Annotated in this window: 158 protein-coding genes, 1 tRNA gene, 1 other RNA gene, 2 pseudogenes and 1 riboswitch (1 of these 163 cut by a window edge); of the genes and pseudogenes, 81 read left to right on the forward strand and 81 right to left on the reverse strand. The window is 70.7% G+C overall.

All coding sequences use genetic code 11. From position 1 onward, the window contains the following. From ACGFR7_RS12975 to ACGFR7_RS13005, 7 genes are all read right to left on the reverse strand, one after another. Window positions 1–10: the 5' portion of an alpha-amylase family protein gene (locus ACGFR7_RS12975; RefSeq protein ID WP_393317151.1), read on the reverse strand. The gene continues 1,397 nt to the left of window position 1, outside the view; the window shows 10 of its 1,407 coding nt (coding positions 1–10); the start codon lies at window positions 8–10; the stop codon falls past the left edge of the window. Window positions 11–436: 426 nt separating this feature from the next. Continuing rightward, window positions 437–1,360, reverse strand: coding sequence for a DUF6801 domain-containing protein (locus ACGFR7_RS12980; protein ID WP_393317153.1), 924 nt, complete (start codon window positions 1,358–1,360; stop codon window positions 437–439). Continuing rightward, window positions 1,357–4,335 (reverse strand): NACHT domain-containing protein, encoded by a 2,979-nt coding sequence (locus ACGFR7_RS12985; protein WP_393317155.1) that lies wholly within the window; start codon window positions 4,333–4,335, stop codon window positions 1,357–1,359. Before ACGFR7_RS12985 ends, ACGFR7_RS12980 begins: the two co-directional genes overlap by 4 nt. Further along, on the reverse strand, window positions 4,332–4,631 hold the full coding sequence (locus ACGFR7_RS12990; RefSeq protein ID WP_393317157.1) for a trypco2 family protein: 300 nt from the start codon (window positions 4,629–4,631) through the stop codon (window positions 4,332–4,334). Before ACGFR7_RS12990 ends, ACGFR7_RS12985 begins: the two co-directional genes overlap by 4 nt. Before the next feature lie 230 nt (window positions 4,632–4,861). Then, the gene (locus ACGFR7_RS12995; protein ID WP_393317160.1) at window positions 4,862–5,803 is read right to left on the reverse strand and encodes a phosphotransferase; all 942 of its coding nucleotides are present in this window, start codon (window positions 5,801–5,803) and stop codon (window positions 4,862–4,864) included. A 5-nt stretch (window positions 5,804–5,808) separates the two neighbouring features. After that, a complete protein-coding gene (locus ACGFR7_RS13000; protein WP_393317163.1) occupies window positions 5,809–8,469 on the reverse strand; it encodes an ATP/GTP-binding protein in 2,661 nt (886 codons plus the stop codon). A 258-nt stretch (window positions 8,470–8,727) separates the two neighbouring features. Further along, a complete protein-coding gene (locus ACGFR7_RS13005; RefSeq protein WP_393317166.1) occupies window positions 8,728–9,195 on the reverse strand; it encodes an ATP-binding protein in 468 nt (155 codons plus the stop codon). Window positions 9,196–9,345: 150 nt separating this feature from the next. On the opposite strand from ACGFR7_RS13005, the gene ACGFR7_RS13010 reads away from it, so the two are divergent. Together ACGFR7_RS13010 and ACGFR7_RS13015 are read left to right on the forward strand one after the other, a co-directional pair. Then, complete coding sequence (locus ACGFR7_RS13010; protein ID WP_393317169.1) at window positions 9,346–10,206, forward strand: Scr1 family TA system antitoxin-like transcriptional regulator; 861 nt, start codon at window positions 9,346–9,348, stop codon at window positions 10,204–10,206. Further along, window positions 10,203–10,457 carry a DUF397 domain-containing protein gene (locus ACGFR7_RS13015; protein ID WP_393317172.1) on the forward strand — a complete coding sequence of 85 codons (255 nt, stop codon included), beginning with the start codon at window positions 10,203–10,205 and terminating at the stop codon, window positions 10,455–10,457. Before ACGFR7_RS13010 ends, ACGFR7_RS13015 begins: the two co-directional genes overlap by 4 nt. Before the next feature lie 319 nt (window positions 10,458–10,776). On the opposite strand, the gene ACGFR7_RS13020 is transcribed toward ACGFR7_RS13015, so the two are convergent. Further along, on the reverse strand, window positions 10,777–11,085 hold the full coding sequence (locus ACGFR7_RS13020) for a hypothetical protein (protein WP_393317175.1): 309 nt from the start codon (window positions 11,083–11,085) through the stop codon (window positions 10,777–10,779). On the opposite strand from ACGFR7_RS13020, the gene ACGFR7_RS13025 reads away from it, so the two are divergent. Further along, complete coding sequence (locus ACGFR7_RS13025) at window positions 11,084–11,986, forward strand: DUF1266 domain-containing protein (RefSeq protein WP_393317178.1); 903 nt, start codon at window positions 11,084–11,086, stop codon at window positions 11,984–11,986. The two genes, ACGFR7_RS13020 and ACGFR7_RS13025, sit on opposite strands and share 2 nt — an antisense overlap. Window positions 11,987–12,001: 15 nt before the next feature. On the opposite strand, the gene ACGFR7_RS13030 is transcribed toward ACGFR7_RS13025, so the two are convergent. The 5 genes from ACGFR7_RS13030 to ACGFR7_RS13050 are packed head-to-tail and all read right to left on the reverse strand — an operon-like array spanning window position 12,002 to window position 17,822. After that, window positions 12,002–13,066 (reverse strand): LacI family DNA-binding transcriptional regulator, encoded by a 1,065-nt coding sequence (locus ACGFR7_RS13030; RefSeq protein ID WP_393317181.1) that lies wholly within the window; start codon window positions 13,064–13,066, stop codon window positions 12,002–12,004. After that, on the reverse strand, window positions 13,054–14,688 hold the full coding sequence (locus ACGFR7_RS13035; protein WP_393317184.1) for a glycoside hydrolase family 13 protein: 1,635 nt from the start codon (window positions 14,686–14,688) through the stop codon (window positions 13,054–13,056). The genes ACGFR7_RS13030 and ACGFR7_RS13035 overlap by 13 nt, the downstream gene beginning before the upstream one ends. 1 nt (window position 14,689) lies before the next feature. Further along, window positions 14,690–15,610 (reverse strand): sugar ABC transporter permease, encoded by a 921-nt coding sequence (locus ACGFR7_RS13040; protein WP_393317187.1) that lies wholly within the window; start codon window positions 15,608–15,610, stop codon window positions 14,690–14,692. A gap of 2 nt (window positions 15,611–15,612) precedes the next feature. Then, window positions 15,613–16,491, reverse strand: coding sequence for a carbohydrate ABC transporter permease (locus tag ACGFR7_RS13045; RefSeq protein WP_393317611.1), 879 nt, complete (start codon window positions 16,489–16,491; stop codon window positions 15,613–15,615). A gap of 53 nt (window positions 16,492–16,544) precedes the next feature. Next, on the reverse strand, window positions 16,545–17,822 hold the full coding sequence (locus tag ACGFR7_RS13050; protein ID WP_393317190.1) for an extracellular solute-binding protein: 1,278 nt from the start codon (window positions 17,820–17,822) through the stop codon (window positions 16,545–16,547). Between the two features lie 224 nt (window positions 17,823–18,046). On the opposite strand from ACGFR7_RS13050, the gene ACGFR7_RS13055 reads away from it, so the two are divergent. Together ACGFR7_RS13055 and ACGFR7_RS13060 are read left to right on the forward strand one after the other, a co-directional pair. After that, window positions 18,047–19,720: an alpha-amylase family glycosyl hydrolase gene (locus ACGFR7_RS13055; RefSeq protein ID WP_393317193.1), complete on the forward strand. Its 1,674-nt coding sequence runs from the start codon at window positions 18,047–18,049 to the stop codon at window positions 19,718–19,720. Between the two features lie 24 nt (window positions 19,721–19,744). Next, the gene (locus tag ACGFR7_RS13060; RefSeq protein ID WP_393317196.1) at window positions 19,745–20,797 is read left to right on the forward strand and encodes a LacI family DNA-binding transcriptional regulator; all 1,053 of its coding nucleotides are present in this window, start codon (window positions 19,745–19,747) and stop codon (window positions 20,795–20,797) included. 15 nt (window positions 20,798–20,812) lie between these two features. Here the strand turns inward: ACGFR7_RS13060 and ACGFR7_RS13065 are convergent, their stop codons facing one another. Genes ACGFR7_RS13065 through ACGFR7_RS13075 form a run of 3 tightly spaced genes read right to left on the reverse strand, consistent with a single transcriptional unit; the run spans window position 20,813 to window position 23,318 of the window. Beyond that, a complete protein-coding gene (locus ACGFR7_RS13065; protein WP_393317199.1) occupies window positions 20,813–21,349 on the reverse strand; it encodes a hypothetical protein in 537 nt (178 codons plus the stop codon). Between the two features lie 40 nt (window positions 21,350–21,389). Then, window positions 21,390–23,006 (reverse strand): alpha/beta hydrolase, encoded by a 1,617-nt coding sequence (locus ACGFR7_RS13070; protein ID WP_393317202.1) that lies wholly within the window; start codon window positions 23,004–23,006, stop codon window positions 21,390–21,392. 6 nt (window positions 23,007–23,012) lie between these two features. Continuing rightward, a complete protein-coding gene (locus ACGFR7_RS13075) occupies window positions 23,013–23,318 on the reverse strand; it encodes a hypothetical protein (RefSeq protein ID WP_393317205.1) in 306 nt (101 codons plus the stop codon). 216 nt (window positions 23,319–23,534) lie between these two features. Here ACGFR7_RS13075 and ACGFR7_RS13080 point away from each other — a divergent pair, with 216 nt between their 5' ends. Next, window positions 23,535–24,368 carry a phosphatase PAP2 family protein gene (locus ACGFR7_RS13080; protein ID WP_393317207.1) on the forward strand — a complete coding sequence of 278 codons (834 nt, stop codon included), beginning with the start codon at window positions 23,535–23,537 and terminating at the stop codon, window positions 24,366–24,368. Between the two features lie 52 nt (window positions 24,369–24,420). Here the strand turns inward: ACGFR7_RS13080 and ACGFR7_RS13085 are convergent, their stop codons facing one another. Both ACGFR7_RS13085 and glnA read right to left on the reverse strand, forming a co-directional pair. Beyond that, the gene (locus tag ACGFR7_RS13085) at window positions 24,421–27,444 is read right to left on the reverse strand and encodes a bifunctional [glutamine synthetase] adenylyltransferase/[glutamine synthetase]-adenylyl-L-tyrosine phosphorylase (RefSeq protein WP_393317210.1); all 3,024 of its coding nucleotides are present in this window, start codon (window positions 27,442–27,444) and stop codon (window positions 24,421–24,423) included. Between the two features lie 28 nt (window positions 27,445–27,472). Beyond that, the gene (glnA, locus tag ACGFR7_RS13090; protein ID WP_018090204.1) at window positions 27,473–28,834 is read right to left on the reverse strand and encodes a type I glutamate--ammonia ligase; all 1,362 of its coding nucleotides are present in this window, start codon (window positions 28,832–28,834) and stop codon (window positions 27,473–27,475) included. Between the two features lie 394 nt (window positions 28,835–29,228). Here glnA and ACGFR7_RS13095 point away from each other — a divergent pair, with 394 nt between their 5' ends. The 4 genes from ACGFR7_RS13095 (at window position 29,229) to ACGFR7_RS13110 (ending at window position 34,068) form a co-directional block, all read left to right on the forward strand. Beyond that, window positions 29,229–29,873: a hypothetical protein gene (locus tag ACGFR7_RS13095; RefSeq protein ID WP_393317213.1), complete on the forward strand. Its 645-nt coding sequence runs from the start codon at window positions 29,229–29,231 to the stop codon at window positions 29,871–29,873. Window positions 29,874–30,120: 247 nt separating this feature from the next. Continuing rightward, complete coding sequence (locus ACGFR7_RS13100) at window positions 30,121–30,330, forward strand: hypothetical protein (protein ID WP_393317216.1); 210 nt, start codon at window positions 30,121–30,123, stop codon at window positions 30,328–30,330. Window positions 30,331–30,439: 109 nt separating this feature from the next. Continuing rightward, complete coding sequence (locus ACGFR7_RS13105; RefSeq protein WP_393317218.1) at window positions 30,440–32,071, forward strand: multicopper oxidase family protein; 1,632 nt, start codon at window positions 30,440–30,442, stop codon at window positions 32,069–32,071. Window positions 32,072–32,313: 242 nt separating this feature from the next. After that, window positions 32,314–34,068, forward strand: coding sequence for an NAD+ synthase (locus ACGFR7_RS13110; RefSeq protein ID WP_393317221.1), 1,755 nt, complete (start codon window positions 32,314–32,316; stop codon window positions 34,066–34,068). Between the two features lie 92 nt (window positions 34,069–34,160). On the opposite strand, the gene ACGFR7_RS13115 is transcribed toward ACGFR7_RS13110, so the two are convergent. The 4 genes from ACGFR7_RS13115 to ACGFR7_RS13130 all read right to left on the reverse strand — a co-directional run bounded on the left by ACGFR7_RS13115 (window position 34,161) and on the right by ACGFR7_RS13130 (window position 39,285). Next, a complete protein-coding gene (locus ACGFR7_RS13115; RefSeq protein WP_393317224.1) occupies window positions 34,161–35,441 on the reverse strand; it encodes an MFS transporter in 1,281 nt (426 codons plus the stop codon). Window positions 35,442–35,676: 235 nt separating this feature from the next. Next, on the reverse strand, window positions 35,677–36,681 hold the full coding sequence (locus ACGFR7_RS13120) for an endonuclease/exonuclease/phosphatase family protein (RefSeq protein ID WP_393317614.1): 1,005 nt from the start codon (window positions 36,679–36,681) through the stop codon (window positions 35,677–35,679). A gap of 256 nt (window positions 36,682–36,937) precedes the next feature. Further along, entirely contained in the window at window positions 36,938–37,669 is a 732-nt protein-coding gene (locus ACGFR7_RS13125; protein ID WP_393317227.1) for a TetR/AcrR family transcriptional regulator, read from the reverse strand. Further along, window positions 37,666–39,285 carry an MFS transporter gene (locus ACGFR7_RS13130; protein ID WP_393317230.1) on the reverse strand — a complete coding sequence of 540 codons (1,620 nt, stop codon included), beginning with the start codon at window positions 39,283–39,285 and terminating at the stop codon, window positions 37,666–37,668. Before ACGFR7_RS13130 ends, ACGFR7_RS13125 begins: the two co-directional genes overlap by 4 nt. 283 nt (window positions 39,286–39,568) lie before the next feature. On the opposite strand from ACGFR7_RS13130, the gene panB reads away from it, so the two are divergent. Then, window positions 39,569–40,429, forward strand: a complete 861-nt coding sequence (panB, locus tag ACGFR7_RS13135; protein WP_393317233.1) for a 3-methyl-2-oxobutanoate hydroxymethyltransferase — start codon at window positions 39,569–39,571, stop codon at window positions 40,427–40,429. 834 nt (window positions 40,430–41,263) lie between these two features. Beyond that, a complete protein-coding gene (locus tag ACGFR7_RS13140) occupies window positions 41,264–41,932 on the forward strand; it encodes a response regulator (protein WP_393317236.1) in 669 nt (222 codons plus the stop codon). Between the two features lie 81 nt (window positions 41,933–42,013). Here the strand turns inward: ACGFR7_RS13140 and ACGFR7_RS13145 are convergent, their stop codons facing one another. The 9 genes from ACGFR7_RS13145 to ACGFR7_RS13185 all read right to left on the reverse strand — a co-directional run bounded on the left by ACGFR7_RS13145 (window position 42,014) and on the right by ACGFR7_RS13185 (window position 54,106). After that, window positions 42,014–43,246 carry an acetyl-CoA carboxylase biotin carboxylase subunit family protein gene (locus ACGFR7_RS13145; protein WP_393317239.1) on the reverse strand — a complete coding sequence of 411 codons (1,233 nt, stop codon included), beginning with the start codon at window positions 43,244–43,246 and terminating at the stop codon, window positions 42,014–42,016. A gap of 3 nt (window positions 43,247–43,249) precedes the next feature. Continuing rightward, window positions 43,250–43,747, reverse strand: coding sequence for a flavin reductase family protein (locus ACGFR7_RS13150; protein WP_393317242.1), 498 nt, complete (start codon window positions 43,745–43,747; stop codon window positions 43,250–43,252). Then, entirely contained in the window at window positions 43,744–45,093 is a 1,350-nt protein-coding gene (locus ACGFR7_RS13155; RefSeq protein ID WP_393317245.1) for an LLM class flavin-dependent oxidoreductase, read from the reverse strand. The genes ACGFR7_RS13150 and ACGFR7_RS13155 overlap by 4 nt, the downstream gene beginning before the upstream one ends. A gap of 88 nt (window positions 45,094–45,181) precedes the next feature. After that, on the reverse strand, window positions 45,182–46,144 hold the full coding sequence (locus tag ACGFR7_RS13160; protein ID WP_393317248.1) for a D-2-hydroxyacid dehydrogenase family protein: 963 nt from the start codon (window positions 46,142–46,144) through the stop codon (window positions 45,182–45,184). A gap of 1 nt (window position 46,145) precedes the next feature. Further along, entirely contained in the window at window positions 46,146–47,150 is a 1,005-nt protein-coding gene (locus ACGFR7_RS13165; RefSeq protein ID WP_393317251.1) for a mandelate racemase/muconate lactonizing enzyme family protein, read from the reverse strand. Next, the gene (locus ACGFR7_RS13170; RefSeq protein ID WP_393317254.1) at window positions 47,147–48,529 is read right to left on the reverse strand and encodes a DUF6025 family protein; all 1,383 of its coding nucleotides are present in this window, start codon (window positions 48,527–48,529) and stop codon (window positions 47,147–47,149) included. The genes ACGFR7_RS13165 and ACGFR7_RS13170 overlap by 4 nt, the downstream gene beginning before the upstream one ends. Beyond that, a complete protein-coding gene (gene acnA, locus ACGFR7_RS13175; protein WP_393317257.1) occupies window positions 48,526–51,084 on the reverse strand; it encodes an aconitate hydratase AcnA in 2,559 nt (852 codons plus the stop codon). Before acnA ends, ACGFR7_RS13170 begins: the two co-directional genes overlap by 4 nt. A 33-nt stretch (window positions 51,085–51,117) precedes the next feature. Continuing rightward, the gene (locus tag ACGFR7_RS13180; RefSeq protein WP_393317260.1) at window positions 51,118–52,500 is read right to left on the reverse strand and encodes a citrate/2-methylcitrate synthase; all 1,383 of its coding nucleotides are present in this window, start codon (window positions 52,498–52,500) and stop codon (window positions 51,118–51,120) included. Window positions 52,501–52,534: 34 nt separating this feature from the next. After that, complete coding sequence (locus tag ACGFR7_RS13185) at window positions 52,535–54,106, reverse strand: amino acid adenylation domain-containing protein (RefSeq protein WP_393317263.1); 1,572 nt, start codon at window positions 54,104–54,106, stop codon at window positions 52,535–52,537. Between the two features lie 795 nt (window positions 54,107–54,901). Here ACGFR7_RS13185 and ACGFR7_RS13190 point away from each other — a divergent pair. From ACGFR7_RS13190 to ACGFR7_RS13200, 3 genes are all read left to right on the forward strand, one after another. Next, entirely contained in the window at window positions 54,902–56,068 is a 1,167-nt protein-coding gene (locus tag ACGFR7_RS13190) for an MFS transporter (protein WP_393317266.1), read from the forward strand. Between the two features lie 392 nt (window positions 56,069–56,460). Beyond that, window positions 56,461–57,516: an ATP-binding cassette domain-containing protein gene (locus tag ACGFR7_RS13195; RefSeq protein WP_393317269.1), complete on the forward strand. Its 1,056-nt coding sequence runs from the start codon at window positions 56,461–56,463 to the stop codon at window positions 57,514–57,516. Continuing rightward, on the forward strand, window positions 57,513–58,343 hold the full coding sequence (locus ACGFR7_RS13200; RefSeq protein ID WP_393317272.1) for an ABC transporter permease: 831 nt from the start codon (window positions 57,513–57,515) through the stop codon (window positions 58,341–58,343). The genes ACGFR7_RS13195 and ACGFR7_RS13200 overlap by 4 nt, the downstream gene beginning before the upstream one ends. Window positions 58,344–58,394: 51 nt before the next feature. Here the strand turns inward: ACGFR7_RS13200 and ACGFR7_RS13205 are convergent, their stop codons facing one another. Then, the gene (locus ACGFR7_RS13205) at window positions 58,395–61,907 is read right to left on the reverse strand and encodes a BTAD domain-containing putative transcriptional regulator (protein ID WP_393317275.1); all 3,513 of its coding nucleotides are present in this window, start codon (window positions 61,905–61,907) and stop codon (window positions 58,395–58,397) included. Window positions 61,908–62,081: 174 nt separating this feature from the next. Here ACGFR7_RS13205 and ACGFR7_RS13210 point away from each other — a divergent pair, with 174 nt between their 5' ends. Next, on the forward strand, window positions 62,082–62,888 hold the full coding sequence (locus ACGFR7_RS13210; protein WP_393317278.1) for a site-2 protease family protein: 807 nt from the start codon (window positions 62,082–62,084) through the stop codon (window positions 62,886–62,888). 91 nt (window positions 62,889–62,979) lie between these two features. Here ACGFR7_RS13210 and ACGFR7_RS13215 read toward each other — a convergent pair whose 3' ends face one another. The 6 genes from ACGFR7_RS13215 to ACGFR7_RS13240 form a co-directional block, all read right to left on the reverse strand. After that, complete coding sequence (locus ACGFR7_RS13215; protein WP_393317281.1) at window positions 62,980–63,189, reverse strand: hypothetical protein; 210 nt, start codon at window positions 63,187–63,189, stop codon at window positions 62,980–62,982. A gap of 165 nt (window positions 63,190–63,354) precedes the next feature. Then, window positions 63,355–64,089, reverse strand: a complete 735-nt coding sequence (npdG, locus tag ACGFR7_RS13220; protein ID WP_393317284.1) for an NADPH-dependent F420 reductase — start codon at window positions 64,087–64,089, stop codon at window positions 63,355–63,357. A 139-nt stretch (window positions 64,090–64,228) separates the two neighbouring features. Further along, window positions 64,229–65,077 (reverse strand): carbohydrate ABC transporter permease, encoded by an 849-nt coding sequence (locus tag ACGFR7_RS13225; RefSeq protein ID WP_393317287.1) that lies wholly within the window; start codon window positions 65,075–65,077, stop codon window positions 64,229–64,231. Further along, window positions 65,074–66,060: a carbohydrate ABC transporter permease gene (locus tag ACGFR7_RS13230; protein WP_393317290.1), complete on the reverse strand. Its 987-nt coding sequence runs from the start codon at window positions 66,058–66,060 to the stop codon at window positions 65,074–65,076. The genes ACGFR7_RS13225 and ACGFR7_RS13230 overlap by 4 nt, the downstream gene beginning before the upstream one ends. Next, window positions 66,057–67,397 (reverse strand): ABC transporter substrate-binding protein, encoded by a 1,341-nt coding sequence (locus ACGFR7_RS13235; RefSeq protein ID WP_393317293.1) that lies wholly within the window; start codon window positions 67,395–67,397, stop codon window positions 66,057–66,059. Before ACGFR7_RS13235 ends, ACGFR7_RS13230 begins: the two co-directional genes overlap by 4 nt. A 338-nt stretch (window positions 67,398–67,735) precedes the next feature. Continuing rightward, a complete protein-coding gene (locus tag ACGFR7_RS13240; protein WP_393317296.1) occupies window positions 67,736–68,422 on the reverse strand; it encodes a FadR/GntR family transcriptional regulator in 687 nt (228 codons plus the stop codon). 162 nt (window positions 68,423–68,584) lie between these two features. On the opposite strand from ACGFR7_RS13240, the gene ACGFR7_RS13245 reads away from it, so the two are divergent. From ACGFR7_RS13245 to ACGFR7_RS13255, 3 genes are all read left to right on the forward strand, one after another. Next, entirely contained in the window at window positions 68,585–69,544 is a 960-nt protein-coding gene (locus ACGFR7_RS13245; protein WP_393317299.1) for a dihydrodipicolinate synthase family protein, read from the forward strand. A gap of 202 nt (window positions 69,545–69,746) precedes the next feature. Next, window positions 69,747–70,376, forward strand: coding sequence for a hypothetical protein (locus ACGFR7_RS13250; protein WP_393317302.1), 630 nt, complete (start codon window positions 69,747–69,749; stop codon window positions 70,374–70,376). Window positions 70,377–70,546: 170 nt separating this feature from the next. After that, window positions 70,547–71,908, forward strand: coding sequence for an MFS transporter (locus ACGFR7_RS13255; protein WP_393317616.1), 1,362 nt, complete (start codon window positions 70,547–70,549; stop codon window positions 71,906–71,908). Window positions 71,909–71,956: 48 nt separating this feature from the next. Here the strand turns inward: ACGFR7_RS13255 and ACGFR7_RS13260 are convergent, their stop codons facing one another. Further along, on the reverse strand, window positions 71,957–72,193 hold the full coding sequence (locus ACGFR7_RS13260) for a hypothetical protein (protein WP_393317305.1): 237 nt from the start codon (window positions 72,191–72,193) through the stop codon (window positions 71,957–71,959). Between the two features lie 65 nt (window positions 72,194–72,258). On the opposite strand from ACGFR7_RS13260, the gene map reads away from it, so the two are divergent. Beyond that, window positions 72,259–73,116, forward strand: coding sequence for a type I methionyl aminopeptidase (gene map / locus ACGFR7_RS13265; protein ID WP_311627652.1), 858 nt, complete (start codon window positions 72,259–72,261; stop codon window positions 73,114–73,116). A gap of 211 nt (window positions 73,117–73,327) precedes the next feature. Further along, window positions 73,328–74,017 carry a heme oxygenase (biliverdin-producing) gene (locus tag ACGFR7_RS13270; protein WP_393317308.1) on the forward strand — a complete coding sequence of 230 codons (690 nt, stop codon included), beginning with the start codon at window positions 73,328–73,330 and terminating at the stop codon, window positions 74,015–74,017. A gap of 30 nt (window positions 74,018–74,047) precedes the next feature. On the opposite strand, the gene ACGFR7_RS13275 is transcribed toward ACGFR7_RS13270, so the two are convergent. Then, window positions 74,048–74,713, reverse strand: a complete 666-nt coding sequence (locus ACGFR7_RS13275) for a PhzF family phenazine biosynthesis protein (RefSeq protein WP_393317311.1) — start codon at window positions 74,711–74,713, stop codon at window positions 74,048–74,050. A gap of 344 nt (window positions 74,714–75,057) precedes the next feature. Between ACGFR7_RS13275 and efeO the strand changes: the two genes are divergently transcribed. From efeO to ACGFR7_RS13295, 4 genes are all read left to right on the forward strand, one after another. Then, window positions 75,058–76,209: an iron uptake system protein EfeO gene (gene efeO / locus ACGFR7_RS13280; protein ID WP_393317314.1), complete on the forward strand. Its 1,152-nt coding sequence runs from the start codon at window positions 75,058–75,060 to the stop codon at window positions 76,207–76,209. 23 nt (window positions 76,210–76,232) lie between these two features. After that, window positions 76,233–77,627, forward strand: coding sequence for an iron uptake transporter deferrochelatase/peroxidase subunit (gene efeB / locus ACGFR7_RS13285; protein ID WP_393317317.1), 1,395 nt, complete (start codon window positions 76,233–76,235; stop codon window positions 77,625–77,627). 114 nt (window positions 77,628–77,741) lie between these two features. Continuing rightward, entirely contained in the window at window positions 77,742–78,734 is a 993-nt protein-coding gene (gene efeU / locus ACGFR7_RS13290; protein WP_393317320.1) for an iron uptake transporter permease EfeU, read from the forward strand. Further along, a complete protein-coding gene (locus ACGFR7_RS13295) occupies window positions 78,721–79,593 on the forward strand; it encodes a hypothetical protein (protein WP_393317323.1) in 873 nt (290 codons plus the stop codon). Before efeU ends, ACGFR7_RS13295 begins: the two co-directional genes overlap by 14 nt. A 105-nt stretch (window positions 79,594–79,698) precedes the next feature. On the opposite strand, the gene ACGFR7_RS13300 is transcribed toward ACGFR7_RS13295, so the two are convergent. Both ACGFR7_RS13300 and ACGFR7_RS13305 read right to left on the reverse strand, forming a co-directional pair. Then, entirely contained in the window at window positions 79,699–80,442 is a 744-nt protein-coding gene (locus ACGFR7_RS13300; protein WP_393317326.1) for a bifunctional DNA primase/polymerase, read from the reverse strand. A gap of 163 nt (window positions 80,443–80,605) precedes the next feature. Next, the gene (locus ACGFR7_RS13305) at window positions 80,606–81,205 is read right to left on the reverse strand and encodes a TetR/AcrR family transcriptional regulator (RefSeq protein ID WP_393317329.1); all 600 of its coding nucleotides are present in this window, start codon (window positions 81,203–81,205) and stop codon (window positions 80,606–80,608) included. Window positions 81,206–81,385: 180 nt separating this feature from the next. Between ACGFR7_RS13305 and ACGFR7_RS13310 the strand changes: the two genes are divergently transcribed. Both ACGFR7_RS13310 and ddaH read left to right on the forward strand, forming a co-directional pair. Beyond that, window positions 81,386–81,562, forward strand: a complete 177-nt coding sequence (locus tag ACGFR7_RS13310) for a DUF6243 family protein (protein WP_393317331.1) — start codon at window positions 81,386–81,388, stop codon at window positions 81,560–81,562. A gap of 119 nt (window positions 81,563–81,681) precedes the next feature. Next, window positions 81,682–82,539, forward strand: coding sequence for a dimethylargininase (ddaH, locus tag ACGFR7_RS13315; protein WP_393317334.1), 858 nt, complete (start codon window positions 81,682–81,684; stop codon window positions 82,537–82,539). 102 nt (window positions 82,540–82,641) lie between these two features. Here the strand turns inward: ddaH and ACGFR7_RS13320 are convergent, their stop codons facing one another. The 4 genes from ACGFR7_RS13320 to ACGFR7_RS13335 all read right to left on the reverse strand — a co-directional run bounded on the left by ACGFR7_RS13320 (window position 82,642) and on the right by ACGFR7_RS13335 (window position 88,020). Continuing rightward, complete coding sequence (locus tag ACGFR7_RS13320) at window positions 82,642–83,595, reverse strand: small ribosomal subunit Rsm22 family protein (protein WP_393317337.1); 954 nt, start codon at window positions 83,593–83,595, stop codon at window positions 82,642–82,644. Between the two features lie 159 nt (window positions 83,596–83,754). Further along, on the reverse strand, window positions 83,755–84,831 hold the full coding sequence (locus ACGFR7_RS13325) for a serine hydrolase domain-containing protein (protein ID WP_393317340.1): 1,077 nt from the start codon (window positions 84,829–84,831) through the stop codon (window positions 83,755–83,757). A 56-nt stretch (window positions 84,832–84,887) separates the two neighbouring features. Continuing rightward, complete coding sequence (locus ACGFR7_RS13330; RefSeq protein WP_393317343.1) at window positions 84,888–86,222, reverse strand: multidrug effflux MFS transporter; 1,335 nt, start codon at window positions 86,220–86,222, stop codon at window positions 84,888–84,890. 133 nt (window positions 86,223–86,355) lie between these two features. Next, entirely contained in the window at window positions 86,356–88,020 is a 1,665-nt protein-coding gene (locus ACGFR7_RS13335) for an alkaline phosphatase D family protein (RefSeq protein WP_393317346.1), read from the reverse strand. A gap of 165 nt (window positions 88,021–88,185) precedes the next feature. Between ACGFR7_RS13335 and ACGFR7_RS13340 the strand changes: the two genes are divergently transcribed. From ACGFR7_RS13340 to ACGFR7_RS13350, 3 genes are all read left to right on the forward strand, one after another. Next, window positions 88,186–89,115, forward strand: a complete 930-nt coding sequence (locus ACGFR7_RS13340) for a DUF4429 domain-containing protein (protein WP_393317349.1) — start codon at window positions 88,186–88,188, stop codon at window positions 89,113–89,115. A 49-nt stretch (window positions 89,116–89,164) separates the two neighbouring features. Continuing rightward, window positions 89,165–90,100, forward strand: coding sequence for an SDR family oxidoreductase (locus tag ACGFR7_RS13345; protein WP_393317352.1), 936 nt, complete (start codon window positions 89,165–89,167; stop codon window positions 90,098–90,100). A gap of 299 nt (window positions 90,101–90,399) precedes the next feature. Then, a complete protein-coding gene (locus ACGFR7_RS13350; RefSeq protein WP_393317354.1) occupies window positions 90,400–91,458 on the forward strand; it encodes a peptidase in 1,059 nt (352 codons plus the stop codon). A 51-nt stretch (window positions 91,459–91,509) separates the two neighbouring features. On the opposite strand, the gene ACGFR7_RS13355 is transcribed toward ACGFR7_RS13350, so the two are convergent. Further along, the gene (locus ACGFR7_RS13355; RefSeq protein WP_393317357.1) at window positions 91,510–93,228 is read right to left on the reverse strand and encodes a CocE/NonD family hydrolase; all 1,719 of its coding nucleotides are present in this window, start codon (window positions 93,226–93,228) and stop codon (window positions 91,510–91,512) included. 954 nt (window positions 93,229–94,182) lie between these two features. On the opposite strand from ACGFR7_RS13355, the gene ACGFR7_RS13360 reads away from it, so the two are divergent. The 4 genes from ACGFR7_RS13360 (at window position 94,183) to ACGFR7_RS13375 (ending at window position 98,758) form a co-directional block, all read left to right on the forward strand. Beyond that, window positions 94,183–94,698, forward strand: a complete 516-nt coding sequence (locus ACGFR7_RS13360; protein ID WP_393317360.1) for a hypothetical protein — start codon at window positions 94,183–94,185, stop codon at window positions 94,696–94,698. Then, on the forward strand, window positions 94,691–96,052 hold the full coding sequence (locus ACGFR7_RS13365; protein ID WP_393317363.1) for an MAB_1171c family putative transporter: 1,362 nt from the start codon (window positions 94,691–94,693) through the stop codon (window positions 96,050–96,052). The genes ACGFR7_RS13360 and ACGFR7_RS13365 overlap by 8 nt, the downstream gene beginning before the upstream one ends. A gap of 185 nt (window positions 96,053–96,237) precedes the next feature. After that, on the forward strand, window positions 96,238–97,569 hold the full coding sequence (locus ACGFR7_RS13370; RefSeq protein WP_393317367.1) for an FAD-dependent oxidoreductase: 1,332 nt from the start codon (window positions 96,238–96,240) through the stop codon (window positions 97,567–97,569). Window positions 97,570–97,780: 211 nt separating this feature from the next. Continuing rightward, the gene (locus ACGFR7_RS13375) at window positions 97,781–98,758 is read left to right on the forward strand and encodes a phytoene/squalene synthase family protein (protein WP_393317369.1); all 978 of its coding nucleotides are present in this window, start codon (window positions 97,781–97,783) and stop codon (window positions 98,756–98,758) included. A gap of 133 nt (window positions 98,759–98,891) precedes the next feature. Here the strand turns inward: ACGFR7_RS13375 and ACGFR7_RS13380 are convergent, their stop codons facing one another. Beyond that, on the reverse strand, window positions 98,892–99,623 hold the full coding sequence (locus ACGFR7_RS13380) for a helix-turn-helix domain-containing protein (RefSeq protein WP_393317372.1): 732 nt from the start codon (window positions 99,621–99,623) through the stop codon (window positions 98,892–98,894). Between the two features lie 675 nt (window positions 99,624–100,298). Between ACGFR7_RS13380 and ACGFR7_RS13385 the strand changes: the two genes are divergently transcribed. After that, complete coding sequence (locus ACGFR7_RS13385; RefSeq protein WP_393317375.1) at window positions 100,299–100,511, forward strand: hypothetical protein; 213 nt, start codon at window positions 100,299–100,301, stop codon at window positions 100,509–100,511. Between the two features lie 80 nt (window positions 100,512–100,591). Here the strand turns inward: ACGFR7_RS13385 and ACGFR7_RS13390 are convergent, their stop codons facing one another. From ACGFR7_RS13390 to ACGFR7_RS13415, 6 genes are all read right to left on the reverse strand, one after another. Continuing rightward, on the reverse strand, window positions 100,592–100,756 hold the full coding sequence (locus ACGFR7_RS13390) for a hypothetical protein (protein ID WP_393317378.1): 165 nt from the start codon (window positions 100,754–100,756) through the stop codon (window positions 100,592–100,594). A gap of 27 nt (window positions 100,757–100,783) precedes the next feature. After that, the gene (locus ACGFR7_RS13395; protein WP_393317381.1) at window positions 100,784–102,619 is read right to left on the reverse strand and encodes a carbamoyltransferase; all 1,836 of its coding nucleotides are present in this window, start codon (window positions 102,617–102,619) and stop codon (window positions 100,784–100,786) included. Continuing rightward, on the reverse strand, window positions 102,612–103,337 hold the full coding sequence (locus ACGFR7_RS13400) for a YggS family pyridoxal phosphate-dependent enzyme (RefSeq protein WP_393317384.1): 726 nt from the start codon (window positions 103,335–103,337) through the stop codon (window positions 102,612–102,614). Before ACGFR7_RS13400 ends, ACGFR7_RS13395 begins: the two co-directional genes overlap by 8 nt. Continuing rightward, entirely contained in the window at window positions 103,337–103,954 is a 618-nt protein-coding gene (locus ACGFR7_RS13405) for a LysE family translocator (RefSeq protein WP_393317387.1), read from the reverse strand. The genes ACGFR7_RS13400 and ACGFR7_RS13405 overlap by 1 nt, the downstream gene beginning before the upstream one ends. Then, entirely contained in the window at window positions 103,951–106,206 is a 2,256-nt protein-coding gene (locus ACGFR7_RS13410) for an iron-containing redox enzyme family protein (RefSeq protein WP_393317390.1), read from the reverse strand. Before ACGFR7_RS13410 ends, ACGFR7_RS13405 begins: the two co-directional genes overlap by 4 nt. A 224-nt stretch (window positions 106,207–106,430) precedes the next feature. Next, window positions 106,431–107,471 (reverse strand): SGNH/GDSL hydrolase family protein, encoded by a 1,041-nt coding sequence (locus tag ACGFR7_RS13415; RefSeq protein ID WP_393317393.1) that lies wholly within the window; start codon window positions 107,469–107,471, stop codon window positions 106,431–106,433. 564 nt (window positions 107,472–108,035) lie between these two features. Between ACGFR7_RS13415 and ACGFR7_RS13420 the strand changes: the two genes are divergently transcribed. The 5 genes from ACGFR7_RS13420 (at window position 108,036) to ACGFR7_RS13440 (ending at window position 112,957) form a co-directional block, all read left to right on the forward strand. Further along, window positions 108,036–109,034, forward strand: a complete 999-nt coding sequence (locus ACGFR7_RS13420) for a LuxR C-terminal-related transcriptional regulator (RefSeq protein WP_393317396.1) — start codon at window positions 108,036–108,038, stop codon at window positions 109,032–109,034. Window positions 109,035–109,575: 541 nt separating this feature from the next. Beyond that, window positions 109,576–109,905: a WXG100 family type VII secretion target gene (locus ACGFR7_RS13425; RefSeq protein WP_393317398.1), complete on the forward strand. Its 330-nt coding sequence runs from the start codon at window positions 109,576–109,578 to the stop codon at window positions 109,903–109,905. After that, entirely contained in the window at window positions 109,902–111,254 is a 1,353-nt protein-coding gene (locus ACGFR7_RS13430; protein ID WP_393317401.1) for a WXG100 family type VII secretion target, read from the forward strand. Before ACGFR7_RS13425 ends, ACGFR7_RS13430 begins: the two co-directional genes overlap by 4 nt. Continuing rightward, window positions 111,233–112,096, forward strand: a complete 864-nt coding sequence (locus ACGFR7_RS13435; protein ID WP_393317404.1) for a hypothetical protein — start codon at window positions 111,233–111,235, stop codon at window positions 112,094–112,096. Before ACGFR7_RS13430 ends, ACGFR7_RS13435 begins: the two co-directional genes overlap by 22 nt. Before the next feature lie 405 nt (window positions 112,097–112,501). After that, window positions 112,502–112,957 (forward strand): DUF6415 family natural product biosynthesis protein, encoded by a 456-nt coding sequence (locus tag ACGFR7_RS13440; protein WP_393317407.1) that lies wholly within the window; start codon window positions 112,502–112,504, stop codon window positions 112,955–112,957. A gap of 1,318 nt (window positions 112,958–114,275) precedes the next feature. Here ACGFR7_RS13440 and eccCb read toward each other — a convergent pair. Beyond that, entirely contained in the window at window positions 114,276–115,637 is a 1,362-nt protein-coding gene (gene eccCb, locus ACGFR7_RS13445; RefSeq protein WP_393317410.1) for a type VII secretion protein EccCb, read from the reverse strand. Between eccCb and ACGFR7_RS13450 the strand changes: the two genes are divergently transcribed. Together ACGFR7_RS13450 and ACGFR7_RS13455 are read left to right on the forward strand one after the other, a co-directional pair. Beyond that, window positions 115,613–116,059 (forward strand): hypothetical protein, encoded by a 447-nt coding sequence (locus tag ACGFR7_RS13450; RefSeq protein ID WP_393317413.1) that lies wholly within the window; start codon window positions 115,613–115,615, stop codon window positions 116,057–116,059. The genes eccCb and ACGFR7_RS13450 overlap by 25 nt on opposite strands. Window positions 116,060–116,450: 391 nt before the next feature. Then, window positions 116,451–117,269 (forward strand): annotated as a pseudogene (locus ACGFR7_RS13455) (IS5 family transposase). 221 nt (window positions 117,270–117,490) lie between these two features. On the opposite strand, the gene ACGFR7_RS13460 reads toward ACGFR7_RS13455, so the two are convergent. The 4 genes from ACGFR7_RS13460 to ACGFR7_RS13475 form a co-directional block, all read right to left on the reverse strand. Next, entirely contained in the window at window positions 117,491–118,537 is a 1,047-nt protein-coding gene (locus ACGFR7_RS13460; RefSeq protein ID WP_393317416.1) for a CBS domain-containing protein, read from the reverse strand. 8 nt (window positions 118,538–118,545) lie between these two features. Next, the gene (locus ACGFR7_RS13465; protein WP_393317419.1) at window positions 118,546–120,351 is read right to left on the reverse strand and encodes a DUF262 domain-containing protein; all 1,806 of its coding nucleotides are present in this window, start codon (window positions 120,349–120,351) and stop codon (window positions 118,546–118,548) included. Window positions 120,352–121,500: 1,149 nt separating this feature from the next. After that, the gene (locus ACGFR7_RS13470; protein ID WP_393317422.1) at window positions 121,501–122,754 is read right to left on the reverse strand and encodes a tyrosine-type recombinase/integrase; all 1,254 of its coding nucleotides are present in this window, start codon (window positions 122,752–122,754) and stop codon (window positions 121,501–121,503) included. Between the two features lie 172 nt (window positions 122,755–122,926). Then, window positions 122,927–123,205: a helix-turn-helix domain-containing protein gene (locus ACGFR7_RS13475; protein ID WP_393317425.1), complete on the reverse strand. Its 279-nt coding sequence runs from the start codon at window positions 123,203–123,205 to the stop codon at window positions 122,927–122,929. Between the two features lie 668 nt (window positions 123,206–123,873). Between ACGFR7_RS13475 and ACGFR7_RS13480 the strand changes: the two genes are divergently transcribed. The 13 genes from ACGFR7_RS13480 to ACGFR7_RS13540 all read left to right on the forward strand — a co-directional run bounded on the left by ACGFR7_RS13480 (window position 123,874) and on the right by ACGFR7_RS13540 (window position 139,389). Further along, window positions 123,874–124,152 (forward strand): hypothetical protein, encoded by a 279-nt coding sequence (locus ACGFR7_RS13480; protein ID WP_366574706.1) that lies wholly within the window; start codon window positions 123,874–123,876, stop codon window positions 124,150–124,152. A 172-nt stretch (window positions 124,153–124,324) separates the two neighbouring features. Continuing rightward, window positions 124,325–125,680 carry a type VII secretion integral membrane protein EccD gene (gene eccD / locus ACGFR7_RS13485; protein ID WP_393317428.1) on the forward strand — a complete coding sequence of 452 codons (1,356 nt, stop codon included), beginning with the start codon at window positions 124,325–124,327 and terminating at the stop codon, window positions 125,678–125,680. Between the two features lie 53 nt (window positions 125,681–125,733). Then, window positions 125,734–126,975, forward strand: a complete 1,242-nt coding sequence (locus tag ACGFR7_RS13490; protein ID WP_393317431.1) for a MinD/ParA family protein — start codon at window positions 125,734–125,736, stop codon at window positions 126,973–126,975. A 36-nt stretch (window positions 126,976–127,011) separates the two neighbouring features. Continuing rightward, the gene (gene eccCa, locus ACGFR7_RS13495) at window positions 127,012–130,986 is read left to right on the forward strand and encodes a type VII secretion protein EccCa (RefSeq protein ID WP_393317434.1); all 3,975 of its coding nucleotides are present in this window, start codon (window positions 127,012–127,014) and stop codon (window positions 130,984–130,986) included. An 81-nt stretch (window positions 130,987–131,067) separates the two neighbouring features. Continuing rightward, a complete protein-coding gene (locus ACGFR7_RS13500; protein WP_393317436.1) occupies window positions 131,068–132,486 on the forward strand; it encodes a DUF6177 family protein in 1,419 nt (472 codons plus the stop codon). Between the two features lie 202 nt (window positions 132,487–132,688). Further along, the gene (locus ACGFR7_RS13505) at window positions 132,689–133,021 is read left to right on the forward strand and encodes a hypothetical protein (protein WP_393317438.1); all 333 of its coding nucleotides are present in this window, start codon (window positions 132,689–132,691) and stop codon (window positions 133,019–133,021) included. A gap of 49 nt (window positions 133,022–133,070) precedes the next feature. Next, the gene (locus ACGFR7_RS13510; RefSeq protein ID WP_366574605.1) at window positions 133,071–133,382 is read left to right on the forward strand and encodes a pore-forming ESAT-6 family protein; all 312 of its coding nucleotides are present in this window, start codon (window positions 133,071–133,073) and stop codon (window positions 133,380–133,382) included. Window positions 133,383–133,508: 126 nt separating this feature from the next. Further along, window positions 133,509–133,964: a DUF6507 family protein gene (locus ACGFR7_RS13515; protein ID WP_393317441.1), complete on the forward strand. Its 456-nt coding sequence runs from the start codon at window positions 133,509–133,511 to the stop codon at window positions 133,962–133,964. After that, window positions 133,961–136,510, forward strand: coding sequence for a hypothetical protein (locus ACGFR7_RS13520; protein ID WP_393317444.1), 2,550 nt, complete (start codon window positions 133,961–133,963; stop codon window positions 136,508–136,510). Before ACGFR7_RS13515 ends, ACGFR7_RS13520 begins: the two co-directional genes overlap by 4 nt. Next, window positions 136,510–136,881 (forward strand): toxin-antitoxin system YwqK family antitoxin, encoded by a 372-nt coding sequence (locus ACGFR7_RS13525; RefSeq protein WP_393317447.1) that lies wholly within the window; start codon window positions 136,510–136,512, stop codon window positions 136,879–136,881. Before ACGFR7_RS13520 ends, ACGFR7_RS13525 begins: the two co-directional genes overlap by 1 nt. 109 nt (window positions 136,882–136,990) lie before the next feature. Then, window positions 136,991–137,722: a hypothetical protein gene (locus ACGFR7_RS13530; RefSeq protein ID WP_393317450.1), complete on the forward strand. Its 732-nt coding sequence runs from the start codon at window positions 136,991–136,993 to the stop codon at window positions 137,720–137,722. A gap of 417 nt (window positions 137,723–138,139) precedes the next feature. After that, window positions 138,140–138,517 carry a hypothetical protein gene (locus ACGFR7_RS13535; RefSeq protein WP_393317453.1) on the forward strand — a complete coding sequence of 126 codons (378 nt, stop codon included), beginning with the start codon at window positions 138,140–138,142 and terminating at the stop codon, window positions 138,515–138,517. A 17-nt stretch (window positions 138,518–138,534) separates the two neighbouring features. Beyond that, window positions 138,535–139,389 carry an immunity 49 family protein gene (locus tag ACGFR7_RS13540; RefSeq protein ID WP_393317456.1) on the forward strand — a complete coding sequence of 285 codons (855 nt, stop codon included), beginning with the start codon at window positions 138,535–138,537 and terminating at the stop codon, window positions 139,387–139,389. Between the two features lie 705 nt (window positions 139,390–140,094). Here ACGFR7_RS13540 and ACGFR7_RS13545 read toward each other — a convergent pair. Further along, window positions 140,095–140,173, reverse strand: a tRNA-OTHER gene (locus ACGFR7_RS13545). 288 nt (window positions 140,174–140,461) lie between these two features. Further along, window positions 140,462–140,862: RNase P RNA component class A (gene rnpB, locus ACGFR7_RS13550), an RNA gene on the reverse strand. A gap of 114 nt (window positions 140,863–140,976) precedes the next feature. Here rnpB and ACGFR7_RS13555 point away from each other — a divergent pair. Together ACGFR7_RS13555 and ACGFR7_RS13560 are read left to right on the forward strand one after the other, a co-directional pair. After that, window positions 140,977–141,783, forward strand: coding sequence for a MerR family transcriptional regulator (locus ACGFR7_RS13555; protein ID WP_393317458.1), 807 nt, complete (start codon window positions 140,977–140,979; stop codon window positions 141,781–141,783). Then, complete coding sequence (locus ACGFR7_RS13560; protein WP_393317461.1) at window positions 141,780–142,553, forward strand: hypothetical protein; 774 nt, start codon at window positions 141,780–141,782, stop codon at window positions 142,551–142,553. Before ACGFR7_RS13555 ends, ACGFR7_RS13560 begins: the two co-directional genes overlap by 4 nt. Here the strand turns inward: ACGFR7_RS13560 and ACGFR7_RS13565 are convergent. Beyond that, a complete protein-coding gene (locus ACGFR7_RS13565; RefSeq protein WP_393317464.1) occupies window positions 142,540–144,024 on the reverse strand; it encodes an RNB domain-containing ribonuclease in 1,485 nt (494 codons plus the stop codon). The two genes, ACGFR7_RS13560 and ACGFR7_RS13565, sit on opposite strands and share 14 nt — an antisense overlap. A gap of 234 nt (window positions 144,025–144,258) precedes the next feature. On the opposite strand from ACGFR7_RS13565, the gene yaaA reads away from it, so the two are divergent. Beyond that, the gene (gene yaaA, locus ACGFR7_RS13570) at window positions 144,259–145,056 is read left to right on the forward strand and encodes a peroxide stress protein YaaA (RefSeq protein ID WP_393317467.1); all 798 of its coding nucleotides are present in this window, start codon (window positions 144,259–144,261) and stop codon (window positions 145,054–145,056) included. A gap of 131 nt (window positions 145,057–145,187) precedes the next feature. After that, on the forward strand, window positions 145,188–145,847 hold the full coding sequence (eda, locus tag ACGFR7_RS13575; RefSeq protein WP_393317470.1) for a bifunctional 4-hydroxy-2-oxoglutarate aldolase/2-dehydro-3-deoxy-phosphogluconate aldolase: 660 nt from the start codon (window positions 145,188–145,190) through the stop codon (window positions 145,845–145,847). 149 nt (window positions 145,848–145,996) lie between these two features. On the opposite strand, the gene ACGFR7_RS13580 is transcribed toward eda, so the two are convergent. The 3 genes from ACGFR7_RS13580 to ACGFR7_RS13590 are packed head-to-tail and all read right to left on the reverse strand — an operon-like array spanning window position 145,997 to window position 148,812. Further along, entirely contained in the window at window positions 145,997–147,190 is a 1,194-nt protein-coding gene (locus ACGFR7_RS13580; RefSeq protein WP_393317473.1) for a bifunctional RNase H/acid phosphatase, read from the reverse strand. Window positions 147,191–147,193: 3 nt separating this feature from the next. Further along, window positions 147,194–147,937 carry a zinc ribbon domain-containing protein gene (locus tag ACGFR7_RS13585; protein WP_393317619.1) on the reverse strand — a complete coding sequence of 248 codons (744 nt, stop codon included), beginning with the start codon at window positions 147,935–147,937 and terminating at the stop codon, window positions 147,194–147,196. Further along, window positions 147,934–148,812: a Nif3-like dinuclear metal center hexameric protein gene (locus ACGFR7_RS13590; protein ID WP_393317476.1), complete on the reverse strand. Its 879-nt coding sequence runs from the start codon at window positions 148,810–148,812 to the stop codon at window positions 147,934–147,936. Before ACGFR7_RS13590 ends, ACGFR7_RS13585 begins: the two co-directional genes overlap by 4 nt. A 292-nt stretch (window positions 148,813–149,104) precedes the next feature. Between ACGFR7_RS13590 and ACGFR7_RS13595 the strand changes: the two are divergent. Then, a pseudogene (locus ACGFR7_RS13595) lies at window positions 149,105–150,280 on the forward strand (hypothetical protein); the annotation flags it as partial. A 495-nt stretch (window positions 150,281–150,775) separates the two neighbouring features. Further along, the gene (locus tag ACGFR7_RS13600) at window positions 150,776–150,943 is read left to right on the forward strand and encodes a hypothetical protein (protein WP_393317479.1); all 168 of its coding nucleotides are present in this window, start codon (window positions 150,776–150,778) and stop codon (window positions 150,941–150,943) included. A 157-nt stretch (window positions 150,944–151,100) separates the two neighbouring features. On the opposite strand, the gene ACGFR7_RS13605 is transcribed toward ACGFR7_RS13600, so the two are convergent. From ACGFR7_RS13605 to ACGFR7_RS13615, 3 genes are all read right to left on the reverse strand, one after another. Then, complete coding sequence (locus ACGFR7_RS13605) at window positions 151,101–152,078, reverse strand: 3-oxoacyl-ACP reductase (protein ID WP_393317482.1); 978 nt, start codon at window positions 152,076–152,078, stop codon at window positions 151,101–151,103. A 153-nt stretch (window positions 152,079–152,231) separates the two neighbouring features. Further along, the gene (locus tag ACGFR7_RS13610) at window positions 152,232–153,308 is read right to left on the reverse strand and encodes a Zn-dependent alcohol dehydrogenase (protein WP_393317485.1); all 1,077 of its coding nucleotides are present in this window, start codon (window positions 153,306–153,308) and stop codon (window positions 152,232–152,234) included. A gap of 125 nt (window positions 153,309–153,433) precedes the next feature. After that, window positions 153,434–154,309 carry a MaoC/PaaZ C-terminal domain-containing protein gene (locus ACGFR7_RS13615; protein WP_393317488.1) on the reverse strand — a complete coding sequence of 292 codons (876 nt, stop codon included), beginning with the start codon at window positions 154,307–154,309 and terminating at the stop codon, window positions 153,434–153,436. A gap of 395 nt (window positions 154,310–154,704) precedes the next feature. Here ACGFR7_RS13615 and ACGFR7_RS13620 point away from each other — a divergent pair, with 395 nt between their 5' ends. Genes ACGFR7_RS13620 through ACGFR7_RS13635 form a run of 4 tightly spaced genes read left to right on the forward strand, consistent with a single transcriptional unit; the run spans window position 154,705 to window position 158,545 of the window. After that, complete coding sequence (locus tag ACGFR7_RS13620) at window positions 154,705–155,688, forward strand: ABC transporter ATP-binding protein (protein WP_393317491.1); 984 nt, start codon at window positions 154,705–154,707, stop codon at window positions 155,686–155,688. Further along, window positions 155,688–156,416 carry an ABC transporter permease gene (locus tag ACGFR7_RS13625; RefSeq protein WP_393317494.1) on the forward strand — a complete coding sequence of 243 codons (729 nt, stop codon included), beginning with the start codon at window positions 155,688–155,690 and terminating at the stop codon, window positions 156,414–156,416. Before ACGFR7_RS13620 ends, ACGFR7_RS13625 begins: the two co-directional genes overlap by 1 nt. 6 nt (window positions 156,417–156,422) lie before the next feature. Next, the gene (locus tag ACGFR7_RS13630; RefSeq protein ID WP_393317497.1) at window positions 156,423–157,943 is read left to right on the forward strand and encodes a histidine kinase; all 1,521 of its coding nucleotides are present in this window, start codon (window positions 156,423–156,425) and stop codon (window positions 157,941–157,943) included. After that, a complete protein-coding gene (locus tag ACGFR7_RS13635) occupies window positions 157,940–158,545 on the forward strand; it encodes a response regulator (protein WP_393317500.1) in 606 nt (201 codons plus the stop codon). Before ACGFR7_RS13630 ends, ACGFR7_RS13635 begins: the two co-directional genes overlap by 4 nt. A gap of 98 nt (window positions 158,546–158,643) precedes the next feature. Here the strand turns inward: ACGFR7_RS13635 and ACGFR7_RS13640 are convergent, their stop codons facing one another. The 3 genes from ACGFR7_RS13640 to ACGFR7_RS13650 form a co-directional block, all read right to left on the reverse strand. Then, window positions 158,644–160,092: an MFS transporter gene (locus ACGFR7_RS13640; protein WP_393317503.1), complete on the reverse strand. Its 1,449-nt coding sequence runs from the start codon at window positions 160,090–160,092 to the stop codon at window positions 158,644–158,646. Between the two features lie 318 nt (window positions 160,093–160,410). Further along, window positions 160,411–161,604, reverse strand: coding sequence for a lipid-transfer protein (locus tag ACGFR7_RS13645; protein ID WP_393317505.1), 1,194 nt, complete (start codon window positions 161,602–161,604; stop codon window positions 160,411–160,413). A 245-nt stretch (window positions 161,605–161,849) separates the two neighbouring features. Continuing rightward, complete coding sequence (locus ACGFR7_RS13650; protein ID WP_393317507.1) at window positions 161,850–164,036, reverse strand: acyl-CoA dehydrogenase; 2,187 nt, start codon at window positions 164,034–164,036, stop codon at window positions 161,850–161,852. Window positions 164,037–164,465: 429 nt separating this feature from the next. Here ACGFR7_RS13650 and ACGFR7_RS13655 point away from each other — a divergent pair, with 429 nt between their 5' ends. From ACGFR7_RS13655 to ACGFR7_RS13675, 5 genes are all read left to right on the forward strand, one after another. Beyond that, on the forward strand, window positions 164,466–165,080 hold the full coding sequence (locus ACGFR7_RS13655; RefSeq protein WP_393317510.1) for a GNAT family N-acetyltransferase: 615 nt from the start codon (window positions 164,466–164,468) through the stop codon (window positions 165,078–165,080). A 705-nt stretch (window positions 165,081–165,785) separates the two neighbouring features. Continuing rightward, window positions 165,786–166,445: a class I SAM-dependent methyltransferase gene (locus tag ACGFR7_RS13660; RefSeq protein WP_393317512.1), complete on the forward strand. Its 660-nt coding sequence runs from the start codon at window positions 165,786–165,788 to the stop codon at window positions 166,443–166,445. Window positions 166,446–166,464: 19 nt separating this feature from the next. Then, window positions 166,465–167,433: an N-acetylmuramoyl-L-alanine amidase gene (locus tag ACGFR7_RS13665; RefSeq protein ID WP_393317514.1), complete on the forward strand. Its 969-nt coding sequence runs from the start codon at window positions 166,465–166,467 to the stop codon at window positions 167,431–167,433. Window positions 167,434–167,629: 196 nt separating this feature from the next. After that, complete coding sequence (locus ACGFR7_RS13670) at window positions 167,630–168,493, forward strand: hypothetical protein (RefSeq protein WP_393317516.1); 864 nt, start codon at window positions 167,630–167,632, stop codon at window positions 168,491–168,493. A gap of 266 nt (window positions 168,494–168,759) precedes the next feature. Beyond that, entirely contained in the window at window positions 168,760–169,770 is a 1,011-nt protein-coding gene (locus tag ACGFR7_RS13675) for an LLM class F420-dependent oxidoreductase (protein ID WP_393317519.1), read from the forward strand. A 14-nt stretch (window positions 169,771–169,784) separates the two neighbouring features. Here ACGFR7_RS13675 and ACGFR7_RS13680 read toward each other — a convergent pair whose 3' ends face one another. The 4 genes from ACGFR7_RS13680 to ACGFR7_RS13695 form a co-directional block, all read right to left on the reverse strand. Continuing rightward, window positions 169,785–170,588 carry a maleylpyruvate isomerase family mycothiol-dependent enzyme gene (locus ACGFR7_RS13680; RefSeq protein WP_393317522.1) on the reverse strand — a complete coding sequence of 268 codons (804 nt, stop codon included), beginning with the start codon at window positions 170,586–170,588 and terminating at the stop codon, window positions 169,785–169,787. Between the two features lie 72 nt (window positions 170,589–170,660). After that, on the reverse strand, window positions 170,661–171,743 hold the full coding sequence (locus ACGFR7_RS13685; protein WP_393317525.1) for a prenyltransferase/squalene oxidase repeat-containing protein: 1,083 nt from the start codon (window positions 171,741–171,743) through the stop codon (window positions 170,661–170,663). Next, entirely contained in the window at window positions 171,740–172,699 is a 960-nt protein-coding gene (locus tag ACGFR7_RS13690; protein ID WP_393317528.1) for a class I SAM-dependent methyltransferase, read from the reverse strand. The genes ACGFR7_RS13685 and ACGFR7_RS13690 overlap by 4 nt, the downstream gene beginning before the upstream one ends. Window positions 172,700–172,768: 69 nt before the next feature. Continuing rightward, complete coding sequence (locus ACGFR7_RS13695; protein WP_393317531.1) at window positions 172,769–174,181, reverse strand: glycosyltransferase family 4 protein; 1,413 nt, start codon at window positions 174,179–174,181, stop codon at window positions 172,769–172,771. A 239-nt stretch (window positions 174,182–174,420) separates the two neighbouring features. Here ACGFR7_RS13695 and ACGFR7_RS13700 point away from each other — a divergent pair, with 239 nt between their 5' ends. Next, the gene (locus ACGFR7_RS13700) at window positions 174,421–175,134 is read left to right on the forward strand and encodes a TetR family transcriptional regulator (protein WP_393317534.1); all 714 of its coding nucleotides are present in this window, start codon (window positions 174,421–174,423) and stop codon (window positions 175,132–175,134) included. A 113-nt stretch (window positions 175,135–175,247) separates the two neighbouring features. Here ACGFR7_RS13700 and ACGFR7_RS13705 read toward each other — a convergent pair whose 3' ends face one another. Next, the gene (locus ACGFR7_RS13705; RefSeq protein ID WP_393317537.1) at window positions 175,248–175,481 is read right to left on the reverse strand and encodes a ferredoxin; all 234 of its coding nucleotides are present in this window, start codon (window positions 175,479–175,481) and stop codon (window positions 175,248–175,250) included. Continuing rightward, the gene (locus tag ACGFR7_RS13710; RefSeq protein WP_393317540.1) at window positions 175,481–176,932 is read right to left on the reverse strand and encodes an aldehyde dehydrogenase; all 1,452 of its coding nucleotides are present in this window, start codon (window positions 176,930–176,932) and stop codon (window positions 175,481–175,483) included. Before ACGFR7_RS13710 ends, ACGFR7_RS13705 begins: the two co-directional genes overlap by 1 nt. 277 nt (window positions 176,933–177,209) lie before the next feature. On the opposite strand from ACGFR7_RS13710, the gene ACGFR7_RS13715 reads away from it, so the two are divergent. The 6 genes from ACGFR7_RS13715 to ACGFR7_RS13740 all read left to right on the forward strand — a co-directional run bounded on the left by ACGFR7_RS13715 (window position 177,210) and on the right by ACGFR7_RS13740 (window position 184,821). Continuing rightward, window positions 177,210–178,298, forward strand: coding sequence for an MBL fold metallo-hydrolase (locus ACGFR7_RS13715; protein ID WP_393317543.1), 1,089 nt, complete (start codon window positions 177,210–177,212; stop codon window positions 178,296–178,298). A 272-nt stretch (window positions 178,299–178,570) separates the two neighbouring features. Beyond that, window positions 178,571–178,674: riboswitch (cobalamin riboswitch) on the forward strand. Between the two features lie 188 nt (window positions 178,675–178,862). Next, window positions 178,863–180,176 (forward strand): prenyltransferase/squalene oxidase repeat-containing protein, encoded by a 1,314-nt coding sequence (locus tag ACGFR7_RS13720; RefSeq protein WP_393317545.1) that lies wholly within the window; start codon window positions 178,863–178,865, stop codon window positions 180,174–180,176. Continuing rightward, window positions 180,176–180,922, forward strand: coding sequence for an SCO2322 family protein (locus ACGFR7_RS13725; protein ID WP_393317548.1), 747 nt, complete (start codon window positions 180,176–180,178; stop codon window positions 180,920–180,922). Before ACGFR7_RS13720 ends, ACGFR7_RS13725 begins: the two co-directional genes overlap by 1 nt. Then, entirely contained in the window at window positions 180,919–182,229 is a 1,311-nt protein-coding gene (locus ACGFR7_RS13730) for a CbiQ family ECF transporter T component (RefSeq protein WP_393317550.1), read from the forward strand. The genes ACGFR7_RS13725 and ACGFR7_RS13730 overlap by 4 nt, the downstream gene beginning before the upstream one ends. Next, on the forward strand, window positions 182,226–183,890 hold the full coding sequence (locus tag ACGFR7_RS13735; protein WP_393317552.1) for an ABC transporter ATP-binding protein: 1,665 nt from the start codon (window positions 182,226–182,228) through the stop codon (window positions 183,888–183,890). The genes ACGFR7_RS13730 and ACGFR7_RS13735 overlap by 4 nt, the downstream gene beginning before the upstream one ends. 49 nt (window positions 183,891–183,939) lie before the next feature. Beyond that, on the forward strand, window positions 183,940–184,821 hold the full coding sequence (locus tag ACGFR7_RS13740; protein ID WP_393317555.1) for an ECF transporter S component: 882 nt from the start codon (window positions 183,940–183,942) through the stop codon (window positions 184,819–184,821). A 111-nt stretch (window positions 184,822–184,932) separates the two neighbouring features. Here ACGFR7_RS13740 and ACGFR7_RS13745 read toward each other — a convergent pair whose 3' ends face one another. After that, on the reverse strand, window positions 184,933–185,205 hold the full coding sequence (locus tag ACGFR7_RS13745) for a hypothetical protein (RefSeq protein ID WP_393317558.1): 273 nt from the start codon (window positions 185,203–185,205) through the stop codon (window positions 184,933–184,935). A 200-nt stretch (window positions 185,206–185,405) separates the two neighbouring features. Further along, the gene (locus ACGFR7_RS13750; protein WP_393317561.1) at window positions 185,406–186,575 is read right to left on the reverse strand and encodes a steroid 3-ketoacyl-CoA thiolase; all 1,170 of its coding nucleotides are present in this window, start codon (window positions 186,573–186,575) and stop codon (window positions 185,406–185,408) included. Window positions 186,576–186,822: 247 nt separating this feature from the next. Here ACGFR7_RS13750 and ACGFR7_RS13755 point away from each other — a divergent pair, with 247 nt between their 5' ends. From ACGFR7_RS13755 to ACGFR7_RS13770, 4 genes are all read left to right on the forward strand, one after another. Then, window positions 186,823–188,055 (forward strand): cytochrome P450, encoded by a 1,233-nt coding sequence (locus tag ACGFR7_RS13755; protein ID WP_393317563.1) that lies wholly within the window; start codon window positions 186,823–186,825, stop codon window positions 188,053–188,055. 381 nt (window positions 188,056–188,436) lie between these two features. Continuing rightward, on the forward strand, window positions 188,437–189,057 hold the full coding sequence (locus ACGFR7_RS13760; protein ID WP_350250659.1) for a DUF6230 family protein: 621 nt from the start codon (window positions 188,437–188,439) through the stop codon (window positions 189,055–189,057). After that, the gene (locus ACGFR7_RS13765; protein WP_393317567.1) at window positions 189,048–189,485 is read left to right on the forward strand and encodes a DUF6114 domain-containing protein; all 438 of its coding nucleotides are present in this window, start codon (window positions 189,048–189,050) and stop codon (window positions 189,483–189,485) included. Before ACGFR7_RS13760 ends, ACGFR7_RS13765 begins: the two co-directional genes overlap by 10 nt. Window positions 189,486–189,612: 127 nt before the next feature. After that, a complete protein-coding gene (locus ACGFR7_RS13770; protein ID WP_393317570.1) occupies window positions 189,613–190,311 on the forward strand; it encodes a hypothetical protein in 699 nt (232 codons plus the stop codon). A gap of 86 nt (window positions 190,312–190,397) precedes the next feature. Here the strand turns inward: ACGFR7_RS13770 and ACGFR7_RS13775 are convergent, their stop codons facing one another. After that, window positions 190,398–190,787 carry a hypothetical protein gene (locus tag ACGFR7_RS13775; RefSeq protein ID WP_393317573.1) on the reverse strand — a complete coding sequence of 130 codons (390 nt, stop codon included), beginning with the start codon at window positions 190,785–190,787 and terminating at the stop codon, window positions 190,398–190,400. Window positions 190,788–190,831: 44 nt separating this feature from the next. Next, window positions 190,832–191,277, reverse strand: a 446-nt coding sequence (locus ACGFR7_RS13780; RefSeq protein ID WP_393317576.1) for a cbb3-type cytochrome c oxidase subunit I, incomplete at its 5' end; no start/stop codon positions are given.

Here is a 191,277-nt window from a genome sequence, read left to right on the forward strand (position 1 = left end):
GGTGGAGCACGGTTCCTCCTGAGGGGGTGGAGTGACCTCGCTCGGCAACGCGCCGTGCCCGGAAGGCCGTTGAAAGGCGCCGGTGGGGGCGACGGCGCCAGTGTTGCTGACGGTTCTAGCCGCCGGAACCAGTTGTTGCAAGACCTTACGCAAGACATTGCAAGGGTGTTACGTTCCCTGACGAGCGCCGGTCCGGCCGACCGGAGGCCCGCCCTGCGGGCCCACGCGCCCGGACGGCCGGACCGGCGCGGCACGTGGCTCTCCGTCCAGGCGGTCTCCTCGGCATGCGCCTGGCAGGTGAGGGCCGGCCCCGCCACTCCGGGCGAATATGTCGCGGATGACGGCGCGCCAGGGACCTCGGCGCGCCTCCGCGCGGCGAGCAGGCGGGAGCGGACAGGATCCCGACGCCGGGGCCGGGATCGGCAAGGCGGTCTCCTCAGCGGCTGCCGGCGGCGCGGCGCCGGCTCCTCAGCCACGAGCCGGCGCAGAAGGCGACGGCGCCCGCGGCAAGAGTGCCGATGACCGGCACAACCAGGTCACCGGTCTCCTGGCCGGTGGTCGCGGTGGTCCCCGCCGCCGCGCCACGGGCCGCGGATGAGGTCCGCTCGGGTGTGACGCCCGAGGCCGTCGTGCCCTTGGCGTTCGTGCCCGACGTTCCGGACGTGGACGAGGTGCCGGACGGGCCCGAAGCGCCGGACGGGCCCGAAGTGCCGGACGTGCCCGAAGTGCCGGACGTGGCCGAAGCGCCGGACGTGGCCGACCGGGTGGCCTTCCCCTTTCCCGTGATCTCGAACGACCCCACGACGTCCTTCTGTCCGGCGTTCAGCCTGCACCGCACGTCGGCCTGCCCCAGAACGCCACCGCCGGCCTTCTTCCCGACGACGTGCAGGGAGATGTCGCCGGCGGTGATCCGCGCGGTGCCCGGCCGGCTGAAAGTGAGAGCGGGCGCGGCGCCGGTCGCCGCGACCGTGAAGGAACCGGATGCCGGGACGCCGGTCTTGGCGATGCCGAGGGGAACCCTGATGCGCCTGTCGCCTTGCGGCGCGGACACGCCGACGTTCGCGGCCACCGTGCCCTCGACGGTCTTCACACCGATCAAGCGGAGCTTCGCCGTAAGACCCGCGTCCACTGTCGTCCGCGCACCGATGGCGAATTTACGGCTGGCTTCGTGGGCGGTGACCGACTCCGGAATATCCGCGTCGATCTTCACCGTTAACGGCTGGTTTTTGATCACCGGGACTTTGCAGGTGTACTTCATCGTCCGGGAAGCCGGTTGTGCGGCCGCGGTGCCGGCTCCGGAAACTCCCACGATTCCGACGGCGACCCCTAATGCCGTCACCACCCCGAGGGCGATCCTCACCCTCGGCTTTCCCGTCCTGCGCCTGGCAGCCAATTGGCACCCCCGTGAGTTGTTCCGCTGCATGTCCCATCGGGACGCGAATGGCGGGTGTTACCGGAATCAAGACGTCCTTCCGGTCGCGGACGGTTCCCCGGACGATCCGGGTCTGCCCTGCCCGGCGAACCCGATGGGCGAAAGGCGTGGTGCGGCTGGGAAACCTGGGTCAGGTGGTCTTGGAGCCGCGCATGGCGGAATTGGTAGACCGCGCCGGCCTGGCGCAATACGCCTCGCCGGTGAGCGTCGTCCAGAAAAGCGATCACCGCCCAGGGAAGCCGGCCTGTCAGCGGCAACCAGATACGCGACAGGGCCACCCACTGCCCCCAAGCGGTGAAACTCAGCCCGTATCCGAGCCCGCCCCCGAACGCCGCCTCGATCCCGAACACGAGCCCGGCCAGGAGCCCGCGGACGGGCCCGGGCATGAGCACGCCGACAGGGTCGGAGAGGAGCCCGAATCCGAGTCCGGCCGGGAGCCCGATCACGAGCATCCACACGAACATGTGGAAGAGCACGTTCTTGCGGTTCGTGCTCAACAATTCCGAGGCGCTGACCGCGGATCCGATCTCGATGGGAGCTTCCAGCCAGGCCATGATGCCGAGCACCAGTCCGACACCGAGCCCGAGTTCGAGCGGGAACAGGATGGCGCCCAGGAGCCCGCCGTCGAGTCCGTCGTCGAACCCCAGCGGCGCGACCAGGCACCTGTCCATGAGCACCAGCGCGAGCGCGAACAAGAGCCCGAACCCGAGGCCCAGCAGGGACCTGGGGAGGAACTTGGCACGCGTCTGTCTGGTCCCGCCGAAGATCTGCAGGCGTACGCGCGACGGCTCACGTGGGGCGCCCCCGGACACGAATCCGTAGACGAATCCGAAGACCAGCCCGGCGAGGAGCCCGTGCAGGAGCCCGACCGTGAGGCCCCGACCGAGCGCGAACCCGAGCCCGTGCTCGGTCGCGAGCAAGTCCACGGGGAGGTTCCCGATCCCGGTCGTCACCCCGAAGGCCAGTGCGGCCAGGAACCCGACGACGAGCATGCGCGAGGAAAGGCGCATGGTGGTGCCCAGTTCCCACCAGGCGAGGTCGCGGGTGTCGAGTTCGTGCAGGTGCGCGGCGAGGTAGCCGAGCCAGCGCTGGGCGCGTTCGGGGTGCCGGCGGCGACGGCCGGTACCGCGGCCGGTCGGTGTGGGGTCGTAGACGGCGGGGATGAAGGCTGCCAGGAGGTGCTCCTGCAGGGCTTCCGGGGAGGCGAACTTCTCGACGTCCAGAAGATCTGAGGGCTGGTGCCCGGGAGTGCCTCGGTAAACGGTGCGGGCCAGGGCGACCATCAGCGGGGTCGCGAACACCTTGACGAGGTTCGCCGCGCCCGCACTGTCCGGCTCTTCGCGCAGCCGGGCCAGGACCGGTTTCCACGCGGTACTGTCCTCGCCGCCGTCTCTGACCGGCCGGCTGCCCCGGTGCAGGTAGTCGGCGTAGTCGTCCACGGTGAGGTCCGCCAGCTCGATGACGGCGGCTTCGGTGAGCACGCCGTTGTCCTCCACGGCCCGGCTGTATTCCGCGGGGCGGGTGGTGAGCAGCAGCGGCATGGTGGTGCGGTTGAGCGCTCGGAGCGCCGCACCGTGCAGGCCGCCTGCGATCTCGTCGAAACCGTCGAGAACAGGAAGGATCTTGTCCTCGTCGAGCAGGAGACCGGCCAGGTTCCCGCGCTGCCCGGCGGGAGCGTCCAGGAAGGGGTAGTCGCGCACCAGTTGGCCGCACAGCCAGTCGTCCAGTGAGGTGGTGACCGGATCCCATGACCCCAGGCCGAAGACCACCGGTACCCGGTCGCCGGCGGCGCGGGCCCTCAGCCGGTCGAGGACGAAACGCAGCGTCAGGACCGTCTTGCCCGACCCGGCCTCCCCCAGCACCACCAGCCGACGGGACGGAATGGACTCGTACACCTCCACGATCCGGTCGAGCCGACCGTCCAGCGGGAGGGGCTCCGCGACCGTCCCGAACGGGGCCCGGCGGATATTGGCCCAGTGATCGAACACATTCCGCTCGGTACACCCGAAGCGCACGGCGAGCGGGGACGGGTCCCCCACCGGCTGCCACCGCCCCTCGCGACGCCATTGCTCGTACACCTCACGGGCGAGCTTCCCGGCCGACTCCTGCACCTCCGGCGCGTCGTCCGGCCCCGGTGCCTCCGGCCGCGGAGGCGACAGCAGCGGGAGCTGGGTGAGCCGGTCGGCATCGGCCGGCAGGCCGATCAGATCGCTGAGTGCGCTGATCCGGTCCGGAGCGAGGCGGTACCAGCGCTTCACCTGGCTTGCCGCGAACCTGCCGAGCCCGTCGAAGCGGTGATGCTCGCTGACCACCCCGATCACATACCCGCCGCTCCACACCGCGGCCCCCGACATCCCCTCCCAAGGGGAACGGCCCGGCTCGGGGTCGTACTCAGGAGGCTCCACGGAGATCTCCAGGCTCCCCGCGCGCAGGTACGACAACGGTGTGGTCGTGCCGCGCGCGTGGTGAGAATCCCGGTACCACGTGGGATCGTCATGGTCCGTCGACGCATTACCGAGGCGCAGCCGGAACCGTGGAAAACCCAGCGCTTCGCACTCCACGGGCCGCGTGATCCCGGCGAACCGCACCGGCGGGACCTCGGCGGCGCCCGGCCCGCCGGCGCTCGCTTCCCTCGCGATCCTGAGCACCGCGATATCCATCGCCGCGTCCGCCCAGACCGGCTCGCCGGACAACTCCGTCGTGCCACCGTCCTCGGTGAAGAACCGCAGCCGTACGGAGACCGCGTCACTCACCACATGCGCGGCGGTGAGCACCGCATGCCCACTCACCCGATAGCCCGACCCACGCCGTCCCGGGCCCGCCCGCCGCGTGGTGAGGACCTGGACCACTCGCCCCGCGTCCAGCCCGTCCGGCTCGGCCGCCCTGCCGCCCGCGGGATTCATTGCTCGTTTTTGCCGGTGATTCCGGAGACGTACACCGGGTGGTCCGGCCGTGTGAGGGTCGGCTGCAAGGCCAGTGTGATGCGCTGGGTCGAGGTGGCGCCGACCGTCGCGTCCGCACCGGACTCCACCACCCAGAACCGCACCTTCGCCCCCGCGTGCCCGGTGCGTTCCAGAGCGACCGACACCTCCAGCTCGATCGTCCCCAATTCGAAGCGCAGCGCCGCATCTTTCGCCGCGACGACCGCCTGCTCCAACTCCTCCCGCAAATCCCTGATCACACTGGCCAGCTCGATCACTCCACGCCCCTTCGCCCCGAGCCCACCACCGGTAACCGGTCGGTCACCGAGGACTCTAGACCCGTGATGCGGGCGCTGATGGGCTATCACCAGCAATCCCCATAGAATCCGTCATCCAGACGCCCTCCGCTGGGAATTCGATCAAGATATGCGAGGGGGGCGGCGATCGAAGATCTCGTCGGCGCTCTTCGTCCAGGTGAAGGGGCGAGGGTTCTCGCCAGCTCACCCCCTCAATTTTGGCTGGCCCGAGTCGCGGCTCGCACGGATTCCACGAACTTGATCATCTTCAAGTGGTAGGTGCTCTTGTTCGGGTCGGGAAACCGGACGTTGTGCCGGTAGTAGCGATGGAAGGCGATAATGCACGCCGCGTGCTCGATCTCCAGGGGCAATGCGGCTGCGTCTGCCTCCGACAGGGGCGCAAAAGCCTGATACCCCGTCACCAGAGCACTCAGCCGTTCGGGCACCAGGACGTCATCCTCCGCCGCCAGTCCGACCGCCGTCATGCCGAGATCCAGCAGGGGATCGTCAAGCGAGACCGTTTCCCAGTCCAGTACGGACAGAGCCCCATCGTCACGCACGATCACGTTGTCGGCGAAAAGGTCCCCGTGTACGACCTTCCGAGAACGCTCGCTGTCGGCTTCGGCGCTGCGCACCCGCTCCAGGCGAGCCGCGAGCCACACCGCAAACTTCCGGTCTGCGAACTGCGGAATGGCGTCCAACTGCTCAGCCGAGAGGCGGCGCGTGCCGCAGGGAAGGCCGCCGAGCCCTTCCGACTCCGGCCTCAGGGCATGCAGTTGCGCAAGGATGCGCCCCGCCTCGGGCAGCAACGGAATCGGAAGCGGCTCACGCACCTCCCCCTGGATCCACCTCTTGAGGATGACCGGGCGGCCGTCGTCGAAGGTGGTGATCAGCGCTCCGTCGAGGGCGGGAACAACCTCGGTCGTCGGCACGCCCAGCCGATACACGGCCTGCGTGTACGTCGCCAGGCGCCGGGCGCTCACGATGTCGTGGTTGTCGAGGATGGTCAGCGTGAAGTCACCGGATGGACTGGACACGTGGAAGCTGGAGTTCGCCGCGCCGCCCTTGAGAGGTTCCAGTTGCGGGTCCTGCAGCCCGTAGCGCTCAGACACAGCGGGCAGGTCGATCTGGTCCAGCTTGGTGTACGTGGCCACCCGGCTCAGTCTCCTCTGTGTGCGGCGGCCTCTCGGCGCCGATCATCGACAATCGCGGCCCAGCGTGCCCGTACTCGGCTTCGCTCGTCCACCCACTCGGCGCGCGGCAGATCTGCGGGCGGCTCTTCGCCCGCCATCAGGTACGACAGTTCGGCCAGGTAGGCGAATTCCTCGCCCCGTACACACTCGTGCAGCCTTTCACGCGCCTCGTCGCGCATGGCCGACTCGCCCAGGACCGCGGCATGGAGACAGACCGCGAAGCGCACATACGCGACAGACGAGGTGAGTCCCGCCTCACGCGCCTCCTCGACGGCTGCCTCGGCGCGGGCCGGCAGATCGGTGCTGACACCCGCATCCCGCACGAGCGATGCGATCTTCGTCTGAAGCTCCGCCCACCGGATCGACACCGTGCCCAAGGCGTCCTGCGCCCGCGCGATCTCCTCCCTGGCGCGAGGGCGGTCCCGGAACGCAGCGGCGAAGGCCAGGCATGCCTGTGACAGCGCCGCCTCGCCCGGCTGGCCGAGCCGCAGTGCTTCGTCCCGGTTGACCGCGTACGAGGAACAGGCCAGCGCCATGTTCCCTTGGGTCCACCAAAGGTCGCCGAGCGCCCGGTCCCGGCGGCCTTCCGCCCCAAGGGCCTCGGCCGCGGCATGCACCTGGGGGAACCGTCCCACGCGGCGCGCGAGGTGTACCAGGCCACGGGCCGCAGTGGGGGCAAGTCGTCCCCCGGCGTCGACGACCTGCCTCATCCCCTCCAGCGAGGCCGCGAAGTTCCCGAGATCGCGGTCGCACTCCGCCAGGAAGTAGCGCGGCAGCTCCACCAGTGACTCGGGCAACTGCCCGGATGCCAGCACCTCGCGCAATTGCTCGGCGGTTTCATTCCGGTGACGCCGCTGCCGCCGCGCGATCACGGACAACGCGACGGCCAGTGCTTCGGCCGCACTGCCGGTCCGGGCGTGATGGCTCGCTTGCGCAGCCGGGGCCGGCAGTTCGACGGGCTCCCACACGAAGTCGTCGACGTAGCGGAACGCCGCGTCCTGCAGCCATCCGAGCTCCAGCCCGTAATCGCGGGCCAGCGTCAGTCCCTGCCGCAGGGCGGCGACCAGACGCCTTCGGTCTCCGTCCGCCTCACGTTCCAAGGCATCGACCGTGCGTTGGGCAGCCCGCCGCCAGTCTGCCGGGCTCCAGCGGTCCTCGCTCGTCGAGTCCGCCTCCCGCATGGCATCACGTACGAGATTGTGCAGCCGGTAGGGCCAAGGGGCGCCTGGGTCCAGATCCACGAAGGGGCGCTCGACCAGTTCCAGCGCCGGGGCGTCGTGATCGAGCCCGGCACCGGCGGCGGCCAACTCGACCGAGAACGAGTCAAGCAGGCTCACCGCTCTCAGAACCTGCCGCACGCTCGGTGTGAGATCCCGGAAGGTCCGCGCCACGAGCGCCGGGAAGTCCAGGTTGAACTCGCTTGCCACCGGGGCACGGCCGTTCTTGCGGTACATGTCCAAGAAGCGCATTACCGCGAGGTCCAGGTACAGCGGCAGCCCGTGCGAGTTGGCAGTGATCAGGTGCCGCGCGCTGTCATCCATCAACGGCCGGCTGCCGACTGTCAGCCGCTCGCAAAGGTACCTCTCGCAGTCCTCCGCGGAGAGGTACCCGACAGTGTGCTGGCGCGGTTCCTCCACCGCACCGCCGACGAGCAGCGGCCAGAAGTCGGGCCCCGCCCAGTCCAGTTGTCCCTCCAGTTCCGCACCGTCCCACTGCAGACGGTTCCGACCGGTGATGATGAAGAGGGCGTTCGGCATCAGCCAGGCCACCCGCTGGATCAGCCGCTCAAGATCGCGGTGCACGCGGTCCCCGACATCCTCGAAGGTGTCCAGCAGGACGACAAGCGTCGCCTGACGCTTGGCCGAGACCCGGCTGAGATCCCAGGCGAGCAGATGCGAGTAGTAGCTGAGGGCTTCCACGTCCGGTTCAGCTTCGAGCAGGTCGGCCAGACGGCGGCACTCGGCAAGCGAGCGGACCTGGTGACGCCGGTCCCGCAACGCACGGACAAGCGACCGAAGCCCCTTTCCGACGAGCGCGCCCGCGGTTCCGGGCAAGGACGCCGCCTGCGCGACGTCCGACAGCACCGACTGCATCTGCCCGGACAGTGACCGCGATCCCGGAAACCGGCTGAACCACGTGCGGCGCCGCAGATACTCCTCAAGCGGCTCTCCAGGATGATTGCGCTCCCAGTAGCGCTGGAACGCAAGGTCGAAGGCCGGCATCGGCTCCCCCAGCTCGACCACCGCGAGCCGCAGGGCAAGCATCAGGGACTCGAAGTCACTGCCGGAATCACGCGACAGGTCGATGCGTACCGGGGCCACCCGCCCCACCCGGGGATCCAGCGTGGGCCAGTCGGCGCGGCGTGCTTCGCCGTCCATCAGGTGCTCGGCGACGCCCCGCGACAGCGTGGACTTGCCGATGCCCCCGACACCGTAGAAGACAAGAACATTGCGCCGCGGGGTCTCCAGATCCTCGACATCGAACCCGGCCTCGCTCACCCGTCGGGTATGGCGAACGAGGCTCTCCACCACCGTGGCCCACTCGTCACGTCGGTCGGCGAAGTAGTCAACGGCTTTCAGCTCACGATCATTCGACCGGAATAACGCGCGAAGATCCGACCTGGACACCTGGGCAACCTCCGACTGGCTGACTGGAACAGCCAGCCCAGCAGTCGCTTGACGGCCCGTCAAGCGCTGCTCACCCTCCGGACAGGGGTAGGCCCAGGTGCCGTATCGAAGACGCAGCCACCCTGCCCCCCGTCGATCCCCGTACTGACGGCGGTCACGTCGCCGCCTGCGCATCGCCTCGGCGGACGAAGCCGGCAGCGTCCAACCTCTGGCGTCGCACAAAAGGTCAATATGTTCCAGGTCCAGAGCCGGGCGACGCTACAGGTCCAGTTCCGCGCGGACCACCTTGCCCACCGGGGCCCGGTCGACGACGTCCCAGCGGGAGGCGAGCGCGGCCACCAGGAGCAGGCCGCGGCCGCTTTCGGAGTCGGGCGGCGGGGGCGCGAACGTGCCGGGGGCGGGCGGGCGCTTCTCGGTGCGGGTGTCGGCGACCTCGATCCGCAGGGTGCCGGGACGCGCCGAGCCCGGCACCCGCGTCAGGCACAGCTCGAAGTCCCGGCCGGGCACCCGGCCGTGGGTCGCCGCGTTGGCGGCGAGTTCGCCGACGATCAGGGTGGCGGTGTCGGAGACCTCGCCGCCGTACGGGAAGCCCCAGACGTCGAGCTGCTGGAGCGCGAGGTAGCGGGCGAGCCGGGCGCCCCGCCGGGTGGAGCTGAAGCGCTGGGTGAACGTACGTACGGTGACGGGGATGCGGGCGCCGCCGCCCGGGGTGAGCTGACTGTGCATGCGGGCAACGCTGCTGGTCGGACCGCTCGCAGGCCAGGTACCCGACTCGTACACCGGGAACTGTACGAGTCCGGAGTGTGGACGGGACGAGTAACGGGGCGTAACGATGGGTGACTTGCGGGGTCTCACCAGTGACTGCGGAGCACCGACATGGAAGACACCATCACCACCACCCTCACCGACCGTTACGACGACGGCGGCGGCGAACCCGAACCGTCCGACAGCCTGCGCATCTTCGGCGCCGTGTACCAGGCACTACGGGAGAAGGCCGGGTTCACCCAGGAGTCCCTGGCGCCGGAGATCCAGTACTCGTCGCACTACATCGCCTCGGTGGAGCAGGGCCGGCGGCTGCCGTCGAAGACGTTCGTCGAGCGTTCGGAGGAGGCGTTGGATGCGGGTGGGGTGCTGCGGAAGGCGGCCAAGCGGCTGTCACGGCAGCGCGGGCTGGCGTCCTGGTTCCGGATGTGGGCCGAGCTGGAGAAGGAGGCGGTGAGTCTCAGCACCTACGAATGCCGCCTGGTCCCCGGCCTGTTACAGACCGAGGCGTACGCGCGGACGCTGTTCGAGCAGCGCTTGCCCCTGCTGACCGATGAACAGGTCGAGGTCCAGGTCACGGCCCGGCTGGACCGGCAGCGGCTGCTGGCCGAGCGGCAGAACACCGCCTTCAGCTTCATCATCGACGAGCACGTCTTCCAGCGCCGGACCGGTGGCACGGAGGCCGCACGGGGGCTGATCGACCACGTGCTGGAACGGACCGCGCTGCGGAACGTCGAGCTACAGGTGATGCCGCTGGAGCGGGAGGTGCACGCGGGCATGGACGGGCCGATGCAACTGCTGGAGACCGAGGAGAACCAGCGGTTCTGCTACTGCGAGGGGCAGGAGAGCGGCCAGTTCATCGCCGACCCGAAGACCGTCACCACCCTCCATATGCGCTATGCGAAACTGCGGTCACAGGCCCTCACCCCCGACGACTCCCGGGGCCTGTTGACGAGGATGCGAGGAGCGCTATGACGACCGGCGGCGAACTGGCGTGGTTCAAGAGCAGCTACAGCGGCAGCTCCGGCGACAGCTGCGTGGAGATCGCCCTCTCCTGGCGGAAGTCCAGCTACAGCGGCGACTCAAGTGGCGACTGCGTCGAGATCGCCGCCTGCCCCGCCACCGTCCACATCCGCGACTCCAAGGACAAGGGCGGGCCGCAGCTCGCCGTGCCGGCCGGTGCCTGGGCGGCCTTCGTGACGTATGCCGTGACGACTACTGCCTGACGCCTCGCCAGGTCGGTTTCCCGGCACTTCACGCCCCTCGGGGGCATCCACGCCTTCGAGGCCCGCACGGGCAAGCTCCGCCGGACGTACAACGACAGTGCCCACGACGACGGGCGCCGGCATGTCACCGCGGCGGGACGCCGGCTGCTCGTGGCCCACTCGGGCCGGTTGTACGGACTCCCCGCCGTCTGATGGTGCCCCTCGGCGTCGCGCCGAGAGGCTCAGCACCGGCACCGAGACGGGCGGGAGACCCGGCCCGTGCCGGAAGCGAACGCCGCCCGCATACGCAGTGCTGCGGGCGGCGGCCGGCCCCGGGTGGTCAGCCGATCTTGACGTACCTGATGGAGACGAATGGCCACCAGGTGCCACTGGCCTCCGAGCTCTCCCCGGGGGCGACGGCCGAGCCGTCTCCCTGGCAGTTGTCCGCGGCGTACCAGGTCACCTTCTTGTCGGTGTGATTGGTGATCGTCTTGTAGCCCCGTGAGCCCGCCGGCGAGCTCTTGGCGAGCTTGTAGCAGGTCCCGTCCTTGGGGTTGGTCAGCGTCCGCTCACCGTTCCCGGAGAATTCCAGCGTGCCGGTCGCGGCGTTTGCGGCACCCGTTCCCAGTATCAGTAGGGAAGCGGCCATGGCGCCCATGGCCAGAGTGCGTCCCGCGTTCCTGCGCATCTTCACGTCGTTCTCTTCCTTCCGGAATGACAACTCGTCCGGGCAGGGACGCTACGCACCGGGGTTATGTTTCACCTATCGACCGCTGTTCACCGGTTATCGGCGCTTCAAGAGCAGCTACCACCCGGACTCGGGCGACAGCTGTGGGGCGGTCGCCATCTCCCTGGACCGGCCGCCGGCCCGTCGTCGTCCCGACGGTTCGGGGCCTGTGAGGATAGGCGTCATGAACATGTGGATTCTTGCGGTCACGCTGGTGAAGATGGCCATCGGACGGCCGGCGCACAAGCGTTATCCCGCAGTCTTGACAGGCCATCAAAAGTGGCTCGTCTCGCTCGACGCGATCCTCGCGGAGCGCAGTTGGGGCCATCGCCATCTGGCGCTCTATCCGTTGAAGCGGATCAACCCCCTGCAATCCCGCGTGAGCCTGAAGACCGGCTGGGGTGTCACCTCGCCCGAGAGTTTCCACTCGACCCTGCAGTGGCTGGCCACCGAGGGCCACCGGATGCAGATGGCCCCGGCGCTCGGGCGCCCGCCGGTGGCGTGGGACTTCGGCCGCTACGTCTGGATCGTCCGCGCGGGGTTCGCCGCCGGGTACGTCGACGAACCGGGTGCCTGGCAGTTGCTGGGCAGCGCCGTGGCACCCGTGGCCCAGACCTACCGGTCCTGGCAGCAGTTCGCCGACGACTTCGTGGCCGGGCGGGAGCTGTGGATGCGCTCGGCGGGCAGCGAATGGTCCGGAACGCAGGAGGACACCGTCAGCGCGGCGCGAAGCCTGCTGGATCCCGCGAACGGTGAAAGCCCCTGGCAGCAGGTGCCGTGGGAGACCATCTACCAGGTCGACCAGCGGATCGGCCGACACTGACGGAAGCTGCGGACCTCACTGCCGCGCCGGCCCCGTCGACCCCCGCACCACCAGTTCCGGCTGGAAGACGAACTCCGTGCGCTGCGGCGGCGTCTGGCGGCCCTGGGCGCGTTCGTGGATCTCCTCGATGAGGGCGCCGACCGCCGCCGTGGCCATCGCCTGCACCGGCTGGCGCACCGTGGTCAGCGGCGGGTCGGTGAAGGCGATGAGCTGGGAGTCGTCGAAGCCGACGACCGAGAGGTCGGCCGGGACGGCCAGGCCGCGCTGGCGGGCCGCGCGGACGACGCCGAGTGCCATCAGGTCGCTGCCGCAGACGATGCCGGTGCAGCCGTCGTCGAGCAGCGTGGCGGCGGCCGCATGTCCGCCTTCCACGCTGAACAGGGTGTGCTGGACGCGCCGTTCGGCCTGCCCCCTCGACAGGCCGAACGACTCGCCCAGCGCCGCCGCGAAGCCCTCGGCCTTGCGGCGGGAGGGCACATAGCGGGCCGGGCCGACGGCCAGCCCGATCCGCTGGTGCCCCAGCTCGGCCAGGTGGCGCACGGCCATCCGGGCCGCCGCGCCGTCGTCGGGTGAGACGAACGGCGCGTCGATGTGGTCGTTGTAGCCGTTGATGAGGACGAACGGGACGCCGCGGGCGGCCAGCCGGGCGTAGCGGGACGGGTCGGCGCGGGTGTCGGCGTGCAGTCCGGAGAGGAAGACGATGCCGGTGACGCCGCGTTCCTCCAGTTGCTCGACGAGTTCGTCCTCGGTGGCTCCGCCCGGCATCTGGGTGCACAGCACCGGGGTGTAGCCGTGGCCCGCCAGCGACTGCTCGATGATCTGGGCGAAGGCGGGGAAGATCGGGTTGGTCAGTTCGGGGATGACCAGGCCGACCAGCCCGGCGCTGCGCCGCCGCAGCCGTACGGGGCGCTCGTAGCCGAGGACGTCGAGCGCGGCGAGCACCCGCTGCCGGGTGCCCGCCGCCACGCCCGCCTTGCCGTTCAGGACCCGGCTGACGGTGGCCTCGCTGACCTGCGCCTGGGCGGCGATGTCGGACAGCCGGGGGGCGGCATGGATGTCGGGCAGGGTCACTCCTCCCACCAGGCGGCGGTGTCGGCGGGCAGCTCGAAGCCGCCGTCGAAGTCGCCGTCAAACGTGCCGTCGAACGTGCCGTCGAAGGCGCCGCCGGAGGCGTTCAGTCGGCGGGAGGAGAGCAGCAGCCGGCCGGGGGCCGGCAGACGGGCCGGGGCCCCGGTGGTGTTGACGGTGCAGACCAGGCCGCCGGGGCGGCGGAAGGCCAGGACGCCGTCGGGGGCGTCCAGCCACTCGACCGCGTCGCCCGCGCCGAGGCCGGGGTGGGCGCGGCGCAGGGTCAGGGCGGTGCGGTAGAGCTCCAGGGTGGAGGCGGGGTCGCCGGTCTGGGCCGCGACGGTGAGCGGTGCCCAGTCGGCGGGCTGCGGCAGCCAGCTGCCGCCGTCACCGAAGCCGTAGGGGGCCGCGTCGCCGCTCCACGGGAGCGGGACCCGGCAGCCGTCGCGCAGACCGTCCTGGCCGGTGGCGCGGAAGAAGGAGGGGTCCTGGCGGACCTCGTCGGGCAGGTCGGTGACCTCGGGCAGGCCCAGTTCCTCGCCTTGGTAGAGGTAGGCGGAGCCGGGCAGTGCCAGCATCAGGAGGGTGGCGGCGCGGGCGCGGGCGAGGCTGCCGCCCAGGCGGGTGGTGTGGCGTACGACGTCGTGGTTGGACAGCACCCAGGTCGTGGGGGCCGCCACCGGGCGCATGGCGTCGAGGGAGGAGTCGATCGCCTCGCGGAGGGCGGCCGCGTCCCATTCCGCGTTCAAGTAATGGAAGTTGAAGGCCTGGTGGAGTTCGTCCGGTCGGAGGTAGAGGGCGGTGCGGTCGGCGGTGGGGGTCCAGGCCTCGGCGACCGCGATCCGCTCGCCGGAGTACTCGTCGAGGACGGTGCGCCAGGAGCGGTAGATGTCGTGGACGCCGTCCTGGTCGAAGAACGGCAGGACCTGGTTGCCCAGCAGTTTCAGCTGTTCGCCGTGCCCCATGTCGGGCAGTCCCGGTGCCTTCACCAGACCGTGGGCCACGTCGACCCGGAAGCCGTCCACGCCCAGGTCCAGCCAGAAGCGCAGGATGGAGCGGAACTCGTCCTGGACGGCGGGGTGGTCCCAGTTGAAGTCGGGCTGTTCGGGGGCGAAGAGGTGGAGGTACCACTCGCCGTCGGGGACCCGGGTCCAGGCCGGGCCGCCGAACAGGGACTCCCAGTCGTTGGGCGGCTCCTCGCCGTTCTCGCCGCGCCCCTTGCGGAAGTGGAAGCGCTCGCGCAGGACCGACCCCGGACCCTCCGCCAGTCCGCGGCGGAACCATTCGTGCTGGTCGGAGCAGTGATTGGGGACGAGGTCGACGATGATGCGCAGGTCCAGGGCGTGGGCGTCCCGGATGACGGCCTCGGCGTCGGCCAGGGTGCCGAACATCGGGTCGATGGTGCGGTAGTCGGCGACGTCGTAACCGGCGTCGGCCTGCGGGGAGGCGTAGAAGGGGCTGAGCCAGACGGCGTCCACGCCCAGGTCGCGCAGGTACGGCAGCCGGCTGCGGATGCCCGGCAGGTCCCCCATGCCGTCGCCGTTGCCGTCGGCGAAGCTGCGCGGATAGACCTGGTAGATCACCGCGTGGCGCCACCAGTCGGCGGCAGGAGTGGTGGTGTGCTGTGAAGTCATCTCAACCCTTGGTGGTGCCGGCGGTCAGTCCGGCGACGAGGTGGCGCTGGGCGAAGGCGAAGACGAGCGCGGCCGGCACGGCGATGATCACGGCGGCGGCGGTCATCGAACCCCAGTCGTTGGTGTACTGGTTGACGAAGGTCTGCAGCCCGCCGGCGAGCGTCAGGTTCTCCTCGCCGGTCATGAAGGCGGAGGCGTAGGCGACCTCGGCCCAGGCCGTGACGAAGGTGTAGAAGCCGGTGACGGCCAGGCCCGGTCTGGCGAGCGGCAGGACCAGGCGCCAGAAGGTGCCGAAGGGGTTGAGGCCGTCGACCCGTCCGGACTCGTCGATCTCCACCGGGATGGTGTCGAAGTAGCCCTTCATCATCCAGGCGCAGAAGGGGACGGCGATGGTCAGGTAGGTGATGACCAGGCCGGCCGGCTGGTTGAGCAGGCCCAGGCTCGCCAGCAGGTTGTACAGCGGCACGATCAGCACCGCGACCGGGAACATCTGCGTGATCAGCAGCAGCCACATCAGCGGGCGCATCCCGGGGAAGCGGAAGCGGCTGACGGCGTAGCCGGTGGTGGCGGCGATGAAGACACCGAGGACGGTGGTCAGCCCGACGATGATCACGGAGTTCTTGAACCAGGTCAGGAACTCGGTGCCGGCCAGGACGTGGGTGTAGTTGGCGAGGGTGAAGTGGGTGACGACGCTGGTGGAGAAGGCGTCGTTGGTGGGTTTGAAGGAGGTCACCAGCAGCCAGAGCGGCGGGAAGACGGCGACGACCGCGGCGACGGCGAGGGCCGCGTGCAGGCCGGCGGACGCCGGGCGGGACCGTTCGTTGCGCTTACGGGCCGTGCGCGCCGCGTTCGCAGGTGCCGTGCCGGTGGACGTCGTGCCCGTACGTGCCGTACGGGTGCGGGACGTGCTCGTGGGGGTCATGGTCACCACACCTCTCCCTGCTTGCGCAGCGCCCGGCGGTAGACGACCGCGACGACCGAGAGCAGGACCAGGATCAGGACGCCCCAGGCCGCGGACTCGGAGAAGTTGCGGGGGCTGTCGAGGAAGGAGAGCCGGTAGGCGTAGGTCACCAGGATCTCGGTGGCGTCGCCGGGGCCGCCCCGGGTCAGCAGGAAGATCACCGGGAACATGTTGAAGGTCCAGATGGTGGAGAGCAGGATCACCGTGCTGCTGACCGCGCGCAGTCCGGGGACGGTGATGTTGCGGAACCGCTGCCAGGCGCCGGCGCCGTCCATCTCGGCGGCCTCGTAGAGCTCGCCGGGTATGGACTGCAGTCCGCCGAGCAGCGCGACCAGCATGAAGGGCACGCCCAGCCAGACGTTGACGGCGATGACCGAGAGCTTGGCCCAGGTCGGGTCGTTGAGCCACGGGACCGCGTCGATGCCGCCGCCGGCCAGCAGCTTGTTGAGGATGCCGTTCTTCTCGTTGTAGAGCATCCGCCAGGTGAAGACCGAGATGAAGGCGGGGATGGCCCACGGCAGGATCAGCGCGAGGCGGTAGAAGGTGCGGCCGCGCAGCGTGCGGTTGAGCATGTTCGCCAGGGCGAGGCCGATCAGGAAGGTCAGCGAGACACAGCCGACGGTCCATACGACGGTCCAGCCCAGGCGGTCCCAGAAGACGCCGTCGGCCAGCACCGCCTTGTAGTTGTCCAGGCCGGTGAACTTGTAGGTGGCGGGGAGGTGGTTGACGCCGATGTTCCGCTCGACGTTGGCCTCGTCGGCGTCGGTGAGCGAGAGGAAGACGCCGCGCACCAGCGGATAGCCGATGATCACCCCGATGACGAGTACCACCGGGGCGACCATCGTCCATGCGTACCAGTGGGTGCCCAGCGTCCGGCGCACCCGTACAGCGAAGGTCACTTGTAGTCCTTGAGCAGCTTCCGGTAGGCGTCGCCGGCCGCCTTGGCGGCCTGCTCGGGCGAGGAGGCGCCGGTGAGCACCTTGTTCATCTGGACCTTGACCGGCTCGAAGAGCGAGTTGCCCTCGGCGATCCAGGGGCGCTGCACGGCGCCGTCCACGGCGGGCTTGAAGAACTGGACCATCTCGTTGCTCTTGACGGCCGGGACCTCGTACACGGACTTGCGGGTGGGCAGCAGGCTCAGCTTCTCGTTGGTCTGCCGCTGGACCGTGGCCGAGCTCATGTACTTGACGAAGGCGTAGGAGGCCTGGAGGTTCTTGCTGCCGGCGTAGACGGAGAGGTTCCAGCCGCCCTGCGGGGAGCCCTGGGCGGTGCTGCCGCCGGGTACGGGGGCGACGCCGAGGTTCTTCTTGTCCTTGAAGGCCTTGCCGGCGCGGGCGCCCTCGATGTCCCAGGGGCCGTCGATCGCCATCGCGACGGTGCCGTCCTTGAGGGCCTTGAGCTGGTTCTCCTGGCCGTCGGTGGCGTCGGTGACGGCCGCCTTGGAGTCGACCAGGCTCTTGATGGTCTTGAACGCCTTGACACCGGCGCCGTCGTCGATCTCCACGACCTTGTCGCGGGCGTCGACCATGTCGCCGCCTTCGCCGTAGAGGTAGGGCAGGAACCAGTAGGGGTCGTCACCGCGCAGGTAGAGGGCGGTGGCGCCGGTCTTCGCCTTGATCTTCTTGGCGGCGGTGGCCAGTTCGGCGAAGGACTTGGGCACCTCGACGCCGGCGTCCTTGAGGAGCTTCTTGTTGTAGAAGAGGCCCAGGGTGTCGATGACCTGGGGTGCGGCGTAGGTCTTGCCCTTGAACTTCGTGGAGCCGACGGCCTGCGGGAGGTAGTCGTCGGTCTTGTCGAGGGCGGGGGTGTTGTCGAGGGGCGCGAGGTAGCCGAGGTTGGCGAAGTCGGCGGTCCAGGCGACCTCGGTGCGCATCACGTCGGGGGCGCCGGAGTTGCCGCCGGCGGCGTTCTTGAACTTGGCGTTGGCGTCGCCGAACGGCACGTTCACATAGTTGACGTGGACCTTCGGGTGCTCTTTCTGGAAACCTTCGGCAAGCTTGCGGTACGTCGCCTTCTCGGCGTCGTTGGAGGTGTCCCAGAAGGTAACGGTTCCGGACAGTTCGCCCCCGCTGCCGCCGCCACTGCCGCCGTCACCTCCGCCGCACGCCGTCGCCGCCAGTGCCAGGCCCGCTACCAGCGCGGTGGCCGTTGCGCCCCGTATGCCACGCCGCATGTGAACTCCTTAGGGAAATGCCTCAGATGGCGGTCAGGAACGTAACAGCGCGGAAAACAAACCGAAAGACCTTGCGGCAAATTTCTGCAAGACTGCGGGAACGAACTGCAACGAGATGGCTGGAAGGGGACCCTCGGGGCGCTCCCGGCACCGTCACCCCGCGCCCGCCCGAGCGTTGATTGCTTGAAGGCACCGACGCCTCTTGACCTCGACAGGGACGGCAGATGACCCAGGAGCTCACTTCCCCCAGCCCCGCCCCCCAGGCCCCCGGACCGGGCCGAGGTCCCGGATGGTGGCGCGACGCCGTCATCTACCAGGTGTACGTCCGCTCCTTCGCCGACAGCGACGGCGACGGCATCGGCGATCTGCGCGGGGTCCGCGAGCGGCTGCCCTACCTCAGGGACCTGGGGGTGGACGCCGTCTGGCTCACCCCCTTCTACGCCTCACCGCAGGCCGACGGCGGCTATGACGTCGCCGACTACCGCGCCGTCGACCCGCTCTTCGGCACCCTCCAGGACGCCGACGAGCTCATCCGCGGCGCCCACGACCTGGGCCTGCGGGTGATCGTCGACATCGTCCCCAACCACACCTCCGACCGGCACCCGTGGTTCACGGACCCGGGGCTCGCCCGGCAGCGCTACCTCTTCCGCCCCGGCAAGGGCGAGGGCGGCGAACTCCCGCCCAACGACTGGGAGTCGGTCTTCGGCGGCCCGGCCTGGACCCGCACCGACCGGGGCGACTGGTACCTGCACCTCTTCGCCCCCGAGCAGCCCGACCTGAACTGGGAGAACCCGGAGGTGCACGCCGAATTCGAGGCCATCATGCGCTTCTGGCTCGACCTCGGGGTGGACGGCTTCCGGGTCGATGTCGCGCACGGCATGATCAAGGCCCCGGGCCTGCCGGACATCGGCCACGGCGCCCAGGCCCAGCTCATCGGCAGCCAGGTCCTGCCGTTCTTCGACCAGGACGGCGTACACGCCATCCACCGCGCCTGGCGCCGGCTGCTGGACGGCTACGGCGACGCCCGCGGCAAGCAGGTCATCGGCGTCGCCGAGGCCTGGGCCCCCACCCCGGAACGCCTCGCCCTGTACGTACGCCCCGACGAGCTCCACCAGGCCTTCAACTTCCAGTTCCTGAACGCCGCCTGGCAGGCCGACGCGCTGCGCTCGGTGATCGACGCCTCGCTCGCCGCCACCACCTCGGTCGGCGCCCCCACGACCTGGGTGCTGTCCAACCACGACGTCGTACGCCACACCACCCGCCTGGGCGGCAGCCTCGCCCGCGCCCGCGCCGCCACCCTCCTGATGCTGGCACTGCCCGGCTCCGCCTACCTCTACCAAGGCGAGGAACTGGGCCTGCCCGAGGTCACCGACCTGCCCGACGAGGTCCGCCAGGACCCGGCGTTCTTCCGCGGCGGCCGGGCGACCGGAGCGGCAGGCCCCGGCACCGACACCGAATCCGCCCCGGACGGCGTCGCCTCCACCAGCGGCCAGGACGGCTTCCGCGACGGCTGCCGGGTGCCGCTGCCCTGGTCCGGCGAGGCGCCGCCGTACGGCTTCGGGCCCGGCGGCAGCTGGCTGCCGCAGCCCGCCGACTGGGCACCGCTCACGGTTGCGGCCCAGACCGGCGACCCCGCCTCCACCCTGGAGCTCTACCGCGCCGCCCTCGGCCTGCGGCGCCGGCTGCCGGGACTGGGCGACGGCGCGATGAGCTGGGCACCCGCCCCCGACGGGGTGCTCGCCTTCACCCGTCCCGGCGTGCTGTGCACCGTCAATCCCCTGGGGCACGACGTCGAACTCCCCACGCCGGGAACACCGCTGCTCTCCAGCGCCCCGGTGACCATCGACGGCGCCGCCGCCCACCTCCCCGGGGACAGCTGCACCTGGTGGGCAATCTGACAGCAGACCGGTACAGTCCCACCCATGACCGCCCGGCTCTCCGATATCGCAGCACAGGCGGGTGTCAGCGAGGCCACCGTCAGCCGGGTTCTCAACGGTAAGCCCGGTGTCTCCGCCACCACCCGCCAGTCCGTGCTCGCCGCCCTCGACGTGCTGGGCTACGAGCGCCCGGTGCGGCTGCGGCAGCGCAGCGCGGGGCTGGTCGGGCTGATCACCCCGGAGCTGGAGAACCCGATCTTCCCGGCCTTCGCGCAGGTCATCGGGCAGGCCCTGACCCGCCAGGGCTATACGCCGGTCCTGGCGACGCAGACGCCGGGCGGCTCCACGGAGGACGAACTGACCGAGATGCTGGTCGACCGCGGGGTGGCCGGCATCATCTTCGTCTCCGGGCTGCACGCCGACACCTCCGCCGATATGCAGCGCTATGAGCAGCTGCGCGGCCAGGGCGTACCGTTCGTCCTCATCAACGGCTTCTCCGACAAGGTGCAGGCGCCCTTCGTCTCCCCCGACGACCGGGCCGCGGTGGACCTCGCGGTCACCCATCTCGGCGCGCTCGGCCACCGGCGGATCGGGCTGGCCCTCGGCCCCAAGCGCTTCGTGCCCGTGCAGCGCAAGATCGAGGGCTTCGTGCGCGCCATGCAGGAGCGGCTGCAGACCGGTCCGGCCGAGGCGGAGCCGTTCATCCAGCACTCCCTCTACACACTGGAGGGCGGCCAGGCCGCGGCGGGCGCGCTGATCGAGCGGGGCGCCACGGCCCTCGTCTGCGCCAGCGACATGATGGCGCTCGGCGCGGTCCGCGCGGCCCGGCAGCGCGGCCTCGACGTCCCGCGCGACATCTCCGTGGTCGGCTTCGACGACTCCCCGCTGATCGCCTTCACCGACCCGCCGCTGACCACGATCCGGCAGCCGGTCACGGCCATGGGGCAGGCGGCCGTGCGCGCGCTGCTGGAGGAGATCGGCGGCACCCCGGCCCCGCACAGCGAGTTCGTCTTCCACCCCGAGCTGGTGGTCCGCGGCTCGACCGCCTCGGCCCCGAAGCCGGCCGGGATCCCGAAGCCGCTGCGGGCCACCCCCTAGGGGCCCGGTACGGCATCAGAACTCTTGCTGCCGCACTCCCGGCGGGAGGTAGCAGGGCGTCGTGACCACGTACTGCAGGCTGTCGGGTTGCTCGACGCTCTCCACGGTGAGGGAGATCCGCTCCTTCCGCCTCCCGATGACACTGCCGTCGAGGATGACCGGCCGGTCGTCGCCGGGCCTCTCGTCCAGATGGCCGACGGTGATCCGCCCGCCTTCCAGCGCCTTGCGGAGCCTGCGGGCGGCGGCGATGTGCTGCTCCCGGGGCAGTTCGCCCCTGACGTGGTACGTCAAGGTGAAGCGGCCGTCCTGGGCGGTTTCGTCGCCCTTCCCGACGCACTCGTGGAAGCTCTTCACGGCCGTACGGGACGCGAGCTCGACCCCCGACGAACCGGCCAGGGTCTTCGTGTACTGCCGCGCCTCGCCGAGAGCCTGCGCCTCGCTCTTGCGCGGCAGGGGGGCGTTCTTGTCCTCCTCGCTGTCGCCGCCGCAGGCCGTGGTGAGCAGCAGCACGGCAAGGCACAGCGCGCGGTGTGCCGTACGTGCGGTGACCACGGTCCTCCCTCTCTGCCCGTGAGCGCGTGCCGCTTGTCCGCTATCCGGGATAGAGCGGCCAGTCGTTGTCGTCCTTGGGGACCGTGCGCGGCCGTTCCCCGGCGATGATCCTGCCCTGATTCTCCAGGGCCTTGCTGTCGTCGTTCCAGTAGTCGCTGTGCCCGCCCTTGGGGTCGACGTAGAAGTTGTTGCCGCCGAAAGGCTTCTCGGCCGGGTTGTCACCGAGGTTGAAGTCGGAGAAGTCGTCGACGATCTCGTCGTTCCTGGAGTTGCCGATCCAGACGTGGTCCGGGTCGATGTTCAGGTCCCCGGCCTCGTTGACGTGCATCCCCGGGCTGCCGACCCCGACGATGTCATCGGCCCCCAGGCCGCCGTCCCCGCTCGCCGCGACGCCCACCGTCGTCGATCCGTAGCTGTGGCCGATCACCGTCATGTGGGTGGGCGAGCCATGGTGCGACTCGCGCAGACCGCCGACGAAACGGCGCAGGTCCGGGGCCCCCTCATTGGCGCGGTCCTCGGTGCTCACCCCGCCGTTGTCCCACTTCTTGCCGCCTTCCCACTCGGGGGCGTCGTAGCCGAGCCACCAGACCGTGGAGACGCGTTCGTTGGGCGCGGCCTCCCGGGTGGCGGCGTCGTGCAGCCGGTCGATGCGGCTGAGCTGGCCCTGGGCGCTGCCCAGCGTGGTGTCGGTGCCCGGGACGAGGACGGCGGTGTGGTCGGCGCGGTCCGGGTTGCCGAGGGCGACCGCCGCCTTGCCGTCGTCCTCGGGGTCGAGCATCAGCAGGTACGGCTGCTTGCGCTCGGGACCGCCGTCCGCCTCGTCGAGGGCGTCCCTCAGTGCCAGCAGGTTCCTGCGGCGCTTCAGGTAGGCGTTGCCCTCGGTCTCCAGTGATTCCCTGGGGTTCTTGCTGTTGAGCTCTTCCAGCTTTTGATCGAGCACCGTGCGGTTGGCCTCGTCGCGTACGTCCGAGGGCAGGCCGCTCATTGCGCCGATGATCCCCGGATAGGCGGCGAGGTACAGCTCCTTCTTCTCGTCGGACAGCCCCGCCCACCAGCGGGAGTTCTCCCCCTCAAGGTCGTTGAGCGGAATGTCGCTGACCCGCACGCCCGCGTGCCGGGAGACCTCGTTGGCGTCCATTGCGGTGTCCTGCCGGCCGCCAGGGGAGGTGAGCACCTTCGATTCGAGGCGGCCGAGGTCCGCGACGGCCCGGTCGTTGGCGTCCTGCGCCCGCTTCAGCGCACGGTTCATGGCGTCGCGGTGCCCGTCGAGCGAACCGCCGTATTGGGAGGGGCCGCCCGCGGGCGGGTTGATGACGCCGTCGTCCGTCACCTCGAAGCCGTCGTCCTCCGCGGCGCGTACCGCCCGGCGCAGGTCGGAACGGGCGGCCGTCAGCTCCTGAGCGGCGGTGCCGAGCGTGGTCTGGATGAGCATCGCCTGCTGGGTGGCGAGGGCCAGCTGGCTCTCGTGCTTCTCCATCGTGTCGAGAGCGGTCTTTGCCGCCTCGCCCTGCCACTCCTCGTGCAGCGGCCCGGTGACCCGGTGGCGGTGGGCGTCCCGGGAGCGTTCGAGCTGGTCCGAGAGCTTCTTCCAGCCGGACTCGGCGGTCTCGAGATCGGAGACGTCCAGCTTGAACAGTCGCGTGAACTCGCTACTCACGGGCCGTCACCCCAGGACCGCGCGCATGGACTGCGCGACATGCGACTCGGTGCTGTCGGTCGAGCCCGCGGTGGAGCGCAGGTCCCGCGCCGACTTGCGGATACGGGACTGCAGACCCTTCAGCCCCTTTTCCCAGTCCGTGGCGGTGGCGGTGAGGCGGTCGCCCAGGCTCCAGGCGGAGAGCGCGTCGGCCGCGGTGCGTGTCTGTTCGAGCGCGGTGCTGATCTCGCTGTCGTTGTCGTCGGCCAGATGATCGGCGGCCCGCGCGGACGCGCGCAGCTCGTCCGGACTGATCCGTAAGGCGTCGGCCATCGTTTCAACCCCCGTTGACGGGCCAAGAGTAACGGTGCAGCAAATGTCTAAAGGGCGGTTCATCGCCTGTCAAGGAATGGCCCCGAAAAGAGAGGGCCGGCCCCTCGTACCCCGGTGGTAGGGGTTCCGGCGTCCCCCGCAAGTCCGATATGAGGCATCGAATACCCGACCGAAGGATGATCGCCGGTACGCCCCTTTCTGGCAGACTGTCTGCCTATGGGTGAAGCGAATACGAGGACGTTGGACGGCCTGCCGACCACCCCGCCACCCAAGGGGGAACGCGCGGACCACCCGGTGGCCGAGAGGCGAATGGCCCGTCTGCGTGCTCCTCGCACTCCCCGGCTCTGGTTCGAGATCCTGCTGATCGCGGTCAGTTACTGGACGTACTCGGTGATCCGCAACGCGGTGCCCGAGCAGAAGGCCAAGGCCCTCAGGAACGCCGACTGGGTCTGGCAGGCGGAGCACGCCCTCGGTATCGCCGTCGAACACACCGTCAACCATGCCGTGAACTCCGTGACATGGCTGATCGTCACGATGAACTACTACTACGCGACGCTGCACTTCATCGTGACGATCGGGGTGCTGGTCTGGCTCTACCGGTGGCACCCCGGCCGTTATGCCGCCGCCCGGCTGGCACTCTTCGCCACCACCGGCATCGCCCTGATCGGCTACTACTTCTACCCGTTGGCACCACCCCGGCTGATGCCGGACGGCGGCTTCATCGACACCCTCGTCAACCACGGGACCTGGGGCTCGATGGCGTCCGGCAACCTCGCCTCGATGTCCAACCAGTACGCCGCGATGCCGTCGATGCACATCGGCTGGTCCCTGTGGTGCGGCATCACCATCGCGCTCCTCGCCCGGTCGCGGTGGGCCAAGACCCTCGGCCTGCTCTACCCCGCCACGACCCTCCTGGTCATCGTCTCCACCGCCAACCACTTCTGGCTGGACGCGATGGGGGGCGTGCTGTGCCTGGGCTTCGGCTTCGCGATGGCGTGTGTGTGGTTCGGGACGCTGCCGCATCGGCTGTCGCGTATTGCGGTGGCTTAACTTCCCACGGTGCCGGCTTCCCGTCGTGGGAAGCACAGCGCAGCGGACCGCCTCACGCCCCGTAAAAGATCTCCTCCACGACGCCCCGCGCCCGCCGCGTCACCCGGCGGTAGTCGTCGATCATCTCGCCGATGTGGCCTTCCTCGTAGCCGAGGTAGCGGCCCACGGCTGCCACTTCGCGGCCGTCGACGGGGAAGGTGTCGCCGGGGCGGGCGCGGACGACCATGACGGCGTTGCGTACCCGGGCCGCCAGGACCCAGGCCTCGTCGAGGGTCTGGGCGTCCTCGGTGCCGATCAAGCCGGCGGCGTGGGCGGCGGCCAGTGCCTCGCGGGTGCGGGTGGTGCGCAGGCCGGGGACCTCCCAGCCGTGCTGCATCTGCAGCAGTTGCACCGTCCATTCGACGTCGCTGAGGCCGCCGCGGCCGAGCTTGGCGTGGGTGGTGGGGTCGGCGCCGCGGGGCAGCCGCTCGGCCTCCATCCGGGCCTTGAGCTTGCGGATCTCGCGGACCGCGTCGTCGCCCAGGCCCTCGGCCGGATAGCGCAGCGGGTCGATCAGCTCGATGAACCGCTCCCCCAGCTCGGCGTCGCCCGCGACCGGTTCGGCGCGCAGCAGGGCTTGCGACTCCCACACCAGCGACCAGCGCCGGTAGTAGGCCGCGTACGAGGCGAGGGTCCGTACGAGCGGGCCCGACCTGCCCTCCGGGCGCAGATCCGCGTCGATGGGCAACGGCGGGTCGGAGGAGGGGATTTCGAGCAGCCGGCGCATCTCGTTGGCGACGGCGTGGGCGGCCTTGGCGGCCTCCTGTTCGTCGGCGCCCTCGCGCGGCTCGTGGACGAAGAGGACATCGGCGTCCGAGCCGTAGCTCAGCTCACGGCCGCCGAAGCGGCCCATGCCGATCACCGCGAAGCGGGTGGGCAGGGTGTCGCCCCACTGCTGGCGGACCGCCGCGCGCAGGGCACCGGCGAGGGTGGCGGCGTTGAGGTCGGAGACCGCGGAGCCGACGGCGTCGACGGAGTGGCCGTGATCGTTGTCCGCCGGGCTGAACTCCGTGCCGTACGCGCCGATGACGTCCGCGGCAGCCGTGCGGAACAGCTCTCTGCGGCGCACTCCGCGGGCCGCCGCGACCGCCGCCTCCGCGCCGTCCGCGCGGCCGACGGCGGCCAGCACCTCCTGCTCCAGCGCGGCCCGGCCGCGCGGCTGCAGCCCGTCGGGGGCGCCGAGCAGCGCGACCGCCTCGGGGGCGCGCAGCAGCAGGTCGGGGGCGAGCCGGCCGGCGGACAGCACCCGGGCGAGGTTTTCGGCGGCCGCGCCCTCGTCGCGCAGCAGCCGCAGGTACCAGGGCGTCTTGCCGAGCGCGTCGGAGACCTTGCGGAAGTTGAGCAGGCCGGCGTCCGGGTCGGCGGAGTCCGCGAACCAGGCCAGCAGCACCGGCAGCAGCGTCCGCTGGATGGCGGCCTTGCGGGTCACGCCGGACGCCAGCGCCTCCAGATGCCGCAGCGCGGCCACCGGGTCGGCGTAGCCGAGCGCTTCGAGGCGGTGTCCTGCGGCCCGGGCGGAGAGCCGGGTCTCGCCGGGCTCCAGGGTGGCGACGGCATCGAGCAGCGGACGGTAGAAGAGCTTTTCGTGCAGCCGGCGCACTTCCCTGGCGTGCCACTTCCACTCCTTGCGGAGGGTGTCGACCGGTTCGGTCCGCAGGCCCAACGAGCGTGCCAGGCGCCGCTGTTCGCCCTCACCCTCGGGCATCAGATGGGTACGGCGCATCCGGAAGAGCTGGATGCGGTGCTCCAGCGTACGCAGGAAGCGGTAGGCGGCGTCCAGGGCCGCGGCGTCCTGGCGTCCGACGTAGCCGCCTGCGGCCAGCGCCGCGAGGGCGTCGAGGGTGGTGGCGCTGCGCAGCGTGGCATCGCTGCGGCCGTGCACCAACTGTAGGAGCTGGACGGCGAATTCGACGTCGCGCAGTCCGCCGGGGCCGAGCTTGAGCTCCCGCTCGACCTGGGCCGCGGGGATGTTCTCGACGACCCGGCGGCGCATCTGGCGTACGTCGGCGACGAAGTTCTCCCGCTCGGCGACCTCCCACACCATCGGCGCCAACGCGTCCACGTACTCCTGGCCCAGCTGCAGGTCACCGGCCATCGGGCGGGCCTTGAGCAGCGCCTGGAACTCCCAGGTCTTGGCCCAGCGCTGGTAGTAGGCGAGATGGCTGGAGAGGGTGCGCACCAGCGGCCCGTTGCGGCCCTCGGGGCGCAGGTTGGCGTCCACCGGCCAGATCGTGCCCTCGACGGTGTTGTCCGAGCACAGGCGCATCATGCGGGCGGCGATCCGGGTCGCGGCCTGCAGCGCCTGGGCCTCGTCCACTCCCTCCTTGGCCTCGGCGACGAAGATGACATCGACGTCCGAGACGTAGTTCAGCTCCCGGCCGCCGCATTTGCCCATGCCGATGACGGCCAGCCGGCACACCGCGGCGTCGCCGGGCGCCTCCTCGTAACTGATCTCCAGGGCGGCCCGTACCGTGGCGGTGGCCAGGTCCGCCAGCTCGGCCGCGGCCTCGGCGACATCGGTCGTGCCGCACACATCGCGGGCGGCGATGCCCAGCAGGGAGCGGCGGTAGGCGGTGCGCAGCGCGTCGGCCCGCGGCCGTTCGGCGTTCTTGCCGCCCCAGATCCCCTCGGCGAGCGCCAGCTCGAACTCGGGGGTGGTGGGGTGCAGGTCGACCGACTCGTAGGTGACCAGCGACTGCCAGTCGCGCGGGTGGCGGACGAGATGGTCGGCAAGCGCCTCGGAGGCGCCCAGCACCCCCAGCAGCCGGTCGCGCAGCGGCTTCGCCGCGACGATGGTGCTCAGCAGCGTCTGCTGCTCGTCGCCTTCCTGCGCCTCCACCAGCCGGACCAGGCTGTGCAGCGCCAGGTCCGGGTCGGCGGTGGCGCCCAGCGCTTCGAGCAGTACCGAGTCATCGCGTACGGAGGCGAGTTCGGGGGCGTCCAGCAGCTCCCCGGCCGCCGAGGGGTCGGTGAAACCGTGCCTCAGCAGCCGGGTGTAGGTGCTGCTCCGCCGGCCCTGCGGAGCGGGAAGTGCCATGGGTGCAGCCTCTCGGTGGCGCGGTGGCTCAGAGCACGGGCAGCATCTTGCGCAGCTCGAAGGCGGTGACCTCCGAGCGGTACTCCTCCCACTCCTGCTTCTTGTTGCGCAGGAAGAAGTCGAAGACGTGCTCGCCAAGGGTCTCGGCGACCAGCTCGCTGCGCTCCATCAGCTCGATGGCCTCGCCGAGGTTCTGCGGCAGCGGCTCGATGCCCATCGCCCGGCGCTCGGAGTCGGAAAGCGCCCAGACGTCGTCATCGGCGCCGGCCGGCAGCTCGTACCCCTCTTCGATGCCCTTGAGACCGGCCGCGAGCAGCACCGCGTAGGTCAGGTACGGGTTGGCGCCGGAGTCGATGGAGCGGACCTCGACCCGCGTGGAGCCCATCTTGCCGGGCTTGTACATCGGGACGCGGATCAGTGCGGAGCGGTTGTTGTGGCCCCAGCAGATGTACGAGGGGGCCTCGCCGCCGGCGCCGGCGGTGCGGTTGGCGCCGCCCCAGATGCGCTTGTAGGAGTTGACCCACTGGTTGGTGACGGCGGAGATCTCCCCCGCGTGCCGCAGCAGGCCGGCGATGAAGGAACGTCCCACCTTGGAGAGTTGGTACTCAGAACCCGACTCGTGGAAGGCGTTGCGGTCGCCCTCGAAAAGGGAGAGGTGGGTGTGCATGCCCGAGCCCGGGTATTCGGAGAACGGCTTGGGCATGAAGGTGGCCTGCACGCCCTGCTCCAGGGCCACCTGCTTCATGACCAGCCGGAACGTCATGATGTTGTCGGCGGTCGAGAGGGCGTCGGCGTAGCGCAGGTCGATCTCCTGCTGGCCGGGAGCGCCCTCGTGGTGGCTGAACTCCACCGAGATGCCCATCGACTCCAGCATCGTGATCGCCTGCCGGCGGAAGTCCATGCCGACGTTCTGCGGGGTGTGGTCGAAGTAGCCCGAGGAGTCGCCGGGGGTCGGCCGCTGGCCGTCCACGGGCTTGTCCTTGAGCAGGAAGAACTCGATCTCCGGGTGGGTGTAGAAGGTGAACCCGAGGTCGGAGGTCTTGGCCAGGATGCGCTTGAGGACGTAGCGCGGGTCGGCGTAGGAGGGGGAGCCGTCCGGCATCAGGATGTCGCAGAACATCCGGGCGGTGCCGGGGGCCTCGGCGCGCCAGGGCAGGATCTGGAAGGTGCCGGGGTCCGGCTTGGCGATCATGTCCGACTCGTACACCCGGGCGAACCCCTCGATGGCCGAGCCGTCGAAGCCGATGCCCTCGTCGAAAGCCTGCTCCAGCTCCGCGGGAGCCACCGCCACGGACTTGAGGAAACCGAGGACATCGGTGAACCACAGCCGTACGAAGCGGATGTCGCGCTCCTCGAGCGTGCGGAGCACAAACTCCTGCTGCTTGTCCATGGGTCACCAATCCTTGCAGGTCAATCGGCCTGTCCACACGCGCCGGATCACGCGACGTGGCACACCAGTATCACGTGAGGGGGTTACCGTCACATTACGCACCCTTGGCCTGAATCAGAACCGCCGTCCCGTAACCCTCACCTCGCATCCTTCCCGTGGCGAGCGGGCTCAGCGCAGCGGACGGGGGCAAACGGGGGGCTTGACGGAGTCTTGAAACGAGCCTGAGCGGCCGTTGACCCGGTGTTGAAGGGACCGTTCCCTGTCCTTCCTACGCTGATTCCGGATCATGAACGACCCGGATCACAGCGGGCGGTCCGCCGGCGCAGCGGAGGGTCCCGGCGAAGCCCCCCGGCCGAGCGCCGAGAAGGACAGAGAGACGGACAGGGAGACGGACATGCACCCCAGCCCCGTCGTCCCCGAGCGGGACGCCTGGCTCCTTGCGCACGGCTCGGCCCTTCTGCGGCCCGGGGAAACACTGCTCGGCGCCCTGCCGGTGCGGCTCGACCCCCTGGTGCCCGATCGCATCCCCAGGCGCTGCCGACGGCCGAAGCCACAGGCGCAGGAGCGGGCCCGGTTCACGGGGTGGGGGCGGATCTTCCTGCCGGTGGCCGCCGTGATGTGGGTGTGCTCGCTGCCCGCCGGACTGCTGGAGCGGGGCGCCCACCACACCTGGTACGGGCTCCGCCGGATCTTCCGGGGCCGGGTCTGGGAGGGCGGCTGGGACAGCGCCGCCGGGTGGTTCGCGGTCACCACCCGGACGGGCACCGACGACGAGCTCCGGTACGACAACCACCGGCTCGCGCTGGCCTTCACCGACCAGCGGCTGCTGCTGCTGAGCCATCCCGCACTGCCGGACCGGGAGGCGGCGCGGCCGCTCGGCGAACTGCCCCGCGGCCGCTACGCCCTGCGGCGCGAGCCGCATCCCGCGCGCCACACCCGCCGGGTGGACCTCGCGTTCCCCGACGGGTCCTGGCTGGCGCTGGAGGCCGCGGAGCGGGAGCAGGTGCCGCAGCTCAGCGGTCTGCTGTCCGCCCGCTGAACGGGACCCTCCCCCGCTCGGCGGTCATCCTCGCCCTCCCCGCCCGGCGGACGGCGCCGCCGCGGCCCGCCGGGTCGTTTCCCGGCTGCCGGCTGCCGGCTGCCGGGAGTGCTCGGGTCATCCGCCGGACGGCGCAATGGCACTCCGCTCGGCGGGCCACCACGAGACCCATACCCCTAGGGGGTAGATTGCGTCAAGCGGACCTCCTCCCGCGTCCGCCGGTTCGCCGTCCGTCGAGAGGTCCGCGATGCAGGAACAGGGCACGACCGCCGCGTGGTGCGGCCGGCTGCTGCTGTTCACCGCGCCGCCTGCCGCCCCCGCCACCCCGCAGACGCCCGGACACCCGGTGACCGGACACCCGGTGGCCGGATACCCGGTGGCCGGATACGGCGGCCACGCCGGACTCGGCGGCCCGTGGCCGATATCCGGGCCGCCGCGCCCCGCACTCCCCGCCTGACCGTCGGTGCCGCGCGTGCAGGAGCACGCCCCGCAGCCGACGCCCACCGGAGCCCGCGGCAGTGACCCCGCCCAGATCACCACCGACATCGTCTCGAGGTGTTTCTCCCATGCGTACGCACTCCCGCCGCACCCTGCTCGGCGCAGGTCTCGCCGCCGCCGGCAGCGGTCTGCTGTCCGCCTGTGCCACCGGCCGGACCGGCTTCGGCCCGCACTCCGGTATGGACGGCATGAACGGCACGGCCCCTTCCACCGGTCCGGACGGCCGCCCCTCGTCCGGCTATGTGTCCCCCGACGGCCCGGAGGTCGCCGAGGCCGAGCGCGGGCGGGGCAGGGGCCCCGTGCGCCACTTCGCGCTGACCGCCGGTGTCAGCCGGTTCGACCTGGGCGGCCGTACCGTCGAGACCTGGGCGTACGGCGATGAGCTGCCCGGCAAGATCATGCGCGTCACCGCGGGCGACCGGATCGCGCTGGCCCTCACCAACCACCTCCCGCAGCCCACGACGCTGCACTGGCACGGGCTGACGGTGCGCAACGACATGGACGGGGTACCCGGGGTGACCCAGCGGTCCATCAGGCCCGGCGCCACCTTCGACTACCACTTCGCGGTCACCACCCCCGGCACCCACTGGGTGCATCCGCACTACGGTCTCCAGTTGGACCGCGGGCTGTACGCGCCGCTGATCGTCGACGACCCCAGGGAACCGCTCTCCTACGACAAGGAGTGGATCGTCCTGATGGACGACTGGGTCGACGGGGTCGACGGCAGCACACCCGAGAGCGTGCTCAAGCAGTTGCACGGAGGCGTGGACCGCGGGCCCATGAGCCATGGCGAGACGGAGATGGGCCCCCCACGGGAGCGCGGGCGCGGCGCCCACACCATGGGCGGGGCGGTCGTCCCCTCCGACGGCCCGTCGCGGATCCTCAAGGGCGCCCGGAGCAGGCTGCTCGGCCACGACGCGGGGGATGTGGACCACCCCTACCACCTCGTCAACGGCCGCTCCGTCCATGACCCGCGGACCTTCCGCGCCAGGCCCGGCGACCGCATCCGGATCCGCTTCATCAACGCGGCCGGCGAGACCGCCTACCGCGTCGCACTCGGCGACCACCGGATGACCGTGACGCACACCGACGGCCTCCCCGTCGAGCACTCCGAGACCGATGCACTGCTCATCGGGATGGCCGAACGCTATGACGTCCTGGTCACGGCAGGGGACGGCGTCTTCCCGCTCACCGTGCTCGCCGAGGGCAAGGGGCGCTCCGCGCTGGGCCTGCTGCGCACCGGGAGCGGCGAGGCGCCCGGCCCGTCCGCCCGGCCCAAGAGCCTCTACGGCAGGATCGTGACGGCGGACCGGCTGACGGCCGCCGCGTCGGTACGCTCCGCGTCGCGCCGCCCCGATCGCACCATCGAAATGACCCTCACCGGCACCATGGAGAAGTACGACTGGGCGATCAACGGGAGCCCGTACACGCCCTCGCAGCGGTATCCCGTCGAGGCCGGTGAGCGGGTCCGGATCATCTTCCGCAACCACACCAGGATGTGGCACCCGATGCATCTGCACGGCCACACCTTCGCGCTGCCCAACGGCGGGCCCCGCAAGGACACCACGATCCTGCTGCCCGGCCGCAGGGTGGACGTCGATTTCCACGCCGACAACCCCGGGCTGTGGATGGTCCACTGCCACAACATCTACCACTCGGAGTCCGGGATGATGACGATCATCGGCTACCGCAAGAAGTAGCAGCGGCGGCCCGTGGGTGTGCGGCGGACGCGCCCGGGCCGGAGGGCGTGTGACGGACGGGACCGGGGCGGAGGGCGGCGCACGGCACGGGGGTGTGCGGCGGACGCGCCCCGCGGGCCTCTCCCTGGCCGCCCGTCGCACCGCCCGTCACGCCGCCCGTCGCACCGCCCCCGAGGCACCGCCGACACGTCTCCGCCCTTCCTCACCCCCCATTGCGTCAGAAAGACGATTACACTGGCGGAGTGCCTCAACTTCGTCTCGCCCTCAACCAGATCGACAGCTGTGTCGGCGCGCTCGACCGGAACGCCGAGGCGATCCTGCGCTGGACCCGGCACGCCGCCGACCAGGGCGCGCACCTCGTCGCCTTCCCCGAGATGGCGCTGACCGGTTATCCCGTCGAGGACCTGGCGCTGCGCCCCTCGTTCGTCGAGGCGAGCCGCGACACGCTGCGGACGCTGGCCGGCCGGCTGGCGTCGCAGGGCATGGGCGACCTCCCGGTGATCGTCGGCTATCTCGACCGCGGTGCGCAGGCCAAGCCGCGCTACGGCCGGCCCGCGGGCGCCCCGCAGAACGCCGCCGCCGTGCTGTACCGCGGCGAGGTCGCGCTGACCTTCGCCAAGCACCACCTTCCCAACTACGGCGTCTTCGACGAGTTCCGCTACTTCGTCCCCGGCGACACCCTGCCCGTCGTGCGGGTGCACGGGGTGGATGTCGCGCTCGCCATCTGCGAGGACCTGTGGCAGGACGGCGGACGGGTGCCGGCGACGCGCAGCGCGGGCGCCGGGCTCCTGGTGTCGGTCAACGCCTCGCCCTACGAGCGGGACAAGGACGACACCCGGCTGGAACTGGTCCGCAAGCGGGCGCAGGAAGCCGGCTGCACCACCGCCTATCTGGCGATGATCGGCGGCCAGGACGAGCTGGTATTCGACGGCGACTCGATCGTCGTCGACAAGGAAGGCACCGTGATCGCGCGGGCGCCGCAGTTCGCGGAGGGCTGTGTGCTGGTCGACCTGGACCTGCCCGCCGCGGCGCCGGTGGCCCCGGCGGGCGTGCTGGACGACGGGCTGCGCGTGGACCACCACGTCCTGTCGCCCGACCCGCTGCCGCCCTACCCGCCCGAGACGCCCGGTGGCGAGGCCGAACGCCTCACGGACCTGGAGGAGATCTACACCGCGCTGGTCGTCGGCCTGCGCGCGTATGCCGCCAAGAACGGCTTCGGCAGCGTGGTGCTCGGCCTCTCCGGCGGGATCGACTCGGCGCTGGTCGCCACGCTCGCCTGCGACGCCCTGGGGGCGGAGCACGTGCACGCCGTGGCGATGCCCTCCCGCTACTCCTCGGAGCACTCCCTCACCGACGCGGCCGAACTCGCCCGCCGTACGGGCCTGGCCTTCCGTACGGTGCCGATCGGCCCGATGTTCGACGCGTACATGGCTGCGCTGCCGCTGACCGGGCTGGCCGAGGAGAATCTGCAGTCGCGGCTGCGGGGCACCACCTTGATGGCCCTCTCCAACCAGGAGGGCCACCTGGTCCTCGCCCCCGGCAACAAGTCCGAGCTGGCCTGCGGCTATTCGACCCTCTACGGCGACTCGGTGGGCGGTTACGGCCCGATCAAGGACGTCTACAAGTCGGTCGTCTACCAACTGGCCCGCTGGCGCAACCAGGCCGCCGCCGACCGCGGCCGGATCCCGCCGATCCCGGAGAACACCCTTACCAAGCCCCCGAGCGCCGAGCTGCGCCCCGGCCAGGTCGACACCGACTCGCTGCCCGACTACGACATCCTGGACCGCATCCTGGAGCTCTATGTCGACCACGACCGCGGCCGGGAGGACATCGTCGCCCAGGGCTTCGACGAGACCCTGGTGACGCGGGTCCTGCGGATGGTCGACCACGCCGAGTACAAGCGCCGCCAGTACCCGCCCGGCCCCAAGATCTCCGCGAAGGGCTTCGGCAAGGACCGGCGCCTGCCGATCACCAACCACTGGCGGGAAGGGAGCTGACGGGAAAGGAGCTGACGGGTTGTCGGCTTCCTTCCCGGGGCCTGCCCGGCTGGTGGGCCTGCCCGGCCGACGGAGCCGGCCGTGGGCGGCGGTCAGCCGAGGTGGCCCTCGGCCGCGGTCTGCGCACCGGCGGACTGCCCGGCCTCCGCCTGACCGCTGCGGGTCTCACCGCTGCGGGTCCCGGCACCGCGGGTCCCGGCACCGCGGGCCACGATCCGGGAGGAGTCGTGGGCACCGCGGTCCAGGAGACCGGCCACGACGGCGACGGCCAGGCCCAGGGCGGCCAGCACCGCGCCGACCAGGGTCGGGGAGGTCCAGCCCCAGCCTGCCGCCAGCGCCAGGCCGCCGACCCAGGCACCCCCGGCGTTGGCGAGGTTGAAGGCGGACTGGTTGGAGGCGGCGGCCAGCGTCGGGGCCTGCTGGGCCTTGTTCATGACCAGCATCTGCAGGGGCGTGGTGGTCAGGAAGCCGACCGCGCCGATGAGGACGACCGTCACCAGTGCCGCCCACTTCACCTGGGCGGTGAAGTGGAAGGCCGTCAGGACGAGAGCCAGCGCGGCCAGCGAGCCGTAGAGGGTCGGGCGCAGGGCCCGGTCGGTGAGCGGTCCCGCGGCGAGCGCGCCGATGGTCATCCCGATGCCGAAGAGGGCGAGGACCAGCGGCACCGAGCCCGCGGCGAAGCCCGTGACCTCGGTCATCATCGACGCGAGGTAGCTGTAGACGGCGAAGATCCCGGCGAACCCGAAGACGGTGGTGAGCAGGCCGAGCAGCACCTGCCGGTTGCCGAGCGCCCGCAGTTCGCTGCCGAGGCCGGTGCGCTCCTCGGCCGGCAGCGGGGGGATCAGCCGGGCCAGGGAGGCCATGGCGGCCAGCCCGATGGCGGCCACCACGAGGAAGGTGGCACGCCAGCCGAGCTGCTGGCCCAGCAAGGTCGCGGCGGGGACGCCGATGATGTTGGCGACGGTCAGGCCGAGGAACATCGTGGCGACCGCACGGGCCTGGCGGCCCTCGCGCACCAGCCGGGCGGCGACCACCGCGCCGACGCCGAAGAACGCACCGTGCGGGAGCCCCGCCAGCAGCCGGCCGGCGATCAGCAGCCCGAAGGTGGGAGCCAGGGCGGAGGCGAGGTTGCCGACGGTGAAGACCGCCATCAGGCAGACCAGCATCCGCTTGCGCGGGATACGGGAGCCGAGGGCGGTCAGCAGCGGAGCGCCGATGACGACGCCGAGGGCATAGGCGGAGACGAGGTAGCCGGCGGTGGGCACCGAGGTGCCCAGATCGTCCGCGACGTCGGGCAGCAGGCCCATCATCACGAATTCCGTGGTGCCGATACCGAAGGCCGAGATCGCAAGCGCGAGCAGAGCCAAGGGCATGAAAGACCTTTCAGGGTTTTGCGTGCGGGCGGGCACGCAGCGCACGGACCGTAAGTACTTAAGTTCTCTTACGGAACAAAGTCTCTCAGGCGCAGTATTCCAGCGGGGGAACGGGGCGTGACGAACCCGCGTCGGATCACCGTCGGCAGTCCGTCGCGATCACCCTCGACAGCCCATCCGGACCCTCCTCAGCGGCCCGCCCCGGATCCCCCTCGGCCGTCCGTCAGCGTGCCGGTCAGATCTTCACCGTGGCCGCGACCGGAAGGTGGTCGCTGCCGGTCTCGGGCATCACCCAGGCCTTGACCGGGGCCATCCCCTTCATCATGATCTGGTCGATCCGGGCCATCGGGAACGCGGCCGGCCAGCTGAAGCCGAAGCCGTCGCCCGCCGCGCCCTGGGCGGAGCGCATCTGGGAGGTGACCGGGGCCAGCGAGCGGTCGTTCATGGTGCCGTTGAGGTCGCCGAGCAGCATGACCTTCTTCTCCGGGTCGGCGGCGATCGCCTCGCCGAGCGCCGCGGCGCTGCCGTCACGCTGGTTGGCGGTGAAGCCCGCCGCGACCTTGACGCGTACCGAGGGCAGATGCGCGACGTAGACGGCGAACTTCTGGCCGTCGGCGGCGGTGACGGTGGCCCGCAGCGCGCGGGTCCAGCCCATCTTGATGTCCACCGGCTTCGTCTCGGACAGCGGGCGCTTGCTCCACAGCCCGACGGTGCCCTCGACCGTGTGGTACGGATACGCCTTTGCCAGCCCCTTCCGGTAGGCGGGCAGGGCGTCGCCGGTCAGCTCTTCCAGGGCCACCACATCGGCGTCGGAGGCCACGATGTCCCTGGCGGTGGATGCCGGATCGGGGTTGTCGGCGTTGACGTTGTGGGTGGCAACCGTGAGATTGCCGCCGTTGCCCGCCTTGTCGGTGATCTGCCCGCCGAAGAGGCTGACCCAGGCGAAGGCCGGCAGCACCAGCGCCACCAGCGCGGTCGCCGAGCGGCGCAGCACCGCGACGACGAGCAGCAGCGGGATGCCCAGTCCCAGCCACGGCAGGAAGGTCTCCAGCAGACTTCCCAGGTTCCCCACGGTGTTGGGGATCTGGGAGTGCAGCATCATCAGCAGACCGAGCAGGACCGCGAGCACCGCGAGCACGATGCCGCGCCGCCACATGCCCTCGGGACGCCACCAGTTCCGCAGGCGTTCGGCCCGGGAACCGGCCTGCCCGGGGTTGTGCCCCTGTCCCGGCTCCGTCATGTATGCCTGCGCCATGTAGCTGTCCTCACTGCGTTGCTCCGCCGCGCCTCACCTGTGGTCTCCGACCCTAGGCGATGGTCCGTAATGCGCTTTCTTAGAAGTGAGGACGGCATGGTGGCGGGTCGGGGTTCCGGTATAGGGGTTCATGACAGCGGCTGTGACAGAACGGGCATGGGCCGGTCATACGGGGCCGTCTGCGCACGGAGTTCCGGGGCCGGGTTTCCCTGCCCCCAAGCCCTCTGCCGTGCCGAGGAGTTCAGCCGGTGCCGCCCGCCGCCGTACCCGCTGCCGTCGCACCCGGTGCCGCCGCATCCGCTGCCGCTGTATCCGCTGCCGTCACATCCGCTGCCGCCGGCCGTACGCCCTCCAGGACCATGTCGACGATGTCCGCCGGCAGGCTCTCGGGCAGTTCCTTCCACTCGTGGAGAAGGGCGCGGGCCAGCATCGGCCCGACGAAGAGATCGGCGACGGTCTCCAGGTCCCGGTCGGTGCGGATCTCGCCGTTCGCCACCCCGCGCCGGAGCACCCCGAGCAGCGCCTCGCGGCGGGCCCGTACGACGGTGTCGTGGTACTCCGCCCACAGCTCGGGCTGTGCCTGGACATGACTGACGAGGGTGCGCAGCAGCGCGGAGCTGCGCTTGGCCAGGCCGCGACGGCGCAGGAATTGCAGCAGCGAGACCAGGTCGTCGCGTACCGAGGTGCCGTCCAGGAGCGGGCCCGGGACGTCCAGGGACCGCATGACATCGAGCATCAGCGCGCTCTTGCCCGGCCAGCGGCGGTAGACCGTGGCCTTGCCGACGCCTGCCTCGCGGGCGATGCGCTCCATGGACAGCTCACCTATGGAGGCCCCGTCCTCGATCAGGCGCAGCACCGCCTCGATGATGGCCGAGTCGGCCGCGGCGCTGCGCGGCCGGCCGCGGCGCCCGGGGACCGCCGGGCCCGGCCGCTGTCCGGCCGCCGCCCCGGAGTCCGCCGCCGCCCGGCTCATCGCTCCACGCCCGCCTTCCGCTCTTCCTGCGGCTCCGCCGGCCGCGGCGCCGGTGTCATTTTGCCCGGCAGGAAGGCCGCGGCCACCACGAGCCCCAGCAGCGCGACGGCGGCCGAGCCGAGCGCGGTGATGTGCATGGCGTGGATGAAGGCATCGTCGGCCGTGGCGGTCAGCGACCGGCCCGCCGGCCCCATCCTGTCCGCGAGCCCGTGGGTCGCCTCGATGGATTCCCCGGCCGCGTGCCGGGCGGCGGCCGGCACTCCCGGCAGCCGGTCGAGGGTGTCCTGCATACGGTCGCGGTAGCTCGTCGACAGCAGCGAGCCGAGGACGGCGACACCGAGGGTGCCGCCGACCTGCCGGAAGACGTTGTTGAGCGCCGAGCCGGAGCCGGCCTTCTCCCGGGGCAGCGCCTGCATGACCGCGACGGTGGCCGGCGGCATGATGTGTGCCATGCCGGCGCCCTGCAGGAAGAACAGCGCCTCCAGGACCCAGATCGGGGTGTCGGTGTCCAGCAGCAGCATGCCCGACATGGTGGCGGCCACCACGAACATGCTGAAGGTGCACACCGCGCGGGCGCCGTACTGGTCGACGGCGAGCCGGGCCCGGGGCGCGAAGATCGTCTGGGCGGCGGCCAGCGGCAGGAACAGCATCCCGGCCTGCAGCGGGGTGTAGCCGCGCACGCTCTGGATGTAGAAGACGGTGAAGAACGCGACACCCATCAGCGCGAAGAAGACCAGCGCGATGGCGGCGATGGCGGCCGAGAAGGCGGGGCTGCGGAAGTAGCTGATGTCGATGGACGGGTGGTCGCTGTGCTTCTGGTGCAGCACGAAGACGATCAGCACCGCCAGGCCGCCGGCGATCGTGCCGACCACCTGCGGGTCGGTGAAGTCGGCGAGCTGGCCGCCCTTGATGATGCCGTAGACCAGCAGAACGAGTCCGACGACGGACAGCAGCACCCCGAACGGGTCCAGCCGGCCGGGACCTGGGTCCTTGGAGTCGGGCACCAGGATCACCATCGCGACCAGCGAGACCACCACGACCGGAGCGTTGATCATGAAGACCGAGCCCCACCAGAAGTGGGTGAGCAACAGCCCGCCGGCGATCGGGCCGACGGCGATGGCCAGACCCACCCCGCCGGCCCAGATGCCGATCGCCCGGGGCTGCTCGTCCCGCTCGAAGACGTTCATGAGGATGGCGAGGGTGGACGGCATCACGAAGGCGCCGCCCAGCCCCATCAGCGCGCGGAAGGCGACCAGCTCCGCCGGCGATCCGGACACCCCGGCGAGCACCGACCCGGCGCCGAAGACGGCCAGGCCGACGAGCAGCGTCTTCTTGCGGCCCAGCCGGTCGCCGAGCAGGCCCGCCGTGAACAGCAGACCGGCGAAGACCAGCGTGTAGGCGTTGATCGCCCACTCCAGCTCGCTCTGGGTGGCGCCGAGGCCGAGCGGAGCCGGTGTGGCGATCGTCTTCATGGCGACATTGAGGATCGAGTTGTCCAGCACCACGATCAGCAGGCTGAGCATGAGGGTGGACAGGATCGCCCAGCGGCGGCGGTGGACGGGGTCCGGGATCTGTCGGGGCGGCGGTGCGCCCGGGGTGCTGGAGGAGGAGGCCATGCCGGCACCCTAGGGTTATTCCGATACGGGGCCGTTCCGTATCGGGAAGCCGCGCGGAGGGTCCCTTCTTCCGGGCGAAGCGGTAGCCGTCTTCCGGCGGAAGCGAGAGCGGTCGCCGGGCTAAGCCCGAATGACTTCCGGGCGGAGCAAGCGCCGTCTTCCGGCCGAAGCGAGAGCGGTCACGTCCGTTCCCCTTTTCCTTTGTACGCGGGCCGTGCCAGCATGGAGACGAGTCCGGGGACACCGTCAGGGTGCCTCGAGATGACGAACAGGAGCCGTCACCATGACGCAGCCTTCGCCTGCCCAGAAGCCGGTTGCCAAGTCTCTGTACGGGGGCTCGGGGTCGCGCCGGATCACCGTCCGGGACATCGCCGCCGCCAAGGAGCGCGGCGAGAAGTGGCCGATGCTCACCGCCTACGACGCCATGACCGCCTCCGTCTTCGACGAGGCCGGCATCCCCGTCCTGCTCGTCGGTGACTCGATGGGCAACTGCCACCTCGGTTACGAATCCACCGTGCCGGTCACCATGGACGAGATCACCCTGCTGTCCGCGGCGGTCGTCCGGGGCACGAAACGCGCGCTCGTCGTCGGCGATCTGCCGTTCGGCTCGTACCAGGAAGGCCCGGTGCAGGCGCTGCGCAACGCCACCCGGCTGGTGAAGGAAGCCGGAGTGGGCGCCGTCAAGCTGGAGGGCGGCGAGCGCTCCGCCGACCAGGTGGAGCTGCTGGTCTCCTCCGGCATCCCGGTGATGGCGCACGTGGGGCTGACCCCGCAGTCGGTCCACGCCTACGGCGGCTACCCCGTTCAGGGCCGCGGCGAGGAGGCGGCCCAGCAGCTGCTGCGGGACGCCAAGGCGGTGCAGGACGCCGGTGCGTTCTCGGTCGTCCTGGAGGCGGTACCCGCCGAGCTGGCGGCCGAGGTCACCCGTTCGCTCTACATCCCGACCGTCGGGATCGGCGCGGGCCCGGACTGCGACGCCCAGGTCCTGGTGTGGACCGACATGGCCGGAATGACGGCCGGCCGGGTCCCGAAGTTCGTCAAGCAGTACCTCGACCTGCGGGCACAGCTCGGCGGAGCGGCCAAGGCATTCGCCGAGGACGTCGTCGGCGGAGCGTTCCCGGCGGAGGAGCACACCTTCCACTAGCACTGCGCTGCGACTTCGTGAGCCATCCTCCGGGTGCGTCTGCGAGCCCTCGTCGGTAGTGGCTTCGCCTGGCCATGACCGGGTGACCTCTGCGCCGGTTGACCAGTCCGGCAGTCTGGCTGAGACGATCAGATGTAGCGGCTCCTGACCGTGCACGGGGTGGTTCGGATCGCCGGGCCGTGTGACGTCGCGGTGCCCGGCGATCCAGTTGCGGACGCGACAGTGGTCCGGTCCGGTATGAGCCTTGGCGGTCTGGACCACTCCTCGACGCGTCAGCAGCTGCCGACCTGCGGGGTCCGGTTCATCAGCAGCCACGCCGGATCGAGTGGCATGGCTGCCGCGACAGCAGCATGACCCCCGCGGCGATGAGATCGAGGACCACACGCCACCTGCGGTGGGGCCCGGTGTGCGTTCCCCCCCGAGAGCCTCAGGGTAATTTTACGCAAAAAGCTCTTTGCCTGGGGAATCTTGTTTGGAGCGCATTCATCAGGATCAATGGTCTCAGGCGACAGGTTACAGCCGCCTGAGGCGTCGGGGTCCGACCAACCTGTACTCCACGCCTGCCTGTTGAGTCGAGCGCGCGCCGAACGCCTCAACAGGCCTCAAAGCGTTCAGGGAATAGGGGGACCGGCCGTTGTACCCGACCAGACTCATACGTGCACTCCACACCCAACCGCCGTTATCGGTTCGACGAGGAACTGATCACAGTCGCACAGGTGATGGGCTGATGGGTGAATCGCTGATCCGAGCCCTGCCGGCCGGAAAGAACGTGACCGCGACGGGCCGGGGAGCGCGGCCGTCCACGAAGCCGCTCGCCGCCGAACGGCGTGTGTCATGATCGAAGTCCTGGTCGTGGATGACGACTTCTACGTCGCGCAGATCAACGCGCGCTACGTCTCCAAAGTCCCTGGCTTCCATGTGGCGGGCAGGGCGCAAAGTGCGGCCCAGGCGTTCAGCGCCGTCGTACGCGGCGGTATCGATCTGATCCTCCTCGATCAGTACCTGCCGGATGAAAGCGGGCTGTCCCTCACACGCCGACTGCGCCGGCACAGCCAGGACATCGACGTGATCATGGTGACGGCAGACCGGAGAGCCGCTTCGATCCAGGAGGCTCTGCGTGCCGGAGTTCTCCAGTACATCATGAAGCCCTTCACCCCCGAGGGGCTGCGCCACAAGCTGGAGGCGTACGCCTATCTGCGCGGCGCCCTGAGCGACGTGGAGATGGACCAGGAGAAGGTCGACCGCATCCTCGGCACCCTTCGCACCTCAGCCGCCGCCAGGCCCATGCCCAAGGGCTATACCGAGCGGACCGCCGAGCTGATCCAGCAGATCGCCTCCCGGACGAATCGGCCGGTATCGGCCCATGAGGTGTCGGAACAAGCAGGGGTCAGCCGGTCGACCGCTCAGCGGTACCTCAAATACCTCGAGGAATCAGGCAGGTTGCGGATCACCCTGAAGTACGGGGACAGCGGCCGCCCCGAACACTACTACTCCGGCGCGTGACACCGAAGGGAGAGTGGGGACAGTGCGGAGCGGCCTGCGAGCTCGGCGTGTCGTCCGTCACCAACGTGCCGGACAGAACACCTAGCGCCATTCGGCGCTCGTGCGCCACCACTCCATGAGCCCCGCCATGCGTTTGCGGACCTCCTCGGCGGTCCCCGCATGGACCAAGGCAGTGGCCGCCGCATCAACTGCGTGCTGCACGCCCTGCCGCTGCGCCCCGGCCTTCAGCAGCAGATTCAGCTCTGCTCCCGGTACCGGGCAGGGCTCTGCCGGTGGTGCGAAACTGCCGTGGCCGGGCGGGAGGAGGACCCAGCCGGCGGCCGGGTCGGGAGCCACCGGCTGGTGGGTCAGCGCGAGGTCCGCGCCGCACTGCGCCCGCAGTCCCTCCCTTGCCAGATGGATCCCGAAGGCACGCTCATAGACGTCGGCGACCAGGGCGCCGCCCGCCCGGCTGGCGATCTCGCACATCACCGGTACGGCGTCCACGCCGATCCACGCTTCGAGATGGAAGGCGAGGGGAAGCGGCGCGGCGGGCAGGACGGCGATCACCTCCGCGGCCATCCGCTGCAGCACGGCGGTGCGTTCGTCGTCCGGTGCGAGCAGCACGCTGCTCACCTGCGTATGGTCGCGGACGCGCTCCGCGAGGCCACCGCTGTACTGGGCCGGCCAGGCGTGGACGATCCGGCCGTCCCTCATGATGCCGTCCACATGAAAGAAATCCCCGTGCACAAAGCTCTCGGCCATCCACTGGCCCGGCAGATACGGCACGTCCGACTCGCGCTGGCGACCGAGGAAGGCGGTCACGTCCTGCATGGTGCGCAGGATCGCGACCCCCTCAGCCCCCGCCCCGAAACGAGGCTTCACCACGAGGGGAAAGCCCTCGGCATCGATGAAGTCGAGCAGGTCCAGCGGATCGTCGATCGCGGCGAAAGCGGGCACGCGGATACCGGCCGCACGCGCCAACTGCTTCATGACCACTTTATCCCGGTACGCGGTGGCGGAATGGGTGCCCTGGCCGGGCAGTCCTAGGCGGACCCGCAGCCGGGCGGCCCTCAGCACATCGCTCTCGCTGGTGCTTGCGATGAGGTCGACGCCGTGCTCACGGGCGGCCTCTTCGGCGGCCTGCCCGACAGCCCAGGCGTGGTAGTCGGACACGAGCCGATGGCGCGGGAAGCTTTCGGCGAGGAGGTCCTCCGCGCCGGCGACGGCCTTGGGCGTGGTAACCAGGACGATGTTGTCCGCGGTATCGTCCAGCCACTCCTGGAGCGGGCGCGTGGCGAGTGGCTGACGGGAGAGCAGCAGAACTCTGGGCACGGCTCAGATCCTTTCGGGTGTGTGGGAGGTGACGGGACAAAGGGCCCCGTGCAGATGCACCAGGCTGTCCCCCGGCACCCCTTCCTGCGCGTACTCGACGGCGCCCACCACCAGATGATGGTCCCCGACCCTGATGTGGTGATGCCACGAACAGACCATCCAGCACAGGCAGTTGTCGAGTAGCGGCACTCCGTGGGGGCCAACGCGCCACCTGGTGGGTGGAGCGAACCGGTCGATACCGCGGCTCGCGAACCGCTCGGCCACCTCGGACTGATGCGCGCCGAGGAGCTGCACCCCGAACCAGTCGCACTCCTCGATCAGGTTCCAGCTGCTCGACGTGTCGGCCAGTGCGAAGGAGACCAGTGCCGGCCGGGCGCTCAGAGAGGTGAACGACGTGATGGTCACCCCTGCGGGACCGGCGGAGCCGTGGGCAGTGACCACCGCGACGCCGGAGGCATGCGCCCGCAGCACCGAGCGCAATACCACCGCCTCGACGGTCACGGCATGGCCTTTGACGTGGTGAAGGCCGGTCGGGGCAGCCCCAGGTTCTCCCGCAGCGTGGTGCCCTCGTACTCGGTGCGCATCAGTCCACGCCGCTGCAGTTCGGGAACGAGCAGCTCGACGATGGCATCCAGACCGTCGGGAAGGTAGTCGGGCATGATGTTGAAGCCGTCGGCGGCCTCGTTCACGAACCAGTCCTCAAGCTCGTCCGCGATGGACTCCGGCGTGCCGAGCAGGAAGCGGTGGCCTCGCCCGGCCGCCACGGACAGATACAGCTCCCTGATGGTCAGGCCCTGCCGCCTGGCCTGCTCGTAGATCAGCTGTTGTTTGCTGGTACTGCCCTCGGTCGGCGGCAGTTCGGGCAGCGGACCGTCAAGCGGATACCCGGAGATGTCCACCATGCCCAGCTGGTACGAGAGCATGCCGAGGCCGACTACCGGGTCGACCAGCTCCTGGAGCGTGGCGTACTTGTCCTCGGCCTCACCCTGAGTGCGGCCCACCACGATGAACGCTCCCGGCAGGATCTTCACCTCGTCGGGATTGCGGCCGTAGTCGCCGGCCTGCTTCTTCAGCCCGCGGTAGTAGGTCTGCGCCTGGTCCAGGGTCTGCTGCACCGTGAAGACGACCTCGGCCCACCGGGCGGCGAAGTCCTGGCCGTCGGGAGAGGACCCGGCCTGCACGATCACCGGGTGGCCCTGTGGCGGGCGGGCCACGTTCAGCGGTCCGCGCACGGAGAAGTGCTCGCCCTTGTGCCCGAGTATGTGGAGCTTGGCCGGGTCGAAGTAGCGGCCCGACCGCTTGTCGTAAAGGAAGGCATCGTCCTCCCAGCTGTCCCACAGGCCGGCGACGACCTCCATGAACTCCCTGGCACGGTGGTAGCGGGCGGCGTGCTCCGGCTGCTTGTCCAGGTTGAAGTTACGGGCTTCGGCGTCGGTGGCCGACGTGACGACGTTCCAGCCGGACCTGCCCGCGCTGAGGTGATCGAGCGAGGCGAACTGACGGGCCACGTTGAACGGTTCGTTGTACGTCGTGGAAGCGGTGGCCGTCAGTCCGATGTGGGTGGTGTGTACGGCGAGCGCCGACAGCAGCGTCAGCGGCTCGAAGTGCACCATGCGCCCCTGACGGCTCAGCTCGTCCGAGTCCCGGTACTTGGTCCGCACTCCGGCCCCGTCGGAGAGGAAGATCATGTCGAACTTGCCGCGCTCGGCGGTCTGCACCAGCGAGCGGTAGTAGTCGAAGTCGAGTCCTCCATCAGGACGTGCGTGGGGGTGGCGCCAGGCGGCGACGTGGTGGCCCGGCGCGGGAAGGAAGGCGCCGAGCTTCATCATGCGGCGGTGCGGGCTCACGTGGATCTCCCGTTGGGCAGAGGGACGGTCTTCAAGGTCCGGCCGGATCGCGGCTGCTGGGGTCCGGGGGCTGTGCCCCCGGCAGAACTCAGCAGCCGAGGCGGCGCACAGGCGAACCCGACAAGAACGCCTGGATGTCCTCGACCGCCTGGCCGTAATAGGTGCGGTAATTGTTCAGGGACACATAGCCGAGGTGGGGGGTGGCGAGGAGCCGGGGCGCCGAGCGCATCGGGTGGCCCGCGGGCAGCGGCTCAATGTCGTAGACGTCGAGCCCCGCCCCGGCGATCCGGCCCTCGCGCAGCGCGGCGAGCAGGGCGTCCTGGTCGACGATGGCCGCTCGCGAGGTGTTCACCAGGTACCCGTCCGGCTTGATCAGGCCCAGTTCATGCGCTCCGAGCAGGCCCCGGGTGCGATCGCTCAGCGCCAGGTGCACCGAGACGAAGTCGCTGCTGCGGAGCAGTTCCTCCTTGTCAGCCGCCAGGCCCACGCCGACCTCGTCGGCGCGCTCCTTGGTGAGGTTCTGGCTCCAGGCCACCACGTCCATGCCGAAGGCGAGGCCCACCTGGGCCACCCGGCTGCCGATCTTCCCGAGCCCGAGCAGACCGAGGCGCCGGCCGTGCAGGTCGGCGCCGACCGTGGACTGCCACGGGCCGCCCTCGCGCAGCGCATTGCTCTCGGGCACCACACCCCGAGCGAGTCCGAGCAGCAGCGCCCAGGTCAGCTCGACGGGCGGCGTCGACGTGCTCGCCGTGCCGCACACGGTCACTCCGTTGTCCGCAGCCGCGGCGAAGTCGATCACCGAATTGCGCATCCCCGAGGCGATGAGCAGCTTCAGCCTGGGCAGACTCCCGAACAGGGAGGCCGGGAACGCTACTCGTTCGCGCAGGGTAACGACGATGTCGAACTCGGCGAGTGCGGCGGCCAGCGCGTCCTCGGTGGGGAAGTGTTCGGTGAAGGTGATGATCTCCACCTGGTCCTCGACCGGGCTCCAGTCGGCGACCGTCATGGCGATGTTCTGGAAGTCGTCGAGCACAGCGCAGCGCAGTTGCATGTCAGTTGTCTCCGTAGGGGGTGAGGTTCGGGCCGGCGCCGAGCCCCGGGGTCTTCGGCACGGTGATCACGCCATGGTCCACCGCGGCGCCCTGAAACGGGTCGCCTCGCAGTCCGACGTGACCGTCGAGGTCCAGGTGGTCAGCCAGGCCGGCCAGTTGCGCCATGGCCGTCACACCCAGCGCACTCTCCAGCTTGCAGCCGAGCATGACCTCCAGCCCGCAGTGCCGGGCGAGCGTGATCATCTTGCGGGCGTTGAGGAGCCCTCCGCACTTGTTCAGTTTGATGTTGACGCCGCTCACCCGGCCGCGCAGCCGCAGGATGTCGACGGGGCCGATACAGTCCTCGTCGGCGAAGACCGGCACCGGTGAATGCTCGTGCACATGGCGCAGGTCGTCCAACGCCCCCGGGGCCACGGGCTGTTCGAGGAGTTCGACGCCGTGCCGGTGCAGCTCCTCGGCGACCCGCAGGGCCTGGCACGGGGTCCAGGATCCGTTGCCGTCGACCCGGATGCGCCCGCCGTAGACCGAGCGCAGCACCCCGGCGCGATGGCCGTCGTCATCGGGGGTGAACTTGAGCTTGAGAACTGGCCAGGAGGCGAGTTCGCGGGCCCGGGCAACGAGTTCGTCGTCCGGGCACACTCCTACGGACAGGGCAGTCGGCGCCGTCGGCAGTCCGGCAAGGCCGAGGAGCTGGTTCAGCGGCTGCCCGGCAGCCTTGCCGAGGAGATCGTGCAGTGCCATGTCCACGACGGAGGTCGCCGGGGCCGTGGCGCCTGCCGCCGCAAGCCCGTCGAGCACGCGCCGCAGCTCGTACGGCGAGGCGTCCTGGAGCCAGGGCGCGCACACGTCGAGTTCCGCGGGGGCGGCCCCGCGCGCCGTGCCATATCCCGTCAATCCCTTCCAGGACAGCTCGAGCACGCTCTGGCGCACCTCGGTGGTGACACCCGTATTGCTGGTGAAGGGCTCCTTGAGGGCTATGGAGACCGTACGGTGCGTGAACTTCACCCAAGAACCTCCTCGAATGCCGCAACGACGCCGCACGCCTGACGGAACGTCATGTCAGCAAAGCCCTCGGGCTTCACGGGCACCGACGGGTCGCGGGGCGTCCCGCCCACGCGCACCCCGCTGCCGCTCTTGAAGCGGGCCCGCACATACTCCGACAGGCGGTCGCGATGCGTGGACAGCCAGGTGAGTGTGGTCGCGTACGAGTCGTCCGGCCCGGCCGCGAGCACGGTCTCGAACAGTTTCGCGAGCACCTCGGGGTCACCGGTCGACATACTGGGCGGGCAGAGCATGAAGATCTGCGCGGGCAGCAGTACGAAGCACAGCGGGTTCGCCTCGTCGAAGTTCTGGACGAGCGAGGTGGTGATGGCCCGCAGCGACCTGACCGTTGACCGGCGCGCCAGGTACCCGCCACGTCGGGGCGGGCAGCCGGCCATGGCGCGCGCGCCCCAGTGCAGATGGGTGATGAAAGGGCTTTCGGGAGCGCCGGCCGGACGGTCCGGATGGTGCATGTCCAGGAGGCCGAACAGAACGTTGGTCAACTGGAGCGACATCACGGGGAGGACCGGCGGCACGTGTCTCAACTGGTCGAAGAACCATCGTGGTTCCACCAGTGCACGCACTGTCAGCAGGACCGCTTCGGCCAGCGCGCGGGCAGAGGGGTAGCGGTGCCCTTCGAGCACATAGCCCGTACCGTCCCGCTGCAATTCGCAGCGGCCCACCTCGCCGTCCAGCCGTGCGGCATGACTGATCAACTCCGAGAGGCGGGGGCTCTGCTTCAGCTTGCTGTCGGCCTGTTCAAGCAGCAGGCAGAGCATGTCGACGACCAGCGGACCGTTGTCTACCAGAGCGGCGGCCCACTGCTTGAAGCGGTAGCCGGGAATGGCGAGCATCCGCCGCCAGTGCAGTTCGACGAGCGGGACGAGCTCCCCGTCCGCCTCCGCCAGAGTCAGCGGGCAGAACAGCGGGCGGCTTCGGTCGCGGCGGGCGAAGCCCTGTCCGTCCCATGTGTAGAGCCCGAGCATGTGCCGCTTGCCCTGTTCGATCAGCGAGCCCGGCTGGTACGCCTCGTCCCCGCCTTCGGTGTCGGCCTCGGTGCGGGTGAAGCCGTAGATGAGCGGATAGCCGTAGCCCTCGCCGCAGATCGCGGTGTTGAAGTCCATGGGCCCGGAGCGACCGAGGGCAATGTCTTCCCAGTTGCCCAGGTGCCCGGTGCGCGGCGGCAGCAGTCCCTCGTGCCGCCGCAGGAGATCGAGCAGCGTGCCGATGCGCACGTCGTGGGTGCCCACGTGGACCGGCACGAAGGTCTTGGCTCCGCAGGCGAGCGCCTCGGCGCCGGCCGCGGACCACATACCGAGCTCGTCGAGAACATGCCCGCTCATCGTGCTTCCTCGGTTCCCAGCCTGCCGAGCAGATACGGCAGGGTGCCGCCCGCCAGCAGGACGTCCCACTCCCCCGCCGAATGGACGTCGGCGCGTACGGTGAAGGAGATCCCGCCGGCGGTGACGTCCGCCTCGCCCGTCTCCCGCACTGGGCCGAGCGCCAGGTCGAACTCCTCGTGCCCGGTGAGATCGAGGTCGGCCCAACTCCGTCCCTCAGGCAGGAGCAGCGGCAGGACACCCATGGCGCAGAGATTCGCGCGGTGGATGCGTTCGAAGCTCTCGGCGAGGACCGCCCGGACTCCCAGCAGCCAAGGGCCCTTGGCTGCCCAGTCCCGCGACGATCCCATGCCGTAGCTCCGGCCGGCCAGCACGATCAGCGGTGTGCCCGAGCTCGCGTAGCGCTCCGCGGCCTCGAAGACGGGCATCCGTTCCCCACTCGGCAGGTGCAGGGTCCTGCCGCCGCTCGCCCCGTCGCCGACAAGGCGGTTGCGCAGCCGTGGGTTGCTGAAGGTGCCACGGGCCATCACCTCGTGGTTGCCACGCCGCGAACCGTACGAATTGAAGTCGCTCACCCCGTGCGCGCGCAGATGGAGTCCGGCGGGCGAGTCGGCCGGGATCGCACCGACTGGCGAGATGTGGTCGGTGCTGATGTCGTCGCCGAGCGCGAGCAGCGCCCGAGCACCGCTCAGCGGGCCGGAGCGGCCCACCGCGTCGATGTAAGCCGGGGGCTTGATGTAGGTGGAGTCCTCGTCCCAGTCGAACAGGTCGGAGCCGGGCGCGGTGACGGCTTCCCATGCCGAGTGCGACGCCGCGTCGTCGGCAAACACTTCGGGGGTCACGAACTCTGCTTCCAGCGCCTGCAGTTCGGCACTGTCCGGCCAGAGGTCCATGAGGCGGACGGGCTCTCCGTCGCTGCCGGTGCCCAGGGGTTCATTCTCCAGGTCGACACGGACGTGGCCGACCAGGGCGAGTGCGACGACGAGAGCCGGTGAGGCCAGGTATCCGGCACGCACCTGTGCGTGCACCCTCGATTCGAAGTTGCGGTTGCCGCTGAGCACCGCGGCGACCGTCAGGCTTCCGCGCTCGACGACCTCGCCCATGCCCTCGTTCAGCGGGCCGCTGCCGCCGTTGCAGGTCATGCAGCCGTATCCGGCGACATGGAAGCCCAGCTTCTCCAGATCCGCAAGCAGTCCCGCGTCCCGGAGATAGCGGGTCACGGCCCGTGAGCCGGGAGACAAGCTCGTCTTGACGTGTCGGGGGACGGTCAGTCCGCGCTCGACTGCTCGTCGGGCGAGCACCCCGGCCGCCAGCATGGCCTTCGGATTGGAGGTGCTGGTGCACGAAGTGATGGACGCGATGACGAGGTCGCCCTCGGTGAGTCCGCCCTCGCTCCGGGGTCCATCCGGAATCAAGGAGGCAAATGAGCTGGGCAGTTCAGCGAGCGAGATCCGCTGGTTCGGCCGGCTCGGCCCAGCGAGATTCGGCCCGACCTCTCCCAGGTCGAACTCGATCAAACGGCCGAACCGGGGTTCCACGGCCGCATTGTTCTCGTTGAGCAGCCGCTGGTGCCGGCAGTACTCCTCCACGAGGGATACGTCCGCCGCAGGGCGGCCGGTCTGCCGCAGATAGTCCAGGACCTCCCGGTCCACCGGGAAAAAGGCGGTCATGGCGCCGTATTCGGGAGCCATGTTGGCGATGGTGCAACGGTCGGGTGCCGACAGCGAGGCGATACCGGGGCCGGTGAACTCCAGCATCAGACCGCGTACGTCGTGCTCGCGCAGCCGCTGGGTCAGTGCGAGGACCACATCGGTCGGCGAGGTGCCGGGGCGAACTGTCCCGGTGAGCCGGACGCCGACCACCTGCGGGATCCGGATCGGCTGGGCCAGGCCCAGCATCAGGGCCTCCGCCTCCAGACCGCCCACGCCCCAGCCGAGGACGCCGAGGCCGTTCACCATCGTGGTGTGGCTGTCCGTGCCGATCACGGTGTCCGGAAACAGCAGCCCGTCTGGCCGGGAGCCCTCCGCAACGACGGTTGCCAGGCGCTCCAGATTCACTTGATGGACGATGCCTCGGCCGGGCGGGACCACCCGCAGCCCGTCGAACGCGCCCTCGGCCCACTTCAGGAACGCATACCGCTCCTGGTTGCGGTCGAGCTCCAGCGCCTCGTTCCTGGCGAGCGCGTCCGGCTGTCCCGCCCAGTCCGTCTGCACCGAGTGGTCGACGACCACGTCCACCGGCAGAGCGGGGTTGACGCGCCCCGGCTCGGCCGCGCGTGCGCGCAGTGCGGCGAGATCGACCAGGAGCGGAATACCGGTGTAGTCCTGCACGAGAATGCGGGCCGGCCGGAAGGGCATTTCCAGGTCGGGGTGCTCGCCGAGCGCAAGGCGTCTGCCGAGCGTCGCGGCCGTCGTCGGCTCCCCCGCACGCAGCAGGGACTCCAGCAGGACACGACCGCTGTACGGGACGGCGTCGAGGTCGAATGCGCTTCCGGCGGCGAATCGGGGCAGGCTGAACAACCTCGCTGCCCGACCGCCTACGTGGGTGCGGCTGATCATGGAAAACTCGCTTCTCTCTTGGCCCGTGCCGGCTCAGCGGGCCGCCGTCGGGAACTCGCGCCCCTGCGGCCCCATGTAGTCGAGGAGCGGCCGGATAAGTACGTTGTTCGACTGCTGCTCCAGCGCCTGGGCCACCCAGCCCGCGGTGCGGCCGACCACGAAGAGGGAGACCGCCAGGTCGTCGGGCAATCCGAGCAGCCGGTAGGCCAGTCCTGCGTAGAGGTCCACGTTCGGCGCGACGCCGTGCCGGTGGTAGGGCTGCATGGCGGCAGACACGGCGTCGAGGATGTCGAGACCGCGGGTGTCGCCGCGCTCCTCACTCAACTCGACGACAGTGGCGCGCAGATGACGTACCCGCGGGTCCTCCGTCCGGTACACCCGGTGGCCGAAGCCCATCACCGGTTCGCCCCGACGTCGCAGTTCGGCCACGTGCGTCCCGGCCCGCTCGGGGGAGCCCACCTGGTCGATGAGGCCCACGACCCGTTCGGCCGCCCCTCCGTGCACCGAGCCGCCGAACGCGGCGACGGCGGCGGTGAGCGCGGCCGTCATGCCGGCGCGGCAGCCGATGGCGACCCGGGCTGTGAACGCCGAGGCGTTCGCGCTGTGGTCGGCGTGGACGATCAGCCCCTTGTTGAGGAACCGCACCGCGGCGGGGGTGGGCCGCTCGCCGAGCAACGCGGTCAGGAAGGCGTCCGCGTGCGAGGTCTCCTCAGCCGGCACCAGCGGCTCCCGCCCACTGCGGAAGGCGTGGTGCGCTGCGACGATCATCGGGATCTGGGCGATCAGCGCGATACCGGCCTCGCGGGCCTGTTCATACGTCTCGTCGGTTCCGCGCTCGCGCTGCGGACCGAACGCGCCGAGCGCCGACACGCAGGTGCGCAGCGCCTCCATGGGACGAGCGTGCGCCAGCGAGCGGGCGAGGTCGAGGACCGGTCCGGGCAGTGCACGGGCGGCGCGCAGTTCCTTCTCGAAGGTCTCCAGGGCTGCGGCGTCCGGCAGTTCACCGTGGATGAGGAGATATCCCACCTCTTCGAAGGAGGCGTGCTCGGCCAGATCGTGGATGCTGTAGCCGCGGTACTCCAGGGTCCCCGCGGCACCGTCGATGCGCGTGATCGAGGTGTGGTCGAAGCTGATGCCCTCCAGACCGCGGTGCACGGTGGTGCGTTCCGCTGCCTCGGGGGCGGGGGCCGTTTTTGGGGTATGTCCACCGGCGAACGCACGGATCGCCGCCACCGAGCGCAGCGCAAGCAGCCGTTCGTCGTCGACCACGACGCCGTACGCCCCCTCGAGCGCCACCATCAGCGACACATGGCCGAGTGAGTCCCACTCCCTGATCGACTGGTACTCAAGGGTGTCGGTGACCCGGTCCTCGGCGATACCGAGGGTACGGGCGATAAGACGGTCAACGCTGCTCATGATTGCCCCTCCTGCGGACGGTCGATGTGGCGTGTCATATGAGGGCCGCCCGCTCGTCGAGCCACTGGCACAGCGCCATGCGGTCCACCTTGCCGTTGCCGTTCACCGGCATCTCTTCGATGACCTGCACGGACCTCGGCACCATGTAGGGCGGGAGGCTGGCCGTGCAGGCGTCGGTCAGAACCGCGGAGTCCTCCGCTCCCGACACCACCGCGGTGATCGTCCCGGTGTCGGGCCACAGAAGGCTGACGGCCTCCACGGCACCAGCGCGGCGCAGCACGGCCTCGATCTCGCCCAGTTCGATGCGGTGGCCGCCGACCTTGACCTGCTGGTCGTTGCGGCCGAGACAGACGAACTGGCCACGCTGTCGGCGCACCAGGTCGCCGGTGCGGTAGTAGGTCCTGCCGTCGCGTTCGAAGTAGCGCTGCGCGGTCAGTCGGGGAGCCTGCCAGTAGCCAGGCGTGGTCTGGGGGCCGGCCATGCACAGTTCCCCGGTCTCACCGTCCGGGACAGGGGCCAGCCCCTCATCGACGACCAGTGCCCGCAGGCTGGGGTACGGCGCTCCGATCGGCACGTTGTCGTGGACGCACTCCGCCGGGCTCGACCGCGGGTCCCAGCGGTAGGCCGTGCACGCGATGGTGAGTTCGGTCGGACCGTACAGGTTCTCCACGGTCGACTGCGGTGCCGCGGCCTGCCATGCCTCGGCGGTGGCCCGGGGCAGCGCCTCGCCGCAGAACAGGCTCCAGCGGAGCGTGGGCAGCGTCCCGGGCTTGAGGACGCCGCGCTTGCGGAGCATGGCCGCGACCGACGGCACCGAGAACCAGACGGTGATCCCGTTGCGCTCAAGATACTTGAATGGTGCCAGGAGCTCGATGGATTCCATCGAGCAGACTCGAGCCCCGCTCTCCCAAGCCATGAAGAGGTCGAAGACCGAAAGATCGAAGGTCTGATCGAAGGTCTGGGTGAGCCGATCGTCGGGGGTGAGCCGGTAGCGGTCCTGGTTGACGTCGAGGAACGCCCGTACGTTGGTGTGGGTGACCGGCACGCCCTTGGGCGTACCGGTACTGCCCGAGGTGAACAGCAGGTAAGCCGGGTCGTCGGGCGACACCTCGGGCAGCTGATCCAGTGGCGCCGCTGCCGCCAGGTCAGCCGCGTCCAGGACCCGTTCCGCGCCGAGACCCACGACGTCGGCACGCCGGGTGCCGGGCAGCAGGACGACCGGCCGTCGGGGCAACCCCCGGAGGACTTCTGAGAGTTCGGGCAGCGATGCCGTGTCGACGATCAGGGCGTCGACGTCGGCACGCTCCAGCATGGTGCGGGTCCGCGGCAGCGGAAACTTCGGGTTCAGCGGCACGAAGGTGGCGCCGGCGCACAGCGCGGCGGCCACTCCGAGGTAGGAGGCCTCGCTGCGGTGGGCGAACACACCGACCCGCCGAGGGCGGCCGCCGGTCGCCTCGACGAGCAGGGCGGCCCAGCGCCGGGCGGTGCTCGCGGCCTCCTCGTAGGTGTAGTCGCGACGCCCGAGGGTCAGGGCGACGTGGTCGGGGTGGACGCTCGAATGGTGGAGAAGACCGGCGCCCAGGCGACGGTTCAGCGCTGTGGTCATGTCGGTCCGAACTTCGGTAACGGGATTCCGGGGTGGCGTCTGCCGGCCGGGGCGGTCGGCCCCTCCGGCGGTGCAGGGGCGGGCCGTTGTTCGCTGATGAGCGAGCCGGGACGGGAGGCATACGCACCCGGGGCGCTCTGCGCACCCGTGGACCGACTCGTCAGGAAGGCTGAAACGGAATGTTTCGAGCCCGAACTTCCGAGTGGAACGCTCTCTACCCCCGTGCCCGCACGCTCTACCTGACGGCGGCACATGAGAGGGACCCTAGCTGCGCCTCGGCCGTGCGGAAGGTTGCGAGCGCAATGCTCCTTAACCCAGAAAATCTCGTTCTGCTCACACCGCGCCGGCCCGCTCGGCGCCCTGCCGCATCAGCCAGATGTCACTCTGACCGTCTCGGCTCCGCCGTACCCACCGATAGCAGGGCCACTGCCCCCATCACCGGCTGCCCCAGCAGGATCACGACATTGGGATTTGCAAGCAAAACAGGTTTTTCGCAGTCAAGTCGCTTTATGCGTACAACATCCGTCGCTCCTGTGCGATGACCTAGCCTCGCCGGGAGATAGGAGCGAGGAGAGCCCTCAGTATGAAGACTCAGCGTCGCACGCTCCTGCGCGGAGCGTTCCCTGCAGCATCCGGTTACCCCTTCGGTCCCCGGGGCCACCCGAAATTCCGCGCGGCCGAGGGAAGTGGCCTCGGGCAGCGCCGGGACCTCGTACCGCCCCAAGGGGCGGCCCGGCCGTGCTGAGCCGCTTCCTCCCCCCGCCCGGCCCGGCCCGGCTCCTCACTCTCATAACCATGGTGATGAGTCTCGGTCAAGGGCTGTGGATGGCGATCAATGCGATCTATGCCGTGACCGTTGTGCACCTGACACCGGGCCAGCTCGGTGTCAGCGTGAGCGTCGCGGCTGCGATTGTGCTCGTGTGCAGCATCCCGCTCGGCCACCTCGCAGACCGGACCGGGCCGCGAACGGTGCAGATGTGGTCGTTCCTGGCGTCGGCCCCGCTGACCGCGGCGTTGCTGTTCGTCAGCGGCTTCTGGACATATCTTGTCGTCGTTTCCGCCCAGGCGATAGCCTACCGAGCCGGTCGCAGCGCCCGGAAGGCCATGATCGCGGGCCTGATCCTCCCCGCGGACCGGGTCAGTGTTCTTGCCTACGTACGGGCCGCCAGCAATGTGAGCGTCTCGATCGGGGCGTGCCTGGCTGGACTCGTCCTCGCGGCGGGGTCGCGTCTCGGCTACCAAGGAGCGGTGCTCTTCACCGCCGTCGCCTTCCTCCTCACGGGCGCGCTGACGGCACGAGAGCCGCGCGTGCCGCCGGTCCCGGCCACGGCGGGCTCCGCTCTCGCGGTGCTTCGCGACGGGCCCTTCCTCACCTTCACCATCCTGGACGGCCTGCTGACCACGCACGCTCTCCTGCTCGATGTAGTCCTGCCCCTTTGGGTGCTGCGTCGTACGGACGCTCCCCGGTGGATGAGCGCGATCATCCTCGTCGTCAACACGGTCCTCGTCGTGGGCACCCAGACCAAGGCGGCGCGTGGCACGGATACCCCGGCGGCCGCGGCGAGGGCAAGCCTGCAGGGTGCAGGATGCGTGGCGGTGGCATGTGTCGTGTTCGCCATGAGCGACGAGGCGGCGCTGGTTCCGGCCTGCCTGCTCCTCGTATCGGGTGCTCTCGCCCATGCCCTGGGCGAGGTGCGGCAGGCGGCGGGAAGCTGGGCGATCGCCTTCGACCTCGCTCCCGACCATGCTCAGGGCCAGTACCAGGGCACCCACGCAATGGGTGCCGACCTCGGAAAGATGTTCGCTCCCGCGGTCTTCACGTGGTTGGTGCTTGAGCACGGGGCGCTCGGGTGGATCGTCCTGGCCGTGGGGTTCGCCGCTCTCGGCACCGCGATGCCGGCCGTCGTCTCCCGAGGGGTGCGCATGCGTTCCGGCTCCGACCCGGTGATCTCAACTGGCTGAGCGGTCAGGTCACCACTCAGCAGGCCGCGGGCCACGTCGGCGCAAAGGACGCAGGAGCCACGGGGACCGAGGCGTCGGCCTGGAAGAAGACCTTCAGGCCGCGGTCCTCTGACGGCTTCGTCGCCCATGGTCACACCGGCAGCGGTGAACGGTGGCGGGCCCGCGCCGGCCAGGGGCGCGGGCAGCAACACATCCGCCGATCACATCGAGACCGCCGGCTCGTTCTCGCGCGGGTGCCGCCGGGCCGCTGCCGGAGACGGCGGACGCACGTCGGCCCGTGCCGGTCCGCTGTCGGCCGTACCGTTCGCGCCGTGGCCGGTATCGATCGCCGTGTCGGCGCCCTGTCGGCGCCCTGTCGGCGCCTTGTCGGTGGCGGCTGACACCTTGGGGCCATGACGCGACAGACGATATCCACCAAGGGCGGCAACGCCGTGGAGGTGCGCGGTCTGGTCAAGCACTTCGGCGCGGTCAAGGCCGTCGACGGGGTGGACCTGGACGTGAAGGAAGGCACCGTGCTCGGCGTGCTCGGCCCCAATGGCGCCGGCAAGACGACGCTCGTGCGGTGCCTGTCCACCCTCCTTGTGCCGGACGCCGGCAGCGCCTTCGTGGCCGGCTTCGATGCGGTCCGCCAGCCCCGCGCGCTGCGCCGCACCATCGGCCTGACCGGCCAGTACGCCTCGGTCGACGAAAAGCTCTCCGGCTGGGAGAACCTTTACATGATCGGGCGGCTGCTCGATCTGTCCCGCAAGGACGCCCGCCGCCGCGCGGACGAGATGCTGGAGCGGTTCTCGCTGACCGAGGCCGCCAAACGGGCCGCGGCCAAGTACTCCGGCGGTATGCGCCGCCGGCTCGACCTCGCCGCCTCGATGATCGGCCGGCCGGCGGTCCTCTATCTGGACGAGCCGACCACCGGCCTCGACCCCCGCACCCGTAACGAGGTGTGGCAGGAGGTCCAGCAGATGGTGCGCGAGGGTGCCACGGTGCTGCTGACCACCCAATACATGGAAGAGGCCGAGCAGTTGGCCAACGAGCTGACGGTCATCGACCGCGGCCGGGTGATCGCCGAGGGGCAGGTGGACGAGCTCAAGGCCAAGGTCGGCGGGCGGACGCTGCAGATCCGGCCCTCGGACCCCGGCGAGCTGAACCGGATGGCGGGAGTCGTCGAGCGGGCCGGCCTGGACGGCATCGCGGGTGCCACCGCCGACCACGACGGGGGCGTGGTCAACGTACCGATCATCAGCGATGAGCAGCTGACCGCGGTGGTCAATGTGCTCGGCCGGGAGGGCATCGCGCTCGCCGGGATCAGCACCCATCTGCCCAGCCTGGACGAGGTGTTCCTGGCCATCACCGGCCAGAAGACCTCCGAGGCCGAGCCCGGGTCCGGGTCCGGGGACGGGGACGGGGACGAGGACGCCAGGAACGAGCGGTACGCGGGGGTGTCGGCGTGAGTACGGCAACGATGACGGCGCCACGGGTGAAGGCCGGCGCCGATGAGGGCCGGATCGGTCTGCGGGCCAATCTGCGGCACATCGGGGCGCTGGTGCGGCGCAACGCCCTGCAGATCAAGCAGGACCCGGAGTCCATGATGGACGTCCTGCTGATGCCGATCATCTTCATCCTGCTGTTCACCTATGTCTTCGGCGGCGCGATCGCCGGCAAGGGCAACCAGCACGATTACATCCAGCGCCTGGTGCCCGGCATCATGGCGATGATGGGCCTGAACATCGCCATGGCGGTGGGCAGCGGTGTCAACGAGGACTTCCGCAAGGGCGTGATGGACCGCTTTCGGACGATGCCCATCGCCCGGTCCTCGGTCCTCATTGCCAAGATCGTCGTCGAGATCGGCCGGATGCTGATCGCCACCGCGATCCTGCTGGGCATGGGCTTCCTGCTCGGCCTGGAAATCGGCGGCACCCTCTGGCAGTTCCTCGGCGCGATCGTGCTGTGCACCGCCTTCGGCGCCGCGCTGATGTGGATCTTCATCCTGCTGGGGCTCTCCGTGAAGACCCCTCAGGCGGTCCAGGGCATGGCGATGCTGGTGCTGATGCCGCTGGAGTTCGGCTCGTCGATCTTCGCGCCGCCGACGTCGATGCCCGGCTGGCTGGAGGGCTTCACCAAGGTCAACCCGCTCTCCAACCTGGCGGACGCGTCCCGTGCGCTGATCAACGGCCACGGCGCCGTGACCCATCCGACGCTGATCACCCTCGGCTGGGCGGTCGCCATCACGGCCGTCACCATGCCGCTCGCGGTGGCGAAGTTCCGCAAGAAGACCTGACGCGCGTCCCGCAGGGGGTTTCCCTGCGGGACGGCCTTCGCCCGGCTCGCGTCAGACCAGGGCGGTGGCCTCTTCGAGGGAGAGGCCACCGCCCTCGGCGTACGCCTGCGCATAGGCCGTACCGCCCAACAGCGCCCGCGCGGCCGCCTCGGTACGGGTCCGGTCGTCGCGGATGATCCGCGGCGGGACATGGCCGGCCGGCCGCAGCGCGTCGTACGCCCCCACCAGCCGCGCCGCGTCCCGCCCCGCCGGCTCGCCCCGCGCCGCCATCAACACCCGTGCGCCGGTGAGGAGTTGCACCACCGGGAGGTCCGGCGCGATCATCTGCGTCAGGGAGTCCTGCATGGCGCCCATGGCAGTCCGGAACCGCGGCAGCAGATCCTCGCCGCCGTGGCCTTCGTCCAGGTCCAGCGAGATCAGCGACGACTCCAGCATCCCGGTGAAGAGGGCCGGGGCGCGCGCGCCGAGGTGAGCGCGCACCGCGTGCAGTTCCGTCCGCGCCTCCTGCAGAGCCCCCTTCAGCGTCAGCCACATCGCGAGGGTCAGCCGGGCGAACGGTTCGGTGTCCCGGCCGCTGTTGCCCTTCACCGCCTCGGCCAGCACCTCACGCAGCATCCGCTCGCCGGTCCCCTCCTGGCCGTCCTCGATCAGTACGGCACCCAGCCGGCAGCGCAGCAGCAGGGTCTGGCCGTGCGCCCCCAGGTTCTCGGCGTGCACCATCGCCGCCCGGTAGTCGCGCGCCGCCGACGCGTACGCGCCCCGCCTCTCGTGGGTTTCGGCGCGTCCCGCCAGCGCCTCGGCCGCGCCCCATACGTCGCCGATCCTCAGGAAGGTGCGCAGCGCCTCGTCGGCATCGCGGGACGCCTGCGCCAGCCCGCCGGCTCGGTCGTTGAGGATCTTCGAGCGGAACTGCAGCATGTAGGCCAGCTCCCATGCGTAGCCGAGGTCGCGGCAGGCCTGCACCCCGCTGTCGACCATCTCGGCCAGCTTGTCGAACCGTCCGGTGATCAGCACCGCGTAGTACCACAGCGCGCCGGGCACCTTGCAGGTCTGCGGCATACCGGTGCGGTAGACGGTGAGCATCCCGGCCAGCTCTTCCTGCATCGCCGGATCGTGCAGCGCCTCGATATCGCTGTCCCGGCTGGAGAGCGCGACCAGCCGGACCTCGCGGCGGGCCTCCTGCAGTTGCTCGACAGCCATCGGCGGGGGTGTGTCGATGGGGCGCTCGTGCAGGTCGGGGGCCGGTTCGGCGGGCTGGGTGAAGGGGTTGGGGCCGAGCTCGGCGGCCGCCGTCGCCCAGTGGCGGGCGTCGCTGCGGTGGTCGCGCAGCGACCAGAACCACTGCAGGGACAGCACCAGGCACAGCGCCTCGTGCTCGTCACGTGCGGCGAGGGCACGGCGCAGCGCGGTGCGCAGGTTGTCGTGCTCCAGCTCCAGCCGCTCCATCCCCGCCCGCTGGCCGGGGCCGCGCAGCAACGGGTCGGTGGTACGGGCCAGTTCGCGGTAGGCGACGAGGTGGCGGCGCTCGGCACCGGCCCGTTCCCCGGCCTCGTCCAGCCGCTCGCCGGCGTACTCCCCCACCGTCTCCAACAGCCGGTAGCGCATCTCTCCCCCGCCGGAGCGGCTGCCGCCCGGCGCCTGGCCGGCCGGGGACGCGACCACCAGCGATTTGTCGATCAGCGAGCCGAGCAGCCCGGCCACCTCGCGCCGGTCGGCGCCGTCGCCCGCGCACACCTCTTCGGCAGCGGCCAGATCGCAGCCGCCGGCGAAGACGGACAGCCGGCGCAGCACCGCACGCTCGGGCTCGTCGGTCAGGTCCCAGGACCAGTCCACGACCGCGCGCAGCGTCTGCTGGCGGGGCAGCACGGTCCGGCTGCCGCTGGTCAGCAGCCGGAAGCGGTCGTCGAGCCGGTCGGCGAGCTGCCGGGGCGTCAGCAACCGCAGCCGGGCCGCGGCGAGTTCGATGGCGAGCGGCAGCCCGTCCAGCCGGCGGCAGATCTCGGTGCAGGCCGCCGTGGTTTCCTCATCGGCCTCGATACGGAAGCCGGGCAGGGCGGCGGCCCCGCGGTCGGCCAGCAGCCGCAGCGCGACGGGGGCCGGCAGCGGCTCGACCGGCCGCAGCACCTCGCCCGGTACGGCCAGCGGCTCCCGGCTGGTGGCCAGCACCGTCACACCGGGGCAGTCGGCCAGCAGCCGCTCGGCGAGCTCGGCGGCGGCGCCGATCACATGCTCGCAGTTGTCGAGGACGAGCAGCATCCGGCGTCCCGCGCAGTGCTCGGCGAGCCGGCCGAGCGGGTCCAGGGCGGTCGGATCGGCGGCGGCCCGCAGGCCATCCGCGGTGGTGCCGCGGACGACCGTCTCACGGGCCCCGAGCGCGGTCAGTACCGCCTCGGGCACGGTCTGCGGATCGTCCACCGGTGCCAGCTCGGCCAGCCACACGCCGTGCGGCCAGGCGTCCGGCAGGGCGGCCGCGGCGGTCTCCGCGCCCTCCTGCGACAGCCGGGTCTTGCCGGCGCCGCCGGGGCCCAGCAGCGTCACCAGCCGGTGCTCGGCCAGATCGGCGCGGATCGCCGCCAGATCGGTGTCCCGCCCGACGAAGGAGGTGAGCCGGGCACGGAGATTGCCGGGGCGGGGGCGGGGCGGGGTGAGGTAGGGGGCGGGGACGGCTGCGGGGGTGGGGACGGGGACGGGGACGGGGACGGCTGCGGGGGTGGGGACGGGGACGGGGACGGGGACGGCTGTGAGGGCGACGGCGCCGGGCGGGTGCGCGGCTGCGGGGGCGGGGACGGGGACGTGGGGGGCACCGGGGACGTGGGGGTGCGCCGGGGACGGAAGCGTCTCCGCAGGCGGACGGAGCAGTTCCGCGTGCAGGGCGCGCAACTCCGGGCCCGGGTCCGCACCGAGGCGGTCGGCGAGGCCGGTGCGTATCTCCTCGTAGGCCGCCAGTGCCTCCGCCGTGCGGCCCGCGGCCCGCAGCGCGCGCAGCCGCAGGGCCTGGAGGGGTTCGTCCAGCGGATGATCCTGGCACAGGGCGTGGAGGGTGGGCAGCGCCCGGTCGGCCCGGCCCAGGGCGAGGTCGGCGGCGAGGCGGGTCCGCTGGGCGTCCAGCCGGCGGCGTTCGGCGCGGGAGGCCTCGGCACCCGCGTCCGGCAGATCGGCCAGGGCCGGACCGCGCCAGAGCGCCAGGGCGTCGTCGAGCAGGGCGGCGGCGCCGGCCGGGTCCGCGGCGGTCAGCGCCCGGCCACCCTCCGCCGCAAGCCGCTCGAACCGGTGCAGGTCGACGGCGTCGGGCTCGGCGCACAGCCGGTAGCCGCCGTCGGCCGAGGCGACCGCGGCATGCCCCAGGGCCCGGCGCAGCCGGCCGACCAGGGCCTGCAGCGCCCCGGCCGCGTCGGCGGGCGGGTCCAGGCCCCAGATGTCGGAGATCAGCACGTCCGGGGAGAGTGCCCGGCCGGGGCGCAGCGCGAGGGCGGCGAGCAGCGCGCGCAGGCGTGGTCCGCCGATCGCGACGGGGGTGCCGTCGGGCCGGTCGGCCTGGGTGGTGCCGAGAATTCCATAGCGCACCGGCCCATTGTCGTCGAAAGCCGCAACTCTCCAGGCACCGAGCGTCGTTTTCGGCGTCACGGGTCCTGGGCAGGGGTCCGTGAACGAGCCCGCCGGCACACCGTCGTGCGCCGGCCGCCGTGACGCGGTTACGGTCAGGGCTGCCCCTCACCAGACATCCGGGAGCCCCGCACCATGACCACAGCAATCCGACGCGCCGACCGCCGCATCAGCCCGGTCTTCCTCGCGCTCGTCGCCGTCCTGGCGGTGTCGGGATGGGCGGTGTGGAGCGAGGCCTTCCCGGGCTACACCGGCTTCGCGGTGTTCTTGTTCGTGGTGTCCGGCTGGGTGGTGTCGCTGTGCCTGCACGAGTACGCGCACGCCCGCACCGCGCTGCACAGCGGCGACATCTCGGTGGAGGCCAAGGGCTACCTGACGCTGAACCCGCTGAAGTACACCCATGCGCTGCTCAGCATCGTGCTGCCGGTGATCTTCGTGATCATGGGCGGGATCGGGCTGCCGGGCGGTGCGGTGTTCATCGAGCGCGGCCGGATCCAGGGGCGCTGGCGGCACAGTCTGATCTCGGCGGCCGGTCCGCTGACCAACATCGTGTTCGCGGCGGTGTGCACGGCGCCGTTCTGGCTGCACGGGCTGGCCGGGGTGCCCGCCCCGTTCCGCTTCGCGCTGGCGTTCCTGGCGCTGCTGCAGGTGACCGCCGCGATCCTGAACTTCGTGCCGGTGCCGGGCCTGGACGGCTACGGGGTGATCGAGCCGTGGCTGTCGTACAAGCTGCGGCGGCAGGTGGAGCCGTTCGCGCCGTTCGGACTGCTGGCGGTCTTCGGGCTGCTGTGGGTCCCGGAGATCTACCAGGTCTTCTTCGAGCTGGTGAACACGATCCTGCACGGCCTCGGCGTCTCCTCGCTCGACACCTACCTCGGCCAGGAGTTCTTCCGCTTCTGGCGGGGCGAGCCGCAGCTGCCGCAGAGCGGCGGCCTCTTCTGAGGACCGGGGCCCGGCCGGCCGGCCCGACGCGCCGGGCTCCGCAGGAGGACTCGATGCGCCGGGCCCCGCAGGCCGCCTCGACGCGCCGGGCTCAGCCGGCCTGCTGCGCCCGCTGGAGCTTCGCCCTGCGCAGGTAGAACCACGCCATGTTGCTGGAGATGCCCGCCAGCAGGATCCAGACGATGCCGACGAAGCTGCCCTGGGCGAACGCGACCACGGCCGCGGCGACGGAGAGGACGCACACGGCGAGGGCCATGAGAGCGAGCCGGCGGGCCGGGCCGGACGGGGGCAAGAGGGGCATGGAAGCGGCTCCTGTCGGGAGTGGTGCGGTCCTCCCCAGTGTCCCCCATGCCCCGTGTGCACCGGTCGGCGGTCCGGCAGCGGCCGCTGCCGCTGCCGCCCGGGTGGACGGCTCGGACGTCGTGGACGGCTCGGACGTCGTGGCCGCTCCAACGTCGTGGACGGCTCAGACGTCGGTGAGGCGCAGCCCCGCGTGTGCCTTGTAGCGCCGGTTGACCGAGATCAGGTTGGCGACCAGCGACTCGACCTGGTGGGCGTTGCGCAGCCGGCCGGCGAAGACGCCCCGCATACCGGGGATACGGGCGGCCAGCGCCTGCACCAGGTCGGTATCGGCGCGGGACTCACCGAGGACCATCACATCGGTGTCGATCCGTTCGGTCTCCGGGTCCTGCAGCAGCACCGCGGACAGGTGGTGGAAGGCGGCGGTGACCCGGGACCGGGGCAGCAGGGCCGCGGCCTGCTCGGCGGCGCTGCCCTCCTCCGGCTTGAGCGCGTAGGCGCCCTTCTTGTCGAAGCCGAGCGGGTTGACGCAGTCGATGACGAGCTTGTCGGCCAGCTCCTCGCGCAGCGCCTGAAGGGTCTTGGCGTGGCCCTCCCACGGCACGGCGACGATCACCACATCGCTGCGCCGGGCGCACACGGCGTTCTCCGCGCCCTCGATGCCCAGGCCGAGTTCACCGGCGGCGGTCTCGGCGCGCTCGGCGGCCCGGGAGCCGATGATCACCTTCTGGCCGGACCGTGCCAGCCGGTAGGCCAGGCCGCGGCCCTGGTCGCCGGTGCCGCCGAGGACGCCGACCACCAGGCCGGAGACGTCCGGGAGGTCCCAGGGGTCACGCTTGAGGGCGGCCTTCGCACGCGTCGCGGCGTTCGGGGAGAACCGGTCATCGTCAGGAGTAGTCATGACAGCGATCCTGTCACGCGCCGACCGCGAACCGGTCAGGCCCTCGGGACCGGACAGGCCAGGCCCTCGGGACAAAACAGGTCAGGCCCTGGCACCGCACCGCCCGGCCCTCCGGCCCGCGCCCGTCACCGCGGACCCGTCACGCCTTCACGCCGCCCTCGGTCAGGCCCGTGCGCCAGTACCGCTGGAGCACCGTCATCAGCACCATCAGCGGCACCACGGACAGGAAGGCACCGCCCACCGTGTACTGGTAGAGCACCGGTTGGCGGTCGGCGTAGCCGGTCCAGGAGGTCAGGCCCAGCTGGACCGGGTAGAGGTCGGAGTCCGAGAGCATCACCAGCGGCAGGAAGTAGTTGTTCCAGATGTGCACGAACTGGAACAGGAAGACGGTCACCAGCGCCGGGGTCATCAGCCGCAGCGCGATCCCGCCGAAGATCCTGGCCTCGCCCGCGCCGTCGATCCGGGCCGCTTCCAGGAGCGGGGCGGGGACCGCGGCGGCCGCGTAGATCCGGCACAGATACACGCCGAACGGGCTGACCGTGCCGGGGATCAGCACCGCCCAGTAGGTGTTGGACAGCCCCAGCGCGCTGAAGAGGAAGTAGAGCGGCAGGGCCAGCGCGGTGCCGGGGATCAGCACCCCGGCGAGCACCACGTTGAAGACCGCCTCCCGGCCGCGGAACGGGAAGATGGCCAGCGCATAGCCGGCCGCGGCGGACAGCAGGGTGGCGCAGACGGCGCCGGTCCCGGCGTAGAAGAGGGAGTTGGCGAACCAGCGGGCGTAGATGCCGTGGTCGTAGGTGAGGACGTCGGCGAGGTGGTCGACGGGGTCCGGATGGCCGGAGAACCAGAAACCGAAGGTGCCGAAGAGGTCGGCGCTGTTCTTGGTGGCGGAGACCGCCAGCCAGTAGACGGGCACCAGGAAGTAGAGCGCGGCGACGGTCAGCAGCGAGGCGGTGATGATCCGGTGGCGGACCGGGGGCGGGGTCATCCGCGGTTCCCGGCGCGCCCGCCGGCCAGCCGCAGAAAGCCGAAGGACACCGCGCACGCCACCAGCGCGAGCAGTACCGCCTCGGCCGCCGCCACCTGCTGGTTGTTGCCGACGAACGCCTCGCTGTAGGCGTGCAGGTTGGGGGTGAAGCCCGAGTCGATGGAGGAGGCCAGCGGACGCAGCACCATGGGTTCGGCGAACAGCTGGAGGGTGCCGATGATGCTGAAGACACCGGTGAGCACGAGCGCGGGGCGGAGCAGCGGGATCTTGATGTGCCGGGCGACCTGCCAGGCGCTCGCGCCGTCGATCCGTGCCGCCTCGTACAGCTCCCCCGGTACGGCCTTGAGCTGAGCGATCAGCACCAGCATGTTGTAGCCGGTGAACTGCCAGGTGACGATGTTGGCGAGGGACCACAGGACGGTGCCGCGGGAGAGGAAGTCGACGCTCCAGCCCATGGAGTCGGCGATCTTCACCAGCGGGCTGATGCCCGGCACGTAGAGGAACCCCCACAGGATCGAGGCGATCACTCCGGGCACGCCGTACGGCAGGAAGAAGGCGCTGCGGAAGAAGGGGACTCCGCGGGCGCTCGCGCTCTCCAGCAGCAGCGCGAGGGCGGTGGCCAGCACGATCATCAGCGGGATCTGGACGGCGCCGAAGAGCAGCACCCGGCCGAAGCCGGCCAGGAACCGGTCGTCGCGAAGGGCGTGGGCGTAGTTGGCGAGGCCGGCGAAGGCCTCGTGTTCCTGGCCGCCGAGGCCGAGCGGGCCGGTGCGTTCGGTCTTCTGCAGACTCTCGTAGAGGGCGTAGCCGATGGGGGCGAGGAAGCAGAGGCCGAAGAGGGCGAGGAACGGCAGGACGAAACCGGCGGCGACGCGGGCGTTGCGGGCCTCGGTGCGGGTGGCGCGGCGCGGGCGGCGGCCGGTGTCCTTGCGGGTCCGCTTCGGGGCGGCCGGCTCGGGGCGGCTCAGCGTGTCCCGGCTCACCCGCCGCTCTCCACCTTCAGGCCCTTGTCCTTGAGGTCGGCGACGGTCTGGGCCTGCACTTTCGTCAGGACCGAGCGGAAGGAGCCGCCGTCCGCGAGCGCATCGGTGAAGGCGTCGCCGAGCCGCTGGTAGAGGGTGTCCACCCCGGGCCCCCACCGCCAGCTGGTGTCCACGTGCGCCCCGGCGGCCGCGAAGACCTTGCTGTACGCCTGGCCGCCGAAGAAGGCCTTGTCGACGTCGAGATCGGTGGTGGCGTAGCCCTTCTTGGCGCTGGGGAAGCCATAGCCGCCGTCGATCAGCAGCGCCATCGACTCGGGGTCGGTGTTGAGCCAGACGGCGAAGTCCAGGGCGTCCTCGGGGTAGCGGGCCTTGGCGAAGACGGCGGTGGTCGAGCCGCCCCAGTTGGCGAAGGCCTGCTCGCCGGCCTTCCACTGCGGCAGCGGCGCGGCCCGCCACTTCCCCTTGGTGCCCGGCGCATTGCCGGCCAGCAGCGCATCGCCCCAACTGGCACCCACCCAGGCCGGGATGGCGCCGGTCTGCAGATCCTTGTACCAGGCGTTCTGCCGGTCCGGGATGGTCTTGACGAGCTTCTGCCGGACCAGGGACTCCCAGTAGTCGGCGACCTTGCGGGTGGGTTCGTCGTCGAGGTGCACGGTCCAGGTGTCGCCGTGCGTCCCGTACCACTTGGCGCCGGCCTGCCAGGCGAGGCCGGCGAAGCGGTTGCCGTTGGTGGGCGCGAAGGTCTCGATCCAGGCGCCCTTCTTCCGGACGGCCTTGGCGGCGGCCTCGTACTCGTCCCAGGTCCGCGGGGTCTGCACCTCCCACCTGTCGAAGAGGTCCTGGCGCAGGAAGAGCCCCATCGGCCCGGAGGCCTGGGGGATGGCGTAGATGCCCTTGCCGAAGACGGACTGCTGCCACTGCCAGCCGGAGAACTTGTTCTTGTGGCGGGCGGCGCCGAGCGGGGCGAGGTCGAGCAGCCCGTTGTCGAGGAGGAAGCCGGGGACGACCGGGAATTCGATCTGGCCGAGATCGGGCGGGTTGCCGGCCTTGATGGCGGCGTGCATCTTCGCGTACTGCTGGCCGTTGACGGCCGACACCTTCTCGACCTTGACCTGCACCTCGGGATTCCTGCGGTTCCAGAGGTCGACGGGCTTGTCGATGCCCGGCACCCAGGACCAGAAGGTCAGTTGGATCCGCTGCCCCTTCTTGCGCTCCCGGGGCGCATTGCCGTCGCCGTCGCCGTCCCCGTTGCCGCCGCAGCCGGTGAGCGCCCAGCCGGCGGCGACGGCGGCCGCCCCGCCCAGGACCGTTCTGCGGTGCACGGTGCGGTTGCTCATATCGGCTCCCCCACGAGGATGCGGCTGCGGATACGGCGAAAGGTGCTCGTCGAGCACGCGCTGAAGTCGCCCGCCCCGGGGAGCGGTCGGGCGCTCCCACGGGCGGGGACGTAGGATGTCCCTCGTCCTGCGGCGACCATAGGGAGCGCCCAACTTGCCGTCAAGACACCGCACATGGGGCATTCCCCGGGTCGGCAAAGGCACCGTCGACACGGGGTGACATCCCGGTGAACGGGGGCGGCGGCACCCGCGGCGGCACCTTCACCCAGCCGTTCGGCCGGCCGGGCTCCCCCACTCCGTCAGCCGGGCTCCCCCATCGTCCCGTCAGCCGGACTCCCTCACCACTCCGCCAGCCGGCGCCGGATGCCGTCGAAGTGCCGGTGCATCGCCTCCACGGCGCGGTCGCCGTCACCCGCCTCCAACGCGTCGACGATCTCCTTGTGCTGGCGATGTGTCACGTCCGGGTCGGGGCCGTCGTCGGAAAGGTCCTCCCGCACCCGGCGCAGCGCCGCCCAGAACGCGTCCAGCACCTCACTCAGCAGGTGATTGCCCATCGAGCGGTACAGGGCGAGATGGAAGGCCCGGTCGGTGGCGCTCTGCACCTGCCCGCCCCGGGCCTCCTCCGCCATCCGCTGCACCAGCCCCTTGAGGACGGCAAGGTCCTCGGCGGGCAGGTTCCGGGCGACGGTGCCGATCAGGCCCGCCTCCAGCGCCTCGCGGACCTCCATCAGCTCGTACAGGCTGGACTCGCCCTGGAGGTGGCGGACCGCGGCACGGAACGCGACGCCCTCGACGAACGGCTCCAGGGTGAGCGGGCCGACGTAGGTGCCGAAGCCGTGCCGGATCTCCACGATGCGCATCGCCTGCAGCGCCTTGAGCGCTTCGCGCACCGAGTTGCGGCTGACGTCGAGCAGACCGACCAGCTCGGCCTCGGTGGGCAGCGGATCGCCCGGCGTCAGTCCGCGCTGCAGGATCAACTGCTTGATCTGCGCCTGCACATCCTCGGCCATCGTCCCTCGCGCCATGGAAACTCCTTCTCCCGCTCCCGCGTCTGCCACGCGGCCGGTCCGTCCGCGACGGCCCCCACCGGGCCGCGGATCCTTGACCGACCTCCTGTGAACAGGTCTATTGTGCTCGACATAGGACATGGGATGTCCTATGTCGGACTCGGAGACCCCGGAGCCCCCATGGCACTGCCCGCCCCCCTGCACGGCGTCATCCCGCCGGTCTGCACCCCGCTCGGCCCGCGCGGCGAGATCGACACCGCCTCGCTGACCCGTCTGGTGCGCCACCTCCTCGACGGCGGTGTCCACGGGCTGTTCGCCCTCGGTTCCACCAGCGAGGTCGCCTACCTCACCGACGCCCAGCGCGGCACCGCGCTGGAAACCGTCCTCAAGGCCGCGGACGGCAGGGTCCCGGTGCTCGCCGGGGTCATCGACACCACCACCCCCCGGGTGCTCGACCACGCCAGGACCGCCGCCGCCCTCGGCGCCGACGCCCTGGTCGCCACCGCGCCCTTCTACACCCGCACCCACCCCCGGGAGATCGCCGCGCACTTCCGCCACCTGCGCACGGCCGTGGGCCTCCCGCTGTTCGCCTACGACATCCCCGTCGCCGTGCACAGCAAGCTGTCCCCGTCACTGGTGCGGGAACTGGCCGAGGACGGCACGCTCGCCGGACTCAAGGACAGCAGCGGCGACGAGGGCTCGCTGCGCCGGCTGCTCACCGCACTCGGCGGCCGCACCGCCCGGCGCACCGGCCCCGCCCCCGGCTTCTCGGTCCTCACCGGCTCCGAACTGACCGCGGACGCCGCCCTGTTGGCGGGCGCGGACGGCGTCGTCCCCGGCCTCGGCAATGTCGACCCGGCGGCCTACGTCCGCCTCTACGACGCCGCCCGGGCCGGCGACTGGGAGCGGGCGGCCGCCGAACAGGAACGCCTGGTCGCCCTGTTCGCCATGACCGACGCCGGCCCCGAACCGGAAATGGGCCGCAGCTCCTCCGCACTGGGCGCGTTCAAGGCGGCCCTCCACCTCCTCGGCGTGATCGACGGGGGCGCCACCGCCTTTCCTCAGCGCCCGCTGAGCGAGGAGGCCGTGGCGGAGGTAGGACGTCGGCTCACCGCCGCCGGCCTGCAGCCCGTCCGGTAGGCCGCACGACACGACCACCGCCACGGCCGGGGCAGGGGCAGAGGCAGCACTCCCGCCCGCCCCCTCCCGCCTCTCCCTCCCTTTCCTCCTCTCCTCTCCCCTCCCCTCCGCCCCACATCCCCCACCACCCCCATTTCCCGTACGGGTGACACCCGTGGAAACCGCAGCCGGACAGCGCCGCACTGCGGCAGGATGCCGGGCCATGGATGCCGTACGGGTCGCCCTGCTGCGCGAAGTTCTCGCCGGGACCGAGTGGGTCCAGGCCACCCGCCGCTTCGCGGGGTCGCTGCGCGGCGCCGTCACCCCGCACGGCGGGGGGCTGCTGCTGGTCGGCAGCGCCTCGTACGAGCCCTGGCACCTGGCCGCCCACCTCGACGACGAGGCCGCCTGGTCGGGCCTGCCCGAGCTGTCACCGACGCTGGTGCGCCACCGCGTCCCCGGCGGGGCACCGGCCCATCTGGCAGTGGGGCTCGGCCGGTTGGCGGCGGCCGGACGCGGCGAGACGCTGCTGGTCGTGACGCCGGAGCAGCCGGGCGCCGGGCTGCTGGAGCGGGTGCACGACGCCCGCCGCAACGGCGCCACGGTGCTCGCCCTGGACGGCGGCAACCGCGATCTGCACGCCCTCGCGCATGACGCGCTCGCCGCACCCCCGCCCCCGCCCGAGGGCACGGACGGGGCACCGGCCGACCTCGATCTCGACACGGTCCAGCATCTGGTGAGCGCGGCCGCCGGAGAGAACAGCCTGCCCGCACCCCGCAGACACCGCCGCTTCCGCGACCGCCTGGCCCGCCTCGCCGACGGGCTGACCGCCCCGCCGCCGCCCCGCTGGTAGCCCCCGCGGGGCCCCGCCGGCGGACTAAAACCCTTTGCGCCGGTCCGTGCCGGTACGCACGATGGTGCCCCGTGACCTCGGACAGCGCTCCCTCCTCGGCCCCCTCTTCCACGTCCCCTCCCCCGCGTTCCCCGGACCCCGCCCGGCCCGCCCGCCGTCGCCTCTCCGCGCTGCTGCCGGATCTGGCGCCCTGGCGCTCGTCGCGCGACTTCCGGCTGATGTGGTGCGCGGGCGTGATCACGGTCTTCGGCAGCTCGCTGTCCTTCGTGGCGCTGCCGCTCCAGCTGAAGGAGCTGACCGGCTCCACCCTCGCGGTCGGGGCGCTGGGCGCGGTGGAGTTGGTCCCGCTGATCGTCTTCGGCCTCTACGGCGGGGCGCTCGCGGATTCCTTCGACCGCCGCCGGCTGGTCCTGTGGACCGAGTCCGCGCTCGGCCTGGTCTCCGTCCTGCTGCTGCTCAACAGCCTGCTGCCGCACCCGATGGTGTGGCCGCTGTACGCGATCGCGGCGGCCACCAGCGCGCTGACCGGTCTGCAGCGGCCGGCCCTGGACGCGCTCGTGCCGCGGATCGTCCCGCACGACCAGCTCGCCGCGGCCGCCGCACTCAACGCGCTGCGCCGGCATATCGGCGCCATGGCCGGGCCCGCGCTGGCCGGCGGGCTGCTGGCCCTCGCCGGGCTGCGCTGGGCGTACGCCGTCGACGCGGTCACCTTCGTGGTCTCGGTGCTGCTCACCCTGAGGCTGGCGCCGTCGCCCGCCTCGCACGACGCCGAGCGGCCGTCGCTGCGCGGGATCGCCGAGGGCGCGCGCTACGCCTGGAGCCGCAAGGAACTCCTCGGCACCTACGCCGTCGACGTCCTCGCGATGCTGTTCGCCTTCCCGCTGGCGATCTTCCCGTTCCTCGCCGACGACCTCGATGCCCCCTGGGCACTCGGGCTCATGTACGCGGCGCTGCCGGCCGGTTCCCTCCTGGTGAGCCTTACCGGCGGCTGGACCTCACGCATCCACCGGCAGGGCCGTGCGATCGCACTCGCCGCCGCGGGCTGGGGACTGGCCGTGGCCGCCGCCGGGCTGCTGCACCACGTCTGGCTGGTGCTGCTCCTGCTGACCGTGGCCGGTGCCTGCGACATGATCAGCGGCATCTTCCGCTCGGCGATGTGGAACCAGACCATCCCCGACGAGCTGCGCGGCCGCCTGGCCGGCATCGAGCTGCTGTCGTACTCGGCGGGCCCGCAGCTGGGCCAGGTCCGGGTCGGCGGCATGGCGGCCCTGACGAGCGTACGGGCGTCGGTGTCGCTGGGCGGCCTGCTGTGCTTCGCGGGGGTCGGTCTGCTGGCGCTCGGCCTGCCGAAGCTGATGGCGTACGACGCCAGGACGGATGAGCACGCCCGGCGGATGCGGGAGCGCCGGGCCGCCGCAGCCGGGTCCCACGGCGGGGGCGGTGAGCGGGTCGGCGTTGATGAGCAGGACGGCGACGGGCCCGGCTCCGGATCCGCGGCCCCCGCCCCGGACGCGGACCCGGCACCGGCCTGAGCCCGGGGATGCGGGGCACCACCAGGGCAGCCCCGCGAAGACAGGCTCCTAGTCCTCCCCGTCGCTCTTTCCCCGGCCCGGGCCGTCGTGCCACTTCGGGTCGGTCTCCCACTCCACGTTCCGCTCGTGGGCGGTCTCCATGGCGTGCTCGGCCTCCTCGCGGGTGGGGTACGGGCCGAGGCGGTCGGCGGCGCGGCACTGGGGGCCCTCCTCGACCTTCCGGTGCTCGAGGCAGTAGAACCACTCGCCGGGCTTGCCGGCCGTACTCCTCTTGAACAGCGCCATTACCGCCTCCTGTGGATGCTCTGTGCCACCATCCTGCCCGACGGCCCGCGGATACACTCGCTGGCATGTCTGGCCAGTCACTTCTTGTCCCGGGGAAGATCTCCCCCACCCGCCCCGTCCCCGCCTCGATCCCGCGCCCCGAATACGTCGGGAAGGACGCACCCACCCCGTACACCGGGCCCGAGGTGCAGGACGCCGAAACGATCGAACGGATGCGGATCGCCGGCCGGATCGCCGCGCAGGCGATGGAGGAGGCCGCCAAGCTGATCGCACCCGGCGTGACGACCGATGAACTGGACCGGGTCGCCCATGAGTTCATGTGCGACCACGGCGCCTACCCGTCCACGCTCGGCTACCGCGGCTTCCCCAAGTCCCTGTGCTCCTCGCTCAACGAGGTCATCTGCCACGGCATTCCGGACTCGACCGTCCTGAAGGACGGCGACATCGTGAACCTCGACGTCACCGCGTACATCAACGGTGTGCACGGCGACAACAACGCCACCTACCTGTGCGGCGACGTGGACGAGGAGTCCAGGCTGCTGGTCGAGCGGACCCGGGAAGCGCTCAACCGCGCGATCAAGGCCGTCAAGCCGGGCCGTCAGATCAACATCATCGGCCGGGTCATCGAGTCGTACGCCAAGCGCTTCGGCTATGGAGTGGTCCGCGACTTCACCGGTCACGGCATCAACTCCTCCTTCCACTCCGGCCTGATCGTTCCGCACTACGACAGCCCGCACCACACCACCGACATCAAGCCCGGTATGACGTTCACGATCGAGCCGATGCTGACGCTGGGGACCCACGACTACGACATGTGGGACGACGGCTGGACGGTGGTGACGAAGGACCGCAAGCGGACCGCGCAGTTCGAGCACACGCTGGTGGTCACGGACACCGGGGCCGAAATCCTCACGCTGCCCTGACGGGAGCGGGGAGACTTTACCGACAGGACGTCGGGAACAGGCGTAGGCTCGATACCGACAGGACGTCGGGAACGGGTTGACTCAGGTAAGCCTGAGCAGTTGGGTGAGCCCAGGGTCGGCGGCTCCGCGGAGCCGGCCTGTTCCCGTCCTCCCCCAAGCTCTCGAATCCGAGCAGGGGGGGACCCCCGCCCTCGGTCCCCGGAGGTCCGCCTTGGAAGCGTCCAGCCCGACCCCGCCCGACCCCTCCGCTCCCGCCACCCCGTTCTCGGCGGTCATCCGCACCGCCTCCCACGAGCAGCACACCGAGGCCGAGAACTCCTCCTTCATGAGCGACCTGCTCGGCGGCCGGCTCGGCGTCGACGCCTACCGGCGCTACACCGAGCAGCTGTGGTTCGTCTACCGCGCCCTGGAGGACGCCCCCGGGCCGCTCTCCGACGACCCGGTCGCGGGCCCCTTCGTGCGCCCCGAGCTGGCCCGCACCGCCGCACTGGAGCGCGACCTCGCCCACCTCGGCGGCCCCTCCTGGCGCACCGGCCTGGAGCCGCTGGCGGCCACGAGCGCCTATGCCGACCGGGTGGCCGCCTGCGCCCGCGACTGGCCGGGCGGCTTCGTCGCCCACCACTACACCCGCTACCTCGGCGACCTCTCGGGCGGACAGATCATCCGCGGCACGGCCGAAAAGACCTGGGGCTTCGCCCGCAAGGGCGACGGGGTGCGGTTCTACGTCTTCGAGGACATCGCCAACCCGGCCGCCTTCAAGCGCGAGTACCGGGCACTGCTGGACGCCCTGCCGGTGGACGACCTGGAGAAGCAGCGGGTGGTCGACGAATGCAAGCGCGCGTTCCGGCTGAACAGCGCGGTCTTCCGGGAGCTGGGCGAGCAGTTCCCGTTGAGCGCGTAGGGGCCGCCCCTCCGGGCTCCGCCCGGACCGCTACCGCGTACCGGGACGCACCCGCCCGCCGATGGCGATGGTGCCGTCCGGATACGGGCGGGTGAGGATCCGGGAGCCGGCGCCCTGCCGGATGTCGAGCGGGCGCCCCAGCTCGTGCGTCAGCAGCAGGGCGGCGGCGCCGGTGGCCTCGTCCTCGACGACACCGTCGCCGCGCCGCGGGAAGCCCCGCGCCCGGACCGTGCCCGCGGCCTCGTCCTGCCAGGCCCAGGCGTAGAGCCAGCCCTCCCCCGGCGGCGGTGCGGGCAGCGCGTCGACCTCGGCCACCGAGGCGTACCGCCGGGTGGCACGGGCGGTCACCCACTCCGCGCGCCCGTGCACCCACACCACGTCCCCCTCGAAGCGGACCGCGACCTCACCGGCCGCCGGGCGCAGGGTGCGCGGCGGGCGCCCCAGGCTCCGCAGCAGCCAGGCCAGACCGGCCAACGGATGCCCGGCGAACGGGAGTCGGACGCTCGGGGTGTAAATGTCCACCGTGCCCCGGTTTGCGTCGTCGAGGAACACGGTTTCGCTGAAGCCGAGTTCGGCCGCGAGGGCGGCCCGCTCGGCGTCGCCGGGGACGGCCGCCCCGTCGCGGACGACGCCCAGCAGATTGCCGCCGGCGCCACCGGGCCCGCAGAACACCCGGAGCACATCGAGTTCGGTCACCCGGACAGTACATCGCACGGCCGGGCGGCGCGGCAGAGGCGAGCGGGGCCACCACCGAGGGCCGGCACCGGGAGAGCGGCGGCCGGCTGACCGCGGACCGGAATTCCGCCGGTCATCACCGGTCGTACGGCATGACCCTTACCTTGACCACCGCATGACGGTTCCGTGACCGGGTGCGGGCCAAACCGTGATCCAGCCGTTGTTCATGAGAGCGGGATCACTGGACGGGGCGAGCGAAAACAGGTAAGCCTCAGATAAGTTAGGGCCGCCTTAGTGGCGATCCTCTTGACTGTTTATTGTTCGCGTAGTCCCTTCCGTCCACCCGAGCCCGCCTGGAGCCCCGCATGCGAGCCCATCGCTCCTCCGTCGTCGTCGCCCTCGCCGCGGCCGCGGCCGTCACCGCCGTCGCCGGCTGCGCCGCGAAGAACGACGGCAAGGGGGGCGGCAAGGGCGCCGTCGAGGTGACCGCGACCGACTCCAGCTGTGAGCTCTCCGCCAAGGAGTTCCCTGCCGGACATGTCCGGTTCGCGGTGCAGAACAAGGGCTCCAAGGTCACCGAGGTGTACGTCTACGCGCCCGGCGACCGGATCGTGACCGAGCGGGAGAACATCGGTCCCGGCACCAGCGCGGAGATCACCGCGGAGATCAAGGCCGGTGCGTACGAGGTCGCCTGCAAGCCCGGTATGAAGGGCCACGGCATCCGCCAGAAGGTGACCGCCGGCGGCAAGGGCTCGAACGCCAAGCGCGACCCCAAGCTGGATGCCGCGGTCGCCGCGTACCGCACCTACGTCCAGGAGCAGGCCGACCGGACGCTCCCGGCGGCACAGAAGTTCGCCGACGCGGTCAAGAGCGGCGATGCCGAGGCCGCCAAGAAGGCCTACGCCCTCTCGCGGGTGGGCTGGGAGCGCACCGAGCCGGTCGCCGAGTCGTTCGGTGACATCGACCCCAAGGTCGATGTGCGCGCCGACGGTGTGGAGAAGGGCCAGAAGTGGACCGGCTGGCACAAGCTGGAGAAGTCCCTGTGGGAGGAGAAGAAGATCTCCGGGGACGACAAGAAGCTCGCCGGTCAGCTCATCACCGATCTGAAGGACTGGCAGAAGCGGGTCGGGAAGGCCGAGATCACCCCGACCAGCATGGCCAACGGCGCCAAGGAGCTGCTCGACGAGGTGGCCACCGGCAAGGTCACCGGTGAGGAAGAGCGCTACAGCCACACCGACCTGGTCGACTTCCAGGGCAATGTCGAGGGCGCCGAGAAGGCGTACGAGCTGCTGAAACCGGTCGTCGGCAAGAACGACCCGGCGCTCGCCAAGGAGCTGGACAAGCAGTTCAAGGCGATCCGCACGCTGCTCGACGACCACCGCGACAGCAAGTCCGCCGACGGCTTCGCCTCCTACGACACGGTCGGCAAGGACGACCGCAAGAAGCTCTCCGACGGCGTCAACGCGCTGGCGGAGCCGCTGTCGAAGCTGGCCGCCTCCGTGGCCACCACCAAGTAGTCCGCCGCGGGCGAGGGAGCACGATGACGCAGGACGAGGGCACGACCGCCGAGGACGCCACGACCGCCGAGGGCCGCACTCCCACCGAGGGCGGCACGGCCACCGGCGACGGTACGGCCGCGCGGACCGGCACCGACGGCACGGCCGCGCAGACCGCCGGCGGGCGCGCCCCGTCCCGGCGTTCCCTGCTCGGCTGGGGAGGCGCGGGCCTGGCGCTGGGCGCGGTCGCGGCCGGCGGTACGGCGGCGGCGCTGCGCACCGGCGGCGACGCCCAGCCGGCCGGGGCGGACGCGACCTCGCGCTCCGCGGTTCCCTTCCGCGGCAGGCATCAGGCGGGCATCGCCAGCGCCGTCCAGGACCGGCTGCACTTCGCCTCGTTCGACGTCACCACCGATGACCGCGACGAGCTGATCGCGCTGCTCAAGGAGTGGACGAAGGCGGCGGCGCGGATGACGGCCGGGGACCCGGTCGGCGACGGCGCGGTCGGCGGGCTCGCGGAAGCTCCGCCGGACGACACCGGTGAAGCGCTCGGGCTGCCGCCGTCCCGGCTCACCCTCACCTTCGGCATCGGCCCGACACTGTTCGAGAAGGACGGCAAGGACCGGTTCGGCATCAAGGCCCGGCGCCCCGATGCCCTGATCGATCTGCCGCAGTTCCCCGGCGACAACCTCGACAAGGCGCGCAGCGACGGCGACCTGTGCGTCCAGGCGTGTGCGGACGACCCGCAGGTGGCGGTGCACGCGATCCGCAACCTGGCCCGGATCGGCTTCGGCAAGGTCGCGATCCGCTGGTCTCAGCTGGGCTTCGGCAAGACCTCCTCGACGACGCCGGACGCGCAGACGCCGCGCAATATGTTCGGCTTCAAGGACGGCACCCACAACCTGGCGGGCACCGACACCGCCGCGCTCGACAAGCACGTCTGGGTCGCGGACGGCGAGGCGAAGGGCAAGGAGAGCTGGATGGCCGGCGGCTCCTACCTCGTCGCGCGCCGGATCCGGATGCACATCGAGACCTGGGACCGCACCTCGCGCAAGGAGCAGGAGGACATCTTCGGCCGGGACAAGGGCGAAGGCGCGCCGGTGGGCAAGAAGCACGAGCGCGACACCCCGCATCTGAAGTCGATGCTGCCCACCGCCCATGTCCGCCTCGCGCACCCGGACTCCAACGGCGGGATACGCATCCTGCGCCGCGGCTACTCCTTCACCGACGGTACGGACGGCCTGGGGCGGCTGGACGCGGGGCTGTTCTTCCTCGCCTACCAGCGGGACGTACGCCATGGTTTTGTCCCCCTCCAGCAGAGGCTGGCGGCCAACGACGCGCTCAACGAATACATCCAGCACGTGGGTTCAGCGGTCTTCGCGGTGCCGCCGGGCGTCCGGAACGCGGACGACTGGTGGGGCCGGGAGCTGTTCGCCTGACACCGTCGTCACCGCCGACACCATCGACACCGCCGACACCCTCGACACCGCAGGCAGATGCCGGGAAGAAGGACGTCGGCCCATGAAGGACATGAAGGAAGGGAAGGAACCGGCGTGTTCGGCAACTACCTGATCGGCCTGCGCGAGGGCCTGGAAGCCAGTCTCGTCGTCTGCATCCTCATCGCCTATCTGGTCAAGACCGGGCGGCGGGAGGCGCTGCGTCCGGTCTGGCTCGGGATCGCGCTCGCCGTGGTGCTGTCGTTCGCGTTCGGCGCGGCGCTGCAGTTCGGGTCGCAGACCCTGACCTTCAAGGCCCAGGAAGCGCTGGGAGGTTCGCTGTCGGTCATCGCGGTCGGCCTGGTGACGTGGATGGTCTTCTGGATGCGGCGCACCGCGCGGCATCTGAAGAAGGAGCTGCACGGCAAGCTGGACGCGGCGCTGCAGATGGGCACCGTGGCGCTGGTGGTCACCGCGTTCCTGTCGGTGGGCCGCGAGGGCCTGGAGACCGCGCTGTTCGTCTGGACCGCCGCGCAGTCCGCCAACGACGGCGTCCGGCCGCTGATCGGTGCGCTGCTGGGCCTGCTGACGGCCGTGCTGCTGGGCTGGCTGTTCTACCGCGGTGCCGTGCGGATCAACCTGGCGAAGTTCTTCACCTGGACCGGCGGCATGCTGGTGGTGGTCGCGGCGGGCGTGCTGGCGTACGGCTTCCACGATCTGCAGGAAGCGGACCTCCTGCCGGGGCTGGCGTCGCAGGCGTTCGACATCAGCGACCTGATCCCGGCCGACAGCTGGTACGGCACCCTGCTGAAGGGCATCTTCAACTTCCAGCCGGACCCGACCGTTCTTCAGGTCACGGTGTGGGCTCTGTATCTCATCCCCACGCTCACGATCTTCTTCGCCCCCGGTAGGGTGGCGCCGAATCGTGCCACCCCGGCGGCCGCCCCGTCCGCCCCGGTCGCCCCGAAGGAGCCCGAGCCCCATGACACGCAGGTCGCCGTTCCGGGTGCCCGCAACACTGACGTCGGCAGTGGCCGCGATGGTGATAGTGAGCGGGTGCATGACGGTGCACGGCGAGAGGGAGATGCTGCCGGCGGTGTCGAAGGCTGAGGGCGCCAAGGCGCTCACGCACTTCACCGAGAGCTTCAACAAGGCCAACCATCAGCTCGATCCGGCGCTGAACCCCTCCTTCGAGGGAGGCGCGCTGCTCGCCATCGACCAGGCCGGGATAAAGGCGTCACACGCCTTGCAGCCGCAGGGCAATCCGGGCTTCAAGGACCTGGCGTTCACGGATCCGCACTTCACCGTGCCCAAGCAGGCGGGGTGGCCGAAGTACTTCATCGCGGACGCGGCCAGCAACCGCAAGAACGCCCGCGGCCAGAACACCCGCTGGTTCCTGGTGTTCAGCCGCAACGGCATCGACGAGCAGTGGCGCGCGGTGTACCTGGCGACGTTCGCGGGCAACAAGGCCCCGGAGCTGAAGACGGACAAGAAGGGCTACGCGGAGGCGGTGCCCACCGGCGCGAAGTCCGGTCTGGCGGTCGACCCCGGCAAGCTGAGCAGCACCTACGCCGACTACCTCAACACCGGCAAGGGCAGCACCTTCGCCTCGGGACCGCAGACCGACGGCTGGCGGGCGCGGCGCGCCAAGGACGCCAACCGGGCCGGCCAGCGCATCATGTGGGAGGACTCGCCCGCGACCTACCCGCCGGTGGCGCTGCGGACGACGGACGGCGGTGCGCTGGTGTTCTTCTCGACCGTCTACCACCAGCAGCAGACGCTGTTCGCCGGAGCGACGATCTCGGTCGGGAAGCTGAAGGGCCTCCTGCAGGGGCCGCCGAAGAAGACCAACCGGATGCTGTTCACCACGGTCTCCGGCCAGACGGTCAAGGTGCCTGCCGAGAGCGCCGGGGGGAAGGTCGCGGTCCTCAACCGGATCGAGGCGAAGACCGCGGTGAAGCCGCTGTAGCCGGCCGGGAAACCGCTCGTACCTACCAGGAAGGGCCGTCGGGGTGACCCGGCGGCCCTTCGGTGTGTGCATACGGGATGAGCAAAGGGGGGTGACGGGGTCAGCTCAGCGGCCGATCGGCCAGGCCGCCGTCTCGTGGTGGTGCGGCTCGCGGACGTTGAACTCCGCGCAGGCGTCGGTGAGCGATTCCAGCAGCGTCAGCGGGTCGGGCAGGGCCAGCTCGGGGCCGCGCAGCCAGGTCACCGCGGGCTGCTCACCGGGCAGCGCCGAGGGCGGCAGCAGTACATAGCTGCCGCGGCAGTGCCAGCGCAGGCCCGGGTGCTCGTCCATGGTCTCGGGGTGGCAGTCCAGCTCGCAGGGCCACCACTCGTCCTCGTCGTCCGGGGTGCCGCGGGTGGCGGTGAAGAAGAGCATCCGGCCGTTGAACCCGGCGCCGCTGAGGGTGATCGGCCCGACGTCGATACCCGCCGCGTCCAGCCGTCCCAGGGCGCTGCGGCCCGCCTCGACGGGGACGTCCAGCACATCGTGGATGATGCCGGTGGCGGTGATGAAGTTGGCCTGCGGGAGGGTGCGGACCCAGGCGGCGACCTTGTCGCGGTCGGTGGTGGCGACGGTCTGCCAGCCGAACGAGATGGGGTGACGGGCGGGGGTGGGACAGCCGATGCGTTCACAGGAACAGCCGTAGCCGGAGGGGTGCGCCGCCGGGGCCACCGGGAAGCCCGCTTCGGCCGCCGCCAGCAGCAGGTCCTCGCGGCTGCGCGCAGCCGCTGATCCCGTGTCCGTATCGCCGCCGTCCGATCCGCTCTTCGGCCGGCGCAGCCACTGGGAGAACCTGCTCTTGCGTTCCATCTATCCCCTCACTTCGAGCGGTGGTCTGGGATCAATGCTGCCACCATCCTGCGCCTCGGGTGACCGGTGTGGAGATCCGGGGTGAACGAAGGGCGGACCAATACCGGCAATTCAGGTCATCGACGACAGGATGCCGCCGCCTGCGCCCGGCCGCCGGGTGCGCTCAGCCGCGTGGCCGCAGGCCGTGCAGCACCTGGTCGACAAGGGTGTCGACAAAGTCGTAGGTCAATTCGCCGGCACGCATCAGCCAGCGCTGTGAGAAGGGACTCAGCATCATCTCGGTGGCGATCCGCAGATCGACGCCCTCGGCGAGCTCGCCGGCCTCCTGGGCCGCCCGCAGCCGGTCGACGTAGACCCGGGTTCCGGGTTCCATCAGCCGCGCGACGAAGGTGCGGGAGAGCTCCTCGTCGTTGGCGCCGGCGGCCGCGAGGGCGCGATAAGGGGCCTGGAACGCCGGATCGTTGAATTCGTCGACCGTGGCATGCAGCACGGACTTCAGGTCCGCGGCCAGGTCGCCGGTGTCCGGCAGCCCCTGCGCGGAGTAGTCGTCGACGCCGGCGGTGAAGGCATCCAGCAGGACGGCGGCCTTGGAGGGCCACCAGCGGTAGATCGTCTGCTTGCCGACCCCGGCCCGGGAGGCGATGCCTTCGATCGTGAGCTTGTCGTAGCCCACCTCGCCGACGAGGGCGAGGGCGGCGTCGAAGATCGCCCGGCGGGAGCGTTCGCTGCGACGGGTGGAGTCGGGGGCTGCTTTGTCGGCCATACGGCGAGTCTAGCCAGAGGGAGGCGAGACGTATCGTCTTGACGAGACGCGGCGTCTCGTCCATGATGGAGTGCGGTGGGCGAGACGCTACGTCTCGTTCACTGCGGAGGAAAAGGCCGCGGCGGAAAGGTTCCGCAGCACAAAAGGCTCAAGAGGAAAGCGACGAGGAAGGGGAACGCCATGAGCAAGGGAAACGCCGGCGGGATGCTCGGGGTCGGCGGCACCCGCGCCAAGCTCTCGCGCGGCGCGCTGCGCGGCGGCGGCACCGCGGACCACGGCGGCCAGGGGCTGCCCGATGACCGGGAACGGCGCCGTGAACTGCTGCGCAGGTTCCAGGAGCGGGCGCAGGAGAAGTGAGCCGCGGACCACCCGAACGGTGCTCGGTCCGGGGCGCCGGGGCTCCGCGCGGCGGACGATGTGGGAGCGCGTACGAGATCACGTACCCGCCTGAGCACCGCCACCGTGAGGAGCCTTCCTTGCGTATCCCCCGGCGCACCGCCACCCCCCGCCGCTATCTGATGTGCCCGCCGACGCATTTCCAGGTCAGCTACGCCATCAACCCCTGGATGAACCCCGGCAAGCCCGTCGATCTCGCCCTGGCGCAGGCCCAGTGGGAGGATCTGCGCGACCGCTACCGCGCGCTCGGCCACACGGTCGAGGAGCTGGCGCCGCGCCCCGGTCTCCCTGACATGGTCTACGCCGCCAATGGCGCCACCGTCGTGGACGGGCGGGTGCTCGGCGCCCGGTTCGCCTTCGCCGAGCGGCAGGGCGAGGCCGCGGTGCACGCCCGCTGGTACCGCGACCACGGCTTCGCCGACGTCGGCACCCCGCAGCACGTCAACGAGGGTGAGGGCGACTTCGCCGTCACCGCCTCCTGGCTCCTGGCCGGCCGCGGCTTCCGCAGCAGTCCGCTCTCCCATGCGGAGGCCCAGGAGTACTTCGCCCGGCCGGTGATCGGCCTCGATCTGGTCGACCCGCGCTTCTATCACCTCGACACGGCGCTGTGCGTGCTCGGCGGCGGGGGCCGGCCGGGCGGCGGGGCGGCGGAGGGTGCGGCGGAGGTCATGTACTACCCCGGCGCGTTCTCCGCCGGGAGCCGGGCCGTGCTGGCCCGGCTGTTCCCCGACGCGCTGCTCGCCGGCGCGGCCGATGCGGCGGCGTTCGGGCTGAACGCGGTGTCCGACGGTCTGCATGTGCTGTTGCCGCAGGCGGCGGTGGGGCTTTTCGAGCCGCTGCGGGCGCGGGGGTACGAGCCGATCGGGATGGATCTGGCCGAGCTGATGAAGGGCGGGGGAAGCGTGAAGTGTGTGACGGGGGAGCTGCGTTCGGCGTGAATCCCCGCGGGTGGGGTCAGGGCCGGTCCGGGGGGGTCAGGACCGGTCCCGGGTGGGGTCAGGACCGGTCCCGGGTGGGGTCAGTGCCGGTACGGAGCCGGGTCAGGTCCAGTCGTCGCCCCAGGAGGCGTCGCGGGCGTCGCGGTAGTGGGTGCCGTGCCGCTTGGTCACCGTGGTGCGCTGCAGGCCGTCCTGCGCCGTGCACAGGTCCAGGAGGACCTGGCCCTTGCGGAGTTGGGGTTTGCGGATGATGCGGGCGGGGGCGGGGGTGGCGTCGAGGGTGGTCGCGGCCACGTAGCTGAACTTTTCGTCCTCGTACGGGAGGGAGCCGCCCTTGACCTGGCGGTGGAGCGAGGAGCGGTTGACCCGGGCGGCGAAGTGGCACCAGTCCTCACCGGGGACGATGGGGCAGGTGTCGCCGTGCGGGCAGGGGGCGACGATGCGCAGTCCGGCCTCGGTGAGCTGGGTGCGGGCCTCACGGATGCGGAGGTAGCCCTCGGGGGTGCCGGGTTCGATCAGGACGACGCTACGGGCCGCGGCGGCCGCCGCTGCGACGACGGCACGGCGGTCCTCGGGACGCAGCTCCCCCAGGACGTAGGAGACGGTGACGAGGTCCGTGCCGGTGGGGACCGACAGGCCCTCGCCGATGGTCGCCCGCCGCCATGTGGTGTCGGGGAGGGTCTTGGCGGCCAGTTCCCTGCCGAGGTCGAGGGCGGGCTGCGCCCAGTCCAGGACGGTGCTGCGCGGGCCTTCCCAGGTGGCCGCGGTGGCCCAGGTGGCGGCGCCGGTGCCGCCGCCGATGTCGACATGGGTGGCCGGGGACCAGTCCGGGACCCGCGCGGCGAATGCGGCCAGCGCCGCCCGTACCGCCTCGAAGGTGGCCGGCATGCGGTAGGCGGCGTACGCGGCCACATCCGCGCGGTCACGCAGGACCGGGGCGTCGGTGGGGGTACGTCCCCGGTAGTTGGCGATCAGCCGCTCGACGGCCTGCGCGGCCTGTTTGGGCGGCAGGCCGTCGAGCAGGCCCGCCAGCGCGGCGCGCAGTTCCTCGTGCATGGGGGAAATTCTACGGGGCCCGGTGGGATGCCCTGCCTGGTCATGGGGTGCGCTGCCGGTCATGGGGTGCCCTGCCCTGTCATGGGGTGCCCTGCCCCGTCGTGGGGTGCCCTGCCCCGTCATGGGGTGCGCTGCCCCGTCGTGGGATGCCCTGCCCGGTCAGGTGGCGCGGGAGACCGCGCGGGCCAGCCGGGTGGCGGCCGCGGCGCGGGGAGCGCTGCCGCCGTTGTGGCGGCGGGGGTGGACGGTGTTGGCGAGGAGGACGAGGAAGGTGTCGGTGGCCCGGTCGAGGACCAGGCTGGTGCCGGTGAAGCCGGTGTGCCCGGCCGCGCCGCGGCCCGCCAACTCACCCATGAAGTACGGCTGGTCGACGCCGAAGCCCAGGCCCGGCGGGTCGAGGAGGGCGGCGACGGCGTCGGGACCGAGGATCCGGGCCGTGCCGTAGGCGCCGCCGTTGAGCAGGGTGCGGCACAGCACCGCCAGGTCCTGGGCGGTGGAGAACAGGCCCGCGTGACCGGCCACGCCGCCCAGCGCCCAGGCGTTCTCGTCGTGCACCTCGCCGCGGACCAGGCCGCGGTCCGCCTTGGCCCAGGGCCGCCGCTGGTCCTCGGTCGCGGCCACGCCCTGCGGCGCCAGCGGACCGTAGGAGGTGCTGGCCATGCCCAGCGGGCCGGTGATGCCGTCGCGGATCAGGGCGTCGAGCCGGTGTCCGGTGCGCTGCTCCAGGAGCAACTGGAGGGCGATGAGGTTGAGGTCGGAGTAGCGGTGTGCGGTGCCGGGGCGGCCGCTGGGGGCCGCGGCCTCGGCCCACAGGAGCGCCAGTTGGGCGGCGCGGGTCCGGTGGTCGTGGAAGGGCAGCTCGGGGGCGAGACCGGAGGTGTGGGTGAGCAGCTGCCGGACGGTGATGCCGGGGGCGAAGGCGGGCAGGTCGGCGCGGACCTCGTCGTCGAGGGCCAGCCGGCCGCGTTCGGCCTGCTGGACGGCGGCGATGGCGGTGAAGAGCTTGCTGAGCGAGGCGAGGTCGAAGACGGTGCCGACCCGCATCGGCTCCCACCGGTCGCGGGGCAGATCGAGACCGCGCCCGAGCCCGGGGTCGTAGGACCGGTAGCGCAGCGCCCAGCCCGCGGCGGCCTCGGCGGCGACGACGGGGCCGCGGCCGGCCAGGACGACGACTCCGGGGGCCCAGGGCGGACGGCCCTCGGGCAGCGCCCGCACGCCGCGGACCAGCCGCTCCATACAGGCGGGGTCCAGTCCCGCCCGGGCGGGGGTGCCGTAGGTGAGTCTCGGTGCGTTCAGAGCCTGGTCCTCTCGCCGGCCGTGCTCCCGTTGCTCTCCCCCCTACGCTGCCACGGGCGGCACATTCCCAGGAAGCTCACGAGCGCCAATATGGCGCAGGAGAGCTGTACGAGGGCCATCGGCAGGGCCGTTCGCTCGCCCGCGATGCCCACGAGCGGCGAGGCCACCGAGCCGAGCAGGAAGGTGGAGGTGCCCAGCAGCGCGGAGGCGGAGCCGGCCGCATGCGGGGTACGCAGCAGCGCGAGGGTGTTGGTGCTCGGCATGACCAGGCCCATCGCCGACATGAGGACGAAGAGGCCGGCGGCCACCGGCACCAGGCCGGGACGGCCGAAGACGCCGGAGGACATCACCAGCAGCCCGGCGGCGGCGAGCGCGATCACGGCCAGGCCGGTGCCGAGCACCTTGTCGAGGCTGACCCTGCCGACCAGGACCTTGCCGTTGAACTGGCCGACACACACCAGGCCGACCGAGTTGAGGCCGAAGAGCAGGCTGAAGGTCTGCGGGGAGGCGCCGTAGATCTCCTGGATGACGAACGGCGAGGCGGAGATATAGGCGAAGAGCGCGGCGAAGGCGAAGGCGCCGACCAGGAGGTATCCGGAGAAGGCGCGGTCGGCGAGCAGATCACGCATGGTGCGCAGGGTCTGGCCGAGGCCGCCGGAGTGGCGGCGGGCGGGCGGCAGGGTCTCGTCGAGCCTGCGCCACACCAGGAGGGTGAGCGCCACTCCGACGACGGTGAGGACGACGAACACGCCGCGCCAGTCGGTGATCTGGAGGATCTGGCCGCCGATGAGCGGGGCGACCACCGGCGCCGCTCCGGAGATCAGCATCAGGGTCGAGAAGAACCGGGCCATCGCCACGCCGTCGTACAGATCGCGGACCACCGCCCGGGCGATGACGATCCCGGCGGAACCCGCCAGGCCCTGCAACAGGCGGCAGCCGATGAGGAGTTCGGCGGTGGGGGCGAACGCGCACAGCGCGGTCGCCAGGATGTAGATCACCATGCCGGCCAGCAGCGGGCGGCGGCGGCCCCACTTGTCGCTCATCGGGCCGACGATCATCTGGCCCAGCGCCATGCCCGCCAGGCAGGTGGTCAAGGTGAGCTGGACGGTGGCGGCCGGGCTGTGCAGGGCCGCGGTGACCTGCGGCAGGGCCGGCAGATACATGTCCATGGAGAGCGGCGGGACCGCCGTGAGGCCGCCGAGGACGAGGGTGACGAGGAGGCCGGTGCGGCGGGACGCGGGCAGCGGGGCCGGTGTGTGCGGTGCTGCTGCCGCGTCCCGCTCGGCTATGGCGGGAAGTTCCGTGGAATCGGCCGTGCCGGGCTCCGTCATCAGGTCTCCATGGGTCGTCGAGGGCGGCTCCATGGTGTCATGCACAAGGCGCCTTCCGGCGAGTTCCGGACCGGTCCCTTCGACGGAAACCGGACGTTCCGGGGTCCTAGGTCGCAGGTCCCGGTCGGCCCCGTCAGGCGGGCTTCAGCCCCGGATCACCCGCCTCGGAGACGAAGGAGGCGGCGGTGTGCACCGGCGCCCCGGGGGTGGTGACGGCGGACACCGTGCGGTAGTCGGCGCGGGCGGTCTCCTGGCCGAGGGTGACGGTCACATAGCCGCGCCGGCCGTTGTAGAACTTCATGTGCGGGTTGGCGGCCAGGTACGTGGCCCAGTTGCCGGGCTTGTCCGCGCCGTCCTTGCCGCTGGCGATCGAGGTGGTGACGAACTCCACCCCCGCGGTGCGCGAGCCGGGGTCCTTGAAGTCCTTCTTGATGTCGAACGCGTAGTGGACGTGCACATCGCCGGTGAGCACGACGAGGTTGTCCACGCCCGCCGACTCCGCGCCCGCGAGGACCCGGTCGCGGGAGGCCGCGTAGCCGTCCCAGGCGTCCATGCTCAGCTGGTAGCCGGCGCCGGTGGCGTTGCGCCGCTCGGAGAAGGTGACCTGCTGCGGCAGGACGTTCCAGCGCGCGGAGGACTCCCGCCAGCCGTCGATCAGCCAGCGCTCCTGGGCGGCGCCGGTCAGGGTGCGCGCGGGGTCCAGGGACTCCGGGCCCGGGGCGTGCCAGCCGTCACCGTAGGCCTGGTCGGAGCGGTACTGGCGGGTGTCGAGGATGTCGAACTGGGCGAGCTGCCCGTACTGGACGCGGCGGTAGAGCCGGGCGTCGGCGCCCTTGGGCCGCTGCGGGCGGCGCAGCGGCTGGTTCTCCCAGTACGCCCGGTAGGCGGCGGCCCGGCGGACGAGGAACTCGTCGGGCGGGAGGTGGTCCTCGCTGATGTCGGAGGCGTAGTTGTTCTCCACCTCGTGGTCGTCCCAGGTGACGATGAAGGGGTGCGCGGCGTGCGCGGCCTGCAGGTCCGGGTCGGACTTGTAGAGGGCGTAGCGCAGCCGGTAGTCCTCCAGGGTGACCGTCTCCCGGTTGAAGACCGCGGGCAGCGTGCGGTCGGTGTAGTTGCGGACGCCGCCGGCCGCGCCGACCGGGTACTCGTAGAGGTAGTCGCCGAGGTGGAAGACGACGTCGAGGTCTTCCTCGGCCAGGTGCCGGTAGGCCGTGAAGTAGCCGTCGTGGTAGGCCTGGCAGGAGACCGCGGCGAGCTTCAGCTCGGAGAGCCGGGCGGCGCGGGCGGGAGCGGTGCGGGTGCGGCCGGCCGGGCTGATCCAGCTGCCGGCGCGGAAACGGTAGTAGTAGACGCGGTCGGGCGCCAGGCCGGTGGGCTCGATGTGCACGGAGTGGTTGAACTCCGGGTGGGCTTCGGCACGGCCCTGGCCGGCCAGCCGCTGGAAGCGCTCGTCGTAGGCGACTTCCCAGCGGACGGTGACCCTGGCGTCCGGCATGCCTCCCCCACTCTCACGTTCGTTCGAGCGGGGGGACCCCCATCCGGGCTCGTACGGGCGCGGGGCGAGGCGGGTCCACAGCACCACGGAGCCGGGCCGCGGGTCCCCGGAGGCGACGCCGAGGGTGAAGGGGTTCTCGGTGATCTTCCGCGCATCGGCCTCGGCGGCGTAGGCGCCGGTGCCCGGGAGGTTGGTCGTGAAGGCGAGCGCGGCGGCGGCTCCGGTGACGGTGAGAAAGCGGCGGCGGCCGAAGTGTGCGGCGGCGGCCCTGATCTCCTGCTCGTGCGGTGCGTGGTGCGTCATCTGGCCCTCCCCTGGCGGCGGTTGTCCCCAGTGATTGCAGGGCCGCGGGACGGCGCGGCGCTGTCCCGTGCACGACGCAGGCATGACAGGTGGATGAGGACCGGTCCCGCAAAGGACGCCGTCGGACAATCACGGCACCCGCCGTGCCTCCGTAGGATTCGGGGCATGGCTGAACTGATGGTGCGCGACGGCACCTGGACCTTCGACCACGAGGCCGTGCGGATCGTGCCGGGGCACGAGCGCGGGGTGCACAAACTCCGCCAGGATCTCGGCGAGTTCACCGTGCCGCTGATCGCGATAGCCAAGATCGCCTACGAACCGGCCCGCAAGGGCGGCCGGCTGCGACTGCGGCTGCGGGAGGGCGCCGATCCGCTGCTGCAGGTCACCGGCGGCGGGCTGCCGGACGAGGCGAACCCGTACCAGGTGGCCGTGGACGCCGCGCGGGTCGATGTCGCCGAGTACTTCGTGGACGCGGTGCGCCAGGCCCTGCTGCTGGAGCAGATTCCGGACGGGCCCGCCGAGCGCTATCTGCTGCCCGGCCCGGCCGTGCCGCTGTCGGCCGCGGGAGTGGACGGCATCGCCTCCTTCGACGGTGAGCGGGTGCGCCTCGAATGGCGCTGGAACACCAGTGAGACCAAGCGGAACCAGGGCCCCAGGGACTTTGCGCCGGCCGATCTGGAAGCGGTGGAGTGGCGGGCCGCCGCCGGGCTGGAGTCCGGCTATCTCCGCTTCCGGACGCACGGGTCGACCGACCTGATCGCGCCGGAGCACGACCCCCATGCCATCGAACTGTGGGGCTTCAAGAAGGAGAGCGGCACGACGGCGCTGCTGGCGGCCGCGGTCGCGGCGCGGCTGCCGCATCCGTCGGCCGGCCCAGGCAAGGCCCTCAGGGCGGACGCGCCGGCCCTGCCGGCCGCCCCGGCACCCGCCCCGGCCGCTCCCCCGGCAGCCGGCGCGACCCCCGCCGACGACCATGACGCCCTGCTACGGCGGCTGCGCGAACTGGGCGAACTGCGCCGGGAGGGCATCCTCACCGAGGAGGAGTTCACCGCCACGAAGGCCGCGGTGCTGCAGCGCTTCCACACCACGGGCTGAGGCGCGGCGGCTGCCCGTCCGCCCGCCGTACGCCGTTTACGCTGCCGCCATGGCAGAGAACACAGAGCCGGCACGGACCGCGCGGACGACGCCGAGGGCACGGGCCGGGCAGGTGGGCGGCACGGCGACCGCGGACCGGCCCACGCTGCCGGCACCGACCTCGCGGGGCGGGCAGAGCTTGCAGACGGCACCCACACCACAGGAGGCACGGCAGGGCGGGGCCCCGCACCGGAAGGTCGCCGTGGTCACCGGCGCCGGCTCCGGCATCGGGCGGGCGGTCGCCCATGCGCTGATCGCCGCCCACTGGACGGTGGTCCTGGCCGGGCGGCGCGCGCAGGCACTGGCCGAGACCTCCCGGCTGGCGGGCCCGCTGGACGCCGGCGGCCCCGCGGTCCTGACGGTGCCGACCGATGTCACCCGCCCCGATGAGGTCGACGCCCTCTTCGCCGCCGCCCGCGAACGCTTCGGGCGGGTCGATCTGCTCTTCAACAACGCGGGCACGTTCGGCCGGGCGGTGCCGCTGGAGGAGCTGTCCGCTGACGACTGGCGCGCGGTCGTGGACGTCAACCTCACCGGCTCCTTCCTCTGCGCCCAGGCCGCGTTCCGCGCCATGAAATCCCAGGAGCCGCAGGGCGGACGCATCATCAACAACGGCTCGGTCTCCGCGCACACGCCGCGCCCGCACTCCGTCGCGTACACCGCCACCAAGCACGCGATGACCGGTCTGACCAAGTCGCTCTCCCTGGACGGCCGTCCGTACGGCATCGCCTGCGGCCAGATCGACATCGGCAATGCGGCGACCGAGATGACCGGCCCGATGCAGACCGGCATTCTGCAGGCGAACGGCCAACTGGCGGTGGAGCCGGTGATGGACGCGGCGGACGTGGCCCGCACGGTGGTGCACATGGCGGAGCTGCCGCTGACCGCCAATGTGCAGTTCGCGACGGTGATGGCGACCAACATGCCGTATATCGGGCGGGGTTGAGGAGAACGGCTGCGGGCGGGGTCGAGGGCACGGCGGAGGGCGGGGCCGGCGGCGGGCCGGGAAGGCGCCGGGGCGGGATCCGCCGCCGGGCCGGATCGCGGCGGCCGCGGGCCCGGGGCCGAGCCGCCGCACCGGCCCGGCGCGTCGAATCCCCGTACGACCCCTGCCCTCCTGTCGCTTGCGGTGGCACCCTTACCTCGGATCCGCACCACTCATCTGCCGGGGCCGCCCGCGCGCGGCCCCGTTCCCCCGCGGCCGGCGCGCCCCGTCGCGCGCGGCCCCCGCAGAAGGAGTTACGCGTGAGACGAACCGTTCGTGGCATACCGGCAGTTCACGGCACGCCCGCGGCACACCGCGCGCACCGGTCCCGGGCCGCCCTCGGCACCCTGACCGCCGCCGGTACGCTGCTCGCCCTGCTGCTCCCCACCGGCTCGGCCGCCGCCACCCCGCCGAGCTCCCACCGCTCCCCCGCCCCGCGGACCGCCCCCGGCGCCTTCTGGACCGCGGAGCGGATGCGCAGCGCCGTTCCCCTGGACCTCGCCGCACCCGCGAAGCACGCCCCCACCACCGCCGTCCCGCGCAGCGCCCCGCTGAAGGTGGCCCCCACGCTCCCGCAGCTCCCGCAGCTCCCGCAGGCCTCGAAGGCGCCCTCCGCCACCCCGCTGCTCCCCGGCACGCTCCCCCAGGCCGGCGGGCCCTGGACCGGCGGCGGCGCGGTCACCAAGACCACCGGCCGGGTGTTCTTCACCTACCAGGGCCGTACCGCGTCCTGCTCCGGCGACGCGGTGACCAGCGGCAACAAGAGCACCGTGCTCACCGCGGGGCACTGTGTGAAGCTGGGCGGCGTCTGGCACACCGACTGGGTCTTCGTCCCCGGCTACCACGACGGCGAGGCCCCGTACGGCAAGTGGCCCGCGGCCAAGACGCTCTCCACCCCCCAGTGGACGGCGAGTGAGGACATCAACTACGACGTCGGTGCCGCGGTCGTCGCCCCGCTCGACGGCAAGAAGCTCACCGATGTCGTCGGCGGCCAGGGCCTGTCCTTCAACTCCGGCTACAGCAAGGCGATGTACGCCTTCGGCTTCCCCGCGGCCGCCCCGTACGACGGCAGCAAGCTGATCTACTGCAGCGGCACCACCTTCAAGGACCCGCTGTTCTCCGGTGACCACGGTCTGGCCTGCAACATGACCGGCGGCTCCAGCGGCGGCCCCTGGTTCACCGCCTTCGACGAGAAGACCGGCACCGGTCTGCAGTCCTCGGTGAACAGCTTCGGCTACCAGTTCTGGCCCAACACCATGTTCGGCCCCTACTTCGGCGACGACGCCAAGAACCTCTACACCACGGCCCAGTCGTCCTGACCTCCGGCCCCGCGCCTCGGGGGCCGTACGGCCGGACCGCGTGCGGCCCCCTCACCCACCGTCCCTTCCCGGCACAACCGGCAGCAGCAGAAAGGACGGCTGCCTCCCCCCGCTGATCAGCGTCGTCCGGCCCGCGTAGACGTCCGAGCCCCGGTCCTCGGCATCCGTGTGCACGAACGCACCGTTGCCCCGCATCGCGACCTCCGACGCCGACGCCGACGGCCACGGCCCCTCCCCCGGAAACTCGAAGTCCCGGCCCTGCACCGAGACGCCGAGGCGGTATCCGGCCGGCACCACCACCGACGTCGGCCAGATCTCGATGTGCAGGTCGACCGGTTCGCCGGGGGTGAGCGGCTGCCGCTCGTCGAAGGGGTGCCAGGGCCGGTACGGTTCGCTGCGCGCGGGGTCGGGCTTGCGCAGCGAGGCCCGCAGCCAGCCCAGTCCGACCGCCCCGCGCGGGTCCACCGCGCTGACGAAGCTGACATCGCGGCCGCCGGGGTCCTGCACCCGGAGGGTGAGGAACAGATCGGCGTCCGTGGTCGACGACGCCACCCGCAGCGACGCGGAGGCGGGCCCGGTCAGCTCCAGCTCGTCCGTCAGGGGCTCGGTCCAGAACGTCAGACCGTCGCCGAGCGCATCGAACCCGGCACTTTGCTCGGCGGGGGCCGCCGCCGGCGCGAGCGCCAGGCGGTCGAGATCGAGGTGGAACGCCGTCCACTGCGTGCGCGCCAACGGCCACTCCCCTTCCGGCCGTTGCTCGAAGCCGCCGTCGGCCCGCCGGACGTTGAGGAGGACCGGCGGCTGCTCGTCCCAGCCGGTGTCGCGGCCCTGGAGGAAGTGCCCGAAGAACCGCTTCTGCAGGCCGACCCCGTAGTCCGTGTAGAACTCCACCCAGTGCTGCAGCCCATGCACTTCCAGCCACTTGTGGTCACTCGCGACCCCCGCATACCCCTCGAAACCGCCCCGTGTGTGCAGGGGATGCGCCCAGTTGACCGCGGACAGCACGGGAACGGTGATCCGCGGCAGGTCCGCGGTCCGCTCCCGGTAGTACGCGTCGAGCAGCGCATGATCGTGCACCGCGCCCACCGTGTCCGCCGCGTTCTTCGCCCGCTCCTCGTCGCTCAGCACCCCGGGGCCGGTGACCGGAACGCCCGTGATCCGGTGCCAGGGGCTGCCGGCCACACCGTGCTGCACCGAGGCGACCTGCACCGGGTACCACTGCTGCAGGAAGGTGTGCAGGATCCCGCCGTGATGGGTGAGTTCACGGTAGAAGTCGGTGCCCCCCTCCCACGGGCAGATCGCCGCGAGGTGCGGCGGCCGCAGCGCGGCGACCTGCCATTGGTTGACCGCGTAGTACGAGATGCCGAGCAGCCCCACCTTGCCGTTGCTCCAGGGCTGGACCCCCGCCCACTCGATGCACTCGTAGTAGTCCCGCGTCTCGCGCGGCGAGAAGATGTCCAGGTAGCCCGGTGACCGGCCGGCACCGCGCGAGTCGACCCTGATCACCACGTACCCTTCGGGCACCCATTTCTCCGGATCGGCCGTCTCCCAGTTCTGGTAGCGGTTCGAGGACCCGGCGACGGCATCCGGGTGCTCGTCCGACAAGGTGCGCCACATGGGGGCGAACCCCTCCTGGAAGGCGAGCCCCTTGGCGTACGGCCCATGGCTCATGATCACGGGGTGGGTCGCACCGTCGTCCGGCAGGAACACATCGGCGCGGAGCTCGACCCCGTCGTCCATCGTGATCGGCGCATCCCAGTCGACGAGCATCACACCGTCCTCGGAGCAACCCCCGAAGCACTGAGCACTGCCGCGGCGCAGCCCACCGTCCGGGCCGACGGGCGCCACCGCTCCCGCCTCCCATTGTCCGCGGGGATCCGCGGGGGCGCCACGGCATGAGGGCGGGGCGCCAGGGGGCCACCGGGGGACGCCGGGGACGCAGGGGGACGCCAGGAGGCTGGCCGCCCGGCGAGGACGGCCACGACCTGCGGCCGGACCGGCAGGTCCCGTCGGGCTCTTCCCGGCGCGCACCTCTCTGACCAGCAGGTATCCCAGGCATCCCGCCCGCGGGGCCGCCCGGGAGCGCGGGGTAACTTGTCCCTCACCAAGGGCAGGGGCCTGCACTACACTCTCGCCAGTCGAAATGGGTTGGACATGCAGCGAATTGCGGGGCGATACGGGCGTTCCGGCAGGCAGGGGCGCCCTCGAAGCATCGGCCGGGAGGGCGGGCCGCGTCCGGACCGGCTCCGTCTTTGGCCGGAGAAGGCCTTCCTCCGTCTCGTCCCGCCGGAAACATGCCGTGCGGTATCCCTCGGTAGCCCTACAGTCACTCTGGCTGAGACCGGAACACACACCCGCACGACGCCCCGGCGAAGGAGGGACCGTGACGCGCTCGGTGCCCGTCACCGCGACCGTCACCGCACAAGCAGCCCACCGACGGCACCGGCGGCCCTGAAGACCGGCCCCGCCCCGGCCCCACGACCGCCCGGCACCCACCGAGCCCGACCGTCCGGCACCCACCGGCCCCGGCCGTCCGACACCCACCGAGCCCGGCGTCAGCCCTGCCCCCGTACCGTCCCCTCTTCACCCCGAGCGCAGCAACAGCCGTAGGAGTATCCGTTCATGTGGTGGCCCCGCCGTCATGGTCCAGCGCAGCGAGCAGCACTGCCGCAGCCCCCTCACCACCGGCCTCCCAGCTCCCCGTGGACCTCGCTCCGAGAGCAGTTGGCGGTCTTCTTCGCCACCTGGTCCGTCACCCGTCTCGTCCACCGCGATCTCCGGCTGTCCGGTGTACGGGACATGCAGGGCCTCGTCGACGCGGTGGCGGTGCGGCGCAACAAGCCGATCACGATCACTGAAGTGCCGCTTCCTCAGCAAGTGTCCGGATTCTGCGCCCGTGGCAAGGACCGGGACTTCATCGTGGTGGATTCCACCGCGAACGAACTGACCCGCCTCCACGCCAGCCTTCACGAGCTGTTCCATCTGTGGGAGGAGCATCCGGCCGACGACGGCTCCTCCGACCAGCTCATGACCGAGGAAGCCGTGCGGCAGCTGCTTCCCGGGCTGAAGACGGGCCCGGTGCTGCAGGTCCTGAACCGGTCGCACTACGACAGCGCCCATGAACGCCGGGCGGAGGCGTTCGCCACCGTGATGCTGCAGCGCCACCTCGAACTGCGGCGCGAGCAGAGCACCAACGGGTTCCTCTCCTCGGCGCTCTCCCACCGGAGGTCCGGTGTCTGAGAGCACGTCGAACGTCGTCTACCTGGCCATTGCGATCCTCGACTTCGTGATTGCCGGGTGGAAGTGCCTGGCGTTGCTGCGCGATCCCACCCCCACGCTGTCCTTGATCACGGTGAACTTCGTGTCGTCCGGCCTGGTGTTCACGATGGCCGCTCCGGTGGGGTACCGGAGGCTGGGCGAACTCACCGGCGTCCCCAGCTTCGCCACCCTCCCCGTCTACATCGGCATCCTGACCTGCTTCTCCCTCCTCCATCTGCTCACGATGCTGTGGGATCCCCGGTTGCGGCAGCGTCCCGCGGTGCTGCGCCGCAGGGTCACGCTGTGGTCCGCGGCGTACGTCGCGGCGCCGGCCGTCATGGTGCTGGCGTTCTGCTCCGCCGACCTGTCCGGCCCGGCGGACCCCCTGAAGTTCAACACCAACTTCGCGACCGAGCCGCTGATCCGGGTGTTCCTGGGGGTCTTCCTTGCCACGCTGGCCTGCGGAACCCTGAGCACCTACCGGCAGTGCCGCATGGTGAAGCTCGAAGACCCCCGCTTCCAGCGCGCGCTGCGCTCCTTCGGCATCGCCATGCTGTTCGTCTTCGGCTATGTGGTGTGCTGCGCCCCCGCCGTCACGCTGGCCGCCCTGGGCAACCACACCCTGGACACAGTAGGGGTGCTCGGCTCCACCTTCGGCTCGATCGGCGCCCTGATCACCAGCTACGGCCTCTCGGGAGCCGCGGTGGGCGCATGGCTGCGCGAACGGCGTGACATCAAAGCCCTGCAGCCGTTGTGGGATCTCGTCGTCGAAGGGGTCGACGAGGATCTGGCCTTCAGCGTGGACAGCGCACGCAGCCATCGCCTGGCATGGAACGTCGGCTTCAATCTGCACCGCCGCGTGATCGAGATCCTGGACGGGATGCGCGCGCTGCGTCCCTGGGTGTCGCCCCTGCCCGCGGCAGCCGTATACGCCGCGTACGCATACGAGCCGTCCCAGGGGAAGGCCGACGCCCGCCGCCTGACGGAGCGGGACCTGGAGGCGGCCGCCACGGCGGCTGCCCTGCGGGACGCGGCCCAGCGCCTGCAAGCCGCTCGGCGCGAAGCGGCACTGCGGGGCTTTTCCGGCCATCCCCAGGCTCCCGGGGGCCCGCAGGTGGCGCTGCCCGGCGAGGACACCCCCGCCTCCGACGAACGCCAACGACTGTTGCGCGTCGCCCAGGCACTCAACGCCCCGCTGGTCGCCACGGCTCTGCGGGCGGTGCGCGTACAGCGTTCCACGAGCAAGGCCACCGAGACGCCTGAGGCAACCGAGGTGCCCGAAGTGTTTGAGGCGACCGAGGCACCCGCGCCAACCGAGGTGCCCGAGCGGCCGTAGGGGGTGCCTCCCCCTGGCCGACGTGACCTCGGCCTGCGGGTGCGGGGTGGGGGAGCCCCGCGGCCACGGCCACCCGTCCCGCCGGCCCGCTGCGGCAGAATTGGCCGCTCCCGTGCCGGCCCCGGGCACCCGACCATGCCCGGCGCCCCGAGGCGCGGGCACCATCGAATCAAAGGGGGACTCTGATGAGACGAGCTGTGGTTCTGGGCGGAAGCATCGCCGGCCTGTACGCCGCTCGCGTGCTGAGCGACCATGCCGACGACGTCGTCATCCTCGAAGCGGATGACCTGGGGGAAGACGGCACCGGGCGCGGCGCTCCGCATCGACGGCAACTGCATGCGCTGCTGTCCATGGGGCACACCCACCTCGAACGCTGGTTCCCGGGCATCACCGGCGAACTCGTCGCGGGCGGGGCGTGCTTGGGGACCGGCTCCGAGGTGCAGTTCTACGTCGACGGAACACTCAAGGCTCCGGTTCCCGGCCTCCGGATGCTGGGCGCCACCCGCCCGTTCATCGAAGGCCGGGTCCGCCGGCGGGTCACGGCCCTGCCGAATGTCCGCGTCCTGCAGGGGCGCGCCGATGACCTGCGCTTCAGCGCCGGCCGGGTCTGCGGCGTGCGCTACTCGTCCGCTGAGGAAACGTCACCTCATGCCGGTCAGCAGGACGAACTGGACGCCGATCTGGTGGTCGACGCCATGGGGCGGTCCAGCCGCCTCGGCACCTGGCTGCTGCGCGGCGGGTGGGACCAGGCCCCGCTGCACCGGATGAGGATCGACCTCGGCTACGCCACGGCCGAATTCCGGCGCGGGGACGAACTCCCCTCCACGGTCGTCGCGCACGCGTCGCCGGGCCCTGCCAGTGGGTACCAGCCCACGCTCAGCGAACCGGGGGCGATGGTGGCGGTGGAGGACCACCGCTGGATGGTGGTACTGGCCGGATACACCGATCACCGCCCGGGGCGAGATCCGGCCGGCTTCCTGGCCCGGATGCGGCGCTGCGTCGCTCCGCTGCACGAGGTGGCGGACCGGTGCACCCTGCTCGGCGACGTCCGGACCTTCCCCTTCCCGGAGAGCCGGCGGCGCGACTTCACCCGGCTGAGGCGGTTCCCCGGCGGGCTGGTGGCGGTGGGAGACTCCGCCGCCTCGGTCAACCCGGTCTACGGACAGGGCCTGACGCTTGCCGCGCTGCAGGCCTCATGTCTGTCCACGTATCTGCGCGCCGGGTCCTCTCCGCACGATCCGGCCTGGGAGTACTTCCGGCGGGCCGCCGTGGTGGTCGATGCGGCCTGGCAGGTGTCGGCGACCGCGGACCTCGCCCAGCCTCATGTGCGGGGCCCGCGCCCCCGTGGCTACCGGCTCGTCCGCTGGGCCGGCGACAAGATCACGGAAGCGTCCGTCATCGACTCCGGCGTCAACCAGGCGTTCATGGACGTCGTACACATGCGCCGGCATCCGAAATCGCTGACCCGCCCCCGGGTACTGGCCCGAGCGGCACGGGTCCTGGCCACTACCCGCTGAAGCCCCTCACATTGCCCTTCTCCGCCGCAGGGCGTCCCGGCCGAAGGCGTCACCCCCTCAGGCCGGGTCGCCTTGCCACCGCGCACGCCCTCGCCCAGGAAGCCGGCGCACCACGCGGTGCGGGCCGTCGGTACCGGGACGGATCAGGTCAGGCCCCTGGGCCGCCATCACCTAAGGTGAAGTGCACCGCCAACAAGGAGGAGAGCCGACGATGGCCACGTGGCCGAAGACGCTCGACCGGGCAGGGATCACGGACCCCTCGCTGCGCCGCGACTACAGCGAGCAGCGCCGGCTGGTGGCCCGGTACGCCCGCGCCGAGTACACCGCCGTGCGCCTGCTGCTTCCCGCCGAGCTCGTGCCCGACGTCATCGCCGCGACCGCGTTCATGCACCACAGCGACAACCTCATCGACCAAGGACCGGTCGGCGAGCGGATCGCCGCGCTCACCGACTGGGAGCGCAGGGTGCACACCGCCCTCAAGAGCGGCGAAGCCGACGAGCCCGTGCTGCGGACGCTCCTGGACACCATCGCCAGGCATCCCCGCCTCCGGCAGTACGCCGAAGACTTCCTCGCCGGCGCGCCCCTGGAGGTGCAGACGCAGGGTTTTGCCGCGGAGAGCGACTTCCAGCACTACATCGACGGCTATTCGCTGCCCGCCTTCATGCTCATCGCGTGCCTGCTCGACGCGGGGGCGCCCGCGGACGCGTACCTGGCCGGCTGCCGGAGCTTCATCGAGGCGAGTCAGCGTCTCGATTTCCTGAACGACCTCGCCGAGGACCTGGGCAACGGACGCCTGGGAATCCCGGAAGAACTCCTCGCCCGCCACGGCCTGACCCGCACCGACCTGACCCGCACCGGCCTGCCCCGCAAGGACGGTGCCCCCGAGGGCTTCCGGGGGCTGGTCGGTGACCAGGCCCGGCAGATCCGTACCGGACTGACCGCGTCCTACGGACTCGTGGACCTGGTGCACGCCCGGAGCCGGCCGTTCGTCCGCGCCCTGATCAGCATCCAGGGCCTGACCCTGCGAGCGGTGGCAAGGAAGGGAAGCGCGCTGCTCGACGGGTCCGCCCGTCCGGACGTGGCCGCGGCGCTCCGGCTTCTCGGCCGCGAATACGTGGCAGCGCGTCGCCGTCGTGACACGGACCCGGCAGCCGGCAGCACCTCACCGGGAGCGGTCGGCAGGAGCTGATCCCCACCGCATCGAAGACCAAGCAGACTGCGGACTTCCCTTGCCGGTCAGTTGCCACGGCCGCGCCGGCCGCGGACTTCGCGTGCCGTTCAACTGCCACTGCCCGCGCAGGCCGCGGACTTCGCGTTGCCGTTCAGCTGTCGCGCCGGCCGGGTGGCGGGCCGTCGTCGCTCTCGGGCCGCGCCAGCCCCAACAGGCCCTGGATCAGCGGAAAGACCCGCCTTCTGCTCCTGGTGGGCAGGGAGCACATACGATCCGTCAGCTCCCGTACTTCGGGATCCTCGCGCTCCGGCCGGCTCAGGACCTCGGAAAGCGCCTCCCGGAGCTCCTGGTCGATTTTGCTGTCGCCCCTGGTGCCGCTGCGCATCGCCAGCCGGTCGATGCCCTTGCCCCGGAGCAGCGCGAGATGGGTCAGCTGCTCGTGCGTCGACTGCAGGGCCCGGTACAGCGCCTGACATTCGGTGGCGGTGAAGAAGCCGGGCTCGACATCGAAGAACTTCTCCAGCTTCCGGGTGACGTCCAGCCCGGGGCTCTTCCGCTTTCCGTTCAGGAGGTAGCCGACCTGGCCGTGGGAGATACCGGCCCCCGCACCGATCTCATCGAGGGTGTACCTCTTCCCGTCCGGCTTGCGACGGGTGTCCCGCAGGAAGACGAGGCGGTCCTGGAAGGATTCCTGCACGTTCTCGGATTCCTGGCCGGTGTGATCGAGCAGCGCCTGGACGCGAGGGACCGTGATGCCCGTCCGGTGCGAGAGGTGGTCGATGTCGATGACGTCGCGTCCGAGGCCCAGGTCCCGGAGGAGTTCGTCAATCGCTGCGACGACGGCGGGGAGACCATCCGCCGGGTGCGCGTGGGAGGCATCCATGGCGATGGGCGGTCTCCTGGTCGGTAGACAGGCGGGGGCGGCGGCGCACTCGCAGCCACTCCGAGATTAACGGTCGCCAGCACCGTACGCCATAAATGTCACCACAATTGTGTCGGGTACGACCGCTGGACGGCCCGGAAGACAGTCGCCAACGCTCTCGGATTTAACGATTGTTGACAACGCGGTGTTGTTGAAGGATCCTCGCCAGGGCGGTGCCACTGTGCGACCGGGGTTCACCTTGCACGTGGGGACCGATCGCACGGTTTCCGTGCCTCGCAACTACCGCCTTCCGAGCGGTGGTGCCGGGCTCCACAGGGGAGAGCCCGGCGCCACAACCGCCATCCGAGGCCGCGGCCCGTGATGCCGTGCCACGCCGGACCGGACCGGACCGCGCACCTGCCGGCGCCGACGAGAGACGTCCTCTGCGGGCTCTCCGCAGGCATCAAAGCATCAGGCCGTCCGCCCGTCGGGACATCGAGGCGTCCGGACATCGGGGCATCGGGGCGTCGGGGCATACGGTCCCCCGCCGTCGATCCGAGGGGGAGCGATGACAGCGGGAACAGCGGGAACAGTGAGGCCAGCGGAAACAGCGGGAACAGCGGGCAGCTGGCGCAGGCTCTTACCCGGTACGGAACCTGGAGCCAGAGCCAGACCCCCTTCGGGAGGGGTCCTGTGATGAGCGAAGGATTCGGCCGTGCCACCGCCCGCTGCGACGGCGAAGCCGTCAGTTTCCAGATCAGAAGCGCCCCGTCCCCTGGCCGTACTCCGATGGCACGCGGGGAAATGCGCAGCCTGCTCCTCGCCTTCGCGCGCGACCAGGCAAAGCGCCCCGGCTGCACCGGCCTCGCGCTGCCGGGGAAGGGCATCGGGCCCGGACACAACAGCTGACCGGTCGGCACCGCCCCAAGACACGGTCAAGGGCAAGAACGAGGGCAATGTCGTCGGGCCGTGCCGTACGGGCCCCGCGCTCAGGCCCTTGTGCTGTTGCGGCCTCCCCCGGCGGCGATCCAGTAGGTCCGGGCGGCGCGGTCGACGGCGCGGCGCAGGGGGTCGCGGCCCAGGCTCGCCACGATCCCCGCCGGGACGACGACCAGACAGTAGAGCAGGAGGAGTGCGAGGTTCCGCATGGTCATGGGAAGTCTCCTTGGTCCGGCAGAGGGTCAGTCGAGGGGGATCTCGTCGCGCCAGTCGCCGTCCTCGCTCCAGGCCGGCTGGGCCTCTTTGAGCAGCAGGAAGCTGCCGAGCACGAGGACGTCGATCCGGGTGCGCATGAAGCACCGGTAGGCCTCTTCGGGCGAGCGGACGATGGGTTCTCCCCGCACGTTGAAGGAGGTGTTCACCAGGACCGGGCAGCCGGTTTCGGCCTTGAAGGCGGTCAGCAGGCGGTGGAAGGCCGGGTTGGCCTCCTGGCTCACGGTCTGCACGCGGGCCGACATGTCCACGTGGGTGACGGCCGGGATGGTCGAGCGGTGGACCTTCAGCCGTTCCAGTCCGCGGGCGCCGGTGTCCTCGGGGGCGGGCAGCCGCTGGGCGGCGGCCACGTCCGCGACCACCAGCATGTAGGGGCTCTCCTGCTTGAGTTCGAAGTAGTCCTCGGCGTCGGTGTCGAGGACGGCCGGCGCGAAGGGACGGAAGGACTCCCGGAATTTGATCTTCTGGTTCATCGCGGACTGCATCTCGGTGTCGCGGGGGTCGCCCAGGATCGACCGGGCGCCCAGGGCGCGCGGCCCGAACTCCATCCTGTCCTGGAACCAGCCGACCACCTTGCCCCGCGCCAGCTCCGCAGCCGTCCTGGCCGCGAGGGCGTCCGTCTCGAACCGGGTGTACGGCACGCCGGCGCCGTCCAGGTACGCCTGGATCTCCTCGTCCCGGTAGGCGGGACCCAACAGGGCTCCGGACATGGCGTCCCCGCCGCCGGCGAGGTGGGTGCGCTCGGCGCCGCCCTCCATCGCGACGGCGAGCGCCGCGCCCAGGGCACCGCCCGCGTCACCGGCCGCCGGCTGCACCCACACCCCGTCGAAGATCTCCTCGCGGATCACCCGGCCGTTGGCGACGCAGTTGAGCGCCACGCCGCCCGCCAGGCACAGCCGGGTCTCCCCGGTCCGCTGCTGCGCGGTCCTGGCCAGCCGCAGGACCGCTTCCTCGGTCACCTGCTGCACGGAGGCGGCCAGGTCGAATTCGCGCTCCGTCAGGGGACTTTCGGGACGGCGGCGCGGCCCGTCGAAAAGCTCCTCGAAGCGGCGGCCGGTCATCACCTGACCACGCAGGTACGCGAAGTAGCGCATGTCCAGGTGGAAGGAGCCGTCGGGTTTGAGGTCGATCAGCCGTTCGCGGATCAGGTCCGCGTAACGAGGCGTGCCGTAGGGCGCCAGACCCATGAGCTTGTACTCGCCGGAGTCCACCTTGAACCCGCAGAAGTAGGTGAACGCGGAGTAGAGCATGCCGAGTGAGTGGGGGAAGCGCAGCTCGGCCAGCGGTGCGAGCCGGTCCGCGCGTCCGTGCCAGAGCGAGGTGGTCGCCCACTCCCCCACCCCGTCGATGCAGAGCACGGCCGCGGACTCGTAGGGGCTGGGGAAGAACGCGGAGGCCGCGTGCGACTCGTGGTGGCGGCGGCAGATGATGTCCGGCACCGCTCCCGCCCCCAGTGCCGCCAGCTCCCGCCGGACGGTCCGTTCGGCCCGCCGCTTCCAGCGCAGCCACTCCGGCAGGGTGTCCCGGAACGAGCGGAAGCCGAACGGCGCGGCGCCGGCGTACGAGGCCATCACACGGCGGAACTTGAGCGCCGGATCCTCGTAATAGGCCACTGCGCCGACGTCCCGCAGTGTCGCGCCCGCCTCGGCCAGGCAGTACGACACCGCCTGGGCCGGGAAGGACGGATCGTGGCGCCGCCGGGTGAAGCGCTCCTCCTGCGCGGCGGCGACGATCGTCGTGCCGTCCACGAGGGCTGCCGCGCTGTCGTGGTAGTAGGCGGAGATACCCAGAACGAGGTCAGTCATGGTGAGCGTCCACTCCTGGGGTGCGGGTGCCGGGCTTGGCGGGCCGCGGGCCGAACAGTGCCGTCCCGAGCCTCACTTGGGTCGATCCGGCAGCGATCGCCGCCTCGAAGTCGCCGCTCATCCCCATGGAGAGGGTGTCCCACCGGTGCCCTGCCGCGACCTGCTTGGCGAACAGTTCGGCCAGTACCTCGAAGGCGGGCGGGCCGGTCACGGGGGTGGCGGGCACCGCCTTGCGCGGAATGGTCATCAGGCCGCGGACGGTCAGGCGCTTGAGGTCCTGGACCGACTCCAGGAACGGGTCGAGCTGATCCGGGGCGAGGCCCGCCTTGGCGGGATCGCCGTCGGCGTTGACCTGGACGCACACCTGGAGCGGCGGCAGATCGCCGGGGCGCTGCGCGTCGAGGCGCCGGGCCGCCTTCTGCGAGCAGAGCCCCAGCACCCAGGAGAAATTCTCCGCCAGGAGTCTGGTCTTGTTGCTCTGAATCGGCCCCAGGTACACCCATTGGGCACCCGAGCCACGGAGTTCGGCCGTCTTCGGCAGTGCCTCGCCGGCGTAGCTCTCGCCGAAGCGCTCCAGGCCGAGCGCAAGGGCCTCGCGGATCGCGGAGGCCGGGTGTCCCTTGGACACGGCGAGCAGTTCCACCGCCTCGGGGCGCCGGCCCGCTGCCGTGGCCGCGGCGTCTATTCGTGCCCGCAGGGCGTCCAGCCGTTCTCGCATCACGTGATCACACTCCACAGCGCGGCCGCGGTGAGGGCGAGGAACACCGCGGGAGGAATCCAGGGCAGGACGTTGCGGACGGGGCCGAGCCGGTCGGTGGCGGGGGCGAGCTGGTGGCCGAGCAGGCCCGCCAGGGTGTTGACGGTGAATCCTGAGAGGTTGAAGCCCAGGCCGAAGGCGAGGAGCTGCCAGGAGCTTGCTCCGGAAGGCACCAGTTGGGGCAGGATGGTCAGGAAGAACAGGGCGATCTTCGGGTTGGACACATTGAGCAGGAAGCCCTTGACGAACGGGCGGGCACCGGAACCCCGCTGGGTGACGCCGTCCTCCCCTTCGCCCTGCTTGCCGCGCGGGATGCTCGTCCAGGCCATGTAGGCCAGGAAGCAGATACCGATGAGCTGCACCGTGGTGTAGGCGGTCGGGGCCGAGACCAGGAGCGCGGCGAGTCCGGTCACGGTCGCCACGACGTAGACGAAGACCCCGAGTTCCACGCCCAGAGCTGCCCTGATACCGGCCCGCGGCCCCCTGCTGACGCCGCTCGCGACGCAGTGGAGCATCGCCGGCCCCGGTGTCAGATTCACCACCAGGGCGATGGCGATGAAGGCGAGGACGTGGCTCAATGAATCTCTCCCTTGGTCTCGTATGCGCGCGTGGCACGCCGGGCGGCCCTTCTGGCGCGCCGTCCGCCCGGTGGGTTCAACGACCGGTAGCCCGTCCTGACGCGCTCCCAGACGCCCGGTTCGCAGCCCGGGCCCAGTACGGAGGGCACGGTGGCCATATAGGCGTCCACCGCGTCGGCGGCCCAGGCGGAGTGGCCCGTGGCGACGTTGTCGATGGTGTTGTGGATGTCCACGAACCGGGTGCTGAACCCGTACTTCTCCAGGCCGATACGGGCGCGCCGGTAGCCGCCGCCGACGCCGGACAGCTCCATCGCGACGTTCAGCCCCAGCACTTCCGGCAGGAAGGTGCGTGGCAGCCGGCCGATGCACAGCCAGTACACCGGCAGCTCGAACGACTCCTCGCTGAACCCCGGCCACTGCGCGAACTCGCGGGAGGCGGTGGGCGGCAGTTCGACCCCCATCTCCCGCAGGACCTCGCGGTAGATCAGGGGGTGGTTGAGGCCGAGGTCTCCGTTGCCGAGTTCGTCCCAGTAGGTGGAGAACAGCAGATGGCCGACGTCCGAGGAGGCATGGCCGTAGTCCGTGAAGCCCTGCAGCCAGCTGCCGTCTATCAGGGTCAGCGGCGCGAGCTGCACGGTGGCGTCGACCAGTGCCTCCTTGGTGGGCAGGGGTGCGTCCGCCCCCTGCTCGAATTCCCGGCCGTGCCGGTCGTGCTGCTCCTGGAGCCACGGGCGCAGTCCCCGCGGGTCCCAGTGCGGTGGAGGCAGATGCCCGGCCGTGTCCCAGCCGACGCGGGAACGCGCCAGCCAGCCGTGTACGTACCCCGTGGCGTACCGGCGCAGCGCGGGTGTGTCGCCGCGGCTGAGCAGGAGGTGGTACGCCTCGCGCAGGGTGCCGGGTGTCCGGTCGCGCCGCGCGGCCGGGCCGCGTACCGCCGCCATCTGGGCGGGGAGGGGCCGCGCCGGGTCCGTTGCCGGGTCCGGGGCCCAGACCGGGTTCGGGTCTTGTCCGTTGTGGTCCGCGGCCGTGCCCGGGTCCATGGCCGTGCCCGGGGCAGGGTCTTGTCCGTTGTGGTCCGCGGCCGCGGCCGCGGCCGCGGGCAGCGAGCGGATCCAGCGCCGGATCACGGCCTCGTCCGCAGGTGAGAAGATCCGGAACATCGGGCCGTTCTCGGAGATCAGGCCGCGCAGCAAAGGGCTGCGCTCGGGGCTCCCCGGCCGGACCAGGCGACTGGCCGCGAGGGCCTGGAGCAGTCCGTGGGGTGCGGTACGGGCCTCGGTGAACCAGTCGCCGAGCGTGCGGCCCTCGACCTTGAACTCCTGGTGGTACAGAGCCGCTTCGCGGGCCCGGAGTCTCAGCAGCTCCGCCATGTCATGGGCCGGGTCCAGGGCCGCCGACACCTCCTCGTACAGGCCGTTATTCCACCGCTGCAGCAGGTCCAGGGCCCAGCGGAACCCCGCGATCAGCCCCGGCGAGTCCGGGCTCTCCGCCGCCAGCGCGGCGGCCGCGGCACGGCCGAGCGTGAGCCCCGTCGGCGTATCCTCCCGACGGGCGGCCCCCGGGTCCAGGGCGGTCCAGTCGGCCGCCGCCGGGAGCAGTTCACGCACCACGGCAAGGGGCGGGAGCAGCCCGACCGCCCGCAGGCACAGATCGGCGCCCACCAGCTCCGCTCGATGTTCGTCGGGCCGTCGGCTCATGGCCAGCAGCGGCCCGGGCAGGGCGAAGGCCAGGTCGGACACCTGCGGGTCCTGGGTCAGCCGGGTGACGGGGGCCGCGTGCTCGGCGAGCCGCAGGTGGTGCAGCAGGGCCCGGTACGCGCTGCCCCGGTCGGCTCCGGGATGCCCGGCACCCAGGTCCTGGGCGTAGAGCGCGAGCGTGCGCATGGTCAGCTCGCTGTCGCCGTTGCCGGGACTGCTCAGCCACTGCAGCCAGGCGCCCGAGACCAGCGCGAGCGGAGCCGCGCCGAGGGCCGCCCGGCGGACCAGGGCATCCCTCGCCTCCTGGTCGGCGGCCCGGGCCGCGAGAGCCCGATAGCCGCCGCCGGCCCGGGCCGACCATGCGCCGGCCCGGCGCTCCCAGTCCTCCAGCGTCTGTGCGGATGCCGTCAGCGCACGGGAGTACTCGTCGGGAATCGCCACCCTCGGGGGGAACCCCTCCGGGTCCGCTGCCTGTACGTACAGCGTGCGGCACTCCTCCGCGACGGCCCGGGGCCGGAGGCCGGCTGTGCCGGCCGCCGACTGCTGGCGTTGCATCGACGCTCCTCCTGTGGTTCCGGTTCCGGTTCCGGGGTGTCAGAACATCGGGTAGATGGAGGCGTCGTCCTTGGACTTGGTCTTGCGCTTGCGCTGGAAGAATCCGAGCACTTTACGCAGCAGTGCCATGGGAGGTTCCCTTCAGGAGTGGCGGGTGCGGTGCGGGGCTCGTCGGCGCGGTCAGCACAGGACCGGGCCCGTCGTCGGGAGGGCCGAACCCGTGGTCAGGACAGCCCCAGGCCCGCGGCCAGCAGACCGGAGACCAGGTCGTAGCCCTCGTCGGTGAAGTGCGCGCGGTCCACGAACAGCCACTGCCCGGGATCTGCAGCATCCGCCACGAGCGGGTTGAGATCCAGGAACGCCACATCGTGTTTCGCGCACGCCTGCGCGATGCCCTCGGCGTAACGGCGGCCGACCTCGGCGGGGGCGATCTCACCGAAGAGCTGCCAGAACGTCGACTGCTTGCGGTCCAGTTCGTGGAAGAGCTCGGCCTCCTCGGGCGACGGGGTCTCCCGCACCCAGGTGGCAAGCGGCTGAAGAGCGAACGAGATCCGGGTGCCGGAGGTGCCGGCCAGCAGCTTGAAGCGCTCCAGGTCGAGCGCCGTGCGCTCGACGGCGGTCGTCAGCCGTTCGTCGAGCGTCAACGGCGCTTCGTCGGCAGGTGCCGGCGGAGGCGGCTCGGCGGACCGGCGTTCGCCGCGCCCGAACCGGCCGGTGCGCTTGGCCTTGCGGTGGCGCGAGCGCAGCTCCTCCATCTGCTGGTAGTACTCACCGGAGAAGAAGAAGGCCCCGTAATCGCCCTGCAGGGCCCGCGGGAGGCCGGCCAGCGCAAGGTTGTTCAGCCCGGAGAGGATGACGATCCGGTCGACCGGCGGCAGCATCTCGCGGTGCAGCAGGTAGAGCATCATCTCCTGGGTGGAGCAGTATCCGCGGGCACCGAGGTTCAGCCAGGGAGCGGAGGGCGCGTGCCGGGACCACAGACGCGACGGAATCGAGGCGGCGTCGCTGGTGGTGCCCACGCCGAAGGCGGTGGAGCTGCCTGCCAGTACGTTGACCGTGCCCTCGGCGGGTGCGTCGGCGACGGAGGCGGTGCCGGTCGCGCCATGGGAGACGCGGAATCCGAGACGGTCGGTGTTCACCACGCCGGAGCGGTAGTCCGCCCGGTGGAAGTACATCAGGTAGGGCACCCAGCGGGTCTCCCCGCGATCGACGAAGTCGTCGTACTGGGCCATCTGCGGGGTCAGCGAATAGCGCCTTGCGTTCACGGACGGAACTCCTGTCAGCGGACGGTTGCCGGGGAGGAGGAACGCTCAGTCTCCCCGGCCGAGGTCGGCGGTCATGCCAAGGCCGAGAGCCGACGGGCCGCTGGTCAGGGCGTCATGTACGGGTACAGCCGGACATCGTGCGGTGAGTGTCATGGCAACTCCGTGTCTTCAGGGAACCGGCACCATGACGAGCCTGCGTGACAACGGGCTGTGCGTACACACGCACGGGGTGTCGTGTCTGCGTCTGGCGCAGATACGTCAAGGCTCACGGAACGGAGCGATCCGGTCCGCGCACCGGCCCGCCCTGCCCCCTGCGGGCTCAACCGAAAACCAGCCAATTGTGGCGAACATCGAAGCCACCACCGAGAATTCCTTAACTCGGCATAAAGTATGAGTGATGGGGTAATCGAGGCCGCTCCGTGTACTCCGCCTCCGGAGTCGGCCTCCGGCGTGCCAGGTATCGACGGGACGCGCGACTCAGACACACCGGGGGTGTGCAACGTGGAGGTATCCGGCCTTCATGCCACAGGGGAATGGCCTGTTCTGAGTGAGGAAGTCCGGGCTGTGTACCGGTTCCTGGCCGAGGTCCCCGAAGGCATCCCGACCCACGAGGCGCGTGCGCGGACGCGGATGTCCGACGAGTCCCTGGACCAGGCGATCGACAAGCTGATGACGCTCAGGCTGCTGTGCAGATCCTCGTGGGAGAAGGGCACCCTGCGGGCCCTCTCGCCCGAAAGCGCCAGGGTGCAGCTCGTCTGGCCGATCGTCAGGGAACTCAACCGCCGTCGGTGTGAGGTGGACGCCATCCGTGAGGTGTACTCCGAACTCGCGCAGGTCTACGAGAACGCCTCGCTGCACGAGGCCGCGTCGAGCCCGTTGGAGGTCATTCCGGATCTGGCCTCGGTCCGCCGGGCCCTCACCCAGCTCGCTGCCGAGGCCACCGAGGAAGTGATCACCGCGCAGCCGGGCGGAGCGCGGCCCGCCGAAGCTCTGAAGGAATCACGGGAGCGCACCGACGAGTTACTGGACCGAGGCGTCCGGCTGCGGACCCTCTACCAGCACACCGCACGATTCAGCCCCGCGACCGCCGAGTTCGTCCATCACGTCACAGGGCGGGGAGCCGAAGTCCGCACCCGGAGCGACGAATTCATAAAGCTGCTCCTCTTCGACGGCAAGGTGGCGGTGACCCCTTTGCGCGACGACCGGTACGGCGCATTGATCGTCCGGGACCCGCACGTGGTCGATTTCATGCGGACTGCGTTCGAACCGGCCTGGAGCACGGCCATTCCCTTCCCCTGCCGGTATGACCCGGTGACCGCCGACCAGGTCCTGGACGACATCAAGACCACGATTGCCCACCTGCTGACAGAGGGCCTTGAGGACAAGGTCATCGCCCGCCGGCTGGGCATGTCCTTACGGACCTGCCAGCGTCATGTCTCGGACCTCATGCGAAGGCTGGGAGCAAAAAACCGGCTGCACCTCGGATATCTCCTCCACTCCCACCACATACGCGAACGGGGCAAGCTCCCCCGCCTCTCCCCACACAGCGACACCGGCAGTTGATTCTGCTCGGTCGGCAGGCGGTCACGGATCGCTTTGGGGTCTTCGGAGGTGACGCAGGTCGGCGGCAACGCAGGCCACGGCGCCGGCCCGCCCAGCAACACCCCCACGGGACGGGCCGACGACCACAGCGCTCCAGGCGGCAACGAAGGGCAACCACATGCCGACCAACAGCCGGATCCCCGGCGGCGGTGCGAGCGCCCCCACACTCCGAACACCGGCGGGTCGGACAACGCCACGAGCTGCGCCGACCATACCGAGAACGCATCAGGTGGCTGGGCAGGGTGGGCCGCGTAAGGATCGCACTCCCCGAGCTGGGTGTTGCAACGACCACTCGGTCGCGACTTCCGCCGATTCTGGGTGATTGAACTACCCACAATGTGGGCTGATTTGAGCCACGACTGGCCACATCAACCTCACCCATAACGCGCGTAATCATGACGAAATCGACAAGGGGCTTGGCGGACGAAGCCAGCCGGGTGCACTGTCAGTGGCACAGGGTAAGCCCGTAGTGCATCTGGACACAGTCGCTCCGGGGGGAACGATGGCCGATTCTGGCTTCGATGTCGACACAGACCAATTGAAGAATGAAGCACCAAAATTCCACAGGGAGTCTGCCGCCTTGGCGAAAGCGGCAGGGAAGCTGAAGCACTCACTCGATGGGCTCGGTGAGCCATGGGGGAACGACGAGCAGGGTAAGAAGTTCGAGGGTGTCTACAGTCCGCATCGCGCCCAAATCGAACGTGCCGCCCAGGCACTGGTGAAGGGCCTGGAAAGTATCCACAAGTCCATGAAGGACATGGCTGATAACCACGAGGACGCGGATCACTCCAGCGCCTCGGGCCTCAAGTCCGCTGGGGGCGGTGCACATTGAGTGCCGCAGACAAGGCCAAGGAGATAGTCCAGGACCTCACTGGCATGTGGTGGCCGGAGGGTGACGAGGACGAACTCCGGGAAGCCGCACGGGCTTGGCGAACCTTTGCCGACGACGTCAAGGACATCACCTCCGCGGCACATAAGTCCGCACAGGACGTTATCGACAACAACAAGGGCCAGTCGATCGACGCCTTCGAGAATTTCTGGCGCAAGTACCACGGCGGCGGCAAGGGCTACCTGGACGACGTCGCCTCCGCCGCGGAGGACATGGCCAAGGCGCTGGACAAGTTCGCGGACCAGATAGCCGACGCGAAGAAGAAGATCGAACACGAACTGGAGATCGCCGGCGCGGTCCTCGTCGCCGGCACAGCCCTGGCCCTCTTCACCGGCGGCATCAGTGAGGTCGCAGCGGTCGGCGCCACCGAAGCGATCGTCGCAGCGGCAAGCACGGCGGGCATCGCTGTCTCTGCCACCGTCGCCGAGATCGCCGGCACCGTCCTGGCCACCGCCGCCATCGGCGGGATCGAAGCCATCACCGTGGACGTCGTGGTCGCCCAGGGCGGCCGCAACCTCCTCGGCGAACAACACGGCATCAACCTTGCCGAGATCAAAGACGCCGGAACCAGCGGGATCCTGCTGGGTGGCGCCCTGGGCGGCGCGGGCCGCGCGGCAAAAGCCGTAGGCGACGCCGGTGGCTTCAAGAACGCCTTCGGCAAGATGAACCTGGACGGTTTGGGCAACCTCAAGAATCCGCTGCACAACTTCGAGATATCGATGCCCAACCTGGGGGGCTCGCGCTTCGCGATGGCCGGCGGAGGGCCGATCGGTCCGGCTGGTCGACCCTTGATGCGCAACGCTGAAGGGGCCGCAGGGGCTGGGAAATCGGCTGGTTCGGGAGGTCGATCTTCCTGGGAAGCCGCGGAGAACGTCACAGGAGCTGCCCGAGGGAAGACCCTGAGGGCGCCTCACCCTCGGCACTTCTGGAGTGGCGTCAAGCGCGGACCTGCGAAGGAACCCAACACTGTTGTTCTTCCAGGACACAATGAGGCAATCAAGCAAGAGATAGCAGATATTGCGGCCGGTAAAGCGAGATGGAATCAGGAAGCCCAGGTGTATGAGATCAACGGCCGTTCCTACACGATCGAGCCGAGTGGTACCGTCTTCCCGAAGTCGGGACCGGGTCTTGTCACGCTAACCCGCGCCGAATACGGCGCCCTGGGGGCTGTAATGCGCGCCAATGGCGACCTGAGCCAGTGTGAGAAGTTCTTCGCCAACGCGAAACAGTTCCAACAGGAACCCGGTGCCGTCCAGAAGGCGATCGAACTGTGGAGGACGTACAACTCGTGATGTGCACCCTGCTGACAACCGGTGACAGAATCCCTGATCGAATCGCTCCGGTTCTCGCTTCGCTCTTCAGCCTCACCGTTGATGAGGTCGATGTCTGCGACCAATCGGATTTTGACTCGCGGAACTGGGATGCTGCCGTCACTTGCGAGTACGCGCCGCTCAGTGGAGATCTCCGTTGGTCGCTGTCCATTACGACTGCTGACGACACGCCGCAGCTCTCGGAGGAGGTGCTCGCGCTAACTGTAGCGCGTACGCTCGGAGTCGTCGTCGTCTTCTCCTCCGACTACCCGGACATTTCGTGGGTCGACCGTGCCGCCACAGCTGACGGTCACGTGCCTTACATCAACACCACCGAATCGGAAGACGATCCTCCACGCTGGACAGTTGCGGTCTCCGAGATCTTCATCCCGGAATTCCCCGATGCTGAAGTGCGATTTATTCCAGAGATCATCAAGCCTCTGCAATTGCCCACCCCACTCACCGATTCCTGCGTTCCCAAGGGTCACTCGCAACGGGACACCCTCTACCCTCTGGTCAACTGGGAACGGCTTACAGTCCGTATGGCAACAGACTGGCCGCCCTCGTCGTGGTACCCAGCCTCGATGTATGTGGAAGATCTCGAACTGCGTGACCAGATCGACGATGTGATCGCACAACTGCCTCCAGACGACCAGCAGCGCGTCAGGGAAGCTGTGCAGCAGGTAGACGAGACGTACCGCGCACTCACTCACGACGACTGCGGGGAAAACCTGGCCAAGGCCGCGGAGGTGTCGATGGCTGACCGCGCATGGTACTGGTACCGGCGTCCGATGAACCCTCCATGGGACAACCCAGGCAAGTAGAGTGGCGCTAACCGCATCTCATGACCCAGCCCGCCTTATCACTATTCGTCGATGAGGCGGGCTTTCCCCATTCCTATCAGCCGCATGAGCGCTTGTCATCAGGCAGCGGTAGGCAGGACGCTCAGCCGTTCATGGAATTCACAATGCTGGTGGTTTGAACAACCTGTCCAGAGCGAACCTTACCCTCAGTTCACTTCAGCTGATCCTCTCCAAACCAGAGTGCCAATCCAGAACGTCGCCCTCGGTTCGGCGGTCCCAAAGTCCAAGTGCCCCGTGCAGGGCTTTGCCTACTTCAGGGTGCATGCCCTCGCGCGACAGAGCTGCGGCCCTGTGTAGGTAGAGGGAAGACTGGGTCCAAGGGCTTGCAGAAAAACAACATGCGCGCACCTGTCACGCTGGCCTGCAATGTCAATTCCCATAACCCGCAAGTTAATTCACCTCCTACGGGTACGAGGTCGGGCAGTACGGCGACGAGGGGAAGCGGCCCATCGTATTTCGTACCTCGTAGGAGCGAGGTCTGGGCACGAGTCACTGCCGGTCGATGTGGAAGCAATCAGCGCGACGATCCGACGCGCGCTGTGTCTCGGCTCCGGCCGGCCGGAGCACGACGCACTGACTAAACTGGAAGAGGAATTGCGTCGGCGCATCGCTCTCCTCCTACCCGAGGTCTGTGAGTCGGCCCGGCATCTATGGCCCAACAGCATCGACACACATCGGCTGAAGGCCCGGCTCGACGGAATCGAACGACAGACCAGGCAGGGTCTCGGGCAGGGCACACTCTCCGCTCACGTCCAGGTCCACCAGCTCGCTCGGGATTGTCAGTACGTGCTGACCCGGCACAGTGCGAAGTGCCGACGATGACCACCCCGATGCCTCCGCTGGCCTTCGTCTACGACCGCTGCGCCAGCCGCTCCCGCCGACAGCTCCACATGCGGTTGGACGGCTGCCGCCTTTACGCCGAGGGCATGGGCTGGGCTGTTGCCGACTGCTGGGTCGACCTCGGCGAGCACGCACTCGCCGTGCACCGCCCGCAGCTGGCAGCGCTGCTGACCGCCATGCGGCCAGAGGCGGGCCATCTCGAAGCGCTGTGCCTTGTGCACACCAGGGAAAGGCTGGCAACCGACACCACGCACCGTCTGCTGCTCCAACAGCGCATCTTCGCGGCCGGAGGCCGGACGGTCACCACGTTCGACGAGTCCGACCAACCGACCCTGAGCGCCATTCTGAGGGGAAGGCCCCGTGACTCCACATCAGCGCCGCATCGTCACCTACCTGACGTGCCTGGCCGCCCTTGCTCTTGTGCTCACCATCGGCATCTTCGGCGGTGGCCATGACTAGCTCGAGTCAGCGTCCGCAGGTTGGCGATGAAGTCGAGGAGGCCACTGGCCGCCGAGCGATCGTCACCGACATCAGGAAGGGCATTCCGTACCTGCGAGCTGTGGGGCGTAGGGAGTGGCCCGCAGAGGATCCGGACTCGCTCACGGTGATGCGGACGCGGTCGCAGCGGATCGCGGACGGTGACCCGTACTGAGCGACGCATGGTGACGCAGCCGCGGTCAGTTTCGTCAGAGCTGCGCACGATCCCCGATGTACCTCGTCATCTCGTAGGCCATCCGCGAGATTCCGACGAATTTCACGCACAGTTTGGTATCGGTACCGGTGTCGAATCTGCCCCACCTATGGCTGAGCGTACTTCCGACCCGGTGTGCCTGCGCTGTGCTGAAGCGCCGACCATTCATGAAGACTCTGACCTGCCGGTGCTTCGTCCCCCGCGAAGGGTTGATCCAGATCGCCGTCACGGAATTCAAATGATTGCGACCCTCCAGTCGGATACAGACCTGAGGCCCCGCGAAGTGGTGCGTACAAGCACTGGTGTCAGCCGCAGCCGGGACCGCGGTCGCAAAGAGGAGCAGCACCGATACCATCACTAGAGGGATGGAACGGTTCGAAACCGGACCAGATGTCATGAACGTCACGCTTGCTCAACGCGCTGTCGGCACGAAGGCATCGCCGCCTTCACCGCGGTCACTCAACCAGCCGAGCACCCGGCCCCCACAAGCTGACCTGCCCTGGGACGACTTCAAGTCTTCGAACATGCCCCAGCACAGCTACAGCAGTTCCGAACAGACCTGCCGGACGCCATCCGACACATGAACCGGGTGGTGACCTTCGGCAAGGCTCACGAGGCCGCTGGGAGGAAGCCGATCTGCACGAGCCCGGTGGGACCCCGGCGGGGAACGAACTGCGCCCGGCCCGGGGGCATGGGCGTGGCCTTGGTAGCGCCGATGAGCGGTCCTTCTTCGGGGTCGCCGGAGAGGATGATCCCTTGGGCGCCGAGTTCTTTGAGACGTCGGGTGACGGGTTCGAAGGTCGCACGGGCGGCGCCTGCCGTGGAGCGGGCCACGATGACGCGCAGTCCGATGTCGCCGGCGTAGGGCAGGTACTCGGCGATGGCCTCGAGCGGGTTGCCTGAGGGCAGGGCGACCAGGTCGTAGTCGTCGATGACGACGAAGACCTCAGGCCCCTGCCACCAGCTACGGGCACGCATCTGTTCGGCAGTCGTGTCTTCGGTGGGCATGCGAGTGCCCAGCAGGGGGCCGAGCTGCGCCAGCCCCTGTTCCAGGGAACCAACGGCCGGCGCATAGTGCAGGACGTAGTCCTCAGGAAGATGCCCGAACAGGCCGCGCCGGTAGTCGCCGACCAGCAGCAGCGCTTCATGCGGCTGACGCTGGTCGGCAATGCGCTGAGCGATCAGGCGCAGGAGTGCGGACTTTCCTGATTCGCTCTCGCCGTAGATGACCAGCAGCGGGTCGGTGTCGAGATTGACGTACACCGGGGAGAGGGTGGCTTCCTCGACCCCGATGGCGCAGCCGAGCTCAAGCGTTTCGTTGGCCTTGGGCAGGTCGTCCGCGGACAGCCGATCGGGAAGCATCCGGACGGGTGGGCACACTGGCCCGGCCCAGTGAGCCTCGATCTGCGCCACAAGCTGCTCGCTGCTCCATGCCGGGCTCTCCACGGTGTCGAAGTTGGGGTTGTCGAGGTGGGGTAAAGCGGTGACGAAGTGGAGTCCTCCTGCTGCGAGGCCATAACCGGGACGGTTGATGGGGATGTTACGGGCGCGTTTGCGGTCGTGTGCGGAATCGAGCGGGTCCGCCAGGCGCAGTTCCAGGCGAGCGCCGAACTGGTCGGTGAGCGCAGGCCGCATCTCGTTGTACCGGGTAGCCACGACGATGAGGTGGACACCATAGGCGAGACCGCGCAGGGCCAGAGCTTCTATGTCGGGGACCAGGTTCTCCCACTCACGTTTGGACGCGGCCCAGCCGTCGATGACCAGGAAGACATCGCCCCACAGATGGTCGTCGTAATGGCCACCCGCGCGGCGTGCGCGGTACGTCTGCATGGAGTCGATGTGGTGGGCGTGGAAGAACTCCTCCCGCTCACGGAGGATGCCCATCACCTCGGCAACGCTCCGCCGCAGCTTGCCGGCCTCCAGCCGTGACGCGACGCCTCCGACGTGTGGAAGTCCGGCGAGGGAGAACAAGCTGCCGCCGTAGTCGGCGCGCCGCCGACCGCCGCCGCGTCCGCACCGTCGTCGCCGTCACCTTCGTCACCACCGTCAGCGGAACCCTCGGCCTGCTCTTCGGCTTCTTCGGCATCAACGCCCGCCAAGTCGACGAACACCGATCTATGTTCGACGACCACTACACCCCGATCTACGCACTGATCGTGACCATCCTCCTCTGCGCCTTCGCGATCTTCACCGGCATGCGTCTCCAGGAACGCTGGGAAGAGCGCCGGGACCGCAGCACAACACGCACCTGGGAAGGCACGCACCGTCTCCTGGCCCGCGAAGCCGGCGCTGTCGTCCTCGACCCAGAAACACCGCCCTCTCCACCCCAGCGCCTCCCTGGCTCTCGCCGTCCGGATACCAGAACCCAGCCCCCACGCACCACGCTCCGCTGACGCATCCGCCGGCTGTTCGAGCCTGTACTCCCGGTTTGGTTGAACGGAAGCCCGCCGCCTGGGGGCCCGGTACGGTCCGGGTCGAGAACCGGAGGAGGATCGATGCCCACGACGGTGGTGGGGCTCCGGTTGGGACGCGGAAGGGCTGCCGCCGCGGGTCGAACTCCGGCCCAACCGTGGAGACGCTGGGTCGGATACCAGAGCGGGAGCGCGTAGTAGGCGGCTCGTTCACGCCCGCTGCGAGCATGCCCGGCCCCGCCATACCTGCGCTGCCTCCACCCCGCTTCAGCCCGGCCAGTGGCCGTCCTGCGCGTTCAGCAATCAGCTATATCGTCAGCAGGGATCGTGGCTAAGAGTGTGTCCTATGTGGGTTTGGTTCGTTGGACTGCGCATGGGGCGGGGTACGTGGAGTTGGATTGTTCCGGACGGTTTGTGGGAGATCGCGGAGCCGCTGATCCCGCCGTCGAAAGTGCGACCGCAGGGCGGCGGGACACAGGACACGCCTGATGAGACGCTGTTCGCCGCGATCATCTACGTGCTGGTCAGCGGCTGCGCCTGGCGGGCATTGCCACCGTGCTTCGGGATTTCGAAGTCGACCGCCCACCGCAGGTTCCTGATCTGGTCAAGAGCCGGCGTCTGGGGGCGGCTCCACGAGGAGATCCTGCACCGCCTGGACGACGCCGGCCTGCTCGACCTGTCCCGCGCCGTGCTCGACTCCGCGCACGTCAGGGCTAAAAAAGGGGCGAACTCACAGGCCCGAGCCCCGTGGACCGGGGCAAGCCGGGTTCCAAGATGCACGTCCTGTCGGACGCGAACGGACTGCCCCTACTTGTCGGCCTCTCCGCCGCGAACACCCACGACAGCCAAGCCCTGAAGCCCATGCTTCAGGGCCACCAAACGAGACACGACCCCCACCGCGGTCGGCACTTCAAGCCCCAGCGCCTGCATGCGGACAAGGCGTACGACGTACCCCACCTGCGGAAATGACTCTGGGGCAAGCACATCGGCGTGCGCATCGCCCGTAAAGGAGTCGATTCCAGCGAACGATTAGGGCGCCGCCGTTGGGTCATCGAACGCACCATGGCCTGGCTGACCGGCTACCGCCGAACTCAACCACCGCTACGAACGACACCCCCGCAACTACCTGGCCTTCCTCGGCCTCGCCGCCACCCTCTGCAGCTACAAGCGACTCCTCCGACTGACCACATAGGACATGGTCTAAGGCCAGTCGTCTCCACGGCTTTAGCCATCCCCGGCCGGGTCCCGACTCGGGGGCGGCCGAATTCGGGGAGTACTGCGGCGGTTGCAAGACTACGACGGGGCCCAGGCCCTTTACGGACGCTGCGGCTGGAGCCGGTACTGCTGTGGGGCCGGTTCGGGCTGAGGTGAGAACCTCGGCTGGGCCACCACGTGGTCGCCCGGCACTCTGAATCAGGTGATCTGCCGGAGCAGCCCGACGAACTCCCGAAGCTCTCTGCATAGTCTCGCAGTCAGCGGCTCGGCGTCGAAGTGCGCGATGCCGTTACGGATCACGCGTACCCGGTCGAGCTGGCGCACGAACTGGACCCGGTCTACTCCCGGCCAGCCGAGCGCCTGCCAATTGTCGTTCGACCGAGTGCGGAGGGCAGGGTTTTGCTGGTCACCATCGAGCAACTTCACATAGCCGCTGAACATCAGATCGGTGATCAGACCGGTTTGCTTGTTGGCCTGGGGCCCCTGCACCGCGCGAATGGCGTCTTCGCTGATCTTCGTACCGAGGCATTTCCGCAGCCGGGACTCGATCTCCCCTACGACGAAGAACGGCCAGGCCGTCGTCTCGAAACGCTGGGTGATGTCGGCGGCCGTCACGATCCCGCTGAAGGTGCCATTATTCGCCCTGACCAGAAGATAACCATCTTCGCTGACCCGAGGAAGCAGCGAGAAGAAGTCGTGATGCACCTCGACGACAGGCGGGTCCTCCACCATCGCCTCCGCTAGGACGGCGGCGGACGTGGTCTCGTACACCTTTGCGACCGAGCTCCAGGTGACGACGCCATGAAGCGTCGCTCCCCCCTCGATGACGGGAATCTGGGAGTACTTCTTCGTTCGCATCAGGTAGGTCACCTGAGTCAGTGCTGTCTCCGGCGTCACAGAGAACAGCCCACCCACTGCGGACGGGATGTCTCCGATCCGCAGAGGTCGCGCCGGCAGCCCCCCAGCGGGCATTTCCCCGGCGTCTTCAGCAGCCTCATCAGCGGTTGCCTCAGCCGACTCCTGCGGCGCCGGCTGCTGCCACGCCACGACCTGGATGTCGGCAGCGTGGTTGCATGTGCCGAAGTACGGCAGGGTGGTCAAGCCGGCGTCCTTGAGTGCCTGCTCGACGCGCGGGACCGTCAAATCGTTCCGCAGGCGAGTACCGAAGAGAGTAAGAAGCTCCAGGACGGGAATCTGCTTGCCTTTCAGGGCGAGGAGTTGCTCCTCGCTGGGATTCTGTGGCATGGCTGCGCTCACCATTCCGCCGCGTCACGGACGACGGTGCGCTTGCCCATGGCCGCCATCACCAGGTCCAGAAGCCGCTTGGCGCGGTTCTCATAGAAGCGAATGAAGTCATCCTCGAGAAGCGCGTTCACATCGACAAGGTGGGTGGCCACGACATCCTCGAACCATTCGGGGCGCATGCCCGATTCCAGCGACAGCATCTTGAGGTATGCGGTGGGCGGCCCAGTCATGCTCTTGCTGGCCCTGAGTGACAACGGCGTCTTGTTGACGATCGAGGTGGCACACGAAGCCCATGTCGGATGATTCTTGGCAATCCACGCCTTCGGGTAGATCAGCCGTACGTCCACAGCGTGCTCGACCAGTTGTCCCGGGGTGAGTGGGCTGTCGGTGAAATACCAGTCCACGGCTCCTTGCCTGATCAGCAGAGCGTAGATTCCCTTGTATGCGGCGCTGTTACGGGTGGTCAGAGTGTCCAGCCGGTCCTCGAGAAATGCCGCCTCTACAACCGTGTCGGGGGCGGCGGCAGCCTCCCCCCGCATCCAGGCGATCAGCTGCTCGACATCGCGGGTGAAGCGGGTCTCCAGCGAGCCGCCATACATCTCGCCAAGGACACCACACCAGTACCACTGAGTGATCTGCTCATCGGCTCCCGGGATGTCCGTCTCCTCGCCAATGAGTGCACGCACCGCGGCAAGCGGCACCAACTGGGTACGGTACGGAAGATCGCCTGTTCGGACGATGGACTGACGCTCCAGGAAACTGCCCACCCATCCGAAGGCTGCCGCTACCCGCGGTGCCAGCCGGCGGAAGTCCGCCAGTGGCAGATTCAGCAGGTCTCGACGCTTGCATGACACAGCCGTGCCCGCTCCGGCCTGCTTGGCCTCCCAGGTGCGGACCAGAGAGACAGCTTGAAGGAAGTCGCTGCTGCTCAGCCCATCATCCGGCCCGTCCTCCGGCCGACCGAACACGGGGTACGCGGACGTCAGCACCTGCTTGATCTGCTGCCACTCGTCCGGAAGTCGGTAATAGTCCCCGTACTGGACGACGTGATCCTGGTTTCCCGCATAGGTGGCCGTGAGCAGCTCGAAGACATTCAATGGCACACCACCAGTGTTCACTCGCTCGAACACCGCGCATACCGCGTCCGTGGTCGTAGTGGCCGCGAGTTTGATCATCGGCACGTCGAACGACAGCATGTTGTGCAGGACCTGCTCCTGAAATTGCATCCACAGAGGCCAGTTGGCCGGATCTCGCACGAACTCCTGCTGCCAGGAGCCCACTCGATGCGTGTCGAAGACGAAGTGGAGCGGAAAGTACCCTGCCGCACATTCACGCTCGGTCGTCGTCAGATCGAGCACCACCGTGCGAGCGAAATCCCGCTTGAGGGTGCGGTCCTCAGGCACAGACACAATCGCGTCGTCGCGGTCGGCAGGCGATCCGACCGCCTTGGCGATGTCAACGTAGTACCAGCACTTCATGTCCTTGCCGCGGGTGTCCCGTGTTTCTACCGGACGGTCCTGATGAAGCGCCTGGAAGAGGGAGGTGAGCCGCTGCTGCCCATCCAGTAGCAACAGGTCCGGCGTATTGCCTTCACCAGGTTCTGCGCCCTTGAGCGCCCGCGCCTTGAACGGGGACGTACCACCGGTGTGGAGCGACATAACCACGCCAAGCGGATACTTGAGCGTCACCGTCGCGATGAGCGCTCTGATGCGCTCGTCGTCCCACTTCCAGTCTCGCTGGAAGTCCGGCAGCTGAAGGGCACCGGACGCGACGTCCTTGAGTACATCTTTGAGGTCCGGATTGTCGAGCGCCACGCTACCTATCCCCCACCATTAGCCAAAGCTGTGCAACCGGGAATGCAATCAAGGCAATTGACTGCGTGTCAACCTGCGACGTGCACCGCTTCGCGGGCCTGCGATCCGACCGTGAGCCGCCCCGGGCGAGTGCCGGGAGACCCCACAAGCCGGCCCCGTCAACGTTTCCGGCATGGCGACGTGGCCTATGCCCTCCGGCGGGGCGGGGAGCCCGGAGCGGCCAAGGCCTGCTCGCCACCGATCTGGACCAGTCAGCACCACCGGCCTCGCCCCCGGAGAGGCTACGGCGCTCACCTCCGCCCCGGGACGTTCTCTCCGCACTGGCAGATGCGTCACCAACCTCAAGATCCCCCCGCCTACAGGAGAAAGTGGGATTTTTCTAAGTCGCGGAACATACGCCGGACTGTCAGCCTGACGGTTTCCCAGATAACCGTCTGACCTGCGAAACCGCTTGGGAACCGTCCGCTCTCCGGAGCCGTGTGCACAGGTTCGATCCTGCCAAGGGTTCGAACCGGCACAGGGCAAGCCAGTTCGGAGTAGCGCCATCACGACATCAGCCGACACGCGTCTTCGGTAGATGTGCCGACATTGTCACGACGAGCGAATCCCCACAGTTCACAGGGAGTCCGGCACGACCAGCCCTTGTTTTCGGCTGCTGCCGGGGACTCGAACCTGCGGCCAAGCCGCGCGTCGCCACCACCCGGGCGCTCGCCGGCCGTGGCGCCCCACCCGCCAAAAGACCGCAGGGCGTTGCCCCCCAGCGGTCGCACCCCGCCAAGAGTCCGGGCCTGCGTGCCGCGCCGAGCCCAATCGCGGGCCGTGGATCGCCGGCCCGCAGCCCACGGTCCCGCCCGGTTCGCGCATCGCAGCGTCGTCAGCCGACAGGCCCGCGCCTGCGGGCCCCGACAGACTCGAGCACAACCCGTGCACATCCCCACGGGAACTCCCGGGAAGCCGCAGGTCAGGGCAGGAAGTCCCGATGGACGCACAACGGCCTCGACCAGGGCATTCCCCAGTTCAGGGTAGTAATGGCGGACGAGTCGGCCTGTACGCCGGGTTTTGTCCCGCTGAGGAGTGGATCAGGCTCTGACCTGCTAGTTTGCCGCCCAGACGGCTTCGGTTGCGCTCCCAGGGACTTCTCAGGGACTTTCAGTCAAGATCTCCGAACCACGCTTCGATGGCGGCAAGGCCGCGCGCTCCGGCCTCCGGCATGAAGTGTGTGTAGGTCCGGAGGGTGAACGCCGGATCGGAGTGACCGAGCCACTTCGCCAGCGACACGATCGACTCACCCGCCTCGAGCATCACCGAGGCGTAAGTATGACGCAGGACGTGAAAGCCGTGCTCCCGGCTCGGCTCCCACACGCGCGTGGCCTTCTTGCCCTTCTCCTGCTTCGGAAGAGGGGGGATCACCCCGGCCTTAGCCAGAGCTGGCTTCCAAGACTTCGTGTTCCACGTGGTCCGGTTGATTGCTCCGCCACGGGTTGTGGTGACCAGCAACGGCACAGTCACTTTGCGGCGCTCATCCCTGGGAACGTCGGGCTCCTCGGGATCGAGCCACGGCAGGGTCACCTCGATCGCCTCGAACTGCTCCTGGTGCGCCAGCAGCCGCTTGGCCAGGGCCTTGGTCACGGGGGCATCGCGCTCCTTGCCGCCCTTCGGTGGACCGAAGTAGAGCTGCGACTTGTACCGCAGAATCTGCCGCGCTATGTGAATGGACTCCCCCTGCACGTCACCAGGCGCGAACGCGAAGGCTTCCCCTTGTCGCAGCCCGCACCCGACGCCGAGGTCAGCTGCGATCCGATACCGCTTAGGGAGTTCCGCCCGCACCGCATCGACGCGCTCCTGCGTCCAGGAGCGCGCCCTCCGCTCGGGCTTCTTGGGCGGCTTGATCGTACTGTTGCCCTTGCACGGGTTACGGAAGAGTCGTTTGTCCTCGACGGCAGCCTGCATGATCGCCTTCAGGTACACCCATGCGGTGTACGCCGTGCCCGAGCCGACTTCGCGTTGCACGTCAGCTGACCACTTCCGCAGCTCGGCGACGCCGACATCGCGGAGAGCCAGTTCGCCGAGGTGAGGTAGCACCTGTCCCCAGATCCGGTACTCCATGCTCTCCAGCGTCTGGGCTGGGTGTATCTGAGCCGGCCACCAATGCTTTTCGACGTACTCGCGCACGGTGATATCACCATCGCGCGGATCGATGAAGTCACCGCGGCGCGAGTCCGTCTGCGTCTCGGCCAGCCATGCTTTGGCATCCGCGACCGTCTCGAACGAGCGGTCGCGCACGCCCGGAATACCCTTGACCCGGTAGCGGGTGCATTTCCCCCACAGCGCCGTTCGCTCGCGCTTGCCCGTCTCCTTGTTCGGTCGCTTCTTGAGCCACCTGTCCTCTATGTACCCCGCCATGACAGACCTCCGTTTGCTCCAGCAGCTGGCTCGCTCAGCGCCTCCCTGCGCTGCACAACACACACAGACGACCTTTGTGCGCATCAAATTCCGCATGCAGCTGACGTCTTCAACTTTTGTCCTACGGACAGGGCATCCGCGGACGCCCAGCCACACCAGACACCTCTTGCGGTTAAGCAGCGCGACGCGCATGACGCTGCTGCGGCGCCTTGCGCACCGGATTGAGAGCCGGGTTCGATCGCGAATCGGCATTCTGCTGTTCCGTCAGCCACGCATCCAGCAGGTCTCGGCGATACATGACCCGCCCACCGGGGCCCAAGCGGAAACTGGGCGGTCCCTGCCGCCGGTGGCGCCAGACGTACAGAGTGTTCATCGAGATGCCCATGTACCTCGCCGTGTCCTGTACGTTCATGAACGCTGCCTCGACAGTGGGCTGTATGTGGTTGCGCATCGCGAATCTCCCGATGAAACGTCGTGGGTCAGGGCGGGCCTTTGATCTCCCACCGTCCCCGCGAGGCGCAGTACAGGACACCGCCCCCGGGGAGCACCAGGATCCAGAGAATCGCGGGTTTGGTGAGGCCGGGATTTGCTGATAGATAGCGCGGTCCCCGGCAGATCAAGGAGGTTCAATCCCGTGCCAGGACAATGGTGCGCCGTCATGCGCCTGGCATTCGATGGACCGCGCTGTCTGGCAGGCACAGCCAACGGGGACCCCACACTGACTTATGAGCGGTCGGCACCTGAGTCAGTACGCGGTCGAGCGTGCGATCGGCTTCTCCCACTCGTACACGTGCTGTTGGCTCCCCCGGCGGCGGGCTCCCCGGTTCACCCGCCCCACTGCCCGGAATCGGGCTCACGGAGCACGCTTCGGTGGTCGCGTCGACCGGACCATCGGGACACGTGCTGGCTGGTCGCTGAAAATCTGGAGTCGCCCCGCCATGCACCGCTTCGGCCAGGTGCATGACGCTGCCCGACGAGCCAAGCCGGACGACGGCAGGCACAGAAGTGCGCCATCATGCATGAGGGTCTCGGAGCAACGGCACACGTATGGCCGCCAATGACCGAGGGCTCATCGACCATGGCGAGTGCGGCAGGCGGCTTCAAACGACGGACGAGGAAATGGCGCGGGATTACGACGGTCAGCTGCTGGAATCAGTAGCAGTACGCCGGCGCAGGATGCGGGATGCGCTGTTGTTCGGCGCGCAGCGGGGGCGGCGTACGGCGGATGAGCGGCTCGGGAAGTTGTTCGCGGGGATCGCTATCACCGCTGTCCTGTGCGCGGGGTGTGTCGGGTGGTCCTTCCTTCAGCACACGCTGGCGCAGCAGAAGGCTGAGCAGGAGAAGCAGCAGCGGCAGGTGCAGCAGTACGAGCAGCCGACGCGATCGGGGAAGCCCTAGGAGTCCACAGATGAGATTCGGACAGAGTTTGCAGGTTTCCCGGGAGATACGCGAAGAGCTCCCCGTGGCGGGAGAAGGGTTCCTTGGCACAGGACGGTATGGAAGTCGGACGCACAGGCATGTCCAGTTCGGCCCAAGGGTGGGTCAACGCCGCGATGATAGGTTCCCGTAAGTGGTGAGCAGAGCAACGGCTTCTCAGGCGCAACTGAGCCGAGTGACCTTGGTCGGCGAGCGACGCCGGGCGGATGTCGTCCTGCGCGCCGATACGCCCGTAGGGCAGTTGATCCCGGATGTCCTGCAGCTGTTGGACGACCGGCCCGCATCGCGCCCGATGTCACGGCAGTTGATGACATCCGACGGCTCCGTCCTGCCGCACGACAGCACGCTGGCATCGGCCGGGATAGCCGACGGCACCGTGCTCCGGCTCGTCACGACGCATTCTGCGCCGCCCGCCCCCGTAGTGCACGACGTCACTGATCAGGTGGCTGACGACCTCGACTTGCGGGCTTGGCGCTGGCGCCCCGTCGCCCGCCGGGCCTGCGCGGGTGCGGCGACCGTCGCCTTCGCAGTGATCGCCGCGCTGCTCGCCCGTCGTGAGTTCCCGCTCGGCGCCCTGGTCGGTGTTCTCTCAGCTATCGCGCTCGTCCTCCTGGCGGCCGGTGCGCTCGTGGCCAGGATCGGACGAGGAAACCGGGGGCTGGCGACCGCGCTCCTGGTCTCCTCCGGCGGGATTGGCGTTCTCACCGCGTGGACGGCCGCCGATGCCTACGGCTGGCCGGGTACCGCGCGGCTCGCTGCGGTGGCGGGTGCGCTGGTCTTGACGCTGGTGTTCCTCGGTTACTTCTCGCCACTCGGCAAGGGCGGGCTCGTTGGCGCCGTCACGACGGCCACGATCGCCGCTGTGTGGGAGGCGGTTGCCGCCGTTCAGGGTGATCCTGCCCGGCTCGGTGCCGTCATGGGTGTCTTCTCGCTGGTGGTGCTCGGTCTGCTGCCGCGCCTGGCTCTGATGGCGTCGGGACTTACCGCGCTCGATGACCGGCGCTCGGGCGGTATCTCTGTCACCCGTCACCAGGTGGGTACCGCGCTCGCGGGGACCCATCGCGGCCTGGCTCTCTCGACGATCGTCACTGCAGTCTCGGCAACCTCTGCAGGCTGGTTGCTCACCCTGGCCGAAAAGCCGACCGTGTGGGCCGTGGCGCTGGTATCGCTCGTCGTCGTGGTGCTTGCGTCGAGGGCGCGGGCTTTCCCGCTGATCGCTGAGGTTGTTGCGCTCTTCGCTGCCGCGTCGTGCCTGGTGGTACGCCTGGTGACGTGGTGGATGGAGCATGCAGGGCGCGTCGGGCCGCTGGCTGTGCTGTGTGCAGCTGCGGTGCTGCCGCTGGTCGTTTTGGCGGTGCAGGTGCCCGAGCATGTGCAGGTGCGGCTGCGACGCATAGGCGATCTGATCGAGTCCATTGGCATGGTGGGGCTCTTCCCCCTGGCCTTCGGTGTGTTCGGGGTGTACGGGCAGCTGCTCAACCAGTTCTGAATCGACGTGCAGGCGCTCCGGGCGGGGCAGCAGGGTGGGGGTGGAGGGCAGGCATGCCGAACGGTGACGGCTGGCAGGGTGACGTGCTGCGCGACCTGAGAAGCGGTACCCAGCAGGGTGAGGGTGCGCAGGGACCCGGCGGGCAGGCGTACCGCGCTTCCGCGTCGGGTCCGGACCTGCCGTCGCAGAATGCCCAGGTGCCAAACCTCGCCACCCGGGGTGGTGTGGCCGGGCAAGCTGGCTACCCATATCACGGGCAGGAGCAGCAGGCGGGCGCTCAGGGCAGCTGGCAGCAGCGGCCCGAGTACCCGGAACAGGGGCAGCAGGCCCCGGCCGCCTACGCCCCGGGCCCTCCGCCCCAAAGTGCCCCCATCTCCCAGCCCGCACCGGACAAGGGCCTGGCCGGCGCGGTGCGCCTCAAGCCGCAGCACGGTGAGTCCTTTGCCGCGCGTGGCGCACGCGCTCTGCGTCGTACGCTCTCGTCGTCAGCCGCGCGGGAGGTCGCCGAGATCACCCGCACTGCCCAGGTGCTCCAGCAGCCCGTGACGACCGGCCGGCAGATCGCCATCACCTCGATCCGGGGTGGATCCGGCAAGTCGACCGTCGCCGCGCTGCTCGGCACCACGTACGCGCACTACCGGCAGGACCCGGTCCTTTTCCTGGAGGCAGATCCGGCACTTGGCTCGCTGCCCCTGCGGCTCGGCGCCGAGTCGCTGCGCTGGACCACCAGTGATATCGCGGACATCGTCCAGCCGAACATGTCACTGCTCGACGTCACCGGCTATCTCGTCCAGCTGCCCAACAATGCCTGGCTGCTGCCGGCCAGCCAGGGCCAGATCGGTGTGATGCTGGACAGCCGGGCGTACGAGCGGGTCGTGGTGGCGCTGCGTCGCTACTTCGGTGTGATGGTCATCGACTGTGAGACGTTGCCCGCCGAAGTCGCCCGGGTCGCACTGGCTGCCGCGCATGGCCGTGTTCTGACCACACCTGCCACGCCGGAGGGCATCCGCAGTACGTATTCGGTGCTGCAGTGGATGCAGGGGCTGCCGCGGCATGTGATGGCTGGGACGGTTGTCGTGCTTACCGAATTGGTGCCCCATTCAGGGCTCGATCTGGACGAGGCTGTCCAGATGCTCAGGTCCACAGGGGTGAGCGTTCAGGTTCTTCCGTATGACCGGCACTTGGCAGCCGGCGGCCGGCTGCATACCGAACTGCTGGCTCACCCGACCAGGGAAGCCGTCGCTCGCCTTGCCGCGGACGTCTTCCAGCTTTCCCTCTCCCAGCAGCGTCACTGACCAGATGCCGAGCCCGATCGTGAATGACGGACGACGATGAGTACCCGACTGATACACCGCCCGGCCAGGACCACCCGCCCCCCGGCTGCCTCCGAGGCGCGAGTCATCGAGGCCCCGCCCAACCTCCCCGAAGGGAAGTCGGGCAATATCGCGATGTCGCTGCTGCCCGTCGCCGGAGTCATGTCGTCCGTGGTGATGATGACGGTCGTACGCAACAGTCAGTTCGCCGGGCTCGGCGCCATCATCCTCGTCGTCACTGTCATCGGCTCCGTCGCGCTCGTCTTCTCGCAGCGCGGCAAGGCTCAGCGCACCCGCCGCACCCAGCGCGAGGCGTATCTCGCCTATCTGGAGGACCTGCGCGAGGAGCTCTCCGACCAGGAGCGCGAGCGAGGCGAACACGCCGAGGTCCTCAACCCGCCGCCGGCTGCCCTCTACGACATCGTGCGCGATCCGGCCCGCCTGTGGGAGCGCCGCCGCGTCGACGGTGACTTCCTGCACGTGCGCGTCGGCACCGGTGAGATGCCCGTACGGGATCTGGAGATCGCTCAACAGGGTTCATCGGTCCTCACCCCGCCCGACCGTTTCATGCTCAACGAGGCGTCGGCGCTGATGGGCCGCTTCCGCACCGGCACCGAACTCCCCCTCACCGTCCCGCTCGACCGTGTCGGGGACATCAGCGTCATCGGCCCCCGCGAGGACTGCTTGCGCCTCGCGCGCGCCCTGCTCGTCCAGACCGCTGCCCTGCACGCCCCCGACGACGTGGCGATGGCACTCGCCGTGCCCGGCGACCGGCTCGCCGACTGGGAGTGGGCCAAGTGGCTGCCGCACCTGCTCGACACCGAGCAGTACGACGGCCCGGTAGCCGCGCGCAGAATCGCACCCTCCGCACCCCAACTCGCCCGGCTGCTCGGCCCCGAACTGCGCCGCCGGGCGTCCTATGCGGCCGAGGTCCGCCGCGGTCTCTCCGGCGATGACGCCCTGTCCATGATCTCCCGGCTGCTCGTCGTCGCCGACGGACACGGCGAAGACGCTGTCGACCTGCCGCGTCCCGACGACGCGGTCGGCCTGCGGGAGATGGGCGTCACAGTCCTGCACCTGCTCGAACAGCGAGTCCAGGAGCCCGGACACGTCGGCGTCCGCATCACCGTTGACGGCGATCAGGTCGTCATCGAGGATCTGCGCGGGCAGCAGCCGGTCGGCTCCCACGGCACCGTGGACGAGGCCGGCATCCCATTCGCCGAGGGCCTGGCCCGGATGCTTGCGCCGCTGCGTCTGTCCGCCGAATCGCTTGCCGACGCACCCCTGACCGGGCCCGTCGACTTCGCCGACCTGCTCGGCATCGACGACGTGGCGCAGCTCGACGTGTCGCACCTGTGGGCGCCACGCGGCGAGCGGGCCTTCCTGCGCGTGCCCATCGGCATTAACGACTCCCGCGAGCCGGTGCTCCTGGACCTGAAGGAGTCCTCGGAGCTCGGCATGGGCCCGCACGGCCTGTGCGTCGGCGCCACCGGCTCCGGGAAGTCGGAACTCCTGCGCACCCTCGTTCTCGCCCTGGTGGCCACACACCCGCCGGAGGACCTTGCCCTGGTCCTCGTCGACTACAAGGGTGGTGCGACTTTCGCGCCGTTCGCGGACCTGCCGCACGTCGCTGGTGTCATCACCAATCTGGAGAACCAGGCCGGCCTCGTCGAACGCGTCCACGCCTCACTCGCTGGCGAGGTCAAGCGCCGCCAGCAGGTCCTCAAGGACGCGGGCAACGTCGCCGACATCGGCGACTATGCCGCGCTGCGCGCCCACCAGCGGTCCGACCTCGAACCGCTGCCGCACCTGTTCGTCGTCATCGACGAGTTCGGTGAACTGCTCACCGCCAAGCCGGACTTCATCGACCTGTTCCTGTCCATCGGCCGCATCGGCCGCTCCATTGGGGTGCACCTACTGCTGTCCAGCCAGCGCATCGAGGGCGGCAACCTCAAGGGCCTGGACACCTATCTCTCGTACCGGCTCGGCCTGCGCACTTTCTCCGCCGACGAATCCCGCACGGTCCTGGACACCACGGACGCCTTCCACCTGCCCCCGCTGCCCGGATTCGGCTACCTCAAGGTCGACACCAGCCACTACGACCGCTTCAAGGCAAGCTACGTCTCGGGCGCCTACCGCGGCCCCGCGCAACACCCGGACGACGAGGACAGCGCCCCCCTCGCCCTCCCCTACGACACCTTCAACACCCTGTCCACTGGAGAGAATGCCGACGCGCAGGAGCCCGCGATGCGGCGCCGCGAGATGGGGCCGACCGAGCTGGGCATCATGGTCGAGCAGCTGGCCAACGCCGCCGGTACGGTCCGCCGCATCTGGCTGCCGCCCCTCCCTGATGCGATCACCCTGGACAGGGTCGCCGGCCCCCTGGATGTCGGCACACGCGGTATGCAGCTCGCGGGGCGCCGCGCCCCCCTGGAGGTACCTCTCGGTCTGCTCGACGATCCGGCCAGACAGTGGCAGGGCCAGTGGTACCTGGACCTGACGGTGGCGGGCGGCCACGCTGCGGTCATCGGGGGCCCGCAGTCCGGCAAGACCACGCTCCTGCGCACCCTCGTCCTCTCCCTCGCGCTGACCCACACCCCACAGGAAGTCGGCGTCTACTGCCTTGACCTGGTCGGCGGCGGCCTGGCGGCCGTGGCGGGCCTGCCGCACGTCGGGGGTGTCGCAGGTCGCGTAGACCGTGAGCGGGTGGCCCGCACCGTCGACGAGGTACGAACCATGCTCGCCGCCAGGGAGGACCTCTTCCGCGAGCACGGCATCGACTCCATCTCACAGCTGCGCGATCTGCACGCGGCGGGCCGGCTGCCCCAGCTGGCCTCCGCCGAGATCGTGCTCGTCATCGACGGCTTCGGCGCGCTGCGCGACGACTTCGAAGAGCTGGAGGACGCCGTCGCCGACATCCTCCAACGCGGCGGCGGTTACGGCATCCACGTCGTTGCGGGCATGCTCCGCTGGAACGACGTGCGCATCGCCGTCCAGTCGAACTTCGGCACCCGCGTCGAGCTACGGCTGAACGACCCCAGCGAGTCCAGCATCGACAGCAAGCTGGCAGTGACCCTTTCACCCGACGAGCCCGGCCGCGTCCTGACCGCCGGCAAGCTCTTCGCGCAGGTCGCGCTTCCCCGTACGGACTCGCTCGCTGACACCGGGGACCTGGGCTCGGTTCTGGAGCGTGCGGCCCGGTCGATCCGCGCCACCTGGAGCGGCGAGGTCGCCCAGCCGGTGCGGGTGCTGCCGCATCTTCTGGAGCCCCACGTCCTGCCGGGCCCGGTCGCCGAACCCCGGCGGGTACCCATCGGCCTGGACCAGAAGGCCCTCGACCCCGTTCTGCTCGACCTGTTCCAGCACGACCAACACCTGCTGGTCATGGGCGACAGCGAATGCGGCAAGACGAACCTCCTCAAGACCATCGCCGGCGGCCTGATCGAGCGCTACAGCGAGGACGAGCTGGTCTTCGCCGTCATGGACCCCAGGCGCTCTCTGCGTGGCGCGATCCCCGAGGAGTTCAACGGCGGCTACGCGTACAACGCCAAGCTGTGCGCGGGCCTCGCCGCCGCGGTCTGCACCGAGTTGGACAAGCGGCTTCCCGATGATGGCGCAAGCCTTGAGGACCTGGGACCGGGCAGCTGGGGCGGTGGCCCGCGGATCGTGGTCCTAGTCGACGACTACGACGTCCTGACCACCGCCGGCCAGGAACCACTGGCCCCCTTCCTGCCGTACATCCCTTCAGCGGTGGACATCGGCCTCCACTTCGTCCTCACTCGCCGCGTCGCAGGCGCCTCCCGCGGCATCTACGAGCCCCTGGTGCAGGGCCTGCGCGAGTCGGGATCCTCCGCGCTCCTCATGGCCGGCGACCGCGGGGAAGGCCAGCTGTTCCCCGGCGTCTACGCCTCCTGGCAGCCGCCGGGCCGCGGTGTCCTTATCCGCAGGGGCCAGGCCAACCGCCTGATCCAGACTGTGTACTCCCCCGCGTGACATTCAGGAGAGCTCTCCCGCCCACGCGGACCACGAGACGTACGCATCCATGCCCCGAACGACGAAGGACCAGACGACCACATGACCAAGGACGTCATCGCCCTCACCCAACGCATGCCCGACCCGTCGGCCATGCTCGCGGGACTGCTCTCCGGAGGCCCGGACAAGCTAGTGGACACGACAGGCGAGGGTGCCGTCGTGCGGCTCTGCGACGAGGAGGGACGCCCCCTCGTCTCCGTCGAAGCACCGCTGCTCGTGCAGGTCGCGGGCGAGGCCGAGCGGCTGCTCGGAGCCACCCCGCCACCGGTGCCGTACTGGTGGACAGAGGCCCGCGCCACCACCGGTGTGGAAGAAGCCGAGCGGCTCGCGGGCACCTTCGCGGCCCGGCTGGCCGCCTTGGCCGACGGCTCCGCCTGGCCGCCTGAGGCCGCGCAATCCCTGGCGGTGGTGAAGACCGACGGTGTGAGCGTTGCGCCCACGCCCGCCACCGCGCAACCCGCGGTCGATGTCCTTACTGACAAGGTTGCCGTCGTCATCCAGGACCGCCCGGTGGTGGCCATGACGGCCTGGCTCCAGGACGCGTTCCAGTCCGCCGCCGGCGGCGAGCTGGGCCTCCAGGTCGTCACCCCGGCAGGAACCACGCTTTCCCCGGCCGTTCGCGCCAGCCTGAGCAACTGGCCGTCCCGCTGGGTCGTGCGCGACGAGCGGGACGGCTACTACGACGGACAGTCCGGAGCCGTCCTGCGCTGGCAGGACGACATGTTCCAACCGGTAGCGGCAGCGGACGCGACCGCCGACGACCCACGCACCCCGGTCGCCGCCTCCTACCAGGAGGTCACCGACACCGGCGAGCAGCAGCTGGCCATCACCTTCCGCACGGTCCACCCCGCAGACGAACGTCTGGTCCTCGGCGGTGCACTGGAGTCGATATGGCGCGAACTCACCGGCGAGCCCCCGGCGGGGTGGGGAACCGCGGAGCCTGCCAACCTCCCCTGGTCCCCGCGCCAGATGACCGACCTCGCCTACGAGCGGGCGCCCGAGCCGACCTGGTTCGTGGTGGTCGGCAGCCCGGAACGGCCGGGCCTGGCCACGGTGCGCGTCAGCCGGACGAAGGCGGGCGTGGAGGAGTACGTCACGCTGATGTTCGGCTACGGCCCCGATGAGGAGCCGCCGGTGGGCTCCCTTCCGAGGGCCGCGGAGGTGCTCGCCACCCGCCACCGGCTGCTGTCGATGCTCGTCCAGATCCGCAAAGCCCGCCGGGACCTGGCCGTGCCACCCCGCTTCGAGGGACCCGGTGTCCCGCTGGCCTTCGTGCTCGGCGCAGAGGAGGTCCGCCAGATGCCCGGCGACCGCGCCCGGAAGACGCCACTGTCCAAGCCGCCTGTCCCCCTCGGTCCGAAGACCCGCCCTGCGATGTACTACGCGCTGCCTGGAGACCCGTTGGATCTGTCGGGCTGGCAGGACTTCGAGCGCCTGATGCGGCATATGAAAGGCGAGTGAGGGCACCTGGCACAGGGGGACGTACGCGTGGACCTCCCTGCGCCAAGTACCCTGCAGACATTGGCAAGTGGGTGGGCTCCTGGCTGTTTTGAGCCGTTGTCAGACCTCGGGCATAGCATCGGGATTGCGGATTGCACCAATGACTTCGCAATTGATAGGCATGACCGTACAAACGATCGTCAAATCTGGCGGGGGGAGCCTGATGAAGTTCGACATGGGGGCGCAGACGCTCTCGACCCTGAGGTCGAAGTCGCAGGGGTCGAGCACGGAACTGGGGACGTTGATCCGCCAGCTCGTGCAAGCAGCACAGCCGTTGGAGGGCAAGTTCAACGGGTCGGGCAAGGCGGCGTTCGACTCGTTCAAGTCGCGCGCGGACGAGATCACGGCATCGTTGAACAGTGCGCTGGCCGCGATTGTGGGCGGACAGTCGGGCATGGAGACAGCGTTCGGCTCGGGCGACCAGGAGCAGGCCGACAACGCCCGGTCGCAGATGTCGGCGGCGAACTTCGACGCGGCCCGCTTCTCGGGCCGCTGACAGTCCGCTTGCGACAGATGAACTCAGATTTTCAGGGGGAGTGATTGTGATGGCTGCTGGCATGGACCGTCGTTCGTACGACTCGGGTGCGTCGGCGGAGGCGCAGGGCAACATCCAGGCGGTGATCGCACGTCTGGAGCAGGTGATCGCGGCGCGTGACGCGCAGGTGAAGGCAGCGATGTCGGACTTCGCCGCGGATGGTGTCGCGGAGGAGTACCACGGCAAGGAACAACGCTGGAACAGCGCCTCGCAGGAGGTCAGGAGCATCATCCAGCTGCTGAAGACGACGCTGGAGAAGAACGACGGCACCGCGCACCAGACGCTCGCGCGCGCGAAGGCCGCGGTCGACAACATCGGCTGAGCTGGCCTCAGCGCATCGACAGATAAGGCAAGCCTCCGGAGTGCGCGGACGGGTTGCCGGCCGTAGGGGGCGGCGCCGCGCGAGTCGCGGCGCCGGTGCAAGAAATATGTACGCAGGGGGGCGTTCATGGCGTCATGGGACATCCAGCCGCAGGGAGTGCAGGGCCAGTTGAAGGTCGTCGGCACGCATGCCGAAGATCTGGGCAACGTCCTCAACACACTGCTCTCGGACATCCAGGAGGCGGCTCAGGCAGCGGGTACGGCCGTGCCGGGCACGCAGGCCCGAACGCCGCTGTCGCCCGGGCCGTGGGTGCCGAGGAACAAGCCGTTGGGGCCGGCGGCCACCTCCCTGTTCACGCAGACGGCGACGGGCCCGGTCGCCGCGGCCCTCGCCGAGTACGTGACGAAACGCAAGCCGCACATGAAGGCCATGGCCGATCGCTGCCAAGCGGCCGTTCTGGGGGCTGCCAAGGCCACCAATGAGTACGTCCAGGGCGATCTGGAGGCGGCCAAGAACGCCCAGAACGCCGCCCGTACCGTGCGGCTGGACGCTCTCAAGGACTTCGGGGGGAAGAAGAAGTGAGCGGCGGACCGGTCGATCCGGCCGATGTACCGGTCTTCACCGGTGATCTGGACGTTCTGGAAGCCAAGACGAAGGCGCTGTCCCATGGCGGCTCCAAGGTCCAAACCGCTGGCTCGGATGTCCACAAGTCCTTCGGTGGACTGGCTGCCTTCTACAAGGCGCCCGAGGCGGAGCAACTGTTCGGCGTCACCAAACCAGTGGCGGACACGGCTCATGACCTGAGTGACGACATGCATGTCATCGCCGGGGCTCTGAGCACCTACGCCCGTGAGATCAGGCCATTGGTCCACCGGCTGGAGCAGCTCAAGCAGGAAGCCGCCGATTTCCGCGACAACGAGGCCGCCGAAGACGACTGGAGCGAGGACGGCGACCTGACCGACGAGAACATCAACCGGCGCAACAAGATCGCCGAGGTCTGGGCCGCGTTTCAGGAAGCCGAACGCGACTGCCACTCCAAGATAGTCGCGCTGGTAGGCGGCAAGGCGCTCCACACGATCGACGCCTCCCACAAGAAGGGATACGGCTACGACGCCGAAGCCCTCAAGGCATCCAAGAGCCTTCCCTGGGGCGACGCGGTCGAGGAATCCGTTCCCTGGTGGCAGGTTTGGGAGCACGCCTACGACTTCGGCAAGGGCTTCATCGTCGACGGCGTGGGGGGCACCATCGACGGCATTTACACCCTGTTCGGCGGCCACGGCGGGGACGCCGCCGGCCAGGCATGGCTCGGCCTGGCCAAGCTCTCCACCGCAGTGGCGATCACCACCACGCCCGGTTTGAACGTCGCCTACTGGATGACGCCGGGGAAGATGCTGCCCTCCTGGCTGCGGGACTCGCGTACCGCGGTGCTGGATACCGGCAAGGCTCTCGTGGCCTGGGACCAGTGGGAATCGAACGGCTCCCGGGCCGCCGGCGCGGTCACCTTCAACATCGTGACCGCCATCTTCACCCGCGGTGGCGGTGCCGCCGTGCAGGGCGCGGGCAAGGCGGGCGCGCTGGCCAAGGGCCTGTCGGTCGTCAGCAAGGTGGGCAGCGCCGTCGACCCGATGACCTACGTCATCAAGGGCGCAGGTGCAGGCCTGTCAAAGGTCGGCGACATGATGGCCCACCTCAAGGGCCTCGGCCACGTCGAGGCCCCGAAGATCTCCGAGGGCGCCTACAGCCTGCCCGAAGGCGCCGCCAAGCTGCCGGACGGCACGATCCAGCTGCCCAAGGGTGCCGCCATCCCGGAAGGAGCAACCAAACTCCCCGGCGGCAGGATCGAGCTGCCCAAGGACACGGTCACCTTCCCACCGGGGACGGTAAAGAGCCCATTCAACGGCAAGTACATGGTCCCCAGAGGCGATCTCTACAACTCGGACGGCAGCCTCTTCCAAGGCGTCGAAGACGCTCCCGAGGGCACGCCCGCCCCACACGCCACAGGCGCGGACAACCCACGGATCGAGACCCCGGTCCGCCAGGAACAGCGGGTCCCGGCCAGCGTCGGCGGACGTGGCGACGACTTCACCCGCGTCGGCTCGGAAGTCTCCGACCCGGCCCGCAGCGCGGACGACCTCCCAGCTGGCCGCCCCGACACAACTCCGGGCGGCACCGCGGGCCACATCCCCGGCGGCCACGCGGGCAACCACATGCCTACGAACAACCTGGACAACGAGGCAAGCGGAGCAGGCCGCACTGGCGCCACCACCCCCACGCCCGGCGGTGGCCACACGGAAACCCCGTCCACGGACGGTGGCGACACCACGCCGATCGGAGGCCACGGCTCCGACGGCCCGACGGTCCCGCACCAGGGTGAGCACGGGGCCGGTTTGGCGCCGGCCGGGCACGACCCGCAGATACCTGAGGGATCGGGCAGGACACACGACCACAACACCTCTGGCTCCGCTTCCAGCCCGGAAGAAGCTCTCTCTCCCAGCACGCACGTGGGCGAGGACGGAACTGTTCCACCTCCCGGGCACGGTCAGAAGCTCTTGGAGCAGATCGATGTCGACGCGCCTCGTGTGACCAAGACGGACGGAGTCATCACCCACGTCGACAGACGGCCGGTCGCCGAATACCTAGATGGGCTGGCCCAGAAGCGCGGAGCCGAGTACCGAGATGCCCGGGACTCAGGTGTCTTCCCCAGGAAGCAGACCGGGGCTTGTGTGGGATCCGTGATGGACCTCCGGACGGGCACAGTCATCGAAGGCATCAACGGCAAGGCGGATGTCGTTATCAAGCTGGACGACCTGCACCCCACCCTGCGGGAGAGGCTGGAAACGATTGGGGACCCCCCGCCGCACAAGGACGACCCACTGGGCCATGCCGAGGTTAAGGCGGCCAACGAGCTGCTCTGGATGCGTACGCGGCAGGGGCTGCCGGACGACGCCTCTGTGCTCGCCGAGATGCGTGCTTCGGTCGACTTCCCATACCTCAACGACACCTCCACGGGTCTTCCTGGCAGACGAGCTCCATTCTGTGCGAACTGCAACCATATGCTGCAAGGGCTGCCCACCAGCCACGGGAGGTTCACCGGCTTCCCCCCGAGTGACGAGAACTGGATCCCCTGATGACTTCTGTACTGCGAATCGACGTTGATGATCCGGACGTCGACATGGATCATGCTCAGCGTCTGCTCTATCGGGGCGAGCCTTTCTCTGGAGAAGTAGCCGAGTACCAGAGCGGACACCTGATCAGCCTGGACGAGTACACCGACGGAATCCTGAACGGACAGTCCCATGAGTGGTACCAGGACGGGACTCTCCGTTCCGAGGGAATTGTCCGGGACGGCCGTGCCGTGGGCGAATTCAAGGAGTGGCACCCCAACGGGACCTTGAAGTCCCGAAAGTTCTTCGACAGCGCCATCGCTTCACTCCGCGAGGAGGAGACGTGGGACGAGCACGGCGTTCCGCTGTCCTCGTGGCGCCGTGACGACGGCTGAACGGAACACACTAGGGCGTCGACCGGAGCCCAACATCGGTCGCGGCTCTCTTCAAAGAGCCGCGACCGAAGGGAATTGAGCTGCAGTGACAGACTCACCGTCGTCCATCATGTTGGACCGACTCCGCGGTGTGGAGTGGATCGGCGACTGGGACTACACGATGGGGCACGTGATGTCGCGTCGTCTTCTGATGCGGGAGTATCTGAGGAGGGCAGCACTGTGGGCCCAGGCGTACTCCGTCGAGGAGAAGTGGCCCTTCTTCGATGTGACGGAGCACATCGACCCTGAATTTCGGCTCTCCCCTGACATCGCCGCGGAACTCGACGAATTCCTGGGCACTGTTCCGGGCGGGCACCTGAGGAAAACCTGTGCAGGCTCTGTGCGCATGGCGGAACTCCGCGCACAGATCCAGGCAGAGCTTCCTGACCTCCCCGACCTCTACGAGCCGCTGGTGCTCTTCTACGAGCGGGGCGGAGAGTTCTTGTACGACAACAGCGGTGCCCTCGATCTGACCGGCGTTTCGTTTCGGCCCAAGGGCTTGCAGCACAACCTCGGCAGCGCCTCCCTCGTCGCCCTCCGCGGTGACGTACTCGATGCTCTGGACGCCAGTGGACGCATCTCCTTCTACGCCACGAGTGATGGGCAGGGGCCCGTCCTCAGGCGTCGCCTGCTGCGGGGCGGCGAGCGGCACGACGAGGTGTTCGGCCAGGATCTGCGCTGGGAGCCGACGGACCGTCTCCCTGTCTCCGAAGAAGAGGCTAAGGAAGCAGGCTGGGTGTGGATCGACGACAGCAAGGCGGCCCAGCTCATCGAGGTGACGCTGGTCGGCACTCCCCGTTGAGCGGACCCCGGGGACCTCGACCCCGAAGCCGACTCCTCGGAAACGGTTGCGGCCATGCTTTCCGATGAGCAATGGGCGTTGTGGCTATGGCTGGAGCATCGGCCGGGGATCGATGGGTGTCGGCTGACCCTGGTCTGCCGCGAGTAGGGCCGGTCTGCTGCTGGGGCACGCTCTGCAGACGTACTGGTTGGACCGGCCACGACTACCTTCCCAGCAAACTGCTGAGCTGCAAGTAAAGACCTGAGCACAGTTGACTACACGCATTCTCCGCCAGACTTCGCTTTCGAGCTTGAGTGACAGGGGAATTGGTGACGGTGACGGTGGGGCGAGAACACCTCCAACAGCACCTCGTTCTCGGAACGCCTGGGCGAGGTCGCGGCGCGGCTGCACGTCGTCCCGGAGAGGTTCCCCGGCTCGGTGGAGCAGCCGCTGCCGAATATGCCCAACGGCACCGACATGTTCGACCAGCTGCACCGCCGTCCGGACGGCAAGTTGATGATCATCGCGGCGAAGGTGCCCTCATCCGGCCTCCTGTGGCACAAGGGCGTCGGTCCGGCCGAGGGCTTCATGGTGAAGCAGGGAACCGAGCCGTACCTGCGGACCATCATCGCCGAGATGGAGCGCCGACCGAACCTGAAGGTGACCGATGCCTCCGGCAAGGTATGGACGAACGCGGACCTTGCCGATGAGCTCACGAAGGCCCTGGACGGCAAGAACCTGGAAGACACCATGGTGAAGGCCACAGACGGAGCCAGTAAGCACGCTGGGGCCGTCCTCGAATTCTTCAAGATCTGACAAAGGAGACAGTGTCCGTGATCGTGCCGCGCCAGGACTATCAGAAGGACGAGATGGCAGCGGTGGTTCCCGTCATGGAGGGGTCGCTGTCCTACTCGTTGGAGGAGATCGAGACCTCGCACAACTCCAGGTCGGGCGCAGTCATGAGGTCGCTGAACGTCGCCCTCGTCCGCTGTGTTGGGGACCCCCCTGCCGGCATGTTGGAGACCTGGGAGTCCTGGCTGCTGGCCATGCAGGTACATTCCGCCGTCTTCGCCGCCGCCGATCCCAACCGGGAAACGGTCACCTGCAAGATCCGCCAGGAGGAGCGCCACCTCGCCACCACCGGGCCGCAGACCTACCTCAACGCGAACACCTGGCTCAACGCCTTCTACCTCGCGGTCATCTGCCGTGAAGCAGCCCGCCTCGACATGCTGGCCCGGATCCCAGTGTCCCTTCTGCGCAATTTCGGCGGCGCCCTGGACGAGTACACCTACGCCTGGGTGGAAACCCTCCAGAGCTTCTGGCTCCGCCGGGACGACCTGCGCACACACCTGGTGCGCGCCGTGGACCTGAGTGCTCCCGAGCACGCCCGCGTCGTCGACGCGGAGACAATGATCAAGCTCAAGTACCCGCCGATCATGATGCTCTACCGCTACCTGCGCAACGACGTCGCTGGCTTCAACGACGCTCTGGCCGACGCCATCCGCTGGCACAAGGAGTACTGGACCGCCGACGAGGACCGCACCGAAAACATCCTCGGGATCGTGGCCCTCGCTCCGCTGGCCATCGCCAGCCTCGCGAAAGCCAACGGCATCGCCGTCGAGGTCGAGTCTGACTACCTCCCCGAGGCCCTCCTCGACTTCGCCTGGCGCGGCGAGTTCGACGCGTAACACCGTCCCCCATATGCTCCCTGCGGGCAGGTCTTAGTTGCGGACGGGAGGAACCGCCGGTGGCCCTTGCCACGCCCGCTTGGGGCGAGTGCGTGAGCAGATAGGTGCAGCGGGCTTTGGCGGTCGGCGCATCGGCTCGTCCGGGTCCTGCTCGACTCTGCTCCTATTGGTTTTCGCGGCGCGACCAGGGAATTTTCGGCGTCGAGGTCGTTGGCGAAGGCCTAGCGTCGTGCGGCGGCCCAATGTGAGGCATCGGTTGCCGCGGGTCGGTCGCCGTTCGCCCTGACGCCGGTTCCCAGCCTGGGACCGCTGGACCTGTCTTGGAATCTTGGGCCGCTGCTGGTGTGGGAACTCGGTGGCCAGCGCCCACGGAGACGATCCGCGACTGGCGCGGAAGACACGTCGAGCATGTGTGCAAGTTGCACGCTAGCCCATGGGGGTAGCTCACCCGCCCTCAAGCGTGGCGAGGGCTCCGCTCCTCCGCCTAGCCTGCCGGAGGAGGGGCGGGATTACCCAGCATGTCCGGTTCCTCCCTGAGGGCGTCGCACAGCCCGTCCTCTAAATGCCGGTGCCCGGCCCTCCCCCGCTGAGCGCCTCGGTACCGAGCCGAGGGAGGAACACGCCTTCCGGGCTGCGGCAACGACCTCATACGGGCGGCACCAAGGGGCTCCTGGCTCTTGGCCCTCCCGCTAACCTTGGGCACAGAGCCGCCTTCGGGATTCGAACCCGAGACCTACGCATTACGAGTACAGAGGGGCAGATGCCCTGCTGGGCTCAGACAGGCCACCACCTTGACAGTGGTCTCTCAGCTTCGGCAGGCATACATCCGCAGCCCAAGGGCGGTGGCAGCCTCTCGGCGATCGGGGCCTTCCCTCATGACGCTATCCATCGAATCGCCTGCTCAGAGGTCTCGCCAGGCAGGCCGCCCCAGGGATTTTTCTGGGACTTTCCGCTGTGTCAGAGGGACTTTGCGGGGACTTTCCCCCGCCTAAACAAGTAAGGCTCCGAAAGACCAGAAAGGGCCTCCGACGCAGGTCAGAGGCCCTTTCCAAGGCAAAGTCCCAGGTAATGGCGGACGAGTCGGCCTGTACGCCGGGTTCTGTCGCCTCCGGTCCTTGCGGGCCGGGGGGAGACGGCCATCCATCTAGGGCTGCCGTTGCCGGCAGCCTCGTGCGGTCTACCCGCGGACTCGGGCGGGCAGCCCTCGGTCGTCCGCGCAGAGGCATCAGCCGATGCCTCCTCTTGACCTTGCTCCAGGTGGGGTTTACCTAGCCCTCCGAGTCACCTCGGAGGCTGGTGGTCTCTTACACCACCGTTTCACCCTTACCGGAGGCCGAAGCCTCCGGCGGTCTGTTTTCTGTGGCACTGTCCCGCGGGTCACCCCGGGTGGGCGTTACCCACCACCTTGCCCTGTGGAGCCCGGACGTTCCTCGGGGGGATCAGTGATCCCCACGCGGCCGTCCGGCCGGCTCGTCCGCCGTGGTGACCATGCTACCCGTAGGGGGCGGGGGTCCTCGCCGGGCTTCCCCGTTCCCCGCCGGGCCCGGGCCTTGACCTTGTCGCAACGGCAACGTTTGTACTGGGCGCATGAGAATCGGAGAGCTCGCGGGTCTGATCGGCGTCAGCACCCGTGCCGTACGGCACTACCACCACCTGGGGCTGCTGCCCGAGCCGGAACGCCGGGCCAACGGCTACCGGGAGTACGGGCTGCGGGACGCGGTCGCGCTCGCCCGGGTGCGCCGGCTGACGGAGTTGGGGCTGGGACTGGACGAGGTGCGGGACGTCCTCGCCGACGACGCGGGGCGTGCGCTGCACGAGGTGCTGACCGAGCTGGACGCGGATCTGGCCCGCCAGGAGGAGGAGATCCGGTCGCGGCGGGCCCGGCTGGCCTCGGTGCGGCGGCAGGCGGACGAGCACGGCGGGCTGCCCGCGGAGGGCCCGGTGTCGGACGAACTGGCGGCGCTCTTCGCGGAGATGGCCCGCGTTTCCGCCGCGCACCCGGGACCGGAGCCCGCCATGGCGGCGAAGGAACGGGAGGTGCTGGCGTTGCTCGAATCGACGGGCGGGGCGGAGGGGAACAAGCGGATGGTGGAGTTGCTGGGGGAGGCGGTCGCGGCACCGGGGGCGATGCAGCAGATGTACGAGGTGTACGGCCTGCTCGATGCGCTGGTGGAGGCCGCGGCGGACGATCCGCGGGTGGAACGGGCCGCGCAGGCGCTCGCGGACTGCATTCCGGAGGCGGTGGTCGCCGAGGCCGGCGGGGAGGAGCACTGGGGGCGCGTGGCCACGGAGGCCGGTGGTTCCTTCATGGCGGCGTACTACGCGCACTTCGCGCCCGCGCAGGCCGAAGCCGTAGGCCGGGCGATCCAGCTGGTCGCGGAGCGTGCGCGGTGAGCCGGGTGGCCGCGCTGCGCCGGCTGGGCGCCTACGAGTCGCGGTGGCTGATCAGCCTGGGCTGGTGGGTGGCGCGGCGGCGGATCGGGGTGGCGCCGGGCGAGCGGGCCCTGGGGTATGCGGGGGCGCAGGCCGCGTTCGTGTACGGGCTGGCGTTCGTGTGTGTGGTGGAGACGGTCGGGCTCGGGGTGCTGCTGGCGGACCATCCAGTGGTGCACGTGGTGATGCTGGTCCTCGACCTCTACACGGTGCTGGTGGTACTGGGGCTGCAGGCGGCGGCGGTCACCCGTCCGCATGTGCTGGGGGCGGACACGTTGTGGCTACGGGCCGGGGCGCGCCGGGACATACGGATCCCGCTGGAGCTGATCGCCTCCGTGCGCCACGACCTTCGTTTCGTGAGGGAGCCGGAGAAGGACGGCAACGAGGTGGTGGAACTGGTGGTCGGCGATCAGACCTCGGTGACCGTCGAGCTGTCCGAGCCGGTCGTGGCCGTGCGGATGCTGGGGCAGCGGGAGACGGTGCGTACGGTGCGGTTCCATGCCGATGACCCGCGGGCGGCGGTGACGGCCCTGCGGGCGCAACTGGCGGCGGTGACGGCCGTGCGGGCGCAATCCGCGGCAGGGAACGCGGGGACGGCGCCGGAGGCAGGGGAGGGCGCGGCGCCGGAGGCAGGGGAGGACGCGGCGCCGGAGACGGGCGCGGGCCGGGTGCCGGAGCCCCGCGGGGGCGCGGTGCCGCAGACCGGCGGGGCCGCGGTCAGGCAGGGGTGAAGCGGACGGGGTGGTGGCCCGGTTCGGCTTCGGCGAGGCGGACCGGGATGCGGTGGCCCAGGGGCAGCGCGGGGCCTTCGGGGGTGGTTTCGACGGTGCCGATGACGGCCGGGTCGTAGAGGTGGACGGTGCCGTGGGTGGGGTCCTTCTCCTGGATGTCGACGACCAGTGCCTCGAAGATCTCGCCGACCCGGTCCCGCAGCAGCGCCGCCTCCACGAGGTCGACGCAGGAGCGCTCCACCTGGTTGGCGCGCTGGGCACCGGTCTCCATCTCGCGGGGCAGGGCGGGCAGCGCGCTGCGCACCCAGCCGGGCGGTTCGACGCCGGCCGAAGCGGCGAGGCACAGCTCGGAGGTGTAGCGGTCGGCCAGCCGCCGCAGCGGCGCGGTGGCATGCGCGTACGGGGCGGCGACCGCGGCGTGCAGTGCTTCGGAGGCCCGTGGCGCGGTGCCGTCGAAGGTGGTGTAGCCGGCGCCGCGCAGCAGGGCGGTGCACTCCTGCAGGAACGCGGCGTGGGCGGGGCGCCGCGGGTCGAGGGTGCGGATCAGCGCCGCGTACGAGGTGTGGTGCGGCCAGTCGACGCCGAGCGCGCGGGCGGTCAGGCGGAGCCGGGCGACCGAGCCGTCGGGGGCGGTGGGCAGCGTGCGGAGGATGCCGGTGCCGGAGGACAGCATCAGTTCGGCCGCCGCCATGCCGGTGAGCAGGGAGATCTGCGCGTTCCAGCCGTAGGCCGGGAGCGGGGCGCGGTATTCGAGGGTGTAGCAGCCGTCCCGCTCGACGATCTCCTGCTCGGGGACGTTCAGGGAGATCGCGCCCCGGGCGACCTCCAGCTCCTCCCGCAGCAGGCCGATCTCGCGGAGCAGGGCGAGCGGCTCCTCGGCCGTCCCGTCGTCCAGGATCCGCTGGACGCCGGCGTAGTCCAGCCGGGCGCGGGAGCGGACCAGGGCGCGGCGTACGGACGCGGCGGTCAGCGCGCCGTCCGCGTCGAGGTCGAGCCGCCACAGGACGGCCGGACGGTCCCGGTCGGGCAGCAGGCTGGCGGCGCCCTCGCTCAGTACAGGGGGATGCAGCGGGACCCGCTCGTCGGGGAAGTAGAGGGTCATCACCCGGTGGTGCGCCTCGGCGTCCAGGGCGCCACCGGGTGTCACGAAGGAGGCGACATCGGCGATGGCGTAGTGGACGTGATAGCCGCCGCCGGGGCGCCGGGACAGGAACATGGCCTGGTCGAGGTCGGGGGAGCCGGGCGGGTCGAGGGTGAAGAGGGGGAGGTCGGTGGCGTCCTGCAGGGCGTGCTCGGTCGCCACCGCGCCGTCGGCGGCCGGGATGCGCGGGGCGCGGGCGGCGCTCTCCGCCTCGGCCTGGGCCGTGGGCGGGAAGTGGTCCGGGATCTCCAGCCTTCCGCGCAGCTCATGCAGCGCCACCCGCAGCGGGGCCTCGGCTGCGTCGGTCACATGCATATGGAGACGGGGCATGCCATCGAGCGTATGGCGGGGGGCCGCTCCCGGCGCGGCGTGGGGGGTGCCGGGCCGGGTGGCCTGTGGGGGCGCTCCCGGGGTGGCGCACGGGGCCGGCCTCGGGGTGGCGTACGGGTGCCGGGCCCGGCGGTGGCCGCGCCTCGCGGGTTCTTGGCCCGCCCGTCGCAGGCCATACCCTGTGCCGGGGCCGCACCCCGTCGTACCGCCGTACCGCCGTGAGGGAGAAACACCGTGCTCGTGCTGTTGCCGCCGTCCGAGGGGAAGGCCGCGGGAGCGGCCGGGGCGCCGCTGGATACCGGTGCGCTGTCGCTGCCCGCGCTGACCGCCGCGCGCGAGGCGGTGCTGGAGGAACTGGTCGGGCTGTGCACGGCGGACGAGGCCAAGGCCCAGGAGGTGCTGGGGCTCAGCGACGGCCTCAAGGGCGAGATCGCCAAGAACGCGGGACTGCGGACGGCCGGGACGCGGCCGGCCGGGGAGATCTACACCGGGGTGCTCTATGACGCGCTCGGGCTGGAGTCCCTGGACGCGGCGGCGCGGAAGCGGGCCGAGCGGTCCCTGCTGGTGTTCTCGGGGCTGTGGGGCGCCGTACGGATCGGCGACCGGATTCCGTCCTACCGCTGCTCGATGGGCGTGAAGCTGCCGGGGCTCGGCGCGCTGGGTGCGTACTGGCGGACGCCGATGGCCGAGGTGCTGCCCGAGGTCGCCGGGGAGGGGCTGGTCCTCGATCTGCGCTCGGCGGCGTACGCGACGGCCTGGAAGCCCAAGGGCGGGGTGGCCGGGCGGACCGCGACGGTGCGGGTGCTGCAGTCGAAGACCGTGGCCGGCGTGGAGAAGCGGACGGTGGTCAGCCACTTCAACAAGGCGACCAAGGGACGGCTGGTGCGGGATCTGCTGTCGGCGGGCCTGACGCCGGCGGGTCCGGCGGAGCTGGTGGAAGCGCTGCGGGGGCTGGGGTACGCGGTGGAGGCGGAGCCTCCGGCGAAGGACGGCAAGGCGTGGGCCGTCGATGTGATCGTGACGGAGCTGTAGGGCGTAGGGCGTAGGTCGGGGGCGGTGGAGGGGCTGTACGGGCGGGCCGACGGTTTCCAGCGGCCCTTCCCGCAGGCTGCTGTTGCAGCATGCGCAACGCTCGTTGCGGAGAGTGGGCGGGTGGGCGCAGGATGGGCGCCGTGACTCGCGCCGCCGCCTCCCCCGCGCCCGCTCCCTCTTCGGTCCTCGGGCTCGCCCCCGTCATCCCGGTCGTCGTACTGGACGACCCGGCCGATGCCGTACCGCTCGCCCGGGCACTCGTCGCGGGCGGCCTGCCCGCGATCGAGGTGACCCTGCGGACGCCCGCCGCGCCGGCCGCGATCCGGGCCATTGCCGCCGAGGTCCCCGAGGCGGTGGTCGGCGCGGGCACCCTGCTCACCCCCGGCCACGTCGAGGCGGCTCTGACGGCCGGCTCCCGCTTCCTGGTCAGCCCCGGCTGGTCGCCGCGGCTGCTGGGCGCGATGCAGGACTCCGGGGTGCCGTTCCTGCCGGGGGTCTCCACGGCCTCAGAGGTGGTGACGCTGCTGGCGGAGGGCGTCACCGAGATGAAGTTCTTCCCTGCCGAGGCGGCGGGCGGCACCGCCTACCTCGCGGCGCTGGCCGCGCCGCTGCCCCGGGCCCGCTTCTGCCCGACCGGGGGCATCGGCCTGGCGTCTGCGCCGTCCTATCTGGCGCTGCCGAACGTCGGCTGCGTCGGCGGCACCTGGATGCTGCCGGCCGAGGCGCTGGCCACGAAGGACTGGGACCGGGTGCGACGACTCGCCCGGGAGGCAGCGGCGTTGGCGGTCTGAGGCCGCCGCGAACGAAGGGCCCGGCACCTCGGTCCACGAGGTGCCGGGCCCTGCCGCCCTCGCCATGGGTGCGACGCCGCGCGATCACCAGGGGGCGCGAGGCCCCGCGATCGCCATCGGGTGCGGGTCCCCGCTTCGCGGCGAGGCCGCTACCGCAGATGCGAGGTGTCGTTCAGCAGCCGCAGTGAGGCGTTCCCGTCGGAGTAATACGCGACGACCGAGAGCGACGCCGCGGACAGCTCCATCCGGAACAGCGACTCCGGCGGGGCGCCCAGCGCCAGCCGGACCAGCGTCTTGACGGGGGTGACATGCGTGACCACGAGGACGGTCTTGCCGGCGTACCGGGCGAGGAGCTTGTCGCGGGCGACGGCGACCCGGCGGGCGACCGTCGCGAAGGACTCGCCGCCTCCGGTGGGCGCCACCTTGGCGGAGCCGAGCCAGGCGTCGAGGTCATCGGGGTGGCGCTCGCGCACCTCGGCGAACGTCAGCCCCTCCCACGCCCCGAAGTCCGTCTCGCGCAGGCCCTCCTCGATACGGACCTCCAGGCCGAGCCGGTCCGCGACCGCCCCGGCGGTCTCCCGGCAGCGCCGCAGCGGTGAGCTGACGACGGCCTGGATCGTGCCACGGGCCGCGAGCGCGGCGGCGGTCGCCTCGGCCTGGCGGCGCCCGGCGGCGGAGAGCGCGGGGTCGGTGCCGCCGCTGCCGGAGAACCGCTTCTCGGGCGTCAGCGGGGTCTCGCCGTGCCGCAGCAGGACGAAGGTCGCGGGCGGACCGAGGTCGGGAGAGCCCCAGCCGACCGCCGGGGCGGCGGAGGACCCGGCCTCCTCCGCCGTGGCCACCGCCTCATCGGCGGCCCGGGCGGCGGCGCTGCGGGCGGGCGCGGCCGCGGTGGCGAGCGCCGCCGTGGAGTTGCCCGGCTCCCACTGCTTGCCGATCTTCCCGGCGTCCATCGCCTCGTTGGCGAGCCGGTCGGCGTGCTTGTTCTGCGCGCGCGGGATCCACTCGTAGGTGACCTGGCCGGGCGGGAAGACCGCGCCGGCCTCGGCGGCCAGCGGCTTCATGTCCGGGTGCTTGATCTTCCAGCGCCCGGACATCTGCTCGACGACGAGCTTGGAGTCCATCCGCACCCGGACGCGGGCCTGCGGATCGATCGCATACGCCGCCCGCAGACCGGCCACCAGGCCCTTGTACTCGGCGACGTTGTTGGTGGCAGTGCCGATGAACTCGGCGGCCTCGGCCAGCGCCTCGCCCGACTCCGGGTCGAGGACGACCGCGCCGTAGCCGGCCGGCCCCGGGTTGCCCCGGGAGCCGCCGTCCGCCTCGACGGTCAGGGTGCGCGACACGGCCTACAGACCCGAGTCGGGCGTACGGACCAGGATGCGGGTGCAGTTCTCGCAGCGCAGCACCGCATCGGCGGCGGCCGCGCGGACGTCGTTGACCTCGGTGATGTTCAGCTCCAGGCGGCAGCCCTCGCAGCGGCGCTGGTAGAGGCGGGCCGCGCCGACGCCGCCCTCCTTCGCGCGGATCTTGTCGTAGAGCTTCAGCAGGTCGGCCGGGATGTCGGCGACGGTCAGCTCGCGCTCCTTGGCGACCGTGCCGCGCTCGGTGTCGATCTCGGCGTTGGCGGCGTCCCGGCGGGCGGCGGCGTCATCGACCTTGGCCTGGATCGCCTCGACCCGGCCGGTCAGCTCGGTGACCCGCTCCTGGGCGGACTCGCGGCGCTCCATGACCTCCAGGACGACGTCCTCCAGGTCGCCCTGGCGCTTGGCCAGCGAGGTCAGTTCGCGCTGGAGGTTCTCCAGGTCCTTGGGGGAGGTGACGGCACCGGAGTCCAGGCGCTTCTGGTCGCGGGCGGCGCGCTGGCGCACCTGCTCCACGTCCTGCTCGGCCTTGGTCTGCTCGCGGCTGGTGTCGCTCTCCTCGGTCTGCGCGGCGACGAGCAGGTCGCGCTGCTGGATGAGGTCGGCCTCCAGGGTCTGCAGCTCGGCCAGCTCGGGGAGGTTGTTGCGCCGGTGGGCGAGCTGGGTGAGCCTCACGTCCAGGGCCTGGACGTCGAGGAGGCGGATCTGGTCGGCGGGCGCGGCGTTCAGCGTGGGGCTCCTGTGGTGTGGGTCGGGGCGAAGAAGGGGGTGGACGCCGCGTGGGCGGTCCAGGGGTCGGTGACCGTACGGGAGACATGCGTGCGCAGTCCCCAGTCGTGCCGGTCGGAGACCGCGTCGAGCTGGGCCGCGGCCTGCTCGCACCACGGCCATTCGGTGGCCCAGTGGGCCGCGTCGAGCAGCGCCGGCGGACTGTTTCGTCCGGTGGTCTGGGTGGCCTCGGAGGCCGGGTGGTGACGCAGGTCGGCGGTGAGGAACGCGTCCACACCGGCCGCCCGTACGTCATCGAAGAGGCTGTCGCCGGAGCCGCCGGAGACGGCAAGGGTGCGGATCTCGCGTTCCGGGTCGCCGGCCGCCCGGATGCCCTGGGCGGTGGCGGGCAGCCGTTCCGCGGCGTATGCGGCGAGGCCGGCCAGCGTCATCGGATGCGGCAGCTCGCAGATCCGGCCCAGGCCCCGGCGGCCCGCCGGATCGCTCGGGTCCGGCACCAGCGGGCCGAGGATGCGCAGGTCCAGCGCGCCGGCCAGGGCGTCGGAGACACCGGGGTCGGCGGTGTCGGCGTTGGTGTGCGCGACATGCAGGGCGATGTCGTGCTTGATGAGCGTGTGCACGACCTTGCCCTTGAAGGTCGAGGCCGCGACCGTCGTCGTCCCGCGCAGATAGAGCGGGTGGTGGGTGACGAGGAGGTCGGCGCCGAGCTTCACCGCCTCGTCGACGATCTCCTGGACCGGGTCGACGGCGAACAGCACCCGGCGGACCTCGGCGCCGGGGTCTCCGCAGACCGTGCCGACGGCGTCCCACCCTTCGGCCCGCTCGGGGGGCCAGAGGGCGTCGAGCGCGGTGAGGACTTCAGACAGTACGGGCACGGGTGGAAGATTACCTCCCAGCTGTGACATGGCGCGGGGCCCTCGGTTCGTCTCCCCCGCCCCCTGCCCCTCCGCCGCCCGGCCCATGCGGGAAATCCGCACCGGCCGGTGTGTGAAATCCGAAGCACAACCCTCCCGCCGGGCACCGGCGAACCGGACATTCGCCACCCTTATGCGTGAAGTGTGGCACCTCCCGGCGATCGGCCGGACGTGCGAAAACTAGCTTCGGTTGCCGACTGGAGGTGACCTTGCGATGACGATCTGTGCCACTGAGGACGCCAGGGCGCGGGACATGCGGGACATGCGCGACCACGCGCACCGCACCCACCGCACGCACCGCGCGGCGCTGACGATCGCCGCCGACGGTTCGTACGCCGCCCGGCTCGCCCGTCACGACGACGCCGCCGGGAGCTGGTTTCCGGAGCGCTGGACGCTGGGCGGCCCCGAGCCGTACGCCGTACCACTGCAGGGCACCCAGCCCGAGGAGCCGGACAGCGCGCTGCTGCCGCTCGCGGACGGCCGGGTGCTGATCCTGCGTCGGGTCGCCGACCGTTTCGCCGTCTCCCTGCTCTACCCGGCGGGCCCCGGCACCGGTGAACTCCTGCTGGGCGCCGTGCACGCCCCCGAGCTGACCTTGCTGCCACCCGCCCCCGGCGGGAAACGGGGCTACGCCCTGGCCCCCGAGGCGCACCGGACCACCCTGTGGCTGCTGCACGGCGGTACGGACGGCCCCGAGCGGGTCGCCCGGATCCCGGGACGCTGTACGGGGGGTGTCTGGCTGGACCGCGGCGGCCGGCTGCTGGCCCTGGACAGGGAGACGGACGGCCGGACGAAGACCGTGGTGGTCGATCTGGAGCGGGGCGGCGAGACCGGTCCGCTGCTGCAGATCACCGAGGAGAGCAACGACCGGCTGCTGCTCGCCGATCCGGACAGCGGGCTGCTGCTCGTACGGTCGGACGCCCCGGGGCACGACCGGCTGGGCTGGTGCGTACTGGGCAGCAGTCTGCCGGTGCGCTTCCCGGAGTGCCTGCGCCCCGCGCAGGCGGCTCTCACGCCGTTCGCGATGCAGCCGGGACAGATGCTGGCGCCGGAGAGCTGTGCGGTGGCGTTCCGGGTGGCCGCGGCAAACGGGACGTGGCTGGGTGTCTGGCGGCCCGCGGAGCGGCAGTTGCGGCACTTCCCGGCGCCGGAGGGGTGGCTGGCGGAGGCCGGTCTGTGGACGGCGGCCGGCGAACTGCTGCTGCCGTACGCGACGGGGGCGGAGCCGTGCGGACTGGCGCGCATCAGTATGGGGCCGGCGGGTGTTGCGGGGCCGGCGGGGCCGGGGCGGTCGGCGGAGCCGCCGGAGCATGCGGGGCGGCCGGTGGAGCCGCCGGAGCATGCGGGGCGGTCGGTGGAGCCGCCGGAGCATGCGGGGCGGCCGGTGGAGCCGCCGGAGCATGCGGGGCGGCCGGTGGAGCCGCAGGAACAAGGCGTGCGGTCGGTACAGGCGCAGCCGCCGGTGGAGCAGCAACCGCCGGTGCAGGAGGTGCAGCCGGCGCAAGAGGTGCAGTCGGCGCAAGAGGCAGAGGGGATGCAGGGGACGCAGGGGGCACAGGGGACGCAGGGCGTGCCTTCCGGGGCGGTGGCCGTGGCGGCTACCGGGAGCGGCGGGAGGATTGTCCTGGATGCGGCGGATACCGACAACCGCTCCACAGCATCTGCACAACCCCGGTCCGCGCCCGCGGAACCGCGTCACCTTCCCCCACATCCTGGAATGTGCAGGCCAGTTCCCTTGCAACAGGCACCTCAGGCAGCCCGGTAGACCCGGTGGAGCGCGATTTTCGGCCCCGTTAGAATTTCGGACGGGGGCTGCGCAGCCGGTTGACCGGCCACCGACAGTGCCGCTCGGGTCAGCCTGGCGGTCGTCGGGCGAGGTCCCGACGCGTACAGCCGTAAGCAATCTGACGGAGTGACTCTTTCCATGTCCGAAGCCCGAACCGACACGACCCAGGCGCGCCCCCAGGAGGCATCCGCCCAGGCCGCCGAGGCCGCAAGCTCCGGCAAGCACCGTGGTCCGGCCGCCGCCGAGGAGTCCGACTCCGCCGCCCATGGCCGGCACCGCCGGGACAAGCAGCCGCAGGGCGCGTAAGGCCGGTCCGGCGAGTCCTGCCCGCCGACCCGTACGAACGGCCGTGGCCGCCGCACCGCATCGTCGCGGGCGGCGGCCACGGCCGTTGTGCAGGGGTGCGCCGCGGCCGTGCGCGCGGTGCACCACGGCCGTTGCGCGCGGTGCGCCGCGCGGAGGGTCAGTCGTGCTTGAGAGCCAGCACCTCGGCCGCCGCGAAGGTCTCGTCCGGCGGGCGCTGCGCGTAGTACGGGGTCAGCAGTTCATCCAGCTCCTCGAAACTGAAGAGATCCTTGGTGGTGTCGAACTTGGCCGCGATCCGCGGGCGTTCGGCGACGGCGACCATGCCACCGTGCACGACCAGCAACTGGCCGTTGACCCGGGCCGCGGCCGGCGAGGCGAGATAGCCGACGAGCGGCGCGACATGTTCGGGCGCGAGCACATCGAGCCCGCCTTCCCCGCCCTCGCGGCCCTCCCCGGACTCCCGGCCCCCCGGATGCGCGGGGAAGCCGGCGAAGACGTCCTCCGTCATACGGGTACGGGCGCGCGGGCAGATCGCATTGGTGGTCACGCCGTATTTGCCCAGCGCCAGGGCCGTGGAGGTGGTCAGGCCGACGATGCCTCCCTTGGCCGCAGCGTAGTTGGGCTGCCCCGCCGAGCCCGCGAGGAACGCCTCGGAGGAGGTGTTGATGATCCGGCCGTGCACCGGGCCGCCGGCCGCCTTGGCCCGCTCGCGCCAGTGGGCGGCCGCGAAATGGGTGGTGTTGAAGTGACCCTTGAGGTGGACGCGGATGACCGAGTCCCACTCGTCCTCGGTCATCGAGAACACCATCCGGTCGCGCAGGATGCCCGCGTTGTTGACCAGGATGTCGAGCCGTCCGTAGGTCTCGACCGCCAGCTGCACGAGGGCGCAGGCGTCATCGTGGTCGGCGACGTCACCGAGGTGGGCGACGGCGCGGCCGCCCGCCGCACGGATCTCGGCGGCGACGTCCTCGGCGGGCGCCGCCGAGGCCTCGCCCGAACCGTCGCGGCCCGGCTGCCCGTAGTCGTTGACCACGACGGATGCGCCGAGGCGGGCGAGTTCAAGGGCTTCGGCGCGGCCCAGGCCGCGCCCGGCACCGGTGACGATCGCGGTCAGGCCCTCCAGTGGCTGTGCCATTCCTGTCCTCTCCAGTCTTCTCGGAGCGCGGTGGGGTGCGGTGGGGTGCGAATGGAGCGCGGTGGGGTGCGGTGGGGGTGCGGTGCGGTGCGGTGGGGGTGCGGTGCGGCGAACGAGGTGCCGGCGCGACCGTGCGCGCCGTGCGGGCGTGCCTCAGATCTCGATGCAGGTACGCAGCGAGGTCCCGGAGCGCATCTGGTCGAGCGCGTCGTTGATCTCGGCGAGCCGGACGCGATGGGTGATCAGGCCTTCGAGGTCGATCCGGCCGGCCCGCCACAGGGCGATGGCCCGCTCGTAGGAGCGCAGCACGTCCGCGCCGCCGTACAGGGACGGCAGGATCCGCTTCTCGTCGAAGAACAGCTCGAACATATTGACCTGGAAGGTGTCGTCCATGGCTCCCGCGCCGACCACGCACAGGGTGCCGCCGCGCCGGGTCATCTCGTAGGCGGTGCGGGCGGTGGCGGACTTGCCGACCACCTCGAAGACGTAGTCGAAGCCCTCCCCCGCGGTGATCCGGGCCTTGGCGTCGGCGAACTCCTCCGGGGCGACGGCTTCGGTCGCGCCGAAGCGCAGCGCGGCCTCCCGGCGGGCGGGCACCGGGTCGACGGCGATGATCTGGGCCGCGCCGCACGCCTTCGCCCCCTGGATGACGGAGATGCCGACGCCGCCGCAGCCGATCACCGCGACCGAGGACGCGGCCTCCACCTTCGCCGTGTTGAGGGCGGCGCCGAGCCCGGTGGTGACGCCGCAGCCGATGAGCGCGGCGATCTCGTACGGAACGTCGTCCGGGATGGGGACCGCGCAGTTGGCGGCGACCACGACCTCCTCCGTGAAGGTGCCGGTGCCGGCGAAGCCGAAGACGTCGCCGCCGGCCCGCCGGAAGTTGGGGGTACCGGCGTTCATGAACCCGGCCAGGCACAGGTGGGTCTGGCCGCGCTTGCAAGACGGACAGCTGCCGCAGGCGGGCAGCCAGCACATCAGGACGCGGTCGCCCTGGGCGAGCCCGGTGACGCCGTCGCCGACGTCGAGGATCTCGCCGGCGCCCTCGTGCCCGGGGACGAAGGGGGCGGGCTGCGGCAGCACCCCGTTCATCGCCGAGAGGTCGGAGTGGCACAGACCGGTCGCCCGGATCCTGATCCTCACCTTGCCGGGGCCGAATCCCACCGCCTCGACGTCGTCGAGGACTTCGAGCTTGTCCTGCCCTGTCTCGTGTTGTACGGCTGCGCGCATGTCACGACTCCTCTCGTACGTACGGCAATCCCGCCCCCGCCCGGACCGTCCGGGGCGCACGGCACGCCCCGGACGGCACTCGCTACTGGGCGTCTCCCCAGGGGTGCCTCCCTGTGGCTGTCTCCCTAGCTGTGCTCCACCACGGTGTCGGCCAGCACCGGCGCATCGTCGCGGTCGGCGGCCGTGACCGACACCTGGATCCGGCCGGGCTCTTGCCACAGGCCGATCCGCAACGTCTCCCCCGGAAAGACCACCCCGGCAAAACGGGTGGCGTACGACCGCACACGGGCCACCTCGCCGCCGAGCAGTGTGTCGACCACGGCCTTGAGGGTCACCCCGTAGGTGCACAGCCCGTGCAGAATCGGCCGGTCGAAACCGGCGAGCTTGGCGAACCCGGGGTCGGCGTGCAGCGGATTCCAGTCGCCGGAGAGGCGGTAGAGCAGCGCCTGGTCCGGGCGGATGTGGCGTTCGGTGCGCAGGTCGGGGGCGCGGTCGGGGAGGTCGAGGCGGGCGGAGGGGCCGCGGTCGCCGCCGAAGCCACCCTCGCCGCGGACGAAGATCTGGGTGTCGCAGGTCCACAAGGGCCCGTCGTCGTCGGCGACTTCGGAGCGCAGCACGATGACGGCCGCCTTGCCCTTGTCGTACACGGCGGGGACGGACGAGGTCTGGGCGGCGCGGCCGTTCACCGGGAGGGCGCGGTGCACGGTGACGGTCTGGCCGCCGTGCAGGACCGCGGCGAGGTCGACGTCGATGCCCGGGGCGGAGAGCCCGCCCGCGAGGGCCATTCCCCCGCCCGCGACGGTGGCGAAGGCGGGCAGGACGTGCAGTGCGCTCTCCAGGGTGTAGCGCAGTTCGTCCGGGTCGGTGGCGGGGTGAGGTTTCTCCGGGGTGGCCGCGCCGGCTCCGATGCCGAGGTGGTAGAGCTGGACGTCCTTGTGGTCCCAGGCGAGTTCGGTGGTCCGCGGCTCGGCGGAGGTGGCCTTGGCGGCGTCGATGGGCATGGGGTTGCTTGCTCCTTCACCACGTTGCGAAGACCCCGGCCCGGCCGTCCGCACCGTCGACCGTGCCGGGGTCGTACCTGGTCGGCGCGGCCGCGCTCCGCCGGCATGCCTCTCGCACGTCTAGAACGCGTTCTAGCCGATGGCTCCCATGTATAGCCGATCCGCTCCACGCCCGGAAGCCCCCTGACGCTGTGTCAGGTCCGCTCGGGGATTCGCAGTGCTCTCCTCGGATCGCCTCGGGTCTCCTCGGATCCCGCACGCCGGCATGCCCGCCACCGCACTCCCGCCCCGCCTGACCGTGACATTTGTCAGGGCGGATCACACACATTCGCCTCTATCGCCCCGCGGAAACTCTCCGTAACGTCATAGACATCGAACGAGAGGCGGGGGTGGGCATGGCACGGGCGAAAGAGCCGGTCAGCACTGCGTACACGACAGGCGGCGCCGCGGCGGTGGCGTTCTCCGGGGTGACCCGGAGTTACGGCGCGGTCAGGGCCGTGGACGGGCTGGACCTGGAGATCGCGGCGGGCGAGACGGTGGCGCTGCTCGGGCGCAACGGTGCGGGGAAGTCCACGACCCTCACCATGCTGCTGGGGCTGCTGCCGCCCGGCGGGGGCTCGGTGCAGCTGTTCGGAGGCACCCCGGAGACGGCCGTGCGGGCGGGCAGGGTGGGCGCCATGCTGCAGGACGGCAAGCCCCTTCCGCGGGTCACCGTCCGCGAACTGATCACGTTCGTCGCCGCCACCTACCCCCGCCCCATGGCGGTCACCGAGGCCCTGGAGCTGGCGGGCCTCGGCGAATTCGGCGGGCGGCGGGTGGACCGGCTGTCCGGCGGGCAGGCCCAGCGGGTCCGCTTCGCGGTGGCGCTGGCCGGCAACCCCGAGCTGCTGGTGCTCGACGAGCCGACCGCGGCGCTGGACGTGGAGGCACGCCGCGCCTTCTGGCGCTCGATGCGCGCGTACGCCCGCCGCGGCAACACCATCGTGTTCTCCACCCACTATCTGGAGGAGGCCGATGAGCACGCCGACCGGATCGTGGTGATGGACGGCGGCCGGGTGGTCGCCGACGGCAGCGGCGAGGCGATCAAGCGGCGGGCCGGCGGCACGCTGGTCTCCTTCGATCTCGCGGGCGCGGCGACCGGGCCGCTGGCCGAGCTGCCCGGCGTGAGCGCCATGGAGGTGCGTGGCGACCGCGCACTGCTGCGGACCACGGACTCCGACGCGACCGTCGTGGCGCTGGCCGGGCTCGGGCTCGTCCGCGCGCTGCAGGTCACCCCCACCGGCCTTGAGGACGCCTTCCTCACCCTCACCTCCGGCAACACCGCCGGCCACACCCCGGCACGTGCCGCCGCCACCCGGTCCGCGAAGGAGCTTGCGTGATGCTCGACTACGTCCGCCTCGAAGTGCGTCGCACCCTGCGCGACCGGGGCTTTGTCATCTTCGGCATCGGGATGCCGGTGCTGATGTATGTGCTGATGACCAACATCGGTGCGGGCCCCGGCGGCGCCGGTATGGAGTGGAAGACCGCGTCGATGGTCGGCATGGCCGCATACGGCGCCCTGGGCGCGGCGATCGGCACCGGCACGGGCGTCGCCGAGGACAAACAGCTGGGCTGGCTGCGGCAGCTGCGCATCACCCCGCTGAGCCCGATACGGGTGGTCGTGGGCCGTGGGCTGACCGGCTCGGTGACGGTACTGCCGGCCATCGCCTCCGTGCTGCTGGTGGGGGCGCTGGTCAACGGCGTCCGGATGCCGGCCTGGCAGTGGGCCGCGCTGGCCGGGCTGCTGTGGATCGGCACCGCCCCCTTCACCCTGCTCGGCCTCGGCAACGGCTACCGTCTCTCCGCGCAGTCCACCGGCATGGTCAACACGGGCTGCATGCTGCTGCTGTCGATCATCGGGGGCCTGTGGTTCCCGGCCGAGCTGTTCCCCGGCTGGCTGCGCTCGCTGTCGTCCTGGACCCCGGGCAACCGCTTCGCCGCACTCGGCCAGAGCGTCACCCAGGGCGGCGCTCCGAGCCTGGGCACAGTAGCGGTGCTGGCCGCCTGGCTGGCACTCTTCGGCGGATATGCGGTGTACGCGTACCGTCGGGCCGCACGAACGGTGTGATCGACGATGGTGCAGACCGGGGAAGTGACAGTGCAGCACAGCAAGCAGCGGGCCGCCGGTGACGGCGAGCCCGGCGGCGGCGAGCCCGGCGGCGCGGAGGGCGCCGGCGACCCCACGTGCCGGCCGAAGCGCCCGGGCAGGAAGACGGACCGGGGGCCGGGCAAGTACGCCTTCCTGCCGTGGCTGCTGATGGGCCTGGGCGCCTTTTCCAACGTCATCCAGGGCAAGACGGGCAATCCCTGGCTGGCCGGTCTCGGGCTGCTCGCCTTCAACTCCCTCTACATCAGCGTCGTCTGGTCGTCCTTCAACCCGCGGCTGCGGGACTCCCGCCGTCCGCTGTACGCCCTGGGCCTGCTGACCGCCGTGACCTTCGCCATCGCCCTCGGGTTCGGCGGCAACTGGTTCCTGTTCTTCCCGCTGCTGTCGTTGGCCTCCGGCACGGTCCGCGCCCTGCGCGGCAAGCGGCTCGCCCTCTGGCTGATCACGCTCAGCGGCACGGCCGGATATCTGGTCGGCTGGCACAGCGGCCCCCACCCATGGGGCTCGTTCGGCATCGGATACGGCACCTTCCTGTCCGGCACGGTGACGGCCACGGTCCTCAGCCTCTTCGACACCATCCAGGAGCTGAACACCACCCGCCAGGAGCTGGCCCGCAGCGCCGTCGAAAAGGAGCGGCTGCGCTTCTCCCGCGATCTGCACGACCTGCTGGGGCACACCCTGTCCGTGGTGGTGGTCAAGGCCGAGGCGGTGCGCCGGCTGGCCCCGCGCGATCTGGACGCGGCGCTCGCCCAGGCCGCCGATATCGAGGCGGTCGGCCGGCAGGCCCTGACCGAGATCCGCGAGGCGGTCACCGGCTATCGCGAGGGCAGCCTGACCACCGAGCTGGACCGGGCCCGTTCGGTGCTGGAGGCGGCCGGTATCGAACCCGTCGTACGGCAGGCGGGACCGCCGCTGCCCCCGCAGGCCGGTGCGCTGCTGGGCTGGGTGGTCCGCGAGGGCGTCACCAACACCGTCCGGCACAGCGGTGCCACCCGCTGCGAGATCGACGTCCACGCCGACGAGGAGCGGGTACGGCTGACGCTCACGGACGACGGCCGCGGTCCCGTAAGCTCCGGTGCTGCCCCGGCCCCCGGCCTGTCCTGGCTGCGCGACCGCGTCCCCGGGCGCGGCAGCGGCCCGGGCGGGGGCGATCCGGACGGCGGCGAACCGGGCGGCGGCGATCCGGGCGGCGGCGATCCGGGCGGCTCCGGGGTACGGGACGAGTTGAGCGCTACGGGCGGTACGCACGGTCCGGACGGCACGGGCCGCCCGGAGCCCGCGCGCGGCTCCGGCGAGCCGGACGGCACGGCGCCGGCCGGCCCTCCGGGACCGGTGGGCGGCACCGGGCTGAAGGGGCTGGCCGAGCGGCTGGCCGCGGCGGGCGGCACCCTGCGCAGCGGCCCGGACGGCCGGCGCGGCTTCCGTGTCACGGCAGAACTGCCGGTCGGCACGGGTGATACGGCGGACGTGGAGGAGTTGACCAGGTGATCAAGGTCCTGCTGGCAGAGGACCAGGGGATGATGCGGGGCGCGCTGGCGCTGCTGCTCGACCTGGAGGAGGACATGCAGGTCGTGGCCCAGGTCGCGGCGGGCGATCAGATCGTGGCCGCCGCCCTGGACGCCCGCCCCGACATCGCCCTCCTGGACATCGAACTCCCCGGTCGCAGCGGCCTGGACGCCGCGGCCGACCTGCGCACACAGCTGCCGTCGTGCAAGGTGCTGATCGTGACGACCTTCGGCCGCCCCGGCTATCTGCGCCGCGCGATGGAGGCCGGTGCGTCCGGCTTCCTGGTGAAGGACGGTCCGGTGGAGGAACTGGCGGCGGCGATCCGCCGGGTGCTCGCCGGCGAGCGGGTCATCGACCCCGGCCTCGCCGCGGCGGCGTTGAGCGCCGGCCCCAACCCCCTGACCCAGCGCGAACGCGATGTCCTCGCCGCCGCCGTGGACGGCGCCACGGTCGCCGATATCGCCGCCAAACTCCACCTCTCCCAGGCCACCGTCCGCAACTACCTCTCCGCGGCCATCGGCAAGACCGGCACCCGCAACCGCATGGAGGCGGTGCGTGCGGCGCGACGGAACGGCTGGTTGTAGGGGGAGGCAGCGGGCCGGAGGGCCCCGCGGCCGACTCGGCCGCGGGGGGGGGCTCGGCGGTGGCCGGTTCGGCCATGGGTGGCTCAGCCGCGGGCAGCTCAGCCGTGGGCGGCGTCCGCGCGTCGCCGGGGCAGCGCGAGGACCATCAGCACGATGCTGCCCAGCAGGATCATGGAGCCGACCTGGAAGGCCAGACCGTAACCGTCCGCCAGGGCCTTCGGACCACCGTGACCCGCCGCGATACGGGAGGTGGCGATGGTCGACAGGACCGACAGGCCCAGCGCGCCGCCCATCTGGCGGGAGGTGTTGATCAGGCCGGAGACCAGCCCCTGGTCGGCGGGGTCGGCGCCGGACGTGGCGATCGCCGCGATCGGCGTCGCCGTCAGCCCGGCGCCCAGGGCCATCAGGATGCCGGGGCCGAGGATCGTGCCGAGATAGGTGCCGTGGACGTCCATCGTCCCCTGCCACGCCATACCGGACGCGGAGATCACCGCACCGGTGACGGCCAGGGTCTTGGCACCCACCCGGTTCATCAGCCGCGGTCCGATCTTGGAGCCCAGCACGATGGAGAGCGAGTGCGGGATGAAGGAGAGCCCGGCCTCCAGGGGGCGGTAGGCCAGCACGTTCTGCACGTACAGCGACAGGAAGTACCACATGGAGAACATCGCGGCGCCGGCCAGCACCATCGCCGCGTTCGCCGAGGAGACCGAGCGCACCCGGAAGAGCCCCAGTGGCATCAGCGGAGCCTTGGCGCGCGTCTCGACGGCCAGGAACGCCGCGATCACGACCAGCCCGGCGGCCAGCGGCAGCAGAGCGGAGGCCGAGGCCCAGCCGTCCGTCTCGGTCTGCACGATCCCGTACGCCACCAGCGCGAGCCCGGCGGTCACCAGCACCGCGCCGGGCACGTCCAGCCGCCGCCCGGCGCCCTGCCGGCTCTCGGTGAGCCACCACACCGCACCGGTCAGCACCAGCGCCCCGACCGGGACGTTGATCAGCAACACCCAGCGCCATGACAGGTATTCGGTGAGCACCCCACCGACCAGACCGCCCACCGCGCCACCGCCGGCACCGACCGCCGTCCAGGTGGCGATGGCTCGGTTACGGGCCGGACCGGGCGGAAACGACGTGGTGAGGATCGTGAGGGTGGCCGGTGAGAGCACGGCGGCGCCGACGCCCTGGACCGTCCGGGCCGCGATCAGCTGCCAGGGCTGCTGGGCCAGCCCGCCGCCCAGGCTCGCGACGGTGAACAGCGCCAGCCCGAGGACGAAGACCCGCTTACGGCCGAAGAGATCGGCAGCCCGGCCGCCGAGCAGCATGAAGCCGGCGAAGGTGATCACATACGCGTTGACGATCCACTGCAGGCCCAGTTCGCTCAGGCCCAGGCCGGTCCGCATGGCGGGCAGGGCGACGTTCACGACGGAGACGTCCAGGACGACCAGGAACTGCCCCGCACACACCAGCAGCATCACCAGCCAGGCCGGTGCGGCCGTCCGGCGCGTGGTTTCGGGCATGGTGGCGGGGGCGGCTATCGGCGGCATGCCGCCCATGCTCGCATTCGCCGCTTGCCTCCCGCATCGGTATATCGGTGCACAAGCCACCTGACCGGAGGCCTAGGTCGCCGGACGGAGGCCCCGGCGAGGGGGCGCGACCGCGGGGCGGGGCACAGGGCGGGCGGCAGGGGTGTGCGGCAGGGCGGGCGGCAGGGTGAGGCCGCGGGAGGTCAGGGGAAGCGGCGGGAGGCCAGGGGAGGCCGGGGCCGTAGGGGCGGGCCCCTAGGGGGTGAGAGGGCCCCCAGTGGGCCAACTACCCACATCAAGGGCCCAGTTGCCGGTCCCGGCACGAAAACTCCGGCTCAGCCGTAAAGATCACCTGCGCAGCAAGGTCACCACCGCGGCGCCGCCCAACCCGATGTTGTGCGCCAGGCCCACCCGGGCACCTGGGGCCTGCCGTTCCCCCGCCGTGCCGCGGAGCTGCCAGACCAGCTCGGCGGTCTGCGCCAGCCCCGTCGCGCCCAGTGGATGCCCCTTGGAGATCAGGCCGCCGGACGGGTTGACCACCCAGCGGCCGCCGTAGGTCGTGGCACCGTCGGCGACCAGCTTCCCCGACTCCCCGTCCGCGCACATACCCAGGGCCTCGTAGGTCAGCAACTCATTGATGGAGAAGCAGTCGTGCAGCTCGATGACGTCGACGTCCTCGATGCCGAGGCCGGAGGCCGCGAACACCTGCCGGGCAGCGGCCCGTGTCATGGGCTTGCCGACGGCATCGATGCAGGAACCGGAGGAGAAGCTTTCCTCGGTGTCGGTCGTCATGGCCTGCGCCACGATCTCCACCGCCCGGTCGGCCAGGTCGTGCTCACGGACGAACCGCTCGGAGGCGACCACGGCCGCGGCCGCACCGTCGGAGGTCGGAGAGCACTGCAGCTTGGTCAGCGGCCGGTGAATGGTCCTGGCGGCGAGGATGTCCTCGACGGTGTAGACGTCCTGGAACTGGGCGTGGGGGTTGTGGGCGGAGTGCCGGTGGTTCTTGGCGCCGACCGCGGCGAGCTGTTCGGCGGTGGTGCCGTGGCGCTCCATGTGTTCACGGGCCGCGTTGCCGAAGATCTGGGCGGTGGGCGGGGTCATCTCGAAGCCGTGGGCGGCGGCCATCACGCCGTAGTGGCGGGCCACCGGGGAGGTCCGGAAATCGCCGCTGTCCGCGCCGCCGCCCAGCGCGCCCCGCTTCATCTTCTCGAAGCCGAGCGCCATGACACAGTCATTGATCCCGGCCTCGACGAACTGGCGCGCCATCATCAGCGCGGTCGAGGCGGTCGCGCAGTTGTTGTTGACGTTGTAGACGGGGATGCCGGTCAGGCCCAGTTCGTAGGCGGCGCGCTGGCCCGCCGTCGAGGCCTGGTAGCAGAAGCCGACCGGTAGCTGCTCGACCGCCTCGTAGCCGATCCCGGCGTCGGCGAGCGCCTTGGAGCCTGCCTCCTTCGCCATGTCCCAGTACTGCCATTCGCGGGTCTCGGGCTTCTCGAACTTCGTCATCCCGACACCGACGAGGTACGCCTTGCCAGCCATGCATGTCCTCCTGGAAGTGGCCGGATCCGGGGAGTCGGATCCGGGCATGCAGATCGGATCAGGGCATTCAGATCAGGGCATTCAGATCAGGGGCTTCGGACCAAGGGGGCCGGATCGGAGGGCAGATCAGGGGCTGACTCAGGGACTGCGCCAGGGAGGCAGCTGCGGGGAGTCACGCAAGGGGGGCAGATCAGCGGGGGTCAGACCAGCGGGGTTCACACCAGCGGGGTTCAGACCAGCGGGGTTCAGATCAGCGGGCGGGGCTCCGGGTCCCGGGGCAGGCCGAGCAGCCGCTCCGCGACGACGTTCAGCTGCACCTGGGTGGTGCCGCCGGCGATGGTCAGACAGCGCGACATCAAAAAGCCGTGCAGCGCCCGTCCGCCGGCCCCTTCCCGCACCGCGCCGTCCGGTCCGAGCAGTTCCAGCGCCAGCTCGGCGACCCTCTGCTGGTGCGGGGTCTGCACCAGCTTGCGGATGCTGGCGCCCGCCCCCGGCTCCAGGCCCGATACCTGCTGGAGCGTGGTGCGCAGCCCGATGCAGCCCAGGGCGTGCGCCTCGGCGGCCAGCGCGCCCACCTTCACCCGCACCGCCGCGTCCAGCCCCGCGGCGCGGTCGAGCAGCGCCTCCAGGCCGGTGCCGAAGGTCACCTGGTCGGCCATGTGGATGCGTTCGTTGTCCAGGGTGGTACGGGCCACCTTCCAGCCTTCGTCGACCTCGCCGACCACCGCGTCGGCCGGCAGCCGCACATCGTCGAAGTAGACCTCGTTGAAGAGGGAGTCGCCGGTGATCTCCTTCAGCGGGCGGACGCCGATGCCGGGCGTCTTCATCTCGACGACGAAGAAAGTCAGCCCCTTGCGCTTGGGGGCCTCCGGGTCGGTGCGGGCCAGCAGGATGCCGTGGCTCGCCCCCTGGGCGGCCGAGGTCCACACCTTCTGACCGTTGATCCGCCAGCCGCCGTCGTCCGTCCGCTCGGCGCGGGTGCGCAGGGAGGCCAGGTCCGAGCCGGCCTCGGGCTCGGAGAACAGCTGGCACCACAGCAGATCACCGCGCAGCGACGGCAGCAGATAGCGCTCCTGCTGCTCCTGGGTGCCGTGGGCGATCAGCGAGGGGACCACCCAGGTCGCGATGCCCAGATCGCTGATGCGGACGCCGGCGGCGGCACACTCCTGCTGGATCGCCAGTTGCTGTACGGGGCCCGCGCCCAGTCCGTAGGGCCTGGGGAGGTGCGGCGCGGCATAGCCGGCGGGGGCGAGTGCGCGCCGTACGGCCGCGGGGTCGAGGCCGCGTACGCCGTCGATGACGGCGCGGGCCGCGGACCGGTACTCCTGGGCGGCGGCGGGGAGTTCGAGGTGCAGCGCGCGCCGGGCACCGTCAACGCCGTGGCGGGCGGCGCGCAGCCGGTGGGTGTCGCCGCTGCCGAGCAGCTGGCGGGCCACGGTCGCCCGCCGCAGATGGAGATGGGCGTCGTGTTCCCAGGTGAAGCCGATGCCGCCGAGCACCTGGATGCAGTCCTTGGCGCAGCTGAAGGAGGCGTCCAGAGCGGTCGCGGTGGCCAGCGCCGCGACCAGTGCGCGGACCGCGGGCGGCTCGTGCAGCGCGCGGGCCGCGTCCCAGACCAGGGCGCGGGCCTGCTCGCAGCGGACGAGCATGTCGGCACAGAGGTGTTTGACCGCCTGGAACTGGCCGATCGGACGGCCGAACTGCTCGCGTACCTTGGCGTATTCCGCGGCGGTGTGCAGCGACCATGCGGCCGTTCCGCAGCTCTCGGCGGCGAACAGCACCCCGGCGGCGTCGCGGACGAGGTCGCCGTCGATGGCCAGCAGCCGGTCGCCGGGCACCGGCACGGCGTCCGCGCTCACCTCGGCGGTCGGCCGGGTCGGATCGGCGCTCTCCTGGACGCGCACGGACAGTGTCCCGGCGTCGACGGCGAGCCAGACGGTGTCCGTGGCGGTCCGCGCGGCCAGCACCAGCAGATCCGCATCGGCACCGGCCAGGACCGGGGGCGCGGTGCCGTCCAGGACGTAGCCTCCGGCGTGCGCCGTGGCGGTGAGGGAGCCGGGCCCCAGGGCGACGGCGGCGATGCGCTCCCCTTCGGCCAGGGCCCGTACCAGGGGCCGGTGGCCCCCGCCGCGGTGCAGCAGCTCGGCGGCGAGGGTGGTGGGCAGGTACGGCCCGGGGAGCGCGGCGCGGCCCATTTCCTCCAGCACGACGGCGAGGTCGAGCAGTTCACCGCCACCGCCGCCGTCGGCCTCGGGGAGGTGCAGCCCCAGCAGCCCCTGGGCTGCGAGCTGGTCCCAGTAAGCGGGTCGCCCCTGCGGTCCGGGTGAGGTGTCGAGCAGCTTGCGCACCTCTTCGGGCGGCACGGCCCGCGCCGCCCAGCCCCCCGCTGCCTTGGCAAGATCACGGTGCTCTGCAGTGATTCCGATGCCCATACGACACAGACTAGAACACGTTTCATTTTGACGGAAGGTCAGAAATGGCGCGAGTGGAGCAGGGCGGGGCGGGTGTGCGGATCGGGGCAGGGTTGCGCGGCGCGGGCGGCGCGGGCGGCGTTGCGCAGAGCGGGGCGGGGTTGGGTGGAGCGGGGCGGGTTGGGTCGAGCGGGGCGGGGTTGGGTCGAGCGGCGCGGGACAGCCCCGTAGCCGGTCAGGCCTTCCGAACGGGGCCCGCGCCCGCCTGCGCGCACCACACCGCTGAGCCGCGCCCCCTCCCTGGAGCCCCGGCACCGACGGCCGGAGCATCCCAGCCGGCCTACTGGGTCAACTCATCGCAGGGGCGCCTGCGTTCCCCGCAGAGACGGGCAATTGCACTAGTTCAGAATTCACTTGCCCCTAGTGCGACGCCCGGATAGCTTCTGCGTCATGACTGCCCGGTCCCCGCTGCCCATCGTCCTCGCTGGCCGGCACGTGCGCCTGGAGCCCCTGACGACGTGGCATCTGGGCGAGCTGTTCGCGGCAGGAGGCCGCGACGAGGAGGTGTGGCGGTGGCAGGGCGGGCCGGCGCCGCAGACTCAGGAGGAGCTGGGCGACAAGCTCGCCGTACTGCTGGAGGGCGCCGGGCGGGGTGAGTACGTTCCCTTCGCGGTCATTCACCGTGCGAGCGACCAGGCCGTCGGCTGGACCACGTACTTGGACATCGACGTGGCCAACGAACGGGTGGAGATCGGCTCGACGTGGTACGGGCGTGCGTGCTGGCGCACCGCGGTCAATACCGAGTCGAAGCTGCTCCTGCTCACCCATGCCTTCGAAGACCTGGGCATGGGGCGCGTGCAGTTGAAGACCGATCACCTCAATCACCGCTCGCAGGCGGCCATCGCGCGTCTCGGGGCACGCCGCGAAGGAGTCCTGCGCCGCCATCGCCGACGGCCGGACGGCACCTGGCGCGACACGGTGTACTTCTCGATTCTTGCCGAGGAGTGGCCTGCGGCCAAGGAACGCCTGGCCGCCCGTCTGGGAGGTCCCGGCCAGGGCGGATAGCGTCGTGGAGGCCGGCGGACGGTAAGCCACGGTGGAGGCACACGTCTGCGTCCCGGCCCGCCGCACACGGGCGGCCCTGCCCGGCGCACCGGAAGCACTGACCGCTGCCGCGACCCTGCCGGACCCTGCCCGGGTGCACCGGTCGGCGCCGAGCAGACGGTCCGCCCCGCCGGGGGCCGTCCGGGATTCCCCAGGGGCAGCCCCCCACCGGCCCCCACGGCCCTCGCCTGCCCGCGCCGGCCCCCACATGCCCCCACATGCCCCACCGGGATTCCTCAGGGAACGACAGGGAGGCGAGCATGAAACGGTCCGGCGAATTCCGGTACGCGTCTTCGCAGGATGACGCGGGCCGTCATTCCCTCCGCATCGCTTCTCCGTCGCGCATTCGCCGCTTTCGGGCATCAGGGAAACGGCCGACGATAAAACCGCCGGGAACGGCCAGGAAACCGGCGGAGATCCGGCCGGAACCGACAGGAACAGCCCACGAACAGCTCACGAACAGCCAGGCCCCCCGACGCACGGAAAGAGGAACCCCGTTCCGATATCCGAATGCCCGGAAGGGTGACCGGAAGGGTGACCCGAAGGACAACCGGAAGGACAACCGGAAGGACGACCGGAAGGGCAGCCGTAAGGGAGACCCGCGCCTCGCGCGTCCCGACCCGTACGGCACCATGAGGCCCTGACCGCACCATCAGGAGGCAGCCCATGTCCGCTCCCACGGCTCCGACCGCTCCGCAGCCGGAAATCCTCGCCGCGTTCGAGGCGGCGAAGGGCTTCATGCCCGTGGACGAGGGCCTTGCGCTGTACGCGGCGGCGGCGGAGGCGGCGGCGCTCGGGCTGCCGCTGGTGGAGGTCGGCACCTACTGCGGCCGGTCCACGATCCTGCTCGCGGACGCCGCCCGCGCCGCCGGTGTCATGGCCGTCACCGTCGACCACCACCGGGGCAGCGAGGAGCAGCAGCCCGGCTGGGAGTACCACGACCCGACCGTCGTCGACCCCGAGGTCGGCCGGATGGACACCCTGCCCACCTTCCGCCGCACCCTGCACGCCGCGGGCCTGGAGGACCAGGTGATCGCCCTGGTGGGCCGCTCCCCGCAGGCCGCGGCCGTCTGGCAGGCGCCGGTGGGCCTGGTCTTCATCGACGGCGGGCACACCGACGAGCACGCCACCGCCGACTACGAGGGCTGGGCACCGCATGTCGCGCCCGGCGGGCTGCTGGTGATCCACGATGTGTTCGCGGATCCGGCGGACGGCGGCCAGGCCCCGTACCGCATCTACCGCAGGGCCCTGGAGTCCGGCGCCTTCACCGAGATATCGGCCCACCGGTCGCTGCACGTACTGCGGCGTACCGGGGCCGGCATCTGAGCGGGCTACGATCGCCGACGTGTCGAACGGCAGTACTCCTTCTCCGCACCGCCGCCTGCGCGGCGCCCTCCTTGCCGTACTGGCCGCCGTGGTGGCCGCCGGCCTGGGGGGCGGCTGGCTGGTCTGGCGGTCGTCGGAGGACGGCGCCGGGCTCCCGTGGGCCGGGCAGCCCGCACCGAGCCGGCCGTCGGGGCACGGGACCGGCGGCACGGCAGGCGGCGGCAGCCAGGACCCGGGCGGCAAGGACAGCGGACCGGGCTCCACGGGCCACGGCTCCGGCTCCGGCCACGGCTCCGGCAAGGGCGGCCCGCGCGGCAGTCTCAAGGGCAAGGTCGTGGTGATCGATCCCGGCCACAATCCGCACAACGGCGAGCACGGCCGGGACATAGCCCGCCAGGTGGACATCGGCAACGGCCGCAAGGAGTGCGACACCACCGGCACCTCCACCAACGACGGTTACGCCGAGGCGTCCTTCACCCTCGACGTCGCCCGCCGCGCCCGCACCCTCCTGCGGCACGCGGGCGCCAAGGTCGTGTTCACCCAGGACGGCGACCGCCCGTACGGGCCGTGCGTGGACGAGCGCGCCGGTATCGGGAACGAGCAGCACGCCGATGCCGCGCTCTCGATCCACGCCGATGGCTCGGGCGCCGGCAACCGTGGCTTCCACGTCATCCTCCCCGCCCGCGTGACGGCCCGTCCGGCCGCCACCGCCCCGATCGTGGCGCCCTCGCGAAAACTGGGCGAACGGCTGGCCGGCCGGTTCCGCGCGGTCACCGGAAGCGCGCCCTCCAATTACATCGGTCACGGCACCGGGCTCGACGTGCGCTCCGATCTCGGCGGCCTCAACCTCTCCACGGTGCCGAAGGTCTTCATCGAATGCGGCAATATGCGCGACCCCGAGGACGCCGCGCAATTGACCGACGCCAAGTGGCGGCAAAAAGCGGCCCGTGGGATCACCGAGGGCATTACGGACTTCTTGACGCACTGACCCGGCCGCCGGCCCGCGCCCGAAACCCCTCCGATACCGGATCCGGTACGCCGTGCCGAAGTGCGGGGAAACGAACAAGGCAGCCCGCAGGATTCGCCGCCGGGTTCCCCTTTACGATGGGTGGCCACCGCCGTGCCTCGCACTGCGCACCGCGACAGCGACGACCGGACCCACGAAACCGACAAAGGACCCTTACGTGAACATCCGCTCCCTCACTCGAGGCGACGGCGTGGTGATCGGAGCAGCGGTGTTGCTGTTCATCGCCTCGTTCCTCGATCTCACCAGCGCCCCGGACTGCTCCGGCGCCGGCGCACTCGCCAAGTACTGCGAAGCCCAGGCCTCCTCGGGCATCAACGCCTGGCAGTCGCTGGGCCTCCTCATGAGCGTGTACCTGGCCGGAGTGATCGGTGCGGCGATCATCATCCTCGGCCGGACGCTGCCGCAGTCGCAGCAGCGCAAGGTCGCCGGCCTCGATGTCGGCCAGTTCGGTGTCGCCCTCACCGTCTTCGCGGCCTGGACGGCGCTGTGGACCATCATCTCCGCCGCCGGCGGCGGGGCGGGCCTGATCCTCGGCCTGATCGCCGCCCTGATCCTGGCCGGTGGCGCCGTCGCCGGCCCGCTCGTCCCGGCGCTCAAGGTCGCGCTGGTCGGCGCCCCCAAGCCGCAGCCCGCCCCCTACGGGGCCGGTCCCAACCCGGGTTACGGCTACCCCGGCGCCCAGCAGCAGGCGGGCCACGGCTACGGCTACCCGGGCGGCCAGCAGCAGCCCCAGCCCGGCCAGCCCTACGGCCAGCACGCACCGGCCGACGCCACGGCCGGCGGCCACGCGGCAGCCGCCGCCCCCGCGGCCGGCGCCCCCACGGACTTCGCGCCGTTCTGGTTCGCGGTGCCCGTCGCCCGCCCGCTGTACGGCGAGGACGGTTCGCCGGCGCCGATCGCCGAACTGGCGCCCGGCACCTGGTACCTCGCGGTGGAGCAGCGCGGCCAGGCCCTGATCGCCCAGACCCAGGACGGCCGTCGCGGCGTGCTGCAGGACACCACCGGTATCCAGCGCGGCTGACACCGGACACCCAGCGGTCCTTTCGCGGCCTCGCACCTCGCGGCCCCTCGCCCTCGCGGGCGGGGGGCCGTTGCCATGTCCGCGACCGGGCCGTACAGTCACCGGACGCACCACACCTGACACACCGTCAGCAGGAACGTCACCGTCGACACAGGACATCGCCGGCACGGGACACCGTCAGCACGGGACACCGTCAGCACGGGACACCGTCAGCACGAGTCGCCGTCAGCACGGTGCGGTCACCGCGTCCGGGAGGGGCGATCGGCATGCGACTGGGGCTGGCACTGGGCTACTGGGGCCGCGGCCCCGACCCCCGGCACCTCGAACTCGCCCGCGAGGCCGAGCGGCTGGGGTATGCCTCGGTGTGGACGGCGGAGGCCTGGGGGTCGGATGCCTTCACGGCGCTCACCTGGATCGCCGCCCACACCTCGGGCATCAAACTGGGCACCGGTATCGCGCAGATGGCGGCCCGCACCCCCACCGCCACCGCGATGCACGCCCTGACCCTCGACCATCTCTCCGGCGGGCGCCTGCTGCTGGGCCTGGGCCTGTCCGGACCGCAGGTCGTCGAGGGGTGGTACGGGCGGCCCTTCCCCAAGAGCCCGCTGACCGCCACCCGCGAATATGTGGACGTGATCCGCCAGGTCCTGCGCCGCGAGGGGCCGGTGGCCTCGGAAGGGCTCTTCCACCCGCACCCCTACCACGGCGCGGACGGCACCGGCCTCGGCAAGCCGCTCAAGCCCATCACCCATCCGCTGCGGGCGGACATTCCGCTCCTCCTCGGCGCCGAGGGCCCCAAGAACATCGCCCAGACCACCCGGATCGCGGACGGCTGGCTCCCGCTGTACTGGTCACCGCAGCGCCCCGAGGTCTACCGGGCGTCGCTGGCGGATGCCCCGGACGGGTTTCTCATCGCGCCCATGGCCCGCGCCGTGGTCTGTGACGACATCGCCGAGGGGCTGCTGCCGGTCAAGGCCATGCTCGGTTTCTACATCGGCGGGATGGGCCATGCCGCCAAGAACTTCCACGCCGATCTGATGGCGCGGATGGGGTTCGAGGAGGAGGCCCGGCGGGTGCAGCGGCTCTTCCTCGATGGCCGCAAGGAGGAGGCCGTCCACGCCGTTCCGGACGCCTTCGCCGACGAGATCTCCCTGGTCGGCCCGCGGGAACGGATCGCCGAGCGGCTGGAGTTGTGGCGGGCGGGCCCGGTCACCGACCTGCTGGTCACCGCCCCGGACCCGCACACGCTACGAGTACTGGCCGAACTGAACTCCTGACCGCGGCGGGCCGCTCACCCGAAGGTCGCCCACTCCAGCCACTGGTCGAGCAGGGCGCGCTCACCCAGCACCTCGACCCGGTCGCTGTCGGCGGGCAGCCGGCGGTAGAGGACCTGGAGCACATCGGTGAGGGGGCCGCGCAGCGCGACCGCCGCCTTCTCGTGGGTGCGGCGGTGGGTGGGCACCGTTCCCGTGAGGTCGAGCAGCCACTCGGCGTCCAGCCCGGGCGGGGCGTCGGTGGCGTGGACGTGGATCGTCCGGCCGGGGCCGAGCAGGTTTCCCCCGCGCTCGGCGAAGCGGGCCAGCACCATCGGCAGTTCGCTGATCTGCAGCCACTCCTCCAGACAGTCCGCGGCGACCGGCGCGGGGACGTCGAAGGGGACACCGGCGGTCAGTGCGGCGTCGGCCCGGTGAATGACCGTCTCATGGGCCATCCGGCGGGCCCAGAAGCCCGTGTTCCGTGCCGTGGTCCAGCTCCAGACCTCCGTGTCGGGGCCGGCCTCCCGCAGCGCGGCGACGGTCTGCTCGACGCCCGCCGCCAGCCAGGCGTCGAGCGCCGCCGCGTCCTCGCCCTCCGGTCCGGCGCCCCCGGGGACGTCCGTGGGGTCGACGCTCTCCGCAGCACGGGTGGCGACGATCGTGCCGGTCCAGCGGTGCGCACCGCCCACATGCCGGGCGAGGTCGGCCAGTGTCCAGTCGGGGCAGGTCGGCACGGTCGCCGAGAGATCGGCGCTCCGTACGATCTCCCGGAACGCCTCGGTCTCGGCGAGGAGTCGGGCGCAGTATTCCTCGTGGGTGAGGGAGCCTTGGAGTGTCATGCGTCGCACAGTAGTGCGCCCGCCCCGGCTCGTCCTCTGCTTTCCGGGCGCCCCGCCGGCCGCGGCCCGCCGCTAACCGGCCTCCGGGCGGCAGCAGTCCGGATCGAGTCCCGTCGGCAGCCACTCGCCACCGAAGACCGACGTGGTGGCCTCGTCGCCGCCCAGGGCGGCCACCGCGAGCAGCACCGAACCGGCTGTCCAGGAGGTGAGTTCGCGGGGCCAGATCGCGTCGTCGTCGAAGACGTAGCCGGTCCAGTACATGCCGTCCTCGGCACGGAGGTGCTGGATCCACTTGAGGATCTGCACGGCCCGGTCGGACTCCCCCATCGCCCACAGCGCGAGCGCCAGTTCCGCGCTCTCCCCGCCGGTGACCCAGGGATTGGGCAGCACACAGCGCACGCCCAGACCGGGCACGACGAAGCGCTCCCACTCCGCGTCGACGCGCTCCCTGGCCGCCGCACCACGCACCGCTCCGCCCAGGATCGGGTAGTACCAGTCCATGGAGTAGCGGGCCTTGTTGAGGAACCGCTCGGGGTGGCTGCGTATCGCGTGGCCGAGGCTGCCGACCGCCAGTTCCCAGTCGGGCTGCGGCTCCTCGCGCTGGTCGGCGAGGGCGAGCGCGCAGCGCAGCGCCTGGTAGATGGAGGACGAGCCGGTCAGCAGCGCGTCGTTCACGGGGGTGCCGTCGTCCTCGCGCTTCCAGCCGATCTCGCCGCCGGGCTGCTGGAGCTCCAGGACGTACCGGATCGCCGAGTGGACCGCGGGCCACATGCGGTCGAGGAAGGTCTCGTCGCCGGTGGAGAGGTAGTGGTGCCAGACGCCGACCGCGATATAGGCGCAGAAGTTGGTCTCCCGGCCGCGGTCGGTGGGCTCCTCGGCGTCACCGTCGGCGTAGGCCGCGTACCAGGACCCGTCCGGGTTCTGATGCCGTACCAGCCAGTCGTACGCCGCCTCGGCGCGCTCGTGTTCACCGGCCGCGTCCAGGGCCATGGCGGCCTCGGTGTGGTCCCACGGGTCGAGGTGGTGGCCCCGGAACCAGGGGATCGCGCCGTCCGGCCGCTGGGCCGCCACGATGCCGGCCACCGTGCGGGCCGCCTCTTCGGCGGTGAGCACCCCCGGCAGGACCAGCCGTTCGGTACGCCCGGGACTTGTCACTTGGCGGCCCCGGTGGAGTTCTTGGCGGGGGACGTGGCGGCCGGCGCGGCGCCCGTGGCCTTCTTGGCCGCGGACTTGGCACCGGACTTGGCACCGGACTTGGTGCTCCGGGCGGGCTTACGGGCCGCGGCGGAAGACGCGGGCGCCGGCTTCGCGTCCTCGGCGGCCGGGGCGGCGGGCTCGGCGGGCTCGGCGGGCTCGCTCTCCGCGGTGGCGGCGGGCTCGGCGGCAGCCGTCTCCGGCAGGTGCGGCTTGGTCGCGTAGACGACGAAGCTCTTGCCGATGACGGGGTTGAGCGCCCGCTCGGCGAGCCGGGTGGCCAGCGGCTTCTTCATGATGTCCCAGACCAGCAGCTTGTGGTACGCCTGCACCGGCAGCGCCTTGTCGTTGTCGACCCCGAAGGCGCACTTGAGCCACCAGTAGGGGCTGTGCAGCCCGTGCGCATGGTGGGTGCCGTACGGCTCCAGTCCGGCCTCCCGCATCTTGCCGAGCAGTTCGTCGCCGCGGTAGATGCGGATATGGCCGCCCTCGACCTCGTGGTAAGCGTCGCTGAGCGTCCAGCAGACCTTCTCGGGCCCGTAGCGCGGGACGGTGACGGCGATCCGGCCGCCGGGGCGCAGCACCCGGACCATCTCGGCGAGCACGCCCTTGTCGTCCGGGATGTGCTCCATGACCTCGGAGATGATCACGACGTCGAAGCTGTCGTCGGGGAACGGCAGGTTCAGCGCATCGCCTTCCATGGCGGTGGCGGAGGCGCCCGCCGGGGCCTCGCCCGCCTCCTCCATCGCGGCGAACCACTTGGCGACCTCGCGGATCTCCTCGCCGTTCTGGTCGAGGGCGACGACCCGCGCGCCGCGCCGGTAGCACTCGAAGGCATGCCGGCCGGCGCCGCACCCCAGGTCGAGCACGCGGTCGCCCGGAGCGAGCGGGAAACGGGAAAAGTCGACGGTCAGCACGGCGTTCTGCTTTCGTCCGGCGGTTGGTGGCGGTGGTGGCTGCGGAAAGAGGGCGGGGCCGGCCGGGCGCTAGACGTGCCCGGCGGTGCTCGGCGCGGGCGCGGCGTTGGCGGTCCTGTCGGACATGGCCCGCAAGGAGGTACGGGCGGCGTCGCGGCCGCCCTGGAGGGCGATGGCCTCGCGGTAGCGCTCGGCGGTGCCGAGGGCGGCCTGGCGCCAGGTGAAGCGGGCCAGTACCCGTTCCCGGCCGGCCGCGCCGAGCCGCCGGCGCAGGGTCTCATCGCCCAGCAGCCGCAGCAGTCCGCCCGCCAGCGCACCGGCGTCGCCCGGTGGCACCGCCAGGCAGGTCTCGCCGTCCGGCCCGGCGACCTCGGGGATCGCGCCGCCGGTGGTCGCCAGCAGCGGGGTGCCGGTGGCCATCGCTTCGGCCGCGGGCAGCGAGAAGCCCTCGTACAGGGAGGGGACACAGGCGATCTGGGCGCTGCGGACCAGGTCGACGAGTTCGCCGTCGGTGATGCCCTTGACGAATTCGATGGCGCCGGACAGCCCGAGCCGTTCGATGGCGGCGGCGACCGGCCCGTCGTCGGCGCGCTTGCCGACGACCACCAGATGCGCGTCGGGGTTCTCGGTACGCACCTTGGCCAGCGCCTCGACCAGGTGGATCAGGCCCTTGAGCGGCACATCAGCGCTGGAGGTGGTGACGATCCGTCCCGGTACCTCGGCCACCGAGGCATCTGGCGAGAACAGGTCGGTGTCGGCGCCGATGGGGACCACATGGATCCGGCCGGCGGACACCCCGAGGTCGTCGACGATCTCCTGGCGGGAGGAGCCGGAGACGGTCAGGACCGACGGCAGCCGCCGGGCGACCCGCTTTTGCATGCGGGTGAAGCCGTACCAGCGGCGGACGGAGGCGCGGCGCTTCCAGCCGCCGGCGGCCTCCAGATCGAGCCGCCGGTCGACGGTGATGGGGTGGTGGATGGTGGTGACCAGCGGGGCGCCGAGCGCGCCGGGGCCGCCGAGCAGGCCGTAGCCGAGGGTCTGGTTGTCGTGGACGACGTCGAACTGGCCGCGGCGGGCGGCGAGATGACGCCGGGCCCGCAGGGAGAAGGTCAGCGGCTCGGGGAAGCCGCCGGTCCACATCGTGCCGACTTCGAGCGCGTCGATCCAGTCGCGGTACTCGCCCGGCTTCGGCGTGCGGAACGGGTCCGGCTGGCGGTAGAGGTCCAGGCTGGGCAGCTCGGTCAGGGGCACCCCCTCGTCCAGGACGGGGTAGGGCTGGGCGCCGATGACCTCGACGGTGTGGCCGAGGCGGGCCAGTTCGCGCGAGAGGTGGCGTACATAGACACCCTGGCCGCCGCAGAACGGGTTCCCCTTATACGTGAGCATCGCGATGCGCAGGGGATGCTCACCGTTCGACGGGGCGGAGGCCGAGGAGGCCTCTGCGGGGCGAGGCGCGGCTGCCTGGACGGCCTCTGCGGTCACGCTCGGCCCCCTTCTCACTGGACTTTCGCCGGAGCGTAACCGCTGGCGGTAATCTAGAACAAGTTTCAGAACTGATTGGCTACTCATCAGTTCACCCAGCTTCGAATCTACCGGCCGAGAACGAGGCGAAAAGAGCCGCACCAGGTGATTCGCGCCACCACCCGCCCCCCTGCCATGCTGTGCCGAGCACACCACCGGCACTCACCGCATCGCGGACGGAATGCCACGGAATGGGAAATATGACTACGGAATCCAAGGCGGCCAGACCGACCCTTCCCGCGAGTCCTCCCCTGACCGAGCGTCAGGAGGCGCGACGCCGCCGCATCCTGCACGCCAGCGCCAAACTGGCGTCCCGTGGCGGCTTCGACGCCGTGCAGATGCGCGAGGTCGCCGAGTCCTCGGGGGTCGCGCTCGGCACCCTCTACCGCTACTTCCCCTCCAAGGTGCATCTGCTGGTCGCCACCATGCAGGACCAGCTCCAGCACATGCACGAAACGCTGCGCAAGCGCCCGCCGTCGGAGCAGGACCCGGGCGCCCGGGTCGCCCAGACCCTGATGCGGGCCTTTCGCGCACTGCAGCGCGAACCGCACCTCGCGGACGCGATGGTGCGCGCGCTGACCTTCGCCGACCGTTCCGTCAGCCCCGAGGTCGACACCGTCTCCCGGCTGACCACGGCGATCATCCTCGACGCGATGGCCCCGCCCGTCACCCACCACCACCCTTCGCAGGAGCTGGCGCGCCCCTCCACCTCGCCCACCCCCGAACAGCTCTCCGCGGTCCGGGTCATCGAGCACACCTGGCACTCGGCACTGATCACCTGGCTGTCGGGACGGGCCTCGATCGCCCAGGTGAAAATAGACATCGAAACGGTGTGCCGGCTGATCGGCCTCACCGCCCCCGACGCACCCAGCGCACCCGGCGCACCCAGCGGCCCCGCCGCCGCGGAGCGTTAACCCCGCTCCGCACCTGGGTAGTTGGCCCGTAGGGGGCCTTCCGCACCCCTACGGGACCGCCGCCCCCGCCCCCTACTGGGCCGCCTCTCCCCCTCCCCCGCGCCCCGGGCCGCTCACTCCTCCGGCGGGAAGACCGCCTCCCCGCTGCCGGCCACGGTCAGCGTGATCGCCTCCACGGGGCACCCCTCGGCCGCCGCCAGCACGCTCTCGCCGGCATCCGTCTCCGGCTCCACCGGGTGCGACTGCCGGGCCGAGTCCAGCCGGAAGCCGTCCGGCGCCGCGGCGGCGCACATCCCGGACCCGATGCAGACGCCGCGGTCCACCTCCACCTGCCAGCGGTCCCCCATCAGGCACCGGCCGGCAGATGGATCATCTTGTGCTCCAGATAGGCACCGAAGCCCTCGGGCCCGAACTCCCGCCCGATGCCGGAGTTCTTGTAGCCGCCGAACGGGCCGAGCATGTCGATGCTGAAGGTGTTCACCGAGTACGTACCGGTGCGCACCTGCCGCGCGAGGTCGATGCCGTGGTCGACGTCGGCCGTCCACACCGAGCCGGAGAGCCCGTAGTCGGAGTCGTTGGCGATCCGTACCGCCTCGGCTTCGTCGTCGTACGGGAGGAGGCAGATGACCGGGCCGAAGATCTCCTCGCGGGCGATCCGCATGGAGTTGGCGACCTCGCCGAAGAGGGTCGGCTCGACGTACCAGCCCGTCGGCTGCCCCTCGGGCCGGCCGCCGCCGGTGAGGACCTTGGCGCCCTCCTTCCGGCCGAGCTCGATGTACTCCAGCGAGCGCTGCTGCTGGCGGCGGGCGACCAGCGGGCCGAGTTCGGTGGCCGGATCCAGCGGGTCGCCGACGGTGAGCGCGGACGCCGCCGCGGTGAACCGTTCGGCGATCTCGTCATAGTGGCTGCGCGGGGCGAGGATCCGCGTCTGGGCCACACACGCCTGGCCGTTGATCATCCAGGCGAACGGCACGATACCGGCCACCGCGGCGTCCAGATCCGCGTCCGGCAGGATCACCGCCGCGGACTTCCCGCCCAGCTCCAGCGTGACCCGGCTGAGGTTCCGGGCCGCGACCTCCATGACCCGCTTGCCCGCCGCCACCGATCCGGTGAACGACACCTTGTCCACGCCGGGGTGCCCGACCAGGTACTCGCTCACCTCGCGGTCCGCCGGCAGGATCGACAGCACGCCCCGCGGCAGCCCGGCCTCCGTCGCGATCTGCGCGAGGAGGTAGGCGTCCAACGGGGTCTCCGGGGACACCTTCAGCACCACCGAGCAGCCGGCCAGCAGCGCCGGGGCGAGCTTGGCGGCGGCGGTGAACTGCGGGACATTCCAGGGCACGACGGCAGCGACCACCCCGGCCGGCTCCCGCCGCACCAGCAGCGGCCCCAGCACCCCGCTCCGCCGCTCCTCGAACGGGAAGTCACCGGCCACCGTCAGCGCCGCGTCCCACGCCAGCATCGCGGCCAGCGACTGCACCATGACGCCGGAGGTGACAGGCGTGCCGTTCTCGGCGCTGATGACCTTGGCGATCTCCTCGCTGCGGGCCGCGAAGGCGTCCTTGATCCGGGTCACCACCGCGATCCGGTCCGCCAGCGGGGCGTTCGCCCACACCCCGGACTCGAAGGACGTACGGGCCGCGGCCACCGCACGGTCGACATCGGCCCGTGAGGCGTGCGGCACCCGGCCGATGACCTGTTCGGTGTGGGGCGAGACGACCTCGATCACGTCCTGGCCGGCCGGATCGGCCCACTCACCGCCTATGTAGAGCTGTCCGTGCTCGACGAGGTCGCTCATCGCTGCCGCCTCCTGCGGGTTGGCCGCCTGTTCGACGATCCCTGACGGTTCCGGGGGTGCTGGGGGTGCTGGGGGTGCTGGTCGCTTTCAGGAACTGATACCAGTTCTAGTGGGAGGAGTCCACGGTGCGAGACCGAATCCCAACCTCCGTGTCAGCACTGGTCACTTCGTGAGGTGACGACATGACACCGCGCGCCACAGGCCCGTCTCATTGAAACGGGTTCTAGTTATAGTGAGGCCGGGTACCGGGTGTACGGCACGCCGAGAGGGGACCGGGATGACGCCGCAGGTGACCGACCACAAGGGCGGGGTGTGGAGCATCGCCGTGCCCATCCCGGACAACCCGCTCGGCCACACCCTCGTCCACCTCCTGGAGACCGACCGCGGACCGGTGCTCATCGACACCGGCTGGGACGACCCGGACTCCTGGAAGACGCTCGTCGCCGGCATCAGCGCCTGCGGCTTCGCGCCCACCGATCTCCACGGCGTCCTGATCACCCACCATCACCCCGACCACCACGGCCTCTCGGCCAAGGTGCGGGAGGCCTCGGGCGCGTGGATCGCGATGCATGCCGCGGACGCCGCCGTGGTCCGCCGCACCCGCGAGGCCGAACCGGGCCGGTGGCTCGACCGCCTGACCGCCAGGCTCGCGACGGCGGGCGCTCCCGACGAGCATCTGGCACCGCTGCGGGAGGCGCGCGCCCAAGGCCGCGGCGGGAAGCTGCCCGGGCAGGGTGCGGCGCTGCCGGACCGCGACATCAGCCCCGGTGCCCTGCTCGACCTGCCGGGGCGCCGGGTGCGCGCCCTCTGGACGCCCGGGCACACCCCGGGGCATGTCTGCCTCCACCTGGAGGAGGAGCACCCTTCGGGGCGGGCCGGCGGCTTCGGCCGGCTCTTCTCCGGCGACCACCTCCTCCCCGGCATCACCCCGCACATCGGCCTGTACGAGGACCCGGAGGGCACGGAGGGCACGGAGGGCACGGAGGGCACGGAGGGCACGGAGGAGGCCACCGCCCCCGACCCCCTGGGCGACTATCTCGACTCCCTCGAACGCGTCGGCAGGCTGGCCCCCGCCGAGGTGCTGCCCGCCCACCAGCACGCCTTCACCGACGCCGGCGGTCGGGTACGCGAGCTCATCGCGCACCACGAGGAACGGCTCCGCCGGCTGCGGGCGCTGCTCCGCGAACCCCGTACCCCCTGGCAGCTCGCCACGGCCATGGAATGGAACCGCCCCTGGGAGCAGATCCCTTACGCCTCCCGCAATATCGCGGTCTCGGAGGCCGAGGCCCATCTGCGCCGCCTGGTGAAACAGGGACAGGCGGAGCGGGTGCCGGGCTCCGATCCGGTGCGGTACCGGGCGGTGTGAGGAAGACGAACTCAGGGGCAAGGCAGGGACGGGCTCAGGGGCAAGGCGGGGACGGACTCAGGGCGACCGGCAGGGGTTGGCTCAGGGGCAAGGCAGGGACGGACTCAGGGCGACAGGCAGGGGCGGGCCCAGGGGCAGGGACAGCGGCAGGGGCGGACCCGTGCACGCTCCCGGCCCTCCTCCCCCGGCGCGGAGCCGGTTCGTACGGGCGAGCGAGTGGCCCGGCGGGCGCCGGTTAAGGTGTGCGGGACAACTTCATCCGTACCCGATCGGGGGAAGCCGGTGGAAATCCGGCGCTGACCCGCAACCGTGAGGACGGCCCCGTCCCCGCCGTGCCCCAGGCCCGGCGTGGCGGCCCGTACGAGCCGGAGCACCCGACAGGGCACGACCAAGGCTCCCGCCACCGAACCACCCGCCCGTGCGGACGGCCGGTGCGCGGCACCGTCGAGGTATACGGAGCTGAGCCCGGTGCCATGGCGGCCGATGTACGCATCGGCGCGCGAGTGGCCGGCCGAGCGTGGCTGCGTAGCATCGCCGCGACCCGACCCGAGAGGCACCGACCCGATGGCCCCCATGGCTTCCATGGCTCACCCGGCCCCTTTGACGCATTCCGTCGCCTTCCTGGCGCGCCGCGCCGCCACGGCGCTGGCTGCCGTGGCGGTGCTGGGCGCGGCCGCTGCCCCCGCCGCGTACGCCGACTCCGCGTCCGCATCCCCCAAGAAGCTGCCCGACGGGCTGTACGGCACCAAGGACCCGCAGTACGACGGGGTCTGGCGGCAGTCCCTCGCGCTGCTGGCCCAGGACACCGTAGGCGTACGCCCCGCGGCGTCGGCCGTGCGGTGGCTGGCCGGCCAGCAGTGCGCCGACGGCTCGTTCACCGCCTTCCGGGCCGAGCCGGGCACGCCCTGCGACGCCAAGACCCCGCGGGACACCAACCAGACGGCCGCCGCGGTGCAGGCGCTGGCCGCGCTGGGCGGGCACGGGGACACCGTGAAGAAGGCCGTGAGCTGGCTGAAATCGGTGCAGAACGACGACGGCGGCTGGAGCTCGATGGCCGGCTCGGCCAGCGATGCCAACTCCACTTCCGTGGTCATCGGCGCACTCGCCGCGGCGGGTGAGAAGCCGCGGTCCGTGACCTCGAAGAAGGGCGGCAAGACTCCCTACGACGCGCTGCTCACCTTCCGGCTGGGCTGCGAGGCGAAGGGGGACGCGCGCGGCGCGTTCACCTTCCAGCTCAAGGGGGCGGCCCCGAACGCGGACGCCACCGCGGCCGCCGCGACCGGAGCGCTCGGCAAGGGCTTTGTCGTCGAGCGGGCCGGCAACGGCGCGGACACCCCCGTCAAGCCGCTGAGCTGCAAGGACGGCGACGACAAGAAGGCGGGCAGCAGCGATCCGGCGCAGGCCGCGCAGGGCGGTGCCGGCTACCTCGTCGCCCAGCTCGGCAAGAACGGGCAGCATCTGCTCTCCGCGATGCCGGGCGCCAAGGAGCAGCCCGATGTCGGCAACACCGCCGACGCCGTGGTGGCGCTGGCGGCCGGCGCGCACACCGCCGCCGCCGCGAAGCCGCTGAAGTGGCTGGAGAAGAACGCGGCTGCCTGGGCCAAGCAGAACGGCCCCGCCGCGTACGCCCAGTTGGTATTGGCCGCGCACGCCACCGGCACCGACCCGCGCTCCTTCGGCGGCACCGATCTGGTGGCCGCGCTCAACGCCACCGGCCCCGAGCCGGCCGCCGCGGCGGCGAAGGCCGGCAAGGACGGCAAGGACGCCGACGGCTCCAAGGGCGGCGGCTTCGGCCTGGTGTGGATCATCGGCATCGGCCTCGCCATCGGTGCCGGCATCGGCTTCCTGCTGAGCAGCCGTAAGAAGACCCAGCTCTGATGCGGCGTTCCCGTCCGGTGCGGCCTCCCCGTCCGCTGCGGCGTTCCAGGATCGCCGGAGCCGCGCTGCTGGCCGGTGCGGTCACCGGCCTGGCCGCCGGGCCCGCCCAGGCGCAGGAGTACCGCTACTGGTCCTTCTGGCACGGCAAGGGCAGCTCCTGGGCGTACGCCACGGAAGGGCCGGCCACGCTGCGGCCGGCCGACGGCTCGGTGGAGGGCTTCCGCTTCGCCGTCAGCGCCGACTCGGCCGCGGCCGGTAAGCCCCGTGCGGCCGCCGGCTTCGACGCGATCTGCCACGGCACCCCCGCGAAGGACGGCCGCAAGCGGGTCGGCATCGTCATCGACTTCGGCACCGCGAGGGATGCGCCCGGCGGGGAACGGCCGCCGCGGCCCAGGACGGAGTGCGCCCAGGTGGCGGAGGACGCCTCGGCGGGCGAGGCGCTGGCGGCGGTCGCCCGGCCGCTGCGCTATGACTCCCGCGCCCTGCTGTGCGCCATCGACGGCTACCCGAAGGCCGGATGCGCGGACCAGGTGGAGGGGGCGAAGGAGCCCGCGTCGTCCGCCGCGCCGTCTTCGGGTGCGGCGGCGGACGGGAGTGGCGCGCGCAGCGGCGGTGACGCGAACGGTGCGGGCGACCCAAGCGGCGAGGGCGACGGCGGCCCGTCCGCCGGGCTGTTCGGCGGGGTCGCGGCCGTCGTCGTACTGGGCGCGGCGGCGGTGTGGCAGGCGCGCCGCCGGCGCGGATGAGCGCCCCGCAGGCGACCCGCACCACCGCGCTGCACGCCGGCGCCTGGTGGCTGTGGGCACTCGGCCTGGCCACCGCGGCCTCCCGCACCACGAATCCCCTGCTGCTGGGGCTGCTGGTGGGGGTGGCCGGCTATGTCGTCGCGGCCCGCCGTACGAACGCGCCGTGGGCCCGCTCGTACGGGGCGTTCGTCAAGCTCGGGCTGGTCGTGCTCGCCATCCGGCTGCTCTTCGCCTTCGTCCTCGGCTCGCCGATCCCCGGTACGCACACCCTGGTCACGCTGCCCGAAGTGCCGCTGCCCGACTGGGCGAAGGGCGTCCGGATCGGCGGCCGGGTCACCGCCGAGGGCATGGTCTTCGCGCTGTACGACGGGCTGAAACTGGCCACTCTCCTCATCTGCGTGGGCGCCGCCAATGCACTGGCCAACCCGGCCCGGCTGCTGAAGTCGCTGCCGGGTGCGCTCTACGAGGCGGGCGTCGCGGTCGTCGTCGCGATGACCTTCGCACCGAACCTGGTCGCCGATGTCCAGCGGCTGCGGGCCGCGCGCCGGCTGCGCGGCCGCCCGGACCGCGGGTTCACGGCGCTCCTCCAGGTCGGGCTGCCGGTTCTGGAGGGCGCTCTGGAGCGCTCGGTGGCGCTGGCCGCGGCCATGGACGCGCGCGGCTACGGCCGTAGCGCCGAGGTGCCGCCCGCGGTACGGCACCTCACCTCCGTCCTCACGCTCGGCGGGCTCCTCGGCATCTGCGCCGGGACGTACGGGCTGCTGGGCGACGCCGGCGGCGGCTACGGGCTGCCGCTGCTGCTGGCCGGGCTGGCGGCGGCGCTCGCCGGGCTGTGGCTCGGCGGCCGCCGGTCGGTGCGCAGCCGCTACCGGCCCGACCGTTGGGGCGCCCGCGCCTGGCTGGTCGCGGGCTCCGGCATCGCCGTCGCGGCCCTGATGATCTGGGCGAACGACTACGCACCCACCGCCCTCCACCCGCCCGCCGTCCCGCTCACCGCCCCGGTCCTCCCGCTCTGGCCGGCCGCCTCCGTTCTCATGGGGCTGCTGCCCGCGTTCGTCGCCCCGCTCCCGCCGGACACGGCCCGGGGAGACCGGACAAAACGAGCGGACCGGACCGAGTGGGCGGACCGAACCGACAGAGCGGACCGGACCGACAGGGCGGACCGGACCGACCGGGCGGACCGGGGAGACCGGGCGGACCGGGGAGACCGGGCGAGCAGCGCAAGCAAGGCAAGCAGGGCAGCCAGGGCCGCGTCCCGTGGCGGTGCCCCTGATGGCGATCCGCACCCGAAGGAGCCCACCCAGTGATCCGGTTCGAGCAGGTCTCGGTCACCTACGGGGACGCCGCGGCGCCCGCCGTCCAGGACATCGACCTGACCGTCCCCGAAGGGGAGCTCTGCCTCCTGGTCGGCCCGTCCGGCGTCGGCAAGTCCACTGTCCTGAACGCCGTGTGCGGCCTGGTCCCGCACTTCACCGGCGGCACCCTGCGCGGCCGGGTCAGCGTCGACGGACGGGACACCCGCACCCACAAACCGCGTGAACTGGCCGATGTGGTCGGCACCGTGGGCCAGGACCCGCGGGCGCACTTCGTCACCGACACCGTCGAGGACGAACTCGCCTACGGGATGGAGTCGCTGGGCCTGGCGCCCGAGGTGATGCGCCGCCGTGTCGAGGAGACCCTGGACCTGCTGGGCCTGGCCGAGCTGCGCGACCGCGCCCTCGCCACCCTCTCGGGCGGCCAGATGCAGCGGGTGGCGATCGGCTCGGTCCTCACCACCCACCCCAAGGTCCTGGTCCTCGACGAGCCGACGTCGGCGCTCGACCCCGCCGCCGCCGAAGAAGTCCTCGCCGTCCTCCAACGCCTGGTCCACGACCTCGGCACCACGGTCCTGCTCGCCGAACACCGCCTGGAGCGGGTGGTCCAGTATGCCGACCAGGTCATCCTGCTCCCGTCCCCCGGCGCACCCCCGGTCATCGGCACCCCCGCCGACATCATGGCCGTCTCCCCCGTCCACCCCCCGGTGGTGGCCCTTGGCCGTCTGGCCCGCTGGTCGCCGCTCCCGCTGTCCGTACGCGACGCCCGCCGCAAGGCCGCACCCCTGCGCGAGCGGCTGGCGGGAGTCAGGCCACCGGCGCCGGAGACGGGCACGGACACGGGCACGGGCGGAGGTCCGGGGGCCTCCCCGGCCTCCGCGGGCACCCCCGCCGGTGCCGCCGCGCTCGTCCGCGGGCTCAGTGTCCGCCGGGGGCGGACCGAGGCTCTGCACCAGGTGGATCTGACCGTGCGGGGCGGCGAGATGCTGGCCTTGATGGGGCGGAACGGCGCGGGGAAGTCCACCCTGCTCGCCACGCTCGTCGGTATGCACGCACCGTTCTCCGGGACGGTGCGGGTCGGTGGCGTCACCCCGCACCGCACCAGCCCGCGGGACCTCCTGCGGCATGCCGGCCTCGTCCCCCAGGAGCCTCGTGACCTCCTGTACGCCGACACCGTCGCGGCCGAGTGCACCGCGGCCGACCAGGACGCGGGCGCCGCCGCAGGCACCTGCCGGGCCCTGGTCACCCGGCTGCTGCCGGACGTCCCCGACTCCGTCCATCCCCGCGACCTGTCCGAGGGCCAGCGCCTCGCCCTGGCCCTGGCCATCGTGCTGACCTCCCGCCCTCCGCTGCTCCTTCTCGACGAGCCCACCCGTGGCCTGGACTACGCCGCCAAGGCCCGTCTGATCGAGGTGCTGCGGGCACTGGCCGCCGAGGGCCACGCCATCGTGCTGGCCACCCATGACGTGGAACTCGCCGCCGAAGTGGCCCACCGGGTCGTCCTCCTGGCCGACGGTGAGATCGTCGCCGACGGTCCCACCGATGAGGTCGTGGTCTCCTCTCCTTCCTTCGCACCGCAGGTCGCCAAGGTGCTGTCCCCGCTGCCCTGGCTGACCGTTCCCCAGGTGGCACACGCCCTGGAGGCCACCGCATGAGCGCACACCCTGAAGGCCGCCGCATGAGCGCATGCCCTGGGGGCCCCGCATGAGCGCGCGCCCTCACCCGCCGGAGGGCGACGGGCCGCGCACCGCGCCCGGCCGCCAGGCCCGTGCCGTACGGCTCGGGCCCCGCTCCGTCGCCGCACTGGTCCTCGTCTCGGCCATCGGCGTGATGGCCTTCGGGTGGCCGCTGCTCGCCGACTCCGCCTCCGGGCTCGCCCATTCCCGGGACGCGCCCTGGCTGTTCGCCGCTCTGCTGCCGATGCTGCTCGCCGTGGTCGTGGCGGCCATCGCCGACACCGGCCTGGACGCGAAGGCCATCGCGATGCTCGGCGTCCTGGCCGCGGCCGGGGCGGCGATGCGCCCGCTGGGGGCGGGGACGGCCGGTATCGAGCCGATGTTCTTTCTGATGGTGCTGGCGGGGCGGGTGCTCGGGCCCGGTTTCGGGTTCGTGCTGGGGTCCGTGGCGATGTTCGCGTCGGCACTGCTGACCGGCGGTGTCGGCCCGTGGATGCCGTTCCAGATGCTGTCGATGGGCTGGGTGTCCATGGGCGCCGGCCTGCTGCCGGGGCCCGACCGGCTGCGCGGCCGCCGTGAACTGGCCGTGCTCGCCGCCTACGGAGCCGTCTCCGCCCTCCTCTACGGCCTGGTCATGAACCTTCAGGGCTGGCCCTACATCGGCGGCCTGGCCTCGGGGGTCTCCTTCGTCCCCGGGGACCCGCTCGGCCAGAACCTCGCCCGCTACCTCGCCTACTGCCTCGCCACGTCCCTCGGCTGGGACGTCCCCCGGGCCCTGGTCACCGTGCTCCTCACCTGCACGCTGGGCGGCACCGTCCTCAAGGCCCTGCGCCGCGCCACCCGCCGGGCAGCCTTCGACGTCCCCGTCTCCTTCCCTTCCGAGCCGCCCGCGGGGACCACCGCCCCGTGACGCGAGGGACCACCGCCCCGTGAGACCCGGGGGAGCGCCGCCCCCGTGTCCGGTGCGGTGCCGCGCCCCGGGCCGTCGCGCCGGAGGGTCCTGCCGCCGTCCAAGGCGGAGTCAGCGGGCGACGGGCACGGCGCGGGCTATGGACGGTTCCGAGCGCAGGAACGAGGTGCCGTGGCCGGCGTCGGCGCCCTGTGCGGCACTCGCAGCCGGAGGTGCCGGTGCCGCCCACGCGGCCGGGGCCGTCGTCAGCGCGGTCAGCAGGAGAGCGGCGCCGGCGGCCAGTGCCCGCGGCACGCGCCGTTGTCCGCGTGATGTCCCCGGCCTGACCGGCGCACCCGACGCGGAGGACGGCGCATGCTGGTGCTGCGAGGCGTTCTTCGTCATGCCATCGACGCTACGGAGATCGCAGACCCCGCAGAATGCGGTTTTCCACCCAACTCCGCTGTGGTATTCCTCAGGTTGAGGAGGAGGCCCCCGCAGCCCCCGCGGACCCGCACCTCGGCACCCGGGCCCGGCAACCGGCCCCGGCAACCGTCCTTGCCAACGGTGCGGGCACCCACCGGCAGCGCCCGCTGCGCCGGTTCCTACAACCGCTGAATGATCGTCCCCGTCGCCAGTGCCCCGCCCGCACACATGGTGATCAGGGCGAACTCCTTGTCCCGGCGTTCGAGTTCGTGCAGTGCGGTGGTGATGAGACGGGCGCCGGTGGCGCCGACCGGGTGGCCCAGGGCGATCGCGCCGCCGTTCACGTTCACCTTCTCCAGATCCTGCTCGAAGACCTGCGCCCAGGAGAGCACCACGGAGGCGAAGGCTTCGTTGATCTCGACGAGGTCGATGTCCTTGAGGGACATCCCGGCCTTGCCGAGCACGGCCCGGGTGGCGTCGATGGGGCCGTCCAGGTGGAAGTGCGGATCGGAGCCCACCAGTGCCTGGGCCACGATGCGGGCTCGTGGCTTGAGCTTGAGGGCGCGTGCCATGCGCTTGGAGGCCCACATCACCGCGGCGGCGCCGTCGGAGATCTGCGAGGAGTTGCCCGCCGTGTGGACGGCGGTCGGCATCACGGGCTTGAGGCCGCCCAGTGCCTGAAGACTGGTGTCGCGCAGCCCTTCGTCGCGGTCGACCAGCCGCCACATGCCCTGGCCCGCGGCCTGTTCGTCCTCGGTGGTGGGGACCTGGACGGCGAACGTCTCCCGTTTGAAGCGTTCCTCGGCCCAGGCGGCGGCCGCCCGCTCCTGGGAGCGCAGACCCAGCGAGTCGACGTCCGCGCGGGTCAGCCCCCGCTTGCGGGCGATCCGTTCGGCCGCCTCGAACTGGTTGGGCAGGTCGACGTTCCACTCGTCGGGCCAGGGCTTGCCGGGGCCGTGCTTGGAGCCGCTGCCCAGCGGTACCCGGGACATCGCCTCGACGCCGCAGCCGATGCCGATGTCGATGACACCGGCCGCGATCATGTTGGCGGTCATGTGGTTGGCCTGCTGGGAGGAGCCGCACTGGCAGTCCACCGTGGTCGCGGCGGTCTCGTACGGGAGGCCCATCGCCAGCCAGGCGTTGCGTGCCGGGTTCATGGACTGTTCACCGGCGTGGGTGACGGTGCCGCCGACGATCTGTTCGACGCAGTCGGGCTGGATGCCCGTACGGGCGAGGAGTTCGCGGTAGGTCTCGCCCAGGAGATAGGCGGGGTGCAGGTTGGCGAGCGCACCTTGGCGCCTGCCGATCGGGGTGCGTACTGCTTCGACGATGACGGGTTCCGCGGCCATGACTGACTCGTCCTCTCCTCGCGTCCGCGGGCGTCCCGGCACCCGCGGAAGAAGAACTAGTACGCGTTCTAGTTCTGCCACAGTCTTATGAGCCGCCTCCCGGGGCGCAAGGGGCGTGCAACGCCCTTGTCCGGAAAGGGAGTCACAAAGACCCTTGCTACTTGCGGAACTCGTCACTACCTTCACCGCGACCCATATCTGATGCGCCGTCAGACGCCAGTGACGCCGGATGGACCAGGAGTCGCCGATGCCATGCCCCGCGTTGCCCGAAGGGTTCGACTTCACCGACCCCGACGTCTACCAGTCCCGCGTCCCGCTCCCGGAGTTCGCGCAGCTGCGGCAGACCGCGCCCGTGTGGTGGAACGCCCAGCCGCACGGCATCGCCGGCTTCGGTGACGACGGCTATTGGGTCGTCACCCGTCACCAGGACGTCAAGGAGGTGTCCACCAAGCCGGAGATCTTCTCCGCGAGCGTCAACACCTCGATCATCCGCTTCCAGGCGTCCATGACCCGCGACCAGATCGACGTCCAGAAGCTGATCATGCTGAACATGGACCCGCCCGAGCACACCCGGGTCCGCCAGATCGTGCAGCGCGGCTTCACCCCGCGCGCCATCCGCGCCCTGGAGGACGCGCTGCGCGACCGGGCGGCACGCATCGTCGCCGAGGCCCGCCGGAAGGGCTCCGGCGACTTCGTCACCGACGTCGCCTGCGAACTCCCCCTCCAGGCCATCGCGGAACTCATCGGCATCCCCCAGGACGACCGGGCCCGGATCTTCGACTGGTCGAACAAGATGATCGCGTACGACGATCCCGAACTGGCCATCACCGAAGAGGTCGGCGTCAACGCGGCCATGGAGCTGATCTCGTACGCCATGAACCTCGCCGCGGCGCGCAAGGAGTGCCCGGCCAAGGACATCGTCAGCCGGCTGGTCGCGGCGGAGCACGAGGGGAACCTCGGCTCGGACGAGTTCGGCTTCTTCGTGCTGCTGCTGGCGGTCGCCGGCAACGAGACGACGCGCAACGCCATCACCCACGGGATGCACGCCTTCCTCACCCATCCCGACCAGTGGGAGCTCTACAAGCGCGAGCGCCCCGGGACGACGGCCGAGGAGATCGTGCGGTGGGCGACGCCGGTCGTCTCCTTCCAGCGCACCGCCAGCCAGGACACCGAACTGGGCGGGGCGAAGATCAAGAAGGGGCAGCGGGTGGGGATCTTCTACTCCTCCGCCAACCACGACCCGGAGGTCTTCGACCACCCCGAGGTCTTCGACATCACCCGCGACCCCAACCCCCACCTGGGGTTCGGCGGCGGCGGGCCGCACTTCTGCCTCGGCAAGTCCCTTGCGGTCCTGGAGATCAACCTGATCTTCAACGCGCTCGCCGACGCCATGCCCGGCATCAGCCTGGCGGGCGACCCGCGCCGGCTCCGCTCGGCCTGGCTCAATGGGGTCAAGGAGCTTCAGGTCCACTACGGCTGACCGGCAGCCGCGGCCGACGGCCCGCTCCCGACGGCCCGCCGCGGACGGTCAGCGGTGAAGCGGCTGGCGGCGAAAGCCGGACCGGCGGTATGTCCGAAAACGGTTCCACCCTCAACCTTGCCAGCCGCCACGGGCAGACTTACATTCAACTCGCCGGTAACAATTGGCAGTTCGGCATTTTCGCGCACCGCTCGACACCGCGCACCCCCGAGCCGCACAACTTCCCCCAGGGATGCACGGCCCGGCTCCCGTACGACTTCAGTACCACCCGCACTGTGCGCACCTTGCGCCACTCGCACCTTGCGCACCCGCACCGTGCGCATCCGCACCCCCACGCGTTCGACAGTGCGCTCCACCGCTCTTCGAAGGGGACATACCATCATGAAGGACGCACACGGCAGACCTGTCACGGGACGTATCAGCTGGCGGAAGTTCGCCGTGCTGTCCGTTCCGGCCCTCGCCGGCACCGCCGCCCTGGGCATAGCCCTGGCCAACGGGGCGCTGGCGGCATCATTCGCCGTCTCGGGACAGCAGTTCAAGGTCTCCGCCGACAGCCTCACGGGCAAGGGCTTCGCCCAGTACGGCGGTGTGGACGCGAACGCCAGGGGAGATCTCCTGCCGGTCGCCGTCACCGCCATCAAGACGGCCCAGCTGGACCATCTGTGCCAGTCGGTCGTCACCCACCTGCCGGTCATCGGCGACATCTCGCTCAACCTCAGCGCCGGTACGGGCAGTAAGCCCGTCGAGGCGAGCGATCTCTTCGTGGACGCCACCCAGCTCTCCGGCAATGCGACCTTCCACCAGATCGAGATCGGCCGGGACGCCTCCACCCTCGACAAGGGGCCGGACAGCGCCCAGGGCATGCAGGACCTTTTCGCCCAGCAGGCCGATGACATCAACATCAGCAACCTCCGGCAGACCGCCTGGGCCACCAACGCGGGGACCTTCAAGCTGTCCGGCCTCAACATGAAGATCTCCAAGGGCAAGAAGGAATGCTTCTGACCTGGCGGCGGTGGCGGAGGGGGCGGCCCTTCTGGGGCGGTCTGGCGGCCGTCCTCGCCGGCGCCGAGATCTGCGCCATCCCGTTGGCGCCGCTGAAGATCATGCTGCAACAGGGCATCGCGGGTATCCCGTCCGTGCTGATGGGGCTCGTGATGATCGTGATGGGGCTCTCGGCGTGGTTCGCCCCGCACTACCGGGGCCTCGCGGGCGTGCTCACCGTGCTGTGTGCGGCGGCCGCGCTGGTGATGTCCAACCTCGGCGGCTTTCTGATCGGCACCATCATCGGGATTCTCGGCGGCTCGATGATCTTCGCCTGGCAGCCGGTCGACCCGGCGGAACCCGGAACCGCCGCAACCAACGCAACCACCGCCGCTCCCGGATCCGTTGCCGGGCCCGGGGGCAACACACCCGCACCCAGCGAGCCGTAGCCCACCCCCGGCCCGCGGCCTCCCGTACGCGTATCCCCACACCTTCGTCCGCGTACGGGAACCGAGCGCTGCCCGCACCACCCGCCGCACCGCTCCCCTGCACCCCACCCCTCAAAGGAGACCCACGATGACCATGACGCATGACGCCCGCCGTCCAGCCCGCCGACGTGCCTTACTCACCGCCGGCACCGGGATCACCGCAGCCCTCGGCCTGTCGCTAGCCATGACGGGCCCGGCGACGGCACAGCCCGCCCCCACGCCGTCCACCACGGCGGCGTCCACGACCGTGACCCCCGCGGGCCATGGCTTCACCGCCACGCTCAGCGGCAAGGCCACCTTCAAGGCCGGTTCGGTGACTGTCACCTGTACGGTCTCCTCCTCCAGCGGGCAGGTTCCGGCCGCGCCCGGCAACCACAACGCCTCGGGCCCGGTGAGCAGTTCCACCACCCCGGCGACCTACAGCTCCTGCACGACGAGCATGCCCGGCGTCGGCGCGAGCGTCACCACGACCGGTGCCTGGGGCGTGGCCATGCAGAACGGGGCGCCGGTGACCGCCGGACTGACCATCCCCGTCGGCGGTTTCGTGCTCAAGACCAGCGGTCTGGCGTCCTGCACGGTGACCGCGGCCCCCACCTCGGCGGCAACGGTGAACGGCACCTGGACCAACGGCGCGCCCTCCACGCTCGGCTTCACCAACGCCCAGGTGCCGGTGACGGTGACAGGGGGTTTCGGCTGCCCCACCAGCGCCACCAGCTCCACGTTCAACGCCGTCTACACGGTCGGTGACACCACCGACCCCGCGTCCCAGATCACCGTCACGGACTGAGCGGCGGACGGGTCACGGGTGACGGGTGACGGACCGTTGTACGCGGACGTCACCCGTTGCGCCCACAGCGGGCCGTCGCGTCACCCTCACCGCAAGGCCAGCCCGGCGGCCGCTACGGTCACCAGCGCCACCACGGCCACCGTGCCGCTCAGGAGCCCGGTGATCAGCCGTCGCCGCAGGGCCCGGTAGACGCCTTCGTATTCGGTCCGCAGCGCGGCGCTGCGGAAGGCGATGCGCTCCAGGTGGGCGCGTGAGGTATCACGCTGGTCCTGGCAGTAGCGCCCCTCCACTTCCCGCCGCTGGGAGTCGGTGAGCCAGGGCAGGCCGGCGCAGAAGGCCTGCGCGCGGGTGCGGGTCCGGTCCTTCTCCGCCTCCCGGAGAAGAAACCCCTCGATCTCGTTGATGGCCTGCTCCCACGAAATTTCCTCACCCCTCTGCGTTTCCTCACCCCTCTGCGTTTCCTCACCCCTCTGCATTTCTTCGCTCCGCCGCATTTCCCCGCTCTGCCGCGATCCCCTGCTCATGTACGTGCCCCGATTCCGGCGGCAGGCGCTTTCCCTGCAGCGTCCGCCGGCGCCTCCCTGCCCTCTGCGATCTCCGGGTGGTGCAGGTCGAACGCCGGGGATTCGGAGCGAATACGCGGCAGGGTGAGGAAGTTGTGCCGCGGCGGCGGGCAGGACGTCGCCCACTCCAGCGAGCGGCCGAAGCCCCACGGGTCGTCGGCCTCGACCTTCTCGCCGTACTTCGCCGTCTTCCAGACGTTGTAGAAGAACGGCAGCAGGGAGAGTCCGAGAAGGAAGGAGAAGATGCTGGAGACGGTGTTCAGGGCGGTGAATCCGTCCGCGGCGAGATAGTCGGGGATACGCCGCACCATGCCCTCGGCGCCCAGCCAGTGCTGGACGAGGAAGGTGCCGTGGAAGCCCACGAACAGCGTCCAGAAGGTGATCTTCCCGAGCCGCTCGTCCA

This window comes from Streptomyces sp. NPDC048516, assembly GCF_043199875.1.
In the GTDB taxonomy this organism is placed as follows: Bacteria; Actinomycetota; Actinomycetes; order Streptomycetales; family Streptomycetaceae; genus Streptomyces.

Bases quoted from the DNA above. Each gene is read 5' to 3' on its own strand.
- ACGFR7_RS13370 (WP_393317367.1), top strand. From the start codon at position 96,238: ATGAGACGAGCTGTGGTTCTGGGCGGAAGCATCGCCGGCCTGTACGCC.
- ACGFR7_RS13765 (WP_393317567.1), top strand. From the start codon at position 189,048: ATGCTTCTGACCTGGCGGCGGTGGCGGAGGGGGCGGCCCTTCTGGGGC.
- ACGFR7_RS13240 (WP_393317296.1), bottom strand. From the start codon at position 68,422: ATGGCGCGAGGGACGATGGCCGAGGATGTGCAGGCGCAGATCAAGCAG.
- acnA (WP_393317257.1), bottom strand. From the start codon at position 51,084: ATGATCAGCCGCACCCACGTAGGCGGTCGGGCAGCGAGGTTGTTCAGC.
- ACGFR7_RS13025 (WP_393317178.1), top strand. From the start codon at position 11,084: ATGGCGCCCATGGCCAGAGTGCGTCCCGCGTTCCTGCGCATCTTCACG.
- eda (WP_393317470.1), top strand. From the start codon at position 145,188: ATGGGCGCCGTGACTCGCGCCGCCGCCTCCCCCGCGCCCGCTCCCTCT.
- map (WP_311627652.1), top strand. From the start codon at position 72,259: ATGTCTGGCCAGTCACTTCTTGTCCCGGGGAAGATCTCCCCCACCCGC.
- ACGFR7_RS13105 (WP_393317218.1), top strand. From the start codon at position 30,440: ATGCGTACGCACTCCCGCCGCACCCTGCTCGGCGCAGGTCTCGCCGCC.
- ACGFR7_RS13755 (WP_393317563.1), top strand. From the start codon at position 186,823: ATGCCATGCCCCGCGTTGCCCGAAGGGTTCGACTTCACCGACCCCGAC.
- ACGFR7_RS13310 (WP_393317331.1), top strand. From the start codon at position 81,386: ATGAGCAAGGGAAACGCCGGCGGGATGCTCGGGGTCGGCGGCACCCGC.
- ACGFR7_RS13380 (WP_393317372.1), bottom strand. From the start codon at position 99,623: ATGGATGCCTCCCACGCGCACCCGGCGGATGGTCTCCCCGCCGTCGTC.
- ACGFR7_RS13260 (WP_393317305.1), bottom strand. From the start codon at position 72,193: ATGGCGCTGTTCAAGAGGAGTACGGCCGGCAAGCCCGGCGAGTGGTTC.
- ACGFR7_RS13510 (WP_366574605.1), top strand. From the start codon at position 133,071: ATGGCTGCTGGCATGGACCGTCGTTCGTACGACTCGGGTGCGTCGGCG.
- ACGFR7_RS13750 (WP_393317561.1), bottom strand. From the start codon at position 186,575: ATGGCCGCGGAACCCGTCATCGTCGAAGCAGTACGCACCCCGATCGGC.
- ACGFR7_RS13130 (WP_393317230.1), bottom strand. From the start codon at position 39,285: ATGGCCTCCTCCTCCAGCACCCCGGGCGCACCGCCGCCCCGACAGATC.
- ACGFR7_RS13640 (WP_393317503.1), bottom strand. From the start codon at position 160,092: ATGGGCGGCATGCCGCCGATAGCCGCCCCCGCCACCATGCCCGAAACC.
- ACGFR7_RS13605 (WP_393317482.1), bottom strand. From the start codon at position 152,078: ATGGCACAGCCACTGGAGGGCCTGACCGCGATCGTCACCGGTGCCGGG.
- ACGFR7_RS13600 (WP_393317479.1), top strand. From the start codon at position 150,776: ATGTCCGAAGCCCGAACCGACACGACCCAGGCGCGCCCCCAGGAGGCA.
- ACGFR7_RS13760 (WP_350250659.1), top strand. From the start codon at position 188,437: ATGAAGGACGCACACGGCAGACCTGTCACGGGACGTATCAGCTGGCGG.
- ACGFR7_RS13355 (WP_393317357.1), bottom strand. From the start codon at position 93,228: ATGCTCGTCGACTGGGATGCGCCGATCACGATGGACGACGGGGTCGAG.
- ACGFR7_RS13655 (WP_393317510.1), top strand. From the start codon at position 164,466: ATGACTGCCCGGTCCCCGCTGCCCATCGTCCTCGCTGGCCGGCACGTG.
- ACGFR7_RS13010 (WP_393317169.1), top strand. From the start codon at position 9,346: ATGGAAGACACCATCACCACCACCCTCACCGACCGTTACGACGACGGC.
- efeO (WP_393317314.1), top strand. From the start codon at position 75,058: ATGCGAGCCCATCGCTCCTCCGTCGTCGTCGCCCTCGCCGCGGCCGCG.
- ACGFR7_RS13085 (WP_393317210.1), bottom strand. From the start codon at position 27,444: ATGGCACTTCCCGCTCCGCAGGGCCGGCGGAGCAGCACCTACACCCGG.
- ACGFR7_RS13675 (WP_393317519.1), top strand. From the start codon at position 168,760: ATGCGACTGGGGCTGGCACTGGGCTACTGGGGCCGCGGCCCCGACCCC.
- ACGFR7_RS13245 (WP_393317299.1), top strand. From the start codon at position 68,585: ATGGCACTGCCCGCCCCCCTGCACGGCGTCATCCCGCCGGTCTGCACC.
- ACGFR7_RS13680 (WP_393317522.1), bottom strand. From the start codon at position 170,588: ATGACACTCCAAGGCTCCCTCACCCACGAGGAATACTGCGCCCGACTC.
- ACGFR7_RS13425 (WP_393317398.1), top strand. From the start codon at position 109,576: ATGGCCGATTCTGGCTTCGATGTCGACACAGACCAATTGAAGAATGAA.
- ACGFR7_RS13170 (WP_393317254.1), bottom strand. From the start codon at position 48,529: ATGAGCGGGCATGTTCTCGACGAGCTCGGTATGTGGTCCGCGGCCGGC.
- ACGFR7_RS13490 (WP_393317431.1), top strand. From the start codon at position 125,734: ATGCCGAACGGTGACGGCTGGCAGGGTGACGTGCTGCGCGACCTGAGA.
- ACGFR7_RS13020 (WP_393317175.1), bottom strand. From the start codon at position 11,085: ATGGCCGCTTCCCTACTGATACTGGGAACGGGTGCCGCAAACGCCGCG.
- ACGFR7_RS13460 (WP_393317416.1), bottom strand. From the start codon at position 118,537: ATGCCACAGAATCCCAGCGAGGAGCAACTCCTCGCCCTGAAAGGCAAG.
- ACGFR7_RS13620 (WP_393317491.1), top strand. From the start codon at position 154,705: ATGGCACGGGCGAAAGAGCCGGTCAGCACTGCGTACACGACAGGCGGC.
- ACGFR7_RS13215 (WP_393317281.1), bottom strand. From the start codon at position 63,189: ATGCCCCTCTTGCCCCCGTCCGGCCCGGCCCGCCGGCTCGCTCTCATG.
- ACGFR7_RS13660 (WP_393317512.1), top strand. From the start codon at position 165,786: ATGTCCGCTCCCACGGCTCCGACCGCTCCGCAGCCGGAAATCCTCGCC.
- ACGFR7_RS13650 (WP_393317507.1), bottom strand. From the start codon at position 164,036: ATGGGCATCGGAATCACTGCAGAGCACCGTGATCTTGCCAAGGCAGCG.
- ACGFR7_RS13480 (WP_366574706.1), top strand. From the start codon at position 123,874: ATGGCGCGGGATTACGACGGTCAGCTGCTGGAATCAGTAGCAGTACGC.
- ACGFR7_RS13700 (WP_393317534.1), top strand. From the start codon at position 174,421: ATGACTACGGAATCCAAGGCGGCCAGACCGACCCTTCCCGCGAGTCCT.
- npdG (WP_393317284.1), bottom strand. From the start codon at position 64,089: ATGACTACTCCTGACGATGACCGGTTCTCCCCGAACGCCGCGACGCGT.
- ACGFR7_RS13125 (WP_393317227.1), bottom strand. From the start codon at position 37,669: ATGAGCCGGGCGGCGGCGGACTCCGGGGCGGCGGCCGGACAGCGGCCG.
- ACGFR7_RS13250 (WP_393317302.1), top strand. From the start codon at position 69,747: ATGGATGCCGTACGGGTCGCCCTGCTGCGCGAAGTTCTCGCCGGGACC.
- ACGFR7_RS13440 (WP_393317407.1), top strand. From the start codon at position 112,502: ATGTCAATTCCCATAACCCGCAAGTTAATTCACCTCCTACGGGTACGA.
- ACGFR7_RS13470 (WP_393317422.1), bottom strand. From the start codon at position 122,754: ATGGCGGGGTACATAGAGGACAGGTGGCTCAAGAAGCGACCGAACAAG.
- ACGFR7_RS13320 (WP_393317337.1), bottom strand. From the start codon at position 83,595: ATGCACGAGGAACTGCGCGCCGCGCTGGCGGGCCTGCTCGACGGCCTG.
- ACGFR7_RS13225 (WP_393317287.1), bottom strand. From the start codon at position 65,077: ATGACCCCGCCCCCGGTCCGCCACCGGATCATCACCGCCTCGCTGCTG.
- ACGFR7_RS13375 (WP_393317369.1), top strand. From the start codon at position 97,781: ATGGCCACGTGGCCGAAGACGCTCGACCGGGCAGGGATCACGGACCCC.
- ACGFR7_RS13195 (WP_393317269.1), top strand. From the start codon at position 56,461: ATGACGCGACAGACGATATCCACCAAGGGCGGCAACGCCGTGGAGGTG.
- ACGFR7_RS13390 (WP_393317378.1), bottom strand. From the start codon at position 100,756: ATGACCATGCGGAACCTCGCACTCCTCCTGCTCTACTGTCTGGTCGTC.
- ACGFR7_RS13040 (WP_393317187.1), bottom strand. From the start codon at position 15,610: ATGACCCCCACGAGCACGTCCCGCACCCGTACGGCACGTACGGGCACG.
- ACGFR7_RS12985 (WP_393317155.1), bottom strand. From the start codon at position 4,335: ATGAATCCCGCGGGCGGCAGGGCGGCCGAGCCGGACGGGCTGGACGCG.
- ACGFR7_RS13565 (WP_393317464.1), bottom strand. From the start codon at position 144,024: ATGCCCCGTCTCCATATGCATGTGACCGACGCAGCCGAGGCCCCGCTG.
- ACGFR7_RS13555 (WP_393317458.1), top strand. From the start codon at position 140,977: ATGAGAATCGGAGAGCTCGCGGGTCTGATCGGCGTCAGCACCCGTGCC.
- ACGFR7_RS13075 (WP_393317205.1), bottom strand. From the start codon at position 23,318: ATGGCCGACGCCTTACGGATCAGTCCGGACGAGCTGCGCGCGTCCGCG.
- ACGFR7_RS13630 (WP_393317497.1), top strand. From the start codon at position 156,423: ATGGTGCAGACCGGGGAAGTGACAGTGCAGCACAGCAAGCAGCGGGCC.
- ACGFR7_RS13525 (WP_393317447.1), top strand. From the start codon at position 136,510: ATGACTTCTGTACTGCGAATCGACGTTGATGATCCGGACGTCGACATG.
- ACGFR7_RS13410 (WP_393317390.1), bottom strand. From the start codon at position 106,206: ATGCAACGCCAGCAGTCGGCGGCCGGCACAGCCGGCCTCCGGCCCCGG.
- ACGFR7_RS13330 (WP_393317343.1), bottom strand. From the start codon at position 86,222: ATGACGGAGCCCGGCACGGCCGATTCCACGGAACTTCCCGCCATAGCC.
- ACGFR7_RS13715 (WP_393317543.1), top strand. From the start codon at position 177,210: ATGACGCCGCAGGTGACCGACCACAAGGGCGGGGTGTGGAGCATCGCC.
- ACGFR7_RS13530 (WP_393317450.1), top strand. From the start codon at position 136,991: ATGTTGGACCGACTCCGCGGTGTGGAGTGGATCGGCGACTGGGACTAC.
- ACGFR7_RS13385 (WP_393317375.1), top strand. From the start codon at position 100,299: ATGAGCGAAGGATTCGGCCGTGCCACCGCCCGCTGCGACGGCGAAGCC.
- ACGFR7_RS13345 (WP_393317352.1), top strand. From the start codon at position 89,165: ATGGCAGAGAACACAGAGCCGGCACGGACCGCGCGGACGACGCCGAGG.
- ACGFR7_RS13400 (WP_393317384.1), bottom strand. From the start codon at position 103,337: ATGCGAGAACGGCTGGACGCCCTGCGGGCACGAATAGACGCCGCGGCC.
- ACGFR7_RS13625 (WP_393317494.1), top strand. From the start codon at position 155,688: ATGCTCGACTACGTCCGCCTCGAAGTGCGTCGCACCCTGCGCGACCGG.
- ACGFR7_RS13475 (WP_393317425.1), bottom strand. From the start codon at position 123,205: ATGCGCAACCACATACAGCCCACTGTCGAGGCAGCGTTCATGAACGTA.
- ACGFR7_RS13395 (WP_393317381.1), bottom strand. From the start codon at position 102,619: ATGACTGACCTCGTTCTGGGTATCTCCGCCTACTACCACGACAGCGCG.
- ACGFR7_RS13140 (WP_393317236.1), top strand. From the start codon at position 41,264: ATGATCGAAGTCCTGGTCGTGGATGACGACTTCTACGTCGCGCAGATC.
- ACGFR7_RS13745 (WP_393317558.1), bottom strand. From the start codon at position 185,205: ATGACGAAGAACGCCTCGCAGCACCAGCATGCGCCGTCCTCCGCGTCG.
- ACGFR7_RS13720 (WP_393317545.1), top strand. From the start codon at position 178,863: ATGGCCCCCATGGCTTCCATGGCTCACCCGGCCCCTTTGACGCATTCC.
- ACGFR7_RS13180 (WP_393317260.1), bottom strand. From the start codon at position 52,500: ATGAGCAGCGTTGACCGTCTTATCGCCCGTACCCTCGGTATCGCCGAG.
- ACGFR7_RS13325 (WP_393317340.1), bottom strand. From the start codon at position 84,831: ATGGAGCGGCTGGTCCGCGGCGTGCGGGCGCTGCCCGAGGGCCGTCCG.
- ACGFR7_RS13005 (WP_393317166.1), bottom strand. From the start codon at position 9,195: ATGCACAGTCAGCTCACCCCGGGCGGCGGCGCCCGCATCCCCGTCACC.
- ACGFR7_RS13615 (WP_393317488.1), bottom strand. From the start codon at position 154,309: ATGCCCATCGACGCCGCCAAGGCCACCTCCGCCGAGCCGCGGACCACC.
- ACGFR7_RS13515 (WP_393317441.1), top strand. From the start codon at position 133,509: ATGGCGTCATGGGACATCCAGCCGCAGGGAGTGCAGGGCCAGTTGAAG.
- ACGFR7_RS13710 (WP_393317540.1), bottom strand. From the start codon at position 176,932: ATGAGCGACCTCGTCGAGCACGGACAGCTCTACATAGGCGGTGAGTGG.
- ACGFR7_RS13610 (WP_393317485.1), bottom strand. From the start codon at position 153,308: ATGCGCGCAGCCGTACAACACGAGACAGGGCAGGACAAGCTCGAAGTC.
- ACGFR7_RS13185 (WP_393317263.1), bottom strand. From the start codon at position 54,106: ATGACCACAGCGCTGAACCGTCGCCTGGGCGCCGGTCTTCTCCACCAT.
- ACGFR7_RS13770 (WP_393317570.1), top strand. From the start codon at position 189,613: ATGACCATGACGCATGACGCCCGCCGTCCAGCCCGCCGACGTGCCTTA.
- efeB (WP_393317317.1), top strand. From the start codon at position 76,233: ATGACGCAGGACGAGGGCACGACCGCCGAGGACGCCACGACCGCCGAG.
- ACGFR7_RS13095 (WP_393317213.1), top strand. From the start codon at position 29,229: ATGCACCCCAGCCCCGTCGTCCCCGAGCGGGACGCCTGGCTCCTTGCG.
- ACGFR7_RS13160 (WP_393317248.1), bottom strand. From the start codon at position 46,144: ATGCAACTGCGCTGCGCTGTGCTCGACGACTTCCAGAACATCGCCATG.
- ACGFR7_RS13100 (WP_393317216.1), top strand. From the start codon at position 30,121: ATGCAGGAACAGGGCACGACCGCCGCGTGGTGCGGCCGGCTGCTGCTG.
- ACGFR7_RS13775 (WP_393317573.1), bottom strand. From the start codon at position 190,787: ATGCAGAGGGGTGAGGAAACGCAGAGGGGTGAGGAAACGCAGAGGGGT.
- ACGFR7_RS13730 (WP_393317550.1), top strand. From the start codon at position 180,919: ATGAGCGCCCCGCAGGCGACCCGCACCACCGCGCTGCACGCCGGCGCC.
- ACGFR7_RS13500 (WP_393317436.1), top strand. From the start codon at position 131,068: ATGACCAAGGACGTCATCGCCCTCACCCAACGCATGCCCGACCCGTCG.
- eccCa (WP_393317434.1), top strand. From the start codon at position 127,012: ATGAGTACCCGACTGATACACCGCCCGGCCAGGACCACCCGCCCCCCG.
- ACGFR7_RS13505 (WP_393317438.1), top strand. From the start codon at position 132,689: ATGAAGTTCGACATGGGGGCGCAGACGCTCTCGACCCTGAGGTCGAAG.
- ACGFR7_RS13120 (WP_393317614.1), bottom strand. From the start codon at position 36,681: ATGACGGAGCCGGGACAGGGGCACAACCCCGGGCAGGCCGGTTCCCGG.
- ACGFR7_RS13080 (WP_393317207.1), top strand. From the start codon at position 23,535: ATGGGTGAAGCGAATACGAGGACGTTGGACGGCCTGCCGACCACCCCG.
- ACGFR7_RS13645 (WP_393317505.1), bottom strand. From the start codon at position 161,604: ATGGCTGGCAAGGCGTACCTCGTCGGTGTCGGGATGACGAAGTTCGAG.
- ACGFR7_RS13335 (WP_393317346.1), bottom strand. From the start codon at position 88,020: ATGACGCACCACGCACCGCACGAGCAGGAGATCAGGGCCGCCGCCGCA.
- ACGFR7_RS13235 (WP_393317293.1), bottom strand. From the start codon at position 67,397: ATGAGCAACCGCACCGTGCACCGCAGAACGGTCCTGGGCGGGGCGGCC.
- ACGFR7_RS13725 (WP_393317548.1), top strand. From the start codon at position 180,176: ATGCGGCGTTCCCGTCCGGTGCGGCCTCCCCGTCCGCTGCGGCGTTCC.
- ACGFR7_RS13050 (WP_393317190.1), bottom strand. From the start codon at position 17,822: ATGCGGCGTGGCATACGGGGCGCAACGGCCACCGCGCTGGTAGCGGGC.
- panB (WP_393317233.1), top strand. From the start codon at position 39,569: ATGACGCAGCCTTCGCCTGCCCAGAAGCCGGTTGCCAAGTCTCTGTAC.
- glnA (WP_018090204.1), bottom strand. From the start codon at position 28,834: ATGGACAAGCAGCAGGAGTTTGTGCTCCGCACGCTCGAGGAGCGCGAC.
- ACGFR7_RS13055 (WP_393317193.1), top strand. From the start codon at position 18,047: ATGACCCAGGAGCTCACTTCCCCCAGCCCCGCCCCCCAGGCCCCCGGA.
- ACGFR7_RS13305 (WP_393317329.1), bottom strand. From the start codon at position 81,205: ATGGCCGACAAAGCAGCCCCCGACTCCACCCGTCGCAGCGAACGCTCC.
- ACGFR7_RS13035 (WP_393317184.1), bottom strand. From the start codon at position 14,688: ATGACTTCACAGCACACCACCACTCCTGCCGCCGACTGGTGGCGCCAC.
- ACGFR7_RS13190 (WP_393317266.1), top strand. From the start codon at position 54,902: ATGGTGATGAGTCTCGGTCAAGGGCTGTGGATGGCGATCAATGCGATC.
- ACGFR7_RS13340 (WP_393317349.1), top strand. From the start codon at position 88,186: ATGGCTGAACTGATGGTGCGCGACGGCACCTGGACCTTCGACCACGAG.
- ACGFR7_RS13705 (WP_393317537.1), bottom strand. From the start codon at position 175,481: ATGGGGGACCGCTGGCAGGTGGAGGTGGACCGCGGCGTCTGCATCGGG.
- ACGFR7_RS13045 (WP_393317611.1), bottom strand. From the start codon at position 16,491: ATGGTCGCCCCGGTGGTACTCGTCATCGGGGTGATCATCGGCTATCCG.
- ACGFR7_RS13300 (WP_393317326.1), bottom strand. From the start codon at position 80,442: ATGGAACGCAAGAGCAGGTTCTCCCAGTGGCTGCGCCGGCCGAAGAGC.
- ACGFR7_RS13210 (WP_393317278.1), top strand. From the start codon at position 62,082: ATGACCACAGCAATCCGACGCGCCGACCGCCGCATCAGCCCGGTCTTC.
- ACGFR7_RS13060 (WP_393317196.1), top strand. From the start codon at position 19,745: ATGACCGCCCGGCTCTCCGATATCGCAGCACAGGCGGGTGTCAGCGAG.
- ACGFR7_RS13115 (WP_393317224.1), bottom strand. From the start codon at position 35,441: ATGCCCTTGGCTCTGCTCGCGCTTGCGATCTCGGCCTTCGGTATCGGC.
- ACGFR7_RS13015 (WP_393317172.1), top strand. From the start codon at position 10,203: ATGACGACCGGCGGCGAACTGGCGTGGTTCAAGAGCAGCTACAGCGGC.
- ACGFR7_RS13740 (WP_393317555.1), top strand. From the start codon at position 183,940: ATGAGCGCGCGCCCTCACCCGCCGGAGGGCGACGGGCCGCGCACCGCG.